General features: G+C 66.5%; 220 protein-coding genes, 6 tRNA genes and 8 pseudogenes (2 of these 234 cut by a window edge). 129 read left to right on the forward strand and 105 right to left on the reverse strand.

Annotated features, from left to right (window positions below):
- A protein-coding gene (locus tag ACVWZN_RS02590) for a pyridoxal phosphate-dependent decarboxylase family protein (RefSeq protein WP_456952486.1) crosses the window boundary here: on the forward strand, positions 1–544 show its 3' portion. The gene continues 866 nt to the left of window position 1, outside the view; the window shows 544 of its 1,410 coding nt (coding positions 867–1,410); its start codon lies beyond the left edge, outside the window; its stop codon occupies positions 542–544.
- 15 nt (positions 545–559) lie between these two features.
- Here ACVWZN_RS02590 and ACVWZN_RS02595 read toward each other — a convergent pair whose 3' ends face one another.
- Together ACVWZN_RS02595 and ACVWZN_RS02600 are read right to left on the reverse strand one after the other, a co-directional pair.
- Positions 560–1,297: an rRNA pseudouridine synthase gene (locus ACVWZN_RS02595; RefSeq protein ID WP_456952487.1), complete on the reverse strand. Its 738-nt coding sequence runs from the start codon at positions 1,295–1,297 to the stop codon at positions 560–562.
- Positions 1,298–1,360: 63 nt separating this feature from the next.
- Positions 1,361–2,107 carry a carbonic anhydrase gene (locus tag ACVWZN_RS02600; RefSeq protein ID WP_456952488.1) on the reverse strand — a complete coding sequence of 249 codons (747 nt, stop codon included), beginning with the start codon at positions 2,105–2,107 and terminating at the stop codon, positions 1,361–1,363.
- Positions 2,108–2,332: 225 nt separating this feature from the next.
- Between ACVWZN_RS02600 and sigJ the strand changes: the two genes are divergently transcribed.
- Positions 2,333–3,229: an RNA polymerase sigma factor SigJ gene (sigJ, locus tag ACVWZN_RS02605; protein ID WP_456952489.1), complete on the forward strand. Its 897-nt coding sequence runs from the start codon at positions 2,333–2,335 to the stop codon at positions 3,227–3,229.
- Between the two features lie 38 nt (positions 3,230–3,267).
- The gene (locus ACVWZN_RS02610; RefSeq protein ID WP_456952490.1) at positions 3,268–3,747 is read left to right on the forward strand and encodes a carboxymuconolactone decarboxylase family protein; all 480 of its coding nucleotides are present in this window, start codon (positions 3,268–3,270) and stop codon (positions 3,745–3,747) included.
- 56 nt (positions 3,748–3,803) lie between these two features.
- Here ACVWZN_RS02610 and ACVWZN_RS02615 read toward each other — a convergent pair whose 3' ends face one another.
- Positions 3,804–4,448: a tetratricopeptide repeat protein gene (locus ACVWZN_RS02615; protein ID WP_456952491.1), complete on the reverse strand. Its 645-nt coding sequence runs from the start codon at positions 4,446–4,448 to the stop codon at positions 3,804–3,806.
- A 147-nt stretch (positions 4,449–4,595) separates the two neighbouring features.
- Here ACVWZN_RS02615 and ACVWZN_RS02620 point away from each other — a divergent pair, with 147 nt between their 5' ends.
- The 8 genes from ACVWZN_RS02620 to ACVWZN_RS02655 all read left to right on the forward strand — a co-directional run bounded on the left by ACVWZN_RS02620 (position 4,596) and on the right by ACVWZN_RS02655 (position 11,135).
- Positions 4,596–5,081, forward strand: a complete 486-nt coding sequence (locus ACVWZN_RS02620; protein WP_456952492.1) for a VOC family protein — start codon at positions 4,596–4,598, stop codon at positions 5,079–5,081.
- Between the two features lie 219 nt (positions 5,082–5,300).
- Entirely contained in the window at positions 5,301–6,023 is a 723-nt protein-coding gene (locus ACVWZN_RS02625) for a DUF4386 domain-containing protein (RefSeq protein WP_456952493.1), read from the forward strand.
- A gap of 209 nt (positions 6,024–6,232) precedes the next feature.
- Complete coding sequence (locus tag ACVWZN_RS02630) at positions 6,233–8,251, forward strand: M13 family metallopeptidase (protein WP_456952494.1); 2,019 nt, start codon at positions 6,233–6,235, stop codon at positions 8,249–8,251.
- A gap of 149 nt (positions 8,252–8,400) precedes the next feature.
- Positions 8,401–8,742 (forward strand): ArsR/SmtB family transcription factor, encoded by a 342-nt coding sequence (locus tag ACVWZN_RS02635; RefSeq protein ID WP_456952495.1) that lies wholly within the window; start codon positions 8,401–8,403, stop codon positions 8,740–8,742.
- Positions 8,739–9,140 carry an arsenate reductase ArsC gene (locus ACVWZN_RS02640; protein WP_456952496.1) on the forward strand — a complete coding sequence of 134 codons (402 nt, stop codon included), beginning with the start codon at positions 8,739–8,741 and terminating at the stop codon, positions 9,138–9,140. The genes ACVWZN_RS02635 and ACVWZN_RS02640 overlap by 4 nt, the downstream gene beginning before the upstream one ends.
- Positions 9,140–9,811 carry an aquaporin gene (locus tag ACVWZN_RS02645; RefSeq protein WP_456952497.1) on the forward strand — a complete coding sequence of 224 codons (672 nt, stop codon included), beginning with the start codon at positions 9,140–9,142 and terminating at the stop codon, positions 9,809–9,811. Before ACVWZN_RS02640 ends, ACVWZN_RS02645 begins: the two co-directional genes overlap by 1 nt.
- 28 nt (positions 9,812–9,839) lie before the next feature.
- Positions 9,840–10,397 (forward strand): DUF3228 family protein, encoded by a 558-nt coding sequence (locus ACVWZN_RS02650; RefSeq protein ID WP_456952498.1) that lies wholly within the window; start codon positions 9,840–9,842, stop codon positions 10,395–10,397.
- Positions 10,398–10,478: 81 nt separating this feature from the next.
- Positions 10,479–11,135 (forward strand): glutathione S-transferase family protein, encoded by a 657-nt coding sequence (locus ACVWZN_RS02655; RefSeq protein WP_456952499.1) that lies wholly within the window; start codon positions 10,479–10,481, stop codon positions 11,133–11,135.
- A gap of 59 nt (positions 11,136–11,194) precedes the next feature.
- Here ACVWZN_RS02655 and ACVWZN_RS02660 read toward each other — a convergent pair whose 3' ends face one another.
- Positions 11,195–12,595, reverse strand: a complete 1,401-nt coding sequence (locus tag ACVWZN_RS02660; RefSeq protein ID WP_456952500.1) for an esterase-like activity of phytase family protein — start codon at positions 12,593–12,595, stop codon at positions 11,195–11,197.
- Positions 12,596–12,752: 157 nt separating this feature from the next.
- Between ACVWZN_RS02660 and ACVWZN_RS02665 the strand changes: the two genes are divergently transcribed.
- The 4 genes from ACVWZN_RS02665 (at position 12,753) to ACVWZN_RS02680 (ending at position 15,370) form a co-directional block, all read left to right on the forward strand.
- Positions 12,753–13,931: a serine hydrolase domain-containing protein gene (locus ACVWZN_RS02665; protein ID WP_456952501.1), complete on the forward strand. Its 1,179-nt coding sequence runs from the start codon at positions 12,753–12,755 to the stop codon at positions 13,929–13,931.
- Positions 13,932–14,035: 104 nt separating this feature from the next.
- Positions 14,036–14,464, forward strand: coding sequence for a helix-turn-helix transcriptional regulator (locus tag ACVWZN_RS02670; RefSeq protein ID WP_456954692.1), 429 nt, complete (start codon positions 14,036–14,038; stop codon positions 14,462–14,464).
- Entirely contained in the window at positions 14,461–14,877 is a 417-nt protein-coding gene (locus tag ACVWZN_RS02675) for a VOC family protein (RefSeq protein ID WP_456952502.1), read from the forward strand. The genes ACVWZN_RS02670 and ACVWZN_RS02675 overlap by 4 nt, the downstream gene beginning before the upstream one ends.
- Positions 14,878–14,953: 76 nt before the next feature.
- Positions 14,954–15,370 carry a DUF1801 domain-containing protein gene (locus ACVWZN_RS02680; RefSeq protein ID WP_456952503.1) on the forward strand — a complete coding sequence of 139 codons (417 nt, stop codon included), beginning with the start codon at positions 14,954–14,956 and terminating at the stop codon, positions 15,368–15,370.
- A 7-nt stretch (positions 15,371–15,377) separates the two neighbouring features.
- Here ACVWZN_RS02680 and ACVWZN_RS02685 read toward each other — a convergent pair whose 3' ends face one another.
- The 9 genes from ACVWZN_RS02685 to ACVWZN_RS02725 form a co-directional block, all read right to left on the reverse strand.
- Positions 15,378–15,725 (reverse strand): hypothetical protein, encoded by a 348-nt coding sequence (locus ACVWZN_RS02685; protein ID WP_051235031.1) that lies wholly within the window; start codon positions 15,723–15,725, stop codon positions 15,378–15,380.
- Between the two features lie 78 nt (positions 15,726–15,803).
- Entirely contained in the window at positions 15,804–17,117 is a 1,314-nt protein-coding gene (locus tag ACVWZN_RS02690) for a PQQ-dependent sugar dehydrogenase (protein WP_456952504.1), read from the reverse strand.
- Positions 17,110–17,577 carry a DUF2231 domain-containing protein gene (locus tag ACVWZN_RS02695; RefSeq protein WP_456954693.1) on the reverse strand — a complete coding sequence of 156 codons (468 nt, stop codon included), beginning with the start codon at positions 17,575–17,577 and terminating at the stop codon, positions 17,110–17,112. The genes ACVWZN_RS02690 and ACVWZN_RS02695 overlap by 8 nt, the downstream gene beginning before the upstream one ends.
- 109 nt (positions 17,578–17,686) lie before the next feature.
- Entirely contained in the window at positions 17,687–18,577 is an 891-nt protein-coding gene (locus ACVWZN_RS02700; RefSeq protein ID WP_456952505.1) for a diguanylate cyclase domain-containing protein, read from the reverse strand.
- A 108-nt stretch (positions 18,578–18,685) separates the two neighbouring features.
- Positions 18,686–19,783, reverse strand: coding sequence for an NAD(P)/FAD-dependent oxidoreductase (locus ACVWZN_RS02705; protein WP_456952506.1), 1,098 nt, complete (start codon positions 19,781–19,783; stop codon positions 18,686–18,688).
- Positions 19,784–19,906: 123 nt separating this feature from the next.
- The gene (locus ACVWZN_RS02710; protein ID WP_456952507.1) at positions 19,907–20,749 is read right to left on the reverse strand and encodes a class I SAM-dependent methyltransferase; all 843 of its coding nucleotides are present in this window, start codon (positions 20,747–20,749) and stop codon (positions 19,907–19,909) included.
- 95 nt (positions 20,750–20,844) lie between these two features.
- The gene (locus ACVWZN_RS02715; protein WP_456952508.1) at positions 20,845–21,189 is read right to left on the reverse strand and encodes a DUF2185 domain-containing protein; all 345 of its coding nucleotides are present in this window, start codon (positions 21,187–21,189) and stop codon (positions 20,845–20,847) included.
- Positions 21,190–21,404: 215 nt separating this feature from the next.
- Positions 21,405–22,220 carry a hypothetical protein gene (locus ACVWZN_RS02720; protein ID WP_456952509.1) on the reverse strand — a complete coding sequence of 272 codons (816 nt, stop codon included), beginning with the start codon at positions 22,218–22,220 and terminating at the stop codon, positions 21,405–21,407.
- A 63-nt stretch (positions 22,221–22,283) separates the two neighbouring features.
- Complete coding sequence (locus ACVWZN_RS02725) at positions 22,284–23,180, reverse strand: transporter (RefSeq protein WP_456952510.1); 897 nt, start codon at positions 23,178–23,180, stop codon at positions 22,284–22,286.
- Positions 23,181–23,264: 84 nt separating this feature from the next.
- Between ACVWZN_RS02725 and ACVWZN_RS02730 the strand changes: the two genes are divergently transcribed.
- Complete coding sequence (locus ACVWZN_RS02730; protein ID WP_456952511.1) at positions 23,265–24,182, forward strand: M14 family metallopeptidase; 918 nt, start codon at positions 23,265–23,267, stop codon at positions 24,180–24,182.
- A 69-nt stretch (positions 24,183–24,251) separates the two neighbouring features.
- Here ACVWZN_RS02730 and ACVWZN_RS02735 read toward each other — a convergent pair whose 3' ends face one another.
- Both ACVWZN_RS02735 and ACVWZN_RS02740 read right to left on the reverse strand, forming a co-directional pair.
- On the reverse strand, positions 24,252–25,034 hold the full coding sequence (locus ACVWZN_RS02735) for an OmpA family protein (RefSeq protein ID WP_456952512.1): 783 nt from the start codon (positions 25,032–25,034) through the stop codon (positions 24,252–24,254).
- Between the two features lie 272 nt (positions 25,035–25,306).
- Entirely contained in the window at positions 25,307–27,604 is a 2,298-nt protein-coding gene (locus ACVWZN_RS02740) for an MASE4 domain-containing protein (RefSeq protein ID WP_456952513.1), read from the reverse strand.
- Positions 27,605–27,942: 338 nt separating this feature from the next.
- On the opposite strand from ACVWZN_RS02740, the gene ACVWZN_RS02745 reads away from it, so the two are divergent.
- Positions 27,943–28,407, forward strand: a complete 465-nt coding sequence (locus ACVWZN_RS02745) for a hypothetical protein (protein ID WP_456952514.1) — start codon at positions 27,943–27,945, stop codon at positions 28,405–28,407.
- A 51-nt stretch (positions 28,408–28,458) separates the two neighbouring features.
- Here ACVWZN_RS02745 and ACVWZN_RS02750 read toward each other — a convergent pair whose 3' ends face one another.
- The 4 genes from ACVWZN_RS02750 to ACVWZN_RS02765 all read right to left on the reverse strand — a co-directional run bounded on the left by ACVWZN_RS02750 (position 28,459) and on the right by ACVWZN_RS02765 (position 32,042).
- Positions 28,459–29,511, reverse strand: a complete 1,053-nt coding sequence (locus ACVWZN_RS02750; RefSeq protein ID WP_456952515.1) for an NAD(P)-dependent alcohol dehydrogenase — start codon at positions 29,509–29,511, stop codon at positions 28,459–28,461.
- A 150-nt stretch (positions 29,512–29,661) separates the two neighbouring features.
- A complete protein-coding gene (locus tag ACVWZN_RS02755; RefSeq protein WP_456952516.1) occupies positions 29,662–30,177 on the reverse strand; it encodes an RcnB family protein in 516 nt (171 codons plus the stop codon).
- 274 nt (positions 30,178–30,451) lie between these two features.
- Positions 30,452–30,805, reverse strand: a complete 354-nt coding sequence (locus tag ACVWZN_RS02760; RefSeq protein ID WP_456952517.1) for a hypothetical protein — start codon at positions 30,803–30,805, stop codon at positions 30,452–30,454.
- A 100-nt stretch (positions 30,806–30,905) separates the two neighbouring features.
- Positions 30,906–32,042, reverse strand: coding sequence for a glutathione-independent formaldehyde dehydrogenase (locus ACVWZN_RS02765; protein ID WP_456952518.1), 1,137 nt, complete (start codon positions 32,040–32,042; stop codon positions 30,906–30,908).
- A gap of 196 nt (positions 32,043–32,238) precedes the next feature.
- On the opposite strand from ACVWZN_RS02765, the gene ACVWZN_RS02770 reads away from it, so the two are divergent.
- Entirely contained in the window at positions 32,239–32,775 is a 537-nt protein-coding gene (locus ACVWZN_RS02770; protein ID WP_456952519.1) for a GFA family protein, read from the forward strand.
- 5 nt (positions 32,776–32,780) lie between these two features.
- On the opposite strand, the gene ACVWZN_RS02775 is transcribed toward ACVWZN_RS02770, so the two are convergent.
- Entirely contained in the window at positions 32,781–33,584 is an 804-nt protein-coding gene (locus tag ACVWZN_RS02775; protein WP_456952520.1) for a class I SAM-dependent methyltransferase, read from the reverse strand.
- 83 nt (positions 33,585–33,667) lie between these two features.
- The gene (locus ACVWZN_RS02780) at positions 33,668–34,783 is read right to left on the reverse strand and encodes an alkene reductase (RefSeq protein ID WP_456952521.1); all 1,116 of its coding nucleotides are present in this window, start codon (positions 34,781–34,783) and stop codon (positions 33,668–33,670) included.
- 260 nt (positions 34,784–35,043) lie between these two features.
- Between ACVWZN_RS02780 and ACVWZN_RS02785 the strand changes: the two genes are divergently transcribed.
- Positions 35,044–35,469 (forward strand): organic hydroperoxide resistance protein, encoded by a 426-nt coding sequence (locus tag ACVWZN_RS02785; RefSeq protein WP_456952522.1) that lies wholly within the window; start codon positions 35,044–35,046, stop codon positions 35,467–35,469.
- A gap of 18 nt (positions 35,470–35,487) precedes the next feature.
- On the opposite strand, the gene ACVWZN_RS02790 is transcribed toward ACVWZN_RS02785, so the two are convergent.
- The 3 genes from ACVWZN_RS02790 to ACVWZN_RS02800 form a co-directional block, all read right to left on the reverse strand.
- Entirely contained in the window at positions 35,488–35,685 is a 198-nt protein-coding gene (locus ACVWZN_RS02790) for a hypothetical protein (protein WP_456952523.1), read from the reverse strand.
- A gap of 79 nt (positions 35,686–35,764) precedes the next feature.
- A complete protein-coding gene (locus tag ACVWZN_RS02795; RefSeq protein ID WP_456952524.1) occupies positions 35,765–36,817 on the reverse strand; it encodes a DUF4142 domain-containing protein in 1,053 nt (350 codons plus the stop codon).
- Between the two features lie 104 nt (positions 36,818–36,921).
- The gene (locus ACVWZN_RS02800) at positions 36,922–37,245 is read right to left on the reverse strand and encodes a KGG domain-containing protein (protein ID WP_456952525.1); all 324 of its coding nucleotides are present in this window, start codon (positions 37,243–37,245) and stop codon (positions 36,922–36,924) included.
- 363 nt (positions 37,246–37,608) lie between these two features.
- On the opposite strand from ACVWZN_RS02800, the gene ACVWZN_RS02805 reads away from it, so the two are divergent.
- Both ACVWZN_RS02805 and ACVWZN_RS02810 read left to right on the forward strand, forming a co-directional pair.
- Positions 37,609–38,250 (forward strand): hypothetical protein, encoded by a 642-nt coding sequence (locus ACVWZN_RS02805; RefSeq protein ID WP_456952526.1) that lies wholly within the window; start codon positions 37,609–37,611, stop codon positions 38,248–38,250.
- 39 nt (positions 38,251–38,289) lie between these two features.
- Complete coding sequence (locus ACVWZN_RS02810; protein ID WP_456952527.1) at positions 38,290–38,877, forward strand: glutathione S-transferase family protein; 588 nt, start codon at positions 38,290–38,292, stop codon at positions 38,875–38,877.
- A gap of 3 nt (positions 38,878–38,880) precedes the next feature.
- Here the strand turns inward: ACVWZN_RS02810 and ACVWZN_RS02815 are convergent, their stop codons facing one another.
- Both ACVWZN_RS02815 and ACVWZN_RS02820 read right to left on the reverse strand, forming a co-directional pair.
- Positions 38,881–39,435, reverse strand: a complete 555-nt coding sequence (locus tag ACVWZN_RS02815; RefSeq protein WP_456952528.1) for a peroxiredoxin — start codon at positions 39,433–39,435, stop codon at positions 38,881–38,883.
- 281 nt (positions 39,436–39,716) lie between these two features.
- Positions 39,717–40,313: pseudogene (locus ACVWZN_RS02820) on the reverse strand (alpha/beta hydrolase); the annotation flags it as partial.
- Between the two features lie 192 nt (positions 40,314–40,505).
- Between ACVWZN_RS02820 and upp the strand changes: the two are divergent.
- The 9 genes and pseudogenes from upp (at position 40,506) to ACVWZN_RS02865 (ending at position 49,014) form a co-directional block, all read left to right on the forward strand.
- Complete coding sequence (upp, locus tag ACVWZN_RS02825) at positions 40,506–41,138, forward strand: uracil phosphoribosyltransferase (RefSeq protein WP_456952529.1); 633 nt, start codon at positions 40,506–40,508, stop codon at positions 41,136–41,138.
- Between the two features lie 135 nt (positions 41,139–41,273).
- On the forward strand, positions 41,274–43,397 hold the full coding sequence (locus tag ACVWZN_RS02830) for a M13 family metallopeptidase (RefSeq protein ID WP_456952530.1): 2,124 nt from the start codon (positions 41,274–41,276) through the stop codon (positions 43,395–43,397).
- A 158-nt stretch (positions 43,398–43,555) separates the two neighbouring features.
- Positions 43,556–43,927, forward strand: coding sequence for a response regulator (locus ACVWZN_RS02835; RefSeq protein ID WP_456952531.1), 372 nt, complete (start codon positions 43,556–43,558; stop codon positions 43,925–43,927).
- Between the two features lie 127 nt (positions 43,928–44,054).
- Positions 44,055–45,224, forward strand: a pseudogene (locus ACVWZN_RS02840) (PAS domain S-box protein); the annotation flags it as partial.
- Between the two features lie 60 nt (positions 45,225–45,284).
- Positions 45,285–45,644, forward strand: a pseudogene (locus ACVWZN_RS02845) (response regulator); the annotation flags it as partial.
- A gap of 6 nt (positions 45,645–45,650) precedes the next feature.
- Positions 45,651–45,890, forward strand: coding sequence for a hypothetical protein (locus ACVWZN_RS02850; protein WP_456952532.1), 240 nt, complete (start codon positions 45,651–45,653; stop codon positions 45,888–45,890).
- Between the two features lie 226 nt (positions 45,891–46,116).
- Complete coding sequence (locus ACVWZN_RS02855) at positions 46,117–47,619, forward strand: M20/M25/M40 family metallo-hydrolase (RefSeq protein ID WP_456952533.1); 1,503 nt, start codon at positions 46,117–46,119, stop codon at positions 47,617–47,619.
- A 153-nt stretch (positions 47,620–47,772) separates the two neighbouring features.
- Positions 47,773–48,489: an SOS response-associated peptidase gene (locus ACVWZN_RS02860; protein WP_456952534.1), complete on the forward strand. Its 717-nt coding sequence runs from the start codon at positions 47,773–47,775 to the stop codon at positions 48,487–48,489.
- 81 nt (positions 48,490–48,570) lie between these two features.
- Positions 48,571–49,014 (forward strand): cupin domain-containing protein, encoded by a 444-nt coding sequence (locus ACVWZN_RS02865; RefSeq protein ID WP_456952535.1) that lies wholly within the window; start codon positions 48,571–48,573, stop codon positions 49,012–49,014.
- A 16-nt stretch (positions 49,015–49,030) separates the two neighbouring features.
- On the opposite strand, the gene ACVWZN_RS02870 is transcribed toward ACVWZN_RS02865, so the two are convergent.
- The 4 genes from ACVWZN_RS02870 to ACVWZN_RS02885 form a co-directional block, all read right to left on the reverse strand.
- Complete coding sequence (locus tag ACVWZN_RS02870) at positions 49,031–49,777, reverse strand: transporter (RefSeq protein WP_456952536.1); 747 nt, start codon at positions 49,775–49,777, stop codon at positions 49,031–49,033.
- Between the two features lie 109 nt (positions 49,778–49,886).
- Positions 49,887–51,680, reverse strand: a complete 1,794-nt coding sequence (locus ACVWZN_RS02875; RefSeq protein ID WP_456952537.1) for a DUF7844 domain-containing protein — start codon at positions 51,678–51,680, stop codon at positions 49,887–49,889.
- 15 nt (positions 51,681–51,695) lie between these two features.
- A complete protein-coding gene (locus ACVWZN_RS02880) occupies positions 51,696–51,998 on the reverse strand; it encodes a DUF2388 domain-containing protein (protein ID WP_456954694.1) in 303 nt (100 codons plus the stop codon).
- 73 nt (positions 51,999–52,071) lie between these two features.
- Entirely contained in the window at positions 52,072–52,371 is a 300-nt protein-coding gene (locus tag ACVWZN_RS02885; RefSeq protein WP_196804358.1) for a hypothetical protein, read from the reverse strand.
- 76 nt (positions 52,372–52,447) lie between these two features.
- Between ACVWZN_RS02885 and ACVWZN_RS02890 the strand changes: the two genes are divergently transcribed.
- Entirely contained in the window at positions 52,448–52,768 is a 321-nt protein-coding gene (locus ACVWZN_RS02890; RefSeq protein ID WP_456952538.1) for a hypothetical protein, read from the forward strand.
- Here the strand turns inward: ACVWZN_RS02890 and ACVWZN_RS02895 are convergent.
- Complete coding sequence (locus ACVWZN_RS02895; RefSeq protein WP_456952539.1) at positions 52,751–53,332, reverse strand: M23 family metallopeptidase; 582 nt, start codon at positions 53,330–53,332, stop codon at positions 52,751–52,753. The genes ACVWZN_RS02890 and ACVWZN_RS02895 overlap by 18 nt on opposite strands.
- 54 nt (positions 53,333–53,386) lie before the next feature.
- On the opposite strand from ACVWZN_RS02895, the gene ACVWZN_RS02900 reads away from it, so the two are divergent.
- Together ACVWZN_RS02900 and ACVWZN_RS02905 are read left to right on the forward strand one after the other, a co-directional pair.
- Positions 53,387–53,905: a DUF1993 domain-containing protein gene (locus ACVWZN_RS02900; RefSeq protein ID WP_456952540.1), complete on the forward strand. Its 519-nt coding sequence runs from the start codon at positions 53,387–53,389 to the stop codon at positions 53,903–53,905.
- Positions 53,906–54,003: 98 nt separating this feature from the next.
- Positions 54,004–54,996, forward strand: a complete 993-nt coding sequence (locus tag ACVWZN_RS02905; RefSeq protein ID WP_456952541.1) for an SDR family oxidoreductase — start codon at positions 54,004–54,006, stop codon at positions 54,994–54,996.
- A 21-nt stretch (positions 54,997–55,017) separates the two neighbouring features.
- On the opposite strand, the gene ACVWZN_RS02910 is transcribed toward ACVWZN_RS02905, so the two are convergent.
- The gene (locus tag ACVWZN_RS02910) at positions 55,018–56,067 is read right to left on the reverse strand and encodes a DUF1615 domain-containing protein (RefSeq protein WP_456954695.1); all 1,050 of its coding nucleotides are present in this window, start codon (positions 56,065–56,067) and stop codon (positions 55,018–55,020) included.
- Between the two features lie 209 nt (positions 56,068–56,276).
- Here ACVWZN_RS02910 and ACVWZN_RS02915 point away from each other — a divergent pair, with 209 nt between their 5' ends.
- Positions 56,277–56,750 carry a DUF1203 domain-containing protein gene (locus tag ACVWZN_RS02915; RefSeq protein WP_456952542.1) on the forward strand — a complete coding sequence of 158 codons (474 nt, stop codon included), beginning with the start codon at positions 56,277–56,279 and terminating at the stop codon, positions 56,748–56,750.
- Here ACVWZN_RS02915 and ACVWZN_RS02920 read toward each other — a convergent pair.
- Positions 56,747–57,754: a GGDEF domain-containing protein gene (locus tag ACVWZN_RS02920; protein WP_456952543.1), complete on the reverse strand. Its 1,008-nt coding sequence runs from the start codon at positions 57,752–57,754 to the stop codon at positions 56,747–56,749. The genes ACVWZN_RS02915 and ACVWZN_RS02920 overlap by 4 nt on opposite strands.
- Before the next feature lie 138 nt (positions 57,755–57,892).
- Here ACVWZN_RS02920 and ACVWZN_RS02925 point away from each other — a divergent pair, with 138 nt between their 5' ends.
- A complete protein-coding gene (locus tag ACVWZN_RS02925) occupies positions 57,893–58,159 on the forward strand; it encodes a DksA/TraR family C4-type zinc finger protein (RefSeq protein WP_027082824.1) in 267 nt (88 codons plus the stop codon).
- On the opposite strand, the gene ACVWZN_RS02930 is transcribed toward ACVWZN_RS02925, so the two are convergent.
- The 6 genes from ACVWZN_RS02930 to ACVWZN_RS02955 all read right to left on the reverse strand — a co-directional run bounded on the left by ACVWZN_RS02930 (position 58,160) and on the right by ACVWZN_RS02955 (position 62,377).
- The gene (locus tag ACVWZN_RS02930) at positions 58,160–58,579 is read right to left on the reverse strand and encodes an NUDIX domain-containing protein (protein WP_456952544.1); all 420 of its coding nucleotides are present in this window, start codon (positions 58,577–58,579) and stop codon (positions 58,160–58,162) included.
- 115 nt (positions 58,580–58,694) lie between these two features.
- Positions 58,695–59,078: a hypothetical protein gene (locus tag ACVWZN_RS02935; protein WP_456952545.1), complete on the reverse strand. Its 384-nt coding sequence runs from the start codon at positions 59,076–59,078 to the stop codon at positions 58,695–58,697.
- A 72-nt stretch (positions 59,079–59,150) separates the two neighbouring features.
- The gene (locus ACVWZN_RS02940) at positions 59,151–59,471 is read right to left on the reverse strand and encodes a hypothetical protein (protein WP_456952546.1); all 321 of its coding nucleotides are present in this window, start codon (positions 59,469–59,471) and stop codon (positions 59,151–59,153) included.
- A gap of 62 nt (positions 59,472–59,533) precedes the next feature.
- Positions 59,534–60,433 (reverse strand): SDR family NAD(P)-dependent oxidoreductase, encoded by a 900-nt coding sequence (locus ACVWZN_RS02945; protein WP_456952547.1) that lies wholly within the window; start codon positions 60,431–60,433, stop codon positions 59,534–59,536.
- 66 nt (positions 60,434–60,499) lie between these two features.
- Positions 60,500–61,468 (reverse strand): MBL fold metallo-hydrolase, encoded by a 969-nt coding sequence (locus tag ACVWZN_RS02950; protein ID WP_456952548.1) that lies wholly within the window; start codon positions 61,466–61,468, stop codon positions 60,500–60,502.
- A gap of 69 nt (positions 61,469–61,537) precedes the next feature.
- On the reverse strand, positions 61,538–62,377 hold the full coding sequence (locus ACVWZN_RS02955) for an NAD-dependent protein deacetylase (RefSeq protein WP_456952549.1): 840 nt from the start codon (positions 62,375–62,377) through the stop codon (positions 61,538–61,540).
- A gap of 41 nt (positions 62,378–62,418) precedes the next feature.
- Here ACVWZN_RS02955 and ACVWZN_RS02960 point away from each other — a divergent pair, with 41 nt between their 5' ends.
- Positions 62,419–62,598 (forward strand): hypothetical protein, encoded by a 180-nt coding sequence (locus ACVWZN_RS02960; protein WP_456952550.1) that lies wholly within the window; start codon positions 62,419–62,421, stop codon positions 62,596–62,598.
- On the opposite strand, the gene ACVWZN_RS02965 is transcribed toward ACVWZN_RS02960, so the two are convergent.
- From ACVWZN_RS02965 to ACVWZN_RS02975, 3 genes are read right to left on the reverse strand one after another with little or no spacing between them, the layout of a single operon-like run.
- Complete coding sequence (locus tag ACVWZN_RS02965) at positions 62,589–63,389, reverse strand: glucose 1-dehydrogenase (protein WP_456952551.1); 801 nt, start codon at positions 63,387–63,389, stop codon at positions 62,589–62,591. The genes ACVWZN_RS02960 and ACVWZN_RS02965 overlap by 10 nt on opposite strands.
- A 22-nt stretch (positions 63,390–63,411) precedes the next feature.
- Positions 63,412–63,720 carry an HPF/RaiA family ribosome-associated protein gene (locus tag ACVWZN_RS02970; RefSeq protein ID WP_027082831.1) on the reverse strand — a complete coding sequence of 103 codons (309 nt, stop codon included), beginning with the start codon at positions 63,718–63,720 and terminating at the stop codon, positions 63,412–63,414.
- 49 nt (positions 63,721–63,769) lie between these two features.
- Complete coding sequence (locus ACVWZN_RS02975; protein ID WP_456952552.1) at positions 63,770–64,549, reverse strand: alpha/beta hydrolase; 780 nt, start codon at positions 64,547–64,549, stop codon at positions 63,770–63,772.
- 187 nt (positions 64,550–64,736) lie between these two features.
- Between ACVWZN_RS02975 and ACVWZN_RS02980 the strand changes: the two genes are divergently transcribed.
- Together ACVWZN_RS02980 and ACVWZN_RS02985 are read left to right on the forward strand one after the other, a co-directional pair.
- Positions 64,737–65,846: a diguanylate cyclase domain-containing protein gene (locus ACVWZN_RS02980; RefSeq protein WP_456952553.1), complete on the forward strand. Its 1,110-nt coding sequence runs from the start codon at positions 64,737–64,739 to the stop codon at positions 65,844–65,846.
- 83 nt (positions 65,847–65,929) lie between these two features.
- Entirely contained in the window at positions 65,930–66,580 is a 651-nt protein-coding gene (locus ACVWZN_RS02985) for a COG4315 family predicted lipoprotein (protein WP_456952554.1), read from the forward strand.
- Between the two features lie 34 nt (positions 66,581–66,614).
- Here ACVWZN_RS02985 and ACVWZN_RS02990 read toward each other — a convergent pair whose 3' ends face one another.
- The 4 genes from ACVWZN_RS02990 to ACVWZN_RS03005 form a co-directional block, all read right to left on the reverse strand.
- Positions 66,615–66,833: a hypothetical protein gene (locus ACVWZN_RS02990; RefSeq protein ID WP_027082833.1), complete on the reverse strand. Its 219-nt coding sequence runs from the start codon at positions 66,831–66,833 to the stop codon at positions 66,615–66,617.
- Between the two features lie 145 nt (positions 66,834–66,978).
- Positions 66,979–67,821 carry a chemotaxis protein CheX gene (locus ACVWZN_RS02995; protein ID WP_456952555.1) on the reverse strand — a complete coding sequence of 281 codons (843 nt, stop codon included), beginning with the start codon at positions 67,819–67,821 and terminating at the stop codon, positions 66,979–66,981.
- A 10-nt stretch (positions 67,822–67,831) separates the two neighbouring features.
- Positions 67,832–68,209: a response regulator gene (locus tag ACVWZN_RS03000; protein ID WP_456952556.1), complete on the reverse strand. Its 378-nt coding sequence runs from the start codon at positions 68,207–68,209 to the stop codon at positions 67,832–67,834.
- Positions 68,210–68,309: 100 nt separating this feature from the next.
- The gene (locus ACVWZN_RS03005; protein WP_456952557.1) at positions 68,310–69,551 is read right to left on the reverse strand and encodes a TIGR03862 family flavoprotein; all 1,242 of its coding nucleotides are present in this window, start codon (positions 69,549–69,551) and stop codon (positions 68,310–68,312) included.
- A gap of 88 nt (positions 69,552–69,639) precedes the next feature.
- Between ACVWZN_RS03005 and ACVWZN_RS03010 the strand changes: the two genes are divergently transcribed.
- The 5 genes from ACVWZN_RS03010 (at position 69,640) to ACVWZN_RS03030 (ending at position 73,255) form a co-directional block, all read left to right on the forward strand.
- Positions 69,640–71,271 carry a serine hydrolase gene (locus ACVWZN_RS03010; RefSeq protein WP_456952558.1) on the forward strand — a complete coding sequence of 544 codons (1,632 nt, stop codon included), beginning with the start codon at positions 69,640–69,642 and terminating at the stop codon, positions 71,269–71,271.
- 48 nt (positions 71,272–71,319) lie between these two features.
- Entirely contained in the window at positions 71,320–71,472 is a 153-nt protein-coding gene (locus tag ACVWZN_RS03015) for a hypothetical protein (protein ID WP_456952559.1), read from the forward strand.
- 29 nt (positions 71,473–71,501) lie between these two features.
- A complete protein-coding gene (locus ACVWZN_RS03020; RefSeq protein WP_456952560.1) occupies positions 71,502–71,849 on the forward strand; it encodes a hypothetical protein in 348 nt (115 codons plus the stop codon).
- Between the two features lie 54 nt (positions 71,850–71,903).
- Positions 71,904–72,644, forward strand: a complete 741-nt coding sequence (locus ACVWZN_RS03025; RefSeq protein WP_456954696.1) for a sulfurtransferase — start codon at positions 71,904–71,906, stop codon at positions 72,642–72,644.
- A gap of 86 nt (positions 72,645–72,730) precedes the next feature.
- Positions 72,731–73,255 carry a pyridoxamine 5'-phosphate oxidase family protein gene (locus ACVWZN_RS03030; RefSeq protein WP_456952561.1) on the forward strand — a complete coding sequence of 175 codons (525 nt, stop codon included), beginning with the start codon at positions 72,731–72,733 and terminating at the stop codon, positions 73,253–73,255.
- Between the two features lie 206 nt (positions 73,256–73,461).
- Here ACVWZN_RS03030 and ACVWZN_RS03035 read toward each other — a convergent pair whose 3' ends face one another.
- Positions 73,462–75,537, reverse strand: coding sequence for a DEAD/DEAH box helicase (locus ACVWZN_RS03035; protein WP_456952562.1), 2,076 nt, complete (start codon positions 75,535–75,537; stop codon positions 73,462–73,464).
- 196 nt (positions 75,538–75,733) lie between these two features.
- On the opposite strand from ACVWZN_RS03035, the gene ACVWZN_RS03040 reads away from it, so the two are divergent.
- The 3 genes from ACVWZN_RS03040 to ACVWZN_RS03050 are packed head-to-tail and all read left to right on the forward strand — an operon-like array spanning position 75,734 to position 79,730.
- Entirely contained in the window at positions 75,734–77,287 is a 1,554-nt protein-coding gene (locus ACVWZN_RS03040) for a protein adenylyltransferase SelO (protein WP_456954697.1), read from the forward strand.
- A gap of 37 nt (positions 77,288–77,324) precedes the next feature.
- Positions 77,325–79,193, forward strand: a complete 1,869-nt coding sequence (locus ACVWZN_RS03045; protein ID WP_456952563.1) for an ATP-binding cassette domain-containing protein — start codon at positions 77,325–77,327, stop codon at positions 79,191–79,193.
- 9 nt (positions 79,194–79,202) lie between these two features.
- Positions 79,203–79,730 (forward strand): hypothetical protein, encoded by a 528-nt coding sequence (locus ACVWZN_RS03050; RefSeq protein WP_456952564.1) that lies wholly within the window; start codon positions 79,203–79,205, stop codon positions 79,728–79,730.
- A gap of 6 nt (positions 79,731–79,736) precedes the next feature.
- On the opposite strand, the gene ACVWZN_RS03055 is transcribed toward ACVWZN_RS03050, so the two are convergent.
- Genes ACVWZN_RS03055 through ftsY form a run of 4 tightly spaced genes read right to left on the reverse strand, consistent with a single transcriptional unit; the run spans position 79,737 to position 83,544 of the window.
- On the reverse strand, positions 79,737–80,006 hold the full coding sequence (locus ACVWZN_RS03055; protein WP_027082845.1) for an oxidative damage protection protein: 270 nt from the start codon (positions 80,004–80,006) through the stop codon (positions 79,737–79,739).
- 1 nt (position 80,007) lies between these two features.
- The gene (gene mutY / locus ACVWZN_RS03060) at positions 80,008–81,072 is read right to left on the reverse strand and encodes an A/G-specific adenine glycosylase (RefSeq protein WP_456952565.1); all 1,065 of its coding nucleotides are present in this window, start codon (positions 81,070–81,072) and stop codon (positions 80,008–80,010) included.
- Positions 81,062–82,330, reverse strand: coding sequence for a hypothetical protein (locus ACVWZN_RS03065; protein ID WP_456952566.1), 1,269 nt, complete (start codon positions 82,328–82,330; stop codon positions 81,062–81,064). The genes mutY and ACVWZN_RS03065 overlap by 11 nt, the downstream gene beginning before the upstream one ends.
- Positions 82,327–83,544 (reverse strand): signal recognition particle-docking protein FtsY, encoded by a 1,218-nt coding sequence (gene ftsY / locus ACVWZN_RS03070; RefSeq protein ID WP_456952567.1) that lies wholly within the window; start codon positions 83,542–83,544, stop codon positions 82,327–82,329. Before ftsY ends, ACVWZN_RS03065 begins: the two co-directional genes overlap by 4 nt.
- Before the next feature lie 63 nt (positions 83,545–83,607).
- On the opposite strand from ftsY, the gene rsmD reads away from it, so the two are divergent.
- From rsmD to ACVWZN_RS03105, 7 genes are all read left to right on the forward strand, one after another.
- On the forward strand, positions 83,608–84,237 hold the full coding sequence (gene rsmD, locus ACVWZN_RS03075; protein ID WP_456952568.1) for a 16S rRNA (guanine(966)-N(2))-methyltransferase RsmD: 630 nt from the start codon (positions 83,608–83,610) through the stop codon (positions 84,235–84,237).
- Positions 84,234–84,731 carry a pantetheine-phosphate adenylyltransferase gene (gene coaD, locus ACVWZN_RS03080; protein ID WP_027082849.1) on the forward strand — a complete coding sequence of 166 codons (498 nt, stop codon included), beginning with the start codon at positions 84,234–84,236 and terminating at the stop codon, positions 84,729–84,731. Before rsmD ends, coaD begins: the two co-directional genes overlap by 4 nt.
- A 20-nt stretch (positions 84,732–84,751) precedes the next feature.
- Positions 84,752–85,249, forward strand: coding sequence for a hypothetical protein (locus ACVWZN_RS03085; RefSeq protein ID WP_027082850.1), 498 nt, complete (start codon positions 84,752–84,754; stop codon positions 85,247–85,249).
- Positions 85,250–85,432: 183 nt separating this feature from the next.
- Positions 85,433–85,696, forward strand: coding sequence for a YfhL family 4Fe-4S dicluster ferredoxin (locus ACVWZN_RS03090; RefSeq protein ID WP_027082851.1), 264 nt, complete (start codon positions 85,433–85,435; stop codon positions 85,694–85,696).
- The gene (gene ggt, locus ACVWZN_RS03095) at positions 85,696–87,429 is read left to right on the forward strand and encodes a gamma-glutamyltransferase (RefSeq protein ID WP_456952569.1); all 1,734 of its coding nucleotides are present in this window, start codon (positions 85,696–85,698) and stop codon (positions 87,427–87,429) included. Before ACVWZN_RS03090 ends, ggt begins: the two co-directional genes overlap by 1 nt.
- Positions 87,430–87,490: 61 nt before the next feature.
- Positions 87,491–87,880, forward strand: a complete 390-nt coding sequence (locus ACVWZN_RS03100) for a YbjQ family protein (RefSeq protein WP_456952570.1) — start codon at positions 87,491–87,493, stop codon at positions 87,878–87,880.
- Between the two features lie 41 nt (positions 87,881–87,921).
- A complete protein-coding gene (locus ACVWZN_RS03105) occupies positions 87,922–88,551 on the forward strand; it encodes an alpha-ketoglutarate-dependent dioxygenase AlkB (protein WP_456952571.1) in 630 nt (209 codons plus the stop codon).
- Between the two features lie 6 nt (positions 88,552–88,557).
- On the opposite strand, the gene ACVWZN_RS03110 is transcribed toward ACVWZN_RS03105, so the two are convergent.
- A complete protein-coding gene (locus tag ACVWZN_RS03110) occupies positions 88,558–89,406 on the reverse strand; it encodes an SDR family oxidoreductase (RefSeq protein WP_456952572.1) in 849 nt (282 codons plus the stop codon).
- Between the two features lie 80 nt (positions 89,407–89,486).
- On the opposite strand from ACVWZN_RS03110, the gene thpR reads away from it, so the two are divergent.
- Positions 89,487–90,038, forward strand: coding sequence for an RNA 2',3'-cyclic phosphodiesterase (thpR, locus tag ACVWZN_RS03115; RefSeq protein ID WP_456952573.1), 552 nt, complete (start codon positions 89,487–89,489; stop codon positions 90,036–90,038).
- A 32-nt stretch (positions 90,039–90,070) separates the two neighbouring features.
- Positions 90,071–90,820 (forward strand): DUF72 domain-containing protein, encoded by a 750-nt coding sequence (locus ACVWZN_RS03120; protein WP_456952574.1) that lies wholly within the window; start codon positions 90,071–90,073, stop codon positions 90,818–90,820.
- Here ACVWZN_RS03120 and ACVWZN_RS03125 read toward each other — a convergent pair whose 3' ends face one another.
- Entirely contained in the window at positions 90,821–91,828 is a 1,008-nt protein-coding gene (locus ACVWZN_RS03125; RefSeq protein ID WP_456952575.1) for an MliC family protein, read from the reverse strand.
- A gap of 46 nt (positions 91,829–91,874) precedes the next feature.
- Entirely contained in the window at positions 91,875–93,668 is a 1,794-nt protein-coding gene (locus tag ACVWZN_RS03130; protein ID WP_456952576.1) for a M14 family metallopeptidase, read from the reverse strand.
- 53 nt (positions 93,669–93,721) lie between these two features.
- Between ACVWZN_RS03130 and ACVWZN_RS03135 the strand changes: the two genes are divergently transcribed.
- The 11 genes and pseudogenes from ACVWZN_RS03135 (at position 93,722) to ACVWZN_RS03185 (ending at position 106,238) form a co-directional block, all read left to right on the forward strand.
- Entirely contained in the window at positions 93,722–94,354 is a 633-nt protein-coding gene (locus tag ACVWZN_RS03135) for a glutathione S-transferase family protein (RefSeq protein WP_456952577.1), read from the forward strand.
- Between the two features lie 22 nt (positions 94,355–94,376).
- Positions 94,377–94,973 carry a rhomboid family intramembrane serine protease gene (locus tag ACVWZN_RS03140; protein ID WP_456952578.1) on the forward strand — a complete coding sequence of 199 codons (597 nt, stop codon included), beginning with the start codon at positions 94,377–94,379 and terminating at the stop codon, positions 94,971–94,973.
- Positions 94,974–95,033: 60 nt separating this feature from the next.
- Positions 95,034–95,306, forward strand: coding sequence for a GNAT family N-acetyltransferase (locus ACVWZN_RS03145; protein ID WP_456952579.1), 273 nt, complete (start codon positions 95,034–95,036; stop codon positions 95,304–95,306).
- 63 nt (positions 95,307–95,369) lie between these two features.
- Positions 95,370–96,084, forward strand: a pseudogene (locus tag ACVWZN_RS03150) (pseudouridine synthase).
- A gap of 72 nt (positions 96,085–96,156) precedes the next feature.
- Entirely contained in the window at positions 96,157–97,011 is an 855-nt protein-coding gene (locus ACVWZN_RS03155; protein WP_456952580.1) for a DUF3298 and DUF4163 domain-containing protein, read from the forward strand.
- Positions 97,011–97,718: a UdgX family uracil-DNA binding protein gene (locus ACVWZN_RS03160; protein WP_456952581.1), complete on the forward strand. Its 708-nt coding sequence runs from the start codon at positions 97,011–97,013 to the stop codon at positions 97,716–97,718. The genes ACVWZN_RS03155 and ACVWZN_RS03160 overlap by 1 nt, the downstream gene beginning before the upstream one ends.
- A 73-nt stretch (positions 97,719–97,791) precedes the next feature.
- Positions 97,792–99,024 (forward strand): putative DNA modification/repair radical SAM protein, encoded by a 1,233-nt coding sequence (locus ACVWZN_RS03165; RefSeq protein WP_456952582.1) that lies wholly within the window; start codon positions 97,792–97,794, stop codon positions 99,022–99,024.
- Positions 99,024–100,484, forward strand: a complete 1,461-nt coding sequence (locus ACVWZN_RS03170; RefSeq protein WP_456952583.1) for a UdgX family uracil-DNA binding protein — start codon at positions 99,024–99,026, stop codon at positions 100,482–100,484. Before ACVWZN_RS03165 ends, ACVWZN_RS03170 begins: the two co-directional genes overlap by 1 nt.
- Before the next feature lie 30 nt (positions 100,485–100,514).
- Positions 100,515–100,883, forward strand: coding sequence for a VOC family protein (locus ACVWZN_RS03175; RefSeq protein WP_456952584.1), 369 nt, complete (start codon positions 100,515–100,517; stop codon positions 100,881–100,883).
- A gap of 274 nt (positions 100,884–101,157) precedes the next feature.
- Positions 101,158–102,864, forward strand: coding sequence for an asparagine synthase B (asnB, locus tag ACVWZN_RS03180; RefSeq protein ID WP_456952585.1), 1,707 nt, complete (start codon positions 101,158–101,160; stop codon positions 102,862–102,864).
- A 101-nt stretch (positions 102,865–102,965) separates the two neighbouring features.
- Complete coding sequence (locus tag ACVWZN_RS03185; protein WP_456952586.1) at positions 102,966–106,238, forward strand: EAL domain-containing protein; 3,273 nt, start codon at positions 102,966–102,968, stop codon at positions 106,236–106,238.
- An 18-nt stretch (positions 106,239–106,256) separates the two neighbouring features.
- Here the strand turns inward: ACVWZN_RS03185 and ACVWZN_RS03190 are convergent, their stop codons facing one another.
- The 3 genes from ACVWZN_RS03190 to parC are packed head-to-tail and all read right to left on the reverse strand — an operon-like array spanning position 106,257 to position 111,543.
- On the reverse strand, positions 106,257–108,593 hold the full coding sequence (locus tag ACVWZN_RS03190; protein ID WP_456952587.1) for a penicillin acylase family protein: 2,337 nt from the start codon (positions 108,591–108,593) through the stop codon (positions 106,257–106,259).
- A gap of 46 nt (positions 108,594–108,639) precedes the next feature.
- Positions 108,640–109,296 (reverse strand): thiopurine S-methyltransferase, encoded by a 657-nt coding sequence (locus ACVWZN_RS03195; protein WP_456952588.1) that lies wholly within the window; start codon positions 109,294–109,296, stop codon positions 108,640–108,642.
- A gap of 3 nt (positions 109,297–109,299) precedes the next feature.
- Entirely contained in the window at positions 109,300–111,543 is a 2,244-nt protein-coding gene (parC, locus tag ACVWZN_RS03200) for a DNA topoisomerase IV subunit A (RefSeq protein WP_456952589.1), read from the reverse strand.
- 219 nt (positions 111,544–111,762) lie between these two features.
- Here parC and ACVWZN_RS03205 point away from each other — a divergent pair.
- Together ACVWZN_RS03205 and ACVWZN_RS03210 are read left to right on the forward strand one after the other, a co-directional pair.
- Positions 111,763–111,849 (forward strand) — tRNA-Leu (locus ACVWZN_RS03205).
- A gap of 220 nt (positions 111,850–112,069) precedes the next feature.
- A complete protein-coding gene (locus ACVWZN_RS03210) occupies positions 112,070–112,255 on the forward strand; it encodes a hypothetical protein (protein WP_456952590.1) in 186 nt (61 codons plus the stop codon).
- 50 nt (positions 112,256–112,305) lie between these two features.
- Here ACVWZN_RS03210 and ACVWZN_RS03215 read toward each other — a convergent pair whose 3' ends face one another.
- Positions 112,306–112,929, reverse strand: a complete 624-nt coding sequence (locus ACVWZN_RS03215; protein ID WP_456952591.1) for an RES family NAD+ phosphorylase — start codon at positions 112,927–112,929, stop codon at positions 112,306–112,308.
- A gap of 101 nt (positions 112,930–113,030) precedes the next feature.
- Between ACVWZN_RS03215 and ACVWZN_RS03220 the strand changes: the two genes are divergently transcribed.
- From ACVWZN_RS03220 to ACVWZN_RS03245, 6 genes are all read left to right on the forward strand, one after another.
- Positions 113,031–114,044 (forward strand): magnesium transporter CorA family protein, encoded by a 1,014-nt coding sequence (locus ACVWZN_RS03220; RefSeq protein ID WP_456952592.1) that lies wholly within the window; start codon positions 113,031–113,033, stop codon positions 114,042–114,044.
- Between the two features lie 39 nt (positions 114,045–114,083).
- Positions 114,084–116,510 (forward strand): ribonuclease R, encoded by a 2,427-nt coding sequence (gene rnr, locus ACVWZN_RS03225; RefSeq protein WP_456952593.1) that lies wholly within the window; start codon positions 114,084–114,086, stop codon positions 116,508–116,510.
- A 424-nt stretch (positions 116,511–116,934) separates the two neighbouring features.
- Positions 116,935–117,696 (forward strand): 23S rRNA (guanosine(2251)-2'-O)-methyltransferase RlmB, encoded by a 762-nt coding sequence (gene rlmB / locus ACVWZN_RS03230; protein ID WP_027082872.1) that lies wholly within the window; start codon positions 116,935–116,937, stop codon positions 117,694–117,696.
- Positions 117,696–117,971, forward strand: coding sequence for a CBU_0592 family membrane protein (locus tag ACVWZN_RS03235; RefSeq protein ID WP_051235079.1), 276 nt, complete (start codon positions 117,696–117,698; stop codon positions 117,969–117,971). The genes rlmB and ACVWZN_RS03235 overlap by 1 nt, the downstream gene beginning before the upstream one ends.
- A gap of 167 nt (positions 117,972–118,138) precedes the next feature.
- Positions 118,139–118,702, forward strand: a complete 564-nt coding sequence (locus tag ACVWZN_RS03240) for a sigma-70 family RNA polymerase sigma factor (protein WP_456954698.1) — start codon at positions 118,139–118,141, stop codon at positions 118,700–118,702.
- Positions 118,703–118,704: 2 nt separating this feature from the next.
- Positions 118,705–119,451 carry an anti-sigma factor gene (locus tag ACVWZN_RS03245; protein WP_456952594.1) on the forward strand — a complete coding sequence of 249 codons (747 nt, stop codon included), beginning with the start codon at positions 118,705–118,707 and terminating at the stop codon, positions 119,449–119,451.
- Between the two features lie 3 nt (positions 119,452–119,454).
- On the opposite strand, the gene rnt is transcribed toward ACVWZN_RS03245, so the two are convergent.
- From rnt to ACVWZN_RS03310, 13 genes are all read right to left on the reverse strand, one after another.
- Positions 119,455–120,081 carry a ribonuclease T gene (gene rnt / locus ACVWZN_RS03250; RefSeq protein ID WP_027082876.1) on the reverse strand — a complete coding sequence of 209 codons (627 nt, stop codon included), beginning with the start codon at positions 120,079–120,081 and terminating at the stop codon, positions 119,455–119,457.
- Between the two features lie 58 nt (positions 120,082–120,139).
- On the reverse strand, positions 120,140–120,898 hold the full coding sequence (locus tag ACVWZN_RS03255) for an HvfC family RiPP maturation protein (protein ID WP_456952595.1): 759 nt from the start codon (positions 120,896–120,898) through the stop codon (positions 120,140–120,142).
- On the reverse strand, positions 120,888–121,754 hold the full coding sequence (locus tag ACVWZN_RS03260; protein ID WP_456952596.1) for an HvfB family MNIO-type RiPP peptide maturase: 867 nt from the start codon (positions 121,752–121,754) through the stop codon (positions 120,888–120,890). Before ACVWZN_RS03260 ends, ACVWZN_RS03255 begins: the two co-directional genes overlap by 11 nt.
- A gap of 10 nt (positions 121,755–121,764) precedes the next feature.
- Positions 121,765–122,109, reverse strand: coding sequence for an HvfA family oxazolone/thioamide-modified RiPP metallophore (locus tag ACVWZN_RS03265; RefSeq protein WP_456952597.1), 345 nt, complete (start codon positions 122,107–122,109; stop codon positions 121,765–121,767).
- Between the two features lie 205 nt (positions 122,110–122,314).
- Entirely contained in the window at positions 122,315–123,010 is a 696-nt protein-coding gene (gene phoU / locus ACVWZN_RS03270; RefSeq protein WP_456952598.1) for a phosphate signaling complex protein PhoU, read from the reverse strand.
- Positions 123,011–123,023: 13 nt separating this feature from the next.
- A complete protein-coding gene (pstB, locus tag ACVWZN_RS03275) occupies positions 123,024–123,833 on the reverse strand; it encodes a phosphate ABC transporter ATP-binding protein PstB (RefSeq protein ID WP_456952599.1) in 810 nt (269 codons plus the stop codon).
- A 29-nt stretch (positions 123,834–123,862) separates the two neighbouring features.
- Positions 123,863–124,711, reverse strand: coding sequence for a phosphate ABC transporter permease PstA (pstA, locus tag ACVWZN_RS03280; protein WP_456952600.1), 849 nt, complete (start codon positions 124,709–124,711; stop codon positions 123,863–123,865).
- Complete coding sequence (gene pstC / locus ACVWZN_RS03285) at positions 124,711–125,673, reverse strand: phosphate ABC transporter permease subunit PstC (protein WP_456952601.1); 963 nt, start codon at positions 125,671–125,673, stop codon at positions 124,711–124,713. The genes pstA and pstC overlap by 1 nt, the downstream gene beginning before the upstream one ends.
- 98 nt (positions 125,674–125,771) lie before the next feature.
- Positions 125,772–126,848, reverse strand: a complete 1,077-nt coding sequence (gene pstS / locus ACVWZN_RS03290; RefSeq protein WP_456952602.1) for a phosphate ABC transporter substrate-binding protein PstS — start codon at positions 126,846–126,848, stop codon at positions 125,772–125,774.
- 149 nt (positions 126,849–126,997) lie between these two features.
- The gene (pstS, locus tag ACVWZN_RS03295) at positions 126,998–128,002 is read right to left on the reverse strand and encodes a phosphate ABC transporter substrate-binding protein PstS (protein ID WP_456954699.1); all 1,005 of its coding nucleotides are present in this window, start codon (positions 128,000–128,002) and stop codon (positions 126,998–127,000) included.
- Positions 128,003–128,206: 204 nt separating this feature from the next.
- Positions 128,207–129,484, reverse strand: coding sequence for an OprO/OprP family phosphate-selective porin (locus ACVWZN_RS03300; protein WP_456952603.1), 1,278 nt, complete (start codon positions 129,482–129,484; stop codon positions 128,207–128,209).
- A gap of 89 nt (positions 129,485–129,573) precedes the next feature.
- On the reverse strand, positions 129,574–130,257 hold the full coding sequence (gene nth, locus ACVWZN_RS03305; RefSeq protein ID WP_456954700.1) for an endonuclease III: 684 nt from the start codon (positions 130,255–130,257) through the stop codon (positions 129,574–129,576).
- Positions 130,258–130,939: 682 nt separating this feature from the next.
- A complete protein-coding gene (locus tag ACVWZN_RS03310) occupies positions 130,940–131,734 on the reverse strand; it encodes an enoyl-CoA hydratase/isomerase family protein (RefSeq protein ID WP_456952604.1) in 795 nt (264 codons plus the stop codon).
- Between the two features lie 221 nt (positions 131,735–131,955).
- On the opposite strand from ACVWZN_RS03310, the gene ACVWZN_RS03315 reads away from it, so the two are divergent.
- The 3 genes and pseudogenes from ACVWZN_RS03315 to ACVWZN_RS03325 all read left to right on the forward strand — a co-directional run bounded on the left by ACVWZN_RS03315 (position 131,956) and on the right by ACVWZN_RS03325 (position 134,377).
- Positions 131,956–132,651, forward strand: coding sequence for an FKBP-type peptidyl-prolyl cis-trans isomerase N-terminal domain-containing protein (locus tag ACVWZN_RS03315; RefSeq protein ID WP_027082887.1), 696 nt, complete (start codon positions 131,956–131,958; stop codon positions 132,649–132,651).
- An 81-nt stretch (positions 132,652–132,732) separates the two neighbouring features.
- A pseudogene (locus ACVWZN_RS03320) lies at positions 132,733–133,516 on the forward strand (CoA pyrophosphatase); the annotation flags it as partial.
- A gap of 9 nt (positions 133,517–133,525) precedes the next feature.
- A complete protein-coding gene (locus tag ACVWZN_RS03325; protein ID WP_456954701.1) occupies positions 133,526–134,377 on the forward strand; it encodes a sulfurtransferase in 852 nt (283 codons plus the stop codon).
- On the opposite strand, the gene ACVWZN_RS03330 is transcribed toward ACVWZN_RS03325, so the two are convergent.
- On the reverse strand, positions 134,378–135,157 hold the full coding sequence (locus ACVWZN_RS03330) for an enoyl-CoA hydratase/isomerase family protein (protein WP_456952605.1): 780 nt from the start codon (positions 135,155–135,157) through the stop codon (positions 134,378–134,380). It lies immediately after the preceding gene.
- Between the two features lie 85 nt (positions 135,158–135,242).
- Between ACVWZN_RS03330 and ACVWZN_RS03335 the strand changes: the two genes are divergently transcribed.
- Positions 135,243–135,692, forward strand: a complete 450-nt coding sequence (locus ACVWZN_RS03335) for a copper chaperone PCu(A)C (RefSeq protein WP_456952606.1) — start codon at positions 135,243–135,245, stop codon at positions 135,690–135,692.
- Here the strand turns inward: ACVWZN_RS03335 and ACVWZN_RS03340 are convergent.
- Both ACVWZN_RS03340 and uvrA read right to left on the reverse strand, forming a co-directional pair.
- Positions 135,689–136,105 carry an acyl-CoA thioesterase gene (locus ACVWZN_RS03340; RefSeq protein WP_456954702.1) on the reverse strand — a complete coding sequence of 139 codons (417 nt, stop codon included), beginning with the start codon at positions 136,103–136,105 and terminating at the stop codon, positions 135,689–135,691. The two genes, ACVWZN_RS03335 and ACVWZN_RS03340, sit on opposite strands and share 4 nt — an antisense overlap.
- 446 nt (positions 136,106–136,551) lie before the next feature.
- Positions 136,552–139,441: pseudogene (gene uvrA / locus ACVWZN_RS03345) on the reverse strand (excinuclease ABC subunit UvrA).
- Positions 139,442–139,739: 298 nt separating this feature from the next.
- On the opposite strand from uvrA, the gene rplU reads away from it, so the two are divergent.
- The 3 genes from rplU (at position 139,740) to cgtA (ending at position 141,548) form a co-directional block, all read left to right on the forward strand.
- On the forward strand, positions 139,740–140,060 hold the full coding sequence (gene rplU / locus ACVWZN_RS03350) for a 50S ribosomal protein L21 (protein ID WP_027082891.1): 321 nt from the start codon (positions 139,740–139,742) through the stop codon (positions 140,058–140,060).
- Between the two features lie 12 nt (positions 140,061–140,072).
- A complete protein-coding gene (gene rpmA, locus ACVWZN_RS03355) occupies positions 140,073–140,333 on the forward strand; it encodes a 50S ribosomal protein L27 (RefSeq protein WP_027082892.1) in 261 nt (86 codons plus the stop codon).
- Positions 140,334–140,468: 135 nt separating this feature from the next.
- The gene (gene cgtA / locus ACVWZN_RS03360; protein WP_456952607.1) at positions 140,469–141,548 is read left to right on the forward strand and encodes an Obg family GTPase CgtA; all 1,080 of its coding nucleotides are present in this window, start codon (positions 140,469–140,471) and stop codon (positions 141,546–141,548) included.
- A 169-nt stretch (positions 141,549–141,717) separates the two neighbouring features.
- Here the strand turns inward: cgtA and rpsT are convergent, their stop codons facing one another.
- The gene (rpsT, locus tag ACVWZN_RS03365; RefSeq protein ID WP_027082894.1) at positions 141,718–141,990 is read right to left on the reverse strand and encodes a 30S ribosomal protein S20; all 273 of its coding nucleotides are present in this window, start codon (positions 141,988–141,990) and stop codon (positions 141,718–141,720) included.
- A gap of 149 nt (positions 141,991–142,139) precedes the next feature.
- Here rpsT and murJ point away from each other — a divergent pair, with 149 nt between their 5' ends.
- The 7 genes from murJ (at position 142,140) to ACVWZN_RS03400 (ending at position 150,640) form a co-directional block, all read left to right on the forward strand.
- Positions 142,140–143,735: a murein biosynthesis integral membrane protein MurJ gene (gene murJ / locus ACVWZN_RS03370; protein ID WP_456954703.1), complete on the forward strand. Its 1,596-nt coding sequence runs from the start codon at positions 142,140–142,142 to the stop codon at positions 143,733–143,735.
- Positions 143,736–143,772: 37 nt separating this feature from the next.
- The gene (locus tag ACVWZN_RS03375; RefSeq protein WP_456952608.1) at positions 143,773–144,723 is read left to right on the forward strand and encodes a bifunctional riboflavin kinase/FAD synthetase; all 951 of its coding nucleotides are present in this window, start codon (positions 143,773–143,775) and stop codon (positions 144,721–144,723) included.
- A gap of 75 nt (positions 144,724–144,798) precedes the next feature.
- Positions 144,799–147,594 (forward strand): isoleucine--tRNA ligase, encoded by a 2,796-nt coding sequence (gene ileS, locus ACVWZN_RS03380; protein WP_456954704.1) that lies wholly within the window; start codon positions 144,799–144,801, stop codon positions 147,592–147,594.
- Between the two features lie 52 nt (positions 147,595–147,646).
- Complete coding sequence (gene lspA, locus ACVWZN_RS03385; protein WP_456952609.1) at positions 147,647–148,156, forward strand: signal peptidase II; 510 nt, start codon at positions 147,647–147,649, stop codon at positions 148,154–148,156.
- A 9-nt stretch (positions 148,157–148,165) separates the two neighbouring features.
- Positions 148,166–149,116 carry a 4-hydroxy-3-methylbut-2-enyl diphosphate reductase gene (ispH, locus tag ACVWZN_RS03390; protein WP_456952610.1) on the forward strand — a complete coding sequence of 317 codons (951 nt, stop codon included), beginning with the start codon at positions 148,166–148,168 and terminating at the stop codon, positions 149,114–149,116.
- Between the two features lie 66 nt (positions 149,117–149,182).
- Positions 149,183–149,258 (forward strand) — tRNA-Thr (locus ACVWZN_RS03395).
- A gap of 140 nt (positions 149,259–149,398) precedes the next feature.
- Complete coding sequence (locus ACVWZN_RS03400; RefSeq protein ID WP_456952611.1) at positions 149,399–150,640, forward strand: tyrosine-type recombinase/integrase; 1,242 nt, start codon at positions 149,399–149,401, stop codon at positions 150,638–150,640.
- 127 nt (positions 150,641–150,767) lie between these two features.
- Here ACVWZN_RS03400 and ACVWZN_RS03405 read toward each other — a convergent pair whose 3' ends face one another.
- Positions 150,768–152,609, reverse strand: a complete 1,842-nt coding sequence (locus ACVWZN_RS03405; RefSeq protein ID WP_456952612.1) for a hypothetical protein — start codon at positions 152,607–152,609, stop codon at positions 150,768–150,770.
- 169 nt (positions 152,610–152,778) lie between these two features.
- Positions 152,779–153,123: a hypothetical protein gene (locus tag ACVWZN_RS03410; protein ID WP_456952613.1), complete on the reverse strand. Its 345-nt coding sequence runs from the start codon at positions 153,121–153,123 to the stop codon at positions 152,779–152,781.
- Positions 153,124–153,738: 615 nt separating this feature from the next.
- Here ACVWZN_RS03410 and ACVWZN_RS03415 point away from each other — a divergent pair.
- From ACVWZN_RS03415 to ACVWZN_RS03425, 3 genes are all read left to right on the forward strand, one after another.
- Positions 153,739–155,256: a site-specific DNA-methyltransferase gene (locus tag ACVWZN_RS03415; RefSeq protein WP_456952614.1), complete on the forward strand. Its 1,518-nt coding sequence runs from the start codon at positions 153,739–153,741 to the stop codon at positions 155,254–155,256.
- Positions 155,256–157,892, forward strand: coding sequence for a DEAD/DEAH box helicase (locus tag ACVWZN_RS03420; RefSeq protein WP_456952615.1), 2,637 nt, complete (start codon positions 155,256–155,258; stop codon positions 157,890–157,892). Before ACVWZN_RS03415 ends, ACVWZN_RS03420 begins: the two co-directional genes overlap by 1 nt.
- A gap of 67 nt (positions 157,893–157,959) precedes the next feature.
- Complete coding sequence (locus tag ACVWZN_RS03425) at positions 157,960–158,466, forward strand: hypothetical protein (protein WP_456952616.1); 507 nt, start codon at positions 157,960–157,962, stop codon at positions 158,464–158,466.
- Between the two features lie 45 nt (positions 158,467–158,511).
- On the opposite strand, the gene ACVWZN_RS03430 is transcribed toward ACVWZN_RS03425, so the two are convergent.
- Entirely contained in the window at positions 158,512–159,234 is a 723-nt protein-coding gene (locus ACVWZN_RS03430; RefSeq protein ID WP_456952617.1) for a hypothetical protein, read from the reverse strand.
- A 202-nt stretch (positions 159,235–159,436) separates the two neighbouring features.
- Between ACVWZN_RS03430 and ACVWZN_RS03435 the strand changes: the two are divergent.
- The 5 genes and pseudogenes from ACVWZN_RS03435 to ACVWZN_RS03455 form a co-directional block, all read left to right on the forward strand.
- A pseudogene (locus ACVWZN_RS03435) lies at positions 159,437–159,547 on the forward strand (hypothetical protein); the annotation flags it as partial.
- Positions 159,548–159,601: 54 nt separating this feature from the next.
- Complete coding sequence (locus tag ACVWZN_RS03440; RefSeq protein ID WP_456954788.1) at positions 159,602–161,143, forward strand: hypothetical protein; 1,542 nt, start codon at positions 159,602–159,604, stop codon at positions 161,141–161,143.
- Complete coding sequence (locus ACVWZN_RS03445) at positions 161,143–161,883, forward strand: hypothetical protein (protein WP_456952618.1); 741 nt, start codon at positions 161,143–161,145, stop codon at positions 161,881–161,883. Before ACVWZN_RS03440 ends, ACVWZN_RS03445 begins: the two co-directional genes overlap by 1 nt.
- A gap of 14 nt (positions 161,884–161,897) precedes the next feature.
- Positions 161,898–162,407 carry a hypothetical protein gene (locus ACVWZN_RS03450; protein WP_456952619.1) on the forward strand — a complete coding sequence of 170 codons (510 nt, stop codon included), beginning with the start codon at positions 161,898–161,900 and terminating at the stop codon, positions 162,405–162,407.
- Complete coding sequence (locus ACVWZN_RS03455) at positions 162,400–162,837, forward strand: hypothetical protein (RefSeq protein WP_456952620.1); 438 nt, start codon at positions 162,400–162,402, stop codon at positions 162,835–162,837. The genes ACVWZN_RS03450 and ACVWZN_RS03455 overlap by 8 nt, the downstream gene beginning before the upstream one ends.
- On the opposite strand, the gene ACVWZN_RS03460 is transcribed toward ACVWZN_RS03455, so the two are convergent.
- Positions 162,834–163,652 (reverse strand): HNH endonuclease, encoded by an 819-nt coding sequence (locus ACVWZN_RS03460; RefSeq protein ID WP_456952621.1) that lies wholly within the window; start codon positions 163,650–163,652, stop codon positions 162,834–162,836. The two genes, ACVWZN_RS03455 and ACVWZN_RS03460, sit on opposite strands and share 4 nt — an antisense overlap.
- Before the next feature lie 170 nt (positions 163,653–163,822).
- On the opposite strand from ACVWZN_RS03460, the gene ACVWZN_RS03465 reads away from it, so the two are divergent.
- Together ACVWZN_RS03465 and ACVWZN_RS03470 are read left to right on the forward strand one after the other, a co-directional pair.
- Positions 163,823–164,566 (forward strand): hypothetical protein, encoded by a 744-nt coding sequence (locus ACVWZN_RS03465; protein ID WP_456952622.1) that lies wholly within the window; start codon positions 163,823–163,825, stop codon positions 164,564–164,566.
- Positions 164,567–164,894: 328 nt separating this feature from the next.
- Positions 164,895–164,970, forward strand: a tRNA-Thr gene (locus ACVWZN_RS03470).
- A gap of 72 nt (positions 164,971–165,042) precedes the next feature.
- On the opposite strand, the gene ACVWZN_RS03475 is transcribed toward ACVWZN_RS03470, so the two are convergent.
- The 5 genes from ACVWZN_RS03475 to ACVWZN_RS03495 all read right to left on the reverse strand — a co-directional run bounded on the left by ACVWZN_RS03475 (position 165,043) and on the right by ACVWZN_RS03495 (position 169,760).
- Complete coding sequence (locus tag ACVWZN_RS03475) at positions 165,043–166,074, reverse strand: YncE family protein (RefSeq protein WP_456952623.1); 1,032 nt, start codon at positions 166,072–166,074, stop codon at positions 165,043–165,045.
- 51 nt (positions 166,075–166,125) lie between these two features.
- Complete coding sequence (locus ACVWZN_RS03480) at positions 166,126–166,851, reverse strand: hypothetical protein (protein WP_456952624.1); 726 nt, start codon at positions 166,849–166,851, stop codon at positions 166,126–166,128.
- Position 166,852: 1 nt separating this feature from the next.
- Positions 166,853–167,614, reverse strand: a complete 762-nt coding sequence (locus ACVWZN_RS03485; protein WP_456952625.1) for a COG4705 family protein — start codon at positions 167,612–167,614, stop codon at positions 166,853–166,855.
- 161 nt (positions 167,615–167,775) lie between these two features.
- Positions 167,776–168,999 carry a sensor histidine kinase gene (locus ACVWZN_RS03490; RefSeq protein ID WP_456952626.1) on the reverse strand — a complete coding sequence of 408 codons (1,224 nt, stop codon included), beginning with the start codon at positions 168,997–168,999 and terminating at the stop codon, positions 167,776–167,778.
- Positions 168,996–169,760 carry a response regulator transcription factor gene (locus ACVWZN_RS03495; protein WP_456952627.1) on the reverse strand — a complete coding sequence of 255 codons (765 nt, stop codon included), beginning with the start codon at positions 169,758–169,760 and terminating at the stop codon, positions 168,996–168,998. The genes ACVWZN_RS03490 and ACVWZN_RS03495 overlap by 4 nt, the downstream gene beginning before the upstream one ends.
- An 85-nt stretch (positions 169,761–169,845) precedes the next feature.
- Between ACVWZN_RS03495 and ACVWZN_RS03500 the strand changes: the two genes are divergently transcribed.
- The gene (locus ACVWZN_RS03500) at positions 169,846–171,813 is read left to right on the forward strand and encodes an LTA synthase family protein (protein ID WP_456952628.1); all 1,968 of its coding nucleotides are present in this window, start codon (positions 169,846–169,848) and stop codon (positions 171,811–171,813) included.
- 41 nt (positions 171,814–171,854) lie between these two features.
- Here the strand turns inward: ACVWZN_RS03500 and ACVWZN_RS03505 are convergent, their stop codons facing one another.
- The 3 genes from ACVWZN_RS03505 to ACVWZN_RS03515 form a co-directional block, all read right to left on the reverse strand.
- Positions 171,855–173,981 (reverse strand): family 1 glycosylhydrolase, encoded by a 2,127-nt coding sequence (locus ACVWZN_RS03505; RefSeq protein ID WP_456952629.1) that lies wholly within the window; start codon positions 173,979–173,981, stop codon positions 171,855–171,857.
- 76 nt (positions 173,982–174,057) lie between these two features.
- Positions 174,058–175,242, reverse strand: coding sequence for a UDP-galactopyranose mutase (gene glf, locus ACVWZN_RS03510; protein ID WP_456952630.1), 1,185 nt, complete (start codon positions 175,240–175,242; stop codon positions 174,058–174,060).
- Between the two features lie 20 nt (positions 175,243–175,262).
- On the reverse strand, positions 175,263–176,525 hold the full coding sequence (locus ACVWZN_RS03515) for a glycosyltransferase (protein ID WP_456952631.1): 1,263 nt from the start codon (positions 176,523–176,525) through the stop codon (positions 175,263–175,265).
- 77 nt (positions 176,526–176,602) lie between these two features.
- Between ACVWZN_RS03515 and ACVWZN_RS03520 the strand changes: the two genes are divergently transcribed.
- Genes ACVWZN_RS03520 through ACVWZN_RS03535 form a run of 4 tightly spaced genes read left to right on the forward strand, consistent with a single transcriptional unit; the run spans position 176,603 to position 181,555 of the window.
- Positions 176,603–178,444, forward strand: a complete 1,842-nt coding sequence (locus tag ACVWZN_RS03520; RefSeq protein WP_456952632.1) for a glycoside hydrolase family 2 TIM barrel-domain containing protein — start codon at positions 176,603–176,605, stop codon at positions 178,442–178,444.
- A complete protein-coding gene (galT, locus tag ACVWZN_RS03525; RefSeq protein ID WP_456952633.1) occupies positions 178,444–179,532 on the forward strand; it encodes a galactose-1-phosphate uridylyltransferase in 1,089 nt (362 codons plus the stop codon). Before ACVWZN_RS03520 ends, galT begins: the two co-directional genes overlap by 1 nt.
- Entirely contained in the window at positions 179,529–180,590 is a 1,062-nt protein-coding gene (gene galK / locus ACVWZN_RS03530) for a galactokinase (protein ID WP_456952634.1), read from the forward strand. Before galT ends, galK begins: the two co-directional genes overlap by 4 nt.
- A complete protein-coding gene (locus ACVWZN_RS03535; RefSeq protein WP_456952635.1) occupies positions 180,587–181,555 on the forward strand; it encodes an aldose epimerase family protein in 969 nt (322 codons plus the stop codon). The genes galK and ACVWZN_RS03535 overlap by 4 nt, the downstream gene beginning before the upstream one ends.
- 27 nt (positions 181,556–181,582) lie before the next feature.
- On the opposite strand, the gene ACVWZN_RS03540 is transcribed toward ACVWZN_RS03535, so the two are convergent.
- Positions 181,583–181,783 carry a hypothetical protein gene (locus ACVWZN_RS03540; protein WP_456952636.1) on the reverse strand — a complete coding sequence of 67 codons (201 nt, stop codon included), beginning with the start codon at positions 181,781–181,783 and terminating at the stop codon, positions 181,583–181,585.
- 176 nt (positions 181,784–181,959) lie between these two features.
- Between ACVWZN_RS03540 and radA the strand changes: the two genes are divergently transcribed.
- On the forward strand, positions 181,960–183,366 hold the full coding sequence (radA, locus tag ACVWZN_RS03545; protein WP_036141915.1) for a DNA repair protein RadA: 1,407 nt from the start codon (positions 181,960–181,962) through the stop codon (positions 183,364–183,366).
- 301 nt (positions 183,367–183,667) lie between these two features.
- On the opposite strand, the gene ACVWZN_RS03550 is transcribed toward radA, so the two are convergent.
- The 6 genes from ACVWZN_RS03550 to ACVWZN_RS03575 form a co-directional block, all read right to left on the reverse strand.
- Positions 183,668–185,215, reverse strand: coding sequence for a DHA2 family efflux MFS transporter permease subunit (locus ACVWZN_RS03550; RefSeq protein WP_456952637.1), 1,548 nt, complete (start codon positions 185,213–185,215; stop codon positions 183,668–183,670).
- A 21-nt stretch (positions 185,216–185,236) separates the two neighbouring features.
- On the reverse strand, positions 185,237–185,608 hold the full coding sequence (locus ACVWZN_RS03555) for a hypothetical protein (RefSeq protein WP_456952638.1): 372 nt from the start codon (positions 185,606–185,608) through the stop codon (positions 185,237–185,239).
- Between the two features lies 1 nt (position 185,609).
- Positions 185,610–186,797: an efflux RND transporter periplasmic adaptor subunit gene (locus ACVWZN_RS03560; RefSeq protein ID WP_456952639.1), complete on the reverse strand. Its 1,188-nt coding sequence runs from the start codon at positions 186,795–186,797 to the stop codon at positions 185,610–185,612.
- Positions 186,794–188,266 (reverse strand): efflux transporter outer membrane subunit, encoded by a 1,473-nt coding sequence (locus tag ACVWZN_RS03565; protein ID WP_456952640.1) that lies wholly within the window; start codon positions 188,264–188,266, stop codon positions 186,794–186,796. The genes ACVWZN_RS03560 and ACVWZN_RS03565 overlap by 4 nt, the downstream gene beginning before the upstream one ends.
- A gap of 1 nt (position 188,267) precedes the next feature.
- A complete protein-coding gene (locus ACVWZN_RS03570; RefSeq protein ID WP_456952641.1) occupies positions 188,268–188,717 on the reverse strand; it encodes a MarR family winged helix-turn-helix transcriptional regulator in 450 nt (149 codons plus the stop codon).
- 89 nt (positions 188,718–188,806) lie between these two features.
- Positions 188,807–189,607, reverse strand: a complete 801-nt coding sequence (locus ACVWZN_RS03575) for a cytochrome C assembly family protein (RefSeq protein WP_456952642.1) — start codon at positions 189,605–189,607, stop codon at positions 188,807–188,809.
- Positions 189,608–189,691: 84 nt separating this feature from the next.
- Between ACVWZN_RS03575 and ffh the strand changes: the two genes are divergently transcribed.
- The 6 genes from ffh (at position 189,692) to ACVWZN_RS03605 (ending at position 194,268) form a co-directional block, all read left to right on the forward strand.
- On the forward strand, positions 189,692–191,059 hold the full coding sequence (ffh, locus tag ACVWZN_RS03580) for a signal recognition particle protein (RefSeq protein WP_027082916.1): 1,368 nt from the start codon (positions 189,692–189,694) through the stop codon (positions 191,057–191,059).
- 108 nt (positions 191,060–191,167) lie between these two features.
- A complete protein-coding gene (rpsP, locus tag ACVWZN_RS03585) occupies positions 191,168–191,425 on the forward strand; it encodes a 30S ribosomal protein S16 (RefSeq protein WP_456952643.1) in 258 nt (85 codons plus the stop codon).
- Entirely contained in the window at positions 191,425–191,976 is a 552-nt protein-coding gene (gene rimM, locus ACVWZN_RS03590) for a ribosome maturation factor RimM (protein WP_456952644.1), read from the forward strand. Before rpsP ends, rimM begins: the two co-directional genes overlap by 1 nt.
- 54 nt (positions 191,977–192,030) lie before the next feature.
- On the forward strand, positions 192,031–192,825 hold the full coding sequence (trmD, locus tag ACVWZN_RS03595) for a tRNA (guanosine(37)-N1)-methyltransferase TrmD (protein ID WP_456952645.1): 795 nt from the start codon (positions 192,031–192,033) through the stop codon (positions 192,823–192,825).
- 115 nt (positions 192,826–192,940) lie between these two features.
- On the forward strand, positions 192,941–193,360 hold the full coding sequence (rplS, locus tag ACVWZN_RS03600; protein ID WP_456952646.1) for a 50S ribosomal protein L19: 420 nt from the start codon (positions 192,941–192,943) through the stop codon (positions 193,358–193,360).
- A 509-nt stretch (positions 193,361–193,869) separates the two neighbouring features.
- A complete protein-coding gene (locus ACVWZN_RS03605; RefSeq protein WP_456952647.1) occupies positions 193,870–194,268 on the forward strand; it encodes an RNA-binding S4 domain-containing protein in 399 nt (132 codons plus the stop codon).
- 90 nt (positions 194,269–194,358) lie between these two features.
- On the opposite strand, the gene ACVWZN_RS03610 is transcribed toward ACVWZN_RS03605, so the two are convergent.
- The gene (locus ACVWZN_RS03610; RefSeq protein WP_456952648.1) at positions 194,359–195,009 is read right to left on the reverse strand and encodes a DUF937 domain-containing protein; all 651 of its coding nucleotides are present in this window, start codon (positions 195,007–195,009) and stop codon (positions 194,359–194,361) included.
- A gap of 194 nt (positions 195,010–195,203) precedes the next feature.
- On the opposite strand from ACVWZN_RS03610, the pseudogene ACVWZN_RS03615 reads away from it, so the two are divergent.
- Positions 195,204–195,416: pseudogene (locus tag ACVWZN_RS03615) on the forward strand (TMEM175 family protein); the annotation flags it as partial.
- Positions 195,417–195,492: 76 nt separating this feature from the next.
- Positions 195,493–195,804 carry a hypothetical protein gene (locus tag ACVWZN_RS03620; RefSeq protein ID WP_456954789.1) on the forward strand — a complete coding sequence of 104 codons (312 nt, stop codon included), beginning with the start codon at positions 195,493–195,495 and terminating at the stop codon, positions 195,802–195,804.
- Between the two features lie 3 nt (positions 195,805–195,807).
- Here ACVWZN_RS03620 and mutS read toward each other — a convergent pair whose 3' ends face one another.
- Positions 195,808–198,360: a DNA mismatch repair protein MutS gene (mutS, locus tag ACVWZN_RS03625; RefSeq protein WP_456952649.1), complete on the reverse strand. Its 2,553-nt coding sequence runs from the start codon at positions 198,358–198,360 to the stop codon at positions 195,808–195,810.
- A gap of 130 nt (positions 198,361–198,490) precedes the next feature.
- On the opposite strand from mutS, the gene ACVWZN_RS03630 reads away from it, so the two are divergent.
- The 9 genes from ACVWZN_RS03630 (at position 198,491) to ACVWZN_RS03670 (ending at position 205,476) form a co-directional block, all read left to right on the forward strand.
- Complete coding sequence (locus tag ACVWZN_RS03630; protein ID WP_456952650.1) at positions 198,491–198,988, forward strand: CinA family protein; 498 nt, start codon at positions 198,491–198,493, stop codon at positions 198,986–198,988.
- 45 nt (positions 198,989–199,033) lie between these two features.
- A complete protein-coding gene (lexA, locus tag ACVWZN_RS03635) occupies positions 199,034–199,657 on the forward strand; it encodes a transcriptional repressor LexA (RefSeq protein ID WP_027082924.1) in 624 nt (207 codons plus the stop codon).
- Between the two features lie 8 nt (positions 199,658–199,665).
- Entirely contained in the window at positions 199,666–199,857 is a 192-nt protein-coding gene (locus tag ACVWZN_RS03640; protein ID WP_027082925.1) for a DUF1508 domain-containing protein, read from the forward strand.
- A gap of 154 nt (positions 199,858–200,011) precedes the next feature.
- On the forward strand, positions 200,012–201,040 hold the full coding sequence (recA, locus tag ACVWZN_RS03645) for a recombinase RecA (protein ID WP_456952651.1): 1,029 nt from the start codon (positions 200,012–200,014) through the stop codon (positions 201,038–201,040).
- Between the two features lie 560 nt (positions 201,041–201,600).
- The gene (locus ACVWZN_RS03650; RefSeq protein ID WP_456952652.1) at positions 201,601–202,029 is read left to right on the forward strand and encodes a regulatory protein RecX; all 429 of its coding nucleotides are present in this window, start codon (positions 201,601–201,603) and stop codon (positions 202,027–202,029) included.
- Between the two features lie 123 nt (positions 202,030–202,152).
- Complete coding sequence (gene alaS, locus ACVWZN_RS03655; protein WP_456952653.1) at positions 202,153–204,816, forward strand: alanine--tRNA ligase; 2,664 nt, start codon at positions 202,153–202,155, stop codon at positions 204,814–204,816.
- Between the two features lie 116 nt (positions 204,817–204,932).
- A complete protein-coding gene (gene csrA, locus ACVWZN_RS03660) occupies positions 204,933–205,136 on the forward strand; it encodes a carbon storage regulator CsrA (protein ID WP_027082928.1) in 204 nt (67 codons plus the stop codon).
- 66 nt (positions 205,137–205,202) lie between these two features.
- Positions 205,203–205,295 (forward strand) — tRNA-Ser (locus ACVWZN_RS03665).
- A 104-nt stretch (positions 205,296–205,399) separates the two neighbouring features.
- Positions 205,400–205,476 (forward strand) — tRNA-Arg (locus ACVWZN_RS03670).
- A gap of 141 nt (positions 205,477–205,617) precedes the next feature.
- Here the strand turns inward: ACVWZN_RS03670 and ACVWZN_RS03675 are convergent.
- The 5 genes from ACVWZN_RS03675 to ACVWZN_RS03695 form a co-directional block, all read right to left on the reverse strand.
- Positions 205,618–206,454: an alpha/beta hydrolase family protein gene (locus ACVWZN_RS03675; protein WP_456952654.1), complete on the reverse strand. Its 837-nt coding sequence runs from the start codon at positions 206,452–206,454 to the stop codon at positions 205,618–205,620.
- On the reverse strand, positions 206,451–207,245 hold the full coding sequence (gene thiD, locus ACVWZN_RS03680) for a bifunctional hydroxymethylpyrimidine kinase/phosphomethylpyrimidine kinase (protein WP_456952655.1): 795 nt from the start codon (positions 207,243–207,245) through the stop codon (positions 206,451–206,453). Before thiD ends, ACVWZN_RS03675 begins: the two co-directional genes overlap by 4 nt.
- On the reverse strand, positions 207,242–208,639 hold the full coding sequence (locus ACVWZN_RS03685; protein ID WP_456952656.1) for a PhoH family protein: 1,398 nt from the start codon (positions 208,637–208,639) through the stop codon (positions 207,242–207,244). Before ACVWZN_RS03685 ends, thiD begins: the two co-directional genes overlap by 4 nt.
- A 74-nt stretch (positions 208,640–208,713) precedes the next feature.
- Positions 208,714–209,196, reverse strand: coding sequence for a peroxiredoxin (locus ACVWZN_RS03690; RefSeq protein ID WP_456954705.1), 483 nt, complete (start codon positions 209,194–209,196; stop codon positions 208,714–208,716).
- The gene (locus ACVWZN_RS03695) at positions 209,193–209,861 is read right to left on the reverse strand and encodes a glycine cleavage system protein R (RefSeq protein ID WP_155914272.1); all 669 of its coding nucleotides are present in this window, start codon (positions 209,859–209,861) and stop codon (positions 209,193–209,195) included. The genes ACVWZN_RS03690 and ACVWZN_RS03695 overlap by 4 nt, the downstream gene beginning before the upstream one ends.
- A gap of 57 nt (positions 209,862–209,918) precedes the next feature.
- Between ACVWZN_RS03695 and dapA the strand changes: the two genes are divergently transcribed.
- Together dapA and ACVWZN_RS03705 are read left to right on the forward strand one after the other, a co-directional pair.
- Complete coding sequence (gene dapA, locus ACVWZN_RS03700; RefSeq protein WP_456952657.1) at positions 209,919–210,821, forward strand: 4-hydroxy-tetrahydrodipicolinate synthase; 903 nt, start codon at positions 209,919–209,921, stop codon at positions 210,819–210,821.
- 13 nt (positions 210,822–210,834) lie between these two features.
- Complete coding sequence (locus tag ACVWZN_RS03705; RefSeq protein ID WP_456952658.1) at positions 210,835–211,329, forward strand: hypothetical protein; 495 nt, start codon at positions 210,835–210,837, stop codon at positions 211,327–211,329.
- Positions 211,330–211,400: 71 nt separating this feature from the next.
- Here the strand turns inward: ACVWZN_RS03705 and fdxA are convergent, their stop codons facing one another.
- Positions 211,401–211,724 (reverse strand): ferredoxin FdxA, encoded by a 324-nt coding sequence (gene fdxA / locus ACVWZN_RS03710; RefSeq protein ID WP_456952659.1) that lies wholly within the window; start codon positions 211,722–211,724, stop codon positions 211,401–211,403.
- A gap of 124 nt (positions 211,725–211,848) precedes the next feature.
- Positions 211,849–211,924, reverse strand: a tRNA-Glu gene (locus ACVWZN_RS03715).
- 103 nt (positions 211,925–212,027) lie between these two features.
- On the opposite strand from ACVWZN_RS03715, the gene pcnB reads away from it, so the two are divergent.
- The 6 genes from pcnB (at position 212,028) to pgi (ending at position 217,499) form a co-directional block, all read left to right on the forward strand.
- Entirely contained in the window at positions 212,028–213,341 is a 1,314-nt protein-coding gene (gene pcnB, locus ACVWZN_RS03720) for a polynucleotide adenylyltransferase PcnB (protein WP_456952660.1), read from the forward strand.
- Entirely contained in the window at positions 213,338–213,832 is a 495-nt protein-coding gene (gene folK / locus ACVWZN_RS03725) for a 2-amino-4-hydroxy-6-hydroxymethyldihydropteridine diphosphokinase (protein ID WP_456952661.1), read from the forward strand. Before pcnB ends, folK begins: the two co-directional genes overlap by 4 nt.
- A gap of 4 nt (positions 213,833–213,836) precedes the next feature.
- Positions 213,837–214,658: a 3-methyl-2-oxobutanoate hydroxymethyltransferase gene (panB, locus tag ACVWZN_RS03730; protein ID WP_456952662.1), complete on the forward strand. Its 822-nt coding sequence runs from the start codon at positions 213,837–213,839 to the stop codon at positions 214,656–214,658.
- Between the two features lie 3 nt (positions 214,659–214,661).
- The gene (panC, locus tag ACVWZN_RS03735; RefSeq protein ID WP_456952663.1) at positions 214,662–215,519 is read left to right on the forward strand and encodes a pantoate--beta-alanine ligase; all 858 of its coding nucleotides are present in this window, start codon (positions 214,662–214,664) and stop codon (positions 215,517–215,519) included.
- A gap of 81 nt (positions 215,520–215,600) precedes the next feature.
- Positions 215,601–215,981, forward strand: coding sequence for an aspartate 1-decarboxylase (gene panD / locus ACVWZN_RS03740; protein WP_027082941.1), 381 nt, complete (start codon positions 215,601–215,603; stop codon positions 215,979–215,981).
- Positions 215,982–215,984: 3 nt separating this feature from the next.
- Positions 215,985–217,499, forward strand: coding sequence for a glucose-6-phosphate isomerase (gene pgi, locus ACVWZN_RS03745; RefSeq protein WP_456952664.1), 1,515 nt, complete (start codon positions 215,985–215,987; stop codon positions 217,497–217,499).
- A gap of 67 nt (positions 217,500–217,566) precedes the next feature.
- Here pgi and ACVWZN_RS03750 read toward each other — a convergent pair whose 3' ends face one another.
- On the reverse strand, positions 217,567–218,163 hold the full coding sequence (locus ACVWZN_RS03750; protein WP_456952665.1) for a TfoX/Sxy family protein: 597 nt from the start codon (positions 218,161–218,163) through the stop codon (positions 217,567–217,569).
- A gap of 7 nt (positions 218,164–218,170) precedes the next feature.
- Positions 218,171–219,083, reverse strand: partial view of a tRNA epoxyqueuosine(34) reductase QueG gene (gene queG, locus ACVWZN_RS03755; RefSeq protein WP_456952666.1) — the 3' portion only. Its footprint extends 173 nt past the window's final position; the window shows 913 of its 1,086 coding nt (coding positions 174–1,086); its start codon lies off the right edge, out of view; it ends in the stop codon at positions 218,171–218,173.

Genomic DNA, 219,083 nt, shown 5'->3' on the forward strand with positions numbered 1-219,083 from the left:
CGACGCGCACAAGTGGCTCAACGTGCCGTACGACAGCGGCGTCGCGATCGTGCGCCATGCTGAAGACCATCGCGCGGCGATGACGGTATCGGCCGCCTACCTCGTGCAGACGCGCGGCGCCGAGCGCGATGCCGTCGATTGGGTGCCCGAGTTCTCGCGTCGCGCACGGGGCATTCCCGTGTACGCGGCGTTGCGTGCGCTCGGTCGCGACGGCGTGGCCGAGATGGTCGAGCGCTGCTGCGCGCATGCACGACGTTTCGCCGAGCAGCTCGGCGACGCACCCGGCGTTCGCATCCTCAACGATGTCGTGCTGAATCAGGTGCTGGTGCGTTTCGACGACGACGACGCGATCACGCGCGCAGTCGTCACCGGCGTGCAGGAAGAGGGCACGTGCTGGGCAAGCGGCACGACGTGGCACGGCCTCGCCGCCATGCGCATCTCAGTATCCAACTGGGCGACCAGCGCGGACGACGTGGACCGCAGCGCCGAGGCGATGTTGCGCGTATTCCGCGACATCACCGAGCGCTCAGCCGCAGCCGTCTGACGACGCGCTCCGCCGCTAGAACTTCTCGCCGACCGGAAGGTAACGCCACGCCCCAGGCGGCATGGCGCCGTTCGGCCCCTTGCCGATGCCGATGCGCCCGATACGCAGGCGCCGGATCGACACCACGCGCAAGCCGACTTCCGCGCACATGTAGCGCAGCTGGCCTTCGCGCACGCCCTTGATCGCGAATCGCAGGCGATCCTCGTTCTGCCAGCTCACCTTGCATGGCGGCAGCCGCCGTCCCTGGTACTCCATGCCGTGTGCCAGCCGGTTCATGCCGTACGGAATGAGGTCGCCATGGATCTCGACGAGGTATTCGTGCTCGATCTCGTCCGCATCGTCGGTGAGGCGCCGCCACACGCGGCCGTCCTGCGAGAACACCATCAGCCCGCTGGCTTCGCGATCGAGCGGCACCAGCGGCGTGAGCCGATGGAAATGACGCTGCAGCGGGCGGATCTCGGACGGATCGTCCGCCCAGCGCGTCGCGAGCGTCACCAGTTCGAGCGCGGGCTTGCGGCCTTCGATCGCGTCGAAGCCGGCCGGCTTGTTGAACAGGATGGTCGCGGGTTCGACCGCATCGAGGCGAGCTTCGGGATCGATCGCGACCGCTTCGGCGTCGATCAGATGCTGCGGCGACTCGACGATGCGTCCGTCGACCGACACCCAGCCGTTGCGGATGTACTGCTCGGCATCCGCGCGCGAGCACTGCATCAGCTCGGCGACACGACGGGCAAGGCGGACCGGTTCGGTCATCGGAAAAGCCGGGGAAACGGGCGCGCAGTGTAGCGGGGCGGGTGCGAGGCGCGCGTCCGGGCGCTATTTCCCGGTGTTGCGTGTTCCCGCCAGCTGTACGGGCCGGTTGTTGTCATGGCCGATCGCGCGGTGCACGAGCGCCACCTCGGCATCGCTCGCCGCGACCGGCTGCTTCATCACGATCCAGCGCACGTGTTCCGTGCACGGCGGCGTAGTGAGTGAGCCGTCGTAGCGGTAGTAGGCCCGGTTCGCGGGCAACAGATCGGCGGCCGAGACGGGCGTCGCGATGGCGGTGGTCCCGTCGACCTTCGCCGGTACGTATGGCGAGACGCGCTCGAGCCACGGGTTGCTGACGCCCTTGCCGAACAGCACCGCCACGACCGCTAGGTGGCCCTGCGCATCGGCGTGCACCAGGTGCGCTTCCATCGGGAATCGCTTGCCGTTGACGGTGTGTTCGCTCGGCACGTGGAAATGCAACTGCTTGAGCGTGAAGTCGGTGCCGTCCACGCGCATGCGGCTGCCGGCGTTGAAGTCGACCTGGATCGCATGTCCGTTATTGACGACGCGATAGCCGCCGTCGCGATAGTCGAAAGCGATCGGAGCATGCGGCGCATCCATCGCATGCGTCAGGTCGATGGGCGACTGGCTGTGGCCGCGCGCGCAGGTCGCGAAGTCGGGTTCGAGCTGCCCCCAGTGCGACGGTCCGGCAGCGCCCGTATAGCTCCAGTGCGGCGCATGCTCGTCGGCCGCCGCTATCGCCAGCGTGCCGAAAAGAAGTGCGGGCAACGTCCAGTGCGGCTTCAAATTCACGACGCCGACTCCCATGTCGCGCGGAAGAAACGATGGCCCCTGGCCAAGCGACTAGATGCCCGTTGTCATTAAGCCGCTGTGAACCGAACGGGACACGGATGACCACGGTCGAGGTTGGAGTTGCGCGCTATGACGCGCGAAACTGGGGACGACGCGGATAGCGTGCTGCTGCCTGTCACATTCGAGCCCGCTCATGCGTCCTTCCTCCGTAGATCGGAGATGTCCATGGATCGCCAGACCCAGTTGTTCCAGCAGCACCGTTCGCGCCTGTTCGGCCTCGCGTATCGCATGCTCGGCACGCCGGCTGACGCGGAGGACGTGCTGCACGACGCGTGGTTGCGCCTGCATGCGCACGACCTGGACGCGCTCGACGACCCCGAGGCGTGGCTGGTCACGGTGACGACGCGCCTGGCGCTCGATCGGCTGCGTCGCGCCAAGGCCGAGCGCGAGCACTACACGGGGCCGTGGCTACCAGAGCCACTGGCGCCCGAGAGTGAGCAGCCCGAGGTCGAACACGAGCGCGGCGAGACGCTGACACTCTCGTTCCTGCTGTTGCTAGAACGCCTGAGCCCGGAGGAGCGCGCTGCCTTCCTGCTGCACGAGGTCTTCGACTACAGCCATGCCGAAGCCGCGCGCATCCTCGAGATCGCGGAAGACGCCTGTCGCCAGCGCGTGCATCGGGCGAAGACACGTCTGCGCGAAGGCCGCCCGCGTTTCCACGTCGACACCGCCGCGCAGCAACGACTGCTGCAGCGTTTCGTCACCGCGATGGCGCAACCGACGCTCGACTCGCTGCGTGCTCTGTTCGCCGAGGACGCCGTGCACATCAGCGACGGCGGCGGCGTCGCACGCGCCACGTTGCGACCACTGCACGGCGCGGAGCGCCTGGCGCGCCTGTACCTGCAGTTGTCGCAGCACCTCGGCGACGACGTGCACTTCGAGACGACCACGCTCAATGGCGCACCCGCATTGCTGATGCGTGACGGCGACCGACTCACCAGCGCGATGTGGATCGAAAGCGACGGCGAGCACATCACGGCCATCCATGCGCTGCGTCATCCGCAGAAACTCGCGCGGCTCTGGCCTGTCACGAAACCGGAGCCTGCTGCGTCCTTGTATTGAAGGCGGCTGATTCCGGCCGCTTCGAACAGGAGCCTGCCATGACCCGTTTCTCCATCCAGCGCCATTACCCCGCGATGCAGCCGCTCGTGACACTCGGCGAACGCATCCACGATTCCGGTCGACTCGAGCCGGCGATGATCGAACTCGTGCTGATGCGCGTGTCGCAGATCAACGGCTGCGCGTTCTGCCTCGACATGCACAGCAAGGACGCACGCGCCGCCGGCGAAACCGAACAGCGTCTCTACCTGCTGCCAGCATGGCGCGAGACGAAGGTGTACAGCGACCGCGAGAAGATCGCGCTGGCGTGGGCGGAAGAACTCACCGAACTACCGTCGCACGAATCTGTATCCGACGCGCTTTACGAACAGGCGCGCCAGCACTTCGACGAAGACGCACTCGTCGACCTGACGTTGCTCGTCGTCGCGATCAACAGCTGGAACCGCATCAACATCGCGGCGCGGACGATTGGTGGTGCGTACAAGCCGGCGGCGCGGGCGGCGGAGTCCGCGGCGGCTTAATCGCGGTATAGAGGACGCGTCCATCCGCGGACGCGTCCTGCATCGCCCGTACGAACTTACGGAGCGGTCGCGCCGGTCTGGCGTCGCTTCCACTCCGCGAAGGCACCGCGCATCGCCTGCTTTTCCGACGCTCGCCAGAAATCGATGCGCTTTTCCATGCCTTCCTCGGTACCGAGCTGCGGGTACGACCTCACCGATGCGGCGTACCAGGCCACCGCCGTGTCGATGTCACCCGCGCTCCAGTAGAGCGTGGCGAGCGTGGACGGCACCCAGAACGGACGGCCGCCGTGCGACGCGATCTCGTTTTTGAACGCGTCCAACGAGGCCGGGTAGTTGCCTGCCTGGTACTCGATCCAGCCCCGCGACCAGAACACGTGCCCCTCTTCGATGCTTCCCGGCGATGCGATCGATGCGGCGGCGGCCAAGTCGGCGCGTGCGCGCTCGAGGTCGCCCAGCTTTCCCGAGATGTAGGCCCTTTCGGCGAGCGCGATGACGTTCTTGGGGTCGTATCGGACAACCGTGTCCAGCCGATGCCGATACGCGGCATTGCCTCCGGGTGGCGGTGCCTGCATCGCGAATGCTGCGGCGTCCTGGTCCGTGTACGTATCGGCTTGCGGCAGGTAGACCTCGAGCGGCTCGGCCGCCGACGCGTGGAATGCAACAAGCAGTGCCACCGCACCCAACATCGTTCTGATGCCCATGAATCCCCCTTTTCACGAGCGCCAATTGTGCCTGCGCGCGCTCCAAGTCGGCAGCCATGCCGTCAGTCGGGCCTCCGCCCGGACCTCATCTACCGATAACCCGTACGCAGTACCGTCACGCCTCCGACCGACCGCAGGAGGCTCACCATGATCCCCAAGATCCAGCCGTGCCTTTGGTTCGACAAGAACGCCGAGGATGCCGCGCGCTTCTATGCCGAGACGTTTCCCGATAGCCGCATCGACGCCGTGCATCGCGCGCCGGGCGACTATCCGTCCGGCCAGCAGGGCGACGTGCTCCTCGTCGAAGCCACGATCCTCGGCATGCGGTTCCTCATGTTGAACGGCGGCCCGCAGTTCAAGTTCGACGAAGCCGTGAGCTTCCAGATCGCGACCGACGACCAGGCGGAAACCGACCGCTACTGGAACGCGATCGTCAGCAATGGCGGGCAGGAAAGCGCCTGCGGCTGGTGCAAGGATCGCTTCGGGCTGTCGTGGCAGATCACGCCCAAGCGGCTCACCGAATTGATGTCCGTGGGCGGTGAGAAAGCGACGCGCGCATTTGCGGCCATGATGGAGATGGGGAAGATCGACATCGCTGCGTTGGATCGGGCGGTTGCGGGCGTTGATAGCTGAGAAACGTCGCGGCGCAGCGACACGGGGGCGGTACGACGCGCACTCGTCGCCGCGATTAACTCGGCATCGAGCGCGACGCGCGTAGGCGCAGCACCGCATGACGCGCGACTGTCATGCCTCGTAGCACCCGCGCGACGTCGCACGGCACGGTGACCACTGGCACGCTCGACATCGCGCGTGCCGTGGAATCGTTCGGTCACCAGACCGGCATCGAAACCCATGACGAACGCAACGTCGCCCCAGCCCTACGCCCGCCTCGCCGGTCTGTTGTACCTCGTCATAATCGCGGCCGGCATGTATGGCGAACTCGCGGTTCGCGGCAGCATGGTGGTCAGCGGCGATGCTGCTGCGACGGCCGCACGGATCGTCGCGTCGCCGGAGCGCTGGCGGTTCGGCATCGCACTCGACCTGCTCATGCATGTCTGCGACGTGTTCGTGATGTGGGGCATCTACATCCTCTTGCGACCGGTGAGCCGGCGTCTTGCCCAGCTCGTCCTGCTGTTGAACCTGATCCAGACGGCGGTTCTTGTCGCTAACAAGATCCTTTTGTTGGTGCCGCTGCTTCTCCTCGACGGCTCGCCGTACTTGCATGCATTTTCGCTGCCGCAGCTGCAGGCCCTGTCGTACGCGGCGATCCGCCTGCACGAGCACGGTTTCGGCGTCGGCCTGATCTTCTTCGGCTGGGTCTGCCTCGTCGAGGGTTATCTGATCCGCCGCTCAGGCTTCCTGCCGAAGACCATCGGCGTGCTCATGCAGGTCGCAGGCGCGTGCTATCTGATCAACACCACGCTGCTGCTGCTCGCGCCGGAGCTGGAAGGCCGCCTGTTTGCAGTGCTGATGCTGCCCGTGTTCATCGCCGAGCTGTCGTTCGCTCTGTGGCTGGCGATCAAGGGCGTCAACGAAACGGCGTGGCATCGACGTGCGGCCGAAGCGGTCGGCTGACGCGGATGTGCCTGCGTCGACGACCGATGCGTCCGTCCCGCAGGTCCCCGCACCGGACGCAGCAGTGTGAGGTCGCGTGTTGCCGCAGTGCATCAACCATGGATGCGCCTCCGGAATAGACACGCTCGTCGGCAACCACCTTTCGGCACGGTAAGCATCGCAAGCGGCCGGTCTATAGTCGGGCGACCTCACCGCCGAAGGATGTCGCCGTGATCCGATCCCGCCTCACGCTCGCGTTGCTCGTTGCCGCCGGAACCGCTTCGGCAGGTGGCCTGCACGGTATCGCCACCGGCGACATCGACCGCAACGCGAACGCGTGCACCGATTTCTTCGCGTATTCCAACGGCGCGTGGCGCCAGCAGAACAAGATTCCCGATTACATGGATCGCTGGAGTCGCCGATGGCAATCCGGCGAAGTGAACAAGGAGCACGTGCGCGACATCCTCACCGAGGTGTCCGCGAAGTCCGACTGGCCGAAGGGCAGTGCCGAGCAGCTCTCGGGTGATTTCTATGCCGCGTGCATGGACGAATCGCGCATCAACCAGCTCGGCCTCGCGCCGGCCAAGCCGTGGCTCGATCAGGTCTCGTCCATCAAGACGCGCGGCGACCTGCAGCGCACGGTTTCCAACCTGCACGACGTCGGCATCGGCGTGCCGTTCTTCGTGCATTCCGGGCAGGACCTGCACGACCCCGAGCGCGTGATCGCGTACGTCGACCCCGGCCGCCTCGGCATGCCGGACCGCGATTACTACCTCAAGCCCGACAAGCGTTTCGTCGACGCGCGTGCGAAGTATCTCGAGCACGTCGCCAACATGTTCAAGCTCGCGGGTTCGACACCGGCGCAGGCGAAGGCCGCGGCGCAGACCGTGTTCGACGTCGAAAAGCGCCTCGCGCAGGCGCAGCTGGACAACGTGGCGCTGCGCGATCCGAAACAGCAGGATCACCTGGTCACCTTCGCCGCGTTGCTGAAGTCCGCGCCCGCATTCGACTGGGCGCATTACTTCGACGACGCGCACCTGCCGCGCGCGGATCTCAACGTCAGTCAGCCGGGTTACATGACGGCCGTCAACAAGGAGCTCGCGGCGACGCCGATCGATCAATGGCGCACCTACCTGCGCTGGCATGTGTTGAGTGCGTCGGCCGACGCGCTGCCGCAGCCCTTCGTCGAGGAGAACTTCGCGTTCTACGGCCGCTACCTGAGCGGTGCGACGGAAATGAAGCCGCGCTGGAAGCGTTGCGCCGAGGCCACAGACAACCAGCTCGGCGACGCGCTGGGCCATGCCTACGTGCAGAAGTATTTCCCGCCGGAAGCCAAGGCGCGCATGCAGGACATGGTCAAGAACATCCTGCTGGCGATGCACGACACCATCGACACGCTGGACTGGATGGCGCCGGAAACCAAGGCGAAGGCGCTCGAAAAACTCGCGACCTTCAATCCGAAGATCGGCTACCCCGACAAGTGGAAGGACTACGCCGGCGTGCAGGTGTCGCGCACGTCGTACTGGGATGATTCGGTTGCGGCCGCGCGCTGGAACGTGGTCGACGACCGCACGCAGATCGGCAAGCCGGTCGATCGCACGCGCTGGGGCATGACGCCGCCGACGTCGAACGCGTACTACAACCCGCTGCTCAACGAGATCGTGTTCCCCGCGGGCATCCTGCAGCCGCCCGCGTTCGACGTTACGGCAACCGACGCCGTGAACTACGGCGCGATCGGCGTGGTGATCGGCCATGAAATCAGCCACGGCTTCGACGACCAGGGCGCGCAGTTCGACGCGAAGGGCCGCCTGTCGAACTGGTGGACGCCGTCGGACCAGGCGAAGTTCCAGACGCGCGGGCAGTGCGTGGTGAAGCAGTTCGACAACTACTTCATCGAGCCCGGCATCCATCACAACGGCAAGCTGGTGCTCGGCGAATCGATCGGCGACCTTGCCGGCGCGAAGATCGCGTACCGCGCGTACCAGAAGTCGCGGGAAGGGAAGGGCCCGGAGCCGACCATCGACGGCTACACGCCCGAGCAGCAGTTCTTCATCGCCTGGGGCCAGTGGCGTGGCGACGAAACGCGGCCGGAGACGCAGCGCACGATGGTGCAGGGCGACCCGCATCCGATCGCGAAGTACCGCGTCAACGGGCCGCTGTCGAACCTGCCCGAGTTCCGCCAGGCGTTCCAGTGCAAGGCGGGCGACCCGATGGTGCGGCCCGACGCGGATCGCTGCGAAGTGTGGTGATGCGAACCATCGCGTAACGGACAGGCCGCCGTGTGCGGCCTGTTTCGTTTGTGGGCGACGCGACTTCACGACCATTGCGACGGCGGCCGCCCATCGGCTCAGGCGTGTTGGCCCTTGTCGCGATTCGATAGTTCCAGAATAATGGAAATATGGACACCGACGAGACTCTCGCTGCGCTCCGCGCGCTAGCGCACGAAAGCCGACTCGCTGCGTTTCGCGCATTGGTCCAGGCCGGCCCCGATGGGCTGGCGGTCGGCCAACTCCGCGACGCGCTCGGTCTGCCACCCGCCACCCTCACCGCGCATCTCAACGTATTGCGCGGCGCCGGGCTTGCCGGCGACACCCGCGAAGGCCGCGTCATCCGCGTCCGCGCCGACTACGCGCGCATGGACGGGCTCATCGCCTATCTCACCGAGAACTGCTGCCAGGGCGCCGCGTGTGCTCCGGTGGCGGGCCGCTGCACGCCCCGCAACGAAGGAGCTGCGGCATGACCAGCGCACCAGTGAGCCATCGCGTTCTTTTCGTTTGCGTCGAGAATTCCAATCGCAGCCAGATGGCCGAAGCGTTCGCGCGCAGGCACGGCGGGGACTCGATCGAAGCACTGAGCGCCGGCTCGAAACCATCCGGGCGCATCAATCCCAAGGCCGTGCGTTTCATGGCTGAACGCGATTACGACCTCGCGTCCCACGCGTCGAAGTCGCTCGACGATATCAGCGGCGAATTCGATGCGGTGATCACCATGGGCTGCGGCGACAACTGTCCGTGGGTGCCAGCGAAGCGCCGCGAAGACTGGGCGCTGCCGGATCCGCGCGACATGGACGACGACGGCTATCGCGCCGTTCGCGACGAGATCGAGGCGCGGGTCAAAGCCCTGCTGGCATCGCTGTGATGCCGCTACCGCGTCGATTGCTTGCCGAATTCCTCGGCACGGCGCTGCTGCTCGCCGCGGTCGTGGGTTCCGGCGTCATGGGCATGGACCTGTCGGGCGGCAACAAGGGCGTCGCGCTGCTCGCGAATGCCGGCGCGACGGCCGCGATGCTGTACGTGCTGATCGTCCTGTTCGGGCCGGTGTCGGGTGCGCACATGAATCCCGCGGTGTCGCTGGTGATGCGATTACGCGGCGAGCTTCGCTCACGCGAGTTCGCCGGCTACGTGCTCGCGCAGGTCGCGGGTGCGGTGGGCGGCGTCGTTCTCGCGCATGCGATGTTCGGCCTCGACATCGTGCAGCCCGGTGACCACATCCGCTCAGGCGGTGCCCAGTGGCTGAGCGAAGGCGTCGCGACGTTCGGACTCGTGCTCACCATCCTTCTCGGCGTGCGCCAGCGGCCGGCCGCCATTCCGGCGCTCGTCGCGGCCTACATCTTCGCGGCCTACTGGTTCACGGCGAGCACGTCGTTCGCGAATCCTGCCGTCACGCTGGCACGATCGATGACGCGAACCTTTGCCGGCATTCGGCCCGACAACGTGCCGGGATTCGTCGTCGCACAGATCGGTGGCGCGCTGCTCGCTGCATGGGTGGCGAACGTAGTGCTGACGGAGGACGAAGCAGTCGCGCAATAATCCGGCGCATCGCTCTTCGGCTCCGCTCATGTCCATCGTCCTTACCGACTTCGCCCGCGCGCGACTGTTTCCGCGCGAGCCGCGGCGCAACACCATCCAGGACTGCACGCCCGAGCAGTTCGAGCGACATCTCAACGACGTTGCGCCGGTCGCGGTGCTCGACGGCTATGCGCCGTTCTGCAAGCTGCACGTGCATCGCAACTGGACGTCGACACGCTGCCTTGCGGTGCCGATCACCGACGCGAACCGGCATCTTTTGAAGTCGGACTACGAGGCACGCACGCGCGACGAATTGCCCGTGCTCGTGCGCTGGTTCGAAGGTCTGGAACCACCTGTCGCGAACTACCTGATTCCGATTCTCTACAGCCGCGAGCAGATGGCGAAGGAAGACACGCCGATCGATGCGGACTGGGGCGTCGTCGGCTGCATGTACACGGCGGAGCCGATCGAAACACCGATGGCGCCGATCACGATGATGCGCAACGCGCTCGGCGTGGAGGAGGGCGGCTCGGGTGTGCCGTTGGATCGGGAGGCCTACCTGCGAAGCGCCGAGTTCTGGCGGAATCACGCCAACTGGCGCGGCTAGACGCGCGGCGTGCCGGTGTACGCTCGCCGGGCCGCAACACCATCGATCACTTGTGACCATCGAAACCATCCAAGGACCACCATGTCGCTCGTTTTCTACGGACACCCTTTCTCGTCGTACTGCCAGAAGGTGCTGGTCGCGCTGTACGAGAACGCGATCGAGTTCGACTACCGCGTGATCGACCCGAGTAATCCCGCCGTGGCCACGGAATGGACCGCGTTGTGGCCGCTGCAGAAAATGCCGGTGCTGGTCGATGACGGGCGCACCGTGGTCGAGTCGAGCATCGTCATCGAACACCTGCATCTGCATCACCGCGGATCAGTGCCGATGCTGCCGGACGATCCCGTCGATGCGCTCGAAGTGCGCTTCATGGATCGCTTCTTCGACAACCACGTCATGACGCCGATGCAGCAGCCGGTCGCCGAAGCGCTGCGTCCGGACGGTCGCACGGAAGATGCACTGCGTCGTACCGCGACTGCGCTCGATACCAGTTATGCCTGGCTCGAACATCGACTGCAGGGCCGCACCTGGGCGACCGGCGACACCTTCAGCATGGCCGACTGCGCAGCCGCGCCGTCGCTGTTCTACGCCGACTGGGTGCATCCGATCGGCAACGCGTTCCCGACGGTCAGCGCGTACCGTGCACGCTTGCTCGCGCGTCCGTCGTTCGCGCGTGCGGTCGACGAAGCGCGTCCGTACCGGGCCTATTTCCCGTTGGGCGCGCCCGATCGCGATTGATCGTCAGCAACACGGCGGGCGCATCGGCCCGCCGTGCTTGACGCTCTACCACATTCGATTCAACGTGCGCCGGGCAGCTTCTGCGGAACGTAGCCCGGAAGATCCGTGGCGTCGAAGGCGAACACGAAGAACATGTTCGGGTTTTCGGCGCCTGCCGGATGCAGCGCGTCGGTGACCGTCGGCACGAAGTCGTTGTCGTTCGCGATGAACAGCGTGTGGCGCACGCGGCCGTCGACGCGGACGTTCGGCCCGAACGCCAGGCCTTCGAGCTTTGCCGGAATGTCGGTCGCGGGAATGCCGTGCGCGGTGAGCGCGGCCACGACGTCGAGGAATTGCGTCTTCGGCACGGCATGCGGTGCCAGCGCGGCGGCGCCGGTCAGCGTGTCGACTGTCGTCGCGCCGGTCAGGTCGATGCGATACACGCGCTTGTACGCGGCACTGCTGCCGTCGCCGAAGCCCTTGCCGTCGCGTTCGTCTACGAGGAGTTCGTGATCGTTGATCGCGAGCACTTCGCTGACGGTCGGATACTTCGGCTTCGCCGCGGTGCCGATGTTGCTCAGCGGATACGCGTACTGACGCGTCATGCCGCTGGCGGTGTCGATGGCGACGATGCGTACGTATGGCGCATTCGTACCGCCGTCCTGCGCCAGCGGGCTTTGCATCGCGCCGAACAGGGTGCCGCCGTCGGGCGAGATCGCCAGGCCTTCCATGCCCTTGTTCGCCACGCGACCGACCGTGTTGCCCGAGATCTCGTCATCGCCAACCGCGCTCTTGTGCGGCACCGCGAACGACGCGGGAAGCGCGTACGCGCGATCACGACGGCCGGTGATGCGGTTGAACCGATACACGGACGGGCCGTACTCGTCGGTGACATAGACGTGCATGCCGTCCGCGCTGACACGGATGCCTTCGGGGTCGAGGCGGCCGTCGAGCGCGCTGGTGGACAGCGTGGTCGCGACGAATGCATCGGCACGACCGGTGAAGTAGTGCGTATGACGCAGGCGATTGAACGCCGGTATGCCGCTCCGCAGGCCCACGGCCGTGCCATGGCCGTAGACGAGGCGGTCGGGCGCGTGCAGCAGCGTGGTGGCGAGCAGTCGCGGCTCAAGGCGGAGGGGAAGGGCATCGCCAGCCGGCGCGGGACGCAGCCGCAGCTGCAACGTCTGGAAGCGCGGGATGTACGACGTCGTATCGCTCACTGCGGCCTTGTAGGCCACCGCGTTCGGGCCGCGGTCGGGCAGGGCGAGGAAGACATCGCCGCCGGCGTACGCAAGGCCCGAGCCGATGCCGCCGAGCAGGTTCCCGCTGACGCCGTTCTCCAACACCCCCGCGGTTTCGCGGCTGCGGTCGCCGTCGTGAGCGCTCAGGCCGTCGATCGCGACGAGCCGCACTTCGGCGGAAGCGGCGCCGGCCGCGAGCAACAGGGCGACGGCGGATGACAGGCGATGCATCGTGCGCATGGGCGGTCTCACGGGTGGGGGATCGCGGAAGCGTCGCCGCCGAATGTTTCAGCGCGACGCAAGCCGGATGACAGGCCGGCGACGGCCGCCATGACGACTGGCGCTCGCGCCGGCGGCCGTGCGCGCTAGGCTGCGTGAAAAGGCCGGGAGTGACGCCGTGACGCGACGCCTGCTGCTTGCACTGATGCTGGTCCCCGCGACGTCGGCCGCAGCGCCGCGTCCGCCGTCGGCCGCAGCGATCGATCGCGAAGTCGCGGCGGTGATGAAGCGCACCGGCGCGCAGGGCATGGCGATCGCGGTGATCGACGACGGCAAGGTCGTGCACGTCAACGCATTCGGCAAGCGCAACGCCAAGGGCGAGCCGCTACGAACCGACACCGTGATGTACGGCGCGTCGATCACGAAGACGGTGTTCGCGTACACGGTGATGCGGCTGGTCGACCAGGGGCGCATCGACCTCGACGTCCCGATCGCGGACGACCTCGACAAACCGCTGACCGAGTACGACACGGAAGCGATCCATCCCGAGAAGTACGGCCCTTACAAGGACCTCGCAGGCGACGAGCGCTGGCGTTCGATCACGCCGCGCATGGTGCTGACGCATTCGACGGGCTTCCTCAACTTCGCCTGGCTCGAGCCCGACAAGAAGCTGCGCATCCATTTCGATCCGGGCACGCGCTACGCGTATTCCGGGGAAGGGATGATCCTTCTGCAGTTCGCGATCGATAACGGCCGCAAGGATCGCGGGCTCGGCGTCGACGTCGGCGAGCTCGTGCGCGAGAACGTGTTGGAGCCGCTCGGCATGACACGTACGTCGCTGATGTGGCGTCCGGACTTCGCGACCAACCTTGCCGACGGCTGGAACGACGAGGGCAAGGTGCAGCCTCACGACGCACGCTCGAAGGTGCGCGCCGCGGGTTCGATGGACACGACGATCGACGACCTGTCGAAGTTCGCCGCCGCATTGGTGGGCGGCACGGGTCTTTCGCCGAAATCACGGGCCGAGATGGTGAAGCCGCAGCTGCACATCGGTACGGCGATGCAGTTCCCGACGCTGCAGCCGGAGCTGCCGGTCGAGAAGCAACGCAAGGATCTCGCGGCGGGTCTCGGCGTCGTCGTGTTCGACGGACCGCAAGGCCATGGCTTCTTCAAGGGCGGCCACGATGAGCAGACCGGCAACACGATGGTCTGCATCGAGGCGCACCGTCGCTGCGTGCTGATCATGGCGAACGACGTGCGCGCGGAAGCAGGCTTTGCCGATCTGGTGCACTTCATCCTCGGCGACACCGGCGTACCGTTCGACTGGGAATACGGCGAACGCGCGGGGAAGTCGTGACGCGTTCCCGCAAGACGACAGGCGACGTGCTCGACGCGGCGTCGACCGAGAACACCAGCGCCGATCCGCGCCTGCTGCGTCGGCTGCTGCGCGCGAAGGACCGCATGGATGCCGCGTCACACGAGGCCTGGCCGATCACCCGGCTCGCGCGCGTCAGCGACGTGTCGGAAGCGCATTTCGCACGATCGTTCAAGGATGCGTTCGGCGTGCCGCCGCATCGCTACCTGCTGACGCGACGCATCGAGCGCGCCACGGCACTGCTGCGAGATACCGAGATGCCCATCCTCGACATCGCGCTGCAGACCGGCTGGAACAGCCTCGGCACGTTCGGGCGCACGTTCCGCGACGTCACCGGTGAAAGCCCGAGCGAGCTGCGCGCACGCCAGCGGGCGGCATCGCATGCGCTGGAGTCGGTACCCGGCTGCTACCTCAGCGCCGCGCACCGGCCCGACCTCACCATCGCAGTTTCGGAGAAGCGCCGCCGCGAGGGCGTGGCTATAAAGGTCTCCACACAACCGGAGGAAATGCCATGAGCCAGGGAGTCGCAGTCGTCGGCGTCTACGTTCGCGATCAGGACGAGGCCGTCGAGTTCTATGTCGAGAAGCTGGGTTTCCGCGTGCATACAGACGCGCGCAACGGTGACTACCGCTGGCTCACCGTGCAGCATCCGGACCAGCCGTCGTTCCAGCTCGGCCTGTTCGCCCCGCAGCCGCCGACGCTCGATGCCGCGACCGCGCAGACGATGCGCGAGCTGGTCGCCAAGGGCGCGATGCCGCCGCTGGTGCTGGTCGTCGACGACTGCCGCGCCGCATGCGAACGCATGCGCCAGCGCGGCGTCGAGTTCACGCAGGAGCCGACCGATCGCTACGGCACCGTCGACGCCGGCTTCCGCGATCCTTCCGGCAACGGCTGGAAGATGATCGAGACGCGTCGTGTGCCTGCCTGACGTGGCACTGCGCTGCTGGCGGGCGAAAAGCCCGTCCGCTGCACGTTCACCGGATGACACTCAAGGAGTCGAAGTCATGATCAAGAACGGAAAGGCACAGGCACCCGGTGAGTCGGCATCGGACCTGATCGACGCACGCATCGCGGAGCTCGGCGATTGGCGCGGCGACATGCTCGCGCGTGTTCGCGAGCTGATCCACGAGGCCGATCCGGATATCGTCGAAGAGTGGAAGTGGCGCGGCGTGCCGGTGTGGTCGCACGACGGCATCGTATGCACCGGCGAGACCTACAAGCAGGTGGTGAAGCTGACCTTCATGAAAGGCGCGTCGCTGATCGATCCGGCCAAGCTGTTCAACTCGAGCCTCGACGGCAACGCGCGTCGCGCGATCGATATCCGCGAAGGCGAACCGATCGATGCAAAGGCGTTCAAGGCGCTGGTGCGCGCCGCAATTGCGCTGAATCCACCGAAGAAGAAGTCGAAAACGGCAGCCTGACGGCAAGTCAGCCGTACGCGGCAGCCAGCACGCAGAGGAAGCCGCACACCGCCAGCGTCGCGTGTGCGGCCACGAGCCAGCCCGGCAGCAGGCGGTCGTGCCACTTGTAGACGAGGCTCATCACCGCGCCGCCGGCTGCGGCCAGCAACAGAAGCAGAAGTCCGAGCGATGCCATCGCCGGCGCGGCGCCGGTAAACACCGCATAGGCGAGAAGCGTGACGCCCGACGCCGCGAACAGACCGTGCACCATCGCCAGCCACGCCGGCGGATTGTGCTTCGACACGAAGCGGATGCCCGCCATCACGAGACCGCCCAACGCGGTGATCACCAGCAGAATCGCGGCAGTCTGCAGCACGCTACACCTCGGGTCGGCGGGTCCGCGGTCGATCTTCGATGCACGGCGTGGAGCGCCCGTGAAGCGCTCGCGCGGACATCAAGGACGTGCGGAGGTCACCCGCCACACCGTATTGCCGACATCGTCCGCGATGAGTAGCGCGCCGTCGCGGTCCTGCGCGACACCGACTGGCGCGCCGTAGAGCTGCTTCTCGTCCTTCGAGTAGAAGCCGCTGACGATGGTCTTCGGCAATCCGTCGGGGCGTCCGCTGTTGAACGGTACGAACACCACCGCATAGCCGCTCAAGGGCGAACGGTCCCAGCTGCCGTGTTCGCTGACGAATGCGCCGCCCTGGTACTGCGTCGGCAGTGCGTTGGTCTCGGAGAACAGCAGGCCTAGTGCCGCGACATGCGAGCCCAGCGCGTAGTCGGGCTTGATCGCCTTCTGCACGAGATCCGCACGCTGCGGCACGACCCGGCTGTCCGCATGCTGACCGTAGTAGCTGTAGGGCCAGCCGTAGAAGCCGCCGGGCTGCACGGACGTCAGGTAATCCGGAACGAGATCCGCACCGATCTCGTCGCGCTCGTTCGCGATCGCCCAGAGCTGGTGCGTCCACGGGTTCCAGCCGAGGCCCGTTGGGTTGCGGATGCCCGATGCGTAGATGCGGCTCGCGCCGGTCGCGACGTCCACTTCCAGCACCGTCGCGCGACGGTATTCCACCGCCAGCCCGTTCTCGCCGATGTTGCTGTTCGAGCCGACGCCGACGTAGAGCTTGGTGCCGTCCGGACTCGCAAGCAGCGACTTCGTCCAGTGATGGTTGATCGTTTCCGGCAGGTCTGCCAGCGCGACGCCGGGCGCAGTGATGCGCGTATCGCCGACATGGAATGGGAAGCGCACGATCGCGTCGGCATTCGCGACGTAAAGCGCGTCGCCGATCATCTGCAGGCCGAACGGCGAGTACAGCTTCTCGACGAGCACATGCTGTTCCCACGCACCCGAGGGGGTGGGGCGCAGCAGCGTGATCCGGTTGCCGCCCTTCGCACCCTTGCCGGACTGCGCTTTGACCTTGCCCGCGATCCACTGCTTCGGCGTCGTTACGGGTTCGGTGCCGGGGCCGTTGGATTCGACGACGAGCACGTCGCCGTTCGGCAGCGCGAGCAGCTGTCGTGGATGCTTCAGGCCGTCGGCGACCTTCTCGATGCGCAGGCCCGGCGCGACGGTCGGCATCGCGCCCTGCGTCCAACCGACGCCCTTGGGCACCTGCATGGGCGGCATGAGGAAGTTGCGTGCGCTCGGCAGCGGCGGATTGCCGCCGGACTGCTGCGACGGATCGAGCTGCGCATGCTGCTGGCAGCCGGCGACGAGCGTCGCGAGCGCAAGCGCAAGGACGCGGCGGTAGCGAACGTCAGCCATTGGCGATCTCCCGCGTCGAGCTGCGATCCATCGCGGTGATGACATGGCCGATGGCGATCAGCCCGACCGTGATGATCGACAGCCATTGACCGGCGGGCACCACGGCGTAGGCGTCGCGGCTGTGCACGAAGGCATTGATGATCGCGGCGACGATTGCCAACAGGTTGAGCCAGAAATCGATGCGGTCCGCGCCCGTCGACCAGCGGCGCCCGGTGATCCACACCTGCGCGAGGTTCACCAGCCGCGGAATGATGGCGGCGAGCAGGCCGATCACGATCAGCCACGCAGCCGCCTTCGTCCACATGATCTCGGCGCTGCGCGCGTAGGTGATGTCGAAGATCAGCGCGGCGACGAAGCAGCCGAACGGGATGGGATGGGATTGAGCAACGCAAAAAGCGCGTTCGCCACGCCGGAGCGCGGCGCTGCAGGAGTTGCCATGGACGGCGGCCTCGCGACGGATTGATGCCCGACCCGCGAAGCGCGAGCCGGCCGACGCCCAACCTAGTCAGCAACATGTCCAGAACGCGTCAGTGCGGCATTGCAGCGTGGATGCCGCGTGACACCGGCACTCAATCGGCGACGGGCAGGCCCACCGGCCGATCCACCGAGCGATGCGGCCGCTCCCGCTTGACCGCGTACATCGCGCGATCGGCATGCACCAGCAGTGCTTCCGCACTCGCGCCGTCGTCCGGGAAGCAGGCGATGCCGACACTGGCGTCGAGATGGACTTCACCGTCGGGCAGTTCGTAAGGCGCACGAACCCGCTCGCGCAATGCATCGGCGATGACGCGTGCGGACGCGGCGTCACGACAACCCGGCAGCAGTGCGACGAACTCGTCGCCACCGACGCGCGCCAGCAGGTCCCCCTGGCGCAGCGCGTTCTGCAGCCGCCGCGCGACGTCGCAGAGCACGCGATCGCCGGCGGCATGACCCGCACGATCGTTCGCGTTCTTGAAGCCGTCGAGGTCGAGATACAGAACCGCCAGCCCCGTGCTGGTTTCCGCGGCGCGTTCCAGCGCGATGCGCAGCTCGCGTTGCAGGTGGTAGCGGTTGGGAAGCTCGGTCAGTGGATCGTGGCGTGCGAGGTATTCGAGTTCCGCTTCGGCGCGGCGCAGGTCGGTGATCTCGCGACCGATCGCGATGCGCACGCCGTACTCCGGCAGCCATCGCGCGGACCACTGCACGTCGACGGTGCGTCCGTCCTTGCGCATATATCGATTGCGGAAGTGGCGCTGCAGCGCGCCGGTCATCACGCGCTTGGCCGCTTCCATCGTCGACTCGCGATCGTCGGCGTGCACGAGCTCGATCATGCGACGGCCGATCACCTCGTCGCGCGTGTACCCGAAGATCCGTTCGAACGCCGCGCTGACGTGCAGATAGTGGCCGTCCGCATCGACGACGCAGACCGCGTCGGGCAGCAGGTCCAGCACTTCGTCGAGCGGTGGCAGCGTCGCGGACATGGGCCATCCCGTAGGCGGCCGTCCGTGAGCCGATGATCGAGTATGCGACAGCGGCAGGCGACTGCGCCCCTGCAATTCGAAGGATGTCCGCCGCGGAAACAACGCGCGTCACACCCTGCGTTTGTGGAAGTACACCTGTTCTGCGGCCCACCGCAGCGGCGGCGAATAGAGGAGCAGGTCGAACGGCCAGTCGAACTGCAGGCGGTCGTATGCCCAGCGCAGTGCGCGCTTGGTGCGAAAGCGCGGTGCGACCTCGACCGCGACCTGTTCCGGCGGCGGTCCACCATCGCGAAGGCGCCCGGCGATCGCGCGCCCGACCGCCCAGCCGTGCTCCCACGCGGAATGGATGCCGCCCGCGGTGACGGGCGAAACGATGCCCGCCGCGTCGCCGATCAGGATCGCGCCGTCGCGTGCCATGTCGAGCACGGGACCGCTGCAGGGGATGAGCCCGGCGCGCGTCTGCCCGGGCTTGAGATGTCGCGGCAGGCCGCCCGCGGCACCGACGCGCAGCAGGAAGCCTTCGATGTCCGGCACGCGTGCATTGATGGGGTCGTGTCGCAGCGCGAGGCCTGCCTGGATGCCGGTGGGGCTCTGCGCGATCCAGCCGATGTAGCCGGGTGCGTATCGCCGGCTGATGAAGCAGTGCAGGGCGTCGGGCTGCGACAGCCGCGCGCCTGGGAAGTCGTATTCGACGCCGTAGAGGAACTGCCGCACTTCGCCGAGCCCGCACCGCCGCGCGACCCGGGAACGCGCACCGTCTGCGCCCACGAGATAGCGCGTGCGGCCGACGCCGTCGACCATCCATCCGTCGTCGACGCGCTGCGCATCAGTGAACGCGGAACCGAGGCGCAGGTCGACACCATGCTCCCGCAGTTGCTCCGCGAGCCAGCGCATCACTTGCGGCGTATCGGTCGTCAGGAAGTAATAGCCAGGCGCCGCAAGCGCGACCTGTCGCAGGTTCGGCGCGTACAGCCGCACCTGTTCGACGCGCCGCGTCATCGATGCGGGCACGCGGTTGAGCATCGTCTGCTCCGCGGCTTCCTTCACGATGATGCCCGTGGTGTGCAGCTTCTCGCCAGGGTCGCGCTTGCGCTCGAGTACGACCACGCGTAGCCCGCGCTGCACGGCCGCGAGTGCGCACGCCGCGCCCGCGAAGTTGGCGCCGACGATGACGACGTCGGCATCGAAACCGGTGGACGAAGACATGGCGCTCGCGTGGCTGGAGTCGACACAGGATCGACCGGCCGCGCGAGGCGACGATGGCGCTTGTGTGAGGTGGAGTTGAAGTGCGGCGTTGACGCGGGGCGGGCACGCGACTAAGTGCGGCGCCTAGCGTCGTGCCGCGAGCACGCCATCCATCGCGAGCTCCGCGCGGAACCCTGCGGCTTCCAGGCGTTTCGCGACTTCACGCGGCACGTCACGACCGCTGGTGAGCGCATTCGGCGAGCCGGTGTAATGGAACAGCCGGCCGCCGCGTTTCACCACGCGGGCGAGCTGGTCGTAGAACGCCTTGGAGTAGAGCTCGCCGGCGATGCCAAAGCGCGGCGGGTCGTGCAGCAGGGCGTCGACGGATGCGTCGCCGATATCGGCGATCGCTTCCGACACGTCCGCATGCGCGAGTTCCAGTCGACCACCCGCGTCGGCTGCATCGGGATCAGGCGACCACGGGTTGATCGTGCGCAGCCAGAGCACGTCCTCGTTCTTCTCGAACGAGCGGATGCGCGCGACGCCCGCATCCAGGCAGCACGCGGCGAAATAGCCGAGCCCGCCGCACGTATCGAGCACCACCTTGCCGCGCGGTTCGACCAGAGCGACCTTGCGACGCGCGTCGTCCATCGGCGACACCTTCGACGAGACCAGCATCTTGATGCCGTCGATCTCGAAGGTCGGCACGCCCCAGTCGGTCGGTACCAGCTTGATCAGCGCCCCGGCGTAGCGCGACACCGGCTCGAACGCGTCGCCGTCCCAGTAGTAGATCGTGCGGTCCTTGAGCTTGTGCGGATACGGGTAGTCGATGCCGCGCCAGCTCCAGTGATCGGTCGACAGTGTCGCGGTGCCGGTCGACCGGCCGAGGTCGAGCGAGCCGGTCCACTCGGTATTGCGTGCATCACGCGTGCGCAGCAGCGCGTCGGCGTTGGGACGGGTGAGCAGCGGGCCGGTGTAGTGGGGCACGTCGAAATCCGGATCAGGCGTGCGCACGAGCCGCGCCGCGGGAGCGACACGATAGCGGCAAGCGGGTGGAACCGGATGTCGCGATGCGCGTGACGCTAGCCGCGCGTGCGTACCGCGCGCCATGCGACAGCTTCCGCGAAGCCATGCGTCGCCTCGTTGCGTTCGAGCGTCGCGCCGATCGGCTGGAACAACCACGGCACGATCGAGGGATCCAGCGCCGCGATCGCATCGATCGAATAGATGCCGAAGCAGTCGGGGTCGACCATCTCCGCGTCATCCTCGTCGCCCGCGAAGAAGCGCCAGCCCGAGTCGCCCGGCCACACCGGATGCGAGCGGTACATCCACCGGATCGGCGCGCGCGCCACCATCACCCGGTGGCTGGCGATGCAGCCGCCCAGGTCGGTGACGTGCGGAAGAAGTCGTCCTTCCGGCAATAGCACAGCCGAATCCCCAATCCGTCGGTCGATATCGCTGCGTCGACGGGCTGGCGTACGAACGCCACCACCGTGTCGCCCCGCAGGCAGTCTGTGCCAATGCATCGCGGCCGTGAGCCGGCTTGCACCAAAGGGCAGGGTTTGGCGACGAGCGGCCGCTTGGGGTGGCTGGACGCGCGCTTTCCGCCACGGATTCGGGCGGGACGCGCGAAATGGCGCGGTCAGACGTGCACGCCGCCGGTGTTCTCGACCGAAGGTTCCGCGCCCTCATCGTCGCCGTCTTCGTCGTCCGGATCGCAGTCGGCATCGTCGTTTTCGCCGAAGCCGATCTTTTCGACCACCGCGGACGCCAGTGCCTTGCGCGACATCGCGTCGTAGCTGCGGGTGCACCGCAGTTCGGTGAGCACGTGGAAATCGCCGCGACCGGCCGTCAGCGTGCGCACCCAGTCCCGCACCTGCCGCTGAGCGCCGGGGCTGAGCGGGTCGGATGCACCGGCGATCGCGATGAAGTTGTTCGTCTCGACGCCAGGGAACACCGCTTCGAAATCCGGCTGGCCGTCGGGCCCGCAGGTCGACGCGAGGCAGAGCACCTCATACTGCGCGCCGTCGTTCATCAGGCGCTCGAGTTCGCCGTAGGTCAGCGGATTGCCGGGGCGCACGACGCGCTTGCGATGCAGGACGGGCGACAGGTCGACCGTGCAGGTTGGCGCGCCGAGTTCGACATTGATCCAGACGATCGCGCGGTCGGCGGTTTCGACGTCGACGGTGCAGCCCGCGACGCGGTAGGTCGACGTGGTCGCGGTTGCATCTTCGGGTTCGCCGGTGATGCGCTCGAAGATGTCGAGGCGACGGCCGATGTTGTCGGCGTCGAGCACGCGCGCAAGGCGTTGTGCATCGGTGAGCTTCGCGACGCTCGCCCGCGACGGCGTCACCGCATGCACCGGCGCCACGACCGCAGGCGCAGCGGCGTCGCGCTGGCAGCCGCAGGCCAGCAGCACGATGGCGATGAACGACGAAATGGCGAAACGGACGGGCATCGAGGTCGGACCAAGCGAGCGCGGTGCAATGGTAGGCGGATGCACGACGAAGCGCCGCCCACGTTACAGCCCGGCGCCCCAACGGTACTGCCAGGCGACGGCGAACGCGTCGAAGTTGTTGTGCGTCCGCTCGGAAACGCCGCTGCTCGCGCTGAGCTTCAATGAGTTGCGGCGATTCAGCGGCTTCGCGAGCACCAGGCCGACGCGGGAGTTCTGTTGCAGGTCGTCGTTCATGACACCGTCGACCTCGCTGCGGCCGCCGGCGAACAGGGTGCCGTCCAGCGAGATCCACGTGCCCGACGCGAAACCGTAGATCACGTGGCCCTGCAGCGCGTACACCGGCCGTTGCGACCGGCGCCTGTCGCCGAGGAACTCGTCGTTGTCGCCATAGAACGTGCCCGACGCCTGCAGCTCCAGCGTCCACTGTCCCGCGGCTTTCGATATCCCGATCTCGGGCTTGACCGACCAGCGATGGCTGCTGATGTTGACCACGCGTGCGGTGTCGTACTGCCCCCACGGTGGTGCCACCTGCACGCTGGCGCCGAGGATGAAGTCCTGCTTCCACGTGCGGAACTCCGCCATGTCGAGTGCCGGCGCACCGACAAGATTGATCGACACTCGGAACGCCGGCCGCGCGAAGCCGTTGATGCGACGGTCGACGCGCTGCTGCAGATAGATCGCGCTGCCTTCGAGGTGCGTGTATGGCGCGATCACGTCGAACTTGCCGGAGCGCCCCGCGAAGTCGAACACGCGCGCATACGCCGCGACGAGACTGTTGGCCTGAAGGTGTGCGTCGCTCACCGGCAGCGCTGGATCGAGCGACAGGCCACCACGCGTCACCACGTTGCCGACGATCACGAAGTTCACGCCGATCGGCGCGTTCGAGTACGCACGGGGCTCGATGTCCTGCGCACGGGCGAACGGCGCCAGCACGAACAGCGCAGTGAACAGCGTCAGCATCCGCGACGATCGCCGGATGAGCCGCGCGGCGCGGGCTGCTAGAGTCGGCCGCTCTCCATTCGACGCCGCCGGAGCCCTGTCGACATGAGCAATTCGCCGTATCCAATCGGTACCCCGGGGCGCCCGTGGGGCGAGGCCGAAGTCGCGCAATGGCGTGCGGCGCAGACGCGCAAGCGCAGCTATGCGGACGAGGTGGTGTCGGTGATCGACGGGCTGCGCACGCGCTTCGATGTCGAGAACTACGGCGCGCTCGACTACGACGGCGAGCATTTTCCGCTGCTGGCGATCCGCAGCCGCGACTGGCGCGACGAATTGCCGATCGCATTCGTCACCGGCGGCGTGCACGGCTACGAGACCAGCGGCGTGCACGGCGCGCTGCAGTTCGTCGACCGGCATGCCCAGGACTACGCCGGGCGCATCAACCTGCTGGTCGCGCCCTGCGTCAGCCCGTGGGCCTACGAGCGTATCCATCGCTGGAACGTGCACGCGACCGATCCGAACCGCTCGTTCCGCGAAGGCAGCCCGGCGGAGGAATCCGCGGCGCTGATGCGGCTCATCGCGCCGATCCGCGATCGCGTGCTGGTACATATCGACCTGCACGAGACGACGGATACGGACGAAACCGAATTCCGCCCGGCGCTTGCTGCTCGCGACGGCAAGACGTCGGAGCCCGAAGGCGTGCCGGACGGCTTCTACGTCGTCGGCGATACGGCAAATCCGCAGCCCGAGTTCCAGAAGGCGATCATCGACGCCGTTGCGCGCGTCACCCACATCGCACCGCCCGACAGTAACGACCAGATCATCGGCTCGCCGGTCGTGGGTCATGGCGTCATCAACTATCCGTTGAAGCAACTGGGACTCTGCGCCGGCATCACCGACGCGCCGTACGTCACCACCACCGAGGTGTATCCCGACAGCCCGCGCGCCACGCCGCAGCAGTGCAACGATGCGCAGGCCGTGGCCGTCTGCGCGGCGCTGGACTACGCACTCGCGCATCGCTGAAGCCGCGAATCGAAAGCGAAAAGCCCCACCGGAGCGGGGCTTTTCGAGATCTGCCCGCTGACGCTCGCGTTACTTCGAGCCGCCCTGCGTGCCCTTGTCGACCACCAGCTTCACCAGCACCTTGCGCGCGTTGGCATTGCTGCCCGAACCCGCTTCGGCGTGCACGCCCATCCCGTCCGGCGCATGCACGCGGCCCGGCATCAGGCGGCCTTTCTGCTGCAGGAAGTTCGCGACGGCATGGCCGCGCGCGGTGCTGAGCTTCTGGTTCTTCTTCGCGTCGCCGGTGGAATCGGTAAAACCCTGCATTACGACTTCGTAGGCGTTGGTCTGCTTCGCCTTCGACGCGAACGCGAGAAGATCCGACTGCGCCTTCGACGACAGCTTCGCGCTGCCGGTGTCGAACAGCACGTCGACCGTGGCGAGCGCTTCGTACGTGCCGAAGTCGTTCATCCGGTTGTTCATCGACTCCATGCTCTTGCCGGTGCCGGCGCGAACCTGTTGCGCGGTCTTGAGGTCATCGGCGGTGAACGAGATGCCGGTCGCGCGCTGCGTGGAACCCTCGGCGACGAGGTCCGCTGTGATCGGCAGACCGGGCATCAGCGAACCCTGCGTCACCTTGTTGTGGATGACGCCCGTGAGGCCCTTCTTTTCCTTGTAGGTCGTCGCCGGCGTGACCGTGATCGTGTGGTCGACCTTGCTGTAATCGCGCACCGTGATCGTGTTGCCGTTCACGGCGGTGATCATGCCCTTGATGGTGCTTTCCTGGCCCGATGCGAACACCGGCAATGCGGCCAGAAGGGCCACGAGTGCGGTGATCAGCATCACGTACTTCGAACGCTTGCTGGTAGTCATGGCGGTGCCCTTCTGGCTGGTTCGGGGATGCGGTGTGTCTGCACGGCCTGCCGGCAGGTGCCGGTCGACGTCGCCCGGTGCGACGCCCGCAGGCGTATGCAGCGGCGTCGCGCCTGGCTGCGGCGGAGGCCGTGGACGCAGCGGAAGCCTCGCGCAGCCCCCGAGGCCACGCCATTGATACTTGGTGAACCGGTCGATTCCCTTTCGGGCACGGCCGAGCACGGCGCTGAGGGCCGCCGGAAATTGCTGCATTGCGTGGTGAATTTCGGGTTCTAGCGTGCCTGCATCAACGCGACCGGCGCGCTCTCCACGTCCGCCGGGGACTGCGCCGACACCTGCATGACGATCTCGCAGCGCACGCCGTCGGGTTCGATCGCGTACACCGTGCTCGCACCGAGCTGGTAGGGCAGGGCGCGTTCGATGAGCTCACGCCCATAGCCGCCGCCCTGCACGGGCCCGTGGGGGTCGATGCGCATGCAGCTTTCCTTCCAGACGACGTTGAGCCGCGGCGTGCCATCGGCATCGGACAGCAGCGCCCAGCGCACGTCGAGCCGCCCGTTCGCGGCGGACAACGCGCCGTACTTCAACGCGTTGGTCGCGAGCTCGTGCAATGCGAGCGCCAGCGTCTGCACGGTGCTCGAACGCAGCCGAACGTTCGGCGGTCCGTCGAGCACGACACGGCCGTTGTCCTGCGCCGCGCGCAAGCCGGAGATCGCGAACATCTCGGCCTGCATGATTTCCTCGAACGTCACCCGATCGGTGTTGTCGAGGCGCGACAGCAAGGACTGCGCGCGTGCCAGTGCCTCGAGTCGATCGCGGAAAGTCGCGCGGAAGTCGTCCAAGCCTTCGCTGTCGCGCGACGTGCGATCGGCCAGCGCACGCACGACCGCGAGGATGTTGCGCGTGCGGTGCTGCAACTCGGCGACAAGGACGGCCTGACGATGCTGCAGCGACTTCAGCTCATGGATGTCGGTGCTGGAACCCAGCCACGATTCGAGCATTCCATCTGCGCCGAAATGCGGCTCCGACCGGCTGTGGTGCCAGCGATAGGTGCCGTCGGCCGCACGCAGGCGATGCTCGACGTCGAGGCGGCCGGTTTCGCGCGCCGCGAGCCATGACGCATGCGATGCGTCGCGATCGTCCGGATGCACGACGTCCATCCAGCCGGCGCCGAGCGCTTCGGTGGTGCTCTGGCCGGTGTACGTCACCCACTGCGGGCCGACCCACGTCGTCTGGCCATTCGCGTCGTTGCGCCACAGCAGCTGCGGAATGCCTTGCACCAGGACGCGCTGCCGCGCTTCGCTGTCGGCAAGCGCCTCTTCGGCGCGCCGCGCGTCGGTGACGTCGTTGAACAGCACGCCGGCGAGATCGTGATGGTGCTCGGCGCGGAATACGCGATACGCATGGACGCGGTCGGTATGCGGCGCCGGCCACTCGAATTCCTGCGGCTGGCCGCTGCCCAGTACCTCGGCGACGACGTCGAGCCAGCGCGCATCGAAGTCGGGGTCGACATCGCGCGCGGTGTGCCCCAGTGCAGTATCCGAGACGACGCTTTCGGCAGCGGGATTGCGCTCCACGTAGCGCAGGTCGACCACGCGATCGTCGTTGCGCACGGCCTTCACCACGTAGAACGCTTCGGACATGCTTCGGAACAGGTCGCCGTAGCGGCGCTCGTGCATGCGCAGGTCGTCGCGCGCCTGCACGAAGCGACGCTGCAGCTCGAACATCTGCAGCAGCAGCAACGCGAGCACCGAGATCGCGGTGATCAGGCCGTAGGTGCGTCCAATGTAGAAGCCAAGCTGGTAGCGACCGCTGACAAGTAGGCCGCTGAGCGCCAGGTCGATCGCATCGGCGGTCAACGCGACCGCGATCCACATATCGATGAGGCGTCGCTCGCGCGTGCGTCGCGCCATGAACGCGATCGCGACCAGGTGCAGCACCCATGCGACGCCAAGGATCTGCATCGTCGTCGGACGGTAGTGCGAGCCGCTCATGAGCGGCGGCAGGAAGGTGTCGTCCTTGGTGGCGATGAGCACCAGAAGCGCGGCGAACGCGGCGGTCGCGCCGTAGGCGGCGGGTGCGCTCCATGCGCGCGCGGGCAAGGTGGGCAGCGGCCGCGATACGCTCCAGAAGAAGCCGAGCACCAGCACGGGGAATATGCCGTGCCAGGCCATCCACAGCCATGCGGAGGTCTGTGCATCGCCGAACAGCGGGCCGCGGATGAAGGTGTCCGGCACGCTCAGGCCGTGCGCGAGCGAGGTCAGCCCGGCGAAGAAATACGCGCAGCCGAGCCACAGATACGCCGGCGAGCGCAGCCCGCGGTACTGCGCATGCACCAGCACCGCGGTGAACATGCACAGGAACGAGACGGCGACGTCGTACGCCGGCAGGAACGCCGGCACCACCGGCCATTGGCGGGCGGCGAACGGGGCTGTGGCGACGAACGCGGCGAGCAGCACGCCGACGAGAATCTTCGCGCGGCGGATGTCGCGGCTCGTCGCGCGCAGGTTGCCGAGCAGCGGAAAAGCGGCGGGATCGTCGTGTTCGGACAGCGGCGTACGGTGCGGCATGGAAATCCTGAAGGCATCGCCATCGGCTGCGTCGTGTCGCGCCGGCCCGGCGACGTTAGCTCAGTCGGGCCTGCGATCGCACGCTTCAGACCGTCCGCTTGCATGGAATCGACGCACAGCGCGCGTGCGCGCGACGTCGAACGCGGTTAGCGACCGTCGCGCTCGATCGCTTGCACGCCGTCGATCGTCCGTCAGGCGGCGCGTGAATGCGCTCGACCTCTGCCACACTCCGACCCGCTCCGGCCGCGTGCGGCAGGATGGCCGCCACGGACGGGCGGGGCACGGAGGCGCGGGCCGGATCCGCGCAAGTACACACATGGACGCATAAGGAGATGGACGTGTCGCAGAAACCGATCGCGATGGAACTGGGCGACGATTACCTGCATGCCGTGCGGTCCGCACTGGACCGCATCGAGGACGCACTGCCCGCATTGATCGCACTGGACCCGGCCGAACGCCGGTTGCTGGTGACGATGGGGCCGAAGTCGGAAGCATTCGCGCGGCAGGCGCTGCGCGTACTGGAACACAACCCGAAGATCGTGCCGCCGGGCTTCGACGTCGCCGCGGCGCAGGCGGACCTTCGCGCCGTCGAACAGCTGCGCCCGGTGCTGGAGCGCGTGCAGCAACTGGCCGCGCGGCTGGACGACACGGTCGCTGCGCTCGGCAGCGACGTCATGGACGCGGCGTTCGAGGGCTATGCATTGATCAAGCTATCGGGCGGCGCGCTCGGGCTGGACGAACTGCGCCGCGAGCTGTCGACGCGTGGACGCTGCGAGCGCAGGCGGTCGGCCGAGACGGCCTAGTTCGCGCAACGAAAAGGTCGGTGGACATTTCCATCCGCCGACCCGCGTCGCTCACGCCTTGAGTGATTCGATATCGATGACGAAGCGGTACTTCACGTCGCTGCGCAGCATGCGCTCGTAAGCCTCGTTGACTTCCTGCGCGCGGATCATCTCGATGTCCGCCACGATGCCGTGCTTCGCGCAGAAGTCGAGCATCTCCTGCGTCTCCGGAATGCCGCCGATCAGCGAACCCGCAATCGAGCGTCGACCGAAGATCAGCACGCCGATGTTGGGGCTCGGATGCGGATGCTCGGGCACGCCGACCAGGCAGAGCGTGCCGTCGCGCTTGAGCAGCGTGGTGAACGCATCGAGCTGGTGGCTGGCGGCGACGGTGTCGAGGATGAAATCGAAGCTGCGCGCGTGCGCGGCCATGGCGCCGGCGTCGCGCGACACGACGACTTCGTCCGCGCCGAGATGGTGCGCATCCTGGCGCTTGCTCTCGGACGTGGTGAACGCGACGACGTGCGCGCCCATCGCGTGCGCGATCTTGATACCCATGTGGCCGAGCCCGCCGATGCCGACGATGCCAACCTTCTTGCCCGGCCCGACGTTCCAGTGGCGCAGCGGCGAATACGTGGTGATGCCGGCGCACAGCAGCGGCGCGACCGCGGCGAGCTGATCCTTGGGATGGTTGATGCGCAGCACGAAGCGCTGGTCGACGGTGATTCGCTCGGAATAGCCGCCGAGCGTGTGACCCGGCGGGTCCTGCGTCGGACCGTTGTAGGTACCGACGAAACCGTTCTCGCAGTACTGCTCCAGGCCTTCCGCGCACGACGGGCAGTGCTGGCAGCTGTCGACCATGCAGCCCACGCCGACCGTGTCGCCGACCGCGAAGCCGTTGACGTCACTGCCCACCGCACTGACGGTGCCGACGATTTCGTGGCCCGGCACGCACGGATAGAGCGTCCCCGACCATTCGGACTTCACCGTGTGCAGGTCGGAATGGCAGACGCCGCAGTAGGCGATCTCGATCTGCACATCGCGCGGGCCGGGCGCGCGGCGCTGGATGTCGAGGGCGACGAGCGGCTGGTCGGCGGCGTGGGCACCGTAGGCTTTGACGGACATGGCGATCCCGGGGGATGGACGAAGCGCCGAAGGTTACGCCGCCGCGCGTTACGTTGCGACGACGCCACGGGGCCGCAGCATCCCGCCCGCATCGACCAAAAAAGAAGGGCCGGCGAACCGGCCCTTCGGGTCAAGCGATGACGCGTTGGATCAGCGGAAGATGCCGTACAGCACGTCCGCGATGATGCCGGACGCGATCGACACCATGTACGCATCGCCATCCACGCGCACCCAGCGGTAACCGCGCGGCGGCAGGCGCAGCTGGTACGCATACGGATCGACGTAGTACTGGCTCACGTAGAACGGCGGCGGCATCCGCGTGCCGACATGCCAGCGCTGCACCGAGTAACCGCGCGGCGCCACGTAGACGACGTTCGGGCGGTAGACGCGCTGCGGCACGTAGCGGTTGTTGTAACGGTTGTCGTAGCGACGGTCGTACTGGTACGACTGCGTGTAGCGACGGTCGTCGCCGCGATGTTCGTCGCGGCCGCGGTCATCGCGGTCGTGGCCACGGTCGCGATCGCCGCCACGGCTGTCGCGGTTGTAGTCGTGCGAGGCATAGCGGTCGTTGCCGCGGTCGTTGTGATATTGCGCGGCAGCGGGCAAGGCGACGGCGGATGCAGTCGCGAAGAGCAGTGCGGCGCCCAGTGCGGTGATCTTGCTCATCTCGTTCGGTCTCTCGGTGCGGGGATCGCAGGTGAAGCTTCCGCAAAGACGGCCTTATCGAAACTGAACAAAACGGGCCTGCGTACCGCCGGTTCAGGCGGCGGTCGACGCGCTGAAGCTTGGGCGCAATGCGCTCGATGGCAACGTCAACCGAAATGCCGTGGACGCGTTGCGCCTGCGATCGTCGACGAACGCCCAGCGATCGCAGACGCGGACGACGCGCGCTGCGGTGCAACGCGCGCGCGGATGCATCGTCAAGCGCGACGACGTTCGCTTACGGATGTGGCGGCGCGGTGCCCGATGTCGAGCCCGACGACGAGTTGCCCGAGTCGTTATCGGTCGAGGTATCCGACGCATCGGTCGCGTCCGATGTTCCGGAGTCCGAGCCGGCCAGATTCGCGCGTCCCGTCAGCATCGACGCACCGCCACCACTCGACCGGCCACGCACGTCGTCGGACGTACCGGTGGCGCTATACGCACCGACCGCGAGCGGGCTGGGGTTCGGTCGCGCATTGGCGCCGGTCATGGGGTTGGACGCGGGCGGCGTGTTGCCGGATGTCGTCTCGTTGGTCGCGCAGGCGGCCAGTGCCGCGAGCACGACGGGAAGGAGCAGGCGTTGCGCACGCATGGGGGAGCCTCCGGATGCGGTCGCCGGGCGAATCCCGACGCCGCATCCACGCTAGCCCCGGCCGCATTAGCGACAGGCGAAGGTTGCGAGTCGGCGCGGGTCAGGTGCCCGGCTTGAGCACGACCTTGGTCCAGCCTTCCTTGCGCGCGTCGAAGTTGCGATAGCCCTCGGGGGCCTGCTCCAGCGGCAGCTCGTGCGAGACGAGGAACGACGGCTTCGCCTTGCCCGCCTCGATCAGCTTCATCAGCTTGCGGTTGTACTTCTTGACGCTGCACTGGCCGCTGCCCACGCGCAGGCCCTTGTTGAAGAATTCGCCCATGTCGAACGGGATCTGTCCGTTCTTGGCCAGCTCGGTCGCGCCGCCCGGATCTTTCGGCATGAACACGCCGACCACGCCGATGCTGCCGGTCGGCTTCACCGCCTGCACCAGGTTGTTCATGGTCAGGCCCGGCACTTCGTGGCCAGCGCAGTTGAAGCACTGATAGCCCACGCATTCGCAGCCGCGATCCGCACCGCCCTTGGTGAGCTCGACCACCTGCTTCGCACCGTCGCCTTCGGTGTCGTCGATGGTGATGGCGCCGATCTGGTCGGCGAGTTTCAGTCGGTCGCGGTTGGAGTCGACGACGATCACCTGCGCGGCGCCGCGGATCATCGCGGAGTAGGCCGCGAACAGGCCAACCGGGCCCGCGCCGTACACCACCACGCTCTCGCCCGGCTGCACGCCCGCGAGCTCGGTCGCGTGGTAACCCGTCGGGAAGATGTCGGAGAGCATGACGTAGTCGTTCTCTCTTTCCGCCGCGTCTTCCGGCAATACGAGGCAGTTGTAGTCCGCGAACGGCACGCGCAGGTACTCGGCCTGGCCGCCGTCGTACGGGCCCATCTCCGCGTAGCCATACGCCGCGCCAGCCTTGCCGGGGTTCGCCGTGAGGCAGGCGGCGCTGTAGCCGCGCTCGCAGTTCTCGCAGAACCCGCAGCCGATGTTGAAGGGCAGGCAGACGCGGTCACCGACTTTCACGCGCGTCACGCAGGAACCGGCTTCGATCACTTCGCCTTGGTTCTCGTGCCCGAACACCTTGCCCGATTCGACGCTGGTGCGGCCCTCGTACATGTGCAGGTCCGAGCCGCAGATGTTGGTCGTGGTGATGCGGACGATGACATCCGTCGGCTTTTCGATCTTCGGGTCGGGCCGATCGACGACGCTCACGTCGCGCGGGCCGTTGTAGACGAGGGCGCGCATGCATGGAACTCCTTCGCGCCCGGACTCTTCAAGTCGGCCGCCGTGCGGGCGCATGCGCGCAACAGCCGTGACCGTCGCGGTGAATGTCGACGGCGTCGCGACCGTAAGCGCGCACTCGTGCAGCGCGTGCATAAGCGAGCGTGCGAGGATGCGTCGTTTGACGCGTTGATGCCATGCTGATTGCCGCTGGACGACCATGCCGCTTTCACTCATGGACATCGGCATGCGCATCGAAGGATCGTGTCACTGCGGCAACGTGCGTTTCTCGTGCGAAGCACCGTCGCCCGTGCCGTATCAGATCTGCTATTGCTCGATCTGCCGCAAGACGGCCGGTGGCAGCGGTGGTGCGATCAACCTCGGCGCGCGCATGGATACGCTGCAGGTCGAAGGCCGCGACCATATCGGCGTCTACAGCGCGCGCATCCACGAGGACGACGGCAGCGTCCGCACCAGCAGCGGCCAGCGGAATTTCTGCACCGGTTGCGGGAGTGCACTGTGGCTGTTCGATCCCGAATGGCCGGACCTGGTACATCCGCATGCGTCGGCGATCGACACGCCGCTACCGGAGCCGCCGGACCGCGTGCACATGATGTTGGGCTCGAAGGCGAACTGGGTGCGCGTGCCGAGCGGCACGCACGAAGTGCACTTCGACGAGTATCCCGACGAGTCGCTGGAGGACTGGCACAGACGGCACGGCATGTACGACGGCAACGACGCAGCGAAACGCGATTGATCGCGTCAGCCGCGCGCCTCGACGACGCGTGCGCGCATCGGCGCCTCGATGCGACCGCCGCCGAATCGGTCACAAAGTGCGGAGGTGGTGATCGCGATGGCATCGTCCAGACCGCCGGGATCGCGTGCTTCGATCTCATGACGCAGCGGCGTGCCGGCGCAGAACGCAGTGGCCGCGTCTTCGGCGCTCGAAGCGATGGTCGTAGCGGCGACGGTCGTGATGTGGATATCGACGAACCCCGCGCGTCGCACGTCGGCTTCGATGCGTGCGGCGTCGTGATAGCCATGCGGCACGCGGACCATGAACGTCGGTGGGTCGTCCGGAAAGCGCTGCGCCAGCGCATCGGTAATCGTCGCGGTGATCGGGTTGGCCTCGATCGCATCCCAGGCGTTGAACAGGAACACGCCGCGGTCGCGTAGTACCCGCCGTGCTTCCGTGTAGCCCAGCACGCGGTCGGGAAAGAACATCACGCCGAACTGGCAGAGCACGGCATCGAAAGTATCGTCATCGAACGGCAGTGACTGCGCATCCGCAACGCGCCAGCGCACGCCCGCGACGCCCGGTTCGTGATGCGCGACGTCCAGCATCGGCGCGCTGAGGTCGGTGGCGATGATTCTCGCGTCCGGGAGTCGCGCGGCGATCTCGCGGGTCAGCGCACCGGTGCCCGCCGCGGTTTCCAGTACGTCGCGCGCCGACGCATCGACACGCGCAGCGAGATCACGCGCGAACGGTTCGAACAGCATCGGCACCAGCAGCCGCGCGTAGATATCCGCAATGCCGGTGGCGAAGTTCGCGTCGTGCTCGGGCATCGCGTCGCTCCGAAGGGACGACGCGACCATACGCCGCGCACCGCGCTCTCAAGGACGCAGTGCGACGGCCTGCCGATCGGCGGTCAGTCCGCCAGTGTCGGGTAGTCGGCGTAGCCCTTGGCGCCGCCGGCGTACAGCGTGTCGCGGTCGGGCTCGGCGAGTGGCGCGCCTTCGCGGAAGCGGCGTACGAGGTCGGGGTTCGCGATGTACAGGCGACCGAACGCCACGGCATCGGCACGGCCTTCGCGAACGGCGGCCTGCGCCATGTCGAGGTCGTAGCCGTTGTTGACGATCCACGCGCCGCGATAACGCGAGCGCAGCGCCTCGTAGTCGAACGGTTGCGCGTCGCGCGGGCCACCGGTCGCGCCTTCCACCACGTGGATGTAGGCCACGTTCAAAGCATCGAGACGCTCGACGACGCGCTCGAACAACGGCTGCGGATTCGAGTCGGCGATATCGTTCGACGGCGTGACCGGCGCGATGCGTACACCGACGCGATCCGCGCCGATGGCATCGACGGTGGCCTTCACCACCTCGTGGAGGAAGCGCGTGCGGCTCTCGATGCTGCCGCCGTATTCGTCGTCGCGATGATTGGTCTTGTCGCGCAGGAACTGGTCGACGAGGTAGCCGTTCGCAGCGTGGATCTCGATGCCGTCGAACCCCGCCTCGATCGCGTTGCGCGCGGCAGTGGCGAAGTCCGCGACGATGCCGGGAATCTCGTCCAGGCGAAGCGCGCGCGGTTCCGACACATCGACGAATCCTTCCGGCGTAAAGGTCTTGGTGTTCGCACGAATTGCGCTCGGCGCGACCGGCACTTCGCCCGGTGGCAGCAGGCTGGTGTGCGAGATGCGGCCGACATGCCAGAGCTGCACGACGATGCGCCCGCCGCGGCGATGCACTTCATCGGTGACCCTGCGCCAGCCTTCGATCTGCTCGGGCGTGAACACGCCGGGCGTGCTGATGTAGCCCTGCGCGAGCAGGTTGACCTGCGTCGCCTCGGTGATGATCAGCCCGGCGGTCGCGCGCTGGCCGTAGTACTCGACTGCGAGCGGCGAGGGCACTAGGCCGTGAACCGCGCGGCTGCGCGTGAGCGGCGCCATGACGATGCGGTTGGCGAGCTCGAGCGCGCCGATGCGCACCGGATCGAACAGCGACGGTGCCGGCGTGTCGCGAGCGGGCTGGACGGCAGAGGAAGACATGCGATGGCCTGGATGATTCGTCGGGGTACGAACACTGGGGCCACGGGCGTGGCGCCACAGTCGTGGTGGCGTGCACGCTGCGTTTCACCGGCGGTGCGTATCGATGCTCGGTGCGGGAAAGCGCCTTGAAACAAGCGGCTTCACTTCGCGCATAGAAGATGGCTATCGACGCCATCGACACAAATGTCGTGACGCAAGCCGCTCGAGCCTGCAGTCTGCGCACCGATCCGGCGCAGCCCGCGCCCTCGATGGAAACCGCCATGTCGCTCGAAAACGTTCTCTACACCGCGCACGCCAGCGCCACCGGTGGCCGCGATGGCCGCGCCACCTCGTCCGACAACGTGCTGGACGTCCGCCTCGCCACGCCGCGCGAACTCGGCGGTGCGGGCGGGGAGGGCACCAATCCGGAACAGCTGTTCGCGGCCGGCTATTCGGCGTGTTTTCTCGGCGCGATGAAGTTCGTCGCCGGCCAGCAGAAGATCGCATTGCCGGCGGACGCGCGCGTCGATGGCAGCGTCGGCATCGGCCCGATTCCTGCGGGCTTCGGCATCAACGCGACGCTGCGCGTGCACGTGCCCGGCATGCCGCGTGAGCAGGTCGAGGAACTCGTGCAGAAGGCGCACGGCGTGTGTCCGTATTCGAATGCCACGCGCGGCAATATCGACGTCGAGCTCGTCGTCGTCTGATGTAACGCGCAGGCCGCGTCAGCGACGGTCGTCGTCGTTGCCGCGGCCCTGCTGCTGCGTGCGCTCTGGACCTTGCCCGCGATCGTTGCGCGGGTTGAGTTGTTCGGCGTTGCGATAGCCGGTCTGCGATTCGAGTTCGTGCGCCTGCGGCGAACGATCCGGTCGATCGGGCCGGCTGATGCGGCGCGGCGGGTTGTCGTCGCGATTGGTGGTCATCGTGGCTCCATGTCGTGCGATGCGGTCGCCGATGCGATGACGGCCGCGATGTCGCTGCGGCCGTCATCGACGCACGCAATCAGCCGGTGCCGAGTTGCGTCTGCAGCTGCCGTGCCTGGTCGAGGTGCTTCTGCACCGCCGCACGCGTGGTCGTCAGGTGGTTGCGCGCGGCGGCGTCCCGCACGACGCCCATCGACGCATCCAGCATCTGCAGCGTCATCTGGTGGTCCATCACCATGCGGTCGATGTAGGCACGCGTGTAGGCCTGGCCACTCAGCGATGCGAGCTGCTGTTCGCCCTGTCGCGCCATCGTCGTCAGTTGCTGCAGCGACGTGCCGCTTCCGGACGTGCTGCCCATCAGCTTGCGCGTGGCTGCAAGGTTCGCGGTGTGCTCGGCGATCATCATGTCGGCGTACTGGCGCGCGCCGCCGCTGACGTTCTTGCTGATCGCCTGACGCGCGGCGCGGATCTCATGGTCGTCGACCGCCGCCACCATCGCCAGCGCTTCGGCCTGCGAATGCGCGACGGGCGCTGCGCCCGCACTGGTCGAGGCGCTCGCCGACCCCGTACCCGTCGTGGACGACGCGCCGCTCGACGCGCTGCGGCCGGACGAGGACGTTGCGCGCGTCGATGAGGTGGTCGAACCGCCGGTCGAGGTCGACGACGCCCCGGTGGTCGTGTTGCGGCCCGAGGTGCCGCTGCCGGTGGACTGTCCCGTCGACGAACTGCCGCCCATGTCGCCGGTGTCGCCCGTGTCGAGCTGCGTGCCCGAGTAGCGATCCGACATGCTCGTGTTCGAGCCGGACGACGTGCCCGTGGACGACGAGCCCGTGGACGAGCCGGTCGACGACGTGCCGCTGCCGTTCCATGCGGATGTACCGCTATTGCCTGCCATCGACGAACCGGTCGACCCGGACGTCGAGGTGGACGAACCGGATCCGCTGGTGCCGTTCGTTCCGGTCGTACCGCTCGTTCCGCCCGACGTCGTCGACTGCGGGCTCCACGACGCGGCCATGCCGCCCGAGGTTCCGTTGCTGCCGGTCGTTCCGGTGTCGCTGCCTGTCGTCGCGCACGCGCCCAGTGCGAGCGTCAGCGCGACCGTGATCGCCTTCTTGTATCCGAGTGTGGTCATAAGCCTCTCCATGTCGCCGTTGGGGATGTCGCATCGGAGCCGGCGTCGGCGGATCGATCGGCTTGGACTCGGGCCGACCGACTATGTGCGACGCCGGTCCGTGCCTACTGCGCGGTCGCCGTCGATGCGGTGCGCATGACGCCGCGGGTCGCTTCGCCGCCGCGACGTCCGATCGCCGCCATGTGCTCGCGGTTGCCGCTCACGGCCTGGCCGCCTTTGCGGCCGATCGCGGCCATGTGGTCGCGATTGCGGCTCACCGCCTGGCCGCCCTTGCGGCCGGCGTCGCGGGCTTCGTTGGCGCTGAACTCGTGGGCGTTGCCGCGGGCATGAGCGGCGCGGCCGCCCATCGACGCGATCTCGCGCTGGCGGTTCGGGTCCATGCGATTGAAGCCGCCACGCGGCGTCGGGGTCTGGGTGTCGAGGTCCATCGGGGTGTCTCCGGGGTAGAGGCGACCGCCGGCGCGCCCATGGACACGTCGCGTCGATCGAGTTGGTCGATGGTTCCCCGGGGCTGCGCGATGACCCGCTCGGGTCCGCCTTCCACCACGTCCTTCCGCAGCGCAGCCCCGGGGAACGCGATCGATGCTCGGCGTGGTCGCATTAGCGCTGGGCGAAGCGCAGGTGCACGGCGCATTCGCCGCATGAAGTGCTTTAGCGCAGGGGTTTCGCGGTGTCGATCCGATGCAGGATCGATGTCGAGCCCGTCAGCTTGAACGAGTCATTGTTGTGCACGTCGGGTGAAGCGAGCGCGGCCGGTCGACACAGGCGCAAAGCATCGATAGATTGGGCATATGGTCACATCTTCACTCGCGACATCCCGCACTCCCGGACGGCTGCTAGTCGTCGAGGACGAGTACCTCATCGCCGACGAAATGCGTCGCGATCTCGAGGCGCTCGGCGCCAGCGTGATCGGCCCGGTCGCGAACGTTGCGGCGGCGATGTCGCTGTTCGACAGCGACCCCGACATCGACGGCGCGATCCTCGACATCAACCTGGCGGGCGAGACCGTATTCCCGGTCGCGGCCGCACTCGAAGCACGTCGCATTCCGTTCGTGTTCTGGACGGCGTACGAGTCGTGGACGTTGCCGAGCGAGTTCCGCGATCGTCCGCGCCTTGCCAAGCCGTCGAGCGCGGAAGAAGCGCTGCGTTACCTGCGGCCGATGCCCGTCATCGAGACGGTGCAGCCGCCCGTACGTCGTCGCTCGACGCCGGTGCTTGCAGATGTGTTCGTCAGCGCGCACGGCGATTACCTGCTGCGTCTGCACGCCGGTGGCGTACCGGACGAAGCCGACCTCGACTGGATCGGCCTTGCGAGCATCGACCCCGCGCAGTGGAGCGTGCGCCTGCGCATGAGCGTCGAGCCGGGCGTGTTCTACCGCGTGCCGCCGCGTTACCTGCAGGGCCTGTGGTCGGAACTCGCCGTCATCGGCTGATGCGCCACATGTGAATCGCACGGCGCGCGGAGTTCATCGATGACACCGCCACGCCTGTTGATGACGCCGCGCTCGCATTTCTCGCGCAAGGTGCGTCTGCTCGCCGATGGCCTCGGCATCCCGCTGGAACTCGTAGACGTCGGCAACGTGGCCGATGTCGATCCCGCGATCTTCGGGCCGAATCCCCTGATGAAAGTGCCGACGCTGGTCGACGGCGCGCAGGTCGTGTTCGATTCCGACCACATTGCGGCGTGGCTGGTGCGTTGCCACGATCCGGACGATCGCTTCGACGTACTGACGAATGATCCCGACGTGCTCAACGCGCGTGCTGTGTTGAACGGAATGATGGCGACCGAAGTCGAACTGGTGCTCGCCGCGCGTACCGGACTGGATGTCGCACATCCGCGGTTCGACAAGATGCGTGGCGTGATCGAATCAGGGCTCGACTGGCTGGACGCGCACGCTTCGGTATTCGGCGACAGGCCGAACTATCTCGGCCTGCATCTTGTCGCGCTCTGCGATCACCTTGCGTTCTACGGACTCGCGAAGCTCCGGCATCCATCGCTGGCCGCGCATGTGGAAACGCTCACCCATTTGCCGTGGGTGAGCGCTTCGCGTCCTGCGTAATGCTTATTTCTTCGGTGCGGCCTTCGCGGCCTTGACGCCGTCCAGCATCGCCTGCACGTGCTGGTTCGGATTGAGGTCCGAATAGACCGCGGCGATCGTGCCGTTCGGCGCGACCACGTACGACGTGCGGTTCGACCACTCCGGCTTCTTGTCGAGCACGGCGTCGTAGGTCTTCGCGATCTTCGCGCCCGGGTCCGCACCGACAGCGAACTTGCCGCCGCAATGCTCGGTCTCGGTCGAGAACGCGGACAGCTGGTCGGTATTGCCGGCGCTGAGGCCGATCACCGTCGCGCCTTCGGCCTTGAACTTGTCGCTGGCCTCGGAGAACAGGTGCGCTTCCATGTTGCAGCCCGGCGTATGCGCGGCGGGGAAGAAGTAGACGACGACCGGACCCTTCTTCAGCGCCTTCGACAGCTCGAACGTAAACGGCTTGCCGGCGAGATACGACTGCGCCTTGAAGTCGGGTGCCTTGTCGCCGGTCTTCAGTGCCGCCGCAGCGGGCGAGGCGAGCGCGAGAGTGGCGACGGCGGCGAGCGTGGCGCGGGTCAGGGCATTCATGGCGTGGTCCCGTTTGGCGGATCGAAGTGGCGATCGTTATACGCCAGCCACGGCCGCCGGACACCGCAGCCGGTCGGCGAGCAGCCGCGTGCACGGCCGCCCGTTCATCGGCATACGCCGCCGGCTACGCATCCGGAACATTCGCGTCACGACGGCGAAACGACGAACCTGATGTATTCAGCGTGCGTCCCGGGATGGGTCGCAGCGCGTCCGAACTGGGTCGAGGTCGCGTCTCTCCAATGAGGGCTTGAGCCCCGGACTTCTCTCGGGTCCGGGGTTTTTTATGCGCGACGCAAACGTGCGTCGAGCCATGTCGAAGCGGTGTCGACCATGGCATCGGTGAGTTCGTGCGCACCGTCGTGCACGACCATTGATGTGTCGATGCCGAAGCCTTCAAGCCGCGACGCGGCGTCGCGTGCACCGTCGACTGGCAACGTGTCGTCGTCGCGACCGTGCACGACGAGTGCTTCGAGATCGCGCACGCGCTCCACGTCATCCGGTTCGACGTCGGGAAGCAGGCTACCGGCGAGCATGAAGAATCCGGCAACGCGATCGGTCGCAGACAGAGCCGCGCTTGCGGCAAGAATCCCACCTTGGCTGAAGCCACCGATCCACGTGCGTTGCGGCGCGATGTCGTGGTGCGACTGCAGCTGCGCGATGAAGTCCAGCAGGCGGCCTCGTGCTTCGGCTTCTTCGTTCTCCACGATCTGCAGGCCGTCTTCGCTCAGGCCGATGCGATACCAGCCGAGCCGTCCGCCTGCGATCGAGCGATGCCCGCGCGGCAGCACGACGAGCGTGCCCGGCGGTGCGCGTTCGCCGAGCGCGACAAGTTGCTTCTCGTCGCCGCCGACGCCGTGCAGCAGCACGAGCAACGAGTGCGCGCGTCGGGCTTGGGCTCCATCGTCGCGAACGAGAACGCGTAGTCCGCGGACTCGGTGAGTTCGCTAAGTGCGGGCGGCGAGGGTGATGTCGTCATCGAGGCGATGCTGCCGAACGCGAAGTGACGCGATGGTCGCGCCCGGCTTCGCGCATCGGTCACACTCGCGTTTTCGCCACGCACCGGGAACGCCATGAAGGTCATCGAAGTCCGCCATCCGCTCGTGCAGCACAAGCTCGGCCTGATGCGGCGCGCCGACCTCAGCACCAAGGAGTTCCGCGACCTGGCGTCCGAAGTCGCCACGTTGCTGACCTACGAAGCGACCGCCGACCTGCCGACGGAAACCATCACCGTCGACGGCTGGGCCGGCCCGGTGCAGGTGCAGCGCATCAAGGGCCGCAAGGTGACGCTGGTGCCGATCCTGCGCGCGGGGCTCGGCATGCTGCCTGGCGTGCTCGAACTGGTGCCGGCGGCGAAGGTCAGCGTGGTCGGCCTGCAGCGCGACGAGGACACGCATGCGGCGGTCGGCTACTACGAGAAGCTGGTCGGCAGCATGTCCGATCGCATTGCGCTGATCCTCGACCCGATGCTCGCCACCGGTGGCTCGCTGATCGCGGCCATCGATCTGCTCAAGGCGGCCGGCGCGACGCGGATCAAGGCGCTGTGCCTGGTCGCGGCGCCAGAAGGGCTGCGTGCGGTCGAGGCCAAGCATCCGGACGTCGACATCGTCACCGCGTCGGTCGACGAGCGCCTCAACGAGCGCGCCTACATCCTTCCCGGGCTCGGCGACGCGGGCGACCGCATCTTCGGTACGCGCGCGGTCTGATGTCGCGACGGTGAACGCGGTCACCTTCGCGGCAGGCCAACCGGGACTTTCGGCCTAGAAAGGCACCCGCGGCGCGGTCGTATGCTCCGGAGTCGCAACGCACCGGCGCTTCCCGGTGCCACCCGGAGATCCCGTTTGAAGACCACGCTGCTCCCGCTCGCCGCGGCCCTCGCGCTCGCCATCGCCCCCCAGCTCCACGCGCAGGACGCGCATTGCCTCGACGACACCTGCAGCCTGCAGGCGCTGCTGCCCGTCGACAGCGGCACGTCCACGCCGTCCGCTGCGGCCGACGCGACCGTCGCGCCGCGCCAGGGCACGTGGGGTATCGACCTCGCCGGCATGGACCGTTCGGTCAAGCCAGGCGACGACTTCTTCCGCTACGTCAACGGCAACTGGGCGAAGACCACGCAGATTCCGGCGGATCGTTCGAGCTACGGCGGCTTCGCCGTGCTGCGCGACCTGTCCGAGGCGCGTGTGCACAAGCTCGTCGAAAGCTATCCCGCCGATCCGGCCAAGGGTGACGACGCCTCGAAGGTCGGCGCGCTCTACAAGGGCTTTCTCGACGAGGCCAGCATCGAGAAGCTCGGCGGCAAGCCGCTGAGGCCGCAGATCGACGCGCTGCGCAAGGTGTCGAGCAAGACGCAGATGGCCGAAGTGATGGGCCGTTCGATGGGCGGGTTCGGTCGGAGCTTCGTCAGCCTGTCGGTCGGCGACGATGCGCGCGATCCCGAGCATTACGCGCTCTACCTCGGCCAGTCGGGCCTGGGCCTCGGCGACCGCGATCTGTATCTCGATCCGAAGTTCGCGCCGCAGCGTGAGCGTTACCAGAAGTACATCGCGCAGATGCTGCAGATGGCCGGTTGGGACAAGCCGGCCGATCGTGCCGCGTCGATCATGGCGCTCGAAACCAAGATCGCGAACGCGCACTGGACGCGCGCGCAGAGCCGCGACCGCGACAAGACCTACAACCCGGTCGAACTCGCCGACCTCGACACCAAGGCGCCGGGCTTCCCGTGGGCGGCGTTCTTCAAGGCTGCGGGCGTCGATGCGACGAAGCGCGGCGTCGTGCGCCAGGGCACCGCGCTGCCGAAGCTCGCCGCGATTTTCAACGAGACCGACCTCGACACGCTGAAGGCGTGGGAAGCGTTCCAGGTCACCGACCAGGCCGCGCCGCTGCTGTCGAAGTCGTTCGCGGATGCCAACTTCGAGTTCCGTTCGAAGTTCATGTCGGGCCAGCCGCAGCAGCGTGAGCGCTGGAAGCGTGCCGTCGCATTCGCCGACGACGCGATGGGCGAGGCGATCGGTCGCGACTACGTCACGCAGTATTTCCCCGCCGATTCGAAGGCGAAGATGGACGCGCTGGTCGCGAACATCAAGGAAGCCATGCGTGCGCGTCTCAATAAGCTCACGTGGATGAGCGATGCCACGCGCGCCGAAGCACTGACCAAGCTCGACAACTTCGGCCTGAAGATCGGCTACCCGGAAAAGTGGCGCGACTACAGCGGCCTGAAGGTCGTTGCGGGTGACACGTTCGGCAACGGGCAGCGCTCGCAGCAGTTCGAGTGGGACTACGACCGCGCGCGCATCGGCAAGGTCACCGACAAGCTCGAATGGGGCATGACGCCGCAGACCGTCAACGCGTACTACTCGTCGGTCAAGAACGAGATCGTGTTCCCGGCCGCGATCCTGCAGCCCCCGTTCTTCGATCCCGACGCGGACCCGGCGGTGAACTACGGCGCGATCGGCGGCGTCATCGGCCACGAGATCACCCACGGCTTCGACGACCAGGGCCGCAAGTCGGACGGCAAGGGCTTCCTGCGCGACTGGTGGACGAAGGACGACGCGGCGAAGTTCGAGACGCAGGCGGCGAAGCTCGGCGGCCAGTACGAGGGCTACGACTTCGCGTCGCTGCCCGGCGTGCACATCAACGGCAAGGCGTCGATGGGCGAGAACATCGGCGACCTCGGCGGCATCACGCTCGGCCTCGAGGCCTATCACCGCTCGCTCGACGGCAAGCCGGCACCGGTGATCGACGGCTTCACCGGCGACCAGCGCGTCTTCCTCGGCTGGGGCCAGGTGTGGCGCACGCTGATGCGCGATGACGCGCTTCGCCAGCAGCTCGTGGGCGACCCGCATTCGCCGGGCCAGATCCGCGCGTTCGCGCCGCTGCGCAACGTCGACGCCTGGTACGACGCGTTCGGCATCAGCAAGGGCGACGCGATGTACATCGCACCGGAAGACCGCGTCCGCATCTGGTAATCGCTAGATCGATCGCACTTCGACCGGCGCCCACGTGGCGCCGGTCGTCGTTTGGGCGCCGCGTTTTTTCCGACGATCGGCCTCCGGGCGGACGCGGCCTCACGCCGGTTGAATCTCCGGTCGGTTAGACAGGGCCGTCACCACCACCCCGGACCCCGATGGAAACGCGGATCCTCGTCGTCGACGACAACGCGCGCGTGCGCGAAATGCTGGCCGACCTGCTCGAACTCGATGGACATGTCGTCTTCCAGGCGGAGACGGGGCAGGTGGCATTGCAACTGCTTCAAGGCGGCCTGCAGCCGCGGCTGATCGTGTGCGACCTGATGATGCCGGACGTCGATGGCTGGCAGGTGCTGGCCGCGGTCGAGCAGATGCCCGAGCGCCCCGAGGTCATCATCTTCAGTTCGCTGGGCGACCTCGCCTCGATCGAGCGCCTTACCGAACGCTACGGTTGCACCGTGCTCAAGAAGCCCGAGCAGCTCCGCGAAGTCGTGGGCTTCGCCCGCGCGACGATCGATCGTCCGCACTGAGCTGCAGGGTCAACCCCAGCTGAAGGGCGCCTCACGCTGCGTGCGCGATAATGAACTCCGTCGCGGGGCATTCACGGATTCGTCACCAGAATCCGCATGAAGCAGTCGCAGTGATCAGGGGTTGACCATGCAAGAGGGCGCGGCCGAGAGCAGCGTGCAACAGGTGCCGCATCGGCAGGCTGGCCTGGGCGAGAGCGAACGTCAGTTCCGTCTCCTCGTCCAGGGCGTCACCGACTACGCGATTTACATGCTCGATATCGACGGGCGGATCGCGAGTTGGAACGCCGGCGGGCAGCGCATCAAGGGCTACAAGGCCGAGGAAATCATCGGCCAGCACTTCTCGCAGTTCTATACCGACGACGACCGCAACTCGGGCGAGCCCGCGCGTGCGCTGCAGACCGCGCGCACCGAAGGCCGCTACGAGAAGGAAGGCTGGCGCCTGCGCAAGGACGGCACGCGCTTCTGGGCGAACGTCATCATCGACCCGGTGTACGACGAAGACGGCAAGCACATCGGCTTCGCCAAGATTACGCGCGACATCACCGAGCGCCGCGAGCAGCAACGCGCGCTGGAAGTCGCGCAGCAGGCCATGCTGCAGGCGCACCGCATGGAGGCGATCGGCCAGCTGACCTATGGCGTCGCGCACGACTTCAACAACCTGCTCACCGTCATCACCAACAGCCTTGATCTATTGGGCGTCGACAGTTCGGATCCGCAGCGCACGCGTCGGCTGATCGCCGGTGCACAGCGTGCTGCCGAGCGCGGTTCGCTGCTCACGCGCCAGCTGCTCGCGTACTCGCGCAAGCAGACGCTGCGGCCGGAAGTGCACGACCTCAACAGCCTCATCTACGCCGGCGAGTCCGTGCTGCGCCGTGGCGTGGGCGAGAACATCGACATCGAGCTGTCGCTGGGCCGCGGCCTGGGCGACGTCAACGTCGATGCGCCGGAATTCGAAGCCGCACTGCTCAACCTCGTCGTCAATGCGCGCGATGCGATGCCCGAGGGCGGCCGCATCACCATCGGCACGCGCGAGCACCTGCAACGGGAGCGCGAAGGCCGTCGTAATCCGGGGCGCTACGTGCTCGTCACCGTGGAAGACACGGGCACGGGCATGTCGCCCGAGGTCATCGAACACGCGATGGAGCCGTTCTTCACCACGAAGGACGTGGGCAAGGGCAGTGGCCTCGGCCTGAGCCAGGTGTACGGCTTCGCCGTGCAGTCGGGCGGTGACATCTCGATCGACAGCCATGTCGACAAGGGCACGACGATCAGCTTCTACCTGCCCGTGACCCAGGACCATCGCGAGGGTGACCTCGGCGACGGCGACAGCGGCGCGCCGATCAAGGTGCTGCTGGTCGAGGACGATGCCGACGTGCAGGCGATGGCGGTGGAATCGCTGCGCTACCTCGGCTACTCCGTGCTCACCGCGGACGAAGGCGCAGCCGCGCTGGAGATCCTCACGCGCGATCCGGAAATCCAGGTGTTGTTTACCGACGTGGTGATGCCGAAGGGCATGAGCGGCGTCGACCTGTTCCGCGAAGCGTTACGCATCCGTCCCGAACTGCGCGTGCTGCTCGCATCCGGTTACGCACGCGGACAGCTGCCGACGATTCCCGACGGCTGCGACTTCATAGCGAAGCCCTACCGCGTCGAGGATCTCGGCAAGCGCCTGGCCGCACTGCTCGGTCACATCCCGACGGCCGCAGCGTCCAGCTGACGCATCGTGACGGCACCCGATGACGACCCGGCGTCGCGCTATGGCGACGCCATGCGTCGCGACTCGGTGCGCATGCGCGAACGCGAGCGTCGTCGCTATTCGCCCGCGCGCGTTCGCGGGGCGTGGATGTGGTGGGCGGTCGCGGTCGGCGGGCTCGTGATCTTCATCGCGCTGATGTGGGCGGTGATGGAGAAGACGAAGTGGACGGCCGGCGATCTTGCGCAGCCTGCGAGCGAGTCGCGTTAGCAGAACCAGCCACCTCGATGGCTGACGCATTCGTCCAGCCGTCTTTGGTAACTCGTACGTATGCGCGCACAACCGCATGCAACGCATGCTGCGCCGCCACAGGAACGATGCAGCCACGCGCGCAAAGCCATGCGATGGAGCGTGATCCGACCGCACGTCGGCTCACTCGCTAAGACAGGCTCTGCAGCATCGTAGGATCGGCCGGCCATCCATCGCGGAGCCCGCCATGTCCGACCGTCGTTCCCCCCGTGTCCTCGCGCTCGCACTCGGCCTCGCGCTGGGGTCGATCGCCGCAACCGCTGCGGCGGACGATCGCACCGACATCCGCGCCGAGGTGACGCGTCGCCACGACGAGTCGGTGAAACGCCTGCAGGACTGGATCGCGTTGCCATCCATCGCGGCCGAGGGCCGCAATTCGAAGGAAGGTGCCGAATACATGGCGAAGCTCGCGCGCGACGCGGGCTTCCAGAAAGTCGAAGTGGTGCAGACCGACGGCAAGCCCGGCGTGTTCGCCACGCTCGATGCCGGCGCCGCGAAAACGGTCGGCCTGTACTTCATGTACGACGTGAAGCAGTTCGACCCTGCCGAATGGTCGTCGCCGCCGCTCGAAGGCCGCATCGTCGACAAGCCCGACTACGGCAAGGCGATCGTCGGCCGCGGTGCGGTGAACCAGAAGGGGCCGGAGTCGGCATTCCTTGCCGCGCTGCATGCCATCCGCGGCGCCAACAAGAAAATGCCGGTGAACCTCGTGCTCGTCGCGGAAGGCGAGGAGGAGATCGGCTCGCCGCATATCGCGCAGCTTGTTCGTCGCCCGGACGTCGCGGCCGCGCTGAAGAAGAGCGTCGGTGTATTCATGCCGTCGGCGGAGCAGGAGTCCGATGGCACCGTGACGGTCACGCTGGGTGCGAAGGGCGTGGTCGAACTCGAGCTGGTGAGCAGCGGCGAGAAGTGGGGGCGCGGTCCGTCGAAGGACGTGCATTCGTCGCTCAAGGCGATGGTCGATAGCCCGGCCTGGCATCTGGTCAAGGCGCTGGACACGCTGGTGTCGGACGACGGCAACACGATCACGGTCGAGGGTTATCCGAAGCCGCCGGCGATCAGCGCCGACCATCGCGCGATGGTGACCGCCGCGGTCAAGGCGTCGCCGGATGGCGAGGCGACGGCGAAAAAGCAGCTCGGTGTGCAGCACTGGATCGGCGACCTGCCGTGGCAGGCCGCGCAGGAACGGCTCGTCTCGCAGCCGACCATCAACATCGAAGGCCTCGTAGCGGGTTACACGGGCGTCGGCGGCAAAACCGTGCTGCCGCATCGCGCGGTCGCGAAGATCGACATGCGACTGGTGCCCGGCATGACGAAGGACGGCGCCGTGGCCGCGCTGAAATCGCATCTCGCGAAGCACGGCTTCGGCGACATCGAGGTCAACGTGAGCGGCGGCTACAACCCGACGAGCACCGATGCGAATGCCCCACTGATCCGCGCGCAGGTCGCCACGCTCAAGTCGCTCGGCGTCGAGCCCTTGCTGTGGCCGCGTGGTGCGGGTTCGTATCCGGGGTTCGTGTTCACCGACCCGCCGTTGAGCCTGGCCTCGGGCCATTTCGGGCTGGGCACCGGTGGCGGCGCGCATTCGCCTGACGAGTTCTACGTCATCGAGTCGAGCAACCCGAAAGTGCAGGGCTACGACGGCGCGGTGATGTCGTTCGTCGACTACCTGTACCAGCTCGCGCGCTGATCGTTCCGCACGGCCGCGATCACTTCGATCGCGGCCGTGCTTTCGTTGCACGAGGACGCGACAAACGTGCGCGTCGTCACCGCCGCTTGTTCGCACGCACACCATCGCGACACGCCGCATGGCATCAGCATCGTTTTCCGCTGCCATCGCGCCATGCGTCGATTCGCCCAGGCTTTCCTGCCCGAGGCGCTGTCACCGGGGCTTCCGGGGCGCGTTGCCGACGCGCTCGCCGATTCGCCGGAGCGCTACAACATCGCGGTACGCAAGCCGGCCGCGGTAATCCTCGATGTCGGCGACGGCCCCGACGTCGGTGATGCGACGTGGGGCCTGATCCCGAGCTGGTCGAAGACGCCGGAAACCAAGTACACGACGGTGACCGCGCGCCTCGACCGCGCGCCATCCAGCCGCATCTATCGACGCGCGTGGGAGAAGCGACGCTGCGTCGTGCCGATGACGGGCTATTACAAATGGGATCGCACGGTGAAACCCGCGCGCCCGTACTTCATCCAGTCGCGCGACGGGCAGGTGCTGTTCGCCGCGGGTTTATGGGATCGCTGGCCCGCCGACGCGCCCGAGATGCTGAGCTTCACCGTGCTGACGATGCCGAACGATGCAATCCCGGCGCCCCTCGTGCCTGACGGCCCGGTGTTCATTCCGGCATCGGAGGTCGCCGACTGGATCGCCGGCCCGTGGTTCGCGCAGCGCTTTCTGTCGACGATGCGGCAGCCCGAACTCGACGCGTACCCCGTGTCGCGCGCGATCCGCAGCCGTGACGCCGACGACTACACGTTGCTCGAACCCGCCGGCCCGGACGACATCCCGCCACCGCCCGACGATGAAGCCTGGCTCGACGATGAAGACATCGACTGAGCGGAACGCGCGCTTCCGACGACAGGTGTGCACCGAAGCGCGCGTCGCGCTTCAATACGACGACGCCAACGGAGCACCGCGATGCCGCGCATCGATCTCGACGCCATCCCCGCCGTCAACGCCACCGGCTATCCGCAACCCTATGCGCAGGACGTCGAAGGGCGCTGGTATCGCCGCCTCGCACCCGTCACCGGGCTTACCGACTTCGGTGCCAGCCACGTCGTGCTCAAGCCCGGCGCATGGTCCGCGCAGCGTCACTGGCACGAGGACGAAGACGAACTCGTCGTGATGATTTCAGGCGAAGCAGTGCTGGTCGACGACGCCGGCGAAACGCGTGTGCGTCCCGGCGACGTGCTCGCCTTCCCGAAGGGCGACGGCAATGGCCATTGCCTGCGCAATGATGGCGACGTCGACTGCGTATTCGTCGCGATCGGCCAGCCGGCCACGCGCATGTGCCACTACCCGGACATCGACATGCGCTGGACCGGCGAGCGCTACACGCACGTCGACGGCACGCCGTACTGACGGCGCGCCTTATCGCTTACCAGCGCTGCGAAAGCCCGACCGTCCACGCGCGGTCCGCGGCCGCGTCACTCAGGCCATAGCTGTAGGCGACGTCGACCTGCGTGTCCTCGCCGAAGCGCCAACTCGCGCCCGCGTCGAACGTGGTTTCCGGGCCGTCATCGCCATGCATCGGAATGCGCTGCGCCGCGACTTCGCCGAACACGCGCGCATGGCCGTCGGCGAACGACTTGCCGACCACCACCGCGAACAGGCCGGCGAGACCCTCGTCGCCGTCACCACGCTCGTACGACAGGCCCGGCATCACGCCGACGCCGATGTCGTGCGCGAATTCCCATTCGGCAACGAACTCCAGCGACGGCCGCACGCCGCGACCGTGTGCACCCACGCCGGTCGGCAGCTCCGCGCCCGCGATCCAGGCCATCGACGGCATTCCGTCGCGATCCTGCAGGTGGTGTTTGACGCCGATGCCGACGTCGCTCCAATCGGACTCGCCGGCCGCACTGACGCGACCTTCCGTCTCGATGCGAAGCTCCCACGCATCGCCCATGCCGACGCGCAGCAACGTCGGCATCGAACGCTCCAGCGGAGCGCCCTCGTCGGACGTTGCCGCGACGCTGGTTTCGAGTTGAACGTGACGCCCGACCGTCGAGCTGGATTCCACGAAGTCCGGGCGATCGGTGGAGAGCGGGTCTTCGGCGAAAGCGGGCAGCGCCGCGGCAAGGCCGGCGGCGAGCAGGAGGCGGCGGGCGAGAAGGGAAGTCATCGAGACGATCCGGACAGATATCCCGACGTCAACGACCTCGCGGGCCGAAGCTTTAGCGGCGGTGCGGCGGTGCGGCGAGTCAGGCGCGGAATGCCGGATCTGCGCAGCACTACGGCGACCCGGCTGCCGCCGATAGCGTGCGCAGGCGGTCGCCGAGGCGCTGCACGTTCTGGCGTGCGTCGCGAAGGTCAACCCGATCACTTGGCGCGAGCACGGTTTCGGCGGCCGTGCGCAGCGCTGCCTCCTGTTCGGTCGCGTGTGCCGCGTCATCGTTGACGCGCGACGCGATCGCCGGTCGTTCGTCCATGGTTGGCACGCCGTAGCCGCCACGCGCGAAAGAAGCTGGGCGCGCGAGGCGGGCGCGGAGTCGGATCGCCGCGTCCGTATCGCTGCGTAGCTCGGCGATGCGCGGGTCGCGGCCGCTAAGAAGTCGATGTTTGAGTTCGTCGGCGGCACGCACTTCGGCGCGCCGCAGCGCTGCCGTCTCCAGAATGAGCAATGCGGCAGTCGCCTTTAGGTCGGCGCGTTCCATCCATGGCGCGCGTTGCGAAGGCGGCAGGTCGAGCCAGTCGGTCACCTTGCGCTCGGGAATCGGCAACGTCGTTTTCGCCGCGTCGAACAGTTGCGCGAAGTGCTGTGCCTGCGAATCGAAGCGGTAGCCGAGGCGACGGGCCGAATCCACGTCGTCAAAGACCGACGTGTCTGCGACATCGGCGCGGGCGAGTCGCGCGAGCAGACCCGTCGGCGTCACGCTGGCGAGAGGCATGCGTGCAAGACGCGGCACGCCGTCATGCAGCAGCGTCCAGGTTTCGACCGCACAGTTGCGAGTGACGAAGCGATAGCGGCCGTCGTAGGACCAGTGCACCTGCGCTGCGCGTTCGAGCAGAGAGGCGATCTCGTCGCGCGACAGGCGCAGCGGCGTCGAGGTCAGATCGCGAAGTTCGACCTTGGTGTATTCGTCGATCACCTGCGGCATCGGCAGTACGAACAGGCGCGAGGGATAGCCGCCGGTGAGGCCGCGCCAGCTCGAGATCTGCACGTCGTCGACGAACGCGCGGAACGACAGCACCACATGCCACGCGATGTCGAGCCGGCAATCCGGGCCAAGCGCGTGCCCCGGCGCGCAGATCACCAGCCGCAACATTGAATGGCCCCAGCGGCTCATCGGCGCCTTGTCGGCACCCGCGAGCAGATAGTCGACGGCGTAGACGCGCGATGGGTCGATCGCGAGCAATGCCGATGTGTCCGCTGCGCCATCGGTGTTCGGCAGCACGAACGCAGGCGCACCGCAGTCGGTGCGCGGCGGCGCCACGCCCGCGCGCGACGCGAACCAGTGCGCTAGCGCCGGTCGGCGACACGCGTAGTCCGCATCCAGCAGGAAATGCTCGAGATTGACCGCGAGGAACTCGCGCGAATCGGTGCGTTCGTAGTCGTCCGGCGTGCGATCGCGGAAGTCGTTGGTTGCGACGCGACCGCCCGCATGCAGCGGCGCCACCGACCAGCCGGCGAGATCGAGAAGGCGCGGATCGCGCGAGAGGCCGCCGTGCGGCGAGCGATCCCATGCATGCGCGAGCTCGTGCAGCACCGCGGCTGTCGCTGCGCGCGACGGTGCATCCGGCGTCGACTCGTCGAGCAGCGCGCGCCGCAGTTTCACCATGCCGGGGACGTAGCGCCCGTCGACATGCGCGGGCAAGTCATCTCGCCATTCGATACGTAGGGGCTGGTCCAGCGCGGCCGACCACGCCGGAGGCAGCAGCTCGACTGCGTGTGCAAGAACCGAGTCGCTCGTCGCGCGCTCCGTCTCGCTCAGCCCGACATTGACCGCCGACAGCTGCACCGCATACGCAGGGCTCGCAAGCGCCGCGAACGCGGCCGCAAGCGCGATCGATCGCGCGTCACGCATCGGGTTGAACCGGAATCAGCGGGCGAGGATCGCCATCGCGAGTTGCAGGTCGCTGGCGGCCTTGGCTTCTGCGCGCTGTTCGCGCATGACGTGCAGCGCGGCTTCGAGCTGTGCGCCGCGAACCTGGCCGTCGGTGGCGACGAACATGGCTGCGTCATCGCGCGCCTGCATCACCACCTTGTCGTTGCCGGACGAGCTGCCGCTCGAGTTCGACGACGCACCGGCGGACAACCCCGCCGAGCTGCCGGCGAAACTGCTGGCGGAGGCCGACAGGGGAAGGGCGAGCGCGACGGCGGTCGCGAGCAGGGTGCGGGTCAGGGCCATGCGTTCGGCATCCGGTAACGGGATGACGAGGATAGTGCGGTGCCGCGAGCTGCGGCTGAACCGACCGTCAGTGCGTGCGCGGAGCGTCGTCCGGCGTGCCGTCCTTGGGGTCGACCACCGCGTATTCCGGCAGTTCGCCGTCGTGCACGTGGCGCAGCGCCTCGATCACGTTGTCGTCCAGCCGGTCGAGCGCGAGCACCACCTTGCCCGAATGCACGTCGCGCACGGCGCTGAGCGGCAGCACGAAATCACCGGCGTTCTGGATATTGACGACGAATTCGTCACGACGCGTCTCGCGCACCGCGCCCACACCGACGCCGCCATCCGCGACGAACACCATCTGCCCGACCTCGATCCGTTCCTGCATGACCTGCACCTCGCGTCGCCGCGGCTCACGGCCGCATGGGTCGATCATGCCGACCACGGCCGTTTCGGCGTGGTGAATGCGGATTCCTCGCGGCGCGATCACTGCGCGTCGCGATCATTTCGCGATGTCGTCCGCCCTGCGCCGCTTCTTCTCCGATGAGCACGGTCGCCTCGTCATCGTGCAGCGGCCGAACCTCCCGATCACGTTGTGGGCGCTGTTCGCCGTGCTCGCGTTCGCCATGCGCGGATCGCGCTGGCACGACGTCGCTGCGTTCATCGCGTCGGGCTTCCTGTTCGCCTGGGCGTGGCTTGAGCTCACCGACGGCGACAGCCCGTTCCGTCGCGTGCTCGGTGCGGCGGTGCTGGTCGGAATGGTCGCGCTACGGATTCCGGGCTGACGCACCGGCGCGCAGCCGCGGCCACGGGTCGATCGCGCCGTGTGCCGCGTAGATGCCGTAGTGCAGATGCGGCGGCGTGCCCCGCGCGTTGCCGGTATCGCCGACGATGCCGAGCGGGGTGCCCGGCATGACGACGTCGCCTTCCTTCAAGCCCGGCGCCCACCCGTCGAGATGCGCGTAGTAATGGCGCTCGCCAGCGGGCCCGAGCACCCAGACCTGTTGCCCGCCGAGGCCCTGGTCGCGGATGGCGACCACCAGCCCGCGCGTCGTGCTCGTCACCGTCGTGCCGCGCCTGGCGAAGATGTCGACGCCCTCGTGGCGGCGATCCCGACCTCGCGGTGCGGCCCAGGTGTCGGCGATACCTCGCGCCGCCACACCTTGGACAGGCACCGGCAAGCGCGTCGGTACCGGCGCCCAATGGAGTTCGACGAGCGTGCGCGGCACGACCATGAAGGGCCGATACCAGGCCCATCGCGCGATGAGCGCCACGAGCACAAGCGTGGCGATCGACGCCAGCCATCTCCGCAGCCGCTGACTCACGCCCGACCCCGACCGAAGGCGCATTCAGGTTGCAATGCCGGTGTACTACTCTTGCCGCTCCCCACCCGCGAGACGGTCATGACGATCTCCATGTACCAGGCTTCCGTTCCGGCGTTCGTGCGCGCCCTGCGCAATCTTCGCCACATTCTCGACAAGGGTGCCGCACATGCGCGCGAGCGTGGCGTCGATCCGAATTCTCTGCTCGAATTGCGAGTGATCGACGACATGCTGCCGCTGTCGCGACAGGTGCAGATCGCCTGCGACATGGCGAAGAACGGCGCCGCGCGACTGGCCGGGCAGGATCCGGTGCCGCTCGCGGACGAGGAAACCACGCTCGAGCAGCTGTACGCGCGTATCGACCGCACCATCGAACTCGTCGAGGGCGTTGACCGCGCGAAGGTCGACGGCAGCGAGGCGCGCGAAATCGTGCTGAACATGCGCAGCGGCGAGATGCGCTTCACCGGCCAGGACTACCTGTTGAACTTCGTGTTGCCGAACCTGTATTTCCACGTCACCGCGGCGTACGCGCTGCTGCGGCGCGAAGGCGCGCCGCTCGGCAAGATGGACTTCATCGCCGGTCCCGACACGCCGGCCTGAACCCCCGGGGGACGTCCTTACGATTTCGTCAGCCATCGCTCACCGGCGCTTTGCGGAGCGCCGGGCAGGGTTGGGCTTTTCCTGCACAGGACGAGCCCATGGCGAGCCAGCACCCGAACGGCGACAGCGCCCGCACTGCCGACGCGCAGCGTCGCATCCAGTCGAAGATCGATGACAAGGAAGCGTCCGGCGGCAAGTCGTCCGGCGAGGACAAGAAGCCGGTGCAGGCAGGGCTTGATCGCAAGCCCGAGGGGCCGCTGCCCAAGCAGCACCTGAAGAAGCCGGGCAATGAGCACGAGCTGGAACTCGAGCCGCGATTCCTCGCGCCGGGCTATCTCGGCAGCGACAAGCTCAAGGACATGGTCGCGATCGTGACGGGCGCGGATTCGGGCATCGGTCGCGCGGTCGCCGTGCTGTTCGCACGCGAAGGCGCCGACGTCGCGGTGCTGTATCTCGACGAACACGAGGACGCTCAGACGACGAAGGAATTCGTCGAAGCCGAAGGCCGCCGCTGCGTCACCATCGCCGGCGATGTGCGCGATGCGAAGTTCTGCGACGGCGCGGTGCAGCAGGTGGTCGACGAATTCGGTCGGCTCGATATCCTCGTCAACAACGCCGCCTTCCAGCAGCACGCGAAGAAGCTCGAGGACGTCACCGACGAGCAGCTGATGATGACGCTGGAAACCAACGTCGGCGGTTACTTCCACATGGCGCGCGCCGCGCTGCCGCACATGAAGCAGGGCGCCTGCATCATCAATACGACGTCGGAAACCGCGATCTTCGGCAGCAAGGAGTTGCTGGATTACTCGGCAACGAAAGGCGCGATCAGCGCGTTCACCATGTCGCTGGCCAGCAACTTGCTCGAACGCGGCATACGGGTGAATGCCGTTGCGCCGGGCCCGGTTTGGACGCCGCTGAATCCTGCGGACAAGGACGCCGAATCCGTGTCGAAGTTCGGGCAGGACAGCGACATGAAGCGTCCCGCGCAGCCGGAAGAGTTGTCGCCGGCGTACGTGTTTCTCGCGTCGCCGGTGACCGGCTCGTACGTCAACGGCGCGATCCTGCCGGTGATGGGCGGTCCGCGCGGCTGATCGACGCGCGGGCGGAGTCGCTTACTTCGCCCGCGCCATGCAGCGTCGATAACGCTGGTCGACTCGTTGCGCGAACCACGCCGTGGTCAGATGCCGCGTGATCTTCGGGCTCTGCAATCGGATCTCCGGCAAGCGCGCGCGCGGGAGGGCGTGGCCGGCCGAACGCTCCGCGAGTTGCGCAATGTCTCGATAGAGATCGGTCTTCTCGAAGTCGAGCGTCTCGGATTTCGCCAGCGCGCTGCGGATCTTCGACGTGTCCATGCCGAGTTCCTGGGATAGCGAGCCGATCGCGGTTTCGGTGCGGCTCGCGCCGCCGCGGTAGTTCACGAGGTCGCCGTCGAGATCGAGCGGAATGCCGGTCGCGATCGACACCATGTTCTGGAAGGCCGCATTGCGGCTCGCATACCAGCCGGCGTTGTAATCGGCGAAGCGGAAGATCGGTTGCTTGTACGACGCGCGATAGCCGAGCAGGTGCGCGGTGCCGAAGTAGACCCCGCCGCGGCGCGTAAATACCTCGTGGCGAATCGATCCTTCGACCGGATACGGATAATCCTTGTCGCGCGCCAGCGCTTCGGCGAACGTCACGCTGACCTGCATAGGCCCGCCGGTGTGCACCGGGTTCGCGTTCGCCAGTAGCCGCGTTCCCATCGGCACGCGATCGATCATCGCTTCGTAGACGTCGCTGAGTTCGCGTTCGGTGGTCGCCGCAGCGATGTGCTGTTCCCACGTACGGCCATCCGGCGCGCTGATCTGCAAGGCGGCTCGCGCGACCAGCGGCGGAATGTGGTGCGCCGAGACGCGACGGTCGATTTCCTCGAGCGCGATGTTGCCGAGGCCGGGCACATGCGGATCGGCGCTGAAGCTCGATTCCTGCTCCGTCACCGCGACCACCGAACACAGGTTCGCCTTCGACGGATCGATCTTGAGCGCCGCGAACGCCGCCTGGATGTCGGCCGCCCAACCGCTGCGGTCGCGAATGCCCGCGGGCATCAGTCGCGCAAGTTCCGCGCGCACTTCGGCCGGCGTCTTCGGCCGCGGCCGTGGAGTTTCGTGGCAGCCCGGTAGCAGCAGCGAGACGGCGAGGGCGACGAACGCGACTCGCCGAACGCGGCGAAGTGTCGATGGCGCTGCGGCGGCGAACGGAACGCGTCGGGTCACGGGATGGCCGGTGGGCTGCGATGCCGAAGGGTAGCCCAGCGGGGTTAACGCCGAGCAAGACCCGGATAGCGCGCGTCGGGCGTGCGGTCGATCCTGCACGTCTCGTCCCAAGGAGCACCACCATGACGTTTCGCGTATTCGGCCTCGACCCGACGCCTTTCATTCCGCTGTTCGCGATGTCTGACGACGAGCTCGTCGCCCATAGCGCCCGGCGTGTCCGCGTCGGTGCGGACGATGGCGTTCCCGACCGCGTGGAGCTGCGCGATCTCGTCGGAGGCGAAGTCGCGTTGTTGGTCAATTACACGCACCAGCCCGCGAATACGCCGTACCGCGCGAGCCATGCCATCTACGTGCGCGAAGGTGCGACGGAGGCAAGCATCGTCGACGGTGGTCTGCCCGATGTCATGCGTAAACGCCTTTTGTCGCTGCGCGCGTTCGACGCCGCGCACATGATCGTCGAGGCGGACGTGGTCGACGGTGTCGATGGCGACGCGCGCATCAACGCGATGTTCGCGAATCCCGACGTCGCCTACGTGCACGTGCATTACGCGCGGCCCGGTTGCTACGCCGCGCGTGTCGAGCGGATCGCCGCCTAGCGGCGGATTCGGCGTTCGCGCTTGGCGTCGTACATGGCGCGGTCGGCGCGGGCGAGGACGGCTTCCGCATCGACTTCGCCGATGTGCGCGAGCACCACGCCCACGCTGGCGCCGTGATAGTCCACATGGCCCCCGCTGCCGAGATCGAACCGCCCGATCGTGGCCTTTTCAAGTCGCTCGCACAGCACCTTGGCGGCGGCTTCCGCGTTCTCACGCGGTATCGCGCCGGCCACGACGAACTCGTCGCCGCCGATGCGTGCGACGAGGTCGCCACCACGCAGTGCATTTTCGAGAGCGCGCGCCATCGCGACGAGGAAACGGTCGCCGACTTCGTGGCCGTGGCCGTCGTTGATCGACTTGAAATCGTCGAGGTCGATGTAGGCGACGACCAGGGCGCGATCGTCGCGCTGCACGCGCGCCAGCATGCGCGCGAGTTCCTGCGCGAGCGAGCGGCGATTCGGGAGGCCGGTGAGCGGATCGGACAGGGCAGACGTCGCGAGCTCCGCGTTTGCGCGACGCAGCTGCTCGATCATGCGCTCGCGTTCGATGTGATAGCCGATGAGCCGCGCGAACAGGCGCAGCGCGTGCTCGGCATCGGTGTCGAGCACGTGGCGCTCGGCGCTCGCGGCGCAGAGCGTGCCGAACAACTGCCCGTCACCCGTGCGAACCGGAACGCTGACATAGGTCTGCAGGCGCAGCGCGGCCGCGGCGTCGGAATCGCCCCAGCGCTCGGGCACGTCATCGCATTGCGTGCGGCCTTCCAGCAGAGCGCGACGGCAGAGCGTGTCACTCCATGGCACCGACAGCCCTTCCGGAATGTCCAGCGAACCCGCATTGCGCGAGAAAAGGATGTGCTGCACGCCCGCGTGTTCGTCGACCTCCGTCAGGTAGGTCGATTCGAGCCCGGTGAGGCTCTGGAGCATCTCCAGGAGCGGACGGACCAGGTCATCGAGGGTGCGTGCGGTGTCGAGCGATTGCGAGAGCTGTGCGAGCAGCCGATCCATCCGACTGTGTCTCCGGAAACGATGAATCGATTCTGCCTGAGGTGCGCGGATGTGTCGCAGCAACTGTGGATACAAAGGGTGCGCGTCGTCGCAGGTTCATGGCGCGCCGCGTATTCTCGCGTCGAGGAGGGCCGAACGATGGCGACCGGTTGGGCGGGCGACGGGGCGGTACAGGACCAGATCGATGCGACGGTGGGCGATGCGATCCGTCGCGCGCGGAGCCGCCTGCCGCACGGTCCGGGGCGCAGTCATTGCGAGGAATGCGAGGCGCCGATTCCCGAAGCGCGTCGACAGGCATTGCCGGGCGTGCGCCTGTGCGTGGCGTGCCAGGAACTGCACGATGCCGAAGAGCACGGCGTCAGCGGCTACAACCGTCGCGGCAGCAAGGATAGCCAGCTGCGCTGATCAGATCAGCGGCCCGCCGTTGATGAGCGTGTCGAGCCGGTCGAGCAGCGGACGCTGGCTTTCGAGCATCTTGTCGCGTGCCTCGTCGAGCGCGAACCATCGCGCCTGGTCGACTTCCGGAAACTCGCTGAAGCGCCCGCTGCGTGGCGGCCATTCCATGCGGAACATGATGCTGTTGAGTTGCGCGGGGTCGAAGTCGCCTTCCATCGCGAATGCTTCCACCCACTTGCCGCCCTTCTGGCGCAGGCGACCCAGCGGCGCGAGTTCGCCGGTCGCGGCCATGCCGAGCTCTTCCTCGAATTCGCGACGTGCGGTCTGTTCGGCGTTCCTCGCCCGGCATCGGGCCGCCTTTCGGAATGCTCCACGCGCCTGCGTCGCGCGAATGCCAGAACGGCCCGCCGGGATGCGCCAACAGCACATGCAACCCGTTCGGGCGCTTGCGGTAGAGCAGGATGCCGGCGCTTTCCTGGGGCATGCGTCGTCGTTCCCGGGGCGCCGCGGAGTCTTGCCGCAGTGCTGCGTCGGCAGCGTGAAACTATTGCGGACGCGCCGCCGCGGCGCGTTCGACGCGCTCCGTTTCCAGTGCGTCGAGGTAGGCCTCGAGCGTAAGCCCTGCGGCGTCGGCTTCGAGCGTCGCCGGTGTTTCCAGCGCAGGTGCGACGCGGATCGACAGCGGCGTTTCGTCGTTCGACAACATCACGCGTGCATGCCGCAGCATGGCGATGGCCATGCCTGCGCTGTCGGTCGATGCGACCTCGCGACCGGCGAGCACGAGCGCATATTCGTCGTCGCGTTGCGCAATGCCTCCGACGATCTGGTCGTCCGGCGCGAGCAGGTGCGCGACCGCCGGCATGCTGCGGCCACGACCGTCACCGTCGGGCCGGCGCTTGGGATGGCGGGGGCGGGAAGAAACAGGCATGTCGGTGTCGTCTAGCAGGGCGCGCAGTCTGCATGCTCGCGCCGTGCGACGCGAGCGCGGACCGCATGTTCGTCAGTCTTCGAGTCCGTCGCTGCCGCCGCGACCGCCTGACGTCGCACCCGGCGCTTCGGGGATGGAATCATCAATCGACGCGCCCATGCCAGCGCTCGAGTCCGCGCCTTCGACGCGTCGTCCGGTTGCATCACAATCTGCAACGCGGCCGAGGCTGTCCGCATTCGACGACGGGTCGCGGCGCGTCATCGAATCACGCTGCGCATCGTCCACAATCTCGCGGCTTTCGATCGCAGACTGCAGGCCGCTGCGATCGCTGCCGACCAGGCTGCTGCCGCCGTAGCCGCCGTCTTCGTTGTTCGGCCGATTCGTACCGGTCATGTCAGTGCTCCGAATTTCGATGCTGCAAGCGTGGCGCGCGAGTCGTGACCCGCGCGTCGCGATCAATGGCGCGGCTGCTGACGTTCGACGTCGAGCCGCTGCAGGATGCTGCCGTGCACGCCGGTGCCGATCGCGAGCGGGCGATGCAGGTTGCCCGCGTCTGCCGGCGCTTCCGGTGCCTCGTCCTGCAGCAGCTGCTGCATCGCGCCGGTCATGCCGTGCGTGATCGTCTGCGACAGGCGCTCGGCGATCACTGCAGCGGTTGCCGACAGCCCGACCGTGACTTCGTCCTGCGGTGCATTCACCACGCCGACGATGGCGGCGACGATCTCGTCCGCATCGGTAATCGGGAACGGATGCAGCGTGTGGCCGGTGTAGTTCGCGGCGTGGTCGAAGAACGGCGTGTCGGCAGCCATCGGCAGTACGGCGCAGATGCGGATCTTGTCGGCGGCACCGACGGCCGCCACTTCCTGCCGCAGCGCGTCGCAGAGGCCGACGATGCCGTACTTCGTCGCGCAATACGACGCGTAGTAGGGGGCCGGCGTGCGGCCCAGCATCGACGCGACGTTGATCAGCGTGCCGTCGCCGGACTGCCGGAAGTGCCGGAGCGCGACGTAGCTGCCGGCGAGCGCGCCGCCCATGTTCGTCTGCATCACGCGCATATGGTCTTCGAGCGGAACGCGCTCATACGGGCCGAGTGCGGCGACGCCCGCGTTATTGATCCACACGTCGAAGCGGTTGAACTTCGCGATGGCGGCAGCCGCTAGTTTTTCGACGGCATTCGGATCGCCGACGTCGCAGGTCACCGCAATCGCGTTGCCGCATTCCTGGGCGAGCTGGTCGAGCAGGTTGCTGCGCCGCGCGGCGAGCACGAGGTTGCAGCCTTGCTCGGCGAGGCGGAGCGCGACGCCGCGGCCGAAGCCGCTCGAAGCGCCGGTGATGACGACGGTGCGTGCCGGCATGGTGGGTTCCCGATCGAAGTTGCCCGCAGCGTGCAGGACCGGCCGTGGTGGCCGGGTGTGCAAGGATCAGTGCGGGCGGCGCTGGTCGAGCGAGCCGGTGTCGTTGCCGCGTGGCACATCGCCGGTGGTCCACTGCGGCTGCTGTGCCTGCGGACGATTGCGTGAGACCTCGCGTTGCAGGCGGTCCGCCGGGATGCGCGCCGAGCGGCCGGCGAGGCGCTCGAACTCGAGTACGTCGTGCGAGCAGAAGATGTCGACGTCGTTCGCGTGCTGGCGTCGCAGCTCGCGCAGGCGATCCTGGTTGTCGAGGCGAGCCTTGCGATCCTTCTCCAGCATCCACTGGTAGAAGCGCAGGCCGGGCGTGCAGTGCGGGCGGACCGCATCCATTTCCGCGTGATAGAAGTACGCGTCGCCGGCGTTGAGTTTCCAGCGGCCTTCGCTGCGCACCGCGACGCCGACGTGCCCGTGCGTGTGGCCGTGCAGCGGCACCATCAGCACGTCGGGTGGCAGGCCTTCGAGTTCGCGTACGCAATCGAAGCCCATCCACTGTTCACCGGACGAACCGGCGTACGTATGCCATTGCCCGCGCGTCGACCACTGCTGCGGCCGGAAGCGCTGTCGGTCCATCCACGTCTTCTGCTGCTCGGCGCATTCGCGCTCGCGCGTCATCATGTGCACGCGCGCATGCGGGAAGTCGTCGAGGCCGCCGGCGTGGTCGAAGTCGAGATGCGTCATCACGATGTCGCGCACGTCGCGCGGGTCGAAACCCATGCGTTCGACCTGTCGGATCGCGGTCATTTCCTCGCGGAAATCCGGTGCGACGAGACCGAGGAAGAAGCGCGAGATGCGACTGTGCGGATCGCGTACGTCGCGAAGGCCCATGCCGGTATCGACGAGGATCAGCCGGTCATCGGCTTCGATCAGCAGGCAGTGCGCGGTGAGGTGGCCGCGCTCCACCATCGACGGCGTGAAGCCGTCCATCAGTCGTCCGCCGAGCGGACACGTCGAGATGCAATTGAGGTGATGGATGTTCATGGCCGCGCACGCTCGGTCGACAGCGCGAGGCTCGCAAGGCCGTGGTCGGCGCGCCGTGACAGCGGCCTGTCAGATCAGGGCTTCGGGCAGCACCTTGGTGCAGTCGGCACGCAGCGCGAGCGAAGCGAGTTCATCCGCACGAGTTGCGCCGCGCGTAAGCAGCGCGATCGGCAGGCCTGCTTCATGCGCCATGCGGGCGAAGCGAAAGCCCGAATAAACCATCAGCGACGAGCCGACGACCAACAGTGCATCGCTCGCCGCCAGCGCATCGCGCGCATGTTCGAAGCGGGCGCGCGGCACGTTCTCGCCGAAGAACACGACGTCCGGCTTGAGCATGCCGCCGCAACGCATGCACGGCGGAATGCCGAAGTCATCGAAGTCGATGCGTTCGAGGTCCGCGTCGCCATCGGGTGCGAACGCGGTGATCGCATCGATCCAGCCGGGGTTCGCATCGGCGAGGCGAGTCTGCATCGCATTGCGCGGCGTGAGCTCGCCGCAAGCGAGGCAACGCACGGTGTCGAGGCGGCCGTGCAGGTCGATGACGTCGCGACCGCCGGCGCGCTCGTGGAGTCCATCGACGTTCTGCGTCAGCAGCGCCGACATGCGGCCCGATGCTTGCCAGTCGGCGAGCGCGCGATGCGCTGCGTTCGGTTGCGCCTGCGAAAACACCGGCCAGCCGGCGAACGACCGCGCCCAGTAGCGACGTCGCGTCGCATCGTCCTGCGTGAATGCCTGGAAGGTGACCGGCGGCTTGCGCTTCCAGCCGCCGGCTTCGTCGCGATAGTCGGGAATGCCTGACGCCGTGCTGCAGCCCGCGCCGGTCAGCACGAACACGCGGCGAAACGGCGCGAGCCAGTCGCGCAGGAGCTGCGCTTCGGCAGTGGTGTCGACGTCGGCGATCACGTGCATGCGGGCATCCTAGCCGCCATTCCCGTCGCCTCGATGACGCCATGCCCACCGATCGCCGCCCGCCGTGGAAAAAGCCCGCGCCGAAAGGCAGCGGCGCGCATCTGACGCCAGCGCAAAAGGACGCCGCGAAGGAACGCGCGGAAGCGGCGGGACGTCGCTATCCGAACCTCGTCGACAACATGTGGGCCTTGAAGCAGCCGAAGGGCGACGATCAGGCGTAGATCATCTTGCGGCTCATGCCGCCGTCGACCACGAAGTTCTGGCCGGTGACGAAGCCGGCTGCGTCCGACATCAGGTAGACCGCAAGTGCGCCGATGTCTTCAGGGCGTCCGACGCGTCCGACCGGATGCTGCGTCTGGTCCTTGCGGCCGAGCTTGGGCCGACGTCGCGACGCCGGCGCCTGCCAGGCTTCGGTCGGCACCCAGCCGGGGCTGATGCAGTTCACGCGTACGTCCGGCCCGGCGCTGATCGCGAGCGCATGTGTCAGCGCGACCAGTGCGCCCTTCGTCGCCGCATAGGCTTCGGTATCCGGTTCGGACTGCATCGCGCGGGTCGATGCGATGTTGACGATCGAGCCGCGCGATTCGCGAAGCAGGGGCAGGGAGTCGCGACTGCACAGGAACGCGCTGGTCAGGTTGGTCGCGAGGAAGCGGTTCCAGTCGGCGAGCGAAAGCGATTCCACCGGGCCGGTCTCCGGATCGGCGTTCGCGGCGTTGTTGATCAGCCCATCGATGCGACCGAACGTGCCGCGTGCGGCGTCGATGAAACGGCGCACCGAACGTTCCTTCGACACGTCGAGACGCACGAACATCGCCGCGGCGCCGGCGTCCCATTCGTCGATGCAGGCCTGTCCGGCTTCGTCGTCGGTATCGCCGATCACCACCGCGCCGCCCGCCGCGAGCACGCATTGCGCGATGCCGCGGCCGATGCCCTGGGCGCCGCCCGTGACCAGCACGACGCGGCCGCGCAGGGGCTGCGGATCGATTGCAGGAATCGGCGGCGTCAGGCCCATGTCGCGACCGTCGCGCGATGGATCAGTGCAGCTTGCCGAGGTCGCTGTCGAGGCGACGCTGCAGCTTCTTCGCCGCACCCGTGATCGCGGCGGCGATGGTGTCCGCCTCGTCGGACGCGGCAATCGGCGGACGACCTTCGACCTTCGCTTCGAGCAGGCAATGGCGATCGTTGCCGCCGCGGCGCTCCGCGTTCTTGTCGTGCAGGTGCACTTCGATGCGCGTCACCTGGTCGGCGAAGCGCGACAACGTCGAGTCGAGCGCCTGGCGGACATGGCGCTCGACGGATTCGTCGTACTTGATGTGGTTGTCGTGGTTGATTTCGATATGCATGGCGATGTCCGTCGGTGGGCCAGCCTCGAACCTAGTCGACCGGCCGTGACTAAAACCTCAGTGCGCCGTTGCGCGTTGCGCGCGCTCGGCATCGATGGCGCGGAAGACGTCCTCGACCATCGGCGTCCATGTGCTCCATGCGTGCTTGCCCGGGCGCACGCGCACGTGGTCCTTCGGCAGAACGTCGGCCACCAGCGGCATTCCTTCGCGTAGGTAGTCGTTGTCGCCGTAGCCGAGCCACACGTTGCGCGTGCGCTCGGGCTCGTTTTTTCCACGTCTTCATCTGCGCCCAGAGGTCGCGCTGCCAGAGGTTCTTCTCGTCGATGGTCGACGCCGACGGCTGCCACGCATCGAGCCCACCGGCCGCGCGGATCTCGTCGTGGATGTCTCGCTCGCCGGTGTACGGCGCGAGCAGCACCATGCCGTCGACCTGCCCGGGATACATGCCGTCGTAAAGAATGCCGCCCATGCCGCCCAGCGAGGCGCCCACCAGCCAGATCTCGGTGTAGGCGCGACGCCGCGCGGGCATCAGCACCTCGTCGTGCAGGCGGCGCGGCGCGCTGCGGTCGAGGTAGTAGGGCATGGACAGCTCGGCGAAGAGCACGTCGGCGTCCGGCCACACGCGCTGGATCGCTTCGCCGACGCCGCTCCGACGCAGCGACTCCAGCCGGTCGCGCCGCCCCGGCAGCACGACGACAAGCCGATGCGACCCCGCCTTCGAAGGCAGCAACGCGGTCGGCACGGGTTTCGACAAGTCCGCCCGCGTAGGCACGCATGCGAGCAGTGCGCTCGCCGCGACAAGCAACACCGACCATCGAAGCAATCGCATTCCGGCTCCCCTCTATTCAGCGACGACGAGTCTCGCAGGCGCGCGTTACGGATGAGTCGAGGCATCGAGTTGGCGTATTCATGTCTTGCGACATGCGCGACTGTGACCGATGCAAGGTCGTGGCTCACATGCGCTTGATGGTCGGTCAACGAGGATCGTCCGCTCTGAAATCCGGATTGCCGCGAACGTGCTGACCCCCGGTCGACCCCGCGCAGAACGGGGCCTGCCCTGGATCGCGTCCTCATCGAAGGACAGCGAGATCCTGCGCCTGCGTGGCCTCGTTGCGGCGTTGGCCTCTGTCGCCGAGCATCCAGGCAGTACCGAATCTTTCATCGAGTACGCACTCGACAAGGTCGTCGAGATCACGCGTGCCACCGGCGGCGTCGTGTTACTCGACAACGGCGAGGCAGGGCTCACCGTGGCCTGTGCGCGCGGCCAGATGGAGCGCGTCGACATCGATGCGTTCAACGGCGGGCAGACGCTCGCCTGCGCCTGCCTCGATGCCGGTACTTCCTTGCGCAGCGACGCCACGGCCACGGACGACCGCATCCGCGGCGATCTCCGCCGTCGACACCAGTTGCATGCGCTCATCGCCGCGCCGCTGCGCTATGGCGATGCCAACCAGGGCGTGCTCGAGATCTGCTCGTCCGTCACGCACGCCTTCGACGACATCGATGCGCAGGCGATCGCGCTGATCGGCAACGCCATGGGCGGCGCTCTGGGCCGGCAGCTCGCGCTGGAAGAGAACGCGCGGCTGCTGCGTCGCCTGCACGATGCGCTGCTGGACACGCAGGCCACCGCGCAGATGTACCAGGACGCGGCGTCGCTGGACGCACTGACCGGCCTGCCGAACCGCGCGACCTTCGAAACGCAGCTGGAGACGGTCTGCGCCTCGCACGATGGGCAGCCACATCGCTTCGGCGTGCTGTTCATCGACCTCGACGATTTCAAGGAAATCAACGACACGCACGGCCACGGCACCGGCGACGCCGTGTTGCGCGCGACGGCAGGCGTGCTGCGCGAGACTCTGCGCGACACCGACTTCGTGGCGCGCCTCGGCGGCGACGAGTTCGTGGTGCTGCTGTCGTCGCTGCGCGACGCGGACCGCGACGTTCGATCCGTCGCGCAGGCGGTCGAGGACGAACTGGCGCGTCCACGCGTGATCAACGGCGTGCGGCTGCGCATCAAGTGCAGCATCGGCTGGGTGATCCACGACGGCGAGGCGCATGCGTCGCAGGTGCTGCATGCGGCAGACGAGCGTATGTACGAGCAGAAGCGCGCGCGACGCCAGCGCTGACGCACGACCCGGCGATCACGTCGCCGGCGCTATTCATCATCGAATGCGGCACTGGCGCCGCACATCGACCATGGAGGTTACCGATGTCCCGTATTCCCGCTGCCCGCGCCCTGGGCCTCGCCGTCGTTGCCGCGCTGGCGCTCGCCGCCTGCAAGGGCAAGGGCAGCAACGACACGCTCGCCGACGGCGCCACCGACAAGCCGACTGCGAATAACGGCTCGACCTCGGTCGGTCCCGGCGCACCGCCGGTGAGCTCGGCCGACCCGGCGATGGGTAATGGCGCGACGGGCGTTCCGGGCAACGCCGGCGCGGCTGCACCGGGTCCGATGCTGGTACTCGTGCCCGACGGCCCGCACGGCCCATACCTGACGAACGCCGCCGGCAATGCGCTGTATTACGTCGAAGGCGACAACGACGGCCGCAAGTGCGTCGGCCCCTGCGCGCAGACCTGGCCGCCGGTGACGGTGGAAACCCAGCAGCCGACCGGTGCCGCCGGCTTGCAGGGTGCTGCGATTTCCGTCATCACCCGCCCGGACGGCACGCGGCAGGTCACCTTCGAAGGCCATCCGCTGTATCGCTACGCGGCAGACGCCGGCGTCGGACAGATCAACGGCGACGGCGTGAAGGACAAGTTCGGCAGCTGGCATGTGGTCATGCCGGGCGCGGGCGGTGGCTCGTCGGATACGGGCTCGACCGGCGCGACGGCACCGGCAGGCGGATCGAACGGCGGTTGATCGAACAGGGCGGCCGGCGAAGGCCGGTCGCCCGTCAGCCGTGGGCGCGTCGCGGGCCGAAGGCGGCGCTGGGGTCGATCGCGTCGCGACCGGCCGGGGACAGGCAGCGGTCCCAGGAAATCTGCAACAGCCCCTTGGTGTAGAGGTCGTCCTCGAGTTCCTTGTCGATCTTGGCTCGGGCGTCCACGGCAAGCAGGCGCAGGGCGGCAAGCTCGCGCGAACTGATGACGGTCGAGTGGCTAACGGTGTACATGGACGCGGCTCCCCGTGGTGCTGGAGCCAGTCTGCGGGGCGGAGAGCTCAAGGCGACGTGAAGTCAGCCGGACTCGACCGTGAGGGCCGGACGGGCGGCCCGATCGCGGCGTTCCACGGTGCCGGCCGGAGCCGGCGTGGAACCCTCAGTCGCCCAGAACCAGCACGAACGGGCCGAGCTGGGAGGTCATCGAGACGAGCACGTGCATGCCGTCGTCGAGCGCCGAAACCGCGGTTTCGAAGTCCGGCGGCGAGGCGCGATAGGTCGCGTCCTCGGGCAGGCTGTCCTTGACGACGTAGCCCATCAGCACGTTGACGAACTCGCCCAGCGCGTCGAGCGCGAGCTCTTCGTCGCAGGCTTCCGGCGGGATCGACAGGAAGGCCTGAGCGAACGCATGCATGGTCGCGTTGTCGCAGGCGACACCGATGGCGAGCGGGCGGTCGGCCGACACGCGCACCAGCGCCATGGCATCGGTGGCCGGCGGATTCTTCGGGTCGGCGACGCTGGAGAACTGGCACTGCGTGCGCAGCAGGCGCGGGAAGAGCTTGTTGCAGGTCGCGATCGAGTTGCCGATGCGACGGCCGAGCTGGTGCGAGGCCAGCATGGTGTCGAGCGAACGCACGGCTTCGTCGCGCTCGCCCGCGTGCGAACGCAGTTCTTCGGCGAGGCGCTCGCGGCTCAGGAAACCTTCCTCGACGAGGATCTCGCCGAACAGCTTGCGGCGCGACTTCTGCTCGTCGAGCAGCACGCCGACTTCGTCGCCGGTCAGCAGGCCCATCGACTGCGCGAGGTCGCCGAAGCGCTTGTCCTCGCGACGTTGGCGCTCGTTGATCGCCATCGCCTGGTCGGCGGTGAGCATGCCGCGCTGGCAGGCGAGTTCGCCCAGCGCGGGGTTGGAGACGCGCTGCACTTCGAGTGCGCGCAGGAGCTGTGCGGCGTCGATGACGCCCTTTTCCAGCAGGAACTGGCCGAAGAACTTGGCTGCCATGGTCGAGTCCTCAGGCCGCGACGGCGGTAACTTCGGCCAGGACGCGCGCGAGGGTCTCGCGGTCGATCGGCTTCTGCAGGTAGCTCTTGGCGCCGATCTTCAGGCAGTGCTCGATGTCGTTCTGCGCGCCCAGCGAGCTGAGCACGACGACCTTCGCGGCCGGGTCGAGTTCGAGGATGCGCTTGAGCGCCGCCTTGCCGTCGACCTTCGGCATCACGAGGTCTAGCAGCACGACGTCGGGCTTGAGCGCGAGGTACTGCTCGACCGCCTTGATGCCGTTGTCGGCTTCGCCGGCCAGCTGGTAGCCGCAGGCGTCGATCTGCTGCGCCGTCAGCATGCGCAGGGCGCGGGAGTCATCGCAGAGAAGAACGGTCGGGCGGGCAGTCATCGTGGTGTCCTGGCACGCATCCGGCGCGCGCGTTCCGTGGGCGATCGTAGTCGACCCTCGGAACGTCGTAACGGCACCGTACGGGAAAGCTTGAGGGTCATTACCGACCGACGAAAGCGGCCGCGGTACGTCCGGCGCGAAGCCCGCTGGCGAAGCAGGCCGTGAGCAGGTAGCCGCCGGTGGGCGCCTCCCAGTCCAGCATCTCGCCGGCCATGAAGACGGCGGGGCGGGTGCGTAGGGCGAGGTCATCGTCGAGCGCTTCAAGCCGGACGCCGCCCGCGGAGCTGATCGCTTCGTCGATCGGCCGTGGCGACAGCAACCGCAGCGGCAGGCGCTTCAATGCGGTTGCCAGGCGCGATGGGTCGTCGGGAAGCGGATGGCCCAGCACTTCGTGCAGCAGTCCGGCGCGCACTCCCTGCACGCCGGCTTGGCGACGCAGGTGATCGCTCATGCTGCGGCCGTTGCGCGGGCGGCCGAGGGCGGCGCGCAGGGTCGCTTCGTCGCGCCCCGGCACGAGGTCGAGTTCCAGCACCACCGAACCATCGGTCGCGATCGCGTCGCGCAGGTCGGCCGATAGCGCGTAGATCAGACTGCCCTCGATCCCCGCAGCGCTCACCACGCATTCGCCCTGCAGCGATCGCTGCACGCCATGCACGTCCGTCCAGTGCGCGACCACCGGCTTCAGCGGCGCACCCGCGAATCGTTCGACGAAGTGCGGACTCCACGCGATATCGAAACCGCAGTTCGCAGGGACGAGTGGCGCGATGTTGATGCCGGCCCTCGCGAACGGCGCAACCCACGCGCCATCCGAGCCGAGTTCCGGCCAGCTTCCGCCGCCCATCGCGAACACCGTGGCGCGCGGCATTGCTTCGACGGGGCCGTGCGAGGTGTCGAAGCGCAACGCACCGTCATCCGTCCAGCCGATCCAGCGATGCTGCACGTGGAAGCGCACGCCGCCGTCGCGCAGGCGCCGTACCCAGCCCCGCAGCAGTGGCGCGGCTTTGAGATCGGTCGGGAACACACGTCCGGAGCTGCCGACGAATGTTTCGACACCCAACCCGCGCGCCCATTCGCGCAGTGCGTCCGCATCGAAATCATCGAGCCAGCCCCCGACATCCGCCGCACGTTCGCGATAGCGTCCATCGAACGCGGGCCGCGGCTCGCTGTGCGTGAGGTTCAACCCGCCCTTGCCGGCGATCAGGAACTTGCGGCCGACCGAGCCCTTCGCGTCGAACAGGTCGACCTCGACGCCCGCCGCGCGCGCGACCTCCGCGGCCATCAGGCCGGCGGGCCCGCCGCCGATGATCGCGATGCCGGGAAGGTCGAGTCGTGCGGTCTGCATGCGGCCAAGCGTGGATTCGGGGCGCACAGCATGCCTGCAGCGACGCGTCGCACGGTATCGTCCGCGCTCGTCCAAGCGAACCCGACCGATGACGCCGCGCCTGTCCGCCTGCCTGCTCGTGCTTCCCCTGCTGCTCGCCGCGCCCGTGCGCGCGCAAACGGCCGAACCCGTTTCTGCACCCGCTGCGGCGCCCGCCGCGCTCCCCGCGCAGCTCGCGGATTTCGACGCCTACGTCGAATCCGACCGCAAGCGTTTCGACGTGCCGGGCATCGCGGTCGCGATCGTCAAGGACGGGCACATCGTGCTGGAGAACGGCTGGGGTGTGCGCAAGACCGGCACGAACGATCGCGTCACCGCGCACACGATGTTCGCGATCGCATCGAACACGAAAGCGTTCACGTCGATGGCGATCTCGATGCTCGCCGACGAAGGCAAGCTGTCGCTGGACGATCGCGTCATCGACCGCCTGCCGTGGTTCCGCATGTCGGACCCGAACATCACGCATGAAATGCGCATCCGCGACCTGCTCGCGCATCGCTCCGGATTGAGCCTGGGTGCGGGTGATCTTCTGTATTGGCCGGGCACGACATACAGCGGTCGCGAAGTCGCCGAACGCCTCAAGAACGTGCCCATCAACGGCAGTTTCCGCGGCCAGTACGCGTACGACAACATCCTGTTCGGCGTCGCGCAGCAGGTGGTCGAGCAGGTGAGCGGGCAGAGTTTCCAATCGTTCCTGGACGCGCGCATTCTCGGCCCGCTCGGCATGAACGAGACGCGCTACAACAGCGATTTCCTCAAGCCCGGCGATGACGTCGCGATCGGACACGCCGCGTTCGACTTCAAGGATGTGCGCCCGCTCGCTGCGCCGATGACGTGGTCGAACGTCGCGGGCGCTGGCGGCATCTATTCGAGCGTGCACGACATGGCGCGCTGGATGAACCTGCAGCTCGCCGACGGCGTGATCAGCGGCACCGGCGACGTCGCCAAGCGTCTCGTCAGCCATGAACGCCATCAGGGCATGTGGCAGCTGGTGACGCCGATTCCCGTCTCCGAACCCGCGGTGCCGCAGCTCGCGCCGCTGAAGCCGAACTTCGCGGGCTACGGCGAAGGCTGGTTCCTGTCCGACTACCGCGGCCACAAGCTCGTCTGGCACACCGGCGGCTGGCCCGGGATGGTGTCGAAGGTGACCATGGTTCCCGACCTCGGCGTTGGCGTCGTCGTGCTGACCAATGCAGAGCTCGGTGGCGCCTTCAACGCCATCACGTATCGCGTGCTCGATGCCTACACCGGCGCACCGAAGACCGACTGGGTCGCGGCGTATGGCGCGGCGCTCGACAAGCAGCGCGGCGATGCCGACGAAAGCTGGAAGAAGCATCTCGCCGCGCGCGATGCGTCGTCCAAACCATCGCTTCCGCTTGCGAAGTACGCGGGCATGTATCGCGACCCGTGGTACGGCGACGTCGCCGTCGAACGCGAAGGCAACGGCCTGCGCCTGCGGTTCACCAAGACGCCCGAACTCACCGGCCGGCTCGAACACTGGCAGCACGACAGCTTCATCGTCCGCTGGGATCAGCGCTGGTTGAACGCCGATGCATTCGTCGATTTCGACCTCGACCACGATGGCGCGATCCGCGGCGTGCGCATGGAGCCCGTGTCGCCGCTCACGGATTTCAGCTTCGACTTCCGGGACCTGCGCCTGACGCCGGTGCCGACGCCCTAACGTGCCGGAGTTCCGGTCTATGCTGGCCGGACTCCATCGGAAACATCCATGAGCATCGTTGCAATCATCATCGTCATCCTCGGCCTGTGGCTCGCCTTCAAGGCGGTCGGGCTGGTCGTGCGCCTGCTCATCTGGGCGGTGATCATCGGCGCGGTGTACTGGCTGCTGGCGCCGCACCTCGGCATGCCGATGCCCGGCTGATGGACGACATCGCGGAAAGGGGACCGCTCATGACCTGGCACGTGTATTCCATCGGCCCGATCGACTACGGCTGGCATCACCTGCGCACGGTGCGCGAAACGCTTGAAGTCGCGGCGGTGCCCTGCGAGGGCAGCGACCCGCGCGAGGGCCTCGATAGTTCGGCGACGCTCGCGTTCCTGAAAAGCTGGGAATCGGCGAAAGAAGCCGCGTACGCCGCCGGCTGGGAAGGCGGTTTCCGCCTCGAGCCGCGCGTGTTCTGGGTGCCCGACGACCTGCAGATGGCGCACGGTTTCGTGTTCAAGCAGGACCACAACGGCGCGACCTTCGTCGCCAGCCCGCAGCCGCTTCCGCATCTCGACGGGCTCGTCGGCGCCTGAACGACGCCGCCGCGCCCGGCCGGCGCGGCGAAGCGGCTCCGTACAATGGCGACCATGCTGCTCAACGTCGCCGCCTACCATTTCGCCGAACTCCACGACGCCGACGCGCTCGCCGATGCGCTGCGCGTAGCGGCGGAATCGGGCGACGTGCGCGGCACGATCTTGGTCGCGCCCGAGGGCGTGAACCTGTTCCTCGCGGGCGACGAAGCTGCTGTCGAATCCGTTCTGGACGTGCTGCGCAGCGATGCGCGTTTCGCCGCGCTCGAAGTGAAGCGCAGCTGGAGCCGCATGCAGCCGTTCGGGCGGCTCAAGGTCAAGCGCAAGCCCGAGATCATCACCTTCCGTCGGGACGGCACCGCGCCGCTCGATGCACGCGCGCCCGCAGTCGATCCGCCGACACTCGCGCGCTGGATCGAACAGGGCCATGACGACGCAGGACGTCGACTCGTGCTGCTCGACACACGCAATCGCGAAGAGTTCAAGTACGGCACGTTCGATGGCGCGATCACGTTGCCGATCGACAACTTCACCGACCTGCCGGCCGCGCTGGAATCGCATCGCGAAGAACTGGCCGACGCGACCGTCGTCAGTTTCTGCACCGGCGGCATCCGCTGCGAGAAGGCTGCGCTGTGGCTGCAGTCGGACGGCATGCAGAACGTGCTGCAGCTCGACGGTGGGATCCTCGGCTACTTCGAAAAGATCGGCGGTTTCGGTTACGAGGGCCGCTGCTTCGTATTCGACGGTCGCGTCGCGCTCGACCCGCAATTGCAGCCGATGGTCGACGACATCGCCTGACGCGTCACCGGCGCTTCACCGTGCGTCGGCGGCCGGTGCGGTCTCCTGCTTGCAGCGGTAACGACGCCGCAAGCCGAGGACATCACATGGACCTGCGCGACGACCGCCGCACCGCGGCCCCGGACCGCGACGAGAACATCCAGAAGCTGCGCGACATGGCCAAGGGGCTGCATGTCGCGATGCTCACCACGCAGGGCGAGGACGGCCGTCTCTTCAGCCGCCCGCTCGGCGTCGCGGAAATCGAGTTCGACGGGGATCTCTGGTTCGCCACCGGCGCGGACAGCGAGAAGGTGCGCGAGATCCAGGCGAATCCGCAGGTCAACGTCGCGTTCGCGGCGAAGGACAACGGCACCTACATCTCGATCTGCGGCACCGCCATCGCCACGCGTGATCGCGCGGAAATCGAGCGCCACTGGCAGCCGTACATGAGCGCCTACTTCAAGGACGGCAAGGACGATCCGAACCTCTGCCTGATCCGCGTCGAAGCCGAGAGCGCCGAGTACTGGGACGGCCCGGGCACGATGGCGGGCAAGGCGCTGCACTTCCTGCTGACCGCGGTGACCAACGATCCGGGTCGGCTCACCGATAACCAGCGGATGAATCTGCAGTAGTCGGGATGACGGCGCGCGTCCGCGTCGATGACGCGGGCGTGTGTCGAGTCGAGTTAGCTGCCTGGCGCGACCCGGTCTGATGCGACGGCCGCGCCGCGTTGCTTCCGAACGCGGCACAAGGCGCGCGTTCCAAACATCGCCGCTTAAGTCGGCGAGCCAAGCGTCACGCTGTCCAGCGAGGCGCCGCTACACGGCGCCCACGTTCCTCAGCGATCGCGACGCGGAAACCCGCCGCGACCACCGCGCGGCGGCGCGCCATCACGGCCACCACGCGGCGGACCACCCGCATCGCGTCCACCACCGCGCGGGCCATCGTCGCGACGGATCTTCAGCTGCTGGCCAGCGACGCGCACGCGCTTGAGGTGTTCCATCGTTTCGGTCGGCATGCCGCCCGGCAGATCGATCAGCGTGAAGTTGTCGCGGATGTCGATGCGGCCGATGAACCGGCTTTCCAGATCCGCCTCGTTCGCGATCGCGCCGACGATGTTGCCCGGCTTGACGCCATGCACGTGGCCGACCTCGATGCGGAACGTCTCCATGCCCGGATCGGGACCACGCTGCGGTCGTTCCTGACGCGGCGCGCTGTCAAAGTGGCGCTCGGCATCGTTATGCACGCGGGTTTCGCGCTCGAAACGCGGGCCGCGCGATTCGAAGTCACTCGCGGCGCGCGCAGGACGATCCTCATGTTCGCGACGTGGTGGACGTGCGTCATCGCCCATCGGGCCACGCTCGATGCGCGGCGGTGCGTCGTCGCGCTCGAATCGCGCAGGACGCTCGGCCGGCGCAGGTGCGCGATCGCCATAGGGCTTGCCATCGCGATCTGCGCGCGGTGCGCGATCCGGGCGGTCGAAGCGTGCGGGGCGCTCGCTGCGCGTGTCGCGATCGAAACGCGGCGCACGTTCGCTATCGTTACTGCGCTCGCGTTGCTGCGCGGCGAGCAACGGGTCGTGCCCGGTCGGCATCAGCAGCGGCGATTCGCCCTGCAGCAGGTGCGCGAGTGCGGCGGCGATTTCCACCGCCGGCACGTTGCGATCGTTCTCGAAACGCTCGATGAGTTCGCGATACATCGGCAGGTCGGACGATTCGAGTGCGTCCGAAATGCGCCCCAGGAACTTGTCGACGCGTCGCGCGTTCACCGACTCGATGCTCGGCGGCTCCATCGGTTCGATCGGCTGGCGCGTGGCGCGTTCGATCGCGCGCAACATGCCGCGCTCGCGCGGCGTCACGAACAGGATCGCTTCGCCGGTGCGACCCGCGCGACCGGTGCGGCCGATGCGGTGCACGTAGCTTTCGGTGTCGTACGGAATGTCGTAATTCAGCACGTGGCTGATGCGGTCGACATCGAGGCCGCGCGCGGCGACGTCGGTCGCGACCAGCACGTCTATGCGACCGTCCTTGAGCTGCTGCACGATCTTCTCGCGCTGCGCCTGCTGGACGTCGCCATTCAGCGCCGCTGCGGCAATGCCACGCGCCGCAAGCTTGCCGGCAAGTTCCTCGGTCGCGATCTTGGTGCGCGCGAACACGATCATCGCGTCATACGTTTCGGCTTCGAGCACGCGCGTGATCGCGTCGAGCTTGTGATGGCCGCTGACCGACACGAAGCGCTGGCGGATGTTCGCTGCGGTGGTCGTGGTCGACTTGATCGCGATCTCGACCGGATCCTTGAGATGCGTCTGCGCGATGCGGCGGATCGGCGGCGGCATGGTCGCGGAGAACAGCGCGACCTGGCGCGTCGGAGGCGTCGCATCGAGCACCGCCTGCACGTCGTCGATGAAGCCCATGCGCAGCATTTCGTCGGCTTCGTCGAGCACGAGCATGCGCAGCTCGGACAGGTCGAGCGTGCCGCGCTTCATGTGGTCGATCACGCGGCCCGGCGTGCCGACGACGACATGCACGCCGCGCTTGAGCGCGCTCAGCTGCGGCGCGTAGCCCTGACCGCCGTAGATCGGCAGCACCTGGAACTTCGGCAGGTAGGTCGCGTACTTCTGGAACGCCTCGGCGACCTGGATCGCCAGCTCGCGCGTCGGCGCCAGCACCAGCGCCTGCGGCTTGGCGCGCGTGGGGTCGATGCGCGCCAGAACCGGCAGCGCGAACGCCGCGGTCTTGCCGGTGCCGGTCTGCGCCTGGCCGATGACGTCGCGGCCCGCGAGCAGCGGCGGGATCGTCGCGGCCTGGATGGGCGAGGGGGTTTCGTAGCCGACATCGGCCAACGCGCGCAGCAGCGGTGCGCCCAGCTCGAGGTCGCTGAAAGTCGGGGTTACGGGTTCGTTTTCGGCGCTCATGGCAGCGGGAACGTCAGCGCCGGGCGGGCCGGTCGGGGGCGGAAGTCTACCCGCACGCGCGCGTGCGGGCCGTCGATTCGGGCCACTGCGGCCGCGTAGCGACGGCCGGCGGCATCGCGATCGGCATAACGCGCGATGGCTACGATGGGGCTCCGGAGCGCCGTGGCGGCGCCCGTCTTCACGGCCGTCCATGAGCCTGTCCGACCTGCATTTCGACAACCGTTTCGTCCGCGAACTGCCCGGTGATCCGTCGGACGCGAACGTCGTGAGGCAGGTGCACGGCGCGGCCTGGTCGCCGGTCGAGCCGACGCCCGTGGCCGCACCGCGGGTGCTCGCTGTATCGCGCGAGATGCTGGCTGTGCTCGGGCTCGACGATGCGGACGCGGCCTCTCCGGAGTTCGCCGAGCTGTTCGGCGGCAACGCGCTGTTGTCCGGCATGGAGCCGTATGCATCGAACTACGGCGGGCACCAGTTCGGCCACTGGGCCGGTCAGTTGGGCGACGGCCGTGCGATCACGCTCGGCGAGGTCGTCAATGCGGCCGGGGAGCGCTGGGAACTGCAGCTCAAGGGCGCGGGCCCGACGCCGTATTCGCGTACGGCAGACGGACGCGCCGTGTTGCGCTCGTCCGTACGTGAATTCCTGTGCAGCGAGGCGATGCATCACCTCGGCGTACCGACCACGCGCGCGCTCAGCCTGGTCGCGACCGGCGACGACGTGGTGCGCGACATGTTCTACGACGGACACGCCGCGCCCGAGCCCGGTGCGATCGTCTGCCGCGTGGCGCCGTCCTTCATCCGCTTCGGTCATTTCGAGTTGCCCGCGTCGCGTGGCGACGTGCCGCTGCTGCAGAAACTCGTCGACTTCTGCATCCGTCGCGACTATCCGCATCTTGATGCCGCGTCGCCGAACGTCGTTGGCGACTGGTTTGCGCAGATCTGCGAGCGCACCGCCGTGACGGTTGGCCACTGGATGCGCGTGGGCTTCGTCCACGGTGTGATGAACACCGACAACATGTCGATCCTCGGCCTCACCATCGACTACGGCCCCTACGGTTGGATCGACGACTACGACCCCGACTGGACGCCCAACACCACCGATGCGCAACGCCGCCGCTATCGGTTCGGCCAGCAAGCGGCCGTGGCGTACTGGAATCTTGGCCGCCTCGCGGGTGCGCTTTCGCAACTCGGCGGCGACGTCGGGCCGCTGCAGGCGGGTCTTGCGCGATTCGTCGAGACGTACGAGCAGACCGAGCGCGACAACGCGGTCGCGAAGCTCGGGCTCGGCGAATTCCGCGATGGCGACGTCCTGCTGATGGAAGATCTGCAGCGATGGATGCGCGAGCACGAGGTCGACATGACGCTGTTCTTCCGCGGGCTGATCGACGTCGATCCGGCAGCGCCCGACCTCGCGCAGCTCGCCGCGGCGTACTACAGCGACGACAAGCGCGACGCCGGCGAGCACGCGTTTCGCGACTGGCTTTCGCGGTATGCCGACCGCCTCGCCGACGTCGACAAGGGCCGGCACCGCGAGCAAATGCGCCGCGCAAACCCACGTTACGTGCTGCGCAATTACCTCGCTCAACAGGCGATCGACCGCGCCACGGCCGGCGACGCATCCAGTATCCATGAACTCCTTGAGGTGCTGCGCCGGCCGTACGACGACCAGCCCGGCCGCGATGAATTCGCGCAGCGCCGGCCTGACTGGGCGCGTCGCAAGGCCGGTTGCTCGATGCTGTCCTGCAGCTCATAGCGGCGGGCAATCGGCCCGCGCCGCGTAGAATGCCGCGATGCCCCTGATCACTCTCCAGTCCGTCGACTTCAGCGTCGGCGGCCCGCTGCTGCTCGACCACGTCGACCTTTCCATCGATCCCGGCGAGCGAATCGCCGTCATCGGCCGCAACGGCGCCGGCAAGTCCACGCTGCTGAAACTCATCTCGCGCGACCTGCACGCCGACGACGGCGAGGTGCGCTACGAGGACGGCGTGCGCGTCGCGCGGCTCGAGCAGGAGGTGCCGATCGACACTGCGGGCGACGTGTTCGACGTCGTCGCCGGCGGCCTCGGCGAACAGGGCGCATTGCTCGCGCGCTTCCATCACCTCAGCCACGCCGAGCACATCGATGCCAATGCGCTGGCGGAAGTGCAGTCGCGCATCGAGGAACTGGGTGCGTGGTCGCTCGACCAGCGCGTCACCGAAACGCTGACGCGGCTTTCGCTCGACGGTGACCAGGCGTTCGCGGGCCTGTCCGGCGGCATGCGTCGACGCGTGATGCTGGCGCGCGCGCTGGTGTCGTCGCCCGACGTGCTGCTGCTCGACGAGCCGACCAACCACCTCGACATCGAATCGATCGACTGGCTTGAAGGCTTCCTGAAGTCGTGGCGGGGCACGCTGATCTTCATCACCCATGACCGCCGTTTCATGCGATCGCTTGCCACGCGCATCGTCGAGATTGACCGCGGCTCGCTCACGAGCTGGCCGGGCGACTGGGACAACTACCTGCGACGCCGCGAAGAACGCCTGCACTCCGAAGCACAGGAGAACGCGCGCTTCGACAAGCTGCTGGCGCAGGAAGAAGTGTGGATTCGCCAGGGCATCAAGGCGCGCCGTACGCGCGACGAAGGCCGCGTGCGTCGTCTGAAGGCGATGCGCGACGAGCGTTCGCAGCGTCGCGAACAGACCGGCAAGGTGCGCATGGAAGCCGCGCAAGGCGATGCATCCGGTCGCAAGGTGATCGAGGCGAAGGATGTTTCGGTGTCGCTCGGCGGCCGCATGATCCTGCGCGATGTATCGACGACGATCATGCGCGGCGACCGCATCGGCCTGATCGGCCCGAACGGCAGCGGCAAGACCACGCTGCTGAAGACACTGCTCGGTGAACTCAAGCCGGAATCGGGCGAAGTGCGCGAAGGCAGCAACCTGCAGATCGCCTACTTCGACCAGTACCGCGCGACGCTGCGCGAAGACTGGAACGCGATCGAGAACGTGGCCGAAGGCCGCGAGTTCGTCGAGTTCAACGGCAAGCGCAAGCACATCATCGGCTACCTGCAGGATTTCCTGTTCACCCCGGAACGCGCGCGCGCGCCGATCACGCGACTGTCGGGTGGCGAGCGCAATCGACTGCTGCTCGCGCGCCTGTTCGCGCAGCCATCGAATCTTCTAGTGATGGACGAACCGACCAACGACCTCGACGTCGAAACGCTGGAGCTGCTCGAAGAGCTGCTCGGCGACTACGCCGGCACGTTGCTTCTGGTCAGCCATGACCGCGACTTTCTCGACAACGTGGTGACGTCGACGCTGGTGATGGAGGGCGACGGGCAGGTCGGCGACTACGTCGGTGGCTACACGGACTGGGTGCGCCAGCGGCCCGCAGCGGGTTCGAGGTCGTCCAAGCCTGAGCTTCCGCGCGCGTCGGCCGCGCCAGTCGTTGCGGCGCCTACGAAGCGCAAGCTCAGCTTCAAGGAAACGCGCGAGCTGGAATCGCTGCCGGCGCGCATCGAGGCGCTGGAAGGCGAAGTCGCACGGCTCACCGACGCGCTCTCCGAGCCCACCTTCTATACCCGCGACGCCGCCGCGATCACGGCGCACAATGCGGAAATCGCACGTGTGCAGGCGGAGCTCGACACCGCTTACGCGCGCTGGTCGGAACTCGATAGCTGAGGAGTCGTCATGCGCAAGTGGTGGGTATCGATCATCGTCGTGCTCGCCCTTGTGCTCGGTAGCTACTGGGCGCTGCAGGCAAAGCGAACGCATGACCAGGCAGCCTTCGTCGCGGCGCAACGCGCGAACGCGGAAGAGGCGGTCGTCAGTATCGATGCCGGGGCACGGGTGCTCACCGCACGCGTCGCGGGCCAGCGTCTGCAGCGCGCGTCACTTGGGAATGCCGACGTCGTGTTGTTGCACACGCTGCCCGCAGCGCGATCACCGGACGGTCGCGCCCATCCGCTGCTGACCGTGCAGGGCAGTGATGGCATGGTCAGCCTGCCGTATTACGGCATCGACGCCTGGCGAGTGGTGCAGCAGCTCGTGCCGCTGCTACCCGGGATGGATGCCGGCACCGCGGCCACGCAACTCGCGCGTTTCGAGCGCGAGGGCGAGCTGACCTGCGTGCTGTGGGCGTCGCAGTCGCAAGCACCGATTCTCGCTAAGGCGGGGCGCGCGGCCGGAGAGTGCAGCCGCGACGCGTCGTCGCGCTGAACTACTTCAGGGCTCCGGCGTGTAGCCCGTTGCCGCGTCGGCCCCGCCACCGAACAGGAACTTCTCCATCTGTTCGGCGAGGTATTCGCGGTGCTTCGGATTCATCGGCGAAAGCCGGTTCTCGTTGATCAGCATGGTCTGGTGTGCGAGCCAAGCCGCCCAGCCCTGCTTGCCCACCTGCGCGTACACGCGACGCCCGAGTTCGCCGGGCCACGGCACGAAGTCGAGGCCTTCGTCCTCGCGCTTGAGCCATACGCAGTCGACGGTACGTGGCATGTCAGTCCTCGAACAAACGGTTGAGAAGCGTGCGGATGGGTGCGGGAATGCCCAGCGATGCGAGATCGCCGCGCGTCACCCATGCGCTCGAATCGTCATCGGCGACACGCGTCGGCAGCGCTTCGATGCGATGCAGGCGCGGCCGCAGGGTGAGATGGTAGTGCGAGAAGCCGTGCGCGACGTCGTCGAGCCACATCACCGCACTGGCGGGTGTGCGCTGCGATGCGATCCAGGCGTCCGCCGCCGCTTCGTCGTCGAACTGCGGAAGCGACCATAGCGACGCCCAGACGCCGGTCGGTTCGCGCCGCCGCAGGAGTACGCGTCCGTCGGCATCGCGCAGCACGAGGATCACGGCATGTCGATGCGGCAGCGTCTTCGCAGGACGCGGCGTCGGCAATTCGTCCTGACGACCTTCGATGCGCGCGACGCAGTCCTCCTGCAGCGGGCAGATCACGCAGGCCGGACGCCGCGGCGTGCACAGCGTCGCGCCGAAATCCATCTGCGCCTGCGTGTAGTCGGCGAGGCGGCCGTCTGGCAGGCCCGCTTCTTCGACATGCGCCTGCGCGAAGCCCCAGAGAATGCGCTCGACCTTTGGCGTGCCGGGCCAACCTTCGACGCCATGAAAACGCGCGAGCACGCGCTTGACGTTGCCGTCGAGGATCGCGTGCCGGTCATTCCATGCCTGCGCTGCGATTGCTGCCGCGGTGCTGCGACCGATGCCGGGCAGCGCCGCAAGCGCATCGACGTCGCGCGGCAATTCGCCACCGTGCGATTCCATGCAGATCTTCGCCGCCGCGTGCAGGTTGCGAGCGCGCGTGTAGTAACCGAGGCCCGACCACAGCGCGAACACCTGATCCGTGGATGCATCGGCGAGCGCCTGCAGAGTCGGCAGCGCGTCGACGAAGCGGTGGAAGTAGGGAATGACCGTCGCGACCTGCGTCTGCTGCAGCATCACTTCCGACAGCCACACGCGGTACGGCGTGCGCGGATGCTGCCAGGGCAGGTCATGGCGGCCGTTGACGTCGAACCACGCGAGCAGCCGCGCGGCGAAATCGTCACTCGCCATCGGTGAACTCGACCTCGACGCCTTCCATGGTCACGCCGGGCAGCTCGAGACGCGGCGTACGGACGTGGCCATCGAGCGGTGGCAGCGGCGTGCCGGTGGACGACGCATCGATCCAGGCGAGCATCCGAGGAAGCCGGAACCGGCCATCGAAACGGGACGCGCCCGACGTAAGTTGCAGCGCGGTATTGCCCGAGAGATCGGTCGGGCCGTCGTAGGCCAATTGCATCGGGAGCGCGCCGCGTAGACGACCGATCGGCGCGGGCAGCGCCGGCCAAGCAGACGGCCAACGTGCGATCTCGCCGTCGAGTCGCAGCGTGAGCGCGGACGTCCAGTCGAGCCGACCCGAAGCAGTGACGTCAGGAATCGTTTCGCCTTCGCGAAGCGCGAGACCGAACGGAGCGATGTGCAAGCCCTGCGCATACGTCGCGCGTCCACCGATGCCAAGGCGGAACGGGATGTTGGTCGACTTCGCGACGTAGCGCGCCCGCGCACCTAGCGACATGTCATCCAGAGCGATGCCATGCGTCGGGTCGGGAACGCCGCGGAGCACGAGATCGAGCGGTAGCGTCCACTCCGGACGCTCGACCGTCACGGCGCCAGCCACGCCGAGTCCCGCCGGCATCTCCGGCCGCGCGAGTGTCGCAGCGACATCGAACGGCATGCGCGTGTCGCCAGCGACAACGCGGCCTTTCAGCGTTGCATGCACGAGCTGTTTGGGCGCCAGCCGCGGCACATCCATAGCGAGCGCGTCGATCGTCCAGCCTTCGCCTGCGACGATGCCGTTTCGCATGACGAATCCATCCGTCAACGTCGGCGTCGGACGTTGTGGCGATGGCGGACGCGTCGCCAACCATCGCTGCATGGCCGCGATATCGATGCGCGGATGGTCGACTTCGATGCGATGAACGACAAGGTCAGCGCCGCGCGACTTCAGCGTCGACCAGGGCAGAGAAAGCGAAATTCGATCGGCCTGCAGCACCGGCGTCGCGTCGCCATCGCGCTGTGCGGTGACCTCGCGCAGCACGAGGCGCGGCATGTCACCCAGCGTGTATTCCGTTACGCCTTTCGCTGTGATGCGCAGGCCCAGCGCGCGGCTGGCCTGAGACAGAACCAGTGACGCGACCTGTTGCGGGCGCGTGGCCCAACGCACGAGTCCGGCGAGCGCCGCGATCAGCAGGATCGCGACGATCAACCATGCGCGACGCCGCCGCGAAGGTGCGGCGGGCGGATTCGGCTCGACCGGGGTTTCGTCGGTCATCCGCCGCCCAGCGACTCCGGAAGCAGGGCGTCGACGAAGGCGGCGGCGTCGAACACGCGCAGGTCTTCCGGGCGCTCGCCGATGCCGGCGAAGCGGATCGGAATGCCGAACTCGCGTGCCAGGGCGAACACGACGCCGCCCTTTGCGGTGCCGTCGAGCTTGGTCACGACGAGACCCGTGACGCCGATCGCGGCGTGGAACTGGCGCAGCTGCGAGAGCGCGTTCTGCCCGGTCGTGCCGTCGATGACCAGCAGCACTTCGTGCGGTGCGGCGGGGTCGAGCTTCTGCAACACGCGCTTGATCTTGCCAAGCTCCGCCATCAGCCCCTGCTGCGTGTGCAGCCGGCCAGCGGTGTCGGCGATCAGTACTTCGGTGCCGCGCGCCTTCGCCGCTTGCAACGCGTCGAACGCGACCGATGCGGCATCCGCGTTCTGGCCCTGCGCGATCACCTGCACGCCGTTGCGCTCGCCCCAGGCCTGCAGCTGCGCGACCGCCGCGGCGCGGAAGGTGTCGCCGGCGGCGAGCATCAGCGTGCGGTTCTCGTCGCGGAAACGACGTGCGAGCTTGCCGATGGTGGTGGTCTTACCGACGCCGTTGACGCCGATCGTGAGCAGCACGAAAGGCTTGGCGTTTCGATCGATGACCAGCGGCTTCGACACCGGCTCGAGCATGGCGAGCAGGTCGGCGCGCAACGCCGCGAGCAACGCGTTCGCATCGGCGAACTGGCGCGCCTTCATGCACTTGCGAAGATCCTCGACCAGCTCGGTCGTCGCGGTGACGCCGACGTCCGCGGTGATCAGCGCGGTTTCGATCTCGTCGAGCAGGTCGTCGTCGAGCTTGGGATTACGCGCGAACAGGCCGCCGATCGAGCGGGTGAACGCGTTGCCGCGCAGGCGGTCGAGCCAGCCGCGCTTGCCGGCTGCGGCGGCGACGGAATCGCTGGACACGCCGAGAAGCTCGTCCGATGACTCGACGGCTTCGGCCACCGGCGGCTCGACCTCGACGACCGGTTCTGCCGGGGTCGGCAGTGCGGTACCGAGCCACTCGCCGGCGGCGTCGACCGCGGCGGGATCGTTGACGCTGGCGTCGAGCGACTCGACCGGCGCCTCGGGCGTGGCGACGGGATCAGCGCCGGCGAACGCCGCGGCGATCTCCTCGGCGGACATCCGCCGCTCGGAATCGGTCGGCTTCTTGCGGCGCAGAAAACTCAGCATCGGCGGCGTCGGAATAGGGGAAAATGGGCGCGACATGCTAGCACCGGCCCCCACGCAGCCCTGATGAACACGCCACCCGGAAAGGTCCGCCTCATCGGTGGGCGATGGCGCGGAACGCGCCTGGACGTGCCGCAGGTGGCGGGGCTGCGGCCTTCGTCGGACCGCGTGCGCGAAACCCTGTTCAACTGGCTGATGCCTTGGCTCGCCGACGCGCGGGTCGTCGATGTCTTCGCCGGCACCGGCGCGCTCGGGCTCGAGGCCCTGTCGCGCGGCGCGGCGTCCGCCGTGCTGATCGAGCGCGACGCCAGCCTCGCCAACGCGCTGCGCACGACGCTCGGCCGCCTCGAAGGCGGCGCGCGCGGGCAGATGGTGCAGGGCGATGCGATCGGCTGGCTCACGTCGTCGACCTCGACCTTCGACATCGCCTTCGTCGATCCGCCGTTCGCGGGCGGGCTGTGGTCGCGGGTGTGGCCGGTGCTCGCGCCGCGGCTCGCGGCCGATGCGCTTGTCCACGTCGAAAGCCCGGCCGACGTCGACCCCGGCGTGCCGGCGAACTGGGAGCTGCATCGCGAAGGCCGCACGCGGGAGGTCCGCTACGCCCTTTACAGGGCCCCTTCACACGCGTCGGCCGCTGCTACACTCGATCCCGAAGCGACGGCCGGGGAGCCGTCGAACCCGTACGAGATTCCATGACCGCGGCACGTCACCGCACAGCCGTCTATCCCGGCACCTTCGATCCGATCACGAACGGTCACATCGACCTCGTCGATCGAGCCGCGCCGTTGTTCGATCGCCTGGTCATCGGCATCGCCGAAAGCCCGTCGAAGGGCCCGTCGATCCCGCTCGCCACGCGCGTCGAGCTCGCCAAGGACGCGATCGCCCACCATCCGCATGTCGAAGTGCGCGGCTTCAATTCGCTGCTCGCGCATTTCGTGCGCGAGGTCGGCGCCGGCGTTCTGCTGCGTGGCCTGCGCGCGGTGTCGGACTTCGAATACGAGTTCCAGATGGCGAGCATGAATCGCCACCTGATCCCGGAGGTCGAGACTTTATTCCTGACCCCGGCCGAGCAATACGGATTCATTTCTTCATCGCTGGTCCGCGAAATCGCCCGCCTCGGCGGGGATGTATCCGGTTTCGTTCCCCCGGCGGTGGCCACCGCGCTGCAGGACCACTGGCGGCGTATTTGATGTCAACCCCGAGGAAACGCATGAAGAACACCACCCGCCTGATTTTGCTCGCCGTGCTCGCGCTGCCGGTCCTGGCGGCGTGCAAAAAGGAAGAAGGCACGCAGACCGCCGCAACGCAGAAGCCGGCCGTCGCCAAGCCGACCAGCCCGACCGATGGCACCGGCTGGGACAACTACATCAAGGACCAGGTGACCCGTCACCTCGAGGGCGCGTCCAGCGTCTACGCGTACACGCTGCCGCCGTCGAGCGAAGCCGGCTTCCAGGACACCTTCCAGCGCCAGGTCGACAAGGCGAAGGAAGACGTCGCACGTGGTGGCGTCGAAGGCACGCTGCTCGCGTTCGCCTCGCCCGAGTCCAAGCAGGCCGCCGACATGATCGTCGCCGCGTTCACCGGCGCCGGCGCTGACACCATGAAGGGCGTGCGCGTTCTGTTCATCGGCGACGCGGCCGACAAGGACCGCGCCGAGGCGGCGGTGAAGCCGTCGGGCGCGAAGTTCGAGTTCGTCGAAGCCAAGTAAGACCCGCGGTCGCGGCTTCCGCCGCATCGCATCGCATTGCCTCGACGGCCGGCCATTCGCCGGCCGTCGTCGTTTCCGGGTGTCGCGCGCTGTTGCGTGGCCGACAACCCGGCGTGCAGCCCGCGTCGGCAACGGTTCCGGCCGCGGGTGCGACAATGCCGCCTCGACACCGGCTGCGATGGCATGTCACTCCGCATCAACGACCTCTGCGTGAACTGCGACGTCTGCGAACCCGCCTGCCCGAACCAGGCGATCTCGCAGGGCGAGGTCATCTACGTGATCGACCCTGCGCGCTGCACCGAATGCGTCGGCCATTTCGACGAGCCGCAGTGCGTCGTCGTCTGCCCGGTCGAATGCATCGACCCCGATACCGCCCATCCCGAAACCCGCGACGAGCTGCTGGCCAAGGCCATCGCGCTCGCCGGCGGCCCGTTGGAGCACGTTTGATGCGTCCTGTAATGCACGTCCTTGCCGCTGCGGTCCTGTCGCTGTTCGTCGCGTTGCCCGTGGCCGCCAAGACGCCGGCCGCTGCGAAACCTGCGGCGACGCAAGCAACGCATCCGCCGGGCGCAGCGATCGCCAGCGCGCATTCGCTTGCGACGGATGCCGGCATGGAGATGCTGCACAAGGGTGGTAACGCGTTCGACGCCGCGGTGGCCGTGTCGGCGATGCTGTCGGTGGTCGAGCCGGTGAGTTCGGGGCTCGGCGGCGGCGGCTTCTTCCTGCTGCACGATGCGAAGACCGGTCGCGACGTGTTCGTCGACGCGCGCGAAACCTCACCCGAAGCCGCGACGCCCGCCGCCTTCCTCGATGCGAAGGGTGACCTCAACCGCGATCGCTCCGAGAACGGCCCGTGGTCCGCAGGCATTCCAGGGCTGCCTGCCGCACTCGTGCACATCGCGCAGAAGTACGGAAAGCTGCCGCTGTCGACGACGCTTGCGCCGGCGATCCGCGTCGCGCGCGAAGGTTTTCCCGTCTACGACCGTCTCGAAAAGGGTTACGCCAGCCGTCGCACGGTGATGGAGCGTTACCGCGGCACGCGCGAAGTATTCCTCGCCGACGGCGATCCGCCGAAGGTCGGCGAAACGTTCAAGCAGCCGGACCTCGCGCACACGCTCGAACTCATCGCGACCAAAGGTTTCGACGGTTTCTATCGCGGCGACAACGCGACGAAGCTGCTGTCCGCCGCCAGTGAGGAAGGCGGCCACTGGACCGCTGCGGAGCTTGCCGGCTATCGCGTTCGCGAACGCGCGCCGCTGAAGTTCGACTATCGCGGCTGGCACATCACGACGTCGCCGCCGCCGTCGTCGGGCGGTGTCGCGCTCGCGGAAATTCTGCAGACGGTGTCGGGCTGGGACCTGCAGAAGCTCGACCCCGCGCATCGCACGCACATCCTCGCCGAGGCGATGCGTCGTGCGTACCGCGATCGCACGATCTATCTCGGTGATCCGGACTTCGTGAAGGTTCCGATGTCGCGCCTGATGTCGCCGGATTACGCGGCCGGTCTGCGCGCCACGATCCATCCCGACAAGGCGACGCCGAGTGACCTGCTGCCAGGCCAGCCCGCGCCGCTGGAAGACGACGAGACCACGCACTATTCGATCATGGACGCGCAGGGCAACCTGGTCTCGACCACGCAGACGGTCAACCTGACCTACGGCTCCGGCATGGTCGCGCCGGGCACTGGCGTACTGCTCAACAACGAGATGGACGATTTCGCGCTCAAGCCGGGCACCGCGAATGCGTTCGGCGTGATGGGCTTCGAAGCCAATGCGCCGAAGCCGGGCAAGCGCATGCTCAGCTCGATGTCGCCGAGCTTCATCGAATCCAACGACAAGCTTGCCGTGATCGGCGCGCCGGGCGGCAGCCGCATCATTACCGAGGTTCTGTACGGCATCCTCGGTTACGACGCCGGCTTGTCGGCGCAGCAGGTCGCGGCGCTTCCGCGCGTGCATCACCAGTGGTTGCCGGACGTGATCTCGGCGGAAGCCGGCGCGCTGGATGCATCGACCGTGACTGCTCTCGAAGCGATGGGCCACAAGGTCAACGCGGGCGAATCGACCTGGGGCAACCTTCAGACGGTCGCCTGGGACAAACGTCGCAATACGCTCGAAGGCGGCACCGATCCGCGCAACCCGATGGGCAAGGCGGCGGTCGACTCGAAGGTCGCCGCGCACTGATCGACGGCGTGCGCCACGGCAAGCGGCCGTGGATGATGGGCTCACTCACCAGGAGCCCTGCATGGACCCGTACAACACCGTCGCCGCGCCGCCCTCGCACGCCAATGGCCTCATCTCGCTGAGCGACGCCACGATCACCACCGCGCTGGAGCTTCCGGGCATGCGCGTGGTCCGCAATCTGGGCATCGTGCGCGGCATCACCGTGCGTTCGAGGTCCGTGGTCGGCAATTTCCTCGGCGGCATCCAGTCGCTGTTCGGCGGCAACATCACCATCTACACGCAGCTCTGCGAGCAGGCGCGGATGGAGACCTACCGCGACATGATGGTTCACGCGCGGCAGCTGGGCGCGAACGCGATCATCGCCACGCGCTACGACGCGACCGAGCTGATGGCCGGCCTCACCGAGGTGCTCTGCTACGGCACGGCCGTCGTCGTCGAGCCCGAACGCTGACATTCACCGCCGGTGCGACGCGGACCGGCGAAGCTGTCGCCATGTCCGCACGCACCGGCCAGCCCGCACTGTTCGATACCGGCGACGTCGTCCTGTTCGACGACGCCGAGGGCGGCATCCGCTATCGACCCGGCCTTATCGATGCGACGACCGCGGACCGCTGGTTCGAAGCGCTGCGCAGCGACGTCGAATGGCGCGCGCTGCAGCGCGAGATGTACGAACGCACGGTCGACGTACCGCGGCTGATCGCGTCGTATCCGCTGGCGTCGCCCGAGCTGCCGCCTGCGGTCAGCGAGATCCTCGCCATAGTGCGAACCGTCGTCGATGCACCGTTCGACACGGTCGGCATCAATCTCTATCGCGACGGCCGCGACAGCGTCGCGCCGCATAACGACACGTTGCATGCACTGATGCCGGGCCAGCCGATCGCGCTGGTCTCGCTGGGCGACGTGCGCGACATGGTGATCACGCCGAAGCCGGGCATTCGTGGTCGTCGGATCCGTATTCCGCTGGAACCTGGCAGCCTGCTGCTGATGAGCCACGCGTCGCAGTCGACGCACGATCACGGCATTCCCAAGACGCGCGACGTCGTCGGCCCGCGGATCAGCCTCGCGTTCCGCGTGCGCCAACCCGGAGGCGACCTGCTGCGCGGTTACCGAGCCGCCGGCTGATTGCAGTCAGCCGATGAAGCTGCCGCCGTTGACGTGGATGAACTGTCCAGTGATGTAGCTGCTGTCGTCGCTCGCGAGGAACACGTAAGCGGGGCCGAGCTCGCTGGGCTGCCCCGGCCGTCCCATCGGCGTGTCGCGGCCGAATTCCTTCTGTTCCTTCGCGCCATAGGTCGAGGTGATCAGCGGCGTCCAGATCGGACCCGGCGCGACGCCGTTGACGCGGATCCCGCGTTTGACCAGGTTCTTCGCGAGCGAATACGTGAACGTCTCGATCGCGCCCTTCGTCGATGCGTAGTCGAGCAGGTGCTCGCTGCCACGGAACGACGTGACCGAGCCGGTATTGATGATGACGTCGCCTTCGCCGAGGTGTTCGAGCGCGAAGCGCGTGATGAAGAAGAACGGATAGACGTTGTTCTCGAACGTCGCCTTGAGCTGCTTGCTGCTCACATCCTCGAGCCGGTCCTGCGACACGTGGTCGGCAAGGTTGTTGACGAGGATGTTCAGCCCGCCGAGCTTCTTCACCGTTTGCTCGACCGCCCAGCGGCACCGCGCCTCGCTGCGTGCGTCGCCGCGCAGCAAAAGGCAACGGCGTCCTTCGGCGATGACCATGCGTTCCGTCTCGCGCGCATCGTCATCTTCCGAAAGATAGAGGATCGCGACGTCCGCCCCTTCGCGTGCGAAATGCACGGCGACCGCGCGGCCGATGCCGCTGTCGCCGCCAGTGACGAGCGCCACCTTGCCCTCGAGCTTGCCGCTGCCGCGATAGCTGTCGCGGATCGTCTCCGGCTGCTTGCGCATCGAACGCTGGCGGCCCGGTTGATCGATCTTGTTGGCGGCGGATTTACGCGTGGCCATGTGCATGCTCCGTGGTTTGCGTGAATGGTCGATACGCGGCCGTCGCAGCGACATGAAGCGCCGGCGCCTAGACTCGCTGCATGACTACGGATCCCGCGACCACCGGCGGCGGACATCGACTTTTCTTCGCGCTTTGGCCCGCCGACGAGGTGCGCGCGGCGCTTGATCGTGCGGTCGACGGCGTGTCGATGTTCGAGGGCGCCGGTCGACGCACCGCAGCTGCGAAGCATCACATCACGCTGCATTTCCTCGGCGGTTGGCATGCGCGTCCCGACGACGTGATCGAGCGCGCGCGGCAGGCTGCGTCCACTGTCGACGAGCGCGCGTTCCATCTCGTGGTCGAACGTGCGGGTGGGTTCACTGGGGCGCGTGTCGGTTGGTTGGCCCCGTCCGGTAACTCGGGGCTCGATGCGCTGTGGTCCACGCTGCGGCACGCGCTCGACGACGCCGATATTCCTTATCGGTCGCACGAAGCCTTTTCGCCGCACATCACGGTGCTGCGCAACGTTCGCGGTGCGCTGCCGGAGGGCGAGATCGAACCCGTCTCATGGCCGGTTGCCGATTTCGTGCTGGTGCACAGCCACGACGGTCGCTACGACGTGATCGATCGCTGGCCGCTGCGTGACGCCTGAGCGTTCACGCCGACGCGTGCAGCCTTTGGCGCATGGCGACGAAGGATCTGCACATCGGATGCGCGGGCTGGAGCATTTCCAGCGCGCATGCCGAATTTTTCCCGGGCGAGGGCACCCACCTGCAGAGGTATGCGCGCCGCTTCGATACGGTCGAGATCAATTCGTCGTTCTATCGGCCACACCAGCCGAAGACGTACGCAAAGTGGTCCTCGTGCGTGCCGGACGGGTTCCGCTTCGCAGTGAAGTTCCCACGAGCGGCAACGCACGACGCGCGCCTGCAAGGGTCCCTCGACATCATCGAAACATTCCTTTCGCAGGTGCGCGAGCTCGGCGACCGGTTGGGTCCGATCCTCGTGCAACTGCCGCCGAGCCTCGCGTTCGAGTCGGACGTCGCGAGCGCGTTCTTCGGTGCACTGCGGCAAAGCTTCGACGGCGCCATTGTGTGCGAGCCGCGCCATGCGACGTGGTTCGAGCCGCAGATCGATGAGTTCTGGACGAAGTTCGATGTCTCGCGAGTCGCGGCCGATCCTGCGCGTTTTCCGGAGGCCGCGAAAACCGGCGGCGCAGGGGGACTTCGCTACTGGCGGCTGCACGGTTCACCACGCATCTACTACGACGCGTATGGCGACGAAGGCCTGCGGCCGTGGGCTGATGACATCGCCGCGGCGCGAGACCAGGGCCTCGATTGCTGGGTCGTCATGGACAACACCGCGCTCGGCCACGCGACGTTCGATGCGCTACGGCTCGAGGCGATGCTGAAAGGCGAGGCGTCGCCCGCCTGATCAGTCCTGCAGATTCGCGCCGCAACCGCGATAGGTCGTCCCGGCCACGTCGAGCATTACCGTTGCCTCGAACGCCTGACCGCTCATGCCGTCGCGACAGCGCTCCTTGCGCACGGTGATGTGCATGGCGCGACCGGAGGCATCGCTGCCGTCGTAGCCGTCCGCGGTCGTGCGCATTGGCGCGGTGATGTGCGTCTGTCCGTAGTCGAGCGTCGCGTCGAGCGTCGGCGGCATGCCTGCGATCTCGGCCGCCCATCCGGGCTCACTCCCGATCGCGCGGAACGCGGCGCCGCGCAGAACCGCCTGGTTCCACGGCGACACCTGCAGCGCCTGCACGCAGTCGCGCGGCGGTTCGCCCGCGAGCGTGAGCGTGCCGGTGGCGCCCTTTGTCCAGAATTCCGCACCGCGTGCATCGGCGTAGCGCGCACCGGAAGCGGAACGTGCGATCGGCAACGTGAGCGATGCGCCGTTGAACGACAGGCGCACCTGTTGCGGTGCGTCGTCGAAGCGCGACATCACGCCGAGATCGCCGCATTCCCAGTGCGCGACAGGGCCTGTCGGTGCGACCGTGCTCGCCGTGTCCTCACTCGCGACGACACGACGCATCCGCAGCTCGACCGCATCGCCACCCGGCGTAACGCCAACCGGCGCAGGCGTCTCGAACCAGCGCGCACCGTCCGGCCCGACCAGCGTCGCACGCAACGCGTAACCCGACGGATGCGACGCAGCGGGCACGTGCAGTTCGAACGCGTAGGGCGGACCGGCGACGTCGCCCAGCGTTTTCGACACCACGACCTTCTGCGACGCCGCATCGATCAGCTCGACCTGCAGCGACGCGCCGGGCGGCATCTTGATGCGCTCGACGTACGTCGCGTTGCCACGAACGACGCTGGTCGACGGTGTTGCGGTATCGGCACTCGCCGTCGTCGTCGCACTCGGCGAATGCGACGGGCAACCGGCCAGCAGCGTGCTGCAGGCGGCGAGGGCGATCAACGTCCGGGTATGCATGAAGAACCTCCGCGGACAGGGTCGCCCATGCGGCATGGACGTGGCGTCAGCGCGGGTCGCGATCCACGCGCAGCACGGGATACACGCCGTAGCGGTCGTCCCACGCGCTGTGGCGGCGATAGAAGAATTCGAGGCGCTTGTCGGGGCTCTTCGCGAAGTCGGGGTCGTCCTTCAGGCGCTTCTCGAACTCGGTACGGAGCGCGGGATCCGCGGCGAGCATCTTCTCGGCCTCTTCCTCGGCGACGTAGTCCTCCATGTATTCCTTGCGCTCGAACGCCGTGTTGGTGCGCCCCCATCCGGCGACGGAATCGGGTGCCGTCGGCTCGAGCAGGCCCATCACGAGACGGGCCTTCGGTTGGGCGATCGGGACGAACAACGCGCCTGCGACGAGCGACGGCGTGGCCGGTGTCCACGCGCCCTTGGCGTCCAGGCGCTGGTGACCTTCGAACGAATCGGTCGAGAACGTGATCGTGTCGGCGCGCCATGCCTGCGCGGCGACGTTCTGCAACGGCGCGGCGATGCGCTCGTATCGGATCGCATGCGCATCCAGAGTCGGCTTGACCATGTCGACCCATGCGGCCGGCACGATGTAGCCGGCCTGCGGCGCGTCGGCGCTGATGCGCGGCACGACCACGTCATGCACGGGGATGTGCCAGATCTGCGGCTTGGTTTCGTCGTAGCGCGTCATCAAGGCGCCGGAGACGTCCGACATCGTGCGCGTGTAGGCGTAGCCCTTGAAGTCGATCGTGCGCGTCGCGTCGGTCGCCTTGTAGTCGAGTGGAACCGACGTGCGGGCGAGCTTGGTCGCGCGTGCGTCCGCCTCGCGTTCCATTCGTTGCCACGCGACGCCGTTCGCCGCGACTTCCTCCAGCACGGCGACGATGGCGTCGTGCGTGGTCCGCACGCGATACGCATATGGGCGCCATGAATGCGTTTCGACCAGCATCGCCATGCGGTTGCGCAGCTGCATGTAGCCGAGCGAGAAGCGCGGCGTCGAGACGCCGTCCTCGAAGCCGGACGACGGGTCGTCGCCCTTGATGAACGATGGATAGAACGGCAGCGGCATCGCGCCTTTCTTCGTCATGCGGGCGATCGTGCCGGTGCGCAGTGCGCGGCCAGCGGTGCGCAGCGCGGCGTCACCCGAATTGACCGGTTCGACCTGGACCGCGACGTCGTGCTGGAACTTCGCGCCGTCGGTGACGTGCAGGTCGACATAGGCGACCGGATCCCAGCGTTCGATCAGCGCGAGCATCGCGCGCATTTCCGGCGCGTCGGCCTTCATGTAGTCGCGGTTGAGGTTGAGGTTCTGTGCGGTGGCGCGCCAGCCCATCTCTTCCGGCCCACGCTGGTTCGGGCGGTTCCAGGCCTTGAAGCGCTCGTGGCCGTCGATGTTGAACACCGGCACGAACACGAAGACTTGTTTGGCGAGTGCACCCTTCGCGATCTTGCCGTCCAGGAGTTCGCGCAGCGCGAGGAAGCCCGCGTCCTTGCCGTCGATTTCGCCGGCGTGGATGCCGCCTTGCATCAGCGTGACCGGCAGTCCGCGCTGGCGTGCCGCTTCCGGCGTCAGCGCACCGGACGTCGATGCGACCAGCACCTTCATCGGCCGGCCTTCCGGTGTGGTGCCGAAGGTTTCGCAGCGAACGGCGTTCGGGTATTTCGCAGCGAAGGCGTCGCAGAGCGCGATGACCTCGTCGTAGCGACCGGTGCGCACGAAGCCGCTGCGTTCGGACACCGTGGTAAGCGCGTCCTGCGCAAGGGCGGGCAGGGCGACGGCGAGCAGGGCGGCGAGCAGGGGCGTGCGATTCATCGGCGGCTGGCGGCGGGGAGGTGCCCGCATGGTAGCCGGCCGCCCGTGCGATCATGCCGGGCCGTTCCGTCCGGAGGATCCCGATGCGCAGCCTGTATTACGCGCCCGGCGCCGCGAGCATGGTCGTCCACTGGCTGCTCATCGAGCTCGGTCTCGACGTCGAGCTGCGCAAGGTCGATACCGCCGCCGGCGAGCAGAAGAGCCCCGAGTACTTGGCCGTGAATCCCAACGGCGTGGTCCCGACCTACGTCGACGAAGGCCGCGCCACGTTCGAGGCCGCGGCGATCGCCATGACGCTGGGCGACCGCTACGCCGTCGGCCGCCTCGCGCCGAGTTTCGATGCCGCCGAGCGCGCGACCTACAACCAGTGGATGTTCCACCTCGCGAACGCGGTGCAGCCGCTGTTCCGCATCTGGTGGTATCCGCATGAAGTCGCGGGCGACGCGAACGTCGAACTCGCACGCGAGCACGTCATCCCGCGCATCGAGGCCGCATGGCAGCGGCTGGACGACCACCTCGCGAAGAACGGCCCGTTCCTGCTCGGTGGCCAGCCCTGCGTCGCCGACTTCTACCTGACGATGCTGCTGCGCTGGTCGCGCGGCATGCCGAAGCCTGGCGACCGTTGGCCGCACCTCGGCGCGCTCGCCAGCCGCATGAAGGCGCGGCCGTCGTTCGCCACGCTCTACGAACGCGAAGGCCTCACCGAATGGGCCTGATCACCACGCAACCGACCGACGCATGCTGACTCTCCTGATCATCGCCGTGACCACGATCGTGTCGTGGATCGCGCTGCAGAAACCCCAACTCGCCGAACGCCTGCTGCTGTGGCCGCCGGCCGTGCGCCGCGGCCAAGTCGAACGCCTGCTCACGCATGGCTTCGTGCACGCCGACCTGTCGCATCTGTTCTTCAACATGCTGACGCTGTTCTTCTTCGGACGGCTGACCGAGCGCGTCGTCGAAGGCCTGTCGGGCTGGATCACATTCGTCTTCTTCTATGTGTCGGCGGTGATCGTCGCGATCCTGCCGAGCTACCTGCGCCATCGCGACGACAGCCGCTATCGCAGCCTGGGTGCATCGGGTGCAGTCGCGGCGATGTTGTTCGCCGCGATCCTGATCGACCCGTGGATGATGATCCTCATCCCGATTCCCGTGCCCGGCATCCTCTACGGCGCGGGCTATCTCGCGTGGTCGTTCTGGGCGGACCGCAACGGCGCCGACGGCGTGAACCACAACGCGCATCTGTCGGGCGCGATCTACGGCGTGATCTTCATGCTCGTCATGAATCCGGCGGTGGGCCGACATTTCCTCGCCGCGCTGGCCTCGCCGCACTTCTGACGCTCACCGGCCCTGCATCGCGGCCGGTGTCTGCTCGTCGCATCAATCAAGGAGCAATCGATGGACGTACAGCAACAACCGGACGCCGAGCGTTTTGTGGTGACCGTCGACGGGCATGAGGCCGAGATGGGCTACCGCATCGAGAATGGCGTCCTCGCGATCACGCATACCGGCGTGCCTTCGCAGATCGGTGGGCGCGGCATTGCGGGCGATCTGGTCCGGGCGGGCTTCGACTACGCCCGGGCGAACGGCCTGCGCGTGCGGCCGCTGTGCAGCTACGCCGCGGCTTGGGCACAGCGCCATCCGGACTACGCGGACGTGCTGGCCGGCTGAGCTCGCTGCAGCCACGGCCCGGTTGTGACAGCATCCGCGCCCCGACGACGCCCCGACCCGCCCATGCGCATCAGCAAATACATCAGCGACACCGGCCTCTGCTCGCGACGCGAAGCGGACCGGCTGATCGCGGAAGGCCGCGTCACGATCAACGGCCTGCGCGCGCGGGTCGGTGCGGAGATGGGCGAGGGCGACGAGGTGCTGGTCGACGGCCAGAAGCTCGCCGTCCGCAAGGCGGCGCCGAACAAGCGTCGCCACGTCTATATCGCGCTCAACAAGCCGGTCGGCGTTACCTGCACGACCGAGAGCGCGGTGCCGGGCAACATCGTCGAATTCGTCGGCCACGAGCAGCGCATCTTCCCGATCGGCCGGCTCGACAAGGATTCGGAAGGGCTGATCCTGCTGACCAGCAACGGCGACATCGTCAACGAGATCCTGCGCGCGGAGAACAAGCTCGAGAAGGAATACCTCGTTGCGGTGAACAACCCGGTCACCGACGAATTCCTGCGCGGCATGGCGCGCGGCGTGCCGGTGCACGGGCAGATGACGCTGCCGTGCAAGACCGGAAAGCTCGGCCGTTTCGGCTTCCGCGTCACGCTGGTGCAGGGCCTGAACCGCCAGATCCGCCTGATGGCCGCGCACTTCGGCTATCGCGTCAAAACGCTGGTTCGCGTGCGCATCGTGTGCGGTCAAGCTCGGGCACCTGAAGATCGGAAAGTGGCGCAACCTGACCGACGCCGAGCTGCACGCCTTGCTGCCGGGTCGCAGCGACTGGTGATCGCGTCGATACGGGCATCACACGCGACCCATTAATTTCGTGTCGACGCCCCGTTCAATTTCGCGACACTTCATGACATCCCTTTCGACGCTTCCCCGCCGCGTGCTCTCGCTGGCCGCGCCCGCGGTCGCCTGCCTGTTGCTCGCCGCCTGCCAGAAGCCCGCGCCCGCGCCGCAAGCCGGCACCGCCACGCCGTCGGGCAGTGCGCAACCTGCGTCCGGCGCAACGGCGCCGAGCGTCGCGCTCAAGGACGAGCTGGAAACCACGTCGACGCACATCATCGGCATCAGCTATCCACGCGAGCTCGCGAAATATCCGGGGCTCGCCGCCGAAGCGCAGCGCTACGCCGCGCAGGCGCGCCAGCAGGTGCTCGACGCCGCCAAGCAGCGCCCGCCGGATACCGCCGCGGGCCCGTACGAGCTGTCGCTGGAGTTCCAGCTGAAGCATGAGTCGCCGGACATGGTGGTGCTGGCCGTCGACGGCAGCGCCTACACGGGCGGCGCACACGGCATGCCGATGATCCAGCGCTGGGTCTGGCTGCCCGCGCAGAACCGCATGCTCACCGCCGCGGAACTGTTCCCGCAGCCGCAGAGCTGGGAGCACATCGCCAGCGACGTGCGCACGCAGTTGCACACCGAGCTCGAACAGCGCCTGGATGCCGACAAGGTCGATCCGCACGATCGTGCCGCGATGCTGAAGTCTGCGAACGCGATGATCGAAGGCGGCACCGAGCCCAAGCCCGAAGACTTCGCGGTGTTCGAGCCCGTGCTCGACGGCGCCGGCAAGATCACCGCGCTGCGCTTCGTGTTTCCGCCCTACCAGGTCGGGCCGTATTCGGAAGGCATGCACACGGTCGACCTGCCCGCGTCGCAGCTGATGCAGGACGTCGCGCCGGCCTACCGCACATTGTTCCAGGCGACCGGCTGATGTCGCCGCGCGCGTCGACGCACACGCCGACTTCGCGCGTTCGTGCGCCGGCCGCGCGCGGACGCGACGAGCGCTTCCCCGACGTGCCCGAAGGCACTGCGCCCGAGCCTGCCGGCAATAGCCTGCGCGCGCTTCGCGAAGCCGCGGCCGCATGCAAACGCTGCGACCTGTGGCGTCCCGCGACACAAACGGTATTCGGCGAAGGCTCGCCGAAAGCGCGCGTCATCGTCATCGGCGAACAACCCGGCGACAGCGAGGACATCGCGGGCGAACCGTTCGTGGGCCCGGCCGGTCGCATCTTCGACAAGGCGATCGACGAACTCGGACTCGATCGCAAGACGATGTACGTCACCAATGCGGTGAAGCATTTCAAGTTCGAACCGCGCGGCAAGCGACGCATCCACAAGCAACCCAATCCCGCCGAGCAGAAGGCCTGCCATATCTGGCTGGAGCGCGAACTGAAGACGGTGAAAGCGGATGTGGTCGTCTGTCTCGGCGCCATCGCCGCGAAGGCGGTGTTCGGTTCGAAGTTCGCGTTGATGAAGCAGCACGGGCAATGGCAGGAGCTGCCGGACGGACGACGCGCGTTCGCGACGATGCATCCGTCGTGGGTGCTACGCCAACGAGGTGACGCCGATCGCGAAGCCGCATTCCGCACGTTCCGCGACGACCTCGCACTGCTGACCGAACTGAACGAGCTTCACTGAACAGCTTCAGGCGGCGTCTCACAGGCCGAGACGGATGCCACCCACGATCGCCGGACCTCGACGGAGCCGGCCCGTGAACACGATCGACAAGCTCGCGATCCTCGCCGACGCCGCGAAATACGACGCGTCCTGCGCATCCAGCGGCGGCAAGACACGCGATTCGATCGGAACCGGCGGCATCGGCAGCACCGGCGGCATGGGTATCTGCCATTCGTACACGCCGGACGGGCGATGCGTTTCGCTGCTCAAGATCCTGCTGACCAACTTCTGCGTCTACGACTGCGCCTACTGCGTGAACCGCCGCAGCAGCAACGTGCGCCGCGCGCGCTTCGCCACCGATGAAGTCGTGCGGCTCACGCTCGATTTCTATCGACGCAACTACATCGAAGGCCTGTTCCTTTCGAGCGGCATCATTCGCAATGCCGACTACACGATGGAGCAGCTCGTCGAAGTCGCGCGTTCGCTGCGCGAGGATCATGCGTTCGGAGGCTACATCCATCTCAAGACGATTCCGGAAGCGTCGCCCGAACTGCTTGCCGCGGCAGGCAGGCATGCGGATCGATTGAGCATCAATATCGAACTGCCGACGGAAAGCGGGTTGTCGACGCTGGCGCCCGAGAAGACCACGTCGAGCATCCGCGGCGCGATGGGTCAGTTGCGCTGGCGCATCGAGGAGTCGAAGGAAGAGCGTGCGAAAGCCGTGCGTGCGCCGACGTTCGCACCGGCCGGGCAGAGCACGCAGATGATCGTCGGTGCAGACGGCGCGGATGACCGCAGCATCCTCGATACGAGCGCGAACCTCTACGGCAATTACCGCCTGCGCCGCGTTTACTACTCGGCTTTCAGCCCGATCCCCGATGCGTCCGTCGCGCTTCCGCTGAAATCGCCGCCGCTGGTGCGTGAGCATCGCCTGTATCAGGCCGACTGGCTGATGCGCTTCTACGGTTTCGAGGTCGATGAGATCGCGCCGCGCGATGCGGACGCCGGCATGCTCGATCTCGACGTCGATCCCAAACTCGCGTGGGCGCTGCGCCATCCGGATCGGTTTCCCGTCGACGTCAACGCGGCGCCGCGCGAAATGCTGCTGCGCGTGCCGGGCTTCGGCACGAAGACGGTCAAGCGTGTGCTGTCATCGCGACGCTTCGCGCGGATGCGGCTGGACGATCTCGCGCGCCTTGGAGTAAGCCTGCGCAAGGTGCTGCCCTTCGTGGAGACGCTCGACCACCATCCGCGCGGCGCGCTTGACCGGCCCGAGCGGATCCGCGCGAAGCTCGCACCCGCGCCGGTGCAGTCGGCGTTGTTCTGATGTGGCGCGCGGCAGTCGAGCCGTCGTGGGATCTCGCCGCGTGGCGCAGCCAGGCACGCGTCGCGCTGCAAGCTGGCATTGCGCCGGAACTGATCGAATGGAATGGTGACGCGGACGGGCTGCTCGGCGTTCGTCCGCTTGCCGATGCAGAGCCGGTGCACGATGCACCCGCAGTACCGGGCGCGTTCCTGAGGCTTGCGCAGTCCGTGCTAGCGCATCGCGACCCGCAGCGTCATGCGCTCGCGTATCGCCTGCTCTGGCGCGTGACGCACGGTGAACCATCGTTGCTCGAACACGAGTCCGACATCGAAGTGCGTCGCGCCATGCAGTTGCAGAAGGCCGTGCACCGCGACGCGCACAAGATGAAGGCCTTCGTGCGCTTTCGCGAAGTGCCCGGCGAGCCGAATGCGTTCGTCGCTTGGTACGAGCCCGACCATCACGTCGTCGATCTCGTCGCGCCGTTCTTCGAGCGCCGCTTCGCCGGCATGCGTTGGGCGATTGTGACGCCGTATCGGCGCGCGGTCTGGGACGGCTCGACGCTGGTGATGGGCGAGGGCGGCGATCGCAACGAAGTTCCGACCGATGACGCCGGCGAAGCGCTCTGGCGTCGCTACTACGCGAGCATCTTCAATCCCGCGCGGCTCAATCCGCGTGCCATGCGTGCTGAAATGCCCGTGCGCTTCTGGAAGCACCTGCCCGAAACGCGTGACCTGCCAGCGTTGATGCGCGATGCGTCACGGCGTGTCGATGCGATGGTCGAACGTGCGCCGGAACCTGCGCGTCGCCACATTCCGGCACCGGTGTTCGCGACGCCCAATCCCGTCGATGACCTCGACGCACTGAGCCTCGCGCTTCGCAGCTGTCGTGCGTGTCCGTTGTGGGAGCCGGCGACTCAGGCGGTGCCGGGCGAAGGTCCGAGTGATGCGCGCATCGTCTTCGTCGGCGAGCAGCCGGGCGACGAAGAGGATCTGTCCGGTCGACCGTTCACCGGTCCGGCGGGGCGGCTGTTCGATCGCGCGATGGCCGAAGCAGGGCTCGATCGCTCGTCCGTCTATGTGACGAACGCGGTGAAGCATTTCAAGTTCCAGATGCGTGGCAAGCGGCGCATCCACCAACGTGCGAACGCTGCGGAACAGAGTGCGTGTCGTGGATGGCTGGATCGCGAGCTGGCGCTGCTGCGTCCGGACCGCATCGTCTGCCTCGGTGCGACTGCGGCGAACGCGGTGCTCGGTCGAACTTTCTCGCTGATGCGCGAACGCGGCCGCTGGCAATCGCTCGACATCGGCACACCCGTGCTCGCCACCGTCCATCCATCCTGGGTGCTGCGACAGCCGCCGGAATCCCAGGGCGACGCGTATCGCGGCTTCGTCGCCGACCTCATGCGCGTCGCGTCGCGGGCGCTTGCGCCGATCGACGAACGGCCGTCTGCACGCGCACTGTCCGAGACGCAGCAGGACTAGCATCGGCGCTCCGTCACCACGGAGTGCGACATGTCCAACCCGGTCAACTGGTTCGAGATCTACGTCGACGACATGTCGCGTGCCAAGCGCTTCTACGAAACCGTGCTCGGTCGGCAACTCGAACAGCTTCCATCGGCCGGCATCGAGATGTGGGCGTTCATGGCATCGCCCGACTCGCCGGGCGCCGGCGGCGCGCTGGTTCGTTATGAGGGACTGAAGGCCGGCGGCGCGTCGACCATCGTCTACTTCCGCAGCGAGGACTGCGCGGTCGACGCCTCGCGCGTGGAAGCGGCCGGCGGGCGCGTGCAGAAGCCGAAGATGTCGATCGGTCCCTACGGTTTCATCGCCCTGGCCGTCGACACCGAAGGCAACATGTTCGGCCTGCACTCGCTCAAGTGATGCACGCGCCGTCGGACGAACGGTCGCGCAAGCGGGTTGTGCAGTCCGCCGATCGCGGGCAGGATCGATCCATGCCCTCGACGCCCGCCCTCGCCATGAACGCCGCCCGCAACGGGCGCGTCGTCGCGTGCGTCAACAATAACAATCGCAATAACGCCAGCCTCCCGCGGGCCGGCGATTAGCGCACGCAACACACGCTGATCGATCACGGAGCCCGCACTGAGAAGTGCGGGCTTCTTCGTTTTCATCCCCCACGAAAAAGAAGGCTCCCGCCATGTGTTCCATCCTCGCCGCATTCGATCTCCGCCCCGACGCCGACCTGCGCGTGCTTCGTCCGCTCGCACTCGCCATGTCAGCCCGACAACGCCATCGCGGCCCCGACTGGAGCGGCGTGCATGCCGACGACGGTGCGCTGCTGGTGCACGAGCGCCTCGCCATCGTCGATCCGGTCGGCGGTGCGCAGCCCATCGTGTCGAAGGACGGACGCGTCGTGCTCGCGGTGAACGGCGAGATCTACAACCATCGCGAACTGCGCGAATCGCTGCCGGATTACCCGTTCACCACCGGCTCGGACTGCGAACCGATCAGTGCGCTCTACGCGAGCGGTGAGGGCATCGGCACGTGGCTCGATCGTCTGAACGGCATCTTCGCGTTTGCGCTGTGGGATGGCGCGCAGCGCCGCTTCGTGATCGCCCGCGATCCCATCGGCGTCTGCCCGCTGTATTGGGGGCATGACGCTGACGGTCGCGTCTGGGTCGCATCGGAAATGAAGGCCATCGCGCGCAACTGCCCGGACGTCGCGCCGTTCCCACCCGGCCACTGGTTCGACAGCACGACCGGGCAGCTGCGTCGCTACCACGTGCGCGAATGGCGTCGCTTCGAAACCACCGAAGGCGTCGAGGTGTCGCGCGACGAACTGCGGGAGGCCTTCGAGCGCGCCGTGCATCGCCAGCTCATGAGCGACGTTCCGTACGGCGTGCTGCTGTCGGGCGGATTGGATTCGTCGCTGGTCGCTGCGGTGGCGGCACGTTACGCGCGACGCCGCATCGAGGACAACGACGAGAGCGAAGCCTGGTGGCCCCGCCTGCATTCGTTCGCGATCGGTCTTGAAGGCTCGCCCGACATCGCCGCCGCGCAGATCGCCGCGGACGCCATCGGCACCGTGCACCACGGTTTCACGTACACGGTGGAGGAGGGCATCGACGCACTCCCCGAAGTCATCCGCCACATCGAGACCTACGACGTCACCACGATCCGCGCGTCCACGCCGATGTTCCTGCTGGCGCGCCGCATCCGCGCGATGGGCATCAAGATGGTGCTGTCGGGCGAGGGCAGCGACGAGATCTTCGGCGGCTATCTCTACTTCCACAAAGCGCCGAACGCACGCGAGTTCCACGAGGAAACCGTGCGCAAGCTAGAAGGCCTGCACCAATTCGACTGCCTGCGCGCGAACAAGTCGATGATGGCCTGGGGCGTCGAGGCGCGCGTGCCGTTCCTCGACACCGAATTCCTCGACGTGGCGATGCGCATGGACGCCACGGCCAAGATGGCGGGGGCCGGCCGCATCGAAAAAGCCATCCTGCGCGAAGCCTTCGAAGGCTGGCTGCCCGATTCGATCCTGTGGCGGCAGAAGGAGCAGTTCAGCGACGGCGTCGGCTATGGCTGGATCGATTCGCTGAAAGCGCATGCCGAGCGCGAGGTCACCGATGCCGCACTCGCCACCGCCGAGTTCCGCTACCCGATCAACCCGCCGCTGACCAAGGAGGCCTACCTCTACCGCACGCTGTTCGAGCGCTGGTATCCCGGCGAGGCCTGCGCGCGCACGGTGCCGGGCGGCAAGTCGATCGCCTGCTCGACGCCGACCGCGATCGCATGGGATGCCGCCTTCGCTGCAGCCGCGGATCCCTCGGGTCGCGCCGTCGCAGGGGTGCACGAAGCGGCGCTGTCACCCGCGGGCGAGACGCGCGTCACGCCTGCATGACTCAAGGTCGGCCGACCCGCGCCCGTTAACGACGGGGAGAACGCGGGTCCGGCCGGTGGCTTCGGCTGTCGGGCGCCCCGTCATGCAACGACCGGAGCGGCATGACTTCCACCGAGGCGACCCCGAAGAGCTCCCGCGACGCCGCACGGCCCGCGCGGGATCGGCGCAGGCTGCGCCTGCTCGCCGTGGGCTGGGGGCTGGCCGCGCTGTTGCCGGTGATCGCGCTGCTGCTCGCCGCGACCGACTACCGCGAATACCAGAACGCCCGGGAACTGCGCAGCCGGCTTGTCACCGACGCCGTGCAGCGCCAGTTGCTCGACCGCCTCACCCTGATCGGCCGCCAGCTGGCCGACGTGGTGTCGCCGACGGCGGACGGCCAGCTCGTGCCGATGCGCGACATCACCGTGATGCCCGCCACGCCGGCGGACCTGCCGAAGTCCTCATGGGCGACCGTCGGCGCGCCCGTGCGCGTCGGCACTGCATGGCGCCTTCCGGTATCGCGACGCGTCGGCGACCACGTGGTCCGCGCGACCATCGATCCGCGCACGCTCACCGCCGTCGTCCGCGGCTACCGCCTGGACGGCCACGATTTCGTCAGCCTGATCCAGGACCAGCGCGTGCTGGTCGCGGGATCGTTCCGCAGCGAACAGGCGATCGGCGAGACGATGGTGTCGTCGCCACTCTTCGCCAGTGAGCGTGCCAAGCAGCACGAAGGCCGCTACATCTCGACGACGGTCACCGACGGCCGGCGACGCGAACACAGCTTCCGTCGCCTGCCCGGCACCGGGCTCACCATCGTCGTCGGCACCGAGCCGCCGGCGTTGCTCGACATCTGGGGCCGCCCGGCCGGCGCGATCTGCCTGATCGCATTGATGCTCGCCGTCGCATGGGGCTGGCTGGTGCGTCGCTTCGATCGCGCGCTGCACGTGCTGCACAACCGCGAGGAGCGCCTGGAGCAGGCGAAGTCGCTCGCCATGCTCGGCGAATACGAATGGGACCCGGAAGCCGGTGTCATCCACGTCACGCGGCACGGTGCGCGCATCTACGGCCTGCCGGAAGACACGCGCGTGCTGCCGTTGGACGACGTCTTCGCGATGGTGCATCCGGACGACATCGGCGAATTGCGTGCGCTGGCGCGTTCGATGCGCCCCAGCCCCGACCCCACCGAGATGCAGTTCCGCATCATCCGGCCCGACGGCGTCGAGCGCGCCGTGCTCGCGCGTAGCGTGTTCGCGCGCGACGAGGATGGCCGCACCATCGTGCGCGGGTTCCAGCAGGACATCACCGAACTCGCCGATGCGCGAGCACGTGCGGTGCGCGCGGAGGGCGAGTACCGCTTCCTGTTCGAACACAACCCGTTGCCGATGTGGGTGTTCGACCGCGAGACGCTGGAAATCCTCGCGATCAACGACGCGATGGTCGCGCACTACGGTTACACGCGCGACGAACTCGTCGGCGCGAGCATGCTGTCGATCCGCCCGGAGTCCGAGCACGAAGCGGTGCGCCTCGCGGCGGCCGACAAGTCGACCGCACGGCCGCAGGGTCGCGTGTGGACACATCTGCATCGCGACGGCCGCACGATGCGCATGGCGATCTACAACCATGACATCGACTTCCATGGCCGCACTGCGCGACTGGTGGCCGCCCAGGACGTCACCGACCGCGAGCGCGCGGAAGAACGTTTCCGCCTCGTGTCGCGCGCAACCAGCGACGTCATCTACGACTACGACGTCGCCAGCGGCGACATCTGGTGGAGCGAGAGCTACTACACGCGCTTCGGCACGTTGCCCCAGCCGGTCGCGCCGGTCGACGAATGGGCAGTGCGCGTACATCCCAGCGATAACGCACGCGTTCTCGCCGGGCTCAAGCGTGCGCTGGAAGCGGACGACGCGGAATGGCGCGAGCAGTACCGTTACCGACGTGGTGACGGCAGCTATGCGCTGGTGATCGACCGCGCCTTCATCCAGCGCGATACCAACGGCACCGCGCTGCGCGTCGTCGGCGGCATGCTCGACATGAGCGAGCGCGAGAGCTACGAAGAGCGCCTCGCGTACCGCGCCACGCACGACGCGCTGACAGACCTGCCGAATCGCCAGCTGCTGCAGGACCGCCTGCAACAGGCGCTGCTCAACGCGCAGCGTTACGGTCGCGGCGGCGTGCTGATCTTCATCGACCTCGACGATTTCAAGCTGGTGAACGACACGCTCGGCCACACCGCGGGCGACCAAGTGCTGTGCGAGGTCGCCGAACGCCTGCGCACCGTGTCGCGCGAGACCGATACCGTCGCGCGCTTCGGCGGCGACGAGTTCGTCATCATTCTCACCGAGCAGATGGGCGACGCCGGCGCGACCGAAGTCATCCGTCGCATCAGCGAAGCGCTCGCGCGACCGATCGACGTCGGCGATACGCAGCACATGCTCACCGCCAGCCTCGGCTGGTGTCGCTTCCCGGAAGCGGGCAAGGACGTCGAGACGCTGCTCAAGCATGGCGACCTGGCGATGCACCAGGCCAAGCGCCAGGGCCGCAACCGCGCGGTGCCGTTCCAGAACGAATTCGTCGACGGCGTGTCGCGTCGCGTGCAACTCGTGAGCGAACTGCGACGCGCGCTGGAACGCGACGAGTTCGTGCCGGTGTTCCAACCGTTGTTCGACAGCAACGAACGCCCCGTCGCACTCGAAACGCTGGTGCGCTGGATCCATCCGGAACGCGGCCTGCTGATGCCGGGCGAGTTCATTCCAGTGTGCGAGGAAAGCGGCCTGATCGTCGAGCTCGGCCGTCGCGTGCTCGACCAGGCGGCGCGTCATTACCGCCTGCTCGCCGACTCGGGCCTGCCACATCTGCGCGTCGCGGTGAACGTGTCGCCGGCGCAGTTCAACGACGACCTGGTGCAGCACGTTGCCGAGACGATGGAGCGTCATTCGCTGCCGCGCGAAGTGCTCGAGCTCGAGATCACCGAAGGCCTGCTGATGCAGAACCCGGAGCGTGCGATCGAACTGATGCAGCAGATCGCCGAGATGGGCGTGAGCTTCTCGATCGACGACTTCGGCACCGGTTATTCCAGCCTTGCCTACCTCAAGCGCTTCCCGATCGACCGCCTGAAGATCGACCGCTCGTTCGTGCGCGACCTCGGCTCCGATGAGGACGACGCGGCGATCTGCAATTCGATCATCGGCCTGGCACACGCGCTCGACATCCGCACGGTGGCGGAAGGCGTCGAGACGTCGCTGCAGCTCGACTGGCTGCGCGCGCGGCACATCGACGAAGTGCAGGGCTACCTGCTCGGCCGGCCGATGCCGTTCGAGGAACTGCTGCCGCTGCTCATGCGCTACGCCGATCGCGGCCGCGCAACGTTGCCGCGGCCCGAAATCGCCTGACGATCGATCGCGACGAGGTCAGCGCGCCGCGGGCTCCAGCGTCATTCGGTGCTGCGTTGCACCCGGCAGGAACGGCGTCGCCCGACCGTGCACCCAATCCTCGTGTCCCGCAGCCCAGTACGGCGACGCGGGATTTCCGGTCGGCCCGCCCGGCACATGCGTGATGCCTTCGGCTTCGTGGCCCGGTGCGACCACCATGCGTTCGGATGCACCGAAATCCGGCGCGACCGCACGCGGCGTCAGGCTGTCGCCGTCCAGCGGTTCGGACGGCATGCACAGCAGCCGACTCGCGAACGGCAATGCCGCGGCGAGCGGATGGCAGATCGACCCGGTGTTGCGCTCGCCCCAGGAGCGCTCGTTGAGCGGGCCGTGCTTGGCCAGCCCGTCGCGCACCTGCGCAGCAGCGTCGTCGAACAGCGCATCCCATGATTCGAAACGCGGGTTGAGCAGGTTCACGGGTCGCTGCGTCACCATCGGCCATGCGACGCCTTCCAACTGAGGAAGCTCCGGCATCTCGGCCTCACCGCCCAACGCGGCACGCGCCGGCATCAGCAGACCTTCGCGCACGCGGTCGAGCACGGTCTGTCGCCATGCGCGCACCAGCCGGTACTGCACGGCATTCGCGGTTGCGCGTGGTTCGAGCGGGCCGCGGTCGAGTGCGCGTAGCGCGGACCCCGCGGGGCTGCGCGATGCCGCGTCGTGCATCAGCGTCGCCCAGCGCTGCAGGAAGACGCTGCGATCGTCCAGCTGGATGTCGAGCAGGTCGCGTTCGTTGAATTGCGACTTGGCCATCAGGTCGTCGCGGATGCGTCGCGCGCGCACCGCGAGCACGTAGCCGCCATCACCGATGCGTTTCAGGTCGTCGGCATCGGTGACGCGTGCATTCGCCGACCACAGGCGGCCGGAGGCGGGATCGATCACCGACGGCGTTGCGACCGTCGAGATCGTCCACGGCGGACATGTCGCGCCGTCCGAGATGCCCGCTGCGTTACAGCCGGGCGCGCGTTGCGGAACTGGGCCGAGAAGTCGCCACGCGATGCGGCCGCTGCGATCGGCGACCAGCAGGTTCTGCGCGGGAATAGCCGTGGCATCGGCTACGCGCATCGCGTCGTCGATCGACGCTGCATGCGCCATGTCGAGCAGCCCGAGATTCACGGCACCCGGCAGATGCGCGACCCATCGACGCACCAGTGCACGATCCTGCACGTCGAAATGATCGATCGGCCCCCAGGGCGTTTCGAGCACATCCACGGTCATGTTCGGCAGCACGCGCTCGCGGAACTTGCGCGCCATCGGGCACGACGCGCGATGGCAGCCGGGCACGACGATCCAGTCCAGCCAGTCGCCATAGCTGTTGGTGAAACCCCAGGCGACGTGCGTATTGCTGCCGACGATGACGCCCGGCAGGCCGGGCAGCGTGAAGCCGGTGACGTCGACGCGGCCGCCGGGCGCGCGCGGGTCGGCGTAACGCAGGCGCGCACGGAACCAGATGTCGGGCACGCGCAGGCCGAGGTGCATGTCGTTCGCGAGGATGGCGCGACCGTCGCGCGTCAGCGATCCGGCGACCGCGAAGTTGTTGCTGCCGACTTCCGGACGCGGCTTGAACGGCGCGATGGCTTTGGCTTGCGTCGCCCATTGATGCAGGTCGATCACGTTCGCGCCCGGCAACGCCGCATCGCCGCGCGGCTCGCCTTCCAGTGGCGCATCCCAGCTGCTGCCGTCGTGCAGCACCAGCGCCTGCAGCGCGGGCGGCAACGTCGGCAGCACTCTGGACAACGCAAGTTCGCGCGCGCCGCTCGCGTCCTGCAGGTCGTAGTACATGGCGTAGCCCACCAGCGGCGTGTCTTCGATCGCCCAACGCCGCGGTGCCTGCCGCAGCAGCAGGTAGGGCCACGGCCGCACGCGCAGCGAGCCGACACCGGCGTTGATGCCCGCGACATACGCATCGACGACCGGGCGTCGTGCGCCCATCGCCGCATCAAGATTCACGGTGACGCGTGCGCGCAGTCGATCCTGGCGGTGCTTCGCGTCGAGCGGGAATGCGCGCACGCCGAACAGTTCGGACAGCTCGCCGGCCGCGACCCGCCTCATCAGGTCCATCTCGAAGTAGCGTTCCTGCCCGTGCACGTAGCCGAGTGCACGCATGGCGTCGGCTTCGTTCGCGGCATCGATCGTGACGACGCCAAGCGCATCGCGCTGGATGCTCACCGGTGCGGACAGGCCGGGCAGGGCGACGTTGCCGTCCATTCGCGGCACGCTGCCGCGCATCGCGAACCATGCGGCGAGCGCCAGCACGATCAGGAGAACCACCAGCGCGATCGCGATGCGCGCGATCCGTCGAGTCCAGCGCTTCATGCACGTCCCCTCGTAAGCCCCGCCGTACTGTACGCGCGGCGCGAGGTCAGCGGCGGGCGATCCGGTAGACGGCGGTCGACAGCGCGGTCACGCCTTCGTCGACGAAGGACGGCTGGCTGTCGAGGATGTCGCGGCGTTCGAGCAATTGGACCTGCCAGTCGCGGCCGTACAACGAACGCGCCTCGTCTTCCTCGACCGAGAACGGCGGGCCGGCCTTCTCGCGCTGCGGATACTCAAGCGTGATCAGCAGCCCGCGGCACATCGCCGGCAGCCGTGAGTACAACTCGCGCACGTAGCTCTCGCGCATCTTCGGTGGCAGTGCGATCAGCGCCGCGCGATCGAACACTGCGTCGCAGTCACGTAGCGCGTCTTCGTCGAGTGCGAACGCGTCGCCGCAGATGATTTCGATGTCACCCGCGCGGAAATGACGCCCGTAGCGGCTGTCCTCCACATCCGGCGTGAGCTCGTGTTCCGCGAAGAACTGCTCGACCGCGTGCTGCGACAACTCGACGCCGAGCACGCGCAGACCTTGTGACGCGAACCACGCGAGATCCAGCGACTTGCCACACAACGGAACGAATACGCGCGCGCCCGGTTGCACGCCGAGTGACGGCCAATGCTTGAGCATCAGCGGCGTCGGGCGGTCCTGGTGGAAACCGATCCGCCCGTCCTGCCATCGCGAATGCCAGAAGCCTGCGTCCATGCGTTATTCGACGAGCAGCCCTTCGACCTTCTGCCAGCCGCGCGGCAGAAGCCCGCCACGCGCGCCGCGCTGGCCCATGTAGCCCTCGAGTTCCTTGTACGACACGGTCATCGTGCGCGAACCCGACAGCACCACCAGTGACTGCTCCGGCGTCACCACGACCACGTCGACCACACGCTCGGTGCCGAGCTTCGCCTTCGGGATCTCGATGATCTTGTTGCCCTTGCCGCGATCCATTTCCGGCAGCTGCCCGATCGGGAACGCGAGTACGTGGCCAGCACTCGTTGCCGCGACCACGCGTGCGCCCTTACTCGTCGGCGCCGGGGACGGTTGCAGCACCTCGGCGTTCGGCGTGAGCGACACCATCGCCTTGCCCGCCTTGTTGCGGCTTACGAGGTTGTCGAACTTGGTGACGAAGCCATAGCCGTGGCTGGTCGACAGCAGGAACGTCTGCTCGGCTTCGCCGCTGGTCACCGCCTGGAACGACGCGCCCGACGGCGGCGCGAAGCGGCCCGTCAGCGGCTCGCCGTTGCCGCGCGCCGAGGGCAGCGTGTGCACCAGCGCGGAATAGCTTCGACCGGTCGAGTCGAGGAACGCGACCTGCGCCGTGCTGCGGGTGCGCACGGCGGCGAGCAGTTCGTCGCCCTCGCGATACGACAGGCTTGCGGCGTCGATCTCGTGGCCCTTCGCGGCACGCACCCAGCCCTTCTGGCTGACGACAACGGTCATCGGCTCGCTGGCGACCAGTTCGGTTTCGGAGATCGCCTGCGCCGCGCCGCGCGCGACCAGCGGCGAGCGACGCTCGTCGCCGAACTTCTTCGCGTCGGCCAGCAGTTCGTCCTTGATCAGCTTGCGCAGCTTGGCCTTGCTGCCGAGGATGGACTGGATGCGTTCGCGTTCGGTGGCGAGGTCTTCCTGCTCGCCGCGGATCTTCATCTCTTCCAGCCGCGCAAGCTGGCGCAGGCGCGTTTCGAGGATGTAGTCGGTCTGCTCTTCGGTCAGCCCGAAGCGCGCCATGAGCACCGGCTTCGGCTCGTCCTCGCTGCGGATGATGCGGATGACTTCGTCGAGATTGAGGAAGGCGACCAGCAGGCCTTCGAGCATGTGCAGGCGACGCTCGACGCGTTCGAGGCGGTGCGTGAGTCGACGCGTCACCGTGTCGCTGCGGAACTGCAGCCATTCGCTCAGCAGCGCCTTCAGGTTCTTGACCTGCGGCTTGCCGTCGAGGCCGATGATGTTGAAGTTGATGCGGTACGAACGTTCGAGGTCGGTCGTCGCGAAAAGGTGGCCCATCAGCGGATCGACATCGACGCGATTGCTGCGCGTCATCAGCACGATGCGCGTCGGGTTCGCGTGGTCGGACTCGTCGCGGATGTCTTCCAGCCACGGAAGCTTCTTCGCGCGCATCTGCGTCGCGATCTGCTCGATCACCTTGCCGGGCGACACCTGGTACGGCAGCGCGGTGATGATGATGTTCTGGCCGTCCTTCTGCCACACCGCACGCGCACGCACGCTACCGATGCCGGTTTCGTACATCTGCAGGATGTCGGCGCGCGGCGTGATGATTTCCGCCGTGGTCGGATAGTCCGGGCCGTGCACGTATTCGCAGAGATCGCGCGTGGTCGCGTCCGGATCATCCAGCAGCCGCACGCAGGCGCTGACGACTTCGCGCAGGTTATGCGGCGGCACGTCGGTCGCCATGCCGACCGCGATGCCCGTCGTGCCGTTGAGCAGCAGGTGCGGCAGGCGCGCCGGCAGCCAGCTCGGTTCCTCGAGCGTGCCGTCGAAGTTCGGATCCCAATCCACCGTGCCGTGCGCGAGTTCGCCCAGCAGCACCTCGGCGATCGGCGTGAGCTTGGATTCGGTGTAGCGCATCGCCGCGAACGATTTCGGGTCGTCCGGCGAACCGAAGTTGCCTTGGCCTTCGATCAGCGGATAGCGGTACGAGAACGGCTGCGCCATCAACACCAGCGCTTCATAGCAGGCTGAGTCGCCGTGGGGATGGAACTTGCCGATGACGTCACCGACGGTGCGCGCCGACTTCTTCGGCTTCGCGCCGGCGTTGAGCCCCAGCTCGCTCATCGAATAGATGATGCGGCGCTGCACCGGCTTGAGGCCGTCGCCGATGAAGGGCAGCGCGCGGTCGAGCACCACGTACATCGAGTAGTCGAGGTAGGCGCGCTCGGCGTATTCGCGCAGCGGAATCTGCTCGAAACCGTGGAAGGTGGAGCGGGGCGAATCGGTCATGGATTTCCGGGAGGCGACGCGAGCGGCGCTCGCGATGGCGCGGGCTCGGCCCGCGGGAGTTCGATTTCGCATTGAATTCTACGTGCGCGCCAGGACCTGCCGCCGAGCAACGAGCATCGGGCGTGGGGGTCTCAGCCGCCGCGACCGGATGCGGTCAAATTGATGCTTGCGTATCGTTGACATCGCGCCGCTTCCGCCCCAAGATACGCGCCGCACCTTGCCCGGGTGGCGGAATTGGTAGACGCACTAGCTTCAGGTGCTAGCGGGGGCAACTTCGTGGAGGTTCGAGTCCTCTCCCGGGCACCAAATATCGAAAGACCCCCGAGCGATCGGGGGTTTTTTCGTTTCACGCACCGCGTCATCGTGCTGCGCGATCCAGGTTTCGCCGTCCGGCGCCGAGCGTGCCGATCGCCAACCGCTGAATCGACGGCGAACGCAAATCGCGCCGCGCGTCCGCCTTTGCCCAGTCTTCACCATCGACGCGCGACGTTCGGGTCGTGTTACCTCGATGGACTGGAGAGACCCGATGAGCAAGCGAGAACTGATCGAGCCGAATCCCGGTGATAAGCGTTACGTGCGCCGCGATTCGAAGGGACGTTTCAGCGAATCCGACGATGTGGGTCGTTCGCTGTCGCAGGACCAGAAGCGCCACGCCAAGAACGATGCCGGCCCGGGGCAGGGCGATCGCGGCGACCGCCAGCGCTCGCACTGAGTGCCGGCAACGAAAAACCCGCGGACTCCGCGGGTTTTTCGCATCTGCGATCAGTGACGGGTCAGGCTGCGGAGTCGCTCGTCGATCCGGATCGGGGTGACGTACACGCCCTGGATCAGCGGTGCGTCGACGTGCTGCGGATTGATCAGCAGGTTGCAGCTCTCCTCCGACAGCGCGCTGGGCACCTGCGCGGCCAGTGACTGGTGCGAGGTCGACCATGCGTCGCCGACCTGCTGCACGTCGCTGCGATACGGCCGCTCGCGCCATGTCGACGGATAGGCCTGCACGACGGTGATGCGTTCGCGCGGCAGGTGCGCCTTGGCGAGATAAGCGGTTTCCGGCGGCTCGCCCTCGCAATGCGCGAGGAACTCGAGCAGCGCCGCCGATGGCGACATCGACGCATAGACCGCCGGCGTGCCCTCGGAGGTCCAACGCCCGGACTTGTTGCCATTCGCCGCGAACGGCTTTTCCTTCTGGTCCTCGCCGACGATGCGGTAGACGGTGACCGTGCCGGGATGATCGGCGCTGTGTTCGGACGCGCCGACGCTGTTGCTGGTGGGCGTTGCAGTGAGGTGGACGGTCGCGGAAACCGGGTCGCTGGCGGGAAACGTGTCCTTCAGCGCCTTGTCCAGTTCCTTTTCGGTGGGGGCGGACGGGGTGTGCGGGTTGTGCATGGGCTCCTCGCGGACAGGCATCGGCACGTGCAGGGTAGGTTCGGTTTTAACAAGGCCTACTCATGGCAGCCGTGAAGCTGCAGCCGCTTAGGAGGCACGCCATGTCCAGCCCGTCCGCTCCATCCCCGGCCGCCGCGCCCGCGGAACCCGTCATCCGTGCGCTGCTGTTCGAGAGCGACCACCCCAGCCGCGAGATCGTGCCGGCCGAACTCAGCACTTACGCGCCCGTGCCGGACGAGCGCCTGGTCTGGGTCGACGTCGTGCGCGAGAAGGGCCTGCCCGAAACAACGGCCGCGCTCGGCGCCGATCCTTCGCGGCTCGATCCCGACGCCCCCAGCGAACTGGGACTGGTGATGGACGGCGACTGGAAATACCTGCACATGCGCGCGCTCAACTGGCGCGAAGGAAGCAAGCCCAGCGATGTACCGGTCGCATTCGGCATCGGCCCGAATACCGTGCTGAGCGTGCATCGCGAGCCGGTCGACTTCATCAGTAGCGTTCTGGACAACGAGGCCGACCACCTGCGGGTCGGTCGCCTCGAAGCCACGAGCTTCGCGACGACGTTGATGGATCGCATGCTCACGGACTACCTCGATGCGCGCGACGCTTTCGAAACGCGTCTGGATCGGCTCGAGCTTCTCATTCTGCGACGCCCGAAGGCCGCGCACCTCGCGGAGTTGCAGTCGTTGCGGCACATGGCCTCGAAGCTGCGTCGGCATCTTTCGTCGCAACGGGATCTGTTCGACGCGCTGGGCCGGCCCGACTTCGATCCGTGCCAGTCCGAATCGGCGGAACGTCATTGCCAGCTCGTGAGCAAGCGCTACAGCAACGTGATGCAATCGATCGAGGCGGTGCGCGAACTGGTGAACGGCAGCTTCGATCTCTACACCTCGCGCGCGGCGGAGAGCACGAACGAAGCGGTGTACACGCTCACGATCGTGACCGTCGCGATGGGCCTCGTCGCGACGATCGCGGGTGTGCTGGGCATGAACTTCCAGGCCCCGATCTTCGACTCGGGCCCGGTCGGCTTCTACATCTCGGCCGGTTTCATCAGCGCCGTGCTGCTGGCGTCGGGCATCTGGGCCGCGTGGCGTCTCTGGCGAACCGCGCGCTGAGCGACATCGCCTTCATGAACGTGTGAGACGATCCCGTTCATGAAACGAAAGAACGCAGGAAAAGGAGCCGGCGCCGGAAACGGCGGCGGCGCGAAGAAGGGACCGTCGACAGCAAAGCGCGGCGCACGAAGAACAGGCGGTGGCGGGAAGCAGGGCGGCCCCAAGCGGCCGGGCTGGATGCCGGAACCGCCGAGGCCGCTACGCGGTCGCGGTGACGCACCGTCGGTGGACCCGCATGCACAGCGCGAAGCGGCGCGCTACGACAAGCCGATCGGCAGCCGGGAGATGATCCTGCAGATGCTGGCGTCGTCCGACGGCCCGCTGCCGATGGATGAGATCGCCGATCGCCTCGAAATCAACGATGACGAGCGCCGAGATGCACTCGGTTTCCGTCTGCGCGCGATGGTGCGCGACGGGCAACTGCTGCAGAACCGCAAGGGCGCGTATCTGCCGGCGCAGCAGGTCGACCTGATTCCGGGCGTCGTCATCGCGAACCCCGATGGTTTCGGGTTCCTGAAGCCCGATCCCGGACACGGCGACGATCTGTTCCTGCCGCCCTTCGAAATGCGTCGTGTGATGCATGGCGACCGCGTGCTGGCGAGCGTCACCGGTGTGGATCGTCGTGGTCGTCGCGAAGGTGCGATCGCGGAGATCCTCGAACGTCGCCTGACGCGCTTGATCGGCCGCTACGAAACGCGCGCGGGCGTCGGCTTCGTCAATCCCGACGATCGACGCATCCAGCAGGACATCCTGATTCCGCCGGATGCGACGAACGAGGCGCAGAACGGCCAGCTGGTCGTCTGCGAAATCACCGAAATGCCGGACGGCAAGCACGTGCCGGTCGGTCGCATCCTGACGGTGCTCGGCGATCGCCTGACCGCGTCGCTCGCGGTGCAGGCGGCAATCCACGGCCACGATATTCCGCACGAATTCCCGCAGCCCGTGCTCGAAGAAGCGGCGTCGATTCCGATCGAAGTCGACGATGCGACCGCGAGCGGCCGCGTCGACCTGCGCAAGGTCCCGCTGGTCACCATCGACGGCGAAGACGCGAAGGATTTCGACGACGCGGTCTACGCCGAGCCGAATCGCGACGGTTTCCGGCTCATCGTCGCGATCGCCGACGTCTCGAACTACGTGCGCCCCGGCACGCCGCTGGACGACGAAGCGCAGAAGCGCGCGACCAGCGTGTACTTCCCCGGTTTCGTCGTGCCGATGCTCCCCGAGACGCTGTCGAATGGTATCTGCTCGCTGAAGCCGAAGGTCGACCGCCTGTGTTTCGTCTGCGACATGCAGGTCGATCGCAAGGGGCAGGTCACGTCGTCGAAGTTCTACGAAGCCGTGATGCATTCGCATGCACGCCTGACGTACACGCAGGTGTGGAATGCGATCGGCGATGGCGTCAGCGACGAGGATTGCTCGGAAGCGCTGGGCGTCATCGGTTCGCTGCAGCCGAACATCGAGAACCTGCACCAGCTGTTCCGCATTCTGGTGAAGGCGCGCGAGCGTCGTGGTGCGATCGAGTTCGAATCGGGCGAAGTGCGCTTCGTCATCGGTCCCAAGGGCGAGGTCGTGCAGGCCGGCATGATCCAGCGCAACGACGCGCACAAGCTGATCGAGGAATGCATGATCGCGGCGAACGTCGAGGCGGCGAAGTTCCTGATCGCGGCCGAGGTGCCCGCGCCGTATCGCATCCACGAACGGCCGCCGGAGCAGAAGTACGAAGACCTGCTCGAATTCCTCAAGGAGTTCGGGCTGAGCATGCCGGCTTGGCCGAAGGTGCAGCCGAAGGATTTCACCAATCTTTTGAAGAAGATCCGCGAGCGGCCGGAAGCGGCGTTGCTGGAGTCGGTGTTGCTACGCAGCCAGGCGCTTGCCGTTTATGCGCCGGGCAACGTCGGGCATTTCGGGTTGGCGCTCGAGGCCTATGCGCATTTCACGTCGCCGATCCGTCGCTATCCCGATCTGCTCGTGCATCGCGCGATCAAGCACGCGCTGAGCGGCGCGAAGCCGGAGAAGTTCCGTTACTCGCCGAGTGCGATGGCGCAGCTATCGCTGGATTGCTCGGCGCGTTCGCGTCGTGCCGATGAAGCGGAGCGCGAGGTCGACGAACGCTACCGTGCGGCATGGATGGAGCAGCACGTCGGTGGCGAGTTCGACGGCACGATCAGCGGCGTGACGAGCTTCGGTCTCTTCATCGAACTTGATGGCTCGAAGGTCAACGGGCTCGTGCATGTCACGCAGCTGCCGAACGACTTCTATCACTTCGATCCCATCCGCAAGACGCTCACCGGTGAGCGCCGCGGGCGCGAGTACCGGTTGGGTGATCGGGTGCGGATCGTGGTGTTGAAGGCGAGTGTCGAGGACCGGCGGATCGACTTCCGGTTGGTGGGCGAGGAGGCTGCTGGTGGGGCGAAGCCGTTGCCGTCTCGGGGGCAGCCGGCTAAGAGGAAGAAGGTTCCGTATTGAGTGGGCGCGCTGGTCGGCGTTTGCCGGCCGGCGCTCGAGTCGGGTCGCCTGCTGCGATCGTTGTAGCGAGTTGGGCAAAGCGTTTCGTGCGCTGACGCGCCCGAGTCACTTTTCTTTGCTGGTGCAAAGAAAAGTAACCAAAAGAAGGCACCTTCCCCCGACAGATCTACAGCCTGCGACCGGGCTGCTCTGTCGAAATCGCCACACTCGGCCTCCTGCCTCGGGTGGCGACGGCGCGCGTCCTGCGCGCCGCCCCTTCGGGGTCTTCACGATTCGGGCGGCTGTTGAAGTGACTGCCTGCTCGCTGGTCGCATGCTCGGTCGGCGCCGGCGTCGGCGACGACGTGGTCCACGGCGGCCGCATCGGCGGTGCTGTGCTGCGCCGCCTCCGGGCGCAACCCGCCCTGGCGCGGCACAATAGGCGCATGAGCAAACAGAATCAGTGGATTGCGGGCATCAATGCGGTGTCGGCGGCGCTCCAGAACGATGCGGAGCATGTGCGCGAGGTGTTGCTGGAGGCGGGGGCGAAGAATCCGCGTATCCAGGAGATCGAGACGCTCGCGCGGCGGTTGGATATCGACGTTCGCCGGGTGGCGCAGTCGGCGCTGGACGGCGCGTCCGGTGGCGTGCGGCATCAGGGCGCGATCGCGCGATATGTCGCGGCCAAGACCTGGAGCGAGAACGAGCTCGACCAGCTCATCGAGGCCGCAGAAGGTCGCGCGCTCGTGTTGATCCTCGACGGCGTGCAGGACCCGCACAACCTCGGTGCGTGCCTGCGTAGTGCGGCCGCGGCGGGTGCGACGGCGGTGGTGATTCCCAAGGACAAGTCGGTGCAGGTCAATGCGACCGTACGCAAGACGTCGGCGGGCGCGGCGGATGCGGTGCCGGTCGTGCCGGTCACCAATCTCGCGCGGACGATGAAGGATCTGCAGAAGCTCGGCGTGTGGCTTTATGGCCTGGCCGGCGAAGCGGACGCCTCGCTGTATTCGATCGACCTGCGCGGCAACGTCGGGCTCGTGCTCGGTGGCGAGGGCGACGGCCTGCGTCGACTCACGCGTGAAACCTGCGACGGGCTGGTGTCGATCCCTATGCCGGGTGCAGCGTCGACCGCGGTCGAAAGCCTCAACGTGTCGGTCGCTACCGGCGTTACCTTGTTCGAAGCGGTACGACAGAGGAGCGCGCGCTGATGCAGGACGAAGCACTCATTTCGCTGCACTGGTACGACCTGGTCGGGCTCGCCGGCTCGTTCGCGATCCTGCTCGCGTTCTACCTCGCGCAGTCGCGTCGGTTGTCGGCGACGGGCATCGTCTACCAGTTGCTCAATCTCTTTGGCGCGGCTGCGGTGCTGGTATCGCTGGTCGGTACGTTCAACCTTTCCGTTGCCTTGCTCGAAGGCGCGTGGATCGCGGTGAGTGCGTACGGAATCGTGCGTTCACTTCGAGAACGCCGCACGCGCAGCTGATCGCTGCATCCGCAGCAGGCGTCACCTCGTAGATCACGGTGAGCACGCCATATCGGCGTGCTTGCCAGCGACCCGCACGGGTGGCATAACCGTCGGGCCTTCGGCGCCGGCCGGGGGATGCAGTGATCGCCATCGCCAGCTACAGCTTCGACGGGGCCTCCATGCTCATCTCCGCGCCTGCCACGGGCGATACCGACGCGCACGCCGAGTTGTTGCTCGACGTCGCCGACGGTGATCGATCCGCCTTCGAACGCCTCTATCGCGCCGCGTCGTCGCGACTGTTCGCCATCTGCCTGCGACTGCTGCCCGACCGCGCGGAAGCCGAGGACGTGCTGCAGGAGGTGTTCACCACCATCTGGCACAAGGCCGACCAGTTCGATCCGCACCGCGCGTGCGCAATGGCGTGGATGGCAATGATCGCGCGCAATCGCTGCATCGATCGCCTGCGTTCGCCGAGCCATACCGTGCGCACCACCGCGATAGAACTCGGCGACGAACTGCCCGACAACGGTGAAACGCCGATCGACGCCGCCGAAGCATCGGATGATCGCGACCGCCTGCAACATTGCATGCAGCGCTTGGACGAACGACGTCGCGGTCTGATCCGCACCGCGTTCTTCGAAGGCGCGACCTACGAGGAGCTCGCGACGCGTTCCGGCGCGCCGCTGGGCTCGGTGAAAAGCTGGATCCGACGCGGCCTGTTGCAGCTGCGCGCGTGCCTGGAGCAATGACCATGCGCGAGCACGATTTCGACCGCGACCCGCCCTCCGACGACCTGCTCGCCGGCGAATATGTCCTCGGTGTGCTCGACGAGCGGACGCGTCGCGAGGTGCGACTGCGCATCGCGCGTGACCCCGCGTTCGCGCGGCTCGTCGACGACTGGAGCGCGCGCTTGGACCGACTCAACGACGAGCTGCCGCCAGCGACGGTGCCCGACCACGTGTGGCCGCGCATCCGCACGCGACTCGGCTGGTCGCCGGTGGCGGGTGGCCGTGAGCGCGCGGGCGCCGGATTCTGGAAGGCCGCGACCGCAGCGGGCTTCGCAGCTGCCGCGGTATTGGCGGTGGTCGCGGTGCAGAAGCCACGCGTGATCAACGTGCCGGTCCAGAGCGTCGCTTCGCAGGCCAAGCCCGTGATGCCCGAGCTGCCGGTCACGCAGCTGATGACCAACAGCGGGCAGATCGCGTATCTCGCGACGCCCGATCCGCACGGCGGCGGTATGTGGCTGGTGCCGGTGCCCGGCACCGTGCCGGAAGGCCAGATGGCGCCGGTGCTGTGGCTGATCGCGCCGGGGCAGAAGCCCAAGTCGCTGGGTTACGTCGGCGCGTCGCACTCGCACTGGGTTGACGTGCCGAAGGCCGAGCTGCACGCCGGCATGCAGTCGGGTTGGACCGTCGCCATCACGATGGAACCGGTGCAACCGGTCGCACCGCAGTCGCCGTCGTCGAAGCCGATGGCGGCCGGCACGCTCTCGCTGTAGCGCTTATGCCTTGTTCGACGGCGCGCCCGCGCCGCCGAGCATCGGCCACGCGTTGACGATCTTGCAGAACAGTTCCGCGGTGCGCTCGGCGTCGTACACGGCCGAGTGCGCTTCGCTCGCCTGCCAGTCGATGCCCGCCGCCTGCAGCGCACGGCCGAGCACGGTCTGCCCGTACGCAACGCCCGCGAGCGACACGGTGTCGAACACGCTGAAGGGATGGAACGGATTGCGCTGATGCTTCGAGCGCGCGACCGCCGCGTTGAGGAAGTTCAGGTCGAAATGCGCGTTGTGGCCGACCAGGATCGCGCGCTGGCAACCGTGCTTCTTCATCGCGGCGCGTACCGGTGCGAACACCTGGTCCAGCGCCTGGCGCTCGTTCTTCGCGTCGCGGAACGGGTGGTCGATGATGATGCCGGTGACTTCCAGCGACTTCGGATCGATCTCGGTGCCCGGCGCCGGCATCACGTGCGCGTTGGTCGTCGGGCAGGGAACGATGCGTCCGTCGGCGTCGAGATCGAGCGGAATGACCGCGATTTCGAGCAGCGCGTGCCGGTTCCAGTCGAAGCCGCCCGTCTCGACGTCGACGACGACGGGCAGGAAGCCGCGAAAGCGCGAGGCGAGTGAAGGCACGGGGAGGCGGGATCGTCGACGCGGGCCGGAAGCCTAGCAGACCGGCCGGTAGCGGCCGTCAGGCGGCGATGCGCGTGCCGAGGATGATGCCGTCGCGGCGATACGTTTCGAGCAGGGCGATGCCGGCGTCCATGAACGCGTCGACGTCGGGCGTGCCGACTTCGTTCGCGAGCGCGCGCAGCCGGGTTTCGCCGGTGCTTGCATCGTCATCGACAAGGCCTTGCAGCAGGTGGAACGCCAACACATCGAGCGCGTGGAAACCGACGCTCCCGTCGTCCCGGCGATGCACGAGCAGCAGCGTCGTTTCCGGCGAGGGCGGTAGCGCGCCGGGGGCGATTCGATGCACGGGCCAGTCGTAGGCCAGCGGCCAGGCGAGCGGCGACAGCACAGGCGCGCCGCTTCGCAGGTCGCCGCGCGGATCGTGCGCGACGTCCTGCGGACGCTCTTCGCTGATCTGCAGCGCGAGTTCGATCCATTCGTAATGCGCGAGTTCGCGAAGCCACGGCGGATCGTCGCGCCCAGCGTCTGCACGCGTGTCGAGATAGCGCATCAGCTCCCGCGCGAGTTCGGTGAACACGGGCGTGCGCGCGCCGTGCTCGCGAAGGAAGTCGCGGATCAGCGTGTGCCACGCGTCGTTGCCGAGTGTCGCGCGCATGACCGGGAACGTTCCCGCCAGCAGCGATTCGACGTTGTTGAAGACGAGGTCGGCATAGATCTTCAGTCGGCGTGCTTCGATGCCGGCCGGCGCCGGCGCCGTGTCGGGATCGCGGACATACGCGCTCAAGGCATGCAGCGAGTCGAACGCCTCAGGCGGCATGACGCCGGCCAGTGGACGCACGCCCTAGCCGCGAACGTACGCCGTCCAGTTCGGCGACGAGTTCGTCGAAAGGCGGCAGGTTGAAGTCGCGCTCGAGCAGCGTCGGTCGCGGGCCGAAACGCGCGTAGGCCGCGTCAAGCAGGTCCCACACCGGTGCGGCGATGGGCGCGCCGTGCGTGTCCACCTTCAGGTCGTCGGCTTCGTCGTAATGCCCGGCAACATGGATGTATGCAACGCGTTCGCCCGGCAACGCAGCGAGGAATTCGTGCGCGTCGTAGCGATGATTCGTCGCGTTGACGACGATGTTGTTGACGTCGAGCAGCAGGTCGCAGTCGGCGCGTTGCAGTACGTCGTTGATGAAGTCGATCTCGCGCATCGCGGCTGAGTGGGCCGTGTCGAGCGTCGCGTAGTACGAGATGTTCTCGACGGCGATGCGTCGGCCGAGAACGTCCTGCGTGCGACGGATGCGATCGATCACGTGATCAACCGCGGCACGATGGAACGGCAGCGGCATCAGGTCGTACAGCTGGCCCTGCGAGTCGGTGCACGCGGACAGATGCTCGCTGTAGATCGCGCAGTCGAAACGCTCGAGGAAGCGCCGCAGTTTCAGCAGGAAGGTTTCGTCGAGCTCACCGGGGCCGCCCAACGATAGCGACAGCCCGTGGCAGACGACGGGCCAGCGGGCGGCCAGCGACTCGAATGCCTCACCGAGCGCACCGCCGACGCCCATCCAGTTTTCCGGCGCGACCTCGATGAAGTCGACGGTCGCATCCGATGCCGCCTGCAGCGGGCCGAGCAAGGCCCGCCGCAGACCGAGGCCCGCGGCATCCGGCGCCAAGATGCGCGTCGCGGCCATCAACGAGCGGTCAGATCGACCCGCCGCACTTGCCTTCGCCGCACTTGCCCTCGGCCATCTTCGCGTCGGCGACCTTCTTGTCGGCGGCCGGTTGCATCTTCGGCTTGGCGGCGTCGGCCTTCATGGCGTCGGCCTTGGCCTTGTCGGCACCGCACTTCATCTCGCCGGCCTTCTTGTCGGCGCCGCACTTCATTTCGGCTGCCTTGGTGTTGGCGTTGGCGTCAGTCTTCTGCGGCGCATCGGTCGCGGACAGCATGTAGCCCTGCGTGAGCGGGGTGGACGCGAACGCGGTACCGGCCAGCAGCAGGGAGCCGGTGAGGGTGGCGAGGGTGGGGGTCTTGAGGGAACGGGACATGGGGTGACCTCGTGTCGGGCGGGCGGGCCGCGAGAAGCGCGATGCTAGCGCGGCGGGCTGTGGTCGGCAGCCGGAAGGTCCGAGCGGCCGGACGGCGGTTCATCCGTCGTCAGACCTCAACTACGGCGATTTGCGGAACGTGGATGCACGCGAGTCCAACGAAAACGGGCGGCCGAGGCCGCCCGTCGCGCAAATCCCGCAGACTTCAGAGCGTCGCGGTATTGCTTTCGTCGGCCTTCTCGCGCGGCGGCAGTGCTTCTTCACCGCGCACGAGGAACCAGATGTTTTCGGCGATGTTGGTCGCGTGGTCGCCGATGCGCTCGATGTTCTTCGCCATGAACAGAAGGTGCGTGCAGGGCGTGATCGCGCGCGCGTCTTCCATCATGTAGGTGAGCAGTTCGCGGAAGAGACCGGTGTAGGCGGCGTCGATCTCCGTATCCGCGGCACGAACGCGCTGAGCGGCGTCGGTATCGCTGTCGCGATAGGCGGCGATGACGTCGCGCACCTGCTGCACCGCGAGCTTGCCGATCAACTGCAGCCCGGCGACGTGCGGCAGCGGCGGCGCGGTGTTCAGCGCCATCGAGCGCTTGGCGACGTTCGCAGCGTAATCGCCGATGCGCTCGATGTCGGACGCGATGCGGATCGCCGCGAGGATCTCGCGCAGGTCGCGCGCCATCGGGCCGCGCAGCGCGAGCTTCATGACGTCGTGGCTGACTTCGTGCTCGATCGCATCGATCGCTTCATCGTTGGCGATGATGCGCGCGGCGGCCTTGTCGTCGCGCCGCTGCACCACGTCGAGTGCGGCTTCCAGCTGCGACGCGGCCATCTCGCCCATGCGCAGGGTTTCGTCGAGCAAGCGCTTCTGCTCGGCGTCGTAGCTCTTGAGGATGTGGTCGTGCATGTGCGTGCCCCTGTCAGCCGAAGCGACCGGTGATGTAGTCCTCGGTCTGCTGCTTCGAGGGGTTGGAGAAAATCGTTTCGGTGGTGCCGTGCTCGACCAGCTCGCCCAGGTACATGAAGGCGGTGTAGTCCGAGATGCGCGCGGCCTGCTGCATGTTGTGGGTGACGATCGCGATGGTGAAGTCGCGCTTGAGGTCGTCGACCAGTTGTTCGATGCGACTCGTCGAAATCGGGTCGAGCGCGGACGTCGGTTCGTCGAGCAGCAACACGTCCGGACGCAGCGCCACGGCGCGTGCGATGCAGAGCCGCTGCTGCTGCCCACCGGAAAGCCCGAGCGCGCTCTGGCCCAGCTTGTCCTTCACTTCGTCCCACAGCGCCGACTGGCGCAGCGCCTGCTCGACGCGGTCCTTCATGTCGGCCTTCGACAGGCGCTCGTGATGGCGGATGCCGTACGCGACGTTCTCGAAGATCGTCATCGGAAACGGCACCGGCTTCTGGAACACCATGCCGACCTTGCTGCGCAGGCGATTGAGCGGGAAGCGCGGGTCGAGGATGTTTTCGCCGTCGAGCAGCACTTCGCCGTTCGCGTTGAGCTTCGGATACAGCGCGTAGATGCGATTGAAGATGCGCAGCAGCGTCGACTTGCCGCAACCCGACGGCCCGATCAGCGCGGTGACGCGCTTCTCCGGAATCTCGAGGTTGATGTTCTTCAGCGCGTGGAACTTGTCGTAATGGAAGTCGAGCCCGCGCGCGGCGAGCTTGACCGGCGCGGCCGACGCCGCCGCTTGCGCGGTCGCCAGGTGGAAGCGGGGAGCGTCGTTCATGGCGAGATCCGGAGGCAGGGCGGCATTCATCAGTCGTGGGACACGCGGTTGCGGGCGACGAGCGCGCGAGCGAGCAGGCTCACCGCGAGCACGAACAGCATCAGCACGAAGGCGCCGGCCCATGCGAGCGAATGCCAGGCGTCATAGGGGCTCATCGCATACTGGAAGATCACCACGGGCACGTTCGCCATGGGCGACGACACATCGGTGGACCAGTACTGGTTGTTGAGCGCGGTGAAGAGCAGCGGCGCGGTCTCGCCGGAGATGCGTGCGAGCGCGAGCAGGATGCCGGTAATGATGCCCGGCAGCGACGAGCGATACAGCACCTGCACGATCACCTTCCACTGCGGGATGCCCAGCGACAGCGCCGCCTCGCGCATCTGCGTTGGCACCAGGCGCAACATCTCGTCCGTGGTGCGCACCACCACCGGCAACACGATGAAGGCGAGCGCGATGCCGCCGGCGAGCGCCGAGAAGTGGCCCATGCGCGCGACGACGAGCGTGTAGACGAACAAGCCCAGCACGATGGACGGCGCCGACAGCAGGATGTCGTTGACGAAGCGCACGGTGTCGCCGATCCAGCTGCGGTTCGAATACTCCGCGAGATAGGTGCCGGCCAGCACGCCGATCGGCGCACCCATCGCGATGCCGAGCGCGCTCATCAGCGCGCTGCCGAAGAAAGCATTGAGCAGGCCGCCTTCCTCACCCGGCGGCGGCGTCATCGCGGTAAACAGCGCGCCATTGATCGACGCGATGCCGTTATGCAGCGTCGTCCACAGGATCCAGACCAGCCAGAACAGGCCGAACGCGGTCGCGAGGACCGCGAGCACCTGCGCGACCACATTGGTCACGCGGCGGCGCGTATAGAGCGACAACATCAGGTGCCCTCCCGCTTGGACAGGCGACGAAGCATCAGGCGCGCCACCGACAGCACCACGAACGTCACCAGGAACAGCACGAAGCCGAGCGCGATAAGTGCGGAGCGGTACTGCTCGGAGTCGGCTTCGGCGAATTCGTTGGCGATGGTCGCGGCGATGGAGTTGCCCGGCATCAGCAGCGATGTCGTCAGCTCATGCGCGTTGCCGAGAACGAACGTCACCGCCATCGTTTCGCCGAGCGCGCGGCCCAGGCCGAGGAAGACGCCGCCGATAACGGCCGAGCGCGTGTACGGCAGCACGACGTCCCACACGACTTCCCAACGCGTTGATCCGAGTGCGTACGACGATTCCTTCAGGCGGTTCGGCACCGTCAGGAACACCTCGCGCATCACCGACGCGATGAATGGAATGATCATGATCGCGAGCACGAGGCCGGCGGTGAGCATGCCGAGCCCGAGCGGCGGGCCCGCGAACAGGGCGCCGATCACCGGCAACGTGCCGAGGTGCGCGTCGATCCACGGATACACGTGCTCGCTCAGGTACGGCACCAGTACGAACAGGCCCCACATGCCGTAGATGATCGACGGGATGCCCGCGAGTAGTTCGATCGCGCTGCCGACCGGGCCACGCAGCCACTTCGGCGCGATCTCGGTGAGGAACATTGCGACGCCGAAGCTCACCGGCACCGCGATGATCATCGCGATGAGCGCGGTGACGATGGTTCCGTAGATCGGCACCAACGCGCCGAAGTCCTGCCCGACCGGATCCCACGCACGCGACGTAAAGAAGTGCAGGCCGAACCTCTGGAACGTCGCGCGTCCGCCCCAGGCCATCGACAGCGCGGCGGCGGCCAGCGACACCAGCACGAACATGCCGGCACCGGTGACGAGCCAGCGGAAGCCGCGGTCGGCGGCGGCGTCGCGCGTGGTGGAATCGAGGGCAGGGGCGGGAATGGCGCTCATGTCACCGTGCGAAGGCGTGGGTCAGGACGCGTCGTGCGTCGTGCAACGTCGGATGGAATCGCGTCGCTCGATGCACACAGGCATCAAGCGTCGTGGCATCACTTGAACTGCGCGGTCCAGTACGTTTCGACCTGCGACACCAGCTCCGACGGCAGCGGCACGTAGTTCAGCGACTGTGCGGTCTTGCCGCCGTCGTGCATCGCCCAGCGGAAGAAGTCGAGCGTCGCCTTCGAGCGCGCCGCGTCCTTAGGCTGCTTGTACATGAGGATGAAATTCGTCGCGGCGATCGGCCACGCCTGTGCGCCCGGGGCATTGGTGATCACGAGGTTGAAGTCGTGCGCATTCTTCCAGTCGGCGCCTTCGGCAGCGGCCTGGAACGAGGCGATGCTCGGCTGCACCCACTGGCCCGCGGCGTTCTGCATCTGCGCGTGCGCCATGCCGTTCTCGGCGGCGTACGCAAGTTCGACGTATCCGATCGAACCCTTGATCTGCTTCACGTACGCGGCGACGCCTTCATTGCCCTTGCCGCCGATACCGGTCGGCCAGTTCACCGACGTGCCTTCGCCGACCTTGGTCTTCCACTCCGGGCTGACCTTCGAGAGATAGTTGACGAAGTTGAAGGTCGTGCCCGAACCGTCGGAACGCTTGACGACGTTGATCTTGATCGCGGGCAGCGCGACGCCGGGATTGAGCGCCGCGATCGCAGCGTCATTCCACATCGTGACCTTGCCCAGATAGATGTCGGCGAGCACCGCGCCGGTGAGCTTGAGCTGGCCGGCGGCGATGCCCGGCAGGTTCACGACCGGCACCACGCCACCGACGGCCGACGGAAACTGCCCAAGGCCCGCGGCCGCGAGTTCGTCCGACGCGAGCGGCTTGTCGCTGGAACCGAAGTCGACCGTGCCGGCCTTGATCTGCGCGATGCCGCCGCCCGATCCGATCGACTGGTAGTTGATCTTCGAGCCGGTCTTCTGGCTGTACTCGGCCGACCACTTGGACAGCAGCGGATAGATGAACGTCGCGCCGGCACCGGTGATCGTCGCTTCCGATGCGCTGCCTGCAGGCGTGGCGGCCGTGGTCGATGCATTCGGTGCCTTGTCGGCGGAGCCGCCGCCGGAACAGGCGGTGAGGGCGATCGAAAGCGCGAGGGCGAGACCGAGGCGTGCGACGTTCATGGAAAGCTCCGCGAATACAGGCGCGCCGCCCCGATGGCGGCACCACGGCGCTATGAAATGATGTTTTTGTTACACGTCGATGACACGGCCGCCGCAACGCGAACGGGCCCCGCGAAGGGGCCCGTCCTGACGAGCAAAGCAGCAGTGGATCAATACTTCGCGTTGGTCGACCAGTAGGTCTCGATCTGCTGGACCAGCGCGTCCGGCAGCGGCACGTAGTCCAGCGCCTTGGCCGAGGTGTCGCCGTTGGCGTAGACCCAGCGGAAGAACTCCTGCGTGTTCTTCGAGCCGGCGGCGTTCTTCGGCTGGCGGTGCATCAGGATGAACGTGGTCGCCGTGATCGGCCAGGACTGCGCGCCCGGCGCGTTCGTCATCACCAGGTAGAAGTCCTTGGCGTTCGTCCAGTCGGCGCTGGCGGCGGCCGCGGCGAAGGTCTCGTCGCTCGGCAGCACGAAGTTGCCGGCGGCGTTCTTCATGCGCGAGTACGCCATCTTGTTCTGCAGCGCGTACGACAGCTCGACATAGCCGATCGCACCCGGAATCTGCTTGACGTACGCGGCAACGCCTTCGTTGCCCTTGCCACCAATGCCGACCGGCCACTGCACCATCGTGCCTTCGCCGGCCTTCTGCTTCCAGGCCGCATTGACCTTCGACAGGTAGTTGGCGAAGTTGAAGGTGGTGCCCGAACCATCCGAGCGGTGCACGACGGTGATCTTCTTCGCCGGCAGCTGCACGCCGCCGTTGAGCGCAGCGATCGCCGGGTCGTTCCACATCGTGATGTCGCCGAGGAAGATGCGGGCGAGCGTGTCGCCGTCGAGCTTCATCGCGCCGGACGCCACGCCCGGGACGTTGATCACCGGCACGACGCCGCCGATCACCGACGGGAACTGGATGAGACCGGACTTGGCCAGGTCATCGGGCTTGAGCGGCATGTCGGTGGCGCCGAAGTCGACGGTGCCGGCCTTCGCCTGCGCGATGCCGCCACCCGAACCGATCGACTGGTAGTTCACCTGCTTGCCGGTGGCCTTCGCGTAGTCGGACGACCACTTGGAGATGGCCGGATACACGAACGACGAACCCGCGCCGGTGGCGTCGGCCGCGTGCGCGGCGAAGCAGGCGAGGGCCAGGGAAAGCGCGAGCGCGCGCGCATGCATGGAACGCGAGCTGAGGGACTTCAACACGGATGGACTCCTGGTCAGGGACGGGCATCGCCCGCCTGCGCGCATTCCATCGCGGAACGATGACATCGCCGTTGCACGTCGATGACATCTGCGTGACAGCGCGCCAATAAAAAAGGAGGCGCAGCCTGCGCTGCGCCTCCAAAAGACTCGACCCTTGGAGAGAGTGTGACGCGGCGATTACCAGTAGAACTGGAAGCGCGCCTCGATGATGTCCGGGTTGTCATCGACCACGCGGTTGAACGTGGCGTTGTTGTACGCCGGGTTCGCCGAGTACGTCGCGCTGGTCTTGCCGATGTAACGCGAGCTGTCGACCTTGACGTAGTTCAGCATGAACTTGAAGTTCGAATGCCAGTACCAATTGGCGCCGATCGTCCACGCGTTCTGCTCGCCGCCGAGCACGCCGTTGATGGTCGGAGCTGCTGTCGGCGTTGCGCCGGCGACGATCGAACCGTCGTCGAGATCGATGTGGTCGTAGCGCAGGCCGAGCTGGAACATGCCGGTCGACGGGTTGTCCGGCAGCGGCGTGGTCGGCACGCCCGCCTTGTAACCGAACTTCTCGCCGGTGATGTTCCACACGCCCTGGATGTAATAACCGCCCGCGTCGTAGGTGTTGCCGGGCTGCGCCGCGAAGCCGGTGTCGTAACGGTCGACGGCCGCCTTCATGTACTCGGCCTGCACCTTGAACGGGCCGGTGGCGTACATGCCTTCGAGCCCGACGACCGAGATGCGGTCGGCGTTGCGCATGCCGGTCGCGCCGGTGTCGACCAGTCGCGTGCCCGCGAGGTCGGCCAGCGGACGTGCGCGCAGGCGCAGCGTGTCGGTATCGGTATCGTAGTTCACGTACGACAGGCCGAGATGCAGGATCTGGCCGTTCGCGTTGATCGGCGCCCACGTACCGCGCAGGCCGTAGCCGTTGCCGTGCGCGAGGTTGCGGGTCAGTTCGCGCTCGAAGTACGAGCCCGTCAGCGACCAGTTGGTGTCGCCGTAGCTGAACGCGCCGCCGAGACGACGAGCCACCGCGAAGGTGTTCGTGATCGAGGACTTGGCGATGAAGTCGTTGTTCTTGGTCGACGACAGTTCTTCCAGGCTGTTCGGCTGCTTGAACTGGCCGATCTGGATGTACTTGTTGGCGTCGCCGCCGAGCTTGTACTTCGCGTTGACGTCGAGGAACTTGTTGGCGCGGGCGTCGTAGCCCAGCACCCACTCGTAATTGCCGGGGCCCTTGCCCTTCAGCACGAGTTCGGCGCGACGCATGTCGAAATCGTCACCGCCGTCGTTGTTGTTCGCGTTGAGGATGGCGATGTCGTCGCTGTACCAATTGGCGTCGGCCTGCACGAGGCCCTCGAAGCTGACCTCCGAGTCGTGGATGACGTCGATGGCGACTTCGGCGTGCGCAGCCGGCGCAGCGAGCGCGGCCAACAAGGCGAGGGCGAGCGTGTTACGCGAGAGTTTCATGACGGGTCCTGGGAAGGAGGAGCGCCGCGAAGGCTAGGGCGTGAAGATTGCGTAAATGTGACAGTTCCGCGGCCGGCGCCGCGAGCGTGTCATCGAGCGCGTCGGGTTCGCGTCGGAGCGACTTCCAGCGGCGGTGCCTTGCCGGGCGTTTTGTCCGGGAAATGGCAGAGGTCGCGCACGATGCAGCGCGGGCAGTCCGGCACGCGCGCCTTGCAGACATAGCGGCCGTGCAGCAGCAGCCAGTGGTGCGCGTGTTGCAGGTACTTCTCCGGCACGACGCGCAACAGCTCGTCCTCGACGATGCGGACGTCGGCGCCGGGCGCGAGTCCCGTGCGGTTCGATACGCGATAGATGTGCGTATCGACCGCGAGCGTCGTTTCGCCGAACGCGGTATTGAGCACCACATTCGCCGTCTTGCGGCCGACACCCGGCAGCGCTTCCAGCGCCTCGCGATCGCGCGGCACCTCGCCACCGTGCTGCTCGAGCAACTGGTGCGCCATCGCGACGACGTTGTTCGCCTTGGTGCGATTGAAGTTGATCCCGGCGAGGTACGGCGCCAGCCCTTCCACACCGAGCTTGGCAATTGATTTCGGCGTATTCGCGACAGGAAACAACTGCCGCGTCGCCTTGTTCACGCCGATGTCGGTCATCTGCGCGGACAGCGCGACGGCGACGAGCAGTTCGTAAGGCGTCGAGTATTCGAGTTCGGTGGTCGGTGCGGGATTGGTTTCGCTGAGGCGCGCGAACAACTCGTCGATCTCGCGCGGCGTCATTCGCTTCGACGGTGCGACACGATCGCTGCCGCCGAGCGGTCGCGCGCTTCGTGGTTTGTGCGTCGCTGCATTGCCGGTTGCCGCTAGACCGCGCGCGAGTTTCGTTGCGGCCTTCTTCGCAGCGACGCCCGTCTTCTTTGCGCGTGATGGCGTGCCCGTCGCGACCGCAGTGCGAACTTTCGTCACGACCTTCTTCCTTGCGACCGACACAGCGGACTTCGCCGTCGCAGGAACGATCTTCTTGACCGTTTTGGGTGCCGACAACGGCTTCGCTCCCGACGCAGCGCGTCCGGTTCCACGCGTGCGGCTCATTGGCCCGGTCCCTTCGCACGAGCAAGCGCTCGTTGCAGCGCAGCCGCGGCCGCGGGGGGCAGGGCAGGCATTGGTGCTGCGGCAGTCGTTGCCGGCGCGCGTGCATTGCGCGCAGCTTCGCGTTCGGCCGCACGTCGCGCGAGCCGCGCTTCTCGCGCCCGGAAGCGTTCACGTGCTGCGAGTGCGAATCGACGCTCGTCGCGCGCGGCGATCAATCGCGTCGTGCACTCCACGGAACAACCTGAGCACGCGTCCATCGCAAGCAACCCCGCATCGAGCGCACCGTCAAGATCGTTAACGCGAAGGCGCGACACGATCATGTGCACCGGCGTCACCGCGGTGCAGCCGCACTCGGGGCAACGCGTATCGATCACGTGCCGCTGAAGGTCGGCTTGCGGCGCTCGAGGAACGCCGACGTGCCTTCGCGCATGTCCTGCGTCGCGAACATCAGGCCGAACTGTGCGGCTTCGTATTCGAGGCCTTCCTCGATGCCGCATTCGCCGCCGACGTTGATGCAATCGAGCGCACCACGCACCGCAAGCGGCGCGGAGTTCGCGAGTTGCTGCGCGACCGCCATCGTCTGCGCTTCGAGTTCGGCCGCGGGAACCACGCGATTGACGATGCCCAGTTCGCGCGCACGCTGCGCGTCGATCGGCGCACCGAGCAGGCAGAGTTCGAGCGTGGCGGCGCGACCGGCGAGTCGCAGAAGCCGTTGCGTGCCACCAAAGCCGGGGATCAGTCCGAGATTGATCTCGGGTTGACCGACGCGCGCGGTATCTGCGGCGATGCGCAGATGGCAACACATCGCGAGCTCCAGCCCGCCACCCAGCGCGAATCCGTTCACCATTGCGATGACCGGCTTCGGGCATTTCTCGACGCGGCGCATCATCCGCTGGCCGCGCAACGAGAAGTCGCGGCCCTGCACCGGCGTCAATGTGTTCATCTCCGCGATGTCGGCGCCGGCGACGAACGCCTTTGGCCCCGCACCGGTGAGCACGATCGCGCGCACGGAGGCTGCATCGATGGCTTCGGCGAATGCGACGTCTAATGCATCCAAAGTCGCCGCATTGAGCGCATTGAGCTTGTCCGGGCGGTTCACGGTGATGATGCGGACCGCCTCGCGGTCGGCGACGGTCACCGGCGGTGCGCTGCTGCTGTCGGTCATGGCGAGCCTGAATGGAAATCGGGGAAAGCGCGCCCTGGGAGATCCGGCGGAACTCGAGCGGCGGGGCGCGGTCAGAGGGTTCGGTGTCAGTGGCGGTTAAGCCCTGCCCTCAGTATCCTAGCGCGCCACTCGGGGCTGTCGACCGGTACGCGGCATAAGGGTTGTTCAACGCCGCTGCGCACGAAGCGCACCCGGCTTCCCCATACCGGAGGTTTCACCCGATGAAGTTTCGTCTGATTGCCGTCGCTGCAGCGGCGTTCGTAGTTGCCGCGGGCGCTGCGTCCGCGCAGGACGTCACGTCCGACAAGGGCAAGCTCAGCTACGCCCTTGGTTTCAAGACCGGCGCTGATGCCGCCGAGCTGACCGATCGCGGCGAAGCGCTCGACGTCAACTCGATGATCAAGGGCCTGCAGGACGCCTACGCGAAGAAGCAGCCGTCCGTTCCGGTCGACCAGCTCCAGAAGGTTCTGCAGGACATGCAGACGCGCCAGGTCGCGAAGTCGAAGGCCGAGTGGGACAAGGCTTCGTCGCAGAACAAGACCAAGAGCGATGCGTACATCGCGTCGAACAAGGCCAAGGCCGGCGTGAAGGTTCTCCCGAGCGGCGTGCAGTACCGCGTGATCGAGAACGGCACCGGTGCCAAGCCGACGATGGCGAACACCGTGCAGCTCGAAGTCGCAGGCCCGTATGCATGGGGCGAGCGTCCGGCGCAGGCGCGTCCGGCGCAGTCGATCCCGTCGATCAAGGTCAGCCAGATCGAAATGCCGGCGATGCGTGAAGTGATCCAGCAGATGCCGGTCGGTTCGAAGTGGGAAGTCACGCTGCCGGCCGACAAGGCCTATGGCGCCGACCCGCGCACCGGTTTCCCGCCGAACGTGGCGGTGGTGTTCGAGATCAAGCTCGTCAGCTCCAAGTAAGTCGAACCGCAAGGTTCTCCGAACGCCGGCCTCGCGCCGGCGTTCGTGTTTCCAGAGCCTAGCGTCTGAGAGAATCACCCCATGAATTCCCAGTTCCGTGCGGTCCTCAGCCCCTGTGTCGGCATCTGCGAGATGCGCGACGATGGCCTGTGCGCGGGCTGCCTGCGCACGCTCGACGAGATCGCGCGCTGGGGCACGATGGGCGACGACGAGCGCCTGCGCGTCATGGACACCGTGCTGCCGGCCCGCGAGGCCGACCACGCGAATGGTTGAGGCGGACCTCACGCACCTGCGTCGCGCGCTGCATCCGCTCGATGCGCCACCGCGTGGCGCGTGCTGGAACCTCGTCGATCTCGATGGTCTGCTCGACACGCGTGTGATGCGCGATGCGGCCGTGCTCGTCGGGCTCGTCCCGCGCGATGACGGGTTGCACGTTCTGCTGACGCGCCGCAACGACGACCTGCGCCAGCATCCGGGGCAGGTGAGTTTTCCCGGTGGCGCGCTGGATCCCGAGGATGCGGATTCGGTCGCCGGCGCATTGCGCGAAACGCACGAGGAAGTCGGCATTCCCGCCGCGCAGATCGCGCCGTTCGGATTCCTGGATCCGCTCGCGACCATCACCGGTTTTCGCGTGGTGCCGGTCGTCGCGCTGATCGATCCGTCTTACATCGCGCATCCGGATCCGGCAGAAGTCGCGGCAGTGTTCGAAGTGCCGCTCGCTTATCTGATGGACGCGAACAACCGCGTCGAACGCCGCTTCGAGGTGCAGGGCCGCAGCCGCGTCGTCTGGGAGTACCGTTATCCCGACCAGCGCATCTGGGGCGCGACCGCCTCGATGCTGCTCAACCTGCACGACCGGCTGGAGACACATCTGATGACATGGACGACATTGATCGACGCGGGCGCACTCAGCCGCGCGATCGAAGCACACGAACGGCCGCTTGCGATCATCGACACGCGCGTCGACCTCGCCGATCGCAGTGCGGGCGCACGGCGCTTCGCCGAAGGCCACCTGCCCGGCGCGCGACGTGCGGACCTCGAAACCGAGTTGTCGGGCCCGCATTACCCGGGCGCAGGCCGGCATCCATGGCCGTCGGACGAAGCCTTCGCTGCGACGCTCGGCCGCCTGGGTATCACGCCCGTGCATCAGGTCGTCGTCTACGACGATGCGCAGGGCGCGCTGGCCGCCGCGCGGCTGTGGTTCATGCTCAAGGCATGGGGACACGACGCCGTCGCGGTGCTCGATGGTGGATGGTCGGCCTGGCGCGCGGCGGATGGCAGAGTCGAGACGGGCGATGTCGACGAGTCGGACATCGGCCCCTATGCAGGCGCGTTCGATCACACGCGACTGCTCGATACCGCGGACGTCGAAGCCGCGCTTGCTGCAGGCGAGCCTGTCATCGATGCGCGCGCCCCCGAGCGTTATCGCGGCGACGTCGAACCGCTCGATCGCAAGGCCGGGCACATTCCGGGCGCACTCAATCGCCCGTTCGCGACGAATCTCGCCGATGGACGCTTCCGGCCTGCAGGCGAATTGCGCGCCGAATTCAAAGCGCTTCTCGATGGACGCGCGCCCGAAACACTGGTTGCAAGTTGTGGTTCGGGCGTCACCGCCTGCCATCACCTGCTCGCGATGGAGCACGCCGGTCTGCACGGCGCGCGTCTGTACACGGGTTCGTGGAGCGGTTGGATCGAAGACGACGCGCGTCCGATCGCGACCGGCTGATCAGCGCGACTTGCCGAGCCGTTCCAGCACCGCGCGCAACGCGGCCTGCGTGTCCGGCGAATACCACGACGTAACGAAGCGATCGAGTTCGATGTTGCGCGGATGCAATGCGTCGACCGCGTCCGCGCGCGCGATAGTGCGCGTTTCAAGCACGGGCTGACGCGGTAGTGCGGAAAGTGCGCGCGCCCAGTCGATTGCGCGCTGCGCCGTGTCGTCGACCGTGGCCACCTCGTCGATCAACCCGATCGCATGCGCTTCATCGGTCGTCGGCATCAGCCCACTGACCAGCAGGCGTTCTGCGCGATGCGCGCCGACGACGCGACGTAGCAGGCGCTGGATGCCTTCCGGCGCGACGAGCCCCACCTGCGTTTCGTTGAGCCCGATGCGGAATGGTTTCGCCGGATCGGGCGAGCGCGCCATGACGCGGTAGTCGCAACACAGGGCCAGCACGCAGCCACCTGCAGGCGCGTGACCCGCGAGCCCGGCCGCGATCGGAATGGTGCTGCCGACGAGCGCACGCGCCGCGCCGAAGAAGGCCTCCCATGCATGCATGAGCCCGGCGCGATCGTCACCCAGCGACATGAGGTAAGGAACGTCGAGCCCGGCGGAGAACACGGACGGTCCTCCAGTGAGCGCGATCCCACGCGCGCTGTGCTGCGCGGCATGCGTCACGGCGTCGCGCAACTCACCGCAGAGCTCGGGATCGAGCGCATTGACCGGCGCGCGCGCGAGCCGGATCTCGAGGATGTCGCCGTGTTCCTGAGTCTGTACCCGTGCCATGGCTCGCCTCCGAAGACCGTGCCGCAGGTTAACCGGCCGCCGGACGGCCCGCCACGGCGCGGCCGCCGCTTCCTACAATGCGCGCATGAATCGATCTGCTCAATTCGCGCTCGCTGCGCTGCTCGCCATTCCGTTCGTCGCGTTCGCCGGTGGTGCGAAGTCCGCGGCATGCATGCCCACGGTGCGCGATGCATGGGTTCGGATGACGCCGATGATGCCGATGGGCGCGGGTTTCTTCGTGCTCGACAACCGCTGCAAGGCACCGTTCGTGCTGACGGGCGCGACGTCGAAGATGTTCGGGGACGTGTCGATGCACGAGACGCGCGTCGAAGGCGGCGTCAGCAGGATGCGCCCGCTGCCGCGCGTGGATGTTGCGCCCGGCGCGCAGGTCGCGTTCGCGCCGGGCGGGCGGCACCTCATGATGATGTCGCCGACGGGCGAGTTGGGCGCCGGCCGGAAGGTTCGCGTCGAACTGAAGTTCGCGGACGGGCGTGTACTGCCCGTCGACTTCGACGTCCGCAGCGCGGCGCCTTAACTGCAGGCGTCGCGTACGCCGGTGGGAAGCGGGGCGGAGCGCCCCGTGGTGCGATCGATCCACACCATCACGACGTTGCCGTCGCAATAGAGCGCGCGCGGATCTTTCGCATCGACGATCCGATGACCGATGGTGACGCTGCTGCCGCCGAGACGTTCGACGAACAGCTCGATCACGACATCGCCCGGCCATTCAATCGGGCGGCGATAGTTGAGGTTCGACGCCGCCACGACGGGCGCGACATTCTCATCCAGGCCCATACCCGGCACGCTGAGCATCCAGCGCAGGCGCGCTTCCTCGAGGTAGCTCAGGTACTTCGAGTTGTTGACGTGGTTGAACGCGTCGAGATCGCGCCAGCGCACCGACAGCGGCACGCGGATGAGCTCGCCGGGACGCAGGCTGTCCTGCTTCATCGGTGCGGTTGATTCGGACGCCGCGCTTTCCGGCGTCGGTGCTTGCGCCTCGGCGGCGGGCGACGCTTCACGCAGCTCAGCGTGCTTCTCGACCTCGCGCGATTTGTCGTCGCGCGGCTGACGTGGCTGGCGACCGCCTTGCGGCTTCTGCTGCGCGGTTGTTTCGCGCTGCTCGGCCGGCGCGTTTGCGGTCGCGCCCGGTTGCGGCGTAGCAGGCTCGGCCGTCACTTGCGTGCTGCTTAACGGCGCCGCCGCGACTTCTGCGGGTGCGGCCTCCGTCAGGAGCGCATCGCCCGCAACCTCGACCGATGCACCGTCCGCATCGAGCGCGATCACCGCCTCCGTTCCCTGTTTCGCCTTCGGCGCACGCTTCGCTGGCGCGCGCTTGCGCGGTGCGCGGGCTCGACGCGGCTTTTTGTCGGAGGAGGGCGGAGGCGGCTGGTCGGTCATCGCGATGCTGTCTTGCGCTTGCGGCTGGGCTTCGCCGCGGGCGCGACAGCTTGATCGCGTTGGAGCAATGGCGCAAGGAATCGACCGGTGTGCGAATGCGGCATCGCCGCGATCTGCTCGGGCGTACCGCAACCGAGGATCGTGCCGCCGCGATGTCCGCCCTCGGGGCCGAGGTCGATCACCCAGTCCGCCGTCTTGATCACGTCGAGGTTGTGCTCGATGACGACAACGGTGTTCCCTTCGTCGCGCAGGCGATGCAGCACGCCGAGCAACTGCTCGATGTCCGCGAAGTGCAGGCCGGTGGTCGGTTCATCGAGGATGTACAGCGTGCGGCCGGTATCGCGACGCGACAGCTCGCGCGAGAGCTTCACGCGCTGCGCTTCGCCGCCCGAGAGCGTGGTCGCCGACTGGCCGAGCTTGATATAGCTCAGGCCGACGTCCATCAACGTTTCGAGCTTGCGCGAGATCGACGGGATAGCCTCGAACAGCGGCAGCGCATCTTCGACGGTCATCTCGAGCACGTCGTTGATGTTGTAACCCTTGTAGCGGATCTCCAGCGTCTCGCGGTTGTAGCGCTTGCCGCCGCAGACATCGCAGGGCACGTACACGTCCGGCAGGAAGTGCATCTCGACCTTGATCAGGCCGTCGCCCTGGCATGCCTCGCAGCGGCCGCCTTTGACGTTGAAGCTGAAGCGACCGGGCGCGTAACCACGCGAACGCGACTCCGGCACCTGCGCGAACAGTTCGCGCAACGGCGTGAATAGACCCGTGTACGTGGCGGGATTACTGCGCGGCGTGCGGCCGATCGGCGACTGGTCGATGTCGACGACCTTGTCCCACAGCTCGATGTTGTCGTAGTTGTCGTAGGCCGACGGCGACATCGATGCGCCGTTGAGTTCGTTCGCGGCGATCGCGTACAGCGTGTCGTTGATCAGCGTCGACTTGCCCGAGCCCGACACGCCCGTTACGCACGTTAGCAGGCCGGCCGGAATCTCGACATCCACATCGCGCAGGTTGTTCCCCTTCGCACCCTTCAGCCGGAACATCATCGACTTGTCGGGCTTGTGCCGATTCGCCGGGACCTCGATCCTGCGTGCGCCGCTGAGGAACTGGCCGGTCACCGACGCCGGGTTCGACATCACGTCCTGCGGCGTGCCCTGCGCAACGATCGCGCCGCCGTGCACACCCGCGCCGGGGCCGATGTCGACCACGTAATCGGCGAGACGGATCGCGTCCTCGTCGTGTTCGACGACGATCACGGTGTTGCCGAGTTCGCGCAGCCGCGTGAGTGTCCCGAGCAGTCGCTCGTTGTCGCGCTGGTGCAGGCCGATCGAAGGCTCGTCGAGCACGTACATCACGCCTACTAGGCCTGCGCCGATCTGCGAGGCGAGACGAATGCGTTGCGCTTCGCCGCCGGACAGCGTGTCCGCCTTGCCGCTCCAGCGTGAGGTAGTCGAGGCCGACGTCGATGAGGAACGTCAGGCGTTCGGCGATTTCCTTGACGATCTTTCCGGCGATCTCACCGCGCCAGCCTGGTAGCGAAAGATCGTGGAAAAAGCGCAGTGCTTCGTCGATCGGCAACACGACGATATGCGCGACGTTGTGCTCGCCGACGAACACATTGCGCGCTGCACGATTGAGGCGCGCGCCGCCGCATTCGGAGCAGGGACGGTCGCTGATGTACTTCGAAAGCTCCTCGCGCACGGCCTGCGATTCGGTCTCGCGATAGCGGCGCTCGAGGTTCGGAATCACACCCTCGAAACGATGCCGGCGCTGATAGCGGCCGCCGGAATCGTTGACGTAGGTAAAGGTCACCGCTTCCGTGCCGCTGCCGAACAGCACCGCGTTCTTCGCCTTGTCGGCGAGCTGGTTCCACGGCATATCGACGTTGAAGTCGTAATGCCGTGCCAGCGATTGCACGAGCTGGAAGTAGTACGTATTGCGACGATCCCAGCCGCGCACGGCACCGGCCGACAGCGACAGGTCGGGATGCACGACGACGCGCGACGGGTCGAAGAACTGGCTCACGCCGAGTCCGTCGCAGGTCGGGCAGGCGCCCACCGGCGAGTTGAACGAGAACAGGCGCGGCTCGAGTTCCGGCAACGAGTAATCGCAGACCGGGCAGCTGAACTTCGACGAGAACAGCAGCGGAGCAGCCTTTTCGTCGTCCAGCGATTGCACGATCGCCATGCCGTCGCCGAGTTTGATCGCCGTTTCGAACGATTCGGCGAGGCGCTGCTTCAGGTCTTCGCGCGGACGGAAGCGATCGATCACCGCTTCGATCGTGTGCTTACTGCGCAGCGACAGCTTCGGCACCTCGTCGATCTCGTACAGCACGCCGTTGACGCGCACGCGCACGAAACCCTGTGCGCGCAGCTGGTCGAAGATCTGCGCGTGCTCGCCCTTGCGCTCGCGAACGACGGGCGTCAGCAGCATGTAGCGCTGCTCGGGATTGAGCGCGATGGCCTGGTCGACCATCTGGCTGATCGTCTGCGCTTCGAGCGGGAAGCCGTGGTCGGGGCAGCGCGGGATGCCGACGCGTGCGAACAGCAGGCGCAGGTAGTCGTAGATCTCGGTGATCGTGCCGACGGTCGATCGCGGGTTGTGCGAGGTCGACTTCTGCTCGATCGAGATCGCCGGCGACAGGCCTTCGATATGGTCGACGTCCGGCTTCTCCATCACCGACAGGAACTGCCGGGCGTAGGCGGACAGGGACTCGACGTAGCGGCGCTGGCCCTCGGCGTAGATCGTGTCGAACGCGAGCGACGACTTGCCCGAGCCCGACAGGCCGGTGATGACGATCAGCTTGTCGCGGGGCAGGTCGAGGTCGACGTTCTTCAGGTTGTGCGTCCGCGCGCCACGCACGCGGATGAATTCCATCGCCATCTTGGGAAAATCTCAGGCTGGGGGAGCGCCGTCGAACGGCGAACAGGAGAGCGTATCGGGACCGGAGCCCCCGGACAATTTGGTCCGTCGCGCTTGACCCGGACGTGACCGGGCCGTGGCAGGTCGGATTGCCTGAACAGGGGAGAGTGCCTGCCGGCCGTCTCGTCCGGTGAGACCAGCGTCGCGGGTTCGCGGGAGCGGGTTCGGTTGCGCTAACCCGTTGAGTCGCCTAGAATTCCGCTTCTGTCCGCTTGGGGTTCGGCGGCAGGACCACAATAACTACAGAGGAAGTCTGGTCATGTACGCAGTACTGGTCACTGGCGGTAAGCAGTACCGGGTGATGGAAGGCGAGACGCTTCGCGTCGAGCTGCTCGAGGCCGAGGCCGACAGCGAAATCACCTTCGACAACATCCTGATGCTCGGCGGTAGCGACGGCGTGACGCTGGGCGACGCGCTGAAGGGCGCGACGGTCCGTGCGAAGGTCGTCGGCCACGGCCGCGCCGACAAGATCAAGATCGTGAAGTTCCGTCGCCGCAAGCACCACCGCAAGCAGATGGGTCACCGTCAGCACTACACCGAAATCCAGATCACCGGCATTGCCGGTGGCAGCAAGAAGTAAGGAGAAGGCGCCATGGCACATAAAAAGGGCGTAGGTTCCACCCGTAACGGCCGCGACTCGAACCCGAAGTACCTCGGCGTGAAGGTGTTCGGCGGTCAGGCGATCGAAGCCGGCAACATCATCGTGCGTCAGCGCGGCACCCAGTTCCATCCGGGTCCGGGCGTCGGCCTCGGCCGTGACCACACGCTGTTCGCGCTCGTCGACGGCAAGGTGGAGTTCTCGGTCAAGGGCGCGGCCCAGCGCCGCACCGTCAGCGTCGTCGACGCCGCGTAAGCGGATCACGATGCAGCGACGAGCCCCGCTTCGGCGGGGCTTTTCGTTTGCGGGGATGGCGCATATCGCGCGCTGTCCGCCGTCTTTCATTCACAATGCCGGCCCGGCTGCGCGCCGGTCCATGCAGGTCATTCAATGAAGCTCGTCGACGAAGCCGAAATCCAGGTCATCGCAGGCAACGGCGGTAACGGCTGCGTCGGGTTCCGTCGCGAGAAGTTCATCCCGCTCGGCGGCCCCGATGGCGGCGACGGCGGCGAAGGCGGCAGCGTCTGGCTGGTCGCCGACGAGAACCTCAACACGCTCGTCGATTTCCGCCACCAGCGCATGTTCAAGGCGCAACGCGGCGAGAACGGCATGGGCCGCCAGATGTACGGCAAGGCCGGCGACGACCTGGTCGTGACCGTGCCGGTCGGCACCGTGATCACCAACGTCGAGACCGATGAAATCATCGGCGACCTGACGCGCCACGGCGAACGACTGCTCGTCGCACAGGGCGGCAAGGGCGGCCTCGGCAACATGCATTTCAAGAGTTCGGTAAACCGCACGCCTCGCAAGGCGCTGCCGGGTTTGCCGGGCGAGCAGCGCGTGCTGAAGCTCGAGCTGAAACTGCTTGCGGACGTCGGCCTGCTTGGTTTCCCGAACGCCGGCAAGAGCACCTTCATTCGCGCCGTTTCCGCGGCGACGCCGAAGGTGGCGGACTATCCGTTCACCACGCTGTATCCGAACCTCGGCGTCGTCAGTGTCGAAGCGCATCGCAGCTTTGTGATTGCCGACATCCCGGGCCTCATCGAAGGTGCCGCGGACGGCGCGGGCTTGGGTGCACAGTTCCTGCGGCACCTGCAGCGCACTCGACTGCTGCTGCACCTCGTCGACATCGCACCGATGGAAGGTGGCGTCGAGGGCGTGACCCCGGCGGAGCAGGTGCGTGCGATTGAACACGAACTCGGCAAGCACGATCCGGAGCTGCTCGCGAAGCCGCGCTGGCTCGTGCTCAACAAGGCCGACCTGCTGCTCGACGAGGAGCGCGACGAACTCGTGCGCGAGATCATCGCCGAGCTCGGCTGGACGGAGCGCTCGTATGTGGTGTCCGCGATCGGTCGCGAAGGCACGTGGCCGATCATGAAGGACGTCATGGCGTTCTTCGATCGCCAGCGAGAGGACGCGCAGGCCGAGCGCGATGCCGCCGGCCCGCTTGCCGACGACGCCTCGCTTTAAGCGACGACGCCGGAATCAATCGATGTCCAGCGCGAATCGCCGTGGGAGCTCCGTCGACGTCGTCGCGAACGTTGACGGCAATCGCGTCGCGTCGAATACGTTGACGCACGAATCGCAGGCACAAAAAAACCCGGCCGAAGCCGGGTTTCTTCGTCAACCCGTCAAGCGCTTAGGCAGCAGCCTTGAGCGCCTTGATGCGGGCGTTGAGGCGGCTCTTGTGGCGAGCAGCCTTGTTCTTGTGGATCAGGCCGCGCGAGCTGAAACGATCGAGCAGCGGCTGGGCCGACGCGAAAGCGGCTTCGGCGCCAGCGGCGTCGTTCGCATGAAGAGCCTTGAGGACCTTCTTGACGGACGTACGGAGCATCGAGCGCTGGCTGGCGTTGCGCATGTTGCGCACGACGGTCTGCTTGGCGCGCTTCTTGGCGGACTTGATGTTGGCCACGGCTGTTTCCTGGAAGTCTTGATGGAGCGGCTGTCCGGGAGACAGCACGATAGGGAGGGAAAAGTGGGTACAGCTAGACCGGAAAGTATGGCGGTTTCAATGGGTTGCGTCAACGTGGCGTGGAGACGCGCGGCATGACGAAGCCCAGGATGATCCGCGGGCTGCTCTCGTTCAGCAGCATGACCATGGTCAGCCGGGTGTTCGGCCTGATCCGCGACATCACGATCAGCTCGGTGTTCGGCGTCTCCGCCGCGACCGACGCATTCATGATCGCCTTCCGCGTGCCGAACTTCATGCGGCGCCTGTTCGCGGAAGGCTCGTTCTCGACCGCCTTCGTCCCGGTCTTCACCGAAGTGAAGGAGACACGCACCCACGCCGAGCTGAAGGAGCTGACCTCGCGGGTCGCCGGCACGCTGGCCGGCATCCTGATGCTGATCACCGCGCTCGGGCTGATCTTCACCCCTCAGGTGGCATGGCTGTTCAACCTCGGCGAGTCCGGCGTCGCTCCCGGCAAGTACGAACTGACGATCGAGCTGCTCCGGCTCACCTTCCCCTTCATCCTGTTCGTCTCGCTCACCGCGCTCGCCGGCGGCGCGCTCAACGCCTTTCACCGCTTCGGCATCCCCGCGCTGACGCCGGTCATCCTCAACCTCTGCATGATCGCCGCCGCCCTGTGGCTGGCGCCGCACCTGCAGGTTCCGATCAAGGCGCTGGCGTGGGCGGTGCTGTTCGCGGGCATCCTGCAGCTGCTCTTCCAGCTGCCGTCGCTGGCCAAGCTTGATCTGCTGACCGTGCCCAAGTGGGGCTGGTCGCACCCGGGCGTGCGCAAGGTGGTGACGCTGATGGTGCCGACGCTGTTCGGCGCCTCGGTCGCGCAGATCAACCTGCTGTTCGACACCGTGGTCGCTGCACGTCTCTTCGTCGGCTCGCAGACGTGGCTGTCGCTGGCCGACCGCTTCCTCGAATTGCCGCTCGGCGTATTCGGCGTCGCACTCGGCACCGTGATCCTGCCGTCGCTGTCGGGCCACCACGTGCGGGCGGATCGCGCCGGTTTTTCGCGCGCGTTCGACTGGGGCTTGCGCGCGACGATGCTGATCTCGCTGCCCGCGGCGGCCGGCCTGATGATGCTCTCGAAGGCGCTGGTCGCGACCGTGTTCCAGCACGGCCATTTCAACGCCTTCGACACCGGCATGACCGCGATGTCCGTATTCGGCCTGAGCTTCGGCCTGCCGTCGTTCGCGCTGCTCAAGATCGTGCTGCCCGCGTTCTACGCACGCCAGGACACGCGCACGCCGGTGCGCGCGGGCGTCGCCGCGCTGATCGCGAACATGGTGTTCAGCGCGATCCTCATCGCGATCCTCTATGCGATGTGGACGACGCCGGAAGCTCGCGCCAAGGGTCTCGTCTTCGCACTCGCAACCACGCCGGGCCTGCATCTCGCGCTTGGCCTCGCCAGCACGATCGCGAGCTACCTCAACCTCGGCCTGCTGTGGTTCTGGCTGCGTCGCGCCGGCGTCTACGACCGCCAGCCGGGCTGGTGGTCGTTTGTCGCAAAGGTGGGGTTGGCTTGCGCGGTGATGGCCGGTGCCGTCGCGCTCGGCCTGCACCTGCTGCCCGAGTTCACGATGGCCTCGACACGCGCGCGGATCGTCAACCTGATCGCGCTGGTCGCCGGCGGTGGGCTGGTCTACGTCGCCACGCTGCTAGCGCTCGGCTTCCGCCCGCGCGACTTCCGCGAACACTGAGCCGGGCGCGAGCGGTCGGCTGGCTATACTTCAAGAGATGAGCAGGCTGTTTCGAGACGTTGACCGCGGGGTTCTTGTCCCGCAGGGAAGCGTGGTCTGCATCGGCGCATTCGACGGCCTGCACATGGGGCATCAGGCGCTGGTGCGCCGCGCCGTTTCGCGTGCCCGCGAGCTCGGCGTGTCGGCGGTGGCGGTGACGTTCGATCCGCTGCCGCGCGAGTTCTTCGCTCGCGACGTCGCTCCGGCGCGATTGATGTCGACGCGTTCGCGCATCGACGCGCTGCACGCGATGGGCATCGATGACGTCGTGCTGCTGCGCTTCGACGCACGCCTGAGCGCGATGTCGGCCGACGATTTCATCCGCACGGTGCTGGTCGACGCGCTGCGGTCGCGCGAAGTCTGGGTCGGCCCGGATTTCCGTTTCGGCCGCGGGCGTGCTGGCGATCTCGCGCTGCTGCAGGACGCCGGCGCGCGTTTCGGCTTCGAAGCGCATTCGATCGAGCCCATCGACGCCGGCGCCATGCGCGTCTCGAGCACGCGCATCCGCGAAGCGCTCGCGGACGGTCGCTTCGACGATGCTGCGGTCGCACTGGGTCGTCCGTACCTCATCGAAAGCCGCGTCGTGCGCGGCAAGCAGCTCGGCCGCACGCTCGGCTATCCGACCGCGAACCTGCGCCTTCCACAGGGCAGGCCGCCGCTTTCCGGCATTTTCGCCACGCGCGTGCACGGTCTCGGGCCGGTTCCGCTGGCGTCCGTGTCGAGCCTCGGCACGCGTCCGACCGTCGGCGGAGTTGAGCCGCTGCTGGAAACCCATATCTTTGATTTCGATGCGGATCTCTACACGCGCCGCATCGGCATCGAATTCGTCGCCAAACTCCGCGACGAGCTCAAGTTCGACGGACTTCCCGCCCTGGTCGCGCAGATGGATCGCGATGCGGCCCAGGCGCGCGAAATCCTGTCTCCCACGCATACCCGACGGACCGCCTGACCCGTGACCGACCGCGAGACCCCCGAAGCCAACCCGTACAAGGCGACGCTGCACCTGCCTGCGACGGACTTCCCCATGCGCGGCGACCTGCCCAAGCGCGAGCCGCAGACGCTCGCACGTTGGGAGCAGGAAGGCCTGTACCAGCGCATCCGCGAACAGGTGCAGGGCCGCGAGAAGTCGTTCGTGCTGCACGACGGCCCGCCGTACGCGAACGGCGTGATCCACATCGGTCACGCGGTCAACAAGGTGTTGAAGGACATCGTCGTCAAGTCGCGCCTGCTCGACGGCTGCGATGCGCCGTACGTGCCGGGCTGGGATTGCCACGGCCTGCCGATCGAAGTGGCGGTGGAGAAGAAGCACGGCAAGGTGGGCGACAAGCTCGACGCCGCGCAGTTCCGCCAGAAGTGCCGTGAATACGCCGCCGAGCAGATCGACCTGCAGCGTCGCGACTTCAAGCGCCTCGGCGTGCTCGGCGACTGGGACAAGCCCTATCGCACGATGGATTTCCGCTACGAAGCGGACATGCTGCGTTCGCTCGCGAAGATCGTCGAGCGCGGCCACATCGTGCGCGGCGCGAAGCCCGTGCACTGGTGTTTCGACTGCGGCTCCGCACTTGCCGAAGCCGAGATCGAATACGCCGACAAGAAATCGCCTGCGATCGACGTCGCGTACGCCGCGCGTGATCCGCAGGCGCTCGCACGCGTGTTCGGCGTTGACGTCGCACCGGGTACCGAAGTCGCCGTGCCGATCTGGACGACTACGCCGTGGACGCTTCCGGCGAGCCTCGCGGTGTCGATCGGTCCAGAACTTGAGTATTCGTTGGTCGGAGGTCCGGTCGGGCCGAACGGCCCGCGCCTGCTCGTGCTTGCGAGTGCGTTGGTCGAACGCGCGCTCAAACGCTACGGCGTCGACGAGCCGCGCGTGCTCGGCACGTCTCTCGGCGCACCGATGGAAGGCCTCGTGCTCGCGCACCCGTTCTACGAGCGCGACATCCCGCTGCTGCTCGGCGACCACGTGTCCGCCGAGGACGGCACCGGCGCCGTGCATACCGCGCCTGGCCACGGCCAGGAAGACTTCGCGGTCAGCCAGAAGTACGGGCTGATCGACAAGTACACCGCCGCGCAGATGAATCCGGTGGATTCGCGCGGACGCTACCTGCCGGGCACACCTGCCGCCGGCAACGCCGAGATCGCGGGCGTGCACATCTGGAAGGCAAACGACCTCCTGGTCGATGCTGTGCGCGATAACGGCGCACTGCTCGCGGCGCACATCGTCGAACACAGCTATCCGCATTGCTGGCGCCACAAGACGCCGGTGATTTTCCGTGCGACGCCGCAGTGGTTCATCTCGATGGAGCAGGCGAACCTGCGTCGCGATGCACTCGAAGCGATCAAGGGCGTGGGCTGGTTCCCCGAATGGGGCGAGGCACGCATCGCCGGCATGATCGAAGGCCGACCGGACTGGTGCATCAGCCGCCAGCGCACCTGGGGCGTGCCGATCGCGTTGTTCATCCATCGCATCACCGGCGAGCCGCATCCACGTTCGGCCGAGTTGATGCGTGCGGTCGCGACACGCGTCGAGGCCGCGGGTGTCGACGCGTGGTACGACTGCGACGCCGCCGAATTGCTCGGCAACGAAGCGGCGGACTACGACAAGGTCACCGACATCCTGGATGTCTGGTTCGACTCGGGCGTAACGCACGAATGCGTGCTCGCGCAGCGTCCGGAAGACGGGCTGCACAAGCCGGCCGATCTGTATCTCGAAGGCTCGGACCAGCATCGCGGCTGGTTCCAGTCGTCGCTGCTGACGGGCGTCGCGATGGATGGCACCGCGCCGTATCGACAGGTGCTCACGCACGGCTTCACCGTCGATGCGCAGGGCAAGAAGATGTCGAAGTCGATCGGCAACACGGTCGAACCGCAGAAGGTCATCGACCAGATGGGCGCCGATGTGCTGCGCCTGTGGATCGCGTCGACCGACTATCGCGGCGAGATTGCGGTGTCCGACGAGATCCTCAAGCGCAGCGGCGACGTGTATCGACGCCTGCGCAATACCGCGCGCTTCCTGCTTGCGAACCTCGATGGCTTCGACCCGGCAACGCACGTGCAGGCGCCGGAGTCGATGGTCGCGCTGGATCGGTGGATCGTGCATCGCGCGCTGGAAGTGCAGCAGAAGCTCGCCGCCGCGTACGAGCGCTACGACTTCGCGGAAGTCGTGCAGACCCTCGCGAACTTCTGCAGCGTCGACCTCGGCTCGCTGTATCTCGATGTAACCAAGGACCGGCTCTACACGATGCCGGAGGATTCCGCCGGCCGCCGTTCGGCGCAGACCGCGATGTTCCATATCGCCGAAGCGTTCGTCCGCTGGATCGCGCCGATCCTGACCTTCACCGCCGACGAGATGTGGCGCTTCCTGCCGACGACGACGGCAACGGGGCCGCGCGCGGACAACGTGCTGTTCGTGACGTGGTACGACGGGCTTACGTCGCTGCCCGCAGACGCGCCGATCGACGCCGCGCGTTTCGATCGTCTGCTCGCGATGCGCGACCAGATCAGCCGCACGCTCGAACCCATGCGTGCTGCCGGCGAGATCGGTGCTGCGCTCGAGGCGGAAATCGCGATCGCTGCGAAACCGGAAGAAGCAGGCTGGCTGCGCGAGTTGCAGGACGAACTGCGCTTCCTCTTCATCAGCGGCGACGTCGCGGTCGGCGAGGGCAGTGGCGACGTCAGCGCACGCAAGACCGACAAGCCGAAGTGCGCGCGTTGCTGGCAGTACCGGGCCGACGTCGGTGCGGTGCTCGCACATCCCACCGTCTGCGCGCGTTGCGCAGGCAATGTCGACGGCATCGCCGAGATCCGCCGCTGGTTCTGATCGGCGGCCGCGCGCCGCCGCACGTCGCGAAAGCGGCTGAACGGGAGTTCCGATGCGTCCTCGCAACAAATCGAATGCGCTCAACTGGTTGCTGCTGTCCGCGGTGGTGATCGGCGTCGATCAGTGGTCGAAGGCCTGGGTGCTGCGCAGCCTCCCGGAGTACACGGCCGTTCCGGTCGTGCCCGGTTTCTGGAACTGGTTCCGCACCTACAACGAAGGCGCGGCGTTCAGCCTGCTCAGCGATGCCGGCGGCTGGCAGAAATACGTCTTTCTTCTGCTGGCGCTGGGCATCAGCACTGGACTGGCGATTTCCATGTCGCGAATGCCGCGTGGGGCGTGGCGTACGGCCGCTCCTTATGCGCTGATCATCGGCGGCGCGATCGGCAACGTGATCGACCGCCTGGTCCATGGCCATGTCATCGACTTCATCCAGTGGTACGCCGGGCAGCACTACTGGCCGTCGTTTAACGTGGCGGACGCTGCTATCTGCGTGGGCGTCGCCGGGATCGTGCTCGCCAGCCTGTTGCCGGGGCGTCAGGCGCGGCCGGGCTACGGGCGGTAGCATTCGCGCATGGACATCCTCCTCGCCAACCCGCGCGGCTTCTGCGCGGGCGTCGACCGCGCCATCGAGATCGTCAAGCGCGCGATCGAGCTGCTCGGCGCGCCGATCTACGTGCGCCACGAGGTCGTGCACAACCGCTTCGTCGTCGACGACCTGCGCCAGCGCGGCGCGATCTTCGTCGAGGAACTGGATGAGGTACCCGACGGCGCGACCGTGATCTTCAGCGCACACGGCGTGTCGCAGGCGGTGCGCACCGAAGCGGATCGCCGCGGCCTGCGCGTGTTCGACGCGACCTGTCCGCTGGTGACGAAGGTGCATCTAGAAGTCTCGCGCCACTGCCGTGCGGGAAATGACGTCGTGCTGATCGGCCACGAAGGCCATCCCGAAGTGGAAGGGACGATGGGCCAATGGCTGCGCGAGGGCGCAACCGGTTCGATCTACCTCGTCGAGGACGAGGCCGACGTGGCAGCGCTCGAAGTCGCGCAGCCGGAGAAGCTGGCGTACACGACGCAGACGACTCTGTCGGTCGACGACACGCGCATCGTGATCGACGCGCTGCGCGCCAAGTTCCCGCAGATCCAGGGTCCGCGCAACGACGACATCTGCTACGCCACGCAGAATCGCCAGGACGCCGTGCGCGAGCTCGCCGCACGCTGCGACCTGGTGCTCGTGGTCGGCTCGGTGAACAGCTCCAACTCCAACCGGCTGCGCGAACTCGCCGAGCGGCAGGGCGTCGAGGCCTACCTGATCGATGGCGCCGACGAGATCCAGCCGAACTGGGTCGCGAGAAAACAGGCCATCGGCGTGACGGCGGGCGCATCCGCACCGGACGTGCTGGTCCGCGGCGTGCTCGATCGCCTTCGCGAACTGGGTGCCGGGGACGTGCGCGAACTCGACGGCGAGCCGGAAAACATGGTGTTCGCGCTGCCGAAGGCGCTGCGCCTTCAGCTGGTCGAGTGACCGCCGTCGTTGACCTGCCGCCCACGGCTGCCTAGAATCTCGCACCTTGCCGTTCTGCGGCAGACCGCCGGAATAGCTCAGTTGGTAGAGCGGCGCATTCGTAATGCGTAGGTCGTAGGTTCGATTCCTATTTCCGGCACCAGATAGAGGGCCCCGCGAAAGCGGGGCCTTTTTTATTCAACGACTTGCGCTTCGGCGCGTCGAGATGCGGATGATCCGCGTCCGAACACCGTTTCTCTAGGTTCCGTAACGTGCACTTACGGCCCACTTACGAGAGACACGATGCGCGCGCTCATCACCAAGCGCCTGTTAGCGACTGCCCACGCTCGCGATCGTCCCTACGAGATCAGGGACACGCAGGTGAAAGGGCTATTGCTACGCATCCAGCCCTCCGGGCACCGGGCCTGGGTCATCGAGTGGTCTCGGGGAAAGCGGCGAACGCTCGGGGCGATTGGTCATCTGACAATCGACCAAGCGCGCGCGCACGCTTCCCAAGCGATGGCCGAGCACATCCAAGAGGGTCTCCCTAGCATCGCAAGGCGAGAGCGCTCCAGCTGCTCCCTGGCCTCGTTTCTCTGCGAACACTACGAGCCGTGGGCTCGCGTCGAGTTGCGGGGTGGCAGCCGTTACGTTGAGCGGATCCGAACCGTGTTCGCATCGTCTCTGTCACGCCCATTGTCCGATTTCACGCAGGCTTGGGTCGATCGTTGGTGGACTGACCGGCTTGCATCGGTCACTCGCGACGGCACATATGTGACCAAGGCCACGGCATCGCGCGACTTGGCCTGTCTTCGATCAGCACTTTCCAAGGCTGTCGCATGGGGCGTAGCCGACCGAAACCCGCTCATGGATCTGCGGGTCAAAGCTAGTAACAGTCGGAGGGTCGTAAGGTTCTTATCGCCAAGCGAGGAATCCCGCCTAAGGCGAGCTCTCATCACAAGGGACCATCAGATAGCGACGGCTCGCGAGTCAGCGAACCGCTGGCGGCGGGCGAGGGGAAAGACCCTTCTGCCGGGGATTACGCCTGGCGCTTTTGGCGATCACCTTACCCCGCTCGTGCTGCTTGCGATGAACACCGGGCTCAGGCGCGGCGAATTGCTTTCCTTGCGCTGGAGCGACGTGGAATTCGATGCTCGCGTCTTGACGGTTCGTCCGGAATGCGCGAAGAGTGGCCGTCAGCGGTTCGTCCCGCTTAACGACGAGGCCACGACGGTGCTCAAAAAGTGGCGGAGCCAATCGATCGCGGATGACGCTCGTTTGTTTGGCATTTCTGAGTTCAAGGGATCTTGGGCGAATCTGCTCGACGCCGCAGGTATTACGTCGTTGCGGTTCCACGACCTCCGGCACCACTTTGCAAGCAAACTCGTAATGGCCGGCGTGGATCTCAATAGCGTCCGCGAGCTGCTCGGTCATGCGGATCTCACTATGACTTTGAGATACGCGCACCTTGCTCCGGAACATCTGGCGGCTGCCGTCGCTAAGCTCAACGGCGGGGCTAAGCATGCAACAGCATGCAGCGGCTAGGACTGCATCTGCGCAGACTTGCGACAACCTCTGCAGGGGTTCGCTGAGATGCTGGAGTAGTTGTATTTAGCGCAGGAAGAATGCTTGGCGTGTGCGCCGGGCGCAGGTGGTTCGCGACCGAGCGTTGTCAGACTTCGGCGTCGCAACTTGAGCTGCATGCATGAAGAGCTGGATGAGCCCGTAGCGACTCATATAGCTCTCGCCCGGCGTCCAGAAGTTCCGACGGACAATACATGCCGAGAATATTGCCGGATTGTGTCGCCAATGCCGCGAACTCAGCAGGCGAACCGCGATAGAACGAAAGAGTTGCCAGCACTGGACCCTCGGACCGCTCAATCTCCGCCATGGCGCGCTTGGCTGCGTCTTTCTCGGCTGGCTGCACGTTGCTTCTCTTGATGACGTCCCGCGCATGCCTGTAGCGAGACACGTCGTCCGGGCTTCGGACGAGGCATTCGGTCCACACGTTAAGGAAGTCCTCGCCGAGCCACTCAGGAAGGCCGCAGCGGGCCACGTAGTCGTTCCACATAGCCTCATTGCGGTATCGCATAGCGTCGATTTCGTTCGCGCTCCTGAAGCGTTTGGCGGCGAAATCGAATTCAATGGGATCTACCGCGTCCGGATGGTTGGCAAGGAACGCTCCGCTGTTGCGATCTGTCCAGCCGTCCACGAATGAATCCAGCGAGGAATCGTAGAGATCAGCGAAGGTGTTAGGTGAGATGCGATAGAAGTTCTCGTCCGGGACGCCCGCTTTCGCTAGCCCACGCCCAAATCGGGTTCCAGCTCTAGCTAGCGAGTAAGTAGCAGCATCGCCACACGCTGGCGACAGCAGCGCGCCGAACAAGGTGATTCGCCCCTCGCTGCCCTCTCGCCAGGCGAACACGCCGGAGGCGGCAGCTGAGCAATGCTTCAGGCGGCGCATCAGCTTCCGAGCCAACAGATCGTTAGCTGCTGTTCGGTGCTTAAAGATCGACTCAAGCGCAGCGGGCAGCTGCATGCTCAGAAGGCCCACTTCGCTTCGGTCGAGGAACCCAAAAACGTCCTCGATGCGCGGCGTGCCCTGTGCCACGAGCGCCCCGATCCTGATTGCCAGCAGCGTAGCGTTGGTTTCCCGGGTCGCCTTGCTCGGATGGCCTTTGTCTTTCCACCGCGGCAATTTTCCCGGTGACACTGGATTGACCTCGAGCGAGGTCAGGCTGCTCGGCTGCAGGGTGAAGTAGCTAGGGAACCGGCTCCGGATCGTTTCGTTATCTTTAATAGATAACTGTTTATTAGGAATAATCACTCTATTGGAAATTATGGAGCCGGTTCCCACAGCATTCCAGCTCGTAGATCCCGGAACTAGCCAGCGAGATTGAGCCGAAAGTGACTTCATGATGCCGGTGAGCTTCAGAACCTTCCGGTGTGCCTGAAAGTGGAGGTACGGCCGAGGACAATTGGCGGTAACGACTGCATTGAAGCTTCCACGGCCCGCAGCGCCGGCTAAGCAGTCCCCAGCCTGTTCCTTAGACTTAAGCTTGGTCGACGCCCCGGGCTCATCGCCCGAGCCGCTCTTGCCGGACAGGGAGGTGTGGGCAAGCGAGTGAAGTTCGCCAGCGGCGGAGCGCTCCAACGCTTCGCCGCGGCTGGCCGGTGCGCACGCGATTGCCGGTTCGTCTGCGACATTCTGCAGTTCGGCGATTTCCGCTTGGCGGCTCGCTCGACGCGAGTTGGTCTCGCTGGGGTCGGCTGCGGCGCGGAAAGAATCCGATTTGCGGACGTTCGTCGCTTGGACCCCGTCGACCGTTGGCAACGCTCCCTCGTCGGCAGTCTCGCTCTCTGCGAGCTCCGTGAGATAGCGGCATAACTCCTCAAGATCTCGATCGAGACGGGACGTAGGCAAGCAAGTGGGGCCGTCACAAGAGATCATCCTGTCCGGGTTTGCCGGATCAGGACACGTCCATCCCATTTGCTCGTCATACCGCCATTCCATCTAAGAACTCCTACTGGTGATGTGACTCCAGAGAGGAGCTCTAGGTCCCGTTGATTATAGTTTCGGCATCGGGATTGGTACGGGCGCGACTCGTTTATGCAGATGACCGAACGTACAAGCCGATCGGCTTGTCGCGGAATCGCGCTTCACTAGGGACCTACGCCTCGAATCACTTCAGGATCCCGGAGCGCGCTGCCGCGCGAAGCGAGTGGATCAGTCGAAGTTCCTGTTCACTGACGAGCATCGAAGGTGCGATGGTGGAAAGCACATCGTAGAGCTCGGGCTGATACGCCTCCAAGGCGAGCGCCAGCATTTCTTTGGGGTCGGCGTCGAGCACTTTCGCGAGCGCAGGAATCCGTGCGAGCGGGATCTTTGTCCGTGCAGTCTTGATCATACTGATCGTATTGACGCTGTCGAACCCTGCCTCCCGCGCGATCTCTTCCTGAGTCTTGGGTGAAGCATCTACTAGCGCCGAAAAATATTGCGCGACGTGCTTGATCGAAGGGCTGGGCATGTTCGTTATCTCGTGAGCTATGTGTCTAATAGATATAGACCGCCACGAAAGAACTTAGATCGGAAAGGCAGGCGCCGGCTCATACGTCATGTCAACGTCATGGAAACGTCAAGCGATAACGGCGCCGCCAGCGCCGTCTACATTGACGAAGTGGGCGTAGTCCCAGCTGTTTGATCGAAGTGTAAGACGGAACATGATCTCGCCGCCGGATCGATAGCCAAAGTTGGTGACGACTCGCTTGCGGATTGGACGAAGTCCTAGAACTGCATGCTGTCACGCTGCATGAGAGTCCCGAAGTTTGACTGGTTCCGGGCAATCCTTATATTTCCAGTGATGGTCGCGAGGCGAGTTTGACTCGCGGCTTCGGCCGGTGTGTGTTGGATTCGAGGGCTTGAGCTACCAGCGTCACCGCGGAAATCGGGTTGCGTGGGCGCGATTTGGGCGATGGGCACAACCGCCCACACCGCGACGCCAGCTGCTAGTGCCGCCTCCGGGCTGCGTTGTTCGTAGTATGGGCCGGAGTCCGCCCCCGGCGTCTCACCCCGCCAGACGACTTGCGCGACAATCTAGTCAGCTGCCCGCGAAGTGCCGGGCGACCTGCTTTCGGGGAGCTTCATGCCAACGCTGAACTGGTTCAACCGCGATTCCGACTTGACGAAGGCCGCGCTTTCACCCTACCGGCTCCTGGAGCCGGTCAAGTCGCTGTCCTATGGCGATGAAGACGCGGCGAACCTGCTCATTGAAGGCGACAACCTCGACGCGTTGAAGGCACTACTCCCTTACTACGGGGGTGAGGTGCAGTGCATCTTCATTGACCCACCCTACAACACCAAGAGCGCCTTTGAGCACTACGACGACAACCTGGAGCACTCCCAGTGGTTGTCGATGATGTATCCGCGCCTCGAGCTGTTGAAGGAGCTGCTTCACGAGGATGGCTCAATCTGGATTACGCTCGATGACAACGAAGCCCACTACTTCAAGGTCATCGCAGACGAGGTTTTCCAACGGAAGAACTTCGTCGCCAACGTTATCTGGCGAAAGAACTATTCGCCGAAGTCTTCGGCTCGACACTTTTCGGTTGACCACGACCACCTGTTCGTCTACGCGAAAGACGCGGAGCGGTGGGTGCCGAACCTGGTTCAGCGCACCGCAGCACAGGACAAGGCCTACAAGAATCCGGATAACGATGCGCGAGGGCCGTGGAAAGCGAGTGACCTGTCCGCACGTAACTCCTACAGCCTCGGCATTTATCCCATCACCACGCCAAGCGGCCGGGTAGTCCCTGGCCCCCCCTCTGGTCGCTACTGGTCCATCAGCCATGCGAAGCTGCTGGCTCTGGATGCCGACAACCGCATCTGGTGGGGAAAAGACGGCAATAGCGCGCCCTCGCTCAAGCGCTTTCTCTCGGACGTCAAACAAGGTCGCGTGCCCCAGACTTATTGGCATTACGACGAGGCGGGGCACACCCAAGATGCCAAAAAGGAAATCGTCGAGTTGTTCGGTGGTGACGTTTTCGCAACCCCCAAGCCTGAAAAGCTCATGCAGCGGGTGTTGGAGATAGCCACTAAGCCCGGCGAGTTGGTGCTCGATAGCTTCCTCGGGTCCGGCACCACCGCAGCCGTCGCACACAAGATGGGGCGACGCTGGCTTGGTATCGAGTCAGGCGAACACGCTCGCACCCACTGTCAGCCACGGTTGCAAAAGGTTGTCGACGGAGAGCAGGGCGGCGTTAGCGAAGACGTCGACTGGCATGGCGGCGGCGGTTTCCGCTTCATGAAGCTTGGCCCGCCCATCTTCACCGACGACGGCGCCATCCGTGATGGCATCAAGTTTGAGCACCTGGCCGCGCACGTGTGGTTCGCGGAGACACGCACGCCTCGCGCCAGCCGCGCGATGAAGGACTCATTCCTGGGCGAGCACAACGGGGTGGGCTACTACCTGCTCTACAACGGCGTGCTGGGCGACCTGGCCGCCGATAGCGGGAATGTGCTGACGCGGAAGCTCCTGCGCTCGCTCCACGCGTTTGACGGTCCCAAGGTCATCTATGGCGAGGCTTGCGAGCTGACCGACGAGCAGCTGGCTGACCGCCAGATCACGTTCAAGCAGACGCCCTACGACCTCAAGGCCCGCTGATGATTACGCTGAAGACCTATCAAGAGCGCGCCTTGGTGTCGCTGGAGTCGTTCCTCGAGGGCACGACCCGAAAGACCCCTGAAGCCGCATTCGCCGCGTCTGTCGACCTGGGCTTGCGCACCGAGTACGCGCCAATCCCAAGTCTGCCCACGGCTCCGTATGTCTGCCTGCGCATACCCACGGGTGGCGGCAAGACCATCCTGGGCGCGCACATCATCCAAGTTGCCGCACGCACGGTCGTAGGCAAGCCCTATCCGCTGACGCTCTGGCTGGTGCCGACGACGACCATCAAGAATCAGACGCTCGACGCGCTCAAGGACAAAGCGCACCCCTACCGGCGAGAGTTGGACGATGCGTTCGCCGGCCAAGTCGCCATCTTCGACATCGCCGACTTCGCATCCATTCGCCCGTCCGACATCGGCACACGAGCATGCGTGGTCGTGGCTACTGTCCAGTCACTCCGCGTCCAGGAGACGGAAGGGCGCAAGGTCTACGCACATCATGAGGACCTGGAGCAGCACTTCGCCGGTTCAGTCCAAGACTTGCCCTATCTCGCGCGTGGCGACAACGGGAAGGTCATCGCGTCGTTTGAAAACCTGGTACGCCTCCACAACCCACTCATCATCACGGACGAAGCGCACAACGCCACGACCGACCTTTCCTATGACGTCTACGAGCGCTTGGTGCCCGTTGCCATCATTGAGCTAACCGCAACGCCGGACGCTTCCTCCTCCAACATTCTTGTGTCCGTTGCAGCCTTTGAGCTGAAGAACGAGCACATGATCAAGTTTCCGCTGCGCCTTCAGGAGCACAGCGGGGAATGGCAGAAGGCCGTTTCGGCAGCCGTGGCGCGCCGCGCCGAGCTGGCGAAGCTTGCCGTCGGCGAGCCGGAATACATCCGTCCCATCGTGCTCATCCAGGCGCAGAACGCGAGGGGCGAGGCGAATGTCCAAGCGGTCGAGGACTATCTGCTCGATGTCGAAAAGCTTCCCAAGGAAGCAGTGCGACGCGCTACCGGCGCGGACCGTGGGTTGGATGACGAGGACCTTTTCGCAAAGGACTGCAAGGTGGAGGTCATCATTACCGTTCAGGCCCTTAAGGAAGGCTGGGACTGCAGCTTCGCCTACATCTTCTGCTCGACCGCCCAAGTCAAGTCGGACAAGGACATCCAGCAGCTCTTGGGGCGCGTTCTGCGAATGCCCTACGCGACGCCACGCAAGCAGGAGGCCATGAGCAAGGCCTACGCGCATGTCGTGACCGACACGTTCGGTAAGGCCGCTGGCGAATTGACCCAGTCGCTTATCAACATCGGCTTTAACCCCTTGGAAGCCGCCGCTGCTATCCGACGCGACCGCCAGCTCCCGCTCACAGGTGGCGAGACCGCGCCGACGACGTCCGAGCTACCCAAGACCGTAGTCGAGGTGACCAAGGCGCCCGACTTCTCTGACATTCCCGAGCGCGACCGCGAACGGGTCAAGTTCACTCCGGGACCGGGCGGGAAGGGTGGCACTGTCGAGATGTTCGATGAGCTGGACCGAACAACTGTCCAAGCAATCACGCAGGCGGCGCCAGAAGGCAACAAGCGCGACGCATTAGAAGCGCGGGTGAACTTCCACCAGCTCGCCACCCAAGCGGCCAAGGCGCCGAGCGAGCGGGGCGAGGTGTTCTCCGTGCCGCGCCTCTACCTACGAGAGGGCGCCGAACAACTGGAGCTACTGGAGCAGGGTCAGCGCCTTCCGTCCTTCACCTGGGACCTGCTGGCGACGCCGCCTGACATGTCCTCGCTCTCCATCGCTGACGACGCAATGTCGTTTGAGGTGTTTCTGGAAGGCGAGAAGGTGAGCTTCAAGACCGCGAAGGATGACGCGGCAACCTATCTGCCAGGTTTCGCCCACGACCGCTCGCTCACCGACCTCATCGGCTGGCTGGACCAGGAAATCCGGGACAAGAACCTAAAGCAGCCGGTCATCCGGGAGTGGATTCGCCGCTGCATCAAGTCGCTCCATGAAGACCGGGGCTTCTCAGAAGCGCAGCTCCTACGCGGCCAGTTCGTGCTGCGTCGCAAGCTTCGCGAGCAGCTAGCGCTCGAAAAGGAGAAGGCCTATCGGCAGGGCTTCCAGCAGCTCTTAGAGGTGGGCGACATCACGGTGCCGGATGGCCCGGGATCCGACTTCACCTATCCGGCTGACATGACCCAGTATCCGGCCATCTCCTATTACCAGGGCGAATACCGGTTCAAGAAGCACTACTACCCACAGCCTGGCGACCTGCGATGGCGAACGCCTAATGGCTCATCGGAGAGCGAGGAGTTCTCCTGCGCCATGCAAATCGACTTCCTCGAGGAGGTCGAGTTCTGGGTTCGCAACCTGGTCAACCGTGGCCAGTTCTGGATGCCCACGAGCCGGCAGAGGACCTACCCCGACTTCGTAGCCAAGCTCGCCGATGGGCGACTCTTCGTGATCGAATACAAGGGTGGTGACCGGTTCACTGCCGACCAGGAAGAAGAGAAACGCTTTGTTGGTGCGCTATGGGAGCAGCGGTCAAATGGTCGAGGCCTTTATCTCATGGCGCGCAAGCGAGACGAGAAGGGCAGGGATGTGAGGCAGCAGCTATTGGATAAGATTCACGGACGATAGTTCACAACTGCGAAGTGCGCGAACGACATCTAGAAGAGCTACTAGTTAGACACCGAGGATCTAAGAAGTGGGTGAGTGGGCGGCTTGGGCTTGGGTTGGTGGCGTCATTCTTGTCGTCATTCTCTTTTACTTCGTGCGGCGTGGCGAGCAGCGGTCCGGTTCGGCACCGCTAACGACACAGGCCAACGATGAGCGTGTAACTGCTGCAGTTAAGCAAGGATTGTTGTTCATGACCGCGTCGATGGCGATGGTCAACTTCGTTGGCCTGCATGGCAAAATGGCGAAGCGCGGCGTGCTGAACTATCTGGGTGGCGTCGTCGACGCACTTACCCAGCACTACAAGCTGGACGACAGTAAGTCCATGCTCGCCATCTACTTCGCCTATCGCGAATACGGCCTGTCGGAAAACGATGCCAAGCAGGCGTGCCATGACTTGGAAAAGGCCGGGGCGGACCCGTTCGTTCTGGAAGCGATGACTCGCGGTGGTCGGGATGTGCTCGACTGGCTCGGCAAGAACGATGACAACGCACCGATGCGCCTGGCCGACTTGGTGGGCCGCTGGGAGCAAATCTGATTTGCGAAGGAGGTCGGCGCCGTCAAAGCGCCGGCCCGCCGTGCCTCACGACTCTCCGAGGTCGAAGGGCTTGCCGACGATAGGCGCAAGCTCAACGGTCTTGAGCAGAGTCAGCTTCTCGCCTTCCAGCACATAGAACTTGGCGAGCGCCTTGCACGCATTGTTCTTGTCCGGTTCCGACACTTCCTTCACCACGAGAAGGCGGCTATCAGGCTTCATGTCATCAGCCAAGGTCCCTACCTGCAGCTCGACGCCTTCCTCGTCCTGTAGCGAGAAGACCAGCTCGCGCTGGAAGCCGAGGTCCAGCACCTTGCCGGTTCTACGACTCACGAGATAAGACATCGTGCAGCCTGTGCCGCAGCCCCAACCAGCCAGAACGTATTCGCCTGCGAAGTCAGCCGGCTCCTGCATGGCCTCACGCAATCGCGTCTTAAAGGTGCGCGCTGTTTCGTCGGAGAGGTCCAGCTTGCCCGCAGGGCCGGAATACACCGCAACCGGGTAGTCCTTGAACTTAGGCGTGGCGGAAGGGTCGCCAGGCTTGGCTGCCTCTACGGACGCGGCGGGCGTAGCCTCCGCGGGTTCTGGTGTCGGCGCGGCCGGAGTGCGACAGGCTCCGCCTTCGCAGATACGGTCACCCTTGCAATCGGTGTCCTTCGCGCACTGGGCCATCGGCGCACGCGCGAGCGGGTTGTCGGCTGATGGAGCAGGTTGCTGTGGGCTGCACGCAGCAAGCGTGGCCAGCGCCAATAGGCTGTAGAACGTCTTCATAGGTCCCCTGGAGTGGTGCGAGCACGGCGATGCCGGCCCCAATAAGCATAGTGGGCCCAGCAAGCTCGCGTGCGTAGGAAATGTCCCATAGACATCGTTGCCCAGCCCGGGAATCCTGTGTCGGGTCACCCGCAGCGATCGCGGCTCGAAAGTGCCTAGCCAGTCTCTACACGCCGTCCCCTTTGGCCTTCTCGGTGAGGCGATGGTGCGGCCGGAGGTCGTTTCTACCGGCAAAGCCTGCGGTTGCGTGTGCCCAGAGTGCCAAGGTGCGCTCATCGCGAAGAATGCCGGTCGGAAGATGCGCCCGCATTTCGCGCACGACGCCGGCATGGGCAGCGACCTATGCCGAGAGACCGCTGTCCATCGAATGGCCAAGCAGGTTCTCGTAGAGGCCCGACAGGTAATGTTGCCCGAGTGGCGCCGCGACTATTGGCTGCGTGACATCGGCGGCGAGGCGCACGGGTTCATAGACCATCGCACGGCCCGTATCTGGGCCTACAAGTCTGCCAAGGACGAGGTGTGGCACGAGGGCATCCGCCCCGACGTGTTCCTCTCCGACGACGGTGCGGCGGCCACGCTCCCCCTCCTGGTCGAGGTCAAGGTTTCCCACGCTGTAGACGATACAAAAGCTCGCCTAGTTCGCGATCAGGGCTGGGCCATGGTCGAAATCGACTTGGCCAAGACGCCTGACGAGCTGCTGGAATCGGATCGCTTCGCAAACTTTGTCCTCATGGGCGCGCCCCGCAAGTGGGTCCATGCGCCCAAGGCCGAGCAGCGTTACGCCGAGAATAAGGCCGCAGTGCGCACGATGGTGGAGGCTATCAACGCGGAGCTGCGCGCACAGGGCGTCGAAGAACGCGACGAGTTCGGCCGGACCGCGAAAGAACGAAAACGCGAACATGACATCGAGTCGCTACGAAAGAGCCGTCGCAAGCCCTTCCTGGCAGACCTGAAGGCGCTTGAGCGCGCGGTCCTTCCCGACATCGTTCGCCAGCAGGAAGCGGACCGCTGCGTCATGGAAACGGATGACATCGCCCGGCTGGTTCGTCGTCACCGGGGCAAGATTCCGCAGTTCGCGCGAACTGCGCATCGCGACGCCTGGTGCATCGAGGCGTCCAGCGTCCGCTGGCAGCTGGAACTGGCCGAACGCTTCGTCTTTAGCGCCCCGGAAGGAACGCGCCTCTTATCTGGTGTGCTCTCGCGATGGGTCGAAAAGACCTATGGCATTAATGAGGTGGCTGCTCGCCTTATCCAGGCCCAACGGGACGACCGCGAACGTCGGAAGAAGCGAGGTGACTCCGGCCCCCAGGCCATGCTCCGGCACGCCTGGTATTTCGACAGCTGGGAGAACGAGAACGTGCCCAGCACCTTCAAGGCCGTCGAGCGCCTGATGGCCGAGCTGGTGAAAGCTGGCCACCTGCTCAAGGCCGAGCGCTACGCCTATGTAGTGGACGGGCCTAAGGGCAGGGAAGAACGGCGTATGGGCGAGGAGCGTCGCCGAGAGGAGCTGGCCAAAGAGAAGCGCAAGGCTTTGGAGGGTCTGGCCGAGCGGCAAAGAATGGCCCAGCTCCGGATGGACACTCACGACCGCGAGCGCGAGCGCCGGACGCAAGCCCTGGTCGACGCCTACACCGCAATGGAAGGGCGCTACGCGGAGTGCCTAGACTGCCAAGACTGCCGGTGGCCAAGCCCCCCGGAGGCCGAGGCCTGCGAGAACTGCCGCTCGGCCAACACCCTCCTCGTCCGGCTGGACCCCGCCCGTCTGCGGGAGATCCCATTTCGCCTGCGGTGCGACCCTTGCGTGATGAAAACGGCGAGCTATCCGTTTGAGAGGGAGCCGGCTTGGACGGCTCCGGATACGATCGCAGGCGGGGACGGGCAGGCGCCCGCAGAAGGTGAGGGGACGTGATGACCGGTCGAGAGCGAGTAGCGGCTGCTGCTACGAAAATCATCAAGAGCAATCCTTCAGGCATCCGATACACACAGCTCAAGAAGGCTGTCTGCAAAGCGCTGCCGAAAGAGAAGCCCAACAGCGTCACAGGCGCGCTGCGCCACTATGGGTTAAACCTGCCGCCCGGAATCCACAGACCAGCGCGAGGCCTCTACGCCGTGCAAGACCCGGGCGGTGCCGATGTATCGGTCTCGCTGGGGGGCAAGGAAGGCATCAAGGAGAAGGACTTCTACGAGACCTTCGCCGAATGGCTGACGAGCGAGGTTCAAGAAGCGACAAGTGCCATTCCCATAGGGGGAAACGTGCTCGGCGGCAAGTGGGGAACACCGGACGTCATCGGCATGTTCTCTCCCAGCGAGACTGATGCGGTGAAGTTCACGCGCGAAGTCCTGGCAGCCGAAATCAAGATAGACACCCAAGCGCTCATCGTGGCCTTCGGCCAGGCTTGCGCCTACAAGCTCTTCGCTCATCGCGTATACATGGTCGTGCCTCAGAACTCTGACGAGCAGGACCTACAGCGCCTCGACGCGCTTGCCTCGGTAGTCGGCATCGGGCTAGTGAAGTTCAACGCCATGGACACCGCCTACCCCGACTTCCAAGTAATGGTGCGGGCGGCAAAGCACGAGCCGGACTACTTCTACACGAACGAAGCGCTGCGCAAACTGTCCCACCAGCAGCGCAAGGGGCTGGGCCTGTGACGCTTCGATGCGCGATGACCGGCCGACCCATGGAGGTCGGTGACGGCATCTATGACGACGGCGAATGGATGAGCTGGGACTACATCAACCAGCATCTCCACGACCGGGACCTTCAGGAAGAGTTTCCGAAGGCCGACCTGCAGCTCATCCACGTCTTTGAGACCTTGGTCGAAGCAGCTGCCGACTACAAGGCACTGACTGGCCGCTACCTGCAGGTGTGGGGCGAGCTTGGCGAGCTGTATGCCGAGTTGAAGTTCGGCATCAAGCGGCACAAGGCCCATGCTCCCGGGAGCGATGGGCGCATGGGCAATGACTTTGTCGAGGTCAAGACCATCTCGCCGGAGAAGACGGGCGACAAGGTCGAGGTGAAGTGGGCAGGCAACTTCAACCGGCTTTGCGTGGTGCGAATTGGGGGCGATTTGTCTTTCGAGGCCCGCATGATTGACCGCAAGAAACTCACGAAAGGTGAGGGCGGTAAGGTGGCGCGAGTGCGCTGGAGCGCAATGGAAGAACCAAATGGATGAGCGTGTAGCCCGGCTCAAGACGCCCGACGAATGCAAGTCTTTCGCTGACAACGCGATGCGATTAGGCCTGCCGCACTTGGCAATCGAAGCCAAGCAGCGTGCCGTCGAGCTGCGCGCCGGAACTTACGGGGCGAAGTCGGACGCCGAGCGCGAGTGTATTGCTGCCATCTTTGCTTACGAAGAGATCTTGTCTCAGAAAAAGGGCAAGCGGCAGCGCGCGGGTCGTACATGGCCGATGGTCAAAAAATACGGTGCGCTTAAGGCTGCGGAAAAAGCTGTCGACCGTAGGGACGGCACGGCCGCGTTCGAGGCGCTTAAGGAAGCAGGCCTTGAGCGATTCGCGTTTGAAGCCGTTGTTCTGCGCTATCCAGGGCTCTTTTCAGAAAGCGCGGTTGTTCGCTCTCGCGAGCGTATGGCGCGCGCTGGTTAGTCGGCGACCTCTTCCGGCTCACCGATGGCGACGGTGCGACCGTGGAGTTGGGCGTATTCGACGGAGGACGAGGCCAGGTACTCGCTGACCACTACGGCTCCCGAGCGGTCGATGGAAATGAGGCCCGCATCTAGCGCCGCGTGGAGATCTCGGCGAAGCAGTGCGCCGTGCCACGCTGCGTTGTCGGTGCGCCAATCCGTCCAATGGAAGTGCGCCGCATCGCAGACCTCCGAAGGTGCGCCGGTTAACGCACACCGATTGCCGGTCTTGGCCGCAACACGCTGCCGGAAGCCGCTTTGTTCGGGCCGCGTCTCCCTAGTCGCTGTGGACGGAGGGCGAGAGGGGAGCATTGACGCGCCTGTAACCGATACCTCACGTCGGCCGATTGGCTGACCGCGCTGTAGTAGGACAGACGAGCCTTCGACGGCGACGAACCACGGCTCGGGATCCAGTCCTCGGCGATCCGCGATCCCGCTCTTCCATTTACGCTTGTCGGCCCGCTTGCGCTGGAGAATGACACGCACCACCCCGCCATCACGACGGCGAAGCATTTGATAGAGATCGTTCGCGCGGCGGAGCCGCGTACCTGTGAGATCGGTTCTCAGTGCCGGATCCGTCTGACTCCACTTCGGAACGCCGTTTGGGTCTTGGATGTCGTCCATCCAAACCGTCGCACAGATCACTCGACCGTCGTCGAACCCCCAATCCGACGAAAACGCACGATCGTGCCTGACCGCGTCGGGCTTCATTCCGGCATCCAACAATAGGCCGGCAATCGCCGAGCCGCCGGAGAGGTGCCGCTCTAATTTCGCCATCTCAATTTCCGCCTAGTCGGAAAATTCGGAGTGAAGCTCGCTTGTGCTCGTTCGCCCAATTGCGTGCGAGGGACGCCGGACTCGACGCATCTGCTGGCAGATTTAGTGAAACGAGCGGGTGGCGTCGAGGTGAGTTAGTCGGCATTCTCCGACTTGACAGGAGGAACACGATGTCGAGCACCCGTGATGAAATCAGGTATATGCACATCGGCCAACTTCTCCAGGAACGCCCGGAGTTTGTCGGTCTCGGTGAGCTGAGTGATAGTGAATTCCAGTGGCTTGGGCGGGTCGGTGCGACGTTGGAACCGATCCTCGACATGGCTCGAACCATGGAGCTAAACGTCGCGCTCGGCAACGTTCTCCAAGGTGGCACGCGAGCGCGCGGCTTAGCTGCTATTAACCTGTTGTTGCATCGCGTTCTAGCGCAGGCGGAGGCCACTGCACCACCAGAGCTTCGCGGGAGCTTCATTGGGGTGGGCCGTGGCTTCACCGCACTGCAAGCGGTTACCCGGGTCTTTGGATCCGCGACCACCGAGTTGTTAGTAGTGGACCCATACCTCGACGGCACCGTGCTTGTCGAGTTCGGAGGCGCTATTCCAGAGGGCGTCCGCATTCGCCTTCTTGCCGACCGTCGCTACAGGCAGCGCAACGATGAGCTTAGACCGGCAGTCACGCGCTGGGCTCAGGAGAGGGGCACTACGCATCCGATTGAAGCGCGAGTTACGGCGCCGCAAGCATTGCACGACCGGCTTTTCGTCGTAGATCGGCAGATCGTATACAACGTCAGCCAATCTATTAGGGATTTAGCTGGGCGCTCGCCGGCCAGCATCATTCGCCTTGACGAGGTAACGGCGGGACTTAAGGTGCAGGCGTATGACGCCTTATGGGACGCCGCTTCAGCGTTGGTCGTCTAACGACCGGCGCAGAAGCCCCAGCTGCTGCAGCTGAGTGGTGCGCGCGTTCATTTTCAGCGCAGTAGGGCGTCGGCCGCTGCTCGTTTGCGCAGTGCTTCTACGTTCAGAGGTCGGGTCGCAGGGGCACCGCAAGTCCTATTACCTGACGCGACTCGCGATCCGCCACGGGCGTTAACGGCGTCGTGCACTAACTGCGAGCCGGGACGATTCGAGCGCATAGCGCGCATGACTAGTTGAACCGTTGGTCGGTAGATCGCGCACTTAGCAGGCACTTACCGCGACCTTTAGGGTTGAGAGCGATCTCGTACGTCCTTGATGCGTAAGGACCGCCGGAATAGCTCAGTTGGTAGAGCGGCGCATTCGTAATGCGTAGGTCGTAGGTTCGATTCCTATTTCCGGCACCAGATAAAGGAAAGGCTTGCATGCGACGGCGTGCAAGCCTTTTTCTTTTGGGTCGCCGATCAATCCCGCGTCGTCTACTGCGCCGGGCCCACCGCCAGAATTTCGAAGCTGCCGTCGATCATCGGTGGACGCGCGTCTTCGTCGGCATCCGCGGGTTTGGGTCCGAACTGCGCCGCCGGCAGGTAGGCGCGATGCGTCTTCGCGTCCAGGACGATCGTGCGTGCGCTCACTTGTGTCGGCAGCGTCTGCGCGATGTCAAAGCGATCGGGCGTGGTTTCGTGGACGACGGTGAGTGTGCCGCTGCGACCGTTCGGCACGAGTACGTCGCCGCGCGCCGCATCGAATGCGAGGCCGTCCGGGCCTTCGCCGATCGGAACGCGTGCGATGGCGTGACCATCGCGCGCATCTGTCACCGCCATGACGCCATTCGCGCAGGCGGAGAACAGACGGGCATGGGCCGTATCGAGCGCGAGCCCTGTCGGCTCCTCGCAGCCGGCGAGCGTCCAAGTCTGCAGCACCTTTGCTGATCGTGCGTCGATGTCGACCAGCTCGCCGCGGCTTTCGATGTTGACAAATACATGGCCCATGCCGTCGCTTGCGGGAAGCTCCGGGTTGCCGACGAACGAGATGGTCGCGACCTCGCGGCCGGCGACCGCATCGATGACCGACGCGTTGTTGCTGCGCGCGTTGAAGACGAACAGGCGAGCGGTCGCGTCGTCGTAGAGCACGGCGTCGGGCGAATGCCCGGCGACCGGGATCGTGCGAATGGTCGCCAGCGTCTTCAGGTCGAACTCGGTGACGCGATCGGCTTTTCCGTCGGTCGAAAATCCGCGGCCGAGCTTCGGCACGATCGCGATGCCGTGCACGCCGGGCGTATCCATCACTTCACCGACGAGCCTCCCGGAATCCGTGTCGATCACCTGCACGCGCTCGCCGCGGCTGACGTAAAGGCGATGTGCCTGCGAATCGACGTCGAGCAGATCCCAGTGGCCGGCGCCCACGATCGGCCAGCGCGCGAGCACTGCGAACGGTGCGTGAGCCGCGGGAGACGATGCGCAACCGGCAAGCACCAGGGCGGCCGAAAGGCTGAGCAATGACAGTCGCATGCGTGTTCCCTCGAAGGTGGCGAATCGGGTGATGAGGGCGTGGTGTGCGGGTCAGTGCACGTACTGCAGACCGACGTAGGAGACGATCGACGGTGCTTCGTCGGCACCACTCTCGCGTCCAAGCGATGCCATCAGCAGGATGTTCTTCGTGACCGGATGCCGTGCACCGACGTTGTAGGTCGTGCGCGCTGCGCCGCCGTCGACCCGCGTTGTGTTGATTTCCGCCAGACAGTCGCCGCCGAAGCAGTCGTGCGCGACGAAAACGCCTGCGTGCCATGCGTCCGCATCGTGTTCGACGAAGTGGCGCGCGACTTCCGTGCCGGCGCTGAACGTTCCGAACGGGCGCGCCAGCTGGACCGGCAGCACCCATTCCGGATGATCGGACGCCAACCCGCGCCGACGCGCGGCGGCGGACCAGCCGTGGATGTAGAGAGGCTGCACCGCGAGCGAGATTCCGTCGTCGTCCGCATCGAGAAAGCGGTAGCGCATTCCGAGCTCGACGTCGCCGAGGCCCGACGACCACGCGTCGCGCTCGCGCGCATGCGCCCACGCTGCGTGCACCGACAACTGGATGCGATCGCCCACGCCGCGGTTGATATCGAGGTCCGGTGCATCGAGTGCTTCGCCGTGCGCTTGAGTCGAACCGGTCGCGGCGATGTTGATTTCCCAGACGCCGGCACCGGGCGTGTCGGGATCGTTCGTGATCATCGGCGGCCCGGCCTGCGCGTGTGCGCAGAACGCGGAGGCCAACAGCATCAGCGCTGCAACGGCTCGCACGTCAGTGCAGACGTGTTGCCGGGCGCTGCGGAAACACCGCGATGCAGATGGCGATCGCAACCAGCAGTGCGATCGAGCCGCTGTAGCGGCTCAGCTCCAGGCCGCCTTTCGCGATCGGCTTGTCGAGGAAATCACCGACGACGGCACCCAACGGACGCGTCAGCACGAATGCCGCCCAGAACAGCGCCGTTCGCGAGATGCGTGTCGTGAAGTAGAGGATCGCGACGAGCACGAGCAGCCCACCGAAGATCTCGATCCCGCCGACGTAACCCAGCCCCTGCGTGTCGGCGACCCAATCGCCCAGCGCGGTGCCCAGCGTCTGCGAGAAGGTGATCGTCAGCCAGTAGAAGAGTTCGGAGCGCGCATCCCGGACACTGTCCACGGCGATCGTGCCTGTGGTGCGATGCCACACGAACAGGGTCACAAGGAGCAGCCCGAGCAGTAGCGACGAGCCGCCGGTGTAGCCGATGCCGAGCGAGCGATCCGCGTAGTCGGCCAACGTGGTGCCGACGGTCGTGCTTGCGACGATCGTCGCCCAGTACAGCCACCGATTGAACGCGTGCGCCCGGATCTGCAGCGCGACGAACACTGCGAATATCACGGCAAAGATCAACGTGCCGACGAGGTAACCGAGATTCATCGACATGGTCACCGCGTCGCCGCCGATTTCGCCGAGCGTCGTCGCGAGGATCTTGATGATCCAGAACCCCAGCGTGATCGCGGGGACTTTGCTGGCGACGTCGCGGAGGTCGGCTCGATTCATGGGTCGTGTTCCGGTTCGGTGATGCGCAATGGCAGCGCGATGCGCGGCGGTGCGGGTGGCGCTCCCGTTCTGCCGTCGCGGCGCGGTGATCGCGTCGCTTCCGCAACGGCGCCATACCGCGATGCTCGACGTCAGCCTATGGATTGATGCTCAGCCGCGCGTTAAGCGCCAGCGGCCGGCGAAGCAGGCGCCGCGTCGTCCCAGCGAACCTGCGCGCGCCCCACCACGCCGTCGACCGTCCAGCCATGCGCGTGAGCCAAGCGCCCGAGCAGGCCGGCACCAATGACCCGATCACTGCGTACCGGGCCGCGAGGTCGCGTGCTTTCGGCTGCCTGTGCATCGGTCGTTGCGAACTCGATACCGTCGGGGCGTACGTTCGCGACGAGCGTTCCCGAGGCGCCCGCGGGAACGATGTCGCGAGCGACCGCCCGCAGCACGAGCGCCGCGTCGTGGCCCGGCAACCGCCATTGCACGTCCGATGCGTTGACGCGCACCTCGATGTTCGGTGCGAATCGCGACAGCGCGTCGGCGATCACAATGTGCGCCCAGGACGCGGCATCGAGCAGCTCGATCTCGCTGCGCTGACCACGTGCCAATCGCAACAGGATTTCGAGCAGATCGGCGAGGTCGGCGACGCCGCGATCCAGTCGATCCAGTCGCGGCGTCAGTGCGGGCACGGGCGCGGCATCCTCTCGCAGCAGTTCGGCCGCGCCGCGCACTACGGCGACGGGCGTGCGCAGCTCGTGGCTCGCGTCGGCGAAGAACGCCTGTTCCTGCTCGCGCGCATCGACGAGACGCGACTGATAGCGGTCGATCGCTTCGGCGAGACGACCGAGGTCGTCGGGACTCGCATCGGCGGCCAGATCGCTGCGCACCGGCACCAGCGGCAGGCGGTCAACCGCTGCAGCCAGCGTCGTAACCGGCGCGAGCGAGCGGCGCGCAAGCAGCCAGCCCAGCCATCCCGAGGCCAGCGTGCCGAGCAGCACGATCGCCGCGAGCGTCGCATGTAGGTGGCGCTCGAGCGCTTCGATATCGGCAAGGTTGATGACGAAGTACAGCCGGCCAGCGGGAACGTCGAAAACACCGACGTGAACGCCGTCGTGCAACGGATCTTCGCGAACACCGGGCGGATATGCGGCGTATGCGGACGGCGGGTTGCTGAGATAACCGCTGAGCCGATGCGTCTGCGGAAGCTGCGAGGGCAGCCCGTTCGACAGTCGCAGGCTGTAGTCCTCGGCCTGGCCACGCAGGATCTCGCGTGCGACGACAGACTCGTAGTCCTCAGTGATCGCGACGGCCGCGAGCGCGAACGTCAGGCTGAGCAGGAAGCCCAGTAGCAGGAAGGCGAGGGTGACGCGCCGGCGCAGCGGCATCGACGTGTTCATGGCAGGCGGATCCGGTAGCCGACACCGCGCACCGAATGCAGCAGCGGTGCGTCGAACGGGCGGTCGATGAGCATGCGCAGGTCATAGATCTGCGTATGCAGCGATGCGACGTCGTCGCTGCCGTCGGGCCAAGCCTCGTCGAGCAGGCGCGTATGCGAGACGACGCGGGGCGCCTCGTCCAGCAGGACCTTCAGCAGCATTCCCTGCAGGCGTGTAAGCGGGATGCGCTGACCGTCGCGCACCGCGACCATTTCCGACGCGTCGTACGCAAGCGGGCCGTACTTGATGACTGCGTTGGTCGGACGGCTCGCCCGATGCAGCACGCGGATGCGCGCTTCGAGTTCGCGCAGCTCGAACGGTTTGACCATGTAGTCGTCCGCTCCTTCGGCGAAGCCGCGCAGCTTGTCGTCGAGCGTGTCGCGTGCGGTGAGCATGAGGATCGCGACGCCATGGCCCGCATCGCGTAACCGGCGGCAGAGGTCGAGGCCGTCGAGGCGGGGCAGGCCGAGGTCGAGCACGATTACGTCGAAGGCGCGCGTCATCGCGGCCTGCAGGCCGCTCGCGCCGTCCGCGCAGTGGTCGACCTCGTAGCCGCGGCGATCGAGGAAGTCCCAGATGTTCGCCGCGATGTCGTACTGGTCCTCGACGAGCAGTACGCGGAGCCCTGCAGGCGATGGAAGTAGCGACGGCGTCGACATTTCGCCAGCGTGCCACACGGGTGCGACACCGGCCAGATCGACGCGGAACTGCGACGTGCGCACGTGTTTAACGGCGCGCTGAGATTCGCCTGAGCGTGCGTTACATGCTTCGCGCCGAACCTGTCCGGGCCTTTATCGAATACTGCCGATGTCACGACCCGATTCCGCTGTCTTGTCTCCCGCGTGGCTTCCGGGCCGTTTCCGCCCGCTGTCGTGGCTGCTGCTGTGCTTCCTGTTCGTCTCGACCGCGACGCGCCTGGTGCTGCTCGTGGCGACTGGTAGCGGCGTCCCGCATTCGCCGCAGGTGCTCGCGTCGGTATTCGGCGTCGGCCTGTTTTTCGACGTGCTGACATATCTGTATCTCGCGATACCGCTGGTGCTGTTGCTCGCGGTGTTGCCGAGGCGTTGGCTGATGAGCCGCGGCGGACGCATCGTGGTCGGCGGGCTCTGCCTCGTCCTGCTCGCGCTGATGTTGTTCGTTGCGCTGTCGGAATGGACGTTCTGGGAAGAGTTCCAGTCGCGCTTCAACTTCATCGCGGTCGACTATCTCGTCTATACGACCGAGGTGCTCGGCAACATCCGCGAGTCGTACCCGGTGGTGCCGCTGCTTTGCGCGATTGCGCTGGTGACTCTCGCAGCGTTCTACTTCACCAGGCGCTGGCGTCGCATTCCGGATGACGGCACAACGCTCGCTGGCCGTGCGATGGTCGTCGTCGCCTGGTGCGTGGTTTGTGGCCTGTCGACGTGGCTTGTCACGTCGGACATGAAGGTGCGAACCGGCAACCACTACGCCGACGAGCTGGAAGGCAACGGCATCTACCAGTTCTTCGCCGCGTACCGGAACCCGTCGCTGGATTACGAGCAGTACTACCGCACCGTGGCGACGCGCGATGCGGAAGCGCGCGTTCGCGCGGGCGTAAGTACGCCGGACGCGACGTTCGACGCGCCGACCGGCATCGATCGCACGATCCACAACGCGGCGCCGGAGCGCAGGCTCAACGTGGTGCTGATCAGCGTGGAGAGCTTTTCCGCCGAGTACTCGGGGACGTACGGCAGCAAGCAGTCGATGACGCCGAACCTCGACGCGATCACGTCGCAGAGCCTGCTGTTCACGAACCTCTACGCCACCGGCACGCGCACGGTGCGCGGCCTTGAAGCGCTATCGCTTGCGGTGCCGCCGACGCCCGGTGAGTCCATCGTCAAGCGCCCCGGCAACGAGCATCTTTTTACGCTCGGCAAAGTGTTCGACGACAAGGGTTACGAGTCCTCGTTCGTCTACGGCGGCTACGGCGCCTTCGACAACATGAACGAGTTCTTCGGGCAGAACGGGTACACGATCCACGACCGCTCCGAGATTCCGAAGGCGCAGATCCATCACGCCACCGTGTGGGGCGTCGCCGACGAGGACCTGTACACGTTCGCGATGCAGACCTGGGACCGCACCTCCGCGAGCGGCAAGCCGTTCTTCGCGCACGTCATGACCACGTCGAACCATCGCCCGTACACGTTCCCGGCCGGCCGCGGCGACTTCAAGCAGCATGATCGCGTGGGCGCCGTTCGCTATACCGACTGGGCGCTCGGCGATTTCCTGCGACGCGCGCGAACGCATCCCTGGTTCCGTGACACGATCTTCGTGATCACCGCCGACCACTGCGCATCGAGCGCGGGCCGTGCCGACATGCCGGCGTTCCGGTACCACATTCCGATGTGGATCTATTCGCCGGCGAACGTGGCACCCGGTCGCTTCGACGGCCTGATGAGCCAGATCGACATACCGCCGACGCTGTTGGGCATGCTCGGAATGGATTACCGGAGCCGGTTCTACGGCGTCGACGTCATGCAGACAAAGCCCGAGCGTGCGTTCATCGGCACGTACGAACTGCTGGGCTATCTGACGCCCACGCACCTCGTACAGCTGGCGCCGCATCGTCGCGTCGACACGTTGAAGCCGGCATGGAATGGCGACGACCCGCAGCCGCCGCTGCCGGAAGTGCCGGCACTGACGTTCGACGCGATCAGCTACTACCAGACGGCCGCTGCCGCGTTCCACAGCGGTGCGATGGCGACGCCGTTCCGCCCGCTGGCGGCGAAGCCGTCACCGTCGGCGCATCAGTAAGCTGCGTTTTAGTGGCGCTGCGCTCTATCGCAGCGCCACCGTCAATGCATCGCGCGATCGCGAACGTAGCGGCCCAGCGCGTCGTCGAGTGAGGGCAGGGGGAACGCGCGACGTGTAGTCAACGCGCTGTAGCGCGGACGACGCGCTGGCAGGCGATCGACGTGATCGCTCGATACTTCCAGACGCTGCGTATCGACACCGGCCAGCGTCGCCGCGCGTAGCGCAAGGTCGGCCCAGGTGATCTCGCCCTCGTTCGCGAGGTGCCAGATGCCGGATTCGCCATCGATCAGCAGGTCGACGCAGGCGTGCACGAGGTCGGGCACGTAGGTCGGCGACACCGTCATGTCGTCGGCGGCGGTGAAAGCATCGCCGCGCCCCAACGTGTCCAACGCGATGGTGATGAAGTTATGCCGGTCCCATGGGCCGAAGAACGAACTCGTGCGGACGACGAGCGCGTCCGGATGGCGATCGAGAACGAGTTGCTCGGCACGTGCCTTGCTCTCGCCATACACGTTGAGCGGTCGAGTCGAATCCGTCTCGACGTAAGGCGAATCGCGCTCGCCGTCGAACACCAGATCCGACGAGAACGTCACCAGCGATAGGTGGTGGCGCGCGCATGCCGCCGCGAGGTTCGCGGGGCCGACCGTGTTTTCGCGGAAGCAGCGCTCGGCGTCGTGTTCCGCATCGTCGACGCGCACATAGCCGGCCGCGTTGATGATCGCCCACGGCGCAAACGCATCGATCGCGCGTTCGATCGAGTCGGGTTCGGCGATGTCCATTTCGTCGCGACCGAGCACGCGGCACGCGATGTCGCGCTCCTTGCAGATGCGCGCGAACGCGCGGCCCAGCGTGCCGGTCGCGCCGGTGATGAGGATGGGCGCGCGGTTGGCACCCGTGTCCGGGCGCTTCGGAAATTCGAGGCCGCGCACGCGAACAGGCTTCGCGAAGTAGCGTTCCGGGCGGTGCCACCAGCCCTTGCCGGCCAGCACCGGATGCGGCGGAACACCGCCACTCGATAGATCACGCATCAGGTGCGCGACAGCCGTCGGCCTTGGCGTGCCGCCGCGCACGTCGAACGCGCCGGACTCGTAGTAATCGCGAACGTCAGTGAGCAGGCAGTTCCAGTCGTACAGGCCGAGCATGCCCCAGACAGTCACCGCGCGAACGTCGATGCCTTCGTCGATGCACTCCTCGCAACCGCGCCAGATCTCGGCGAGCCAACGCAGCTGGTCTTCGCGACGCGCGTCGATATGCGCTTCGGTCACGGCGATCGGCAGGCCGAAGCGTTCCCAGCATTCCTCGATCAGCGGGCGGATGCCGCCGGTGGGCGAAGCGAGGACGCGCGCCGCTTCCACGTCGGCATACCGATGCACGCCGTTGCCGCCCTGGTGGTGTTCTGGATACGCGTCGGCGTTGTCGTCGAGGAAGCGTTCGCTGGTGATGTAGTGGTTGACGCCGATGATGTCGGGCGCGCGTGCGTTGTCGCGGAACCAGAGGACTTCCTCCGGCGTCGCACCGCAACGCGTGGTCAGCCACTCCCACAGGTAGTGCGATTCGTTGACGCGACCGCAGAGCAGGTCCCAGCCGAGCCAGCGCAGTTCGTTGTTGAAGTAGGCCTGGTAGTCGAGCAGCGGCGTGCTGTACGTCTTGCCGAGGTCGTCGGTCTGCACGAGCTTCGCGTTTGGATTCACCGATTCGATCGCGCGCATCGCAAGGATCACGCCGCGGACCTCGTTGAACAGGCACTCGCGGAATGTCTTCTCGTCGCTGCCGTGCGGATACCACAGCCCGTACAGGCCCGAGAAACGCGCAGTGGTCAGCGGTTCGTTGACCGGCGTCCAGTGTTCGACCCACGGAAAGCGCTCGGCGACGGCGCGTGCGTAGGTCGCGAGCTTTTCCGGAAACAGCGGGTCGACCAGGCTCGTGTCGATCGGGCCGCTGCCGTGATGCACCAGCCCGACGATGGGCTGCACGTCGAGCTCGCGAAGACGCGACAGGCGTTCGTCGGGCCGGCTCCAGTCCGCGGAGTCCAGCCCGAACGGCGCGACCTGCTCCCACAACACGGGGTAGCGGATCGCGCGGATGCCCAGCGCGGCGAAACGGTCGAGATCGTCCAGCCGCTTCCAATGCTCGTTGCGCTCGAGTTGCTCGATGTACCGGTCACCCACGCGGTTGACCGTGCACTCCACGCCACCCCAAAGCTCCAACCTGCCACTCGACCGCATCACCACCACCTCGTGCCGATCAGCGCTTCGCAGCGATGAGCGGCGCCGGCGCGTTCGCCGCCGAACGTGCCACCACCAGCTCGGCCGGTGCGCGTTCGGAGTCGTCGCCCATCTTCTCGAGGATGTACTCGACCGACTTCAGCGCCGCGCCTACGCACTGGTCCATGTTGTAGTAGCGGTACTGCGCAAGACGGCCGACGAACGTAACGTTCTGCTCGCGCTCGGCCAGCGCCTCGTAGCGCTTGAACAGCAGTTCGTTCTCAGGACGCGGCACCGGGTAGTACGGGTCGCCTTCGGCCTGCGGGAACTCGCGCACCAGCGACGTCCCGCGATGCTGCTGGCCGGTCAGGTGCTTGAACTCGGTGGTGCGCGTGTAGTCGTAGTCGTTCGGGAAATTCACCGTACCGACCGACTGGTACCACTCGGTATCCGCCAGATGCTCGTGTTCGAAACGCAGCGAGCGGTACGGCAGCGGGCCGTAGCAATTCGCGTAGAACGTATCGAGCGGGCCGGTGTAGACGATGTGCGACGCATCGACGCGCTCGCGCACTTCGAAGAAGTCCACGCCGGTTTCGACCCGGATCGACGGATGGTCGAGCATGCGCTCGAACATCTTCGTGTAGCCCTCGGCCGGCATCTTCTGGAACTTGTCGGTGAAGTAGCGATCGTCGCGGTTCGTGCGCGTCGGAACACGCGCGGCGACGGATGCATTGAGCTCCGACGGATCCAGACCCCACTGCTTGCGCGTGTAGCCGCGGAAGAACTTCTCGTACAGATCCTGGCCGACGGCGTTGACCACCACGTCTTCCGACGTGCGGATCTTCTCGCGCGGCTCGCGGACCGAGTCGTAGAAGGACTGGATCGTTTCCTCGTTCAGGTCCATGCCGTACAGCGCGTTGACCGTGTCGATGTTGATCGGAATCGGGACGAGCTTTTCGCCGACCTTCGCCAGCACGCGGTGCTCGTACGGGCGCCAGTCGGTGAAGTTCGACAGGTACTCGGCGATGCGGTCGGCGTTGGTGTGGAAGATGTGCGGGCCGTACGGGTGGATCAGGATGCCGTGCGCATCCTTGCGGTCGTAGGCGTTGCCGCCGATGTGGTCGCGCTTGTCGATCACCAGCACTTCATAGCCGCGCTCGGCGAGCTCGCGTGCGACGACCGAGCCGGAAAAACCGGCACCTACGATCAGAACGTCTGTCTTCATGTCGGAATTGCTCCTTGGTATTAGGCGGCGGCTTGCTTCGGCACGGCGTTCCACACCGCCTGCTGCACGTCGTTGCGCATGGATTCGACCGTCGAATCCCACGACGAGTCCTCGGCGCGCTGCACGCCCTGCGCGAGCAGGTCGGCATTCGGCTTGCGCCATGCGCGCTCCACGGCGTCCAGGAACTCGGCCTGCGAGTAGGCGACGTCGACGAGCGGCACGAAGTTGCGCACCACGTCGGCGACCGCGGTCGACACGATCGGCTTGCCGCCCGCCATGTATTCCAGCGTCTTGGTCGGGTTGATGTACTTGGTCGCTTCGTTCAGCGCGAACGGCATTAGGCAGACGTGGAAACCCTTGACGATCGCTGGCAGGTCTTCGTAACGCTGCTGGCCGAGCCAGTGGATATTCGACTGCTTCGGCAGGTCGTTCGGGTCGACCTTCGCCAGCGGGCCGGCCATCACGATCGACGCTTCCGGGAATCGGTCGGCGAGGGCGGAGATCAGCTCGTAGTCGAGACGCTCGTCGATCACGCCGAAGTAGCCGAAGCGCGGGCCGGGCGCAGCCGCGACCGCGGCGGGAATCTCCGTGGCCGGGTTACGTGCTTGCGAATAGTGCTCGACGTCGACGCCGCAGCCGTACACATGCACGTTGTCGTGATGCTTCGACTTGGAATCGAACAGCTGGTAGCCGCCGGTGAACACCACGTCCGCATTCGACATGACGAAACGCTCGCGGTCGGCGATGTCGGCGGGCGCGAAACGGAAGTTCGCGAGCTCGTCCATGCAGTCGTAGACGACGCCGACCGCACCGAACTGACCCATGTAACCGGGCGCGGGCATTGGCGAGTAGAACCAGTGCACGGGCTGGTCGAAGCGGCCGACCAGGCGCGGATGCGTACGAAGCGCCTGGCGGATCTGCGGAAGGAAGATTTCGGCGTCCTTGTCGGCGTTCACCGCGAGGTGCTGCGGGATCTGCGGAACGATGCGCACGAGATTCGGATACGGCTCGTCGATCGCAAGGTGCGGCTCGCCTTCGGCGATCACCGGATCTTCGATGAAGAGGATCGGATGCTTCTTCGCGAGGCGCGAGAAGATCTGCTGCGGGCGCTGCCAGACAAAATCCCAGCGCAGATGGCAGTGGACGATGATCGGAAAGTCGTCACGCCCGTCGTTCAAAGCACCCGAGACCGCCGCCGAAGCGGCATTGGACGCGCCGTTGCCATGGCCGTCCGTGAATGTTGCAGTCGAGTCGTTGGCCGACGCATCTCTTTCCTTTGACATGGCGCTCTCACTGAATTGGTTAAAAATGAGTCTTGTATTAACGACATCTCGACGAAGTGAAGCCAGAACCCGGATCGATGACACCACTTGCTGACGCATCGCAGTTCTGCGACGACGAGGCTTATCCACGCCCGCAACTGCGACGCGCACATTGGCAGTCGCTCGACGGACCGTGGCGGTTCGCCTTCGACAACGAGAAGCGCTACGCACACCCGCGAGACATCGATCAATGGCCGTTGCAGATCGTTGTGCCGTTCCCGATCGAGTCGACGCGCAGCGGCATCGGAGATCGCGGGTTTCACAAAGCTTGCTGGTATCAGCGTGATTTCGACGTAGAGGCGACAGAAGGCGAACGTGTCATCCTGCATTTCGGTGCGGTCGATTACTTCGCGAAGGTGTGGGTCAACGGCCAACCTGTCGCGAGTCACGAAGGCGGGCACACGCCATTCCAGGTCGACATCACCGAAGCGCTGAACGCTTCAGGCCCGCAGGTCGTCAGTGTTTACGTCGAAGACGATCCGCAGGAGCTGAACAAGCCGCGTGGCAAGCAGGATTGGCAGCTCGAACCGCACTCGATCTGGTATCCGCGCACGACCGGTATCTGGCAGACGGTGTGGCTCGAAAGGGTTTCGCGCACGCACATCCAGAAGATCCGCTGGACACCGCATGTCGAAGGCTTCGCACTGACGTTCGAAGCACGCATCGTCGGCGGTGATACCGAAGGCCTGTCGATCGACGTGCAGGTCCATCACGGCGAGAAGTTGCTGGCGGATGATCGCTACAGGGTGATCGACGGCGAAGTCGATCGACGCATCATCCTGTCCGATCCGGGCATCGACGATTTCCGCAACGAACTGCTGTGGAGCCCGCAGAAGCCGACGCTGCTCGCGGCGACGGTGCGGCTGCGTCGCGGCGATGTCGTGATCGACGAGGTGCAGTCGTACACGGCATTACGCTCGATCGGCGTGCTGCGCGACCGTTTCATGCTCAATGGTCGGCCGTATCATCTCAAGCTCGTGCTCGACCAGGGCTACTGGCCGGACACGCTGCTCGCCGCACCGAGCGACGCCGCATTGCGTTACGACGTGGAACTCGCCAAGGCGATGGGTTTCAACGGCGTGCGCAAGCACCAGAAGATCGAAAGCCCGCGCTATCTGTACTGGGCGGATCGACTCGGGCTTCTCGTGTGGGAAGAGATGCCGTCGTGCTACCGCTTCACGCGGACGGCAATCAAGCGCCTCGTGCGCGAGTGGTCGGAAGCCATCGAACGCGACTTCAGCCACCCATGCATCATCACCTGGGTTCCGTTCAACGAATCCTGGGGCGTACCCGAACTCACCACGGTCGGCGCTCATCAACATGCGGTGGCCGCGCTCTACAGCCTGACGAAGACACTGGACCCGACACGCCCCGTCATCGGCAACGACGGCTGGGAAAGCAGCGCGACCGACATCATCGGCATCCACGATTACGACGCGAACGTCGACCACATCCGCCAGCGTTACGGCCCCGAGGTAACTACCGAGCAGTTGTTCGATCGACGCCGACCCGGCGGACGCATCCTCACGCTCGACGGCTTTCCGCACCGCGGGCAGCCCATCGTGCTCACCGAGTTCGGCGGCATCGCGTTCGACACGCGATCGCAGAAGCCGAGCATGGAAGGCGAGACGACGGGCGAAGCACAGGTCTGGGGTTATTCCGTTGCCGACGAAGCCGATGAATTCACGCGTCGCTTCAAGGAGCTGATCGAGGCCGTCACCTACACCGCGTTGTTCTCCGGCTATTGCTATACGCAGTTCGCCGACACGTTCCAGGAAGCGAACGGCCTGCTAACGGAGGACCGCGTGCCTAAGATTCCGCTCGAACAGATCCGTGCGGTCGTGCAGATGTCGCGCACGTACATCCAGGGCGCGGCCTGATGCGTGTCGTCGAGCTGACCAAGCCCGACGGTCGCGCGCTCACGTTGTATGCGCGCGATGCGATCGCGGAAGTCGGCGACGCGCCAAGCCCGTTTCGTGATCCGCTGGGTCGCAGCCCGCACCTGCGTCGTCATCCGCTGCGCGACGAATGGATCACGTACGCGGCGTACCGGCAGGACCGCACGTTCCTGCCGCCGCCGGAATACAACCCGCTCGCAGTGACCGTCGATGCCGACGCGCCGACCGAACTGCCCGTCGGCGATTGGGATGTCGCGGTATTCGACAACCGTTTTCCGTCGTTGAGCCTTTCGGCCGATGAAGTGCCTGCGTCCATCGTCGACACCGCGCCCGGCACCGGCAAATGCGAGGTCGTGGTGTTCACGCAGGATCGGCTGTCGTCGCTGGGGCGACTTCCGCTCTCGCACATCGAGTTGCTGCTAAAGGTGTGGGCGGATCGCACTGCACGACTCGGTGCGCTAGACGAGATCCAGTACGTGTTGCCGTTCGAGAATCGCGGCGCAGAAGTCGGTGTGACGCTGCACCATCCGCACGGGCAGATTTATGCCTATCCATCGGTGCCGCCGGTACCAGCGCGGATGCAGCAGGTCGCCGAGGCGTACCACGCACGCACGGGCCGCGGCGTGCTGCAGGATCACATCGGGCGCGAGATCGAGGATGCGCAGCGCATCGTCTATCGCGGCGACCATGCCGTCGCATTCGTCCCGGCAGCGGCGCGGTATCCGTATGAAGTCTGGGTCGCGACGATCGAACCTGTCGCGACGTTCTGCGACCTCAGCGAAGCGCAGCGCGCCGATCTCGCGCGCGCGCTCAAGACCGTGCTGATGAAGTACGACGCGATGTGGGAGCGGCCGTTCCCCTACCTGATGGCGTGGTACCAGGCCCCGCTCGACGGCGGCCCGCATCCCGAAGCGCACCTGCATGCCGAGTTCTATCCGCCCTATCGCACGCGCGACCGCCTGAAATATCTCGCCGGCACCGAGCTGGCAGCCGGCTGGTTCGCGATGGATGCGCTGCCGGAAGACAAGGCGCGCGACCTGCAACAGATCGACGTGGACATCGACGCATGAGTTTCGAAGGCATCTTCGGTTTTCCTCCCGACGTCGTGGCGTCGGCGCCCGGCCGTGTGAACCTGCTCGGCGAGCACACCGACTACAACGACGGCTACGTGCTGCCGACCGCGATCCCGCAGAAGACGACCGTCTCGATGCGCGCGAACCGCGGCGGTGGATTCGTCGTGCACGCGGCGGATCTCGCCAGCGAATCGCGCTTCGAACGCGACGCGCTGCCCGGCGATCACTTCGCGCATTACGTCTACGGTTGCATCCGCGGCGTCATGGACATGGGCATTGAGGTGCCGTACCTCGACATCTACATGCATTCGGACGTGCCGATGGGCGTCGGTCTGTCGTCGAGTGCGGCGCTGGAAGTCGCGACGCTGCGTGCGCTGCGCGAGTTGCTCAAGCTCGACATCGACGACGTGCGCATCGCTCAGATGGCGCAGCGCGCTGAGATCGACTACGCGGGCGTCAACTGCGGAATCATGGATCAGATGGCGTCGAGCCTCGCCGATTCCACGCAGATGCTGTTCCTCGACACGCGAACGCTCGAACGTCGGCTGGTGCCGCGCCCGGCGGGAACCGAGGTTCTTGTGATCGACTCGGGCCTCAGTCGATCGCTGGCATCGAGCGCGTACAACACGCGGCGAGGCGAGTGTGAGGCGGCCTCGAAGACCCTCGGTGTTTCGGCGCTGCGAGATGTGCACGATGTATCGCGGGTGGAATCACTGGACGAACCGCAGCGCCGTCGCGCGCGTCACGTCGTCAGCGAGAACGCGCGCGTCCTGCGTGCGGTCGAGGGTGTCGACGCTCGCGAGTTCGGCGAACTCATGAACGCATCGCACGCCAGCCTTCGCGACGACTACGAAGTCTCGGTGTCCGAACTCGATCGACTCGTCGACCTGCTGCAGAAGCATCCGTCGGTATTCGGAGCGCGGCTTACGGGTGCGGGTTTCGGCGGCGCCTGCGTTGCCTTGTGCCGCGAAGGCGAGGCGGGACGCGTGGGCCGCGAAGTCGTCGCGAGCTACGGCGAACGCGGCCGCGTGCTTGTGCCGGAGGGGAACGCATGACGACGCAGGAAACACCGCAAACGGCCACGGGTGGCACGACCACGCGTTCGACGCAACCGCGCACACACACGCTCGCCGCAGGCGAACTGCTCGCGGTGTTCCGCCCCGAGCAAGGGATGATCTGCACGTCGCTGAAGCATCGCGGCGAAGAGATCCTGCGGCGCATCGACGAGATGGACGAAGCGCTGGCGACCGGCATGTCGGTCGGCATTCCGCTCAACTATCCGTACGCCAATCGCATTCGCGGCACGCAGTACGAATTCGACGGCCACTCCGTCGAGCTCGACAAGGCGTCGCCGTGGGTGATGAAGGACTGGAACGACACGATCATCCACGGCGTGCCGTGGCCGAGGCTCGAATGGTGCGTGCAGGAAGCCACCGATCGGCGCCTGCGCAGTCGGCTGCAGTGGAATCGTCCGGAATTGCTTGCCGTGTTCCCGTTCGGGCACGAGGTCGAGATGACCGCGACGCTCGACGGCCTGGGCCTCACCATCGAAACCGCCGTGCTCGCGAACGCCGGCGTGCGCGTGCCGGTGAGCTTCGGCTTCCATCCCTACATCGGCCTGCCGGGCATCGGTCGCGACCAGTGGCAGCTCACGTTGCCCGCGATGGACGGCATCGTCCTCGATGAATTGCTGCTGCCCGTCGGCGAGCGCACGCATCTTCCCGCGTACGACGATCGCCTCGCGCACGTCGAGTTCGATCACGGCTTCGCGTTCACCAGCGACAGCCCCACGATGTCGATTGCGGGCAACGGCCGTCGTATCAGCGTCGACTTCCTCGAGAACTTCCGCTTCGCCCAGATCTACGCACCGGACGGGCACGACTACATTTCGCTCGAGCCGATGACGGCGCCGGCCGATGCGCTGCGGTCGCACGAGAACCTGACGGTCGTCGAGCCGGGCGGGCGCTTCGCGGCGACGTTCCGCCTGCGCGTCGAGGCGACGGAGAACTCGCTGCACTGACGCGCTGTCAGTGCAGCACCGTCAGAGTCAGGGCGTGCCGGATTCCGGTGCGCGGCTCGGGTCGTCCTTCGCGCGGCCATCGTCTTCGGATGACGAGCGAACGTTGCGCTGGTCCTGCGTGCGCTGGTCGCCACCGCGGTTGAGCTGGTCGCGGCGCTGGTTGTCGTTGATCCCGGCGATTCCCTGGCCCATGTTCTTGCCGGTGTCGTGGCTGTTGTGGTCGGTCATGTCTGCGCCTCCGTGTTGGACGGTTCGACGCTAGCGGCGAGGTCGTTACGCGGGTTTCAGCGGCAGGAAAGGGCGTGCGGACGTCGTTCGGCGCGGGCATCGCCGGACTTGCGCGTTCAGGGTCTTAGCGGCTGCGACCTCCGGCGTTTACCCTTCGCGTTCAACGGAGGGGTTCGATGATCGGGAAGTCCGGCAAGTCCAGCGCGCGCCGCAACACCGCATACGTCTGCGCGGAGTGCGGTTCGGAGCACAACAAGTGGCAGGGGCAGTGCACCGACTGCGGCCGCTGGAACACGCTGAGCGAGATCGCGATCGAGGCGGCGCTGCCCGAAAAGGCAGGCGTCGCGCAGAGCCGACGCAGCGGCTGGGCCGGCAAGATCGATCCGCCCGCGATCACCGCGCTCAAGGACGTCACGGTCTCCGAGGAATCGCGCGAAACCACCAGCATCGGCGAGTTCGATCGCGTGCTTGGTGGTGGCCTGGTGCCAGGCTCGGTCGTCCTAGTCGGCGGCGACCCCGGCATCGGCAAGTCGACGCTGCTGCTGCAGGCGGTCACGCAGATGGCGCACAACATGCCGGGGCTTTACGTCACCGGCGAGGAATCTCTGGCGCAGGTCGCCGGCCGCGCGGTGCGACTCGGGCTGCCGCTCGAAGGCGTGCATGCGCTCGCGGAAACCTGCATCGAACGCATTCTCGAACAGGCCGCGCCGATGGGTCCGCGACTGATCGTCGCCGACTCCATCCAGACCTTGTGGACGGAAACGCTGACCGCCGCGCCGGGCTCGGTGAGCCAGGTGCGTGAGAGTGCGGCGCGACTCGTGCGCTATGCGAAGGAGACCGGCACGGCGGTATTCCTAGTGGGACACGTGACGAAGGAAGGCGGCATCGCCGGCCCGCGCGTGCTCGAGCACATGGTCGACGCCGTGCTGTATTTCGAAGGCGAATCCGGCAGCCGTTTCCGCGTGCTGCGCGCCTTCAAGAACCGCTTCGGTGCGATCAACGAACTCGGCGTGTTCGCGATGGGCGACAAGGGCCTGCGCGAAGTGCCGAACCCGTCCGCGATCTTCCTGTCCGGCAGCCGCCAGGCGCAGCCAGGCAGCTGCGTGATGGTCACGCGCGAAGGCACGCGGCCGCTGATGGTCGAAGTGCAGGCGCTGGTCGACCAGTCGCCGCTGTCGAACCCGCGACGTGTCGCCGTCGGCATGGAAGGCAATCGTCTTGCGATGCTGCTGGCCGTACTACATCGACACGGCGGCATCGCGGTCGGTGACCAGGACGTCTTCGTCAACGTCGTCGGCGGCATCCGCGTACAGGAAACGGCCGTCGACCTCCCGCTGCTGCTCGCCGTGCTCTCGTCACTGCGCGACCGACCGCTCGGCGAGAACACCGTGGCCTTCGGCGAAGTCGGCCTCTCCGGCGAAATCCGCCCCGTCCCCAACGGCGAAGAACGCCTCAAGGAAGCTGCGACGCACGGCTTCAAACGCGCAATCGTGCCGAAGGCCAACGCCCCGAAATCGGGCAAGGTCGCCGGCATGGAAGTGATCGCAGTAGAGCGCCTAGCCGACGCCCTAGAACACGCCTAAGCGCAAGACCGACGCACAAGAACCGTCGGCCACCAACACAAATCGTGAAGACCCGAATGGCGGCGGCCATGGATGGCCGCCGTCCGCACCCGAGCCAGGATGGCGAGTGTGCGGATCGTGAAAGACTCACACGATCGCAAGCGGTAGATCTGATCGGGGAAGGTGCTTTCTTTTGGTTACCTTTTCTTTGCACCAGCAAAGAAAAGTAACTCGGGCGCGTTAGCGCACGAAACGCGGTTGCTCTTCAACCGCGACGCGCAGACGAGCATTCGACAGACGCGCCGTCGTCAATTGAGAACGATCAGTGCCCACCCGCCACAGCCGGCCCCGCCTTAGCCGCAAACGGCGGCTTAGCCACCCAGACAAACGCGATCACGACGAGGAACACGATTCCCAGCACGTGGAAGATCTCGTTGAACCCGATCTGCACCGCCTGCTGCGAAATCATCCGCTCCATCACGAACGCACCTCGCTGCAGGTCGCCTTGCCCCAGCTGCTGCACCGTCTGCTGGACCGCGGGATCGTAGGCATTGATGCTTTCGGTCAGCTGCGCATGGTGGATCGTCGTGCGCTGGTTCCATGCCCACGTCGTCAGCGACGCCGCGAAACTGCCGCCGAGCGTTCGCACGAACGTCGCCAAACCCGAGCCCGCCGCGATCTCATGCGGTTCCAGATCCGACAGCAGGATCGTGAGTACCGGCATGAAGAACAGCGCGACGCCGAGACCCTGCCACAACTGCACCATCGCGACGCGATGGAAGTCGACGTCGAGGTTGAAGCCCGAGCGGATGAAGCTGGTCGTCGCCATCACCACGAAGGCAAAGCTCGCCAGCACCCGCAGATCGAAGCGTTGCGCGTACTTGCCCACGAACGGCGTGAGAATCACCGGCAGGATGCCGATCGGTGCACTGGCGAAGCCCGCCCAGATCGCGGTGTAACCCAGGTTGCGCTGCAGCCACAGCGGCACCAGCAGGCCGACACTGAAGAACGCCGCGTACGCCATCACCATTGCCGCGGTGCCAGCACTGAAGTTGCGATGGCGGAACAGGCGCAGGTTGACGATCGGGTCCTTCTCGGTGAGTTCCCAGATGATGAACACCGCGAGCGAGATCGCCGAGATGATGGCGAGCACCACGATGCGTGGCGAATTGAACCAGTCCTCGTCGTTGCCGAGATCGAGCAGCGTCTGCAATGCACCGACACCCAACACCAGCGTCGCCAGGCCGACGTAATCCATCTTCGGCTTCTGCAGCGTTACCGGGCGTTCCTTCAGCTGCGCGCGTACGACGAAGCTGGAGAAGATGCCGATGGGAATGTTGATGAAGAAGATCCATTCCCAGCTGTAGTTGTCGGTGATCCAGCCGCCGAGGATGGGGCCGGCGATGGGCGCGACAACAGTCACCATCGCCAATAGCGCGATGGCTTGCCCTCGTTTGTTCGGTGGATAGATCGAGATCAGCAGCGCCTGCGTGACCGGATACATCGGGCCCGCGACGAAACCCTGCAGCGCGCGCGCGACCACCAGCAGGCCCATCGAATTCGCGAGGCCGCACAGCAGCGACGCGACCACGAACGCGAGCGTCGCCCACGTGAACAATTTGACCTCGCCGAACCGGCGCGTCATGTAACCGGTCAGCGGCAGCGCGATCGCGTTGCTGACGGCGAACGAGGTGATGACCCACGTCGCCTGGTTGGAACTCGCGCCGAGGTTGCCGGCGATGGTCGGCAGCGACACGTTGGCGATCGTCGTGTCGAGCACCTGCATGAACGACGCCAGCGCGAGGCCGATCGTGGCGAGCGCGAGGTTCGGCGGACGGAAGCCGGCGGGGGCGGGGGCAGCAGCAGCCATGGATGCCTGTCGAATAGCCGGTCAGTCGAACTGCCGGAAGACGATGCAGACGCCGGTCGGATCGAGCAGCGCGAATTCGCGCGCGCCCCACGGGCGAAGCATCACGTCGGGAAGGTTGGGGTGCAGCAGGTCGGAGCGGCGCGCCGCGATGTCGGCATGCAGCGCGTCGATGTCATCGGTTTCGATCGTGAGTTCCGGGCGATCCTTCGCCGCGTACTCCGCGCTGGCGACGACGTAGGCCTTCGCGCCATGTCGCTCGACAACGGCAAGGTCGTCGTCGCGATACTTCAGCTCGAAACCGAGGGCGTCGACGAAAAGATCGAGGCCCTCGTTCAACGTGTCGAAGAAGACCTTCGGCACGAGCGTGAAGCGCGACGGCGACGCGGGCTGCATGTCAGCCGCGGCCCGACAGGTTCTCGCGGATCACCTGGTCAATGCGGTCCTGCGCAGCGTGCATCTGGCGCTCGTACGCCGACGTCGTGAACAGCGGCTTCTGCGGGGGCGCGCTGGCCAGAACCGGACCGCTCTGGTCGTGCAGGTTCACGTCCGCACTCATCGACAGGCCGATTCGCAGCGGATGCTTCACCAGCTGATCGGCCGGCACTTCGACGCGCACCGGAACGCGCTGCACGATCTTGATCCAGTTGCCGCTGGCGTTCTGCGCCGGCAGCAGCGAGAACGCGCTGCCCGTGCCGAGGCCGAGGCTCGCAAGGCGACCCTTGAACGTCACGTCCTTGCCGTACAGATCGGAATGCAGTTCGACCGGCTGGCCGATGCGCATCTTCGCGAGCTGCGTTTCCTTGAAGTTCGCCTCCACCCATACCTGCTCGAGCGGAATCACTGTCATCAGCGTCTGGCCCGGCTGCACGCGCTGGCCCAGCTGCACGCTGCGCTTGGCGACGTAACCGGTGACCGGCGCAACGATCGCGCCACGCTGCATCGCGAGGAATGCCTGGCGCACCTGCGCGGCGGCGGCCTGCACCTGCGGCTGGTTCTGCACGGTGGTCGCGTCGACCAGTGCACGGCTGCGCGATAGGTTCCCGCGCGACGCGGCGAGCGCAGCTTCGGCAGACGCGAGCTCATCGCGTGCATGCGCCAACTCTTCCGCCGACACCGCGCCGCTGGCGACGAGTCCGCTACGACGCGCGACGTCCGCACGCAGCTTGGCGATCGCGATCTCGCGCGAGCGGATCTCGGCTTCCGACGAACTCACGCTGCTGTACAGGCCGCGCACCTGGCGGACCGTATTGGCGAGGTTCGCGACGGCCTGCTCGTAGCCGACCTGCGCATCGGTCGCATCGAGTTGCACCAGCACCTGGCCGGCTTCGACGCGCATTCCGTCGTCGGCGGTGATGCCGGTGACGGTACCGATGGTCTGCGGCGTGATCGTGACGATGTTGCCCTGCACGTACGCGTCGTCGGTGTCTTCGTGCCAGCGGCCGACCATGAAGTGGTACAGCAGCCAGGCGATGCCGGCGATCACGACGATGAGCGCGAGGATCGTCAGCGCGCGACGGCGCTTGCTGCTCTTCGCGGGTGCGGGCGCGGTTTCGTTAGCGGGAGTGGCGTTCGGCGTGCTCATCGGGCGGCGGTCGCAGAGTCGGAGTTGGAATCGGAGGAGGGTGCGGTAAGCGCAAGGCCGCCACCGAGCGCCTGGTCGAGATCGACCACGGCGAGGAAGCGTTGCGCGCGCAGCGCGGCGAGTTGTTGGTCAAGCTGCAGCAGCGGGCGCTGCGCATTGAGCACGTCGATCTGCGTCGACAACCCGGCCTTGTAGCGGGTGTTGGCGAGCGACAGCGCGGCAGCCGCGGCATCGCGCGCTTCGCGCACCGACGCGATCTGCGCATCGAGCGTGCGCGAGTTGTTCACCGCATCGGCGACTTCGCGCATGCCGGTCAGCAGGCTGCCGTTGTACGCCGCGACCGCGAGGTCGTAGTCCGCATCGGAACGCGCGAGCGTGTTGCGCAGGCGGCCGCCGTCGAAGATCGGCAGCGAGATCGCCGGGCCGCCCTGCGTCAGCAATGCATTGGTCGAGAACAGGTCGCCGAGCGTCGTCGCCGCGACGCCGACGAGCGCCGACAAGTTGACTGACGGATAGAACGCCGTCTTCGACGCACGGATGCCCTGGCTCGCGGCCTCCGCACGCCAGCGTGCAGCGACCACGTCAGGACGCGCACCGAGAAGCTGACTCGGAATGACGGTCGGCACAGCCGGCGCTGACGCCTTCAGGAGCTTCGGGCGCGTGATGGACTCACCGCGATCCGGACCCTTGCCGACGAGCGCGGCAAGCGCATGCTTCGCGATCTCGATCTGCTGCTGCGCAGCTTGTGACTGCTGGTTCGCCGCAGCGACCAGCGATTCGGCATTGCGCGTCTGCATCGCGTTGTCGATGCCCGCCTTGACGCGCTGGCGTCCGAGGCCGAGCAGTCGCTGCGAACGCGACTTCTCGTTGTTCGCGACGTCCAGGGCGTCGTACGCCTGCGCAAGGCCGACATAAGCGCGTGTGATGTTCGATGCGAGCGTCAGGCGCGCGGCCTGCGCTTCGACTTCCGACGCGCGCAGCTGGCCGACGGCGGCTTCGTAACGTGCGCGGTCGCCGCCCCACACGTCGGGCGCCCACTTGATGTTGAGTCCGAGCAGGAACACGCCGGTGTACTTGCCGCCCAGCGGATCGGGCGCGACCGTCGTCGGAATCTGCAGACCGGAATACTGTGCGGACGCGCCCACCGTCGGCTTGCTCGCGGCTTCGGCAAGACCGGTCTGCGCGACGGCCTGGCGCACGCGCGCATCGGCGGCGGCAAGGCTCGGCTGCCCGGCAAGTGCTTCGTCGACCAGCGAATCGAGCTGCGGATCACCGAACGCGCGCCACCAGTCGCGCGCGAGCGGCGCGTTCGCGGTGCCGTCGAGCGTCTTGGACGCGGAGAGCGCATTCGCATCCATCGGATGCTCCTGCGGTTCGATGCCGTGCATGCTGGCGCAACCGGCGAGCGCCATGGCGATGAACAACGGAGCCAGGCGCCGGAGCGTCGGCGCGACGGTACGTGGGGTCATGTCAGTCGAGGTCAGGGGAAAGGTTGTCGCGGACGCGAACGAGGAGGTCCATCAGGCGCGCCTGTTCGGCATCGTCCAGACCCTGCATCGCGCGGGCGTGTACGCGGCGGCCACAGTCGCTGATCTCGGTCCACAGCGAGCGGCCGGCATCGGTCAGGTCGACGTGCAGGGCGCGGCGGTCCTGCGGGTCGACGACGCGAGCGACGAGGCCCTGCGCTTCGAGCTTGTCGAGCAGCCGTGTCATCGCACCGGGATGCAACTGCGCGGCACGCGCGAGTTCGCTCACGCCGGCACGGCCGCTGCCGAGCGTCTTGAGGGTGATGTACTGGCTGAAGGTCAGGTCGTGGCCGGCGGCGGCGAGTTCACGCTCGACGCGCGCCCACATGGCGTCGCGGACCTGACGGAACATCAGGCCAAGCGAGGAGCCGCTGCAGGGCGGGGTGTTCGTCATGGCCGCGCACTTTAGGTGCGCGCGCAATAGTTGTCAATGCAATTATTGCGTCCGCACATAGTCAACCAGCGTTCTGTTAGCAGAACGATTCAGACGACCGCGCGGTGGAGGATCAGCTCGAGGACCATCTTGCTGCCGAAGTAGGCGAGGACCAGCAGCGCCATCGCGGCGAGCGTCCAGCGCACGGCCTTTTCGCCCCGCCAGCCGTAGCGCCGGCGCCCGTAGAGCAGGGCACCGAACGCGAGCCACGACAGGATGCCCAGCACGGTCTTGTGGACGAGATGCTGGGCGAACAGGTTCTGCACGAACAGGATGCCGGTGAGCAGCGTCGCGGTCAGAAGCGCGAAGCCGACCGCAATCGTGCGGAACATCAGCGATTCCAGCTGCACCAGCGGCGGTAGCGCGCGCCGCCAGCCGTGGAACTCACGGCGTCGTAGAGCGCGTTCCTGCCCCCACAGTGTCACCGCGAGCAAGGCCGCGACCGCCAGCGTCGCGTAGGCGAGCAGCGCCAGCGCGGCATGCAGTTGCTGTTGCCAGTCCAGCGCCATCGGCGCGGTATGGCCATAAGCGCGATAGGCGACCAGCATCGCCGCGGCGAGCGGAAGCGCGACGATCGCCAGCGCCGCCACGCGCTCGCGGCGCGCGACGAACGTCGTCACCGCCGCCATGCCGAGCGCGACGAGCGACAACGCGGCGAAGAAGTGCAGGTCCGGCCCATGCACTTCGTTCCACGCGACGATGTGCGTGGCCGCGTGCAGTGCGAGCGCAATTGCCGACGGCGTGCGCCAGCCATCGCCCGGCGCAGCCGGATCCGCGCGCAACGCGGCGGCGAGCATGCCGGTCGCAACGAGGTAGAGAACAGCGGAAGCGATCACGAGCGCGAGCGTCATGGCGCGGAGTGTCGCACAGCCGTTCGGCGGGTCGCAGGCGCGTGGCGGCTATACTTCGCGACCGTTTTTCGCGTCGGTCCCGCCATGTTCGAGTCCCTGTCCCAGCGCCTCTCCGGCACCATCGAGCGCCTGCGCGGCCGCGGTCGCCTGACCGAAGAGAACATCCGCGAATCGCTGCGCGAGGTGCGCATCGCGCTGCTCGAAGCCGACGTCGCGCTGCCTGTCGTGCAGGCGCTGATCGAGCGCATCAAGACGCGCGCGGTCGGCCAGGAAGTGCTGAAGTCACTGACGCCCGGCCAGGCGCTGATCAAGATCGTTCGCGACGAAATGTCCGCCGTGATGGGCGCGCAGGCGTCGGACCTCAACCTCAACGTGCCGGCGCCGGCGGTCATCCTGATGGCTGGCCTGCAGGGCGCGGGCAAGACCACGACGGTCGGCAAGCTCGCCAAGCACCTCAAGGAAAAGCGCAAGAAGAAGGTGATGGTCGTTTCGGCCGACGTCTATCGCCCGGCCGCGATCGAACAGTTGCGCCAGCTGGCCGAACAGGTCGACGTGACGTTCTTCGCGTCGGATGCGTCGCAGAAGCCCGAAGCGATCGTGCGGGCGGCGATCGACGACGCGCGCAAGTCGTACGTCGACGTACTGATCGTCGATACCGCGGGCCGCCTCGCGATCGACGAAGCGATGATGGCGGAGATCAAAGCGCTGCATGCCGCGGTCAATCCCGTCGAAACGCTGTTCGTCGTCGATTCGATGACCGGCCAGGACGCCGCGGTCACCGCGAAAGCGTTCTCCGAAGCGCTGCCGCTCACCGGTGTCGTGCTCACCAAGACCGATGGTGATGCGCGCGGTGGTGCGGCGCTGTCGGTGCGTTACATCACCGGTCGCCCGATCAAGTTCATGGGCACGGGCGAGAAGCCGGACGGCCTCGACGTCTTCCATCCGGACCGTATCGCGAGCCGCATCCTCGACATGGGCGACGTGCTGTCGCTGGTCGAGCAGGTCGAAGCGCAGGTCGACAAGGACAAGGCGCAGAAGCTCGCCGAGAAGGTCGTCAAGGGCAAGAAATTCGACCTCAACGACATGCGCGACCAGCTCGAGCAGATGCAGAACATGGGCGGCCTGCACGGGCTCATGGACAAGCTGCCGGGCATGGGTCAGGTACCGGACCACCTGAAGCAGCAGATCACCGGCAAGGAAGTGCCGCGGATGATCGCGATCATCAACTCGATGACCAAGAAGGAGCGCCGCAACCCGACGCTGCTCAACGGTTCGCGTCGCGCGCGCATCGCCAAGGGCGCCGGTCTGACCCCGGCCGACGTCAATAAGGTGATGAAGCAGTACCAGCAGATGGAAAAGATGATGTCCAAGCTGGCCGGCGGCGGCATGAAGGGGCTCATGCGCGGCATGAAGGGCATGATGGGCGGGCGCGGCGGAATGCCGTTCCGCTGAGGCGGATCCACGGCCGCTTGGCCTGACGGGTTTACCCGCGTCCCGCCTTCCAGCTAAAATTGTCGGCTTACCCTGCCATTCCGGCAGCTGGGCAACACAGAGAAACCTATGGTCAAGATTCGCCTGACGCGTGGCGGCGCCAAGAAGCGCCCGTTCTACCACATCATCGTTACCGACAGCCGCAGCGCCCGCGACGGCCGCAACATCGAGCGCGTCGGTTACTACAACCCGGTCGCCGCCGGTAACGACAAGCGCGTCGAACTCGACGTCGCCCGCGTCCAGCACTGGGTCGGCCAAGGCGCGCAGATGACCGACAAGGTCGCCGACCTGTACAAGCAGGCGTCCAAGGCGCAGGCCGCGGCCTGATGTCCTCGCCCGTGCACGGCGCGGGCGGTAGCGATACGAACAACCCGGGGCGCCGCATCCTTGTTGGAAGGGTGGTCGGCGCCTTCGGCGTTCGTGGGGAAGTGAAACTCGAGAGCTGGACCGAGCCGCGCTCGGCGCTCTTCGGCTACCGGCCCTGGATTCTTCGCGACGCACGCGGCGTCGAGCGTGAGCTCATGGGCGTGCGCGGACGCGCCGTCGGCAAGAGCCTCGCGGCGGAAATCCCGGGCGTGGAAGACCGCGACGCAGCCGACGCCATGCGCGGCACCGAGATCTACGTGCCTCGTTCGGCGTTGCCGAAGGCGGCGGAGGGCGAGTTCTACTGGACCGACCTCGAAGGCCTCGGAGTCGTCAACACCGAAGGCGTTGCGATGGGTCGCGTCACGCACCTGTTCGCCACCGGCGCCAACGACGTGCTGGTGACCCGCGAAGGTGATCGCGAATGGATGATCCCGTTCGTGCGCCCGCAGTTCGTCACCGAAATCGATATCGAGGCCGGCCGCATCACGGTCGATTGGGATCCGGACTTCTGACGCGCGATCCGCGTCACCGCGGCGATCGATAGCCGTTCCACAGCCAGGCACACCATGCGCATCGATATCGTCAGCCTGTTCCCCGAGTTCGTCGCGCAGTGCGCGGCGTTCGGCGTGGTCGGGCGCGCGATCGAGCGGGGGCTTCTCTCGATTCACGGCACCAACCCGCGCGATTTCGCGGAGGGCAATTACCGCCGGGTGGACGATCGTCCGTTCGGCGGTGGCCCCGGCATGGTCATGCTGATCGATCCGCTGCGTCGCGCGTTGAACGCGGCACGCAACGCTTCCGACAGCCCGGCGCGCGTGGTCTACATGAGCCCGCAGGGCCGCCGGCTCGACCAGGAATCCGTGCGACGGCTCGCCGCCGAGCCGCGGCTGATCCTGCTCTGCGGGCGCTACGAAGGCATCGACGAGCGCCTGATCCGGGCCGAAGTCGACGAGGAGATCTCGATCGGCGACTACGTGCTGTCGGGCGGCGAGCTGGCGGCCGCAGTGGTCGTCGACGCGATCGCGCGACTTCAGGACGGCGCTCTCAACGACGCGGAATCGGCCGTCCAGGACAGCTTCGAGGATGGGCTGCTCGACTGCCCGCACTACACACGCCCCGTCGAGCATGACCTGGGTACGGTTCCGGACGTCCTGCTGTCCGGCGACCACGCCAAGATCGCCAAGTGGCGCCGGATGCAGTCGCTGGGGCGGACGGCCGAGCGTCGACCGGACCTCCTCGACGGGCGCGTCCTGTCGAAGAAGGATGCCGAGCTCCTGAAGCTGTATCGGGACTCGCAGGACCTAGCTGCCGACGTGGCGCCGGCCACGGAATCGGCCTCCGCCGATCCGGAAATCCGCTAAGCCCTAGCCACGCAAGGAAATTTCCCGCTAGAATTGCGAGCTTCGTTCCACCGATGCCGGCACGCGGGTCCACGCGCACTCGCGGCTCTACAACGACACCAACAGGCCAAAGCCCATGAACAAGCCGTCCCTCAATACGCTCCTCCAGAATTTCGAAGCCGAGCAGATCACCCGCACGCTTCCCGACTTCAGCCAAGGCGACACCGTCGTCGTCAACGTGAAGGTCAAGGAAGGCAACCGTGAGCGCCTCCAGGCATACGAGGGCGTGGTCATCGGCATCAAGAACGGCGGCCTGAACTCGTCGTTCACCGTTCGCAAGATCTCGCACGGCTTCGGCGTCGAGCGCGTGTTCCAGACGCACAGCGCCACGATCGACTCGGTCGACGTGAAGCGCCGCGGCAAGGTCCGCGCCGGCAAGCTGTACTACCTGCGTGGTCTGCAGGGCAAGAAGGCGCGCATCAAGGAAGATCTGGCCGGCAACGCGAAGGCGAAGGCTACGGCCGCCGCTGCAGCCGCCGCCGCTGCCCAGCAGTAATCGGCGCAGCGCTTCCTGCAACGGCCGCCTCAGGGCGGCCGTTTGCATTTGGGCGACGGTGTGCGGCACGCGTGCAGTCTGGGCAGCGTGCGGCCGCCCGCGCAGCGCGAGCACGTTGTCCGACAGGGCGGCACGGGACGCAGCAATGCCGCAGCGCCGGTTTCGGATCACACGGTCGCTCGCTTTGCGACTGAGGTTGCCGCGCTGCAGAGGCTTGCTGCCGACGCCTCCTTTGCGCACGCGACAATCGCTGACGTAATTCGCTGACGTGAACGAACGCTTCGGCCTCCCGACAGCTTTCGCGCGGTTTAGTCGCTGCCGGCGTTGCAATCATTTCGAGCAGCCCGCAGATCCGGCCAGCGCAAGTGACGCCGCACAGCGTGGTCGCGTGCCGTAGCCACTGCGGTGAGGCGCCGTTGCAGCTACGTCGATTGATCGGCAGTCACGCCGAGCGCTGGCTCGGCCGGCTCGCCAGCGCTGAAACTCCTTCAACTTCGAACGTCTCTCGAATGACCGAAGCTCTAGCAAACGTTCGACTTGACCAGTGGCTGTGGGCGGCACGGTTCTTCCGCACGCGCTCGTTGGCGAAGCAGGCGATCGAAACCGGTCGCGTGGAGCTCGACGGACAGCGCGCCAAACCGTCGCGCGCGGTGCGTGTCGGCGATCGTCTCGGCATCGTGCGTGGCGACGAGCGCTTCGATGTGGCCGTCTTAGGCATCAGCGACGAACGCGGTGCGGCGCCCATCGCGCAGATGCTTTACGCCGAGACCGACGAATCGCGTGCGCGTCGCCAGCAAGCGCGCGCCGAACGCGCTGCTATGCGCGACGGCTATCGCGCGCCCGAACAGCGGCCGGACAAGCGCGCTCGACGACTCATCCGTGCACTCGGCGACATCGACGCGGCCTGATCACCGCGCCAGGCTTGCGTCGGAAACGCAATCGCAAACCCGGTTGCCCCGGGCATCGCGGCGCCGCGAAAAGCTCCGTACCGCGACGGATCAGATCCGCGGGCGTGGGCTCCGCATCTCCGCCGTCTGCACCGGAAGCGCGCTGGTCGGATCGGCTGATCCGAACTCCGAAAGGTCCACATCTCCTTCGCGGTTTTGGTCGAGGAACGCGAGCAGGCCGTGATGGGGCTCCGACGTCGCGTGCAGCGCGCCGACTTCCTGCTCCAGCGCGGTACGCAGACCCTCCGGCGATGCATGCGGCGTGTTGGCGCCGTCGGCCTCGCGCGACGTGAACAGCCTGCGCGCGACGTAGGCCATCACGACCGGCGCCAGCACGCGCAACAGCATCGACGAACGGCCGCCGTCCAGACCGGTGGCTTGGCTGACGGCATCCGCCGCGGCTTCGTGACGATCGCCGAACAGGTGGCCGAGGATGCCTGCACCGCTGCCCCCGCCAGCGAGTGCCGTGCCGAGCGCATTTGCAGGGTCGACGCCGCGGTGGTCGTATTCCAGTGCGGACAGCAGCGAGTCGGCGCCCGACGGCGCGCTCACATTGCGATGCATGGCGCCGAGCAGCACGGGCAGGGCGGTGGCGGCGGCCTGAAGCGCCGTGGCGGGCGAGATGCCGAGTCTTTGGCCGAGCTGGTGCGAGGGCGTGCCGCGAAGCTGGTCGAGAAGATCGTCGTAGAGCGGGCCGTTCATGGGAATTCTCCGTGGCGGACACCACGAGTCAGCCACGCGGCTCATGGATGCATCGTGAGGGTTCCGTCAGGCCGGCGTGGTCGCCGCGTTCGAGCTGACGTGCGGTCACGCTTGCCGCACCGCGCCATGGCGGAAACAATGCGCGAAACGGGGGGGACGACATGAGCCAGGACACGGACCACGCGCTCGAGCGCATGGTGTTCTTCTCGGATGCGGTGTTCGCGATCGCGATCACGCTGCTCGTCATCGAGGTGCACGTGCCCGAGGTCAGCCGCGCCGGCGGTGATCACGCGTACTGGGTCGCGCTGGCCCATCTGGTTCCGAACCTGGTCGGCTACTTCGTGAGCTTCGGCGTCATCGGCGCCTTCTGGATGGGCCACCACCGCGCGTTTTCGCTCGCCACGCGCTATTCGCAACGCATCGCGCTGTGGAATTTGCTGCTGCTCGGCAGCGTCGCATTCATGCCGTTCCTCACGGCTCTTCATGGCCGAGTACGCCGGTGCCCGCGTGCCCGCGTCGCTTTACTGGTTGTGGATGCTGCTGATGGCGCTGCTGAATCTTCGCGTCAATACGCTCGCGGTGTCGCCAGCGATGCGTGCGCCGACCACCACGGACGACGATGCGCGCTACATCCGCGCGCGAGGTATCGCGACGATCGCCGCATCGTTGTGCGCGTTGCTTCTCGCGCAGGTCGCGCCGTTTTTCGGCCCGATGGCAATGATCACATTGCCGTTCTGGCGTCGACTGCTCTATCGGCGCCGACCTGCACCCGTCAGCGCCGACGCGGCAGCGTAACGATCAGAGCAGCGTGCGAAGCCGGTAAAGCGCTTCCAGCGCCTGCTTCGGCGTCAGCTCGTCGGGGTCGAGGCCGGCAAGCGCTTCGATCGCAGCGGACGTTGGCGAGAACAGGCTGAACTGCTGCGGCGAATCGAGAGTCGCCGCCGTCATCGGTGCGCGTGCGTCGTCCGGGCGTTGCTGTTCGAGTTCGGCAAGGCGAGCACGGGCTTGAGTGACGACCGCTTTAGGCAAACCGGCGAGTGCAGCGACCTGCAGGCCGAAGCTTCGATCCGCCGGGCCGTCCTTGACCGCATGCATGAAGACGAGTTTGTCGCCGTGCTCGACCGCGTCGAGATGCACGTTCGCGATGCCGCTGCCGGGCTCGGCGAGGCGCGTGAGTTCGAAGTAGTGCGTCGCGAACAATGTGTACGCGCGGTTCGCGTGCGCGAGATGGCGCGCGCAGGCTTCGGCGAGCGCGAGACCGTCGTATGTCGATGTGCCGCGGCCGATCTCGTCCATCAGCACCAGCGAGCGGTCGGTCGCGTGGTGGAGGATGTAGCTCGTTTCCGCCATCTCGACCATGAAGGTCGACTGCCCGCGCGCGAGGTCATCGCCGGCGCCGATGCGCGTGAGGATGCGATCGATCGGCCCGATCACCGCGGTCGAAGCGGGCACGAAGCTGCCGATGTGCGCGAGCAGCACGATCAGCGCGTTCTGCCGCATGTACGTCGACTTGCCGCCCATGTTCGGGCCGGTGATGACGAGCATGCGTCGGCCGACGTGGTCCGGCGCGCAGTCGAGAATCAGATCGTTCGGCTCGAAGGGCGCGTCGCGCACTGCTTCGACGACCGGATGCCGTCCGCGCTCGATGCGGATGCCGGGATGTTCGGCGAGTTCCGGCTGCGACCAATCAAGCGCCTGAGCGCGTTCGGCGAACCCGGCAAGCACGTCGAGTTCCGACAACGCGGCGCCGCAATGCTTGAGCGGTTCGAGATGCTCGTTGAGCACGTCGAGCAACTGTTCGTACAACAGGCGCTCGCGCGAGAGCGAACGTTCGCGCGCGCTCAGCACCTTGTCCTCGAACTGCTTGAGTTCCTCGGTGATGTAGCGTTCGGCGCCCGTCAGCGTCTGCCGGCGCGTGTAGTGCGTGGGCGCACGCGCGGCCTGGCCCTTGCTGATCTCGATGAAATAGCCGTGCACGCGGTTGTAGCCGACCTTGAGCGTCGGAATACCCGTCGCTTCGCGCTCGCGTGCTTCAAGATCGACGAGGAACTGGTCGGCGTTGGTCGACAGGCGGCGCAGTTCGTCGAGTTCGGCGTCATAGCCTTCGGCGAAAACACCGCCGTCGCGCGCGAGCACCGGCGGCTGCAGGACGATCGCTGCAGCGAGATGCGCGGCGATCGCATCATGCTCGCCGAGTTCATCACGCAATGCTTGCAGGCGCGGCGCGTCGAGCCGCGCGAGGCGTTCGCGCAGTGCGGGCGCCATCGCGAGCGCATCGCGCAACGTCGACAGGTCGCGTGGACGCGCACTGCGCAGGGCGACGCGCGCGAGGATGCGTTCGATGTCGCCGACGGCGCGCAGGTCGTCGCGCAATGCATCGTCGGTTCGGGTGTCGATCAGCGTGGCGACGGCGTTGTGGCGATGGCGCAGCACGTCGCGATCACGCAGCGGTCGATGCAGCCAGCGGCGCAACAGGCGACCGCCCATTGGCGTGACCGTCGAATCGAGCACGCCGAGCAGCGTGTGGCGCGTGTCGCCATCGACGCGCGTGTCGAGTTCGAGATGCCGACGCGTCGCCGCATTCATCGCGATCGCACCGTCGCCCGATTCGAGCGCGATGGACGTCAGGTGCGGTAGGCGCTGCTTCTGCGTTTCTTCGACGTAGCCGAGCAGCGCGGCCGCGGCAGCGGTCGCGAGCGGGCGATCGTCGATACCGAAGCCGGTGAGGTCGTGGACGTCGAAGAAGCGCAGCAACTGGCGCCGGCCGCTGTCGAGGTCGAACAGCCAGGGCGCTCGGCGACGCAGGCCGGTGCGCGTGGCGACGCAGGCGGGCAGGGCGTCTTCGTCGGGGAACAGCACTTCAGCGGGATCGAGGCGCGCGATCTCGGCTTCGAGCAGGTCTTCGTTCGCGACTTCGTTACAGAGGAAGCGGCCGGCAGCGAGGTCTGCCCAAGCGAGACCCCATCCGGTCTTGCCGCGCGCAACCGCCATCAGCAGCGTGTCGCGACGCTGATCCAGCAGCGCTTCGTCGGTGACCGTGCCCGGCGTGACGATGCGGACGACCTTGCGCTCGACGATGCCCTTGGCGAGCGCGGGGTCGCCGATCTGTTCGCAGATGGCAACCGACTCGCCAAGCGCGACGAGCCGGGCGAGGTAACCCTCGGCCGAGTGGTGCGGCACGCCCGCCATCGGGATCGGCTGGCCGGCCGAGCTTCCGCGCTGGGTCAGGGTGATGTCGAGTAGCCGCGCCGCCTTGCGCGCGTCGTCGTAGAAGAGCTCGTAGAAATCGCCCATCCGGAAGAACAGCAGCACGTCCGGGTGCTCCGCCTTCGCGGCGAAGAACTGGCGCATGAGCGGGGTATGGGCGTCGGCGGAACGGGCGTCGGCGCTGGCGTCGGGCACGGCGGACTTCGGTCGGGCGGTCGGGCCTGGGCCCGCGGGGCGACAGTATGCCGCGCGACCGGCCGGCCATAATGGCGACATGGATCTTCCTTCCGATGACGACCTCCGCCGCCTCGGCGAAACCCTGGCCCGCGCGGCGCAGGACAACCGCCTCACCGTCGTGACCGCCGAAAGCTGCACCGGCGGCTGGATCGCCAAGACGCTCACCGACCTCGCCGGTTCGTCCGCATGGTTCGACTGCGGCATGGTGGTCTACAGCTACGAGGCGAAGCAGGCGATGCTGGGCGTTAATCCGCACACGCTCGAGGAACACGGCGCGGTCAGCCGGGAGACGGTGGTCGAGATGGTGTCGGGCGCGCTCGTGCATTCGGCTGCGACACTGGCCGTTGCGGTCACTGGTATCGCGGGCCCGAGTGGGGCCACGCCGGGAAAGCCGGTCGGCACCGTCTGGATCGCCTGGAAGCGGCGCGGTGGCTATCCGCACGCCTCGGTCCATCACTTCGAGGGCGACCGCGAAGCCGTCCGCCGGCAGACCGTCGCGGCGTCGCTCGCCGGGCTGATCGAACTCGCCGCCTGACGAACGGTCTTGCGGTGAGCGATTGGGTTAGTAGTATTACTACTAATGAACCTTACCGACACCCAGCAGGCGATCCTCGAAATGATCGCCGAGCGCATCGAGGCCGACGGCGTCCCGCCGTCGCAGACGGAGATCGCCCAGGTCTTCGGTTTCAGCAGCGTCCGCGCCGCCCAGTACCACCTGCAGGCACTCGAACAGGCCGGTGCGATCCGCCGGGTGCCGGGGCAGGCGCGGGGCATCCGCCTGGTCGCCACGCCGAATGGGCCCGCCGCCAACGCGAACGACATGCTGCACCTGCCGGTACTCGGCCAGGTCGCGGCGGGTCTGCCGATCGGCGCGGACATCGGCTCGGACGACATGGTGCTGCTCGACAAGAACCTGTTCGCGCCAGCGCCGGATTACCTGCTTCGGGTCAAGGGCGACTCGATGCGCGACGAAGGCATCTTCGACGGCGACCTGATCGGCGTGCATCGCACGAACGAAGCGCGCTCGGGGCAGATCGTCGTGGCGCGTATCGATGACGCGATCACCGTGAAGCTTCTGAAGATCGCGAAGGACCGCATCCGCCTGCTGCCGCGCAATCCCGACTTCGATCCGATCGAAGTGACGTCCGAGCAGGACTTCGCAATCGAAGGTCTGTACTGCGGCCTCGTGCGCCCGAATCGTTGAGGTCTCTCATGAAGTTCGAAATCTACAGCTCGAATCCTTTGATGCAGTCGTTCCAGTGGCGTTGGCGCCTGGTCGCCGACAATGGCGAAATCATCGCCGACAGTTCGGAAGGCTACGTCAGCAAGTACGACTGCGAATACGCGATCGGGCTCGTCAAAGCCACGTCGCCCGCAACGCCTGTCATCGAGGCTTACGGCTGATCGAGCGGCAATTTCCTACGGCCGCCGCATGCGTCGTCCGATCCCTGTGTGCGACCACTCGTCGCACAGTTCATCTGCCGATGCCATCGTCTCAATGCGTGCGATGTCCGGCCCCTAGAGTCTTCCTACACCAATGAGCAACAGGAACCCTTCAATGGATGAGAACAAGAAGCGCGCACTTGCAGCCGCTCTCGGCCAGATCGAGAAGCAGTTCGGCAAGGGCTCGGTCATGCGCATGGGCGATCGCGCCGTGGAAGCCGTCGAAATCGTCGGCACGGGTTCCCTGATGCTGGACATCGCGCTCGGCATCGGCGGTCTGCCGCGCGGCCGTGTCGTCGAAATCTACGGCCCGGAATCGTCGGGCAAGACCACGCTGACGCTGCAGGCGATTGCCGAATGCCAGAAGAAGGGCGGCACCGCAGCCTTCATCGACGCCGAGCACGCGCTTGATCCGATCTACGCCGCGAAGCTCGGCGTCAACGTCGACGACCTGCTGCTCTCGCAGCCGGACACCGGCGAGCAGGCGCTCGAAATCGCCGACATGCTCGTGCGTTCGAATGCGGTCGACATGGTCGTCATCGACTCGGTCGCCGCGCTGACGCCGCGTGCCGAAATCGAAGGCGAGATGGGCGACCAGCTGCCGGGTCTGCAGGCCCGCCTGATGTCGCAGGCGCTGCGCAAGCTCACCGGCAACATCAAGCGCTCGAACACGCTGGTGATCTTCATCAACCAGCTGCGCATGAAGATCGGCATCATGATGCCGGGCCAGAGCCCGGAGACCACGACGGGTGGTAACGCGCTGAAGTTCTATGCGTCGGTCCGTCTCGACATCCGCCGCATCGGCTCGATCAAGAAGGGCGAAGAGATCATCGGTAACCAGACCCGCATCAAGGTCGTCAAGAACAAGCTGGCGCCCCCGTTCAAGCAGGTCGTTACCGAAATCCTCTACGGCGAAGGCATCTCCCGCGAGGGCGAGCTGATCGACATGGGTGTCGATGCCAAGCTCGTCGAGAAGGCGGGTGCGTGGTACAGCTGCGACGGTGAGCGCATCGGCCAGGGCAAGGAAAACGCCCGCACGTTCCTCAAGGAGAACCCGGCGATGGCGGCGAAGCTCGAAGCCGCGCTGCGCGAGAAGTTCGTGCCGCAGGAGATCAACCCGGCTGAAGCCGAGGCGGACGCCTGATCGAGGCGATGGGCCGGCCACGTCCTTCACGTGATCGCGAAACGGCCCCGGGCGAAGAGCCCGGGGCCGAGTCGTTTGCGCGACCGGGCCGCGACGCTGCGCCGCAGGGCATTGTTCGACTTTCGGATCTGTTCTCGCCGTCGGATTTCGACGGCGGCGCGAGTCCAATAGCCGTGCGGCGCTCTGCACAGGCGGCGAAGCGGCCTCCCGCGGTCAACGACCGTGATCGATCGCCGCGTGCCGACCTGAGTCGCGATGCGGACGGCGTGGCGGATGCCACAGATCCTGCCGGCGTCCATCAGCGGTCCGCCATGCATGGGCGGTCGCCACGAGTCGCCGGTCCCGCCGGCCCTAGACGGTTCGATGCGGCCGTCGAGCCCGATCGTGCATACGACCGATCGGCCGCCGCGAACCACGCACGCGGCCCCACTTGCGATGACACGACGTCGGTCCCGATCGCGGAGGACGCGCTCGACGCTGGCCCCGCGTACGAAAGCCTCTTCGGACCCAATGCCGACACCCGCAAGCACCCCAAGCGCGAACGCAAGCCCGCGACCGCATTGCAACGCGCGCTTGGCCTGCTGACGCGGCGCGAACACTCGCGCAAGGAACTCACCCGCAAGCTCGTGACGCGTGGCGTCGACGCCGGGGAAGTCGAGACCGCGGTCGAAAAGCTCGTCGCCGCCGGCTGGCAGGACGACCGTCGCTTCGCCGAAAGCCTCGTCCGCAGCCGCGCATCGAACGGCTACGGGCCGCTCCACGTCCGCGCGGAACTCGCCACTCATGATCTTCCCAGTGAGGTCCAGCAGGCGGCGCTCGAGGACTTCGAAGGCGACTGGACGGAAATCGCCCGCGACCTCGTCACCCGGCGCTTCGGCCGGATCGACGACGCGCGGCTTCGCGAGCGCAAGGCGATGGACTACCTGATGCGTCGCGGCTTCCCCGGCGATGTCGCCCGCGCCGCCGCACGTTTCACGACTGGCGACTGACCGGTCCATCCGCGGCCGCATGCGGCGCCGCAGCGCCTGCTACTCTTCGGGGTCCTCCCAGTGCCTGCTGGCTGCCTTTCGGCGGCCGTCCGGCTGCACCGCGTCCAGACGAACTGCTCCCGTATGAAAACCACGTCCGAAATCCGCAGCGATTTCATCGAATTCTTCCGCAGCAAGGGCCACACCATCGTTCCGTCGGCGCCGCTGGTTCCGGCCAACGACCCGACGTTGCTGTTCACCAACTCGGGCATGGTGCAGTTCAAGAACGTGTTCCTCGGCAGCGAGAAGCCGGGCTACGTGCGCGCGGCGGACGTGCAGCGCTGCCTGCGCGCGGGCGGCAAACACAACGATCTCGACCAGGTCGGCTACACCGCGCGCCACCACACGTTCTTCGAAATGCTCGGCAACTGGTCGTTCGGCGATTACTTCAAGAAGGACGCGATCGCCTGGGCGTGGGAGCTGCTGACCAAGGTCTGGGGCCTGCCCGCCGAGCGCCTGCTGGTCACCGTCTATCACAACGATGACGAAGCCTTCGACATCTGGCATCGCGACATCGGTCTGCCCGTGGATCGCATCGTCCGCATCGGCGACAACAAGGGTGCGCCGTATGCGTCCGACAATTTCTGGCAGATGGCCGACACCGGCCCCTGCGGCCCGTGCACGGAAATTTTCTACGACCACGGCGCGCACGTCGCCGGCGGTCCGCCGGGCTCGCCCGATGAAGACGGCGATCGCTACATCGAGATCTGGAACAACGTCTTCATGCAGTTCGACCGCCAGCCCGACGGCACGCTCGTGCCGTTGCCGGCGCCCTGCGTCGACACCGGCATGGGCCTCGAGCGCATGGCGGCCGTGCTGCAGCACGTGCACAGCAATTACGAGATCGACATTTTCCGCCACCTGATCGGTGCAGCCGCGAAGCTCACCGAGCGTTCGGATCTCGACAACAAGTCGCTGCGCGTCATCGCAGACCACATCCGCGCGTGCTCGTTCCTCATCGTCGACGGCGTGATGCCGTCGAACGAAGGCCGCGGCTACGTGCTTCGCCGCATCATCCGCCGCGCGATCCGCCACATCTGGAAGCTCAACGGCCTTACCGCCGACGGCACGTTCTGGAAGATGGTCGCGCCGCTGGTCGAGGTGATGGCCGACGCGTATCCGGAGATCGCGACCAAGCGCGAGTTCGTCGAGCGCGCGCTCAAGGCCGAGGAAGCCGCATTCGCGCAGACGCTCGACGCAGGCATGCAGCGCCTCGAAGGCTATTTGTCGCGCAATAACGGTCGCATCGACGGCGAACAGCTCTTCCAGCTGCATGACACCTACGGTTGCCCGCCGGATCTGATCGCCGACATCGTGCGCGAGCGCGATGGCGCCGAGCTGGAGCCGTCGGCGATGGAGGACTACGAGCGCCTGATGACCGAGCAGCGCGAACGCGCACGCGCGTCCGGCAAGTTCGGCAGCACGACCACGCTGTCGGCCGAGCTCGCGGCGCAGATGCCACCGACCGAGTTCCTCGGCTACGACAAGCTCGTCGATGGTGGCCTGCAGGTTCTGGCGATCCTCAAGGACGGCCGCGCCGTCGAATCGATCGAGGCGGGCGACGAAGCGGTCGTCATCCTCGATCGCACGCCGTTCTACGCCGAGAGCGGCGGACAGGTCGGGGACGCGGGCGAACTCGACGAGAAGGGCGTGCGCTTCGTCGTTCGCGACACGTTGAAGTTCGCGGGCCAGTTCCATGGCCATGTCGGTGCGCTGCAGTCCGGGCGACTGTCGCGCGGCGATCGCGTAATGGGTTCGGTCGACGGCACGCGCCGTGCGGCGACGGTGCTCAACCACTCGGCGACGCACCTGCTGCATTCGGCGCTGCGTCGCGTGCTTGGCGAGCATGTGCAGCAGAAGGGCTCGCTGGTCGCACCCGACCGACTGCGCTTCGATTTCTCGCATTTCCAGCCGGTGACGCCGGACGAGATTGCGGAGGTCGAACGCCAGGTCAATGCCGAAATCCGCGCGAATCATTCGGCCGAAGTGCATCACATGGACATGCAGGAAGCACTCGACTTCGGCGCGCTCGCGCTGTTCGGCGAGAAGTACGGCGATCGCGTGCGCGTGCTGCGCATGGGCGATACGTCGACCGAACTCTGCGGCGGCACGCACGTGTCGCGCACGGGTGACATCGGCTTCTTCAAGATTCTGTCCGAGAGTGGCGTCTCGGCCGGCGTGCGCCGCATCGAAGCGGTGACGGGGCAGGGCGCGCTCGACTACGTCGCGTCCGAACTGAATCGCCTGGACGAGGCCGCACGCCTCGTGGGTTCGCCGCGCGCGGAGGTGTCGGACAAGCTGCGTGTGCTGCTCGATCGCCAGCGTCGCCTGGAACGCGAGCTGGAATCGCTCAAGGCCAAGGCTGCGTCCGGTGCCACCGCGGACCTCGCATCGTCGGCCGTCGACGTCGACGGCATCAAGGTCGTCACGGCCCGTCTGGAAGGATTCGACGCCAAGGCGCTACGCGACGCTGTCGACCGGCTCAAGCAACAGCTGGTCGATGCCGTTGTAGTTCTTGCGGGCGTCCAGGATGGAAAAGCATCGCTCGTCGCGGGTGTGGGCGGACGCGCGCTCGGTCCGGTGAAGGCGGGCGACCTGCTCGGGCAGGTTGCGCGACAGATCAACGGAAAGGGTGGCGGTCGGCCAGACATGGCGCAGGGCGGTGGCGATGACGTCCCCGCACTGGCCGCCGCGCTTGCAGGAGTGGCCGGGCTCGTAAAGGAACGTACTGCCGCTGCAGGAGTGTGAACCGCTTCCTTGCAGCATGAAATGGCCGCTCGCTACCATGGCGGGCGTTTGTGTCCAAATATTGTGCGTGGCAGAGGCTGCGCGCCCGGCGGAGATGCCGGATCAAGGAGGTCGTAATGCTCATCCTGACGCGTCGCGTCGGCGAAACCCTGATGATCGGCGACTCGGTGTCCGTCACCGTGCTCGGCGTGAAGGGTAATCAGGTGCGGATCGGTATCACCGCACCGAAGGACGTCGCGGTTCACCGCGAAGAGATTTACCAGCGCATCCAGCGTGGCGGTGACGTACGCGACGAGGCGGCGGACGGCACGCAAGGATGACGATTGCCGCATTGCGGCCGGGGCGTTAACATCCCGGCCTCGCGGCGATTGCAGCGAGTAATTCCCGGAGACGTGCCCGAGAGGCCGAAGGGGCTCCCCTGCTAAGGGAGTATGGGGTCAAAAGCTCCATCGAGGGTTCGAATCCCTCCGTCTCCGCCAGTTGTATAGCCACGCAAGTGGCAAACGATCGCGGTAAAACCTCCGCGATCATCATCGAAAAGCGTTGACGAACATTGCATCGAACGTCATAATTTTTTGACTACGCGCCCGTAGCTCAGCTGGATAGAGCACCAGGCTACGAACTTGGGGGTCGGAGGTTCGAATCCTTCCGGGCGCGCCATACAAGACGAAGAGACCGACAGGAAACTGTCGGTCTTTTTGTTTGTGCGTTCGATAAGTTCGATGCGTTATTTGCGGGAAATCGAGCAATTCTCCCGGTCGACGTGCTTTCGAAGCGCGCACGCGTCGACGCAGTCGGGGTTCAGTGCGCGTCGAGCAGGGCTGACACGACTTCGGTTGGCGCCTTCATCCACGCAAAGTGGTCGTCGCGCGCGCCGAGTTTGGCGGCGTCGAGACGTGTAAACGCCGTCGACACGAGCCGCATCTTTCCCGTCAGGTAATCGAGCGACGAGCGCGGCGCGAGCCAGTCGTTCGCGAACAGCACGGCCGTCAGCGGCGAAGTAACCGCTGCGAGCTTCGGTTCGATATCGCCGACACCGGGCGCGGTGTAGCAACCTGTGAGCCCCGTACGCGACCAGTCGCGAATCACGCCGCGCGCTTCATTGCCGCCGAAGCCGATGCGCCGCCCAGGCAGTGCGCCGAACCACGTCGCCAGCGCGTTGAGTAGTTGATATGCGAGCGGAAGGCCGAAGCGCAACGGGCGCGGAAATGCACGCCAATACGGTGCGCCACTCGCGACCAGCCACAAGTCGTCCGCGGGCTGTGCAGCCAATCCCTGCGTGCAGCTGGCGAGTTGTCCTCCGAGGCTGTGGCCGCCCAGCACGTGCACGCGCCCGAACACGTTCGATGCGGCTTCGAGCGTCGCCGGGATATCGACCGTAAGAAGTTCGCGGTACGCCCAGTCGACCGATCGCGACGCGCGCAGCGAGCTGCTGCCGAAGCCACGCCATTCGTGCACGGCGACCGCAATACCGCGTGATGCAAGCTCGCGCGCGAACGCTTCATAGCTGCGTGCGGGTACGCCGAGCGCGGGGAGCCACACGAGGCATCGATCCACGCGCTCGCCTTGCGCAATCAGTGCCTCCCAACGATGCCCGTCCGCCGCAGTCACCGGCGTCCACCGCACATCCACATTCATCGCGCAGCGCCGAAGTGGTCGAGAACGGTGACGTCACTACGACCCGGCTTGTAACCAAGTGCGAGTGCGCGATGCACATAGTCCGTCGCGCGCGAGCAGGCAACCGCCAGCGATTGCCCGAGCGCGAGCTCCGCCGCGATCGCCGACGCCAGCGTGCAGCCGGTGCCATGTCCACGTGCATCGAGCCGCGCATGCTCGAAGCGTTCGACACGCCCACCGGGCATCGCGAGCGTGTCGATCAGCGGTCCGTCGCCGCGCAGATGGCCGCCCTTGAGCAGCACACCGCGTCCGCCGCGTTCGATCAGTCGCTGTGCGGCGTCGAGCGCGTCATCGGCATCGATGATGTGGCGCGCGAGCAACACTTCGGCTTCCGGAACATTCGGCGTCAGCACCGCTGCGATGGGCAGGAGTCGATCGAGCACCGCGCTGATCGCCGTGGGATCGAGTAGCGACGCACCCGACGTCGCGATCATCACCGGATCGACCACAACAGGCACCGGATGCTGGCGTTCGAGCGCGTCGGCCACCGCATGGATGACCTCCGCGTTCGCCAGCATCCCGAGCTTCACCGCGCCGATGTCGAAGTCTTCGAAGCACGCGTCGATCTGCTCGGCGATGAAGGCCGGATCCGTCACCACGATGCCCGTGACGCCGCGTGTGTTCTGGGCCGTCAACGCGGCGATCGCACTCAGGCCGTGCACGCGATGCGCGGCGAACGTCTTGAGATCCGCCTGGATTCCGGCGCCGCCGCCGGAATCCGATCCGGCGATCGTGAGGACGGAGACCGTCACAGCACGTCGGAGGCGAAGTCGGCCAGACGCGAGCGCTCGCCGCGACGCAGCGTGATGTGCGCGCTGTGCGGCCACGCCTTGAAGCGATCGACGACGTAGGTGAGGCCGGATGTGGTTTCCGTGAGGTACGGCGTATCGATCTGTTCGAGGTTGCCTAGGCAGACGATCTTCGTGCCGGGGCCGGCGCGCGTGATCAGCGTTTTCATCTGCTTGGGCGTGAGGTTCTGTGCCTCGTCGAGGATCACGTAGCGCGACAGGAACGTGCGGCCGCGCATGAAGTTCATGGAGCGGATCTTGATGCGCGAGGCGAGCAGGTCGTTCGTTGCCGCGCGTCCCCAACTACCACCTTCCTGGTTGCTCGTGAGCACTTCGAGGTTGTCGGTCAGCGCGCCCATCCACGGCGTCATCTTTTCTTCTTCCGTGCCGGGCAGGAAGCCGATGTCCTCGCCGACGCTCACCGTGGCGCGCGTCATGATGATTTCGCGATAGATCTGCTGGTCCATCGTCTGCGCAAGCCCCGCGGCGAGCGCGAGCAGCGTCTTGCCGGTGCCCGCGGTGCCGAGCAGCGAAACGAAGTCGACCTCGGGATTCATCAGCGCGTTGAGCGCGAAGTTCTGCTCGCGATTGCGCGCGTGGATGCCCCACACCGCGTGCTGTGGCGAGCGGAAGTCGTCGACGATCTGCAGGCGCACACGGTCGTCGTCGACAACGACGACGCGCAACTCGGCATCTTCATCGCCCGGCAGGTGCAGGAACTGGTTCGCGTACCAGTCGTCGCCATCGACGCGCCCCACTTCGTAGTACGTGCGGCCGCGCTCCGTCCACGAACGCATGCCCTTACCGTGGCGCTGCCAGAAGTCCTCGGGCAGGGCAGTGACGCCGGTATAGAGCAGGTCGAGGTCGGACAGGGCGCGGTCGTTCTCGTAGTCCTCCGACAGCAGGCCGGCGATCGCGGCCTTGATGCGCAGGTTGATGTCCTTCGACACCAGCACGACTTCCGTGCCCGGCTCGCGGCTCTGCAGCGCTTCGACTGCACCCAGGATGGCGTTGTCGGCAATCGCGGCGCCGAAGCGCGTGGACGCCTCGTCCGGCTTGGTCTGGAAGCGCAGGCGGCCGATCTTCTGCACGCCGCGCAGGTTCAGCCCCTCGGGCTGGACCAGCGGCACGCCGGCGACGAGCGCCTCGTGGCCGGCGGACTGGATCAGTTCGTTGAGGTAGCGACTGGCCTGGCGGGCGTTACGGCTGGCTTCGGAGGTGCCTTTCTTGCCCCGGTCGAGTTCCTCGATCACCTGCATCGGCAGGTAGACGTCGTGCTCCTCGAACCTGAACAACGCGGTCGGGTCGTGCATCAGGACGTTGGTGTCCAGCACGTAGATCCGCTTGCCTGCCGTCATCTGCCGCTCCGTGATGCGCGCGGTCGCGCGCGACACCTGCACCATACCGCCGCGCTCGTGACGCGAGAAGCGGATCAGGCGGACTGGAGCTCGCGCAGCGTCGAGAGCACCGCGGCGGCGTGGCCGGGCACCTTCACCGGGCGCCAAGCCTGCGCGACGCGGCCATCGGGGCCGATCAGGAACGTGCTGCGCTCGATGCCGACGTAGTCGCGGCCGTAAAGCTTCTTGGGCTTGATGACGTCAAACGCCTTGCACACCGATTCGTCGGCGTCGCTGGCGAGGTCGAACTTGAAACCCTGCTTGGCGCAGAAGTTCTGGTGCGACTTCAGCGAGTCGCGCGACACACCGACGATCGTCGCGTTCGCGGCGTCGAAATCACCGAGCAGCGAATTGAAGTCGAGGCCTTCGGTCGTGCAGCCCGGCGTGCTGTCCTTCGGATAGAAGTAGAGCACCAGCCAGCGACCGCGATAGCTCGACAGACGGCGCGTCTGCCCGCTCGACAGCGCGAGGTCCAGATCGGGAACGAGGTCGCCGGTATCGATCGCCATGTCGATCAGAACTTCATCGGGTCCATGATCGCGTCGAGGTTCAGGTGATCGCAGAACTCGAGGAAATCGTCGCGTAGCGCGGCGATGTGCATGCTCGACGGCACGCCGATCGTGAGCTGCGCGGAGAACATGTCGGCGCCGGTCTGCATGGCGCGGTAGCGCGAGCAGTGCAGGGTTTCGATGGTGATGCCCTGGCGGTCGAAGAAATCCGCCAGCTGGAACAGGATGCCGGCCTTGTCGGCGGCAACCACTTCGACCACGTACGGGAGAAGGCTGGACTGCACGGGCTTCGGGCCGGTGCGATACCACACGAGCTTCAGGCCTTCCTCGCGCTCCAGGCGCGTCAGCATGGCCTCGAGCTTGGCGACCGCGTCCCACGAGCCGACGGCGAGCGCGGTCACTGAGACGTCGCGGCCCACGGTCGACAGGCGCGCATCAACCATGTTGCAACCGCTGTCGGCGATCCGTCGCGTGACCATGAGCAACGGCGACGCGGGATGAACCGTGTACGCGTTGATCAGCAGGTAATTTTCGTTCGGCGACGGCCGGGCAGCGGTGTCGGTCAAGGCGGCGCCTGCGATGGTGGGGTGGGGACCCGGCGGAAACGCCGGCGGAAGGCCGCGATCCGCGGTCGGACAGGATACTTGCCGCCGGTTTTTCGCCGCAAGTAACATCCGGGGCGCGCATACTGCGCGTCCCCACGACTTTTCCGCGCTCCGCGGAGGCCTTCCTTGCGACTGAGCGGCAGCATTACCGCGCTGGCGACGCCCTTCGACGCGTCCGGCGAACTCGATCTCGACGCCTGGCAGCGGCTGCTGCGCATGCAGCTCGACGCCGGCACCCAGGCCGTCGTGGTGGCCGGCTCGACCGGCGAGGCCGCCGCGCTGCTCGATCCCGAATACGACCTCCTGCTGCGCACTGCGGTCGAGTCCGTCGGTGGCCGCATTCCGGTTCTCGCGGGTACGGGAACGTCGAACACGCTGAAGACGATCGAACTGACGCGCCGCGCCGCGGCGCTCGGTGCCGACGCCGCGCTGATCGTCACGCCGCCGTATGTGCGGCCGACACAGGCCGGCCTGGTCGCGCATTACCGCGCGATCGCCAACGACGCCGCGTTGCCGGTCGTCCTCTACAACGTGCCCGGCCGCACGGGCTGCGACATGCTCCCGGAGACCGTCGCCGAACTCGCCGGCCATCCGCGCATCGTCGGAATCAAGGAAGCGGTGGGCGACGCCGAGCGCATGACCGCGCTGCTCGCGCTGCGTGACGAGAACTTCGCCGTGCTCAGCGGTGACGACCCGACCGCCGCACGCGCCATGCTTCAGGGTGCCGACGGCATCATCTCGGTCGCGTCGAACGTCGTGCCCGGCATGTTCCGCCGTCTCGCCGACGCCGCGCGCTCGCGCGATGCACGCACGAATGACATCGATGTGCAGCTCACCGGTTTGTACGATTTCCTCGGCGTCGAGCCGAACCCGATTCCGGTGAAGGCGATCCTGTCGCGACTCGGCGTCGGCCACGGCCTGCGCCTTCCGCTGACGGATCTTTCGCCAGCGCATATCGATGCCGCGACGCGTTTCGCCGGCATCGCCCAACAACTCGAAAACGCCTGTCGCGACGCCGTCGCGGCCTGAACCCGGAGTCTTCATGTCCAAGCTGTCCGTCTTCGCCCGCACCTCGCTGGCTGTTGCGATCGTCGCCACCGCCTCGGGTTGCAGCTGGTTCCACCACGGCTCCGACAAACTGTACGCCGGGCCGGCCGAGTCGCGCCCGCTCGAAGTGCCGCCGGATCTCGATGCGACCGCGACCACGCCGGCGACGTCCGCCAGCGCGACCGCGTCGGGCACCCAGCAGGCTGCAGCGTCGTCTTCGGCGCTAGGCTTCACCGTGCAGGGCACGCGCGACGACGTATTCACCCGCGTCGGCACCGCGCTCGGTGGCGTTGCCGGCCTGACGATCGCCAATCGCGCACCGCTGATCGGCGCGTACGACGTCAACTACAGCGGTTCGAACTTCCTCGTGCGCGTCGCAGCGGCCGAGGGTGGCGTCTATGTGTCCGCAGTTGATCCGCGCGGGCTGCCCGCGACGGGCGACGCCGCGCGCCGTCTGGTCGGCGCACTCAAGGCTGCACTCGCGCCGTAACGCGCGTCGTTGCCGGATACGAAAACGGGCGCTCAGGGCGCCCGTTTTTTGTGTCGCGATGTCGGTGTCGATCAGCGTTCGAGCATCGGCAGCTTGTCGGGAACGCCTTCCCACTCCTTCGCGTCCGGCATGCCGTCCTTGCGCGCGGTGATCGCCGGCCACGCCTTCGACAGCTCGGCATTGAGCGCGATGAACGCTTCCTGCCCGGCGGGGACGTCGTCCTCAGGGTAGATCGCGTTGATCGGGCATTCCGGCTCGCAGAGCGTGCAATCGATGCACTCGTCCGGATCGATCACCAGGAAGTTCGGGCCTTCGCGGAAACAGTCGACCGGACAGACCTCGACGCAGTCGGTGTATTTGCACTTGATGCAGTTCTCGGTGACGACGAATGGCATGTTGGCGTTTCCGTTGAGGTGGCCGGATTATTCCCGACGCTTAAACGAAACAACCCGCGCATCGCTGCACGGGTTGGCGGTGTGGCCTGTCGCGACTCGAACCTGTGCGCCGGACCGTGTTGTATGGCGCTCCCTACGGGATTCGAACCCGTGTTTTAGCCTTGAGAGGGCCACGTCCTAGGCCTCTAGACGAAGGGAGCAGGGAACACGCTGGAAGCTCCGTCCAGCGCGGCTGGTAGTATAGGCGGGCTCAGTGTCCCGCGGCAATGGGCCGACCTCTCCACTTCGCGGCGCTGCCCGCTGATGACCGACGATTCCGACGCTTCCCTGACGATCATTCCACGCGACGCGCACAACGTTTCGCGTCGCGACATCAGCCCCAATGCGCTGCGTGTGTTGTACCGGCTGCGCGAGTCGGGCTTCGGTGCCCACCTCGTCGGCGGCGCCGTGCGCGACCTGCTCATCGGCGGCCATCCGAAAGACTTCGACATCGCGACCGACGCGACGCCGGAACAGGTGCGCGGATTGTTCCGCAACTGCCGCCTGATCGGCCGCCGGTTCCGGCTCGCGCATGTCGTGTTCGGACGCGAGATCATCGAAGTCGCCACGTTCCGCGCCGCACAGCCGGCCGATGACGACGTCGAAGCGCACGAGGTCGAGCAGGTGGTGCGCGACAACGTGTTCGGCAGCATCGAAGAAGACGCGGTGCGTCGCGACTTCACCGCGAACGCGCTGTACTACTCGATCGAGGATTTCTCCATCCGCGACTACGTTGGCGGCTTCGCCGACGTGCAGGCGCGCATTCTTCGATTGATCGGCGACCCCGAGCGTCGTTACCGCGAAGACCCGGTGCGCATGCTGCGCGCGGTGCGGTTGTCGGCGAAGCTGGGCTTCACGATCGAAGCCGCGACCGCCGAACCGATTCCGCGCCTCGCACCGCTGCTTCGCGAAGCAGCGCCCGCACGCCTGTTCGAGGAATGCCTGAAGCTGTTCCTGTCGGGACACGCGGTGCAGAGCTTCCTCGGCCTGGAAGCGCACGACCTGCTGCCGGTGTTGTTCCCCGAGGCCGCTGCCGCGCTTCTCTCTAACCGCAGTGGTGCCTTGCGCCGGATGGTGCTGAAGGGCTTGGCCGACACTGATGCGCGCGTCGCGGCGGAGGAGCCCGTGTCGCCGGCGTTCCTGTTCGCGTTGTTGCTGTGGCCCGCGTACTGCCGTGCACTTGCACGCCTGCAGGCGGACGGCGTCAATGCGCCCGAAGCGCAGCAACGCGCGGCCGATCGCGTGACGCTGCACCAGATGGACGTCATCGCGTTGCCGCGTCGGTTTACGTTGCCGATGCAGGAAATCTGGTTGCTGCAGACGCGTTTCTCGCAGCGCCAGCGTCGTCGCGTGTTCCGCCTGCTGTCGCATCCGCGTTTCCGCGCGGCATTCGATTTCCTCGTGCTGCGCCTGACCGCATCCGACGAACACAACGCTGACGTCGAGTTCTGGCGCGAGGCGCAACAGCATCCGGATGCCGCGGTCGGTAACGCCGAAGCTGCAGTGGAAGACGAGGAGAACGGGGAACGTCCGCGCCGCCGACGTCGTCGCCGTCGCACGGCGGGCGGCCCTGAGTGAACGCGCCGGTCGAGGCCTACATCGGGCTCGGCGCGAACATCGGTGACGCGGCTTCGACGATCCGTCTCGCGTTCGAGCAGCTCGACGCGTGCGACGGCATCCGTGTCACCGCGCGCTCCAGCTTCTACCGCACACCCGCGTGGGGCGTGACCGAGCAGCCGGACTTCATCAACGCCGTGGCGGAGGTCGCGACGACGCTGTCGCCTCAACAGCTGCTGGCCGCGCTGCTGCACCTCGAGCGCGACGCCGGGCGCGACCGTCGCACCGCGCTGCGCTGGGGCCCGCGCGAGCTCGACCTCGACCTGCTGCTCTATGGCGACGTCGTCATCGAAGAAGACGGCCTGCGCGTGCCGCATCCGCATCTTCACGAGCGGGCCTTCGTCCTTGTGCCCCTGGCGGAGGTCGCGCCGACGCTGGTCGTGCCGGGCCACGGGCCGGTCGCAGCGTTGCGCGAGCGCGTGGCGACCGGCGACATCGAGGCGCTACGCTAGGGCCATGTACACGAACGCCGCCGGCGACACGACGTCGCCCGTCACCCTCCCGCAGCTGCTGCAGGCGCGCCACGAAGGCCGCCGCATCACCATGCTCACCTGTTACGACGCCGGCTTCGCGCGTGCGATCGATGCCGCCGGTGTCGACACCGTGCTCGTCGGCGACTCGCTCGGCATGGTGGTGCAGGGGCGTCGCAGCACGATCCCGGTGACGGTGCGCGCGGTCGAATACCACGTCGCCTGCGTCGCACGCGGCTTGCGTCGCGCATTCCTGATTGCCGACATGCCGTTCCAGTCGGACGCAACACCCGAAACCGCCCTCGACGCGGCAACGCAGTTCCTTCGTGCAGGCGCGTCGATGGTCAAGATCGAAGGCGCGGGCTTCAAGCTCGACGTCATTCGTCATCTGGTCGAACGCGAGATTCCGGTGTGCGCGCATCTCGGGCTGACGCCGCAGTCGGTGCTGCGACTGGGCGGTTACAAGGTGCAGGGCAAGACCGACGAAGCCGCTGAAAAGCTCGTCGCCGACGCGCATGCGGTCGAAGCCGCAGGCGCATCGATGCTGGTACTCGAATGCGTGCCGAGTCCGCTCGCCGCGCGAATCACCGAAGCGCTGTCGATCCCGACCATCGGTATCGGTGCCGGGCCGGACTGCACCGGCCAAGTCTTGGTGTTGCACGACATGCTCGGCCTTCGCCACGGCCGCGCGCCGCGTTTCGTCAAGGATTTCCTCGCGACCGGCGGCAGCATTTCCGGCGCGTTCGAGGCCTATGTGCGCGAAGTGCACGACGGCACGTTCCCCGCGCCCGAACACGGATACGCCTGAGCGATGACGACCGTCGTCCACGACCTCGCGCAGCTGCGCGACACGGTACGCGGCTGGACGCGCGCGGGTGAGCGCGTTGCGTTCGTGCCGACCATGGGCAATCTGCACGCGGGCCACTTCTCGTTGGTGCGGCAGGCGCGCGAACGCGCTGATCGTGTGGTGGCGAGCGTATTCGTTAACCCGACGCAGTTCGGGCCGAACGAGGATTTCGGGCGTTATCCGCGCACGCCCGAGCAGGACATTGCGGGCCTTCGCGATGCGGGCTGCGACGTGCTGTGGATGCCGGACGTCGAAACCATGTATCCGTTCGGCGCGTCCAACGCGGTGCAGGTGCGCGTGCCGGGCGTGACCGACGTGCTGGAAGGCGCGCATCGGCCTGGGCATTTCGATGGCGTCGCGACGGTCGTCGCTCGCCTGTTCCTGCAGGTGCAGCCGGACGTCGCCGTGTTCGGTCGCAAGGATTACCAGCAGCTCGCCGTCATTCGTTACATGGCGCGCGAAATGTCGTTTCCGGTCGAGATCGTGGCGGCGGCGACTGTTCGCGAGCCTGACGGCTTGGCGATGAGTTCGCGCAACCAGTACCTGTCGCAGGACGAGCGTCCGCGTGCAGCCGAGATCCATCGCGTTCTGCAGGCCATGCGCGACGCGACCATCGCGGGCCGCGAGTGGAACGACATCGAGGCCGACGCGACGAAGCAGCTGACCGGCGCCGGCTTCGACGTCGACTACGCCGTCGTGCGTCGACAGGACCTGATCGAGCCGACGGCCACCGACACGGCACTCGTCGCGCTGATCGCCGCCCGGCTCGGCCGCACCCGCCTCATCGATAACCTCGAGTTCGAGCGGCCCAGCGCTGCCTGAACGGCGCATGTTGCAGCGCGCCATGCGCTGCTAGACTTCATGTTTTCCAGTGCCCGCAGCCTGCGGGACGAGCTCGCCGCCATGCTCCTGAACATGCTCAAGGCCAAGATCCACCGTGCCACGGTCACCCATGCCGAGCTGCACTACGAAGGCTCCTGCGCGATCGACGGGCGCCTGCTCGACATCTCGGGCATCCGCGAGTACGAGCAGATCCACATCTGGAACGTCAACCAGGGCACGCGCTTCGTGACCTATGCGATCCGTGCGGAAGAAGGCAGCGGCACGATTTCTGTCAACGGCGCGGCCGCGCATCTCGCGCAGCCCGGTGACCTCGTCATCATCGCCGCGTACGGACAATGCGACGAGGCGGAAGCCGCGAAGTTCAAGCCGATGTGTGTGTACGTCGACCGCGACAACCGCCTGACCCACACCAACCAGTCGATCCCCGCACAGGCCGCGTAACGCATGTCCATCGCCGACCGCCTCAGCCCGTTGCGCGCCGAGGCGGCGCGCGTAAGCCAGACGCCGCTCCGCGACCTCGTCGCCGACGATCCCGATCGCGCACGCGATTTCGCGCTTCGCGTCGGTCCGATCCACGCCAGTTTCGCCCGCCAGCGCTACGACCGTGTAGCGCTCGATGCCTTGTTCCGCCTGGGCGAATCGCTGGATTTCGAAGGCCGCGTCCGCGCGCTGTTTGAAGGAGAGCAGGTCAACGTCACCGAGCGTCGCCCGGCGCTGCATACCGCGCTGCGCAGTGATCTGGTCGATGCCGAAACGGCCCGTACTTCAAATGCGATGGCACGCGAAGCACGAGTTTCCATGCGCGCTGTGGTCGATGCGATCGTCGCGTCTGGCGTCACCGACGTCGTCAGCGTCGGTATCGGCGGCTCCGACCTCGGCCCGCGCCTTGCGGTAGACGCGCTCGCGCCGGTCGGCGGCTCGCGCGTTCGCGTGCACTTCCTCTCGAACGTCGACGGCCACGCGGCGCAGCGCGTGCTTGCGGGGCTCGATCCGTCGCGCACTGCCGCGCTGATGATCTCCAAGACCTTCGGCACGCAGGAAACGCTGCTCAATGGTCGCGTCCTGCGTGATTGGCTGGGCGACGACTCGCGTCTCTACGCGATCAGCGCGAACGTCGCGCGTGCGGCCGAGTTCGGCATTCCGGCCGAACGCATCCTGCCGATGTGGGATTGGGTGGGCGGTCGCTATTCGATGTGGTCTGCAGTCGGCCTGCCGGTCGCCATCGCCATCGGCATGGATGGCTTCGAAGCCTTGCTCGACGGTGCCGCCGAGATGGACGCGCATGTTCTTCGCGAACCGGTGCGTCGCAACCTCGCCGCGTGGCACGCGCTGACCGCGGTGTGGAATCGCAACGCGCTTGAGCTAGCGAGCCAAGCCGTTCTGCCGTACGACGAACGCCTGCGCCTGCTGCCGAATTACCTGCAGCAGCTGGTGATGGAAAGCCTCGGCAAGTCGGTGCATATCGACGGCACGTCGATCGACGTGGACACGGTGCCGGTGTGGTGGGGCGGCCCCGGCACCGACACGCAGCACAGCTTTTTCCAGGCGCTGCATCAGGGCACGACGCCTGTTCCCTGCGATTTCCTTGGCGTCGCGCAGGCCGATGCGCCGTACCGGGACAACCACGACGCGCTACTGTCGAACCTGCTCGCGCAGAGTCAGGCATTCGCGAACGGGCAGGACAGCGAGGATCCGCATCGCCGCTATCCGGGCGGGCGGCCGAATACGATGCTGTTGCTCGACGCGCTGACGCCGCGTTCGCTAGGCGCGCTCATCGCGATGTACGAGCACAGCGTTTACCTGCAGTCCGTCGTCTGGGGCATCAACGCGTTCGACCAGTTCGGCGTCGAGCTCGGCAAGCAGATCGCGAATACGCTGCTGTCGGCGGTGCGTGGCGAATCGGAAGCGGATGATCCGGTGACGCGAGCGCTGCTCGAGGAGATTTCGCAGCTGCGCTAGCTGTCGTTGCGTCGGGTCGCATGACAGGTCTGACGACGTGCTGCGCTGCGGTGTTGCGGTTTGTCGTTCAGCTCTTCCGCTTGTTGCTCGACGAACGCGACTTCGACGCGACGGTTGCTTTCTTGGCGGCAGAGCGCACGCCAGTCTTGGACGGCGACCTCTTGGTCGACGCGCGCTTCGTGACTTTGGCCGGCGCCGCCTTCTTCGCAGATGCGCGCGTGTTCGTCGACGCCGACTTCTTCGCGCCAGCGCGCTGCGTCGTCGCCTTGCCGGCGGCCTTCTTCGTCGTTGGCTTCTGCTTCTTCGCAGCCGCAGGCTTCGTCGCGCCGTCCGACTTCTTGACCCGTGGCGCAGGCAACGCAGCCGCCGTCGCATCGAGCAGCCCACGCAACCACTGTCCCTCGTCCCAACCATCGGGCGGCAGTCGCAGATAGTCCTTGGCGCCGGGGTAGGGCGGGCCGAACGCGAGCACGCCGGCGGCCGTCATCGCATCGCGCCCGGCCGGCGTGTCCTTAACGAACAGCACGTCGTCGCAGACGAACGCAACGGGCAGGCCTTCGCGATACAGGCAGTACTCGCCGAACATTCGGCGCGTGCTGTACGACGCACCGCGCGTGCCGAGCTGGTCCATGAGGAATTCGATCGTGCCGGGGTCGGTGGCCATGCGGTCCTCAGGCGGTGCGTTGTGCGTGTCGCGCGAGTGCCCATTGAACACTTTCGCGTACCACAGCATCTTCGATTTCGCGGCGTGAATCGAGCGCCGCGATGACGTCGGGCGTCGTTGGCGCATTGCCGAGCGCGATCGCGATGTTGCGCAGCCAGCGCGAATGTCCGCTGCGCCGGATTGCGGTTCCTTCGGTGCGACGAAGGAACTCGTCTTCCGACCACGCGAACAGTTCTGGCAGTGTGGCCGTGTCGAGTGCATTGCGCGCGCGGAAGTCCGGCTCGTCGGTTCGCCGCGCGAACTTGTTCCACGGACAGACGAGCTGGCAGTCGTCGCAGCCGAAGATGCGGTTGCCCATCAGCGGACGAAGCTCGGGGTCGATCGGGCCCTCGTGTTCGATCGTGAGGTATGAAATGCAGCGGCGTGCATCGAGACGATTCGCGCCGACGATCGCCTGCGTCGGGCAGATATCGATGCAACGCGTGCACGTGCCGCAATGCGCCGTCGCGGGCGGATCCACGGGCAATGCGATGTCGACGTAGATTTCGCCGAGGAAGAACCACGATCCGCCGTTCCGGTCGATGAGGCAGGTGTGCTTGCCGATCCAGCCGAGGCCCGCGTTGCGTGCGAGCGCGCGTTCGAGCACCGGTGCCGAGTCGACGAACACGCGATGTCCGAACGGGCCGATCTCCGCGGCGATGCGATCGGCAAGCTTCTGCAGGCGATTACGCATCAGCTTGTGATAGTCGCGACCTAATGCGTAGCGCGCGACGTATGCGCGCTTGCCGTCGTCAAGCGTGGCCCAGGCTTCTTCGTCGTCGCGACGCCCGTAGTCGAGGCCGACGCTGATCACGCGCAATGTGCCCGGCAACAACTCGGCGGGACGCGCGCGCTTGCTGCCGTGGCGCGCCATCCAGTCC

The organism is Lysobacter sp. HA35, from assembly GCF_054061195.1.

What these genes read in the sequence shown, in the direction of transcription:
- ACVWZN_RS02595 (WP_456952487.1), bottom strand. Translation starts at nt 1,297, where the DNA reads ATGACCGAACCGGTCCGCCTTGCCCGTCGTGTCGCCGAGCTGATGCAG.
- sigJ (WP_456952489.1), top strand. Translation starts at nt 2,333, where the DNA reads ATGGATCGCCAGACCCAGTTGTTCCAGCAGCACCGTTCGCGCCTGTTC.
- ACVWZN_RS02610 (WP_456952490.1), top strand. Translation starts at nt 3,268, where the DNA reads ATGACCCGTTTCTCCATCCAGCGCCATTACCCCGCGATGCAGCCGCTC.
- ACVWZN_RS02615 (WP_456952491.1), bottom strand. Translation starts at nt 4,448, where the DNA reads ATGGGCATCAGAACGATGTTGGGTGCGGTGGCACTGCTTGTTGCATTC.
- ACVWZN_RS02620 (WP_456952492.1), top strand. Translation starts at nt 4,596, where the DNA reads ATGATCCCCAAGATCCAGCCGTGCCTTTGGTTCGACAAGAACGCCGAG.
- ACVWZN_RS02625 (WP_456952493.1), top strand. Translation starts at nt 5,301, where the DNA reads ATGACGAACGCAACGTCGCCCCAGCCCTACGCCCGCCTCGCCGGTCTG.
- ACVWZN_RS02635 (WP_456952495.1), top strand. Translation starts at nt 8,401, where the DNA reads ATGGACACCGACGAGACTCTCGCTGCGCTCCGCGCGCTAGCGCACGAA.
- ACVWZN_RS02640 (WP_456952496.1), top strand. Translation starts at nt 8,739, where the DNA reads ATGACCAGCGCACCAGTGAGCCATCGCGTTCTTTTCGTTTGCGTCGAG.
- ACVWZN_RS02645 (WP_456952497.1), top strand. Translation starts at nt 9,140, where the DNA reads ATGCCGCTACCGCGTCGATTGCTTGCCGAATTCCTCGGCACGGCGCTG.
- ACVWZN_RS02650 (WP_456952498.1), top strand. Translation starts at nt 9,840, where the DNA reads ATGTCCATCGTCCTTACCGACTTCGCCCGCGCGCGACTGTTTCCGCGC.
- ACVWZN_RS02655 (WP_456952499.1), top strand. Translation starts at nt 10,479, where the DNA reads ATGTCGCTCGTTTTCTACGGACACCCTTTCTCGTCGTACTGCCAGAAG.
- ACVWZN_RS02660 (WP_456952500.1), bottom strand. Translation starts at nt 12,595, where the DNA reads ATGCGCACGATGCATCGCCTGTCATCCGCCGTCGCCCTGTTGCTCGCG.
- ACVWZN_RS02670 (WP_456954692.1), top strand. Translation starts at nt 14,036, where the DNA reads ATGGATGCCGCGTCACACGAGGCCTGGCCGATCACCCGGCTCGCGCGC.
- ACVWZN_RS02675 (WP_456952502.1), top strand. Translation starts at nt 14,461, where the DNA reads ATGAGCCAGGGAGTCGCAGTCGTCGGCGTCTACGTTCGCGATCAGGAC.
- ACVWZN_RS02680 (WP_456952503.1), top strand. Translation starts at nt 14,954, where the DNA reads ATGATCAAGAACGGAAAGGCACAGGCACCCGGTGAGTCGGCATCGGAC.
- ACVWZN_RS02690 (WP_456952504.1), bottom strand. Translation starts at nt 17,117, where the DNA reads ATGGCTGACGTTCGCTACCGCCGCGTCCTTGCGCTTGCGCTCGCGACG.
- ACVWZN_RS02700 (WP_456952505.1), bottom strand. Translation starts at nt 18,577, where the DNA reads ATGTCCGCGACGCTGCCACCGCTCGACGAAGTGCTGGACCTGCTGCCC.
- ACVWZN_RS02705 (WP_456952506.1), bottom strand. Translation starts at nt 19,783, where the DNA reads ATGTCTTCGTCCACCGGTTTCGATGCCGACGTCGTCATCGTCGGCGCC.
- ACVWZN_RS02720 (WP_456952509.1), bottom strand. Translation starts at nt 22,220, where the DNA reads ATGCCCGTCCGTTTCGCCATTTCGTCGTTCATCGCCATCGTGCTGCTG.
- ACVWZN_RS02725 (WP_456952510.1), bottom strand. Translation starts at nt 23,180, where the DNA reads ATGCTGACGCTGTTCACTGCGCTGTTCGTGCTGGCGCCGTTCGCCCGT.
- ACVWZN_RS02730 (WP_456952511.1), top strand. Translation starts at nt 23,265, where the DNA reads ATGAGCAATTCGCCGTATCCAATCGGTACCCCGGGGCGCCCGTGGGGC.
- ACVWZN_RS02735 (WP_456952512.1), bottom strand. Translation starts at nt 25,034, where the DNA reads ATGACTACCAGCAAGCGTTCGAAGTACGTGATGCTGATCACCGCACTC.
- ACVWZN_RS02740 (WP_456952513.1), bottom strand. Translation starts at nt 27,604, where the DNA reads ATGCCGCACCGTACGCCGCTGTCCGAACACGACGATCCCGCCGCTTTT.
- ACVWZN_RS02750 (WP_456952515.1), bottom strand. Translation starts at nt 29,511, where the DNA reads ATGTCCGTCAAAGCCTACGGTGCCCACGCCGCCGACCAGCCGCTCGTC.
- ACVWZN_RS02755 (WP_456952516.1), bottom strand. Translation starts at nt 30,177, where the DNA reads ATGAGCAAGATCACCGCACTGGGCGCCGCACTGCTCTTCGCGACTGCA.
- ACVWZN_RS02760 (WP_456952517.1), bottom strand. Translation starts at nt 30,805, where the DNA reads ATGCGTGCGCAACGCCTGCTCCTTCCCGTCGTGCTCGCGGCACTGGCC.
- ACVWZN_RS02765 (WP_456952518.1), bottom strand. Translation starts at nt 32,042, where the DNA reads ATGCGCGCCCTCGTCTACAACGGCCCGCGCGACGTGAGCGTCGTCGAT.
- ACVWZN_RS02770 (WP_456952519.1), top strand. Translation starts at nt 32,239, where the DNA reads ATGCCGCTTTCACTCATGGACATCGGCATGCGCATCGAAGGATCGTGT.
- ACVWZN_RS02775 (WP_456952520.1), bottom strand. Translation starts at nt 33,584, where the DNA reads ATGCCCGAGCACGACGCGAACTTCGCCACCGGCATTGCGGATATCTAC.
- ACVWZN_RS02780 (WP_456952521.1), bottom strand. Translation starts at nt 34,783, where the DNA reads ATGTCTTCCTCTGCCGTCCAGCCCGCTCGCGACACGCCGGCACCGTCG.
- ACVWZN_RS02785 (WP_456952522.1), top strand. Translation starts at nt 35,044, where the DNA reads ATGTCGCTCGAAAACGTTCTCTACACCGCGCACGCCAGCGCCACCGGT.
- ACVWZN_RS02790 (WP_456952523.1), bottom strand. Translation starts at nt 35,685, where the DNA reads ATGACCACCAATCGCGACGACAACCCGCCGCGCCGCATCAGCCGGCCC.
- ACVWZN_RS02795 (WP_456952524.1), bottom strand. Translation starts at nt 36,817, where the DNA reads ATGACCACACTCGGATACAAGAAGGCGATCACGGTCGCGCTGACGCTC.
- ACVWZN_RS02800 (WP_456952525.1), bottom strand. Translation starts at nt 37,245, where the DNA reads ATGGACCTCGACACCCAGACCCCGACGCCGCGTGGCGGCTTCAATCGC.
- ACVWZN_RS02805 (WP_456952526.1), top strand. Translation starts at nt 37,609, where the DNA reads ATGGTCACATCTTCACTCGCGACATCCCGCACTCCCGGACGGCTGCTA.
- ACVWZN_RS02810 (WP_456952527.1), top strand. Translation starts at nt 38,290, where the DNA reads ATGACACCGCCACGCCTGTTGATGACGCCGCGCTCGCATTTCTCGCGC.
- ACVWZN_RS02815 (WP_456952528.1), bottom strand. Translation starts at nt 39,435, where the DNA reads ATGAATGCCCTGACCCGCGCCACGCTCGCCGCCGTCGCCACTCTCGCG.
- upp (WP_456952529.1), top strand. Translation starts at nt 40,506, where the DNA reads ATGAAGGTCATCGAAGTCCGCCATCCGCTCGTGCAGCACAAGCTCGGC.
- ACVWZN_RS02835 (WP_456952531.1), top strand. Translation starts at nt 43,556, where the DNA reads ATGGAAACGCGGATCCTCGTCGTCGACGACAACGCGCGCGTGCGCGAA.
- ACVWZN_RS02855 (WP_456952533.1), top strand. Translation starts at nt 46,117, where the DNA reads ATGTCCGACCGTCGTTCCCCCCGTGTCCTCGCGCTCGCACTCGGCCTC.
- ACVWZN_RS02860 (WP_456952534.1), top strand. Translation starts at nt 47,773, where the DNA reads ATGCGTCGATTCGCCCAGGCTTTCCTGCCCGAGGCGCTGTCACCGGGG.
- ACVWZN_RS02865 (WP_456952535.1), top strand. Translation starts at nt 48,571, where the DNA reads ATGCCGCGCATCGATCTCGACGCCATCCCCGCCGTCAACGCCACCGGC.
- ACVWZN_RS02870 (WP_456952536.1), bottom strand. Translation starts at nt 49,777, where the DNA reads ATGACTTCCCTTCTCGCCCGCCGCCTCCTGCTCGCCGCCGGCCTTGCC.
- ACVWZN_RS02875 (WP_456952537.1), bottom strand. Translation starts at nt 51,680, where the DNA reads ATGCGTGACGCGCGATCGATCGCGCTTGCGGCCGCGTTCGCGGCGCTT.
- ACVWZN_RS02885 (WP_196804358.1), bottom strand. Translation starts at nt 52,371, where the DNA reads ATGCAGGAACGGATCGAGGTCGGGCAGATGGTGTTCGTCGCGGATGGC.
- ACVWZN_RS02890 (WP_456952538.1), top strand. Translation starts at nt 52,448, where the DNA reads ATGCGGATTCCTCGCGGCGCGATCACTGCGCGTCGCGATCATTTCGCG.
- ACVWZN_RS02895 (WP_456952539.1), bottom strand. Translation starts at nt 53,332, where the DNA reads ATGCGCCTTCGGTCGGGGTCGGGCGTGAGTCAGCGGCTGCGGAGATGG.
- ACVWZN_RS02900 (WP_456952540.1), top strand. Translation starts at nt 53,387, where the DNA reads ATGACGATCTCCATGTACCAGGCTTCCGTTCCGGCGTTCGTGCGCGCC.
- ACVWZN_RS02905 (WP_456952541.1), top strand. Translation starts at nt 54,004, where the DNA reads ATGGCGAGCCAGCACCCGAACGGCGACAGCGCCCGCACTGCCGACGCG.
- ACVWZN_RS02915 (WP_456952542.1), top strand. Translation starts at nt 56,277, where the DNA reads ATGACGTTTCGCGTATTCGGCCTCGACCCGACGCCTTTCATTCCGCTG.
- ACVWZN_RS02920 (WP_456952543.1), bottom strand. Translation starts at nt 57,754, where the DNA reads ATGGATCGGCTGCTCGCACAGCTCTCGCAATCGCTCGACACCGCACGC.
- ACVWZN_RS02925 (WP_027082824.1), top strand. Translation starts at nt 57,893, where the DNA reads ATGGCGACCGGTTGGGCGGGCGACGGGGCGGTACAGGACCAGATCGAT.
- ACVWZN_RS02930 (WP_456952544.1), bottom strand. Translation starts at nt 58,579, where the DNA reads ATGTGCTGTTGGCGCATCCCGGCGGGCCGTTCTGGCATTCGCGCGACG.
- ACVWZN_RS02935 (WP_456952545.1), bottom strand. Translation starts at nt 59,078, where the DNA reads ATGCCTGTTTCTTCCCGCCCCCGCCATCCCAAGCGCCGGCCCGACGGT.
- ACVWZN_RS02940 (WP_456952546.1), bottom strand. Translation starts at nt 59,471, where the DNA reads ATGACCGGTACGAATCGGCCGAACAACGAAGACGGCGGCTACGGCGGC.
- ACVWZN_RS02945 (WP_456952547.1), bottom strand. Translation starts at nt 60,433, where the DNA reads ATGCCGGCACGCACCGTCGTCATCACCGGCGCTTCGAGCGGCTTCGGC.
- ACVWZN_RS02950 (WP_456952548.1), bottom strand. Translation starts at nt 61,468, where the DNA reads ATGAACATCCATCACCTCAATTGCATCTCGACGTGTCCGCTCGGCGGA.
- ACVWZN_RS02955 (WP_456952549.1), bottom strand. Translation starts at nt 62,377, where the DNA reads ATGCACGTGATCGCCGACGTCGACACCACTGCCGAAGCGCAGCTCCTG.
- ACVWZN_RS02960 (WP_456952550.1), top strand. Translation starts at nt 62,419, where the DNA reads ATGCCCACCGATCGCCGCCCGCCGTGGAAAAAGCCCGCGCCGAAAGGC.
- ACVWZN_RS02965 (WP_456952551.1), bottom strand. Translation starts at nt 63,389, where the DNA reads ATGGGCCTGACGCCGCCGATTCCTGCAATCGATCCGCAGCCCCTGCGC.
- ACVWZN_RS02970 (WP_027082831.1), bottom strand. Translation starts at nt 63,720, where the DNA reads ATGCATATCGAAATCAACCACGACAACCACATCAAGTACGACGAATCC.
- ACVWZN_RS02975 (WP_456952552.1), bottom strand. Translation starts at nt 64,549, where the DNA reads ATGCGATTGCTTCGATGGTCGGTGTTGCTTGTCGCGGCGAGCGCACTG.
- ACVWZN_RS02985 (WP_456952554.1), top strand. Translation starts at nt 65,930, where the DNA reads ATGTCCCGTATTCCCGCTGCCCGCGCCCTGGGCCTCGCCGTCGTTGCC.
- ACVWZN_RS02990 (WP_027082833.1), bottom strand. Translation starts at nt 66,833, where the DNA reads ATGTACACCGTTAGCCACTCGACCGTCATCAGTTCGCGCGAGCTTGCC.
- ACVWZN_RS02995 (WP_456952555.1), bottom strand. Translation starts at nt 67,821, where the DNA reads ATGGCAGCCAAGTTCTTCGGCCAGTTCCTGCTGGAAAAGGGCGTCATC.
- ACVWZN_RS03000 (WP_456952556.1), bottom strand. Translation starts at nt 68,209, where the DNA reads ATGACTGCCCGCCCGACCGTTCTTCTCTGCGATGACTCCCGCGCCCTG.
- ACVWZN_RS03005 (WP_456952557.1), bottom strand. Translation starts at nt 69,551, where the DNA reads ATGCAGACCGCACGACTCGACCTTCCCGGCATCGCGATCATCGGCGGC.
- ACVWZN_RS03010 (WP_456952558.1), top strand. Translation starts at nt 69,640, where the DNA reads ATGACGCCGCGCCTGTCCGCCTGCCTGCTCGTGCTTCCCCTGCTGCTC.
- ACVWZN_RS03015 (WP_456952559.1), top strand. Translation starts at nt 71,320, where the DNA reads ATGAGCATCGTTGCAATCATCATCGTCATCCTCGGCCTGTGGCTCGCC.
- ACVWZN_RS03020 (WP_456952560.1), top strand. Translation starts at nt 71,502, where the DNA reads ATGACCTGGCACGTGTATTCCATCGGCCCGATCGACTACGGCTGGCAT.
- ACVWZN_RS03025 (WP_456954696.1), top strand. Translation starts at nt 71,904, where the DNA reads ATGCTGCTCAACGTCGCCGCCTACCATTTCGCCGAACTCCACGACGCC.
- ACVWZN_RS03030 (WP_456952561.1), top strand. Translation starts at nt 72,731, where the DNA reads ATGGACCTGCGCGACGACCGCCGCACCGCGGCCCCGGACCGCGACGAG.
- ACVWZN_RS03035 (WP_456952562.1), bottom strand. Translation starts at nt 75,537, where the DNA reads ATGAGCGCCGAAAACGAACCCGTAACCCCGACTTTCAGCGACCTCGAG.
- ACVWZN_RS03045 (WP_456952563.1), top strand. Translation starts at nt 77,325, where the DNA reads ATGCCCCTGATCACTCTCCAGTCCGTCGACTTCAGCGTCGGCGGCCCG.
- ACVWZN_RS03050 (WP_456952564.1), top strand. Translation starts at nt 79,203, where the DNA reads ATGCGCAAGTGGTGGGTATCGATCATCGTCGTGCTCGCCCTTGTGCTC.
- ACVWZN_RS03055 (WP_027082845.1), bottom strand. Translation starts at nt 80,006, where the DNA reads ATGCCACGTACCGTCGACTGCGTATGGCTCAAGCGCGAGGACGAAGGC.
- mutY (WP_456952565.1), bottom strand. Translation starts at nt 81,072, where the DNA reads ATGGCGAGTGACGATTTCGCCGCGCGGCTGCTCGCGTGGTTCGACGTC.
- ACVWZN_RS03065 (WP_456952566.1), bottom strand. Translation starts at nt 82,330, where the DNA reads ATGACCGACGAAACCCCGGTCGAGCCGAATCCGCCCGCCGCACCTTCG.
- ftsY (WP_456952567.1), bottom strand. Translation starts at nt 83,544, where the DNA reads ATGCTGAGTTTTCTGCGCCGCAAGAAGCCGACCGATTCCGAGCGGCGG.
- rsmD (WP_456952568.1), top strand. Translation starts at nt 83,608, where the DNA reads ATGAACACGCCACCCGGAAAGGTCCGCCTCATCGGTGGGCGATGGCGC.
- coaD (WP_027082849.1), top strand. Translation starts at nt 84,234, where the DNA reads ATGACCGCGGCACGTCACCGCACAGCCGTCTATCCCGGCACCTTCGAT.
- ACVWZN_RS03085 (WP_027082850.1), top strand. Translation starts at nt 84,752, where the DNA reads ATGAAGAACACCACCCGCCTGATTTTGCTCGCCGTGCTCGCGCTGCCG.
- ACVWZN_RS03090 (WP_027082851.1), top strand. Translation starts at nt 85,433, where the DNA reads ATGTCACTCCGCATCAACGACCTCTGCGTGAACTGCGACGTCTGCGAA.
- ggt (WP_456952569.1), top strand. Translation starts at nt 85,696, where the DNA reads ATGCGTCCTGTAATGCACGTCCTTGCCGCTGCGGTCCTGTCGCTGTTC.
- ACVWZN_RS03100 (WP_456952570.1), top strand. Translation starts at nt 87,491, where the DNA reads ATGGACCCGTACAACACCGTCGCCGCGCCGCCCTCGCACGCCAATGGC.
- ACVWZN_RS03105 (WP_456952571.1), top strand. Translation starts at nt 87,922, where the DNA reads ATGTCCGCACGCACCGGCCAGCCCGCACTGTTCGATACCGGCGACGTC.
- ACVWZN_RS03110 (WP_456952572.1), bottom strand. Translation starts at nt 89,406, where the DNA reads ATGGCCACGCGTAAATCCGCCGCCAACAAGATCGATCAACCGGGCCGC.
- thpR (WP_456952573.1), top strand. Translation starts at nt 89,487, where the DNA reads ATGACTACGGATCCCGCGACCACCGGCGGCGGACATCGACTTTTCTTC.
- ACVWZN_RS03120 (WP_456952574.1), top strand. Translation starts at nt 90,071, where the DNA reads ATGGCGACGAAGGATCTGCACATCGGATGCGCGGGCTGGAGCATTTCC.
- ACVWZN_RS03125 (WP_456952575.1), bottom strand. Translation starts at nt 91,828, where the DNA reads ATGCATACCCGGACGTTGATCGCCCTCGCCGCCTGCAGCACGCTGCTG.
- ACVWZN_RS03130 (WP_456952576.1), bottom strand. Translation starts at nt 93,668, where the DNA reads ATGCGGGCACCTCCCCGCCGCCAGCCGCCGATGAATCGCACGCCCCTG.
- ACVWZN_RS03135 (WP_456952577.1), top strand. Translation starts at nt 93,722, where the DNA reads ATGCGCAGCCTGTATTACGCGCCCGGCGCCGCGAGCATGGTCGTCCAC.
- ACVWZN_RS03140 (WP_456952578.1), top strand. Translation starts at nt 94,377, where the DNA reads ATGCTGACTCTCCTGATCATCGCCGTGACCACGATCGTGTCGTGGATC.
- ACVWZN_RS03145 (WP_456952579.1), top strand. Translation starts at nt 95,034, where the DNA reads ATGGACGTACAGCAACAACCGGACGCCGAGCGTTTTGTGGTGACCGTC.
- ACVWZN_RS03155 (WP_456952580.1), top strand. Translation starts at nt 96,157, where the DNA reads ATGACATCCCTTTCGACGCTTCCCCGCCGCGTGCTCTCGCTGGCCGCG.
- ACVWZN_RS03160 (WP_456952581.1), top strand. Translation starts at nt 97,011, where the DNA reads ATGTCGCCGCGCGCGTCGACGCACACGCCGACTTCGCGCGTTCGTGCG.
- ACVWZN_RS03170 (WP_456952583.1), top strand. Translation starts at nt 99,024, where the DNA reads ATGTGGCGCGCGGCAGTCGAGCCGTCGTGGGATCTCGCCGCGTGGCGC.
- ACVWZN_RS03175 (WP_456952584.1), top strand. Translation starts at nt 100,515, where the DNA reads ATGTCCAACCCGGTCAACTGGTTCGAGATCTACGTCGACGACATGTCG.
- asnB (WP_456952585.1), top strand. Translation starts at nt 101,158, where the DNA reads ATGTGTTCCATCCTCGCCGCATTCGATCTCCGCCCCGACGCCGACCTG.
- ACVWZN_RS03185 (WP_456952586.1), top strand. Translation starts at nt 102,966, where the DNA reads ATGACTTCCACCGAGGCGACCCCGAAGAGCTCCCGCGACGCCGCACGG.
- ACVWZN_RS03190 (WP_456952587.1), bottom strand. Translation starts at nt 108,593, where the DNA reads ATGAAGCGCTGGACTCGACGGATCGCGCGCATCGCGATCGCGCTGGTG.
- ACVWZN_RS03195 (WP_456952588.1), bottom strand. Translation starts at nt 109,296, where the DNA reads ATGGACGCAGGCTTCTGGCATTCGCGATGGCAGGACGGGCGGATCGGT.
- parC (WP_456952589.1), bottom strand. Translation starts at nt 111,543, where the DNA reads ATGACCGATTCGCCCCGCTCCACCTTCCACGGTTTCGAGCAGATTCCG.
- ACVWZN_RS03210 (WP_456952590.1), top strand. Translation starts at nt 112,070, where the DNA reads ATGAGCAAGCGAGAACTGATCGAGCCGAATCCCGGTGATAAGCGTTAC.
- ACVWZN_RS03215 (WP_456952591.1), bottom strand. Translation starts at nt 112,929, where the DNA reads ATGCACAACCCGCACACCCCGTCCGCCCCCACCGAAAAGGAACTGGAC.
- ACVWZN_RS03220 (WP_456952592.1), top strand. Translation starts at nt 113,031, where the DNA reads ATGTCCAGCCCGTCCGCTCCATCCCCGGCCGCCGCGCCCGCGGAACCC.
- rnr (WP_456952593.1), top strand. Translation starts at nt 114,084, where the DNA reads ATGAAACGAAAGAACGCAGGAAAAGGAGCCGGCGCCGGAAACGGCGGC.
- rlmB (WP_027082872.1), top strand. Translation starts at nt 116,935, where the DNA reads ATGAGCAAACAGAATCAGTGGATTGCGGGCATCAATGCGGTGTCGGCG.
- ACVWZN_RS03235 (WP_051235079.1), top strand. Translation starts at nt 117,696, where the DNA reads ATGCAGGACGAAGCACTCATTTCGCTGCACTGGTACGACCTGGTCGGG.
- ACVWZN_RS03245 (WP_456952594.1), top strand. Translation starts at nt 118,705, where the DNA reads ATGCGCGAGCACGATTTCGACCGCGACCCGCCCTCCGACGACCTGCTC.
- ACVWZN_RS03255 (WP_456952595.1), bottom strand. Translation starts at nt 120,898, where the DNA reads ATGCCGCCTGAGGCGTTCGACTCGCTGCATGCCTTGAGCGCGTATGTC.
- ACVWZN_RS03260 (WP_456952596.1), bottom strand. Translation starts at nt 121,754, where the DNA reads ATGGCCGCGACGCGCATCTTGGCGCCGGATGCCGCGGGCCTCGGTCTG.
- ACVWZN_RS03265 (WP_456952597.1), bottom strand. Translation starts at nt 122,109, where the DNA reads ATGTCCCGTTCCCTCAAGACCCCCACCCTCGCCACCCTCACCGGCTCC.
- phoU (WP_456952598.1), bottom strand. Translation starts at nt 123,010, where the DNA reads ATGCACGACCACATCCTCAAGAGCTACGACGCCGAGCAGAAGCGCTTG.
- pstB (WP_456952599.1), bottom strand. Translation starts at nt 123,833, where the DNA reads ATGAACGACGCTCCCCGCTTCCACCTGGCGACCGCGCAAGCGGCGGCG.
- pstA (WP_456952600.1), bottom strand. Translation starts at nt 124,711, where the DNA reads ATGTTGTCGCTCTATACGCGCCGCCGCGTGACCAATGTGGTCGCGCAG.
- pstC (WP_456952601.1), bottom strand. Translation starts at nt 125,673, where the DNA reads ATGAGCGCCATTCCCGCCCCTGCCCTCGATTCCACCACGCGCGACGCC.
- pstS (WP_456952602.1), bottom strand. Translation starts at nt 126,848, where the DNA reads ATGAACGTCGCACGCCTCGGTCTCGCCCTCGCGCTTTCGATCGCCCTC.
- pstS (WP_456954699.1), bottom strand. Translation starts at nt 128,002, where the DNA reads ATGCATGCGCGCGCGCTCGCGCTTTCCCTGGCCCTCGCCTGCTTCGCC.
- ACVWZN_RS03300 (WP_456952603.1), bottom strand. Translation starts at nt 129,484, where the DNA reads ATGAAACTCTCGCGTAACACGCTCGCCCTCGCCTTGTTGGCCGCGCTC.
- nth (WP_456954700.1), bottom strand. Translation starts at nt 130,257, where the DNA reads ATGACGCCGCGCGAGATCGACGAGTTGTTCGCGCGCCTCAGCGAAACC.
- ACVWZN_RS03310 (WP_456952604.1), bottom strand. Translation starts at nt 131,734, where the DNA reads ATGACCGACAGCAGCAGCGCACCGCCGGTGACCGTCGCCGACCGCGAG.
- ACVWZN_RS03315 (WP_027082887.1), top strand. Translation starts at nt 131,956, where the DNA reads ATGAAGTTTCGTCTGATTGCCGTCGCTGCAGCGGCGTTCGTAGTTGCC.
- ACVWZN_RS03325 (WP_456954701.1), top strand. Translation starts at nt 133,526, where the DNA reads ATGACATGGACGACATTGATCGACGCGGGCGCACTCAGCCGCGCGATC.
- ACVWZN_RS03330 (WP_456952605.1), bottom strand. Translation starts at nt 135,157, where the DNA reads ATGGCACGGGTACAGACTCAGGAACACGGCGACATCCTCGAGATCCGG.
- ACVWZN_RS03335 (WP_456952606.1), top strand. Translation starts at nt 135,243, where the DNA reads ATGAATCGATCTGCTCAATTCGCGCTCGCTGCGCTGCTCGCCATTCCG.
- ACVWZN_RS03340 (WP_456954702.1), bottom strand. Translation starts at nt 136,105, where the DNA reads ATGAAGCAGGACAGCCTGCGTCCCGGCGAGCTCATCCGCGTGCCGCTG.
- rplU (WP_027082891.1), top strand. Translation starts at nt 139,740, where the DNA reads ATGTACGCAGTACTGGTCACTGGCGGTAAGCAGTACCGGGTGATGGAA.
- rpmA (WP_027082892.1), top strand. Translation starts at nt 140,073, where the DNA reads ATGGCACATAAAAAGGGCGTAGGTTCCACCCGTAACGGCCGCGACTCG.
- cgtA (WP_456952607.1), top strand. Translation starts at nt 140,469, where the DNA reads ATGAAGCTCGTCGACGAAGCCGAAATCCAGGTCATCGCAGGCAACGGC.
- murJ (WP_456954703.1), top strand. Translation starts at nt 142,140, where the DNA reads ATGATCCGCGGGCTGCTCTCGTTCAGCAGCATGACCATGGTCAGCCGG.
- ACVWZN_RS03375 (WP_456952608.1), top strand. Translation starts at nt 143,773, where the DNA reads ATGAGCAGGCTGTTTCGAGACGTTGACCGCGGGGTTCTTGTCCCGCAG.
- ileS (WP_456954704.1), top strand. Translation starts at nt 144,799, where the DNA reads ATGCGCGGCGACCTGCCCAAGCGCGAGCCGCAGACGCTCGCACGTTGG.
- lspA (WP_456952609.1), top strand. Translation starts at nt 147,647, where the DNA reads ATGCGTCCTCGCAACAAATCGAATGCGCTCAACTGGTTGCTGCTGTCC.
- ispH (WP_456952610.1), top strand. Translation starts at nt 148,166, where the DNA reads ATGGACATCCTCCTCGCCAACCCGCGCGGCTTCTGCGCGGGCGTCGAC.
- ACVWZN_RS03400 (WP_456952611.1), top strand. Translation starts at nt 149,399, where the DNA reads ATGCGCGCGCTCATCACCAAGCGCCTGTTAGCGACTGCCCACGCTCGC.
- ACVWZN_RS03405 (WP_456952612.1), bottom strand. Translation starts at nt 152,609, where the DNA reads ATGGAATGGCGGTATGACGAGCAAATGGGATGGACGTGTCCTGATCCG.
- ACVWZN_RS03410 (WP_456952613.1), bottom strand. Translation starts at nt 153,123, where the DNA reads ATGCCCAGCCCTTCGATCAAGCACGTCGCGCAATATTTTTCGGCGCTA.
- ACVWZN_RS03415 (WP_456952614.1), top strand. Translation starts at nt 153,739, where the DNA reads ATGCCAACGCTGAACTGGTTCAACCGCGATTCCGACTTGACGAAGGCC.
- ACVWZN_RS03420 (WP_456952615.1), top strand. Translation starts at nt 155,256, where the DNA reads ATGATTACGCTGAAGACCTATCAAGAGCGCGCCTTGGTGTCGCTGGAG.
- ACVWZN_RS03430 (WP_456952617.1), bottom strand. Translation starts at nt 159,234, where the DNA reads ATGAAGACGTTCTACAGCCTATTGGCGCTGGCCACGCTTGCTGCGTGC.
- ACVWZN_RS03440 (WP_456954788.1), top strand. Translation starts at nt 159,602, where the DNA reads ATGGCCAAGCAGGTTCTCGTAGAGGCCCGACAGGTAATGTTGCCCGAG.
- ACVWZN_RS03445 (WP_456952618.1), top strand. Translation starts at nt 161,143, where the DNA reads ATGACCGGTCGAGAGCGAGTAGCGGCTGCTGCTACGAAAATCATCAAG.
- ACVWZN_RS03450 (WP_456952619.1), top strand. Translation starts at nt 161,898, where the DNA reads ATGACCGGCCGACCCATGGAGGTCGGTGACGGCATCTATGACGACGGC.
- ACVWZN_RS03455 (WP_456952620.1), top strand. Translation starts at nt 162,400, where the DNA reads ATGGATGAGCGTGTAGCCCGGCTCAAGACGCCCGACGAATGCAAGTCT.
- ACVWZN_RS03460 (WP_456952621.1), bottom strand. Translation starts at nt 163,652, where the DNA reads ATGGCGAAATTAGAGCGGCACCTCTCCGGCGGCTCGGCGATTGCCGGC.
- ACVWZN_RS03465 (WP_456952622.1), top strand. Translation starts at nt 163,823, where the DNA reads ATGTCGAGCACCCGTGATGAAATCAGGTATATGCACATCGGCCAACTT.
- ACVWZN_RS03475 (WP_456952623.1), bottom strand. Translation starts at nt 166,074, where the DNA reads ATGCGACTGTCATTGCTCAGCCTTTCGGCCGCCCTGGTGCTTGCCGGT.
- ACVWZN_RS03485 (WP_456952625.1), bottom strand. Translation starts at nt 167,614, where the DNA reads ATGAATCGAGCCGACCTCCGCGACGTCGCCAGCAAAGTCCCCGCGATC.
- ACVWZN_RS03490 (WP_456952626.1), bottom strand. Translation starts at nt 168,999, where the DNA reads ATGAACACGTCGATGCCGCTGCGCCGGCGCGTCACCCTCGCCTTCCTG.
- ACVWZN_RS03500 (WP_456952628.1), top strand. Translation starts at nt 169,846, where the DNA reads ATGTCACGACCCGATTCCGCTGTCTTGTCTCCCGCGTGGCTTCCGGGC.
- glf (WP_456952630.1), bottom strand. Translation starts at nt 175,242, where the DNA reads ATGAAGACAGACGTTCTGATCGTAGGTGCCGGTTTTTCCGGCTCGGTC.
- ACVWZN_RS03515 (WP_456952631.1), bottom strand. Translation starts at nt 176,525, where the DNA reads ATGTCAAAGGAAAGAGATGCGTCGGCCAACGACTCGACTGCAACATTC.
- ACVWZN_RS03520 (WP_456952632.1), top strand. Translation starts at nt 176,603, where the DNA reads ATGACACCACTTGCTGACGCATCGCAGTTCTGCGACGACGAGGCTTAT.
- galT (WP_456952633.1), top strand. Translation starts at nt 178,444, where the DNA reads ATGCGTGTCGTCGAGCTGACCAAGCCCGACGGTCGCGCGCTCACGTTG.
- galK (WP_456952634.1), top strand. Translation starts at nt 179,529, where the DNA reads ATGAGTTTCGAAGGCATCTTCGGTTTTCCTCCCGACGTCGTGGCGTCG.
- ACVWZN_RS03535 (WP_456952635.1), top strand. Translation starts at nt 180,587, where the DNA reads ATGACGACGCAGGAAACACCGCAAACGGCCACGGGTGGCACGACCACG.
- ACVWZN_RS03540 (WP_456952636.1), bottom strand. Translation starts at nt 181,783, where the DNA reads ATGACCGACCACAACAGCCACGACACCGGCAAGAACATGGGCCAGGGA.
- radA (WP_036141915.1), top strand. Translation starts at nt 181,960, where the DNA reads ATGATCGGGAAGTCCGGCAAGTCCAGCGCGCGCCGCAACACCGCATAC.
- ACVWZN_RS03550 (WP_456952637.1), bottom strand. Translation starts at nt 185,215, where the DNA reads ATGGCTGCTGCTGCCCCCGCCCCCGCCGGCTTCCGTCCGCCGAACCTC.
- ACVWZN_RS03555 (WP_456952638.1), bottom strand. Translation starts at nt 185,608, where the DNA reads ATGCAGCCCGCGTCGCCGTCGCGCTTCACGCTCGTGCCGAAGGTCTTC.
- ACVWZN_RS03560 (WP_456952639.1), bottom strand. Translation starts at nt 186,797, where the DNA reads ATGAGCACGCCGAACGCCACTCCCGCTAACGAAACCGCGCCCGCACCC.
- ACVWZN_RS03565 (WP_456952640.1), bottom strand. Translation starts at nt 188,266, where the DNA reads ATGACCCCACGTACCGTCGCGCCGACGCTCCGGCGCCTGGCTCCGTTG.
- ACVWZN_RS03570 (WP_456952641.1), bottom strand. Translation starts at nt 188,717, where the DNA reads ATGACGAACACCCCGCCCTGCAGCGGCTCCTCGCTTGGCCTGATGTTC.
- ACVWZN_RS03575 (WP_456952642.1), bottom strand. Translation starts at nt 189,607, where the DNA reads ATGACGCTCGCGCTCGTGATCGCTTCCGCTGTTCTCTACCTCGTTGCG.
- ffh (WP_027082916.1), top strand. Translation starts at nt 189,692, where the DNA reads ATGTTCGAGTCCCTGTCCCAGCGCCTCTCCGGCACCATCGAGCGCCTG.
- rpsP (WP_456952643.1), top strand. Translation starts at nt 191,168, where the DNA reads ATGGTCAAGATTCGCCTGACGCGTGGCGGCGCCAAGAAGCGCCCGTTC.
- rimM (WP_456952644.1), top strand. Translation starts at nt 191,425, where the DNA reads ATGTCCTCGCCCGTGCACGGCGCGGGCGGTAGCGATACGAACAACCCG.
- trmD (WP_456952645.1), top strand. Translation starts at nt 192,031, where the DNA reads ATGCGCATCGATATCGTCAGCCTGTTCCCCGAGTTCGTCGCGCAGTGC.
- rplS (WP_456952646.1), top strand. Translation starts at nt 192,941, where the DNA reads ATGAACAAGCCGTCCCTCAATACGCTCCTCCAGAATTTCGAAGCCGAG.
- ACVWZN_RS03605 (WP_456952647.1), top strand. Translation starts at nt 193,870, where the DNA reads ATGACCGAAGCTCTAGCAAACGTTCGACTTGACCAGTGGCTGTGGGCG.
- ACVWZN_RS03610 (WP_456952648.1), bottom strand. Translation starts at nt 195,009, where the DNA reads ATGAACGGCCCGCTCTACGACGATCTTCTCGACCAGCTTCGCGGCACG.
- ACVWZN_RS03620 (WP_456954789.1), top strand. Translation starts at nt 195,493, where the DNA reads ATGGCCGAGTACGCCGGTGCCCGCGTGCCCGCGTCGCTTTACTGGTTG.
- mutS (WP_456952649.1), bottom strand. Translation starts at nt 198,360, where the DNA reads ATGCGCCAGTTCTTCGCCGCGAAGGCGGAGCACCCGGACGTGCTGCTG.
- ACVWZN_RS03630 (WP_456952650.1), top strand. Translation starts at nt 198,491, where the DNA reads ATGGATCTTCCTTCCGATGACGACCTCCGCCGCCTCGGCGAAACCCTG.
- lexA (WP_027082924.1), top strand. Translation starts at nt 199,034, where the DNA reads ATGAACCTTACCGACACCCAGCAGGCGATCCTCGAAATGATCGCCGAG.
- ACVWZN_RS03640 (WP_027082925.1), top strand. Translation starts at nt 199,666, where the DNA reads ATGAAGTTCGAAATCTACAGCTCGAATCCTTTGATGCAGTCGTTCCAG.
- recA (WP_456952651.1), top strand. Translation starts at nt 200,012, where the DNA reads ATGGATGAGAACAAGAAGCGCGCACTTGCAGCCGCTCTCGGCCAGATC.
- alaS (WP_456952653.1), top strand. Translation starts at nt 202,153, where the DNA reads ATGAAAACCACGTCCGAAATCCGCAGCGATTTCATCGAATTCTTCCGC.
- csrA (WP_027082928.1), top strand. Translation starts at nt 204,933, where the DNA reads ATGCTCATCCTGACGCGTCGCGTCGGCGAAACCCTGATGATCGGCGAC.
- ACVWZN_RS03675 (WP_456952654.1), bottom strand. Translation starts at nt 206,454, where the DNA reads ATGAATGTGGATGTGCGGTGGACGCCGGTGACTGCGGCGGACGGGCAT.
- ACVWZN_RS03685 (WP_456952656.1), bottom strand. Translation starts at nt 208,639, where the DNA reads ATGACGGCAGGCAAGCGGATCTACGTGCTGGACACCAACGTCCTGATG.
- ACVWZN_RS03695 (WP_155914272.1), bottom strand. Translation starts at nt 209,861, where the DNA reads ATGTTACTTGCGGCGAAAAACCGGCGGCAAGTATCCTGTCCGACCGCG.
- ACVWZN_RS03705 (WP_456952658.1), top strand. Translation starts at nt 210,835, where the DNA reads ATGTCCAAGCTGTCCGTCTTCGCCCGCACCTCGCTGGCTGTTGCGATC.
- fdxA (WP_456952659.1), bottom strand. Translation starts at nt 211,724, where the DNA reads ATGCCATTCGTCGTCACCGAGAACTGCATCAAGTGCAAATACACCGAC.
- pcnB (WP_456952660.1), top strand. Translation starts at nt 212,028, where the DNA reads ATGACCGACGATTCCGACGCTTCCCTGACGATCATTCCACGCGACGCG.
- panB (WP_456952662.1), top strand. Translation starts at nt 213,837, where the DNA reads ATGTACACGAACGCCGCCGGCGACACGACGTCGCCCGTCACCCTCCCG.
- panC (WP_456952663.1), top strand. Translation starts at nt 214,662, where the DNA reads ATGACGACCGTCGTCCACGACCTCGCGCAGCTGCGCGACACGGTACGC.
- panD (WP_027082941.1), top strand. Translation starts at nt 215,601, where the DNA reads ATGCTCCTGAACATGCTCAAGGCCAAGATCCACCGTGCCACGGTCACC.
- pgi (WP_456952664.1), top strand. Translation starts at nt 215,985, where the DNA reads ATGTCCATCGCCGACCGCCTCAGCCCGTTGCGCGCCGAGGCGGCGCGC.
- ACVWZN_RS03750 (WP_456952665.1), bottom strand. Translation starts at nt 218,163, where the DNA reads ATGGCCACCGACCCCGGCACGATCGAATTCCTCATGGACCAGCTCGGC.